At 62.9% G+C, this 229,806-nt stretch carries 206 protein-coding genes and 4 pseudogenes (1 of these 210 cut by a window edge); 95 read left to right on the top strand and 115 right to left on the bottom strand.

Going from position 1 to position 229,806, the window contains the following annotated elements:
* Together PQR42_RS02920 and PQR42_RS02915 are read left to right on the top strand one after the other, a co-directional pair.
* Positions 1-1,123 carry the 3' portion of an EAL domain-containing protein gene (locus tag PQR42_RS02920; RefSeq protein WP_494478180.1) on the top strand. 965 nt of this gene lie to the left of the window's left edge, so only the last 1,123 of its 2,088 coding nucleotides appear in the window; its start codon lies off the left edge, out of view; its stop codon occupies positions 1,121-1,123.
* 25 nt (positions 1,124-1,148) lie between these two features.
* Positions 1,149-1,370, top strand: coding sequence for a hypothetical protein (locus PQR42_RS02915; RefSeq protein ID WP_408493555.1), 222 nt, complete (start codon positions 1,149-1,151; stop codon positions 1,368-1,370).
* 24 nt (positions 1,371-1,394) lie between these two features.
* Here PQR42_RS02915 and PQR42_RS02910 read toward each other — a convergent pair whose 3' ends face one another.
* The 4 genes from PQR42_RS02910 to dapA form a co-directional block, all read right to left on the bottom strand.
* A complete protein-coding gene (locus PQR42_RS02910) occupies positions 1,395-1,829 on the bottom strand; it encodes a bactofilin family protein (RefSeq protein WP_408387583.1) in 435 nt (144 codons plus the stop codon).
* Positions 1,830-1,982: 153 nt separating this feature from the next.
* Positions 1,983-2,381 (bottom strand): hypothetical protein, encoded by a 399-nt coding sequence (locus PQR42_RS02905; RefSeq protein WP_408387582.1) that lies wholly within the window; start codon positions 2,379-2,381, stop codon positions 1,983-1,985.
* Positions 2,374-3,342 carry a M23 family metallopeptidase gene (locus tag PQR42_RS02900; RefSeq protein WP_408387581.1) on the bottom strand — a complete coding sequence of 323 codons (969 nt, stop codon included), beginning with the start codon at positions 3,340-3,342 and terminating at the stop codon, positions 2,374-2,376. The genes PQR42_RS02905 and PQR42_RS02900 overlap by 8 nt, the downstream gene beginning before the upstream one ends.
* A gap of 321 nt (positions 3,343-3,663) precedes the next feature.
* Entirely contained in the window at positions 3,664-4,587 is a 924-nt protein-coding gene (gene dapA / locus PQR42_RS02895) for a 4-hydroxy-tetrahydrodipicolinate synthase (RefSeq protein WP_408493554.1), read from the bottom strand.
* A gap of 385 nt (positions 4,588-4,972) precedes the next feature.
* Between dapA and PQR42_RS02890 the strand changes: the two genes are divergently transcribed.
* Entirely contained in the window at positions 4,973-6,265 is a 1,293-nt protein-coding gene (locus tag PQR42_RS02890) for an aspartate carbamoyltransferase (RefSeq protein ID WP_408210939.1), read from the top strand.
* A gap of 48 nt (positions 6,266-6,313) precedes the next feature.
* Here PQR42_RS02890 and PQR42_RS02885 read toward each other — a convergent pair whose 3' ends face one another.
* Positions 6,314-7,165: an alpha/beta hydrolase gene (locus PQR42_RS02885; protein ID WP_408387579.1), complete on the bottom strand. Its 852-nt coding sequence runs from the start codon at positions 7,163-7,165 to the stop codon at positions 6,314-6,316.
* A 157-nt stretch (positions 7,166-7,322) separates the two neighbouring features.
* Entirely contained in the window at positions 7,323-8,099 is a 777-nt protein-coding gene (locus tag PQR42_RS02880; RefSeq protein WP_408387578.1) for an NAD(P)H-dependent oxidoreductase, read from the bottom strand.
* 71 nt (positions 8,100-8,170) lie between these two features.
* Between PQR42_RS02880 and PQR42_RS02875 the strand changes: the two genes are divergently transcribed.
* Positions 8,171-9,079, top strand: coding sequence for a LysR family transcriptional regulator (locus PQR42_RS02875; RefSeq protein WP_408387577.1), 909 nt, complete (start codon positions 8,171-8,173; stop codon positions 9,077-9,079).
* A gap of 18 nt (positions 9,080-9,097) precedes the next feature.
* Here PQR42_RS02875 and PQR42_RS02870 read toward each other — a convergent pair whose 3' ends face one another.
* Positions 9,098-9,979 (bottom strand): aldo/keto reductase family oxidoreductase, encoded by an 882-nt coding sequence (locus tag PQR42_RS02870; RefSeq protein ID WP_408387576.1) that lies wholly within the window; start codon positions 9,977-9,979, stop codon positions 9,098-9,100.
* A gap of 103 nt (positions 9,980-10,082) precedes the next feature.
* On the opposite strand from PQR42_RS02870, the gene PQR42_RS02865 reads away from it, so the two are divergent.
* Positions 10,083-10,982 carry a LysR family transcriptional regulator gene (locus PQR42_RS02865; protein ID WP_408387575.1) on the top strand — a complete coding sequence of 300 codons (900 nt, stop codon included), beginning with the start codon at positions 10,083-10,085 and terminating at the stop codon, positions 10,980-10,982.
* A gap of 102 nt (positions 10,983-11,084) precedes the next feature.
* Here the strand turns inward: PQR42_RS02865 and PQR42_RS02860 are convergent, their stop codons facing one another.
* Positions 11,085-11,444 carry a response regulator gene (locus tag PQR42_RS02860; protein ID WP_408210955.1) on the bottom strand — a complete coding sequence of 120 codons (360 nt, stop codon included), beginning with the start codon at positions 11,442-11,444 and terminating at the stop codon, positions 11,085-11,087.
* A gap of 281 nt (positions 11,445-11,725) precedes the next feature.
* Between PQR42_RS02860 and PQR42_RS02855 the strand changes: the two genes are divergently transcribed.
* From PQR42_RS02855 to PQR42_RS02840, 4 genes are all read left to right on the top strand, one after another.
* The gene (locus PQR42_RS02855; RefSeq protein ID WP_408493553.1) at positions 11,726-12,943 is read left to right on the top strand and encodes a sensor histidine kinase; all 1,218 of its coding nucleotides are present in this window, start codon (positions 11,726-11,728) and stop codon (positions 12,941-12,943) included.
* 23 nt (positions 12,944-12,966) lie between these two features.
* A complete protein-coding gene (locus PQR42_RS02850) occupies positions 12,967-13,455 on the top strand; it encodes a GNAT family N-acetyltransferase (RefSeq protein WP_408387573.1) in 489 nt (162 codons plus the stop codon).
* 445 nt (positions 13,456-13,900) lie between these two features.
* The gene (locus tag PQR42_RS02845) at positions 13,901-15,748 is read left to right on the top strand and encodes a S10 family serine carboxypeptidase-like protein (RefSeq protein ID WP_408387572.1); all 1,848 of its coding nucleotides are present in this window, start codon (positions 13,901-13,903) and stop codon (positions 15,746-15,748) included.
* 59 nt (positions 15,749-15,807) lie between these two features.
* A complete protein-coding gene (locus PQR42_RS02840) occupies positions 15,808-16,200 on the top strand; it encodes a 2-oxoglutarate dehydrogenase (RefSeq protein WP_408210965.1) in 393 nt (130 codons plus the stop codon).
* A gap of 101 nt (positions 16,201-16,301) precedes the next feature.
* Here the strand turns inward: PQR42_RS02840 and PQR42_RS02835 are convergent, their stop codons facing one another.
* The 7 genes from PQR42_RS02835 to PQR42_RS02805 all read right to left on the bottom strand — a co-directional run bounded on the left by PQR42_RS02835 (position 16,302) and on the right by PQR42_RS02805 (position 23,236).
* Positions 16,302-16,508 carry a hypothetical protein gene (locus PQR42_RS02835; RefSeq protein WP_408210968.1) on the bottom strand — a complete coding sequence of 69 codons (207 nt, stop codon included), beginning with the start codon at positions 16,506-16,508 and terminating at the stop codon, positions 16,302-16,304.
* 152 nt (positions 16,509-16,660) lie between these two features.
* A complete protein-coding gene (locus PQR42_RS02830) occupies positions 16,661-17,716 on the bottom strand; it encodes a hypothetical protein (protein ID WP_408387571.1) in 1,056 nt (351 codons plus the stop codon).
* Between the two features lie 286 nt (positions 17,717-18,002).
* A complete protein-coding gene (lipA, locus tag PQR42_RS02825) occupies positions 18,003-18,989 on the bottom strand; it encodes a lipoyl synthase (protein WP_408387570.1) in 987 nt (328 codons plus the stop codon).
* Between the two features lies 1 nt (position 18,990).
* A complete protein-coding gene (locus tag PQR42_RS02820) occupies positions 18,991-20,103 on the bottom strand; it encodes an acetoin dehydrogenase dihydrolipoyllysine-residue acetyltransferase subunit (RefSeq protein ID WP_408387569.1) in 1,113 nt (370 codons plus the stop codon).
* Positions 20,104-20,106: 3 nt separating this feature from the next.
* Positions 20,107-21,111, bottom strand: a complete 1,005-nt coding sequence (locus PQR42_RS02815) for an alpha-ketoacid dehydrogenase subunit beta (protein ID WP_408387568.1) — start codon at positions 21,109-21,111, stop codon at positions 20,107-20,109.
* Positions 21,112-21,147: 36 nt separating this feature from the next.
* Positions 21,148-22,131, bottom strand: coding sequence for a thiamine pyrophosphate-dependent dehydrogenase E1 component subunit alpha (locus PQR42_RS02810; RefSeq protein WP_408210980.1), 984 nt, complete (start codon positions 22,129-22,131; stop codon positions 21,148-21,150).
* Positions 22,132-22,171: 40 nt separating this feature from the next.
* Complete coding sequence (locus PQR42_RS02805) at positions 22,172-23,236, bottom strand: ATP-NAD kinase family protein (RefSeq protein WP_408387567.1); 1,065 nt, start codon at positions 23,234-23,236, stop codon at positions 22,172-22,174.
* A 439-nt stretch (positions 23,237-23,675) separates the two neighbouring features.
* Between PQR42_RS02805 and PQR42_RS02800 the strand changes: the two genes are divergently transcribed.
* Entirely contained in the window at positions 23,676-25,664 is a 1,989-nt protein-coding gene (locus tag PQR42_RS02800; RefSeq protein WP_408387566.1) for a sigma-54-dependent Fis family transcriptional regulator, read from the top strand.
* Positions 25,665-26,008: 344 nt separating this feature from the next.
* Positions 26,009-26,389 (top strand): DUF2917 domain-containing protein, encoded by a 381-nt coding sequence (locus tag PQR42_RS02795; RefSeq protein WP_408387565.1) that lies wholly within the window; start codon positions 26,009-26,011, stop codon positions 26,387-26,389.
* A 131-nt stretch (positions 26,390-26,520) separates the two neighbouring features.
* Here the strand turns inward: PQR42_RS02795 and PQR42_RS02790 are convergent, their stop codons facing one another.
* The 9 genes from PQR42_RS02790 to PQR42_RS02750 form a co-directional block, all read right to left on the bottom strand.
* Positions 26,521-27,093 carry a hypothetical protein gene (locus PQR42_RS02790; protein ID WP_408387564.1) on the bottom strand — a complete coding sequence of 191 codons (573 nt, stop codon included), beginning with the start codon at positions 27,091-27,093 and terminating at the stop codon, positions 26,521-26,523.
* A gap of 508 nt (positions 27,094-27,601) precedes the next feature.
* Positions 27,602-28,804 (bottom strand): 3-oxoadipyl-CoA thiolase, encoded by a 1,203-nt coding sequence (gene pcaF / locus PQR42_RS02785; protein WP_408211205.1) that lies wholly within the window; start codon positions 28,802-28,804, stop codon positions 27,602-27,604.
* Between the two features lie 376 nt (positions 28,805-29,180).
* On the bottom strand, positions 29,181-30,161 hold the full coding sequence (gene denD, locus PQR42_RS02780) for a D-erythronate dehydrogenase (protein WP_408211006.1): 981 nt from the start codon (positions 30,159-30,161) through the stop codon (positions 29,181-29,183).
* A gap of 17 nt (positions 30,162-30,178) precedes the next feature.
* Positions 30,179-30,967 carry a 2-oxo-tetronate isomerase gene (gene otnI, locus PQR42_RS02775; RefSeq protein WP_408387563.1) on the bottom strand — a complete coding sequence of 263 codons (789 nt, stop codon included), beginning with the start codon at positions 30,965-30,967 and terminating at the stop codon, positions 30,179-30,181.
* Between the two features lie 69 nt (positions 30,968-31,036).
* Positions 31,037-32,374 (bottom strand): MFS transporter, encoded by a 1,338-nt coding sequence (locus tag PQR42_RS02770; protein ID WP_408211012.1) that lies wholly within the window; start codon positions 32,372-32,374, stop codon positions 31,037-31,039.
* 77 nt (positions 32,375-32,451) lie between these two features.
* Positions 32,452-33,114, bottom strand: a complete 663-nt coding sequence (gene otnC / locus PQR42_RS02765; protein ID WP_408387562.1) for a 3-oxo-tetronate 4-phosphate decarboxylase — start codon at positions 33,112-33,114, stop codon at positions 32,452-32,454.
* Entirely contained in the window at positions 33,111-34,421 is a 1,311-nt protein-coding gene (otnK, locus tag PQR42_RS02760) for a 3-oxo-tetronate kinase (RefSeq protein WP_408211018.1), read from the bottom strand. The genes otnC and otnK overlap by 4 nt, the downstream gene beginning before the upstream one ends.
* A gap of 13 nt (positions 34,422-34,434) precedes the next feature.
* Entirely contained in the window at positions 34,435-35,325 is an 891-nt protein-coding gene (ltnD, locus tag PQR42_RS02755) for an L-threonate dehydrogenase (RefSeq protein WP_408211021.1), read from the bottom strand.
* Positions 35,326-35,392: 67 nt separating this feature from the next.
* Positions 35,393-36,097: a FadR/GntR family transcriptional regulator gene (locus PQR42_RS02750; RefSeq protein ID WP_408211024.1), complete on the bottom strand. Its 705-nt coding sequence runs from the start codon at positions 36,095-36,097 to the stop codon at positions 35,393-35,395.
* Positions 36,098-36,302: 205 nt separating this feature from the next.
* Here PQR42_RS02750 and PQR42_RS02745 point away from each other — a divergent pair, with 205 nt between their 5' ends.
* Positions 36,303-37,127, top strand: coding sequence for an IclR family transcriptional regulator (locus PQR42_RS02745; protein WP_408211026.1), 825 nt, complete (start codon positions 36,303-36,305; stop codon positions 37,125-37,127).
* 45 nt (positions 37,128-37,172) lie between these two features.
* On the opposite strand, the gene PQR42_RS02740 is transcribed toward PQR42_RS02745, so the two are convergent.
* Both PQR42_RS02740 and PQR42_RS02735 read right to left on the bottom strand, forming a co-directional pair.
* Positions 37,173-38,474, bottom strand: coding sequence for an MFS transporter (locus PQR42_RS02740; protein ID WP_408211029.1), 1,302 nt, complete (start codon positions 38,472-38,474; stop codon positions 37,173-37,175).
* Between the two features lie 66 nt (positions 38,475-38,540).
* Complete coding sequence (locus tag PQR42_RS02735) at positions 38,541-39,731, bottom strand: M20 aminoacylase family protein (RefSeq protein ID WP_408211032.1); 1,191 nt, start codon at positions 39,729-39,731, stop codon at positions 38,541-38,543.
* Between the two features lie 133 nt (positions 39,732-39,864).
* Between PQR42_RS02735 and PQR42_RS02730 the strand changes: the two genes are divergently transcribed.
* Positions 39,865-40,773, top strand: coding sequence for a LysR family transcriptional regulator (locus tag PQR42_RS02730; protein ID WP_408211034.1), 909 nt, complete (start codon positions 39,865-39,867; stop codon positions 40,771-40,773).
* 6 nt (positions 40,774-40,779) lie between these two features.
* Here the strand turns inward: PQR42_RS02730 and phnN are convergent, their stop codons facing one another.
* Genes phnN through phnF form a run of 3 tightly spaced genes read right to left on the bottom strand, consistent with a single transcriptional unit; the run spans position 40,780 to position 42,814 of the window.
* Entirely contained in the window at positions 40,780-41,334 is a 555-nt protein-coding gene (gene phnN, locus PQR42_RS02725) for a phosphonate metabolism protein/1,5-bisphosphokinase (PRPP-forming) PhnN (RefSeq protein ID WP_408211037.1), read from the bottom strand.
* Positions 41,335-41,336: 2 nt separating this feature from the next.
* Complete coding sequence (locus PQR42_RS02720) at positions 41,337-42,059, bottom strand: DUF1045 domain-containing protein (RefSeq protein WP_408211039.1); 723 nt, start codon at positions 42,057-42,059, stop codon at positions 41,337-41,339.
* A complete protein-coding gene (gene phnF, locus PQR42_RS02715) occupies positions 42,056-42,814 on the bottom strand; it encodes a phosphonate metabolism transcriptional regulator PhnF (RefSeq protein WP_106304879.1) in 759 nt (252 codons plus the stop codon). The genes PQR42_RS02720 and phnF overlap by 4 nt, the downstream gene beginning before the upstream one ends.
* Positions 42,815-42,994: 180 nt before the next feature.
* Here phnF and phnG point away from each other — a divergent pair, with 180 nt between their 5' ends.
* From phnG to PQR42_RS02680, 7 genes are all read left to right on the top strand, one after another.
* Entirely contained in the window at positions 42,995-43,492 is a 498-nt protein-coding gene (gene phnG, locus PQR42_RS02710; RefSeq protein ID WP_408387561.1) for a phosphonate C-P lyase system protein PhnG, read from the top strand.
* A complete protein-coding gene (phnH, locus tag PQR42_RS02705) occupies positions 43,492-44,103 on the top strand; it encodes a phosphonate C-P lyase system protein PhnH (protein ID WP_408387560.1) in 612 nt (203 codons plus the stop codon). The genes phnG and phnH overlap by 1 nt, the downstream gene beginning before the upstream one ends.
* A complete protein-coding gene (locus PQR42_RS02700; RefSeq protein ID WP_408387559.1) occupies positions 44,103-45,233 on the top strand; it encodes a carbon-phosphorus lyase complex subunit in 1,131 nt (376 codons plus the stop codon). Before phnH ends, PQR42_RS02700 begins: the two co-directional genes overlap by 1 nt.
* Positions 45,230-46,162: an alpha-D-ribose 1-methylphosphonate 5-phosphate C-P-lyase PhnJ gene (locus PQR42_RS02695; RefSeq protein ID WP_408387558.1), complete on the top strand. Its 933-nt coding sequence runs from the start codon at positions 45,230-45,232 to the stop codon at positions 46,160-46,162. Before PQR42_RS02700 ends, PQR42_RS02695 begins: the two co-directional genes overlap by 4 nt.
* Positions 46,159-46,929, top strand: coding sequence for a phosphonate C-P lyase system protein PhnK (phnK, locus tag PQR42_RS02690; protein WP_408387557.1), 771 nt, complete (start codon positions 46,159-46,161; stop codon positions 46,927-46,929). Before PQR42_RS02695 ends, phnK begins: the two co-directional genes overlap by 4 nt.
* A gap of 8 nt (positions 46,930-46,937) precedes the next feature.
* Positions 46,938-47,702: a phosphonate C-P lyase system protein PhnL gene (gene phnL / locus PQR42_RS02685; RefSeq protein WP_408387556.1), complete on the top strand. Its 765-nt coding sequence runs from the start codon at positions 46,938-46,940 to the stop codon at positions 47,700-47,702.
* A gap of 94 nt (positions 47,703-47,796) precedes the next feature.
* Positions 47,797-48,930, top strand: a complete 1,134-nt coding sequence (locus PQR42_RS02680) for an alpha-D-ribose 1-methylphosphonate 5-triphosphate diphosphatase (protein ID WP_408387555.1) — start codon at positions 47,797-47,799, stop codon at positions 48,928-48,930.
* Positions 48,931-48,991: 61 nt separating this feature from the next.
* On the opposite strand, the gene PQR42_RS02675 is transcribed toward PQR42_RS02680, so the two are convergent.
* The 5 genes from PQR42_RS02675 to PQR42_RS02655 all read right to left on the bottom strand — a co-directional run bounded on the left by PQR42_RS02675 (position 48,992) and on the right by PQR42_RS02655 (position 53,471).
* Positions 48,992-49,438, bottom strand: coding sequence for a lytic transglycosylase domain-containing protein (locus PQR42_RS02675; RefSeq protein WP_408211060.1), 447 nt, complete (start codon positions 49,436-49,438; stop codon positions 48,992-48,994).
* 46 nt (positions 49,439-49,484) lie between these two features.
* On the bottom strand, positions 49,485-49,838 hold the full coding sequence (locus tag PQR42_RS02670; RefSeq protein ID WP_408211062.1) for a hypothetical protein: 354 nt from the start codon (positions 49,836-49,838) through the stop codon (positions 49,485-49,487).
* A gap of 11 nt (positions 49,839-49,849) precedes the next feature.
* On the bottom strand, positions 49,850-50,158 hold the full coding sequence (locus PQR42_RS02665) for a hypothetical protein (RefSeq protein ID WP_408211064.1): 309 nt from the start codon (positions 50,156-50,158) through the stop codon (positions 49,850-49,852).
* 350 nt (positions 50,159-50,508) lie between these two features.
* The gene (locus PQR42_RS02660; RefSeq protein ID WP_408211067.1) at positions 50,509-52,323 is read right to left on the bottom strand and encodes a diguanylate cyclase domain-containing protein; all 1,815 of its coding nucleotides are present in this window, start codon (positions 52,321-52,323) and stop codon (positions 50,509-50,511) included.
* Positions 52,323-53,471, bottom strand: a complete 1,149-nt coding sequence (locus PQR42_RS02655) for an extracellular solute-binding protein (RefSeq protein ID WP_408387554.1) — start codon at positions 53,469-53,471, stop codon at positions 52,323-52,325. The genes PQR42_RS02660 and PQR42_RS02655 overlap by 1 nt, the downstream gene beginning before the upstream one ends.
* A gap of 480 nt (positions 53,472-53,951) precedes the next feature.
* Here PQR42_RS02655 and PQR42_RS02650 point away from each other — a divergent pair, with 480 nt between their 5' ends.
* The 3 genes from PQR42_RS02650 (at position 53,952) to PQR42_RS02640 (ending at position 56,711) form a co-directional block, all read left to right on the top strand.
* Positions 53,952-54,194 (top strand): hypothetical protein, encoded by a 243-nt coding sequence (locus PQR42_RS02650; RefSeq protein WP_408387553.1) that lies wholly within the window; start codon positions 53,952-53,954, stop codon positions 54,192-54,194.
* Positions 54,195-54,565: 371 nt separating this feature from the next.
* Positions 54,566-55,348 (top strand): ABC transporter substrate-binding protein, encoded by a 783-nt coding sequence (locus PQR42_RS02645; RefSeq protein WP_408211073.1) that lies wholly within the window; start codon positions 54,566-54,568, stop codon positions 55,346-55,348.
* Between the two features lie 247 nt (positions 55,349-55,595).
* A complete protein-coding gene (locus PQR42_RS02640) occupies positions 55,596-56,711 on the top strand; it encodes a succinylglutamate desuccinylase/aspartoacylase family protein (RefSeq protein ID WP_408211076.1) in 1,116 nt (371 codons plus the stop codon).
* A 126-nt stretch (positions 56,712-56,837) separates the two neighbouring features.
* Here the strand turns inward: PQR42_RS02640 and PQR42_RS02635 are convergent, their stop codons facing one another.
* Positions 56,838-57,644 (bottom strand): MetQ/NlpA family ABC transporter substrate-binding protein, encoded by an 807-nt coding sequence (locus PQR42_RS02635; protein ID WP_408211079.1) that lies wholly within the window; start codon positions 57,642-57,644, stop codon positions 56,838-56,840.
* A gap of 295 nt (positions 57,645-57,939) precedes the next feature.
* Between PQR42_RS02635 and PQR42_RS02630 the strand changes: the two genes are divergently transcribed.
* From PQR42_RS02630 to PQR42_RS02610, 5 genes are all read left to right on the top strand, one after another.
* Complete coding sequence (locus tag PQR42_RS02630) at positions 57,940-59,094, top strand: porin (RefSeq protein ID WP_408211082.1); 1,155 nt, start codon at positions 57,940-57,942, stop codon at positions 59,092-59,094.
* 239 nt (positions 59,095-59,333) lie between these two features.
* On the top strand, positions 59,334-60,686 hold the full coding sequence (locus tag PQR42_RS02625; RefSeq protein WP_408211085.1) for an MFS transporter: 1,353 nt from the start codon (positions 59,334-59,336) through the stop codon (positions 60,684-60,686).
* A 25-nt stretch (positions 60,687-60,711) separates the two neighbouring features.
* Complete coding sequence (locus PQR42_RS02620) at positions 60,712-61,371, top strand: RraA family protein (RefSeq protein ID WP_408387552.1); 660 nt, start codon at positions 60,712-60,714, stop codon at positions 61,369-61,371.
* 80 nt (positions 61,372-61,451) lie between these two features.
* Positions 61,452-62,267 carry a class II aldolase/adducin family protein gene (locus PQR42_RS02615; RefSeq protein WP_408387551.1) on the top strand — a complete coding sequence of 272 codons (816 nt, stop codon included), beginning with the start codon at positions 61,452-61,454 and terminating at the stop codon, positions 62,265-62,267.
* A gap of 66 nt (positions 62,268-62,333) precedes the next feature.
* Positions 62,334-63,260, top strand: coding sequence for a 2-hydroxyacid dehydrogenase (locus PQR42_RS02610; RefSeq protein ID WP_408211093.1), 927 nt, complete (start codon positions 62,334-62,336; stop codon positions 63,258-63,260).
* Here PQR42_RS02610 and PQR42_RS02605 read toward each other — a convergent pair.
* Positions 63,254-64,219, bottom strand: a complete 966-nt coding sequence (locus tag PQR42_RS02605; RefSeq protein ID WP_408211096.1) for a LysR family transcriptional regulator — start codon at positions 64,217-64,219, stop codon at positions 63,254-63,256. The two genes, PQR42_RS02610 and PQR42_RS02605, sit on opposite strands and share 7 nt — an antisense overlap.
* 140 nt (positions 64,220-64,359) lie before the next feature.
* Here PQR42_RS02605 and PQR42_RS02600 point away from each other — a divergent pair, with 140 nt between their 5' ends.
* Together PQR42_RS02600 and PQR42_RS02595 are read left to right on the top strand one after the other, a co-directional pair.
* Positions 64,360-65,592, top strand: coding sequence for a Zn-dependent hydrolase (locus PQR42_RS02600; RefSeq protein WP_408387550.1), 1,233 nt, complete (start codon positions 64,360-64,362; stop codon positions 65,590-65,592).
* The gene (locus tag PQR42_RS02595; RefSeq protein WP_408211102.1) at positions 65,589-66,482 is read left to right on the top strand and encodes an HpcH/HpaI aldolase/citrate lyase family protein; all 894 of its coding nucleotides are present in this window, start codon (positions 65,589-65,591) and stop codon (positions 66,480-66,482) included. Before PQR42_RS02600 ends, PQR42_RS02595 begins: the two co-directional genes overlap by 4 nt.
* A 43-nt stretch (positions 66,483-66,525) precedes the next feature.
* Here PQR42_RS02595 and PQR42_RS02590 read toward each other — a convergent pair whose 3' ends face one another.
* Entirely contained in the window at positions 66,526-67,467 is a 942-nt protein-coding gene (locus PQR42_RS02590) for an AraC family transcriptional regulator (protein WP_408281843.1), read from the bottom strand.
* A gap of 267 nt (positions 67,468-67,734) precedes the next feature.
* Between PQR42_RS02590 and PQR42_RS02585 the strand changes: the two genes are divergently transcribed.
* Positions 67,735-68,475, top strand: coding sequence for an SDR family oxidoreductase (locus tag PQR42_RS02585; RefSeq protein WP_408387549.1), 741 nt, complete (start codon positions 67,735-67,737; stop codon positions 68,473-68,475).
* Between the two features lie 29 nt (positions 68,476-68,504).
* A complete protein-coding gene (locus PQR42_RS02580; RefSeq protein WP_408387548.1) occupies positions 68,505-69,266 on the top strand; it encodes an SDR family NAD(P)-dependent oxidoreductase in 762 nt (253 codons plus the stop codon).
* A gap of 288 nt (positions 69,267-69,554) precedes the next feature.
* Here the strand turns inward: PQR42_RS02580 and PQR42_RS02575 are convergent, their stop codons facing one another.
* Positions 69,555-70,127 (bottom strand): OsmC family protein, encoded by a 573-nt coding sequence (locus PQR42_RS02575; protein ID WP_408211113.1) that lies wholly within the window; start codon positions 70,125-70,127, stop codon positions 69,555-69,557.
* Between the two features lie 475 nt (positions 70,128-70,602).
* Here PQR42_RS02575 and PQR42_RS02570 point away from each other — a divergent pair, with 475 nt between their 5' ends.
* The 4 genes from PQR42_RS02570 (at position 70,603) to PQR42_RS02555 (ending at position 77,648) form a co-directional block, all read left to right on the top strand.
* The gene (locus PQR42_RS02570) at positions 70,603-72,102 is read left to right on the top strand and encodes an efflux transporter outer membrane subunit (RefSeq protein ID WP_408387547.1); all 1,500 of its coding nucleotides are present in this window, start codon (positions 70,603-70,605) and stop codon (positions 72,100-72,102) included.
* Between the two features lie 165 nt (positions 72,103-72,267).
* Positions 72,268-73,419: an efflux RND transporter periplasmic adaptor subunit gene (locus PQR42_RS02565; protein WP_408221651.1), complete on the top strand. Its 1,152-nt coding sequence runs from the start codon at positions 72,268-72,270 to the stop codon at positions 73,417-73,419.
* Between the two features lie 12 nt (positions 73,420-73,431).
* Complete coding sequence (locus PQR42_RS02560) at positions 73,432-76,485, top strand: efflux RND transporter permease subunit (protein ID WP_408387546.1); 3,054 nt, start codon at positions 73,432-73,434, stop codon at positions 76,483-76,485.
* A 287-nt stretch (positions 76,486-76,772) separates the two neighbouring features.
* Positions 76,773-77,648, top strand: a complete 876-nt coding sequence (locus PQR42_RS02555; protein ID WP_408387642.1) for a glutamate/aspartate ABC transporter substrate-binding protein — start codon at positions 76,773-76,775, stop codon at positions 77,646-77,648.
* 94 nt (positions 77,649-77,742) lie between these two features.
* On the opposite strand, the pseudogene PQR42_RS02550 reads toward PQR42_RS02555, so the two are convergent.
* Positions 77,743-78,081 (bottom strand): annotated as a pseudogene (locus PQR42_RS02550) (aminotransferase class V-fold PLP-dependent enzyme); the annotation flags it as partial.
* Between the two features lie 501 nt (positions 78,082-78,582).
* Between PQR42_RS02550 and PQR42_RS02545 the strand changes: the two are divergent.
* The 4 genes from PQR42_RS02545 to PQR42_RS02530 all read left to right on the top strand — a co-directional run bounded on the left by PQR42_RS02545 (position 78,583) and on the right by PQR42_RS02530 (position 82,802).
* Positions 78,583-79,992: a hypothetical protein gene (locus PQR42_RS02545; protein ID WP_408387545.1), complete on the top strand. Its 1,410-nt coding sequence runs from the start codon at positions 78,583-78,585 to the stop codon at positions 79,990-79,992.
* A 545-nt stretch (positions 79,993-80,537) separates the two neighbouring features.
* Positions 80,538-80,927, top strand: coding sequence for a DUF6232 family protein (locus tag PQR42_RS02540; protein ID WP_408211132.1), 390 nt, complete (start codon positions 80,538-80,540; stop codon positions 80,925-80,927).
* A 166-nt stretch (positions 80,928-81,093) separates the two neighbouring features.
* Complete coding sequence (locus PQR42_RS02535; protein ID WP_408211135.1) at positions 81,094-81,456, top strand: hypothetical protein; 363 nt, start codon at positions 81,094-81,096, stop codon at positions 81,454-81,456.
* A gap of 254 nt (positions 81,457-81,710) precedes the next feature.
* Complete coding sequence (locus PQR42_RS02530) at positions 81,711-82,802, top strand: hypothetical protein (protein ID WP_408387544.1); 1,092 nt, start codon at positions 81,711-81,713, stop codon at positions 82,800-82,802.
* Positions 82,803-82,893: 91 nt separating this feature from the next.
* Here PQR42_RS02530 and PQR42_RS02525 read toward each other — a convergent pair whose 3' ends face one another.
* Entirely contained in the window at positions 82,894-85,347 is a 2,454-nt protein-coding gene (locus PQR42_RS02525) for a glycogen/starch/alpha-glucan phosphorylase (RefSeq protein WP_408211139.1), read from the bottom strand.
* 727 nt (positions 85,348-86,074) lie between these two features.
* Here PQR42_RS02525 and PQR42_RS02520 point away from each other — a divergent pair.
* Positions 86,075-87,442 carry an MFS transporter gene (locus tag PQR42_RS02520; RefSeq protein WP_408387640.1) on the top strand — a complete coding sequence of 456 codons (1,368 nt, stop codon included), beginning with the start codon at positions 86,075-86,077 and terminating at the stop codon, positions 87,440-87,442.
* Positions 87,443-87,529: 87 nt separating this feature from the next.
* Here PQR42_RS02520 and ltaE read toward each other — a convergent pair whose 3' ends face one another.
* From ltaE to PQR42_RS02505, 3 genes are all read right to left on the bottom strand, one after another.
* Positions 87,530-88,537 carry a low-specificity L-threonine aldolase gene (gene ltaE, locus PQR42_RS02515; RefSeq protein WP_408211145.1) on the bottom strand — a complete coding sequence of 336 codons (1,008 nt, stop codon included), beginning with the start codon at positions 88,535-88,537 and terminating at the stop codon, positions 87,530-87,532.
* Positions 88,538-88,683: 146 nt separating this feature from the next.
* Positions 88,684-89,451: a peptidoglycan DD-metalloendopeptidase family protein gene (locus PQR42_RS02510; protein WP_408211148.1), complete on the bottom strand. Its 768-nt coding sequence runs from the start codon at positions 89,449-89,451 to the stop codon at positions 88,684-88,686.
* Positions 89,452-89,606: 155 nt separating this feature from the next.
* Positions 89,607-89,918, bottom strand: coding sequence for a cupin domain-containing protein (locus PQR42_RS02505; RefSeq protein ID WP_012427812.1), 312 nt, complete (start codon positions 89,916-89,918; stop codon positions 89,607-89,609).
* Between the two features lie 252 nt (positions 89,919-90,170).
* On the opposite strand from PQR42_RS02505, the gene PQR42_RS02500 reads away from it, so the two are divergent.
* Both PQR42_RS02500 and PQR42_RS02495 read left to right on the top strand, forming a co-directional pair.
* Entirely contained in the window at positions 90,171-90,491 is a 321-nt protein-coding gene (locus PQR42_RS02500; protein ID WP_054041885.1) for a hypothetical protein, read from the top strand.
* A 176-nt stretch (positions 90,492-90,667) separates the two neighbouring features.
* Positions 90,668-91,399 (top strand): DUF2968 domain-containing protein, encoded by a 732-nt coding sequence (locus tag PQR42_RS02495; RefSeq protein WP_408387543.1) that lies wholly within the window; start codon positions 90,668-90,670, stop codon positions 91,397-91,399.
* Between the two features lie 152 nt (positions 91,400-91,551).
* On the opposite strand, the gene PQR42_RS02490 is transcribed toward PQR42_RS02495, so the two are convergent.
* The 10 genes from PQR42_RS02490 to PQR42_RS02445 form a co-directional block, all read right to left on the bottom strand.
* Entirely contained in the window at positions 91,552-91,869 is a 318-nt protein-coding gene (locus PQR42_RS02490; protein ID WP_408387542.1) for a DUF4148 domain-containing protein, read from the bottom strand.
* 266 nt (positions 91,870-92,135) lie between these two features.
* Positions 92,136-93,545: an NADP-dependent phosphogluconate dehydrogenase gene (gnd, locus tag PQR42_RS02485; RefSeq protein ID WP_408387541.1), complete on the bottom strand. Its 1,410-nt coding sequence runs from the start codon at positions 93,543-93,545 to the stop codon at positions 92,136-92,138.
* A 168-nt stretch (positions 93,546-93,713) separates the two neighbouring features.
* Positions 93,714-94,346, bottom strand: coding sequence for a DUF938 domain-containing protein (locus PQR42_RS02480; RefSeq protein WP_408387540.1), 633 nt, complete (start codon positions 94,344-94,346; stop codon positions 93,714-93,716).
* A gap of 25 nt (positions 94,347-94,371) precedes the next feature.
* Positions 94,372-94,977 carry a pyridoxamine 5'-phosphate oxidase family protein gene (locus PQR42_RS02475; protein WP_408211160.1) on the bottom strand — a complete coding sequence of 202 codons (606 nt, stop codon included), beginning with the start codon at positions 94,975-94,977 and terminating at the stop codon, positions 94,372-94,374.
* Positions 94,978-95,006: 29 nt separating this feature from the next.
* The gene (locus PQR42_RS02470; RefSeq protein WP_408211163.1) at positions 95,007-95,876 is read right to left on the bottom strand and encodes an NAD-dependent protein deacetylase; all 870 of its coding nucleotides are present in this window, start codon (positions 95,874-95,876) and stop codon (positions 95,007-95,009) included.
* Between the two features lie 54 nt (positions 95,877-95,930).
* Positions 95,931-96,143 carry an oxidoreductase-like domain-containing protein gene (locus PQR42_RS02465; protein ID WP_408211165.1) on the bottom strand — a complete coding sequence of 71 codons (213 nt, stop codon included), beginning with the start codon at positions 96,141-96,143 and terminating at the stop codon, positions 95,931-95,933.
* Between the two features lie 89 nt (positions 96,144-96,232).
* Positions 96,233-96,997: an SDR family oxidoreductase gene (locus PQR42_RS02460; RefSeq protein WP_408387539.1), complete on the bottom strand. Its 765-nt coding sequence runs from the start codon at positions 96,995-96,997 to the stop codon at positions 96,233-96,235.
* Between the two features lie 106 nt (positions 96,998-97,103).
* A complete protein-coding gene (locus PQR42_RS02455; RefSeq protein ID WP_408493552.1) occupies positions 97,104-98,000 on the bottom strand; it encodes a glutamate/aspartate ABC transporter substrate-binding protein in 897 nt (298 codons plus the stop codon).
* A gap of 55 nt (positions 98,001-98,055) precedes the next feature.
* Entirely contained in the window at positions 98,056-99,303 is a 1,248-nt protein-coding gene (locus tag PQR42_RS02450) for a D-amino acid dehydrogenase (protein ID WP_408387538.1), read from the bottom strand.
* 118 nt (positions 99,304-99,421) lie between these two features.
* Positions 99,422-100,297 (bottom strand): LysR family transcriptional regulator, encoded by an 876-nt coding sequence (locus tag PQR42_RS02445; RefSeq protein ID WP_408387537.1) that lies wholly within the window; start codon positions 100,295-100,297, stop codon positions 99,422-99,424.
* Positions 100,298-100,529: 232 nt separating this feature from the next.
* On the opposite strand from PQR42_RS02445, the gene PQR42_RS02440 reads away from it, so the two are divergent.
* On the top strand, positions 100,530-101,387 hold the full coding sequence (locus PQR42_RS02440) for a polysaccharide deacetylase family protein (protein WP_408211180.1): 858 nt from the start codon (positions 100,530-100,532) through the stop codon (positions 101,385-101,387).
* Positions 101,388-101,481: 94 nt separating this feature from the next.
* Here PQR42_RS02440 and PQR42_RS02435 read toward each other — a convergent pair whose 3' ends face one another.
* Positions 101,482-102,894 carry a DUF2252 domain-containing protein gene (locus tag PQR42_RS02435; RefSeq protein ID WP_408211183.1) on the bottom strand — a complete coding sequence of 471 codons (1,413 nt, stop codon included), beginning with the start codon at positions 102,892-102,894 and terminating at the stop codon, positions 101,482-101,484.
* 89 nt (positions 102,895-102,983) lie between these two features.
* Entirely contained in the window at positions 102,984-103,940 is a 957-nt protein-coding gene (locus tag PQR42_RS02430) for a hypothetical protein (protein WP_408211211.1), read from the bottom strand.
* Between the two features lie 485 nt (positions 103,941-104,425).
* Between PQR42_RS02430 and motA the strand changes: the two genes are divergently transcribed.
* The 4 genes from motA (at position 104,426) to PQR42_RS02410 (ending at position 107,529) form a co-directional block, all read left to right on the top strand.
* Entirely contained in the window at positions 104,426-105,295 is an 870-nt protein-coding gene (gene motA, locus PQR42_RS02425) for a flagellar motor stator protein MotA (protein WP_408176969.1), read from the top strand.
* 14 nt (positions 105,296-105,309) lie between these two features.
* Positions 105,310-106,299, top strand: coding sequence for a flagellar motor protein MotB (motB, locus tag PQR42_RS02420; protein ID WP_408387536.1), 990 nt, complete (start codon positions 105,310-105,312; stop codon positions 106,297-106,299).
* 89 nt (positions 106,300-106,388) lie between these two features.
* Positions 106,389-107,072 carry a Pr6Pr family membrane protein gene (locus tag PQR42_RS02415; protein ID WP_408387535.1) on the top strand — a complete coding sequence of 228 codons (684 nt, stop codon included), beginning with the start codon at positions 106,389-106,391 and terminating at the stop codon, positions 107,070-107,072.
* 169 nt (positions 107,073-107,241) lie between these two features.
* Positions 107,242-107,529, top strand: coding sequence for a CsbD family protein (locus tag PQR42_RS02410; protein WP_408211190.1), 288 nt, complete (start codon positions 107,242-107,244; stop codon positions 107,527-107,529).
* Positions 107,530-107,598: 69 nt separating this feature from the next.
* On the opposite strand, the gene PQR42_RS02405 is transcribed toward PQR42_RS02410, so the two are convergent.
* Positions 107,599-108,411, bottom strand: coding sequence for an exodeoxyribonuclease III (locus tag PQR42_RS02405; RefSeq protein ID WP_408493551.1), 813 nt, complete (start codon positions 108,409-108,411; stop codon positions 107,599-107,601).
* A 644-nt stretch (positions 108,412-109,055) separates the two neighbouring features.
* On the opposite strand from PQR42_RS02405, the gene PQR42_RS02400 reads away from it, so the two are divergent.
* Positions 109,056-111,341: a PAS domain-containing sensor histidine kinase gene (locus tag PQR42_RS02400; protein ID WP_408387533.1), complete on the top strand. Its 2,286-nt coding sequence runs from the start codon at positions 109,056-109,058 to the stop codon at positions 111,339-111,341.
* Between the two features lie 187 nt (positions 111,342-111,528).
* On the opposite strand, the pseudogene PQR42_RS02395 reads toward PQR42_RS02400, so the two are convergent.
* Positions 111,529-111,906: pseudogene (locus PQR42_RS02395) on the bottom strand (NAD(P)(+) transhydrogenase (Re/Si-specific) subunit beta); the annotation flags it as partial.
* Positions 111,900-112,178 carry a DUF1488 family protein gene (locus PQR42_RS02390; protein WP_408387532.1) on the bottom strand — a complete coding sequence of 93 codons (279 nt, stop codon included), beginning with the start codon at positions 112,176-112,178 and terminating at the stop codon, positions 111,900-111,902. The gene PQR42_RS02390 and the pseudogene PQR42_RS02395, both read right to left, overlap by 7 nt.
* A gap of 594 nt (positions 112,179-112,772) precedes the next feature.
* On the opposite strand from PQR42_RS02390, the gene PQR42_RS02385 reads away from it, so the two are divergent.
* The 5 genes from PQR42_RS02385 to PQR42_RS02365 all read left to right on the top strand — a co-directional run bounded on the left by PQR42_RS02385 (position 112,773) and on the right by PQR42_RS02365 (position 116,896).
* Positions 112,773-113,051 carry a hypothetical protein gene (locus PQR42_RS02385; RefSeq protein ID WP_408493550.1) on the top strand — a complete coding sequence of 93 codons (279 nt, stop codon included), beginning with the start codon at positions 112,773-112,775 and terminating at the stop codon, positions 113,049-113,051.
* 797 nt (positions 113,052-113,848) lie between these two features.
* A complete protein-coding gene (locus PQR42_RS02380) occupies positions 113,849-114,103 on the top strand; it encodes a hypothetical protein (RefSeq protein ID WP_408387531.1) in 255 nt (84 codons plus the stop codon).
* Between the two features lie 640 nt (positions 114,104-114,743).
* A complete protein-coding gene (locus PQR42_RS02375) occupies positions 114,744-115,739 on the top strand; it encodes a GlxA family transcriptional regulator (protein WP_408387530.1) in 996 nt (331 codons plus the stop codon).
* A 448-nt stretch (positions 115,740-116,187) separates the two neighbouring features.
* Positions 116,188-116,505 (top strand): hypothetical protein, encoded by a 318-nt coding sequence (locus PQR42_RS02370; protein ID WP_408387529.1) that lies wholly within the window; start codon positions 116,188-116,190, stop codon positions 116,503-116,505.
* A 55-nt stretch (positions 116,506-116,560) separates the two neighbouring features.
* Positions 116,561-116,896 carry a hypothetical protein gene (locus tag PQR42_RS02365; RefSeq protein WP_408211849.1) on the top strand — a complete coding sequence of 112 codons (336 nt, stop codon included), beginning with the start codon at positions 116,561-116,563 and terminating at the stop codon, positions 116,894-116,896.
* Between the two features lie 457 nt (positions 116,897-117,353).
* Here the strand turns inward: PQR42_RS02365 and PQR42_RS02360 are convergent, their stop codons facing one another.
* Positions 117,354-118,166 (bottom strand): IS5 family transposase, encoded by an 813-nt coding sequence (locus PQR42_RS02360; protein WP_408393993.1) that lies wholly within the window; start codon positions 118,164-118,166, stop codon positions 117,354-117,356.
* Positions 118,167-118,598: 432 nt separating this feature from the next.
* On the opposite strand from PQR42_RS02360, the gene PQR42_RS02355 reads away from it, so the two are divergent.
* The 3 genes from PQR42_RS02355 to PQR42_RS02345 all read left to right on the top strand — a co-directional run bounded on the left by PQR42_RS02355 (position 118,599) and on the right by PQR42_RS02345 (position 122,271).
* Entirely contained in the window at positions 118,599-119,339 is a 741-nt protein-coding gene (locus PQR42_RS02355) for a 3-ketoacyl-ACP reductase (RefSeq protein WP_408211847.1), read from the top strand.
* A 1,003-nt stretch (positions 119,340-120,342) separates the two neighbouring features.
* Positions 120,343-120,900 (top strand): cytochrome b, encoded by a 558-nt coding sequence (locus PQR42_RS02350; RefSeq protein WP_408391152.1) that lies wholly within the window; start codon positions 120,343-120,345, stop codon positions 120,898-120,900.
* A gap of 273 nt (positions 120,901-121,173) precedes the next feature.
* Positions 121,174-122,271: a sialidase family protein gene (locus tag PQR42_RS02345; RefSeq protein ID WP_408211844.1), complete on the top strand. Its 1,098-nt coding sequence runs from the start codon at positions 121,174-121,176 to the stop codon at positions 122,269-122,271.
* A gap of 91 nt (positions 122,272-122,362) precedes the next feature.
* Here the strand turns inward: PQR42_RS02345 and PQR42_RS02340 are convergent.
* Positions 122,363-122,631: pseudogene (locus PQR42_RS02340) on the bottom strand (DDE-type integrase/transposase/recombinase); the annotation flags it as partial.
* A gap of 103 nt (positions 122,632-122,734) precedes the next feature.
* Positions 122,735-124,399 carry an alpha-amylase family protein gene (locus PQR42_RS02335; protein WP_408391147.1) on the bottom strand — a complete coding sequence of 555 codons (1,665 nt, stop codon included), beginning with the start codon at positions 124,397-124,399 and terminating at the stop codon, positions 122,735-122,737.
* Between the two features lie 557 nt (positions 124,400-124,956).
* On the opposite strand from PQR42_RS02335, the gene fusA reads away from it, so the two are divergent.
* Positions 124,957-127,008 carry an elongation factor G gene (fusA, locus tag PQR42_RS02330; RefSeq protein WP_408391145.1) on the top strand — a complete coding sequence of 684 codons (2,052 nt, stop codon included), beginning with the start codon at positions 124,957-124,959 and terminating at the stop codon, positions 127,006-127,008.
* A gap of 766 nt (positions 127,009-127,774) precedes the next feature.
* Positions 127,775-129,145, top strand: a complete 1,371-nt coding sequence (locus PQR42_RS02325) for an FAD-binding oxidoreductase (protein WP_408391143.1) — start codon at positions 127,775-127,777, stop codon at positions 129,143-129,145.
* Between the two features lie 323 nt (positions 129,146-129,468).
* Here PQR42_RS02325 and PQR42_RS02320 read toward each other — a convergent pair whose 3' ends face one another.
* Both PQR42_RS02320 and PQR42_RS02315 read right to left on the bottom strand, forming a co-directional pair.
* Entirely contained in the window at positions 129,469-129,744 is a 276-nt protein-coding gene (locus PQR42_RS02320; RefSeq protein ID WP_408211830.1) for a GlsB/YeaQ/YmgE family stress response membrane protein, read from the bottom strand.
* Between the two features lie 29 nt (positions 129,745-129,773).
* Positions 129,774-130,088, bottom strand: coding sequence for an ElaB/YgaM/YqjD family protein (locus tag PQR42_RS02315; RefSeq protein WP_408391141.1), 315 nt, complete (start codon positions 130,086-130,088; stop codon positions 129,774-129,776).
* 1,388 nt (positions 130,089-131,476) lie between these two features.
* Between PQR42_RS02315 and PQR42_RS02310 the strand changes: the two genes are divergently transcribed.
* A complete protein-coding gene (locus PQR42_RS02310; protein WP_408391139.1) occupies positions 131,477-131,782 on the top strand; it encodes a hypothetical protein in 306 nt (101 codons plus the stop codon).
* A 629-nt stretch (positions 131,783-132,411) separates the two neighbouring features.
* Here the strand turns inward: PQR42_RS02310 and PQR42_RS02305 are convergent.
* Both PQR42_RS02305 and PQR42_RS02300 read right to left on the bottom strand, forming a co-directional pair.
* Positions 132,412-132,648 carry a hypothetical protein gene (locus PQR42_RS02305; RefSeq protein ID WP_408391137.1) on the bottom strand — a complete coding sequence of 79 codons (237 nt, stop codon included), beginning with the start codon at positions 132,646-132,648 and terminating at the stop codon, positions 132,412-132,414.
* Between the two features lie 268 nt (positions 132,649-132,916).
* Positions 132,917-134,977, bottom strand: coding sequence for a D-(-)-3-hydroxybutyrate oligomer hydrolase (locus PQR42_RS02300; RefSeq protein ID WP_408493564.1), 2,061 nt, complete (start codon positions 134,975-134,977; stop codon positions 132,917-132,919).
* Positions 134,978-135,186: 209 nt separating this feature from the next.
* Here PQR42_RS02300 and PQR42_RS02295 point away from each other — a divergent pair, with 209 nt between their 5' ends.
* The 3 genes from PQR42_RS02295 to PQR42_RS02285 are packed head-to-tail and all read left to right on the top strand — an operon-like array spanning position 135,187 to position 139,145.
* Entirely contained in the window at positions 135,187-135,912 is a 726-nt protein-coding gene (locus tag PQR42_RS02295) for a 2Fe-2S iron-sulfur cluster-binding protein (protein ID WP_408211822.1), read from the top strand.
* A 12-nt stretch (positions 135,913-135,924) separates the two neighbouring features.
* Positions 135,925-136,926: an FAD binding domain-containing protein gene (locus PQR42_RS02290; RefSeq protein WP_408211819.1), complete on the top strand. Its 1,002-nt coding sequence runs from the start codon at positions 135,925-135,927 to the stop codon at positions 136,924-136,926.
* Entirely contained in the window at positions 136,923-139,145 is a 2,223-nt protein-coding gene (locus PQR42_RS02285) for a xanthine dehydrogenase family protein molybdopterin-binding subunit (protein ID WP_408391135.1), read from the top strand. The genes PQR42_RS02290 and PQR42_RS02285 overlap by 4 nt, the downstream gene beginning before the upstream one ends.
* On the opposite strand, the gene PQR42_RS02280 is transcribed toward PQR42_RS02285, so the two are convergent.
* Positions 139,108-139,404: a hypothetical protein gene (locus PQR42_RS02280; protein ID WP_408493549.1), complete on the bottom strand. Its 297-nt coding sequence runs from the start codon at positions 139,402-139,404 to the stop codon at positions 139,108-139,110. The two genes, PQR42_RS02285 and PQR42_RS02280, sit on opposite strands and share 38 nt — an antisense overlap.
* Before the next feature lie 149 nt (positions 139,405-139,553).
* Here PQR42_RS02280 and PQR42_RS02275 point away from each other — a divergent pair, with 149 nt between their 5' ends.
* On the top strand, positions 139,554-140,141 hold the full coding sequence (locus PQR42_RS02275; protein ID WP_408391131.1) for a nucleotidyltransferase family protein: 588 nt from the start codon (positions 139,554-139,556) through the stop codon (positions 140,139-140,141).
* Between the two features lie 138 nt (positions 140,142-140,279).
* Positions 140,280-141,794, top strand: a complete 1,515-nt coding sequence (locus PQR42_RS02270; RefSeq protein ID WP_408211807.1) for a UdgX family uracil-DNA binding protein — start codon at positions 140,280-140,282, stop codon at positions 141,792-141,794.
* An 81-nt stretch (positions 141,795-141,875) separates the two neighbouring features.
* Here the strand turns inward: PQR42_RS02270 and PQR42_RS02265 are convergent, their stop codons facing one another.
* Positions 141,876-143,162, bottom strand: coding sequence for a type II toxin-antitoxin system HipA family toxin (locus PQR42_RS02265; RefSeq protein ID WP_408211805.1), 1,287 nt, complete (start codon positions 143,160-143,162; stop codon positions 141,876-141,878).
* 8 nt (positions 143,163-143,170) lie between these two features.
* A complete protein-coding gene (locus tag PQR42_RS02260) occupies positions 143,171-143,548 on the bottom strand; it encodes a helix-turn-helix domain-containing protein (RefSeq protein ID WP_408211802.1) in 378 nt (125 codons plus the stop codon).
* A gap of 493 nt (positions 143,549-144,041) precedes the next feature.
* Here PQR42_RS02260 and PQR42_RS02255 point away from each other — a divergent pair, with 493 nt between their 5' ends.
* Together PQR42_RS02255 and PQR42_RS02250 are read left to right on the top strand one after the other, a co-directional pair.
* The gene (locus PQR42_RS02255; protein WP_408391129.1) at positions 144,042-144,746 is read left to right on the top strand and encodes a PIG-L deacetylase family protein; all 705 of its coding nucleotides are present in this window, start codon (positions 144,042-144,044) and stop codon (positions 144,744-144,746) included.
* Positions 144,747-144,775: 29 nt separating this feature from the next.
* Positions 144,776-145,000 carry a hypothetical protein gene (locus PQR42_RS02250; RefSeq protein ID WP_408212104.1) on the top strand — a complete coding sequence of 75 codons (225 nt, stop codon included), beginning with the start codon at positions 144,776-144,778 and terminating at the stop codon, positions 144,998-145,000.
* A 33-nt stretch (positions 145,001-145,033) separates the two neighbouring features.
* Here the strand turns inward: PQR42_RS02250 and PQR42_RS02245 are convergent, their stop codons facing one another.
* The 3 genes from PQR42_RS02245 to aepX are packed head-to-tail and all read right to left on the bottom strand — an operon-like array spanning position 145,034 to position 149,016.
* A complete protein-coding gene (locus PQR42_RS02245) occupies positions 145,034-146,101 on the bottom strand; it encodes a 2-aminoethylphosphonate aminotransferase (protein ID WP_408391126.1) in 1,068 nt (355 codons plus the stop codon).
* Between the two features lie 21 nt (positions 146,102-146,122).
* Positions 146,123-147,286 carry a phosphonopyruvate decarboxylase gene (gene aepY / locus PQR42_RS02240; RefSeq protein ID WP_408391123.1) on the bottom strand — a complete coding sequence of 388 codons (1,164 nt, stop codon included), beginning with the start codon at positions 147,284-147,286 and terminating at the stop codon, positions 146,123-146,125.
* On the bottom strand, positions 147,283-149,016 hold the full coding sequence (gene aepX / locus PQR42_RS02235; RefSeq protein WP_408391120.1) for a phosphoenolpyruvate mutase: 1,734 nt from the start codon (positions 149,014-149,016) through the stop codon (positions 147,283-147,285). Before aepX ends, aepY begins: the two co-directional genes overlap by 4 nt.
* 603 nt (positions 149,017-149,619) lie before the next feature.
* Here aepX and PQR42_RS02230 point away from each other — a divergent pair.
* From PQR42_RS02230 to PQR42_RS02220, 3 genes are all read left to right on the top strand, one after another.
* Positions 149,620-151,161 carry a methyl-accepting chemotaxis protein gene (locus PQR42_RS02230; protein WP_408391117.1) on the top strand — a complete coding sequence of 514 codons (1,542 nt, stop codon included), beginning with the start codon at positions 149,620-149,622 and terminating at the stop codon, positions 151,159-151,161.
* A 399-nt stretch (positions 151,162-151,560) separates the two neighbouring features.
* Positions 151,561-152,184 carry a trimeric intracellular cation channel family protein gene (locus tag PQR42_RS02225; RefSeq protein ID WP_408391114.1) on the top strand — a complete coding sequence of 208 codons (624 nt, stop codon included), beginning with the start codon at positions 151,561-151,563 and terminating at the stop codon, positions 152,182-152,184.
* A 25-nt stretch (positions 152,185-152,209) separates the two neighbouring features.
* Positions 152,210-153,943, top strand: a complete 1,734-nt coding sequence (locus PQR42_RS02220; protein ID WP_408493548.1) for a peptidoglycan D,D-transpeptidase FtsI family protein — start codon at positions 152,210-152,212, stop codon at positions 153,941-153,943.
* A gap of 68 nt (positions 153,944-154,011) precedes the next feature.
* Here the strand turns inward: PQR42_RS02220 and PQR42_RS02215 are convergent, their stop codons facing one another.
* Positions 154,012-155,127: a GGDEF domain-containing protein gene (locus tag PQR42_RS02215; protein WP_408391108.1), complete on the bottom strand. Its 1,116-nt coding sequence runs from the start codon at positions 155,125-155,127 to the stop codon at positions 154,012-154,014.
* Between the two features lie 275 nt (positions 155,128-155,402).
* Here PQR42_RS02215 and PQR42_RS02210 point away from each other — a divergent pair, with 275 nt between their 5' ends.
* Entirely contained in the window at positions 155,403-155,660 is a 258-nt protein-coding gene (locus PQR42_RS02210; protein ID WP_132382110.1) for a DUF2866 domain-containing protein, read from the top strand.
* Positions 155,661-155,688: 28 nt separating this feature from the next.
* Here PQR42_RS02210 and PQR42_RS02205 read toward each other — a convergent pair whose 3' ends face one another.
* A complete protein-coding gene (locus PQR42_RS02205; protein WP_408391105.1) occupies positions 155,689-156,327 on the bottom strand; it encodes a 2-hydroxychromene-2-carboxylate isomerase in 639 nt (212 codons plus the stop codon).
* Between the two features lie 316 nt (positions 156,328-156,643).
* Here PQR42_RS02205 and PQR42_RS02200 point away from each other — a divergent pair, with 316 nt between their 5' ends.
* Positions 156,644-157,012 (top strand): hypothetical protein, encoded by a 369-nt coding sequence (locus PQR42_RS02200; protein ID WP_408391102.1) that lies wholly within the window; start codon positions 156,644-156,646, stop codon positions 157,010-157,012.
* A gap of 51 nt (positions 157,013-157,063) precedes the next feature.
* Here the strand turns inward: PQR42_RS02200 and PQR42_RS02195 are convergent, their stop codons facing one another.
* A complete protein-coding gene (locus tag PQR42_RS02195; protein WP_408391099.1) occupies positions 157,064-157,690 on the bottom strand; it encodes a LysE family translocator in 627 nt (208 codons plus the stop codon).
* A gap of 295 nt (positions 157,691-157,985) precedes the next feature.
* Here PQR42_RS02195 and PQR42_RS02190 point away from each other — a divergent pair, with 295 nt between their 5' ends.
* The 3 genes from PQR42_RS02190 to PQR42_RS02180 all read left to right on the top strand — a co-directional run bounded on the left by PQR42_RS02190 (position 157,986) and on the right by PQR42_RS02180 (position 160,073).
* Entirely contained in the window at positions 157,986-158,570 is a 585-nt protein-coding gene (locus PQR42_RS02190) for an IMPACT family protein (protein ID WP_408211765.1), read from the top strand.
* 229 nt (positions 158,571-158,799) lie between these two features.
* A complete protein-coding gene (locus PQR42_RS02185; RefSeq protein ID WP_408211762.1) occupies positions 158,800-159,339 on the top strand; it encodes a hypothetical protein in 540 nt (179 codons plus the stop codon).
* A 113-nt stretch (positions 159,340-159,452) separates the two neighbouring features.
* Positions 159,453-160,073, top strand: a complete 621-nt coding sequence (locus PQR42_RS02180) for a LysE family translocator (RefSeq protein WP_408250784.1) — start codon at positions 159,453-159,455, stop codon at positions 160,071-160,073.
* Positions 160,074-160,278: 205 nt separating this feature from the next.
* On the opposite strand, the gene PQR42_RS02175 is transcribed toward PQR42_RS02180, so the two are convergent.
* The 10 genes from PQR42_RS02175 to PQR42_RS02130 all read right to left on the bottom strand — a co-directional run bounded on the left by PQR42_RS02175 (position 160,279) and on the right by PQR42_RS02130 (position 172,076).
* The gene (locus PQR42_RS02175; RefSeq protein ID WP_408391096.1) at positions 160,279-161,142 is read right to left on the bottom strand and encodes a cellulase family glycosylhydrolase; all 864 of its coding nucleotides are present in this window, start codon (positions 161,140-161,142) and stop codon (positions 160,279-160,281) included.
* A 119-nt stretch (positions 161,143-161,261) separates the two neighbouring features.
* Entirely contained in the window at positions 161,262-161,699 is a 438-nt protein-coding gene (locus PQR42_RS02170; protein WP_408391093.1) for an acyltransferase family protein, read from the bottom strand.
* Positions 161,687-162,811 carry a hypothetical protein gene (locus PQR42_RS02165; RefSeq protein ID WP_408391090.1) on the bottom strand — a complete coding sequence of 375 codons (1,125 nt, stop codon included), beginning with the start codon at positions 162,809-162,811 and terminating at the stop codon, positions 161,687-161,689. Before PQR42_RS02165 ends, PQR42_RS02170 begins: the two co-directional genes overlap by 13 nt.
* Complete coding sequence (locus tag PQR42_RS02160) at positions 162,801-164,084, bottom strand: lipopolysaccharide biosynthesis protein (protein WP_408391087.1); 1,284 nt, start codon at positions 164,082-164,084, stop codon at positions 162,801-162,803. Before PQR42_RS02160 ends, PQR42_RS02165 begins: the two co-directional genes overlap by 11 nt.
* A 12-nt stretch (positions 164,085-164,096) precedes the next feature.
* Positions 164,097-165,251: a polysaccharide pyruvyl transferase family protein gene (locus tag PQR42_RS02155; RefSeq protein ID WP_408391084.1), complete on the bottom strand. Its 1,155-nt coding sequence runs from the start codon at positions 165,249-165,251 to the stop codon at positions 164,097-164,099.
* Entirely contained in the window at positions 165,251-166,486 is a 1,236-nt protein-coding gene (locus PQR42_RS02150) for a glycosyltransferase (RefSeq protein ID WP_408391081.1), read from the bottom strand. The genes PQR42_RS02155 and PQR42_RS02150 overlap by 1 nt, the downstream gene beginning before the upstream one ends.
* Positions 166,486-168,774, bottom strand: a complete 2,289-nt coding sequence (locus PQR42_RS02145) for a polysaccharide biosynthesis tyrosine autokinase (RefSeq protein WP_408391078.1) — start codon at positions 168,772-168,774, stop codon at positions 166,486-166,488. Before PQR42_RS02145 ends, PQR42_RS02150 begins: the two co-directional genes overlap by 1 nt.
* Positions 168,775-168,804: 30 nt before the next feature.
* Positions 168,805-169,308, bottom strand: coding sequence for a low molecular weight protein-tyrosine-phosphatase (locus tag PQR42_RS02140; protein ID WP_408391075.1), 504 nt, complete (start codon positions 169,306-169,308; stop codon positions 168,805-168,807).
* Complete coding sequence (locus PQR42_RS02135) at positions 169,305-170,507, bottom strand: polysaccharide biosynthesis/export family protein (protein ID WP_459252312.1); 1,203 nt, start codon at positions 170,505-170,507, stop codon at positions 169,305-169,307. The genes PQR42_RS02140 and PQR42_RS02135 overlap by 4 nt, the downstream gene beginning before the upstream one ends.
* 153 nt (positions 170,508-170,660) lie before the next feature.
* Positions 170,661-172,076 (bottom strand): undecaprenyl-phosphate glucose phosphotransferase, encoded by a 1,416-nt coding sequence (locus tag PQR42_RS02130; protein ID WP_408391070.1) that lies wholly within the window; start codon positions 172,074-172,076, stop codon positions 170,661-170,663.
* A 442-nt stretch (positions 172,077-172,518) separates the two neighbouring features.
* Here PQR42_RS02130 and PQR42_RS02125 point away from each other — a divergent pair, with 442 nt between their 5' ends.
* Complete coding sequence (locus tag PQR42_RS02125; protein ID WP_408211728.1) at positions 172,519-173,496, top strand: 2-dehydropantoate 2-reductase; 978 nt, start codon at positions 172,519-172,521, stop codon at positions 173,494-173,496.
* Positions 173,497-173,600: 104 nt separating this feature from the next.
* Here the strand turns inward: PQR42_RS02125 and PQR42_RS02120 are convergent, their stop codons facing one another.
* From PQR42_RS02120 to oxlT, 3 genes are all read right to left on the bottom strand, one after another.
* The gene (locus PQR42_RS02120; protein ID WP_408212092.1) at positions 173,601-175,052 is read right to left on the bottom strand and encodes an aldehyde dehydrogenase family protein; all 1,452 of its coding nucleotides are present in this window, start codon (positions 175,050-175,052) and stop codon (positions 173,601-173,603) included.
* Positions 175,053-175,117: 65 nt separating this feature from the next.
* Positions 175,118-176,089, bottom strand: coding sequence for a LysR family transcriptional regulator (locus PQR42_RS02115; RefSeq protein ID WP_408493547.1), 972 nt, complete (start codon positions 176,087-176,089; stop codon positions 175,118-175,120).
* Between the two features lie 30 nt (positions 176,090-176,119).
* Positions 176,120-177,463, bottom strand: coding sequence for an oxalate/formate MFS antiporter (gene oxlT, locus PQR42_RS02110; RefSeq protein ID WP_408211722.1), 1,344 nt, complete (start codon positions 177,461-177,463; stop codon positions 176,120-176,122).
* 410 nt (positions 177,464-177,873) lie between these two features.
* Here oxlT and PQR42_RS02105 point away from each other — a divergent pair, with 410 nt between their 5' ends.
* Both PQR42_RS02105 and PQR42_RS02100 read left to right on the top strand, forming a co-directional pair.
* Positions 177,874-178,821: a LysR family transcriptional regulator gene (locus PQR42_RS02105; RefSeq protein WP_012427868.1), complete on the top strand. Its 948-nt coding sequence runs from the start codon at positions 177,874-177,876 to the stop codon at positions 178,819-178,821.
* A 96-nt stretch (positions 178,822-178,917) separates the two neighbouring features.
* On the top strand, positions 178,918-179,223 hold the full coding sequence (locus PQR42_RS02100) for a hypothetical protein (RefSeq protein ID WP_408211718.1): 306 nt from the start codon (positions 178,918-178,920) through the stop codon (positions 179,221-179,223).
* A 65-nt stretch (positions 179,224-179,288) separates the two neighbouring features.
* Here the strand turns inward: PQR42_RS02100 and PQR42_RS02095 are convergent, their stop codons facing one another.
* From PQR42_RS02095 to PQR42_RS02075, 5 genes are all read right to left on the bottom strand, one after another.
* Entirely contained in the window at positions 179,289-180,200 is a 912-nt protein-coding gene (locus tag PQR42_RS02095; RefSeq protein WP_408391064.1) for an NAD(P)(+) transhydrogenase (Re/Si-specific) subunit beta, read from the bottom strand.
* A gap of 64 nt (positions 180,201-180,264) precedes the next feature.
* Positions 180,265-181,083, bottom strand: coding sequence for a fumarylacetoacetate hydrolase family protein (locus PQR42_RS02090; RefSeq protein WP_408391062.1), 819 nt, complete (start codon positions 181,081-181,083; stop codon positions 180,265-180,267).
* A 29-nt stretch (positions 181,084-181,112) separates the two neighbouring features.
* Positions 181,113-182,360: a formyl-CoA transferase gene (gene frc, locus PQR42_RS02085; protein WP_106282483.1), complete on the bottom strand. Its 1,248-nt coding sequence runs from the start codon at positions 182,358-182,360 to the stop codon at positions 181,113-181,115.
* A gap of 414 nt (positions 182,361-182,774) precedes the next feature.
* Positions 182,775-183,494, bottom strand: coding sequence for a GntR family transcriptional regulator (locus PQR42_RS02080; RefSeq protein ID WP_408391059.1), 720 nt, complete (start codon positions 183,492-183,494; stop codon positions 182,775-182,777).
* The gene (locus PQR42_RS02075; RefSeq protein ID WP_408211706.1) at positions 183,472-183,690 is read right to left on the bottom strand and encodes a hypothetical protein; all 219 of its coding nucleotides are present in this window, start codon (positions 183,688-183,690) and stop codon (positions 183,472-183,474) included. The genes PQR42_RS02080 and PQR42_RS02075 overlap by 23 nt, the downstream gene beginning before the upstream one ends.
* Before the next feature lie 363 nt (positions 183,691-184,053).
* Between PQR42_RS02075 and shiA the strand changes: the two genes are divergently transcribed.
* The 3 genes from shiA (at position 184,054) to PQR42_RS02060 (ending at position 187,272) form a co-directional block, all read left to right on the top strand.
* Positions 184,054-185,373, top strand: a complete 1,320-nt coding sequence (gene shiA / locus PQR42_RS02070) for a shikimate transporter (protein WP_408391056.1) — start codon at positions 184,054-184,056, stop codon at positions 185,371-185,373.
* A 356-nt stretch (positions 185,374-185,729) separates the two neighbouring features.
* Complete coding sequence (locus PQR42_RS02065) at positions 185,730-187,133, top strand: L-lactate MFS transporter (RefSeq protein WP_408391054.1); 1,404 nt, start codon at positions 185,730-185,732, stop codon at positions 187,131-187,133.
* A 10-nt stretch (positions 187,134-187,143) separates the two neighbouring features.
* Positions 187,144-187,272, top strand: coding sequence for an MFS transporter small subunit (locus PQR42_RS02060; protein WP_106282486.1), 129 nt, complete (start codon positions 187,144-187,146; stop codon positions 187,270-187,272).
* Between the two features lie 107 nt (positions 187,273-187,379).
* Here the strand turns inward: PQR42_RS02060 and PQR42_RS02055 are convergent, their stop codons facing one another.
* The 4 genes from PQR42_RS02055 to PQR42_RS02040 form a co-directional block, all read right to left on the bottom strand.
* Complete coding sequence (locus PQR42_RS02055) at positions 187,380-191,096, bottom strand: YadA-like family protein (protein ID WP_408391051.1); 3,717 nt, start codon at positions 191,094-191,096, stop codon at positions 187,380-187,382.
* Between the two features lie 429 nt (positions 191,097-191,525).
* Positions 191,526-192,746 (bottom strand): sensor histidine kinase, encoded by a 1,221-nt coding sequence (locus tag PQR42_RS02050; RefSeq protein WP_408391049.1) that lies wholly within the window; start codon positions 192,744-192,746, stop codon positions 191,526-191,528.
* Between the two features lie 303 nt (positions 192,747-193,049).
* A complete protein-coding gene (locus PQR42_RS02045) occupies positions 193,050-193,475 on the bottom strand; it encodes a DUF3830 family protein (RefSeq protein WP_132382068.1) in 426 nt (141 codons plus the stop codon).
* A 483-nt stretch (positions 193,476-193,958) separates the two neighbouring features.
* Positions 193,959-194,870 carry a helix-turn-helix domain-containing protein gene (locus PQR42_RS02040; RefSeq protein WP_408211687.1) on the bottom strand — a complete coding sequence of 304 codons (912 nt, stop codon included), beginning with the start codon at positions 194,868-194,870 and terminating at the stop codon, positions 193,959-193,961.
* A gap of 182 nt (positions 194,871-195,052) precedes the next feature.
* Between PQR42_RS02040 and PQR42_RS02035 the strand changes: the two genes are divergently transcribed.
* Positions 195,053-196,054, top strand: coding sequence for a helix-turn-helix transcriptional regulator (locus PQR42_RS02035; protein ID WP_408211685.1), 1,002 nt, complete (start codon positions 195,053-195,055; stop codon positions 196,052-196,054).
* Positions 196,055-196,308: 254 nt separating this feature from the next.
* Here PQR42_RS02035 and katE read toward each other — a convergent pair whose 3' ends face one another.
* The 5 genes from katE to PQR42_RS02010 all read right to left on the bottom strand — a co-directional run bounded on the left by katE (position 196,309) and on the right by PQR42_RS02010 (position 201,897).
* The gene (gene katE / locus PQR42_RS02030; protein ID WP_408384648.1) at positions 196,309-198,606 is read right to left on the bottom strand and encodes a catalase HPII; all 2,298 of its coding nucleotides are present in this window, start codon (positions 198,604-198,606) and stop codon (positions 196,309-196,311) included.
* A gap of 29 nt (positions 198,607-198,635) precedes the next feature.
* Complete coding sequence (locus PQR42_RS02025) at positions 198,636-199,532, bottom strand: MipA/OmpV family protein (RefSeq protein WP_408217924.1); 897 nt, start codon at positions 199,530-199,532, stop codon at positions 198,636-198,638.
* Between the two features lie 394 nt (positions 199,533-199,926).
* Complete coding sequence (gene msrA, locus PQR42_RS02020; protein WP_408384650.1) at positions 199,927-200,670, bottom strand: peptide-methionine (S)-S-oxide reductase MsrA; 744 nt, start codon at positions 200,668-200,670, stop codon at positions 199,927-199,929.
* Between the two features lie 24 nt (positions 200,671-200,694).
* Positions 200,695-201,219 (bottom strand): peptide-methionine (R)-S-oxide reductase MsrB, encoded by a 525-nt coding sequence (gene msrB, locus PQR42_RS02015; protein ID WP_408217918.1) that lies wholly within the window; start codon positions 201,217-201,219, stop codon positions 200,695-200,697.
* A gap of 147 nt (positions 201,220-201,366) precedes the next feature.
* Positions 201,367-201,897, bottom strand: a complete 531-nt coding sequence (locus tag PQR42_RS02010) for an Lrp/AsnC family transcriptional regulator (RefSeq protein ID WP_408384652.1) — start codon at positions 201,895-201,897, stop codon at positions 201,367-201,369.
* A 161-nt stretch (positions 201,898-202,058) separates the two neighbouring features.
* Here PQR42_RS02010 and PQR42_RS02005 point away from each other — a divergent pair, with 161 nt between their 5' ends.
* A complete protein-coding gene (locus PQR42_RS02005; protein WP_408217912.1) occupies positions 202,059-203,075 on the top strand; it encodes a 1-aminocyclopropane-1-carboxylate deaminase in 1,017 nt (338 codons plus the stop codon).
* On the opposite strand, the gene PQR42_RS02000 is transcribed toward PQR42_RS02005, so the two are convergent.
* Complete coding sequence (locus tag PQR42_RS02000) at positions 203,072-203,959, bottom strand: LysR family transcriptional regulator (RefSeq protein WP_408384654.1); 888 nt, start codon at positions 203,957-203,959, stop codon at positions 203,072-203,074. The genes PQR42_RS02005 and PQR42_RS02000 overlap by 4 nt on opposite strands.
* A 131-nt stretch (positions 203,960-204,090) precedes the next feature.
* Between PQR42_RS02000 and PQR42_RS01995 the strand changes: the two genes are divergently transcribed.
* Entirely contained in the window at positions 204,091-204,816 is a 726-nt protein-coding gene (locus PQR42_RS01995; RefSeq protein WP_408217906.1) for a pirin family protein, read from the top strand.
* A gap of 79 nt (positions 204,817-204,895) precedes the next feature.
* Positions 204,896-205,309 (top strand): DoxX family protein, encoded by a 414-nt coding sequence (locus tag PQR42_RS01990; protein ID WP_408217903.1) that lies wholly within the window; start codon positions 204,896-204,898, stop codon positions 205,307-205,309.
* 206 nt (positions 205,310-205,515) lie between these two features.
* On the opposite strand, the gene ahpF is transcribed toward PQR42_RS01990, so the two are convergent.
* The 3 genes from ahpF to prpR all read right to left on the bottom strand — a co-directional run bounded on the left by ahpF (position 205,516) and on the right by prpR (position 209,948).
* Positions 205,516-207,108, bottom strand: a complete 1,593-nt coding sequence (gene ahpF / locus PQR42_RS01985) for an alkyl hydroperoxide reductase subunit F (protein WP_408217900.1) — start codon at positions 207,106-207,108, stop codon at positions 205,516-205,518.
* 152 nt (positions 207,109-207,260) lie between these two features.
* On the bottom strand, positions 207,261-207,824 hold the full coding sequence (ahpC, locus tag PQR42_RS01980; RefSeq protein WP_054035375.1) for an alkyl hydroperoxide reductase subunit C: 564 nt from the start codon (positions 207,822-207,824) through the stop codon (positions 207,261-207,263).
* Positions 207,825-207,962: 138 nt separating this feature from the next.
* Positions 207,963-209,948, bottom strand: coding sequence for a propionate catabolism operon regulatory protein PrpR (gene prpR, locus PQR42_RS01975; RefSeq protein ID WP_408384656.1), 1,986 nt, complete (start codon positions 209,946-209,948; stop codon positions 207,963-207,965).
* A gap of 203 nt (positions 209,949-210,151) precedes the next feature.
* Here prpR and PQR42_RS01970 point away from each other — a divergent pair, with 203 nt between their 5' ends.
* From PQR42_RS01970 to PQR42_RS01955, 4 genes are all read left to right on the top strand, one after another.
* Entirely contained in the window at positions 210,152-211,033 is an 882-nt protein-coding gene (locus PQR42_RS01970) for an isocitrate lyase/PEP mutase family protein (RefSeq protein WP_408217894.1), read from the top strand.
* A gap of 486 nt (positions 211,034-211,519) precedes the next feature.
* Positions 211,520-212,959 carry an MFS transporter gene (locus tag PQR42_RS01965; protein WP_408384658.1) on the top strand — a complete coding sequence of 480 codons (1,440 nt, stop codon included), beginning with the start codon at positions 211,520-211,522 and terminating at the stop codon, positions 212,957-212,959.
* A 37-nt stretch (positions 212,960-212,996) separates the two neighbouring features.
* Complete coding sequence (locus PQR42_RS01960) at positions 212,997-213,431, top strand: GNAT family N-acetyltransferase (RefSeq protein ID WP_408384660.1); 435 nt, start codon at positions 212,997-212,999, stop codon at positions 213,429-213,431.
* A gap of 165 nt (positions 213,432-213,596) precedes the next feature.
* Positions 213,597-214,259 (top strand): cation diffusion facilitator family transporter, encoded by a 663-nt coding sequence (locus PQR42_RS01955; RefSeq protein ID WP_408384662.1) that lies wholly within the window; start codon positions 213,597-213,599, stop codon positions 214,257-214,259.
* 19 nt (positions 214,260-214,278) lie between these two features.
* On the opposite strand, the gene PQR42_RS01950 is transcribed toward PQR42_RS01955, so the two are convergent.
* The 3 genes from PQR42_RS01950 to PQR42_RS01940 all read right to left on the bottom strand — a co-directional run bounded on the left by PQR42_RS01950 (position 214,279) and on the right by PQR42_RS01940 (position 217,431).
* A complete protein-coding gene (locus PQR42_RS01950; RefSeq protein ID WP_408384663.1) occupies positions 214,279-215,166 on the bottom strand; it encodes a 2OG-Fe(II) oxygenase in 888 nt (295 codons plus the stop codon).
* 92 nt (positions 215,167-215,258) lie between these two features.
* The gene (locus PQR42_RS01945; RefSeq protein WP_408384665.1) at positions 215,259-215,744 is read right to left on the bottom strand and encodes a nuclear transport factor 2 family protein; all 486 of its coding nucleotides are present in this window, start codon (positions 215,742-215,744) and stop codon (positions 215,259-215,261) included.
* Between the two features lie 124 nt (positions 215,745-215,868).
* Positions 215,869-217,431, bottom strand: coding sequence for an MFS transporter (locus tag PQR42_RS01940; protein WP_408384667.1), 1,563 nt, complete (start codon positions 217,429-217,431; stop codon positions 215,869-215,871).
* Between the two features lie 113 nt (positions 217,432-217,544).
* On the opposite strand from PQR42_RS01940, the gene PQR42_RS01935 reads away from it, so the two are divergent.
* The 3 genes from PQR42_RS01935 to PQR42_RS01925 all read left to right on the top strand — a co-directional run bounded on the left by PQR42_RS01935 (position 217,545) and on the right by PQR42_RS01925 (position 220,711).
* Positions 217,545-218,420, top strand: a complete 876-nt coding sequence (locus PQR42_RS01935) for a LysR family transcriptional regulator (protein WP_408241179.1) — start codon at positions 217,545-217,547, stop codon at positions 218,418-218,420.
* A 190-nt stretch (positions 218,421-218,610) separates the two neighbouring features.
* The gene (locus PQR42_RS01930) at positions 218,611-219,210 is read left to right on the top strand and encodes a hypothetical protein (protein WP_408384670.1); all 600 of its coding nucleotides are present in this window, start codon (positions 218,611-218,613) and stop codon (positions 219,208-219,210) included.
* Positions 219,211-219,358: 148 nt separating this feature from the next.
* On the top strand, positions 219,359-220,711 hold the full coding sequence (locus PQR42_RS01925) for a DUF2325 domain-containing protein (RefSeq protein ID WP_408384672.1): 1,353 nt from the start codon (positions 219,359-219,361) through the stop codon (positions 220,709-220,711).
* 24 nt (positions 220,712-220,735) lie between these two features.
* On the opposite strand, the gene PQR42_RS01920 is transcribed toward PQR42_RS01925, so the two are convergent.
* The 3 genes from PQR42_RS01920 to PQR42_RS01910 all read right to left on the bottom strand — a co-directional run bounded on the left by PQR42_RS01920 (position 220,736) and on the right by PQR42_RS01910 (position 222,403).
* Complete coding sequence (locus PQR42_RS01920; protein WP_408217865.1) at positions 220,736-221,137, bottom strand: winged helix-turn-helix domain-containing protein; 402 nt, start codon at positions 221,135-221,137, stop codon at positions 220,736-220,738.
* A gap of 52 nt (positions 221,138-221,189) precedes the next feature.
* On the bottom strand, positions 221,190-221,735 hold the full coding sequence (locus tag PQR42_RS01915) for a nitrogen fixation protein NifQ (protein ID WP_408385155.1): 546 nt from the start codon (positions 221,733-221,735) through the stop codon (positions 221,190-221,192).
* Positions 221,736-221,914: 179 nt separating this feature from the next.
* The gene (locus PQR42_RS01910; RefSeq protein ID WP_408384674.1) at positions 221,915-222,403 is read right to left on the bottom strand and encodes a molybdopterin-dependent oxidoreductase; all 489 of its coding nucleotides are present in this window, start codon (positions 222,401-222,403) and stop codon (positions 221,915-221,917) included.
* A gap of 215 nt (positions 222,404-222,618) precedes the next feature.
* On the opposite strand from PQR42_RS01910, the gene PQR42_RS01905 reads away from it, so the two are divergent.
* From PQR42_RS01905 to PQR42_RS01895, 3 genes are all read left to right on the top strand, one after another.
* A complete protein-coding gene (locus tag PQR42_RS01905) occupies positions 222,619-223,545 on the top strand; it encodes a hypothetical protein (RefSeq protein ID WP_408384676.1) in 927 nt (308 codons plus the stop codon).
* Between the two features lie 81 nt (positions 223,546-223,626).
* The gene (locus PQR42_RS01900; protein WP_408217857.1) at positions 223,627-224,517 is read left to right on the top strand and encodes an extracellular solute-binding protein; all 891 of its coding nucleotides are present in this window, start codon (positions 223,627-223,629) and stop codon (positions 224,515-224,517) included.
* Positions 224,518-224,522: 5 nt separating this feature from the next.
* Entirely contained in the window at positions 224,523-226,370 is a 1,848-nt protein-coding gene (locus PQR42_RS01895) for an ABC transporter ATP-binding protein/permease (protein ID WP_408384678.1), read from the top strand.
* Here PQR42_RS01895 and PQR42_RS01890 read toward each other — a convergent pair.
* The 4 genes and pseudogenes from PQR42_RS01890 to PQR42_RS01875 all read right to left on the bottom strand — a co-directional run bounded on the left by PQR42_RS01890 (position 226,367) and on the right by PQR42_RS01875 (position 229,716).
* A complete protein-coding gene (locus PQR42_RS01890; protein ID WP_408384680.1) occupies positions 226,367-227,794 on the bottom strand; it encodes a nicotinate phosphoribosyltransferase in 1,428 nt (475 codons plus the stop codon). The two genes, PQR42_RS01895 and PQR42_RS01890, sit on opposite strands and share 4 nt — an antisense overlap.
* 82 nt (positions 227,795-227,876) lie before the next feature.
* Positions 227,877-227,981: pseudogene (locus PQR42_RS01885) on the bottom strand (isoprenylcysteine carboxyl methyltransferase); the annotation flags it as partial.
* A 177-nt stretch (positions 227,982-228,158) separates the two neighbouring features.
* A complete protein-coding gene (locus tag PQR42_RS01880; RefSeq protein ID WP_408384682.1) occupies positions 228,159-229,361 on the bottom strand; it encodes a CpaE/TadZ family protein in 1,203 nt (400 codons plus the stop codon).
* A 67-nt stretch (positions 229,362-229,428) separates the two neighbouring features.
* Positions 229,429-229,716, bottom strand: coding sequence for a hypothetical protein (locus PQR42_RS01875; protein ID WP_408217845.1), 288 nt, complete (start codon positions 229,714-229,716; stop codon positions 229,429-229,431).
* Between the last annotated feature and the right edge of the window lie 90 nt (positions 229,717-229,806).

Raw genomic sequence — 229,806 nt, 5'->3', positions numbered from 1 at the left:
CCTGACCGCGTTCGCGCAGCGCCTGCTGCTGTGCGTGCGCTCGGGCGACACCGTGGCGCGGCTAGGCGGCGACGAATTCGTGGTGTTGTCCGAAAACCTCGGCTCGCGCGAAGACGCCGGCGCGCTCGCTGAAGGCGTGCTCGAGCGCATGCGCCTCGGCGTGTGGACCGACTCGCAACCGCTGCAGGTGATGCCGAGCATCGGCATTGCCCTCTATCCGCACGACGGCGACACCGTCGAAACGCTGTTGAAGCACGCCGACGCGGCCATGTACGAAGCCAAACGCGCGGGCCGCAGCACCTATCGCTTCTTCGAACGCAGCATGAACGAGGCCGCCACGCGCACGCTGCAGATTCAGAACGCGTTGCACGAAGCGCTCGCCGCCGGTCATCTCTCGCTGCACTTCCAGCCGAAGTTTCATGGCACCGGCAACTCGCTGGCGGGCGCCGAAGCGCTGATCCGTCTGCATCATCCGCAACTCGGCACGTTGACGCCGCTCGAGTTCATTCCGATCGCCGAGCGCTCGGGGCAGATCGTTCAGATCGGCTATTGGGTCGTGCGCGAAACGTGCCGGCAGATTCGCCAATGGGTCTCGCAAGGCCTGCCGTCGATGAAAGTGGCGATCAACCTGTCGCCGCGCCAGTTGCTGCAGCCGAACCTGGTAGCGAGCATGCTCGAGATCGTCAAGTCAGAAGGCGTGGCCTGCGAGCAGATCATGTTCGAAATCACCGAAACGGTGGCCATGCACGACGCGCCCAAAACCATCGAAATGATCCGCGAATTCCAGGCGAGCGGCTTCGAGATCGCGATCGACGACTTCGGCACCGGCTATTCGAGCCTCGCCTATCTGCAGCGTTTTCGCGTCAAGCAACTGAAGATCGACCGCTTCTTCACCAACGGCCTCGACGCGCACGGCCCGGAAGGCAGCGCGATCGTGTCGGCGATCATCGCGCTCGCGCACTCGCTGGAAATGGATGTGGTGGCCGAGGGCGTCGAAACCGAATCGCAACTCGACATGCTCAAGTCGATGATGTGCGATGAGATGCAGGGGTTCCTGCTCGGCAAGCCGCTCAGCGCCGACGACTTCGGCAACCTGCTGCGGGAAAGAATGGTGGCCGCGTGAGCCTGACGATCGTCTGAAGCGCGTGGTGTTCGCGAGCGACCTGCTGCTGGCGAGCGGGCTGATCGTGCTGGCTTTCAAACTGCAGATCGTCGAGCGGGACATGCTCGCCACGCTCGATCGCGGCGCCATGGAACGTCTCGCCACGAGCCGCGAAATGCGCGCGGAACGCAACGTGCGTGGCGGGCTCGGCGACACGCTCGGCCACGACGCGCCGGCACAGCGCCAGCCGCTGCCGCGAACGGTCTGATTCACCAGGCAGGCGCCGCGCCGCCTAGCCGGCCTTGCGCTCGTCGAAGGCGCTGTCGGCCACCGATACCAGATGCGGCGTCGCCAGCTGCGCCGCGTCCCGCTTGGTGAGCTTGCCGTCCACCGAGGCGCCGCAATCCATCCGCAACTGCTGGTAGTAGATGTTGCCGGTCACATGGGCATTGCTCTGCAACTCGACGAAGTGATCGGCAATCACATCGCCGACGATCCTGCCGTTGACCACCACGTCGTAGCCGTGCACGTTGCCTTCGATCGAGCCGCGGTCGCTCAGGACCAGCAGCGTCTGGCCGCCCGGCTCGCCGCTGATGTTGCCCGTCACGTGGCCGTCCATGCGCAGGCCGTCGCTGAACTGCAGGTCGCCGGTGATGCGCACGTCGTGAGCGACCAGGGTGGCGAGCTTGGTCTGCTGGATGCCCGCGGTTTTTTTCTTCTTGAACATAACGATTCCTGGAAATGAAAAAGGTCGTCGCGTGATGCTGGGCGTGGCGACGAGCCGGGAGTGGCGGGTGCGGTTGCTGGTTTGTGGTTGGTCGCTTGCCCTTGCTAGTTCGTGCTGCTGGGCTTGCGTTGCCGGTCTGCGCGCTGCGCACGCTCAACGGCGCGGCGCTCCGGCGGGTGCCGGCGTCCGGCCCTTGCTCTGGCCGCGCAGAAATTGCAATTCCGCGTTGAGCCGCGCGACCTCGGCCGCAGCACCGTCCGCCGCCTTCTGCACCGCGGCGCGCGCCGCCGACTCTTGCGCCAGGGCGAGCCGCGCGCGGGTCAGCTCGGTCTGCTTCGCCGTTTCGTCGACGGGCGCCGGGATGCACTGCTCCCGCGGCATGCCGGCGCGCCTTACCTGCCATGCCGTGAGCGCCGCCGCGCCCGCGCAGGCGCAAAGCACGCTCACCACGGCCCACACCGTCACCCGAAAAGCCAGCGAGCGCGCGGGCCGAAGCGTGTAGGCGCGGTGGGTCAGACTGCCCGCGTCGCGCGGAAAGCGTCGGTCAACCATGAGGCGTGGGCGAGAAAAGCGCGAGGTAGGCGGCCGGGTTGACCGGCGCACCGTCGACGAGGACTTCGAAATGCAGATGCGGACCGGTGGAGCGGCCGGTCGAGCCGACATCGGCGATGTATTGACGCGGCAGCACCAGGTCGCCGACATGCACGACAATGCGCGACGCATGGCCGTAGCGAGTCATGAGCCCGTTGCCGTGATCGACTTCGACTGCGTTGCCATAGCCCGATTTCTCACCGGCGAAGACCACGCGGCCGCCCGCTGCCGCCAGAATCGGCGTGCCGGTTTTGGCGACCAGATCGAGGCCCGGATGAAAGCTCAGCCGATGCGTGAACGGATCGGTGCGATTGCCGAATGGCGAGCCGAAGCGCGCGCTGTCGGCGGGCATGCGGCCCGGAAAGGCGGCGTACGCGATAGCGTGATCGGCGGTCTGCTGTTCGAGCGCGGACAGGGTCGCGGCAATGCAATCCAGTTGCTGGCCGGTGTGCTCGGCATCGGCATGCCGGCCCGATGAAGACGTGAGGTCGCTACAGGGGCGCGGCGGCAACGAAGGGCCGCCCTCGCCTTCGCTGTCGGCGGCGGAGGTGTCGGGTTCGGACGCCGCGCCCGGCGTCGCTGGCGCGCGCGGCGCGAGCCGCGGCGTGTTCAGGCGTGCCTCGAAATCCCGCAAGTCGCCGACCTGCGCCGTGAGCCGGGCGATGCGCGGTTCGATCTGCGCCACCGAGGCGTTCAACTTGCCGAGTTGATCGATCGCGTAGTCGTGCTCGACGCGGACCGCCGCCTGATCGCCTGACCCGTTGCGCGCGGACCAGTGCGTCCCGATCGCGAAGCCCGCGGCGAGCGCCAGCACGGCCGTGCCGCCGGCCGCGCTCAAGGCGAGCGTCAGCGCGGTGCGGCGCGTGACGAAGCCGACCGAGCCGCTGGCAAGCTGACTGCCGGCGCGAAACACGGAAGCCATCAGCGGCTCCCCGCGCGCGATGGGCTCGCGACGCGCGCACGTACGCGTGCGGCACAACGCATGGTCGAAACCGGCAACGCGTTCAGCGCGCCGGCCGCGCGACGGATGCCGGGCGATTGCAAACGGGACAGAAGATCAGCGAACGAGGCTAACTGCATGCGGCATCGACCGGATACGCACCGGTCGCGATAAGGAACAGAGGCGCCGATTATCCCCTGGCAGCACGAAGCATCATCTCAAATACAGGACGATGGGACGATGTGTCACGCGCGGCGCGTACGCCGTGCCGCGCATGCCCTCTGTTTCGCCATGAGCGCCCGCTCAAACCGATACTTCGGTCTCCTGCGACTCGCTACGCTCCCGTTCAGCCAGCGCTTCGAGCCGCTCGATCAGCGCACCGCTGGCGCGCGTCATCGGCATGCGCAGTTCGTCGCGTATCAGGCCTTGCGCGGCCAGCAAGGCCTTGACCGGGGCGGGATTCGGTTCGGCGAACAGCGCCTGGATCAGCGGCGCGAGCGAATGGAAAATGCGCCGGCCATCGGCGAGCCGCCCCGCCGCGAGCGCGCGATACATCTCGACGAAACGCTCGGGCCGCACATGCGCGGACGCCGCGATCGCCCCGCTGCCGCCCAGACACAAGGTATTGAAAATATTGATGTCCTCGCCGGTGAGCACCTGCAGGCGGCCGTCGCGAATCAGCGCGAGCGTGGTGTCGAGCGAACCGGCGCAATCCTTCACCGCCTGAATCCGCGGATGCGCCGCGAGCGTGAGCAGCGTGTCGAGTTCGAACCGCACGCCGGTTCGATACGGAATGTCGTACAGCACGACCGGCTTCTCGCTGGCATCGGCAAGCGCCATGAAATGCCCGACGATCCCCGCCTGCGAAGGCCGGATGTAATACGGCGCGGCCATCAGTACGCCGGCAACCGGTAGTGCGTTCAATTGCTCGATGCGCTCGCGCATGCTCGCCGTGTGATTGCCCGATACGCCGGCCAGCACCGGCAGCGCTCGCCCGTCCTGCGCCAGATGGGCGGCGGCCTGCGCTTCGTCGAGAATCGTCGCCAGCACGGCGTCCTGTTCGGCGGCGTCGAGCGCGGCGGGTTCGCCGGTCGTGCCGAGCGCGACCAGCCCGGCGATGCCCGCGCCGGTATAGCGGCGCACCAGCGCGCGCAAGGCGGCGTGATCGACGGCGCCGTCGGCGAACGGCGTGATGAGCGGAACCCAGATACCCGAAAAAATAGACATGTCTTTACCTCGATGACGACCGTATCGATTCCGTCAGGCAGTGCGAGGGAGGAAAGACAGGAAAGTGCCCAGGCGGGCGTTGACCGGCTGTTCCGTCGCACATCTGACGGAACAGCGAGCTCCGGTCAGATGAGCGGCTGTTTTTTGGCTTTGGCGCCGACGTTCGAACCCCACGCGCGTGCGGCAACGACGCTCGCGTGAGCGAGACGTGCGGAGGTCGACGGGCGGAGTCTGAGCGTGGGGCCGGAATGCATGAGACGCAGTGTAACCGCGACCGGCGCGGCTTGGCAAAGTCCATCGCGAAATTGCTTGACTTCTGCCGCAGGAAAACTAATATACGCACCGCGTACATCAGCCCGCCATCCCCTCTTCCGACAGGTGCCTCATGAGCGTCCCGCAACAAGCCTTCCTACGCGATGCGATGCGTCGCCTGAACATGACGCGCGACACGTTCGCGAGCCGCATCGGCGTATCGCGCCGGGCGCTCGACACGTGGCTCCTGCCGGACGACTCGCAGGAATCGCGGGCTATGCCGGAAATCGTCGAGCGCTTCGTGTCGGAAATCGTCGTGCATGGCGAGCCCGGCGAAAAGTATACGCAAAGCGTAGACTCACAGTCGCTCGCCAGCCAGATGCTGTTCGAAGGCAAGCCGCAGCTGCTCTCGGTGGATCAGTTCTCGCGCGACTCGGTGGAAGCGCTGTTTCGCGTGGCCGACATCATGCAGCCGATCGCCCGGCGCCGCAAAATCTCCCGCGTGCTGGAAGGCGCGGTGCTCGGCAATCTGTTCTTCGAGGCTAGCACGCGCACCCGCGTGAGCTTCGGCGCGGCGTTCTGCCGGCTGGGCGGCTCGGTCTGCGACACCACCGGCTTCACGTTTTCGTCGATGGCCAAGGGCGAGTCGATCTACGACACCAGCCGCGTGATGAGCGGCTATGTGGACGCGCTGGTGATCCGCCATCCGGAGCAAGGCTCGGTGGCCGAATTCGCGCGCGCCACCAACGTGCCGGTGATCAACGGCGGCGACGGGCCGGGAGAACACCCGAGCCAGGCGCTGCTTGATCTGTACACGATTCAGCGCGAGTTCTCGCGCCTTGGCAAGATCGTCGACGGCGCGCATATCGCGCTGGTCGGCGACCTCAAATACGGGCGCACCGTGCACTCGCTGGTCAAGCTGCTGGCGCTGTACCGCGGCATCAAATTCACGCTGATCTCGCCGCCCATGCTCGAAATGCCGAGCTACATCCTCGAGCAGATTTCACGCAACGACCACGTGATCGAGCAGACTCACGATCTGACCGCCGGGTTGCGCGGCGCCGATGTGGTGTACGCCACGCGCATCCAGAAGGAGCGCTTCACCGACGAATCGTTCGAAGGCTACACGCCGGATTTCCAGATCAATCAGGCGCTGGTGGATAGCGTGTGCGGCGCCGATACGCTGATCATGCACCCGCTGCCGCGCGACAGCCGGCCGGGCGCGAACGATCTGAGCGTGGACCTGAATCACGATTCACGGCTGGCGATCTTCCGGCAAACCGACAACGGCATTCCGGTGCGGATGGCGATTTTCGCGGTGCTGCTGGGCGTCGAGAAACTGGTCCAGCATTCCATGCGCGATGCGGCATGGCGCCCGCCCGCCTATCTCGGCCCGGACGATGCGGTGTTTCACGGTATCGATTGATGGATCCGTGGGCGGCTCGACGCCGTCCCACAGCGCGCGGGCACAGCCTCAAGCCGCGGCGCTGGCCGCAATGGCCCCGTTGCGCTTGAACGCCCCGGCGAAAAACAGCACCTGATACTGCACCGCGTTGGCCCAGTACTTCCAGGTGTGGCCGCCGGGCCGCTCCGCGTAGTCGTGCGGCACGCCGAGTTCGACCAGGCGCTCATGCAGCGTCCGGTTCGATTGCACCAGCGAGTCGTTCACCCCGCAGTCGATCGTCAGCGCGATATGCGCATTGCCGAAACTGCGCGCATTCTCGACGATCGCCTCGTTGTTCCAGAAATCGGCATGCCGCATCGGATCGCCGAATACCTGGTCGATGCCGGGCTCGTCCTCGCAGCCACGCGGATCCACCGCGCCGCTGATACTGCCCGCGGCGCCGAATTCGTCCGGCCGGTCCAGCGCGATACGCAAGGCGCCGAAACCGCCCATGCTCAAGCCGGTAATGGCGCGCGCCTGACGCGTCGCAATCGTGCGGAAATGCGCATCGACGTAGCTCACCACCTCCGTGCCCACATAGGTTTCGTACCGGCTGTGCGGATCGACCGGACTGTCGATGTACCAGCTTTCGTGGCCGCCATCGGGCATCACGAGGATCACGTGATAGCGGTCCGCCAGCTTGCCGATCTGCGAATTCGAGGTCCAGTCGGTGTAATTGCCGCCCGAGCCGTGCAGCAGATAGACGACCGGAAAGCGATCAGCCGCTTTGCCGCGCGCGTATTGATCCGGCAGCACGACCGTCGCTTCGAGCGACTTATGCATGGCCGCGCTCGGAATGGTGACGACCCGCGCCTGAAACGCCCAGCCAGGCGTCGTAAAAAGCAGCGTCAGAATGAGCCAGAACGCACGAGCTTTATTCATGGTTTGTCGCTCTTCCCTTTCCAGGAGTCCGAAGAACACTGTCCGGCACACGGCGGCACAATTCTGTCGACGACTCTAGCAATGGCGACTTACAACCAAATTTCAGCGAAACCTACGATCCCGTCAGCTTGGGGTTGCGGTAATAGTCCCGCGAATCCTATTCGACGTGCGCGCCGAAGCCGACTTTTTCGGGCTCGATATCGGCCCGCAACGTCAGTTCCGGAATCGTGTATGCGCCGCTGTTCTGAGGCCGGAACGGAATCGGCGCGGTGTTCCAGAGATCGTCGAGACGCTGCCCGAGTGCATCACGCACTTCTGGATAGTTCGTTTCATCGATGCGGCTCGTGCGGTAGATCACAAACGGCGGCAACACGTCGAAGCCAGGGTAATACAGAATGCCGTGCTGAATCGGGAACAGCACGTCGTCCATCGGACCATTGATGCCGCGCGGACTATAGTGCGATTCCCAGCCGCCCGTCGTGACCACCAGCATCGCGCGCTTGCCGGCGAGTGTGCCTTCGCCGTAACGCTCGCCCCAGCGCGCGTCGGAATGCTCGCCGACGCCGTACGCAAAACCGTACGCATACACGCGCTCCACCCAGCCTTTGAGGATGGCCGGCATGGTGAACCACCAGAGCGGAAACTGCAGAATCACGGCATCCGCCCACACGAGCTTCTCCTGTTCGAGCTCGATGTCTTTGCTCTGCAGCCCATTCTCGAACGCATGCTTCGAGTCGAGCGCAGGATCAAAGCGCTCACCGGGTTGTTTCGCGAGGCTGTCGTTTGCATCGAGCGATGCTTTCCACTGCATTGCGTACAGATCGGATACCTGAACGGTGTGTCCGGCATCTTCAAGACGTTTGACCGCAAAGTCCCTGAGCGACCCATTCAACGACTTGGGTTCCGGGTGCGCATAAACAAGAAGAACGTTCATCACATGGCCTTCATGGCTAAAAGAAACCAAAGATAGCCCTCGCTCCAGTATATTGGAAATGAATTGCCAATATGTCAGGTATAGCCATGAATAATCTCAGGAGGCTCGACCTCAACCTGCTCGTCACGCTCGACGTGCTGCTGTCGGAACACAACGTCACGCGCGCGGCGCAGCGGCTGAACTTCTCGCAACCGTCGGTCAGCGTGCATCTGGCCAAACTGCGCGAGGTCCTCGGCGACCCGCTGTTGCTGCCCGGACCGCGAGGCATGCGGCCCACCGCGCGCGCCGAGGCGTTGCGCGAACCCTTGCGCGAAGCGCTCGAGGCACTCGAGCGCGCGGTGGCGCCGGCACGCCCTTTCGATCCCGCCGAAGCGACGCAAAGCTGGCACATTGCCGCGACCGACTACGTCGAATCGACGATCATCCTGCCCGCACTGGCCGGCCTGCGCGCGGCGGCGCCGGGCACGCGCCTCGCCGTCGTCGAATTGGTGCCACCGCGTATCGCGCGGCAAGCAGAACAGGGGGAGATCGATCTGGGATTTCATACCAGCGAAGGCGCGCCCGAAGGATTGCGCCATCGGGTGCTATTCGCCGAGCAGTATGTTCTGGTGGGCCGCGCCGGCCATCCGCGTCTGAAGCGCCGGCCGACGCTCGCGCAGTTCTGCAAACTGGAGCACGTAATCGTGTCGCCGGACGGCGGTGGATTTGCCGGCGTGACGGACGAAGTGCTCGCGAAGGCCGGCATGACACGCCGGGTCGTGCTGTCCGTGCCGCACTTTTTGTTCATGTTGTCGGCGCTCGCGAGTACCGACCTGGTGGGCATGCTGCCCGCGCGACTGGTACGCGGCAACAGTGCGCTGCGGGTGGTCGAGCCGCCACTGGAAGTGCCGGGCTACGAGATCGCGATGCTCTGGCACGAGCGCTCGCACCGCGATCCGGCGCATCAGTGGCTGCGGGAGTACATCGCGAATTCGGCGTGAAATCGCCGTGGCTTGCGATCACGCTTCGCTGTTAGCGCGGCCGATCGCATCCAGTTCCGCGCACACCTCGGCGGACAATTTCAATTGCGACGCCTGCAGATTTTCACGCAGGTGCCCGACGCTCGACGTGCCGGGAATCAGCAGGATGTTCGGTGCCCGCTGCAGCAGCCACGCGAGCGCCACTTGCATCGGCGTCATGCCGAGTGTTTGAGCAATATCCGACAGCGCTGACGACTGAATCGGCGTGAACCCGCCAAGCGGGAAGAACGGCACATACGCGATCCCCTTCCCCGCGAGTTCGTCGATCAACGCGTCGTCTTCCCGGTGCACCACGTTGTAGTGATTCTGCACGCAGACGATTTCGGCAATGCGCTGCGCTTCGGCTATCTGCGTCGCCGTCACGTTGCTCAAACCGATATGGCGCACGAGCCCGCGCCGTTGGAGTTCGGCAAGCGCCGTCACCTGCTTCTCGATCGAGCCTTCAGAGGGCGCGTGCACGTCGCCCATGATCCGCATGTTCACGACCTCGAGCACATCGAGGCCGAGATTGCGCAGATTGTCGTGCACGCCGCGCTCGATATCGTCCGGTTCGAGCGCCGGCAGCCACGCGCCGTCGCTGCCGCGCACCGCGCCCACCTTGGTGACGATCACGAGGTCGCCGGGATAAGGATGCAGCGCTTCGCGGATCAACTGGTTGGTGATGTGCGGCCCGTAAAAATCGCTCGTATCGATGTGATTGACGCCCGACGCCACCGCTTCGCGCAACACGGCGAGCGCTGCATCGCGATCCTTCGGCGGCCCGAACACGCCGGGTCCGGCGAGTTGCATGGCGCCGTAGCCCATGCGGCGCACCAGGCGGCCGGCCAGCGGGAAGGTGTCCGTGGTATTGAGATTCGACATGACGCGCTCCTTGGTGAGTGTTGAATGGAAGTATGGACGCGGTTGCGTTGTTTAATAAAGCCGTCTAACGTGTACGGGTTGTTTAAAATTCTGCACAATCGTTATGGAATTGAATGATCTGGCCGCCTTCGCCTCGGTCGCCCGCGCAGGCGGCTTTCGCGACGCGGCGCGCGTCAGCGGCGTGTCGGCGTCGAGTCTGAGCATCGCCGTGCGCCGCCTCGAGGCCAAGCTCGGCCTGCGCCTGCTCAACCGCACCACGCGCAGTGTGGCGCCGACCGAGGCCGGCTTGCGTCTCATCGAGAAGCTGGCGCCGCTCTTCAGCGAGATGGAAGCGGCGCTAGACGTGCTGAACGTGCTCAGGGACAAGCCGGCCGGCACGCTCAAACTGAACGTGCCGTCGAGCGCCGCCCGAATCGTCTTGCCGGGCATCATCGCCGCGTTCCTGAAGACGTATCCCGACATCCGCGTCGAGGTCGTGGTCGAGGATGGTTTCGTCGACGTGCTGTCGATCGGCTGCGACGCCGGCATTCGCTATGACGATCGGCTCGAACAGGACATGATCGCGATTCCGATCGGACCACGCGTGCAACGCTTCGCCACGGCGGCGGCGCCGAGCTATCTCGACGCGCACGGCCGTCCCGATCATCCCAGTGAGTTGCTTTCGCATGCGTGCCTGCGCGGCCAGTTCGCCGGCGGCGCCATGCCGATCTGGTATTTCGAGCGCGACGGCGAAGTGTTGCAGTTGAATCCCTCGGGACCGCTGCTGGTGCGGCCGGGCGCGGCGATCGATCTCGCGGTCAGCGCGGCCGTCGCGGGCGTGGGTGTCATTCACCTGTTCGAAGACATGCTGCGCCCGCATCTCGACAGCGGCGCATTGGAGCCGATTCTGGAGCCGTGGTGGCAGCGTTTTTCAGGCCCGTTTCTTTATTATCCGGGGCATCGTCATTTGCCCGCGCCGTTGCGCGCGTTCGTCGATTTTTTGAAGGTGCTGAATCCGGCCTGATGCGAGGCGGAGAGAAATTCGCAGAGGGCAATATTGCCGGTCACCGAAGAGGCGACACGCGCGATTCGGAAGAAACTGCCCGTTGCGGTGATCCATCAATAGCTAATGCCGTTGCTTGCACAGTTGCGCGACCGTCGTCAAAAAAAGCTCCGCGCCCACCGGCTTTCTCAAGCAGACATCCCAGTTCTTGACCGCGCCGTCGGGCGGCGAAACAGCGGTATGCATGAGAATCGGCACGTTGGCGAGCTCCGGTATCGCCTTCAGCCGACGGCACAACTCAGCGCCATCCATCAGCGGCATCATCCAGTCGGTGATGATCAGGGCGGGAACACGGATTGCGGCACGCGCAACCGCCTCCGCGCCGTTGCTCGCGCAACCAACTTCGTAACCTTCGTTCTCGAGTATCAGGCGCCACGCTGCCAGGATTTCCGGCTCGTCGTCCACCAGCAAGATTGAGTGCATCAGGGGCCGCCGGGTTAAACGTTCGAGTTAGCGTTATTGTCATCTGCCGACAGCGCCGCAAGAGGTGTTCCACAATTGCCAATTGCGGTGATAATGGTGCGAATGATCGGCTGCAGCGACGCTTTCGGAACACGCGAGGGCGCAGAGCTTGCCAGCCAGGCCTTCAATTGACTCCAGCCGAAAGTACCTGTCCTGTGAGGCACGCCATGCGCCTCCAGTCCGACGCGCTTGGGTGGTTCAAGCCTCTGTATGTTGTAGAAACTTCACCCCAATGCGCCATCATGACCGACACACGCGTTAGCCCGCTGCGCAATTTTGCTGACTTCGTTCGCGCGGAACGGACCCGGCTCACCGAGCAATGGATGAATGCCGTATTCGGCGACTCCGATCTCGTCGAAGCGGACAAACTCACTTATCAGCAACTCGCGGATCATCTGCCGGAACTTCTCGAAGGACTGTGCGCGGCGCTCGATGTCGAGGATCTCGAACGGGTCGAGACGGCCCTCGAGCGCGATGCGAGAAAACATGGCAAGGTGCGCTGGCGCCAGTGCTATCGTATCGAGGAGCTGGTGCGCGAACTCGATCTCTTCGATCAGGTTCTGGCCGAAGCGCTCGAGGAGTTCGCCAGTCTCGACAGCACGTTCACGCGCCGCCATGAGAGCCGCGCGCGGCGCCTGATCGCCGAAACCTTCAGCATGGTCACGCTCGCGTCAATCAAGGAAGTGGTCAGCGAACGGGACCGCAAGATCGACGAGTACACCGGCCGGCTAGAGCGCGCCAATCACGAGCTGATGCTGAAGCAGCGGCTGGTAAGCGACCTGTATGAGTCGCGCATGCAGATTACACGCAGCGTGGTCCACGATCTGCGCAACTTTCTGAACACGTTTTCCATCGCGCTGCAATTGATCTCGCGCGCGCCTGCAAAAGCCGAAACGGCGTTGACGCTGGCGAACCGCCAGGCCGCCGACATGAAACAGCTCGTCGAGCAGATGGTCGAATATTCCGTGGTGCTCGGCGACGGCGCCCCGTTCGCATTCGAACAGGTTGAACTGCGCGAGCTGTACGATGAACTCGTCACCTCGTCGCGCCCGTCGATCGAGGCAAAACGACTCACGTTGCGCGCGGCGTTCGACCCTGCGTTGACGGCCGTCACATCCAATCGTCTCAAGCTCAAACAGATTGCCGTCAATCTGCTCTCCAACGCGACCAAGTACACCAAGTCGGGGGAAATCGAATTGAACTTCGCGATGGCCGACGCGGAACACTGGTCGATTCGCGTCGCGGATACCGGCGTGGGCATCGCGCCCTCGGATGCGGACCGCGTGTTCGACGAATTCGAGCGCGCCGCGGGCGAAGATATTCCCGGCACGGGCCTCGGTCTCGCCATTGTCAAGGAACTGTGCCGCGTGTTGAACGGACACATCCATTTCGTCTCGCGCGAAGGTGTGGGGACTACGTTCGAGATCCGCTTCCCGCTGGTGCTAGTGGAACCGCAATAGGACCGCACGACTGACGAAAACCCATGATCCAGATCACGACCGCCCAATTCCCAGAGCAACTGGAAGCGGTCCGGGCCATCTTCCGCGAATACGCCGAGAGCCTGGGCATCGATCTCGGCTTCCAGAACTTCGAGTCCGAGCTCGCCGACTTGCCCGGCAAATTCGCGACACCGCGAGGCCAGGTGCTTCTCGCGCACAACGAAGAAGAACTCGTTGGCTGCGTCGCCATGCGGCCTCTCGACGATACGACGTGCGAAATGAAACGGCTCTATGTCCGTCCAGCGGGACGCAGCCTGCAGGCCGGCAGGCAATTGGCGACGCGCATTTGCGATATCGCGAGAGACGCGGGATATCACCGCATTCGTCTCGACTCGCTGCCGACCATGCAGGCCGCGCTCGAGCTTTATGCGTCGCTGGGTTTCGAACGGATTCCGGCTTATGTCTTCAATCCGATTGCCGGCGCGGTATTTCTGGAACGCAATCTGATTCGCCCGGAAAATCAACCGGCATAGTCCGGCAATGCGACACCAATTAATCATTACGTTTAGCAAACAACAATTTTAATTTTGTAATAAATAATCAGCGAATTAATAGCGGCGTAAAGTCCGTACGCATTCACTTCCGCACGAATCCACGCGCAGCTTTCCGAAGCCGTCATTACGGAAATTCGTCGCGTCCTTGACAAAGGACTACGGCGTCACCTATTTTTTATCTGCCGCCAATATACGAATATTCGATTGCGGATAAACATGCCGGAGACAACCGGAATATTCAATCACACTATTTAGTTATTCTACTCATCCTGCATAGCGGGAAAATGGCTATGCATTTTTAAGCAAATTGGTCTCCACCGCTGTATTGCGGCGATGCATCCAGAATATTTCGAACTCCGATGCATCTTCATCCGCTATGGCGGCCTTTGTGAAAAGGTATCTGAATCCACCACCGAGGATAGAGATGAAACGAGACGAGCGTCTTCGAGGCAATAGCCCTTTTCGTCAGCGCAAGCTGCCGGCTCCAGGGATTCTGGCAATGACAATGGCAGCGGCAGTCATGCTGCTCGGCGGATGCGGCGGCGGGGACGGCGGTTCGTCGTCCGGCACGGCCGTGAGCATGCAGCAGAGCGCCGCGAATCAGCAACTCAGCGCTCAGGCCGCCTCGCAGCCGCAGGCGCCGACCGCCAATCAAACCTATATCGACCCGGTCGCCTATTCGGCCAAGGCCAACGACGGCCTCGCGCCCGCCCAGGCCTCGGAGAAGGCGGCGGTGATGCACTACCAGTGGACGCTCGGCAGGACGCCGATCAACTACACCACCACCACCGGCCATCTGACGGCGGCCGATGCGAACGGCAACCCCGAAGCCACCATGTCGTATGTGGCGTACACCGCGCCCGGCACGAACGGTGCGGCGCGCCCTGTCACGTTCGTCTACAACGGCGGCCCGGGCTCCTCCTCGATCTGGCTGCGGCTCGGCTCATTCGCGCCGACGCGCGTGGCCACGCCCGACCCGGTGTTCGGCAACTGGCCGAACTACCCACTCGTGGATAACAAGGAAAGCCTGATCGACACCACGGACATGGTCTTCATCGACCCGCCGGGAACCGGGCTTTCCGAAGCGATTCTGCCGAACACGAACAAGAAGTACTGGACCACCGACGCCGACGTCAACATCATGCGCGACTTCATCCAGCGCTATCTGGCGGTCAACAATCGCAGCAGCTCGCCGATCTATCTGTATGGCGAGTCGTACGGCACGCCGCGTACCGACATGCTGGCGCTGGCGCTCGAATCCGCCGGCGTGCATCTGACCGGCATCGTGCTGCAATCGGCAATCCTGAACTATTTCGCCGATGCGATCGAAGCGGTCGCCATCACGGAGTCGTCGGAAGAGCTGGCGCTCGATACGGATACGCTGGCGGGCTATTTCCCCGGCTATGCGGAGGTCGCGGCGTACTACAACCAGGCGTCGCCGGCGCCGCTCAATCAGGATCTCTACGCGTTGCAGACCACGCTGTTCGTGACGGCGGAATATAAGAAGTTCAGGCGTTACTCGCAGTCATGGGTGCTCAGCCAACTCGGCATACCCGGCGCGTTGGGCAAGCCCGTGTTCCCCAATGCGAAAACGATCGAGTCGTGGACCTTGCCATCGGGTTTGACGGTGCAGGCGTTGCAAGGCTATTTCAACCGCGATCCGTTCTCGACGAGCCTGCTGCCCGGCACGACGATCGGCCGCTATGACGGGCGCGTGTCGTTGCCGAATTCGGATCCGCGTCTGCAAAGCGATTCCGATCCGTCCGACATCCTGATCTCGCAGCCGTTCACCACGGCGCTCGCCACCCAGATGCCGGACTATCTCGGCTACACGGCGCCGAATGCGACCTATATGCCGCTGAACGACGACATCATCGAGGTGTGGGATTTCTCGCACGACGGGCAGGCCTTGCCCGACACGATCCCCGACCTGCTCGGTGCGCTGACGCTCAATCCGCAACTCAGGGTGCTCTCGGAAAACGGCTTCCACGATCTGGCCACGCCGTTCCTCAATACCGAGAAGCAGTTGGCGCGGTTGCAGACCGTGCCAGGCCTGAATCCTGACTTGCAGGTCAATTTCTTCCAGGGTGGCCACATGATCTATCTTGACGACGTCGCCCGTCCGCTGATGAAGCGCGACCTCGTGCGCTTCTACCGCGGCACGCCGCTTCCCGATGCGCTCGCGCTCTGGACGCTGCCGGCGCCGTGGCGCGACGAAAGTCCCGCCAGCGAGCCGACCGCCACCGCCACGGCGCAAGTGACGGCGCCTTGACGGAGCCTTCACGGAACCTGGTTCGCGATACCCTAATCACTCAATCCATGCGAGTCATCATGTCTCTTATCGATAAGTTACGGCGTGTCTCCCCGTTGATTGCTCTCGGCTGCGTGGTCGGCAGTGCGTACGCGTTGCCGCCGCAAGCGGTAGCGCCCGCGACGCCGCCCAACGGCGCACGCGGCGTCGACGGTCCGTTCTTCCCGCAAAACCGGGCGGCGCCGATCGCGCCGTCGACCGGCACGGCATTGCAGCAGCAAGCGCAACAACGGCTCGAGGCGCGTCTTGGGGCGAACTCGGCGCTCAGCAATGGCGCGTCCGTCACGAAAGCGCAGGCGCAAACCCAGGGTCTCGGCTTTGTGGCGAAGCACTTCGATCAGATCGACACGAGCCATAAAGGCAGTGTGACGCTGAGCGACGTCAGGCAGTATTTGCAGCAGCAAGGGCGGTAGCGCGGAAGGCCACTACACCGCGCATGGCAAAAAGCGCTCCCGGTTCTGGAACCGGGAGCGCTTTTTTTGTGGCGCAAGTGGCGCGAGTGACAACCACAACGCTAATCCGCATCAGCGCTGCCGCCCATCGACAAACATCCGCTCATCGCGCCGCCTCTGTCGCTCAGCCCGCGCACGACCACCTCGGATGATTTGCCGTCGCGTCTCGCCAATTCCGCAAGATCGAGCAACGCGGCGTAGCGGGCGGAGCATTCTTGCGACGATCCACTCGCCCCACGCGTATCGACTGGTGCCACGGAGCGGCTCATTGCAATCGCCACTCCCACAGCCACCACCATCGCTGCCAACGCGCCTGCTTTATAAAACCTCCGTGTCGAAGAACCATCGAATGACGATCGGCACACCATGTCGCCACTTTGCTCAGCTGTCACGCGGGATTTGACTCGCATAGCCGCGCCCATCACGCCCAGTGCGCCGGCACCCAGACACGCCCGACCCAGTGGCCCGGCACCCACACGATCGGACGCGGCGCCGGCGCGACATACACGACCCGCGGAGCGACATACACGGCAGGCGGCGGGGGCGGCGGTGCGTAGACAACCGGCGGCGCGACCACGACAGGCTTCGGTGCAACCACCACCGGTGCAGGCGTCACGACAACCGGCGGCGGCACATAGGCAACCGGCGGCGTCACCACGACCGGAGGCGGCGGCACATACACAACCGGCGGCGCGACCACGACCGGCTTCGGCGCCACCACCACCGTCGTGCCGCCCGTCGTGACGACACCGGTGGTCGCCACGACCGTCCCGCTCGACGTCACCGTATTGCCGTGCGTGACGGTCACACTCGTCGAGGTCGTCACGACGCCCGGTGCCACACGCGTGGCCGAACCGGAGTGGTTGACGGTTCCGCCATCCGAACCGGTGACGGTGCCCGAACGCGAGCACGTCGAGCCGGCGCAATTCGTCGACGCCGAATGGTTGACCGTGTTGCCGTTCGATCCCGTCACCGATCCCGACGACGAATACTGCCCCGTGCCGGTCTTCGTGACATCGCCCGACGTGGTGGCCGTCTTGCCGTCCGGTCCCGTGAGCGTGCCGGTGTGCGAGCACGTGCCGCCGGCACAGTTGGTGTCGCCTGCATGCTGGACGGAGTTGCCATAGCGCCCCGTCGCGGTGCCCGAATTCGAGAACTGGCCCGGCGCATTGCGCGTCACCGTGCCGGTGTTGGTCGCGAGGCCGCCGTAAGGGCCGGCGACGCCACCCGCATGCGAGCAACTACTGCCGCCGCACGAGCCGTAACGCGCGCCGTTATAGGTGCCGCGCGAGGTGTACGCCGTGCCGTGTTGCGACCAGGCGAACGCCGATGCGCTGCCGAGCGCGAGCACGGCGACCGTGGCGGAGAGGACGAGTTTGCGCAGCGCGCCGCGGGCGGATGAAGCGGTCGTCACTGAGTCGGTTGCAGAGGCAAAGACAGAGGCGGCGGCCGGGGCGACGAACGAACGATTTTTCACGGTATGTCCTTCTTGGATTCGGGCCACTTCTGTCACTGCTGCGTGGCGACGAAACGGACTATAGGAGGACGCGCCGACATAATCGACAAGGAAGATATGTCACCCTGTTTCACCACGACGAAGGCCCGTGCGACAAGGGTTTGCGGGCGTTTTTCGCGCTGCGTGACATATTCCGACATAGATTGTTGCAAGCGAAATGGCGGCCCGCGCCTGCTTTTAAACGGCGGCGGTGCCGCTCCTCGCTGCGGTCTACAACAACAAGCGAGGGCGGCAACCGTTCTTCATATCATTGCGTTGCACGCGCCATGGCGACATCGGCAATTTGGTCCGCCTGATACGACGAGCGCACCAGCGGCCCCGCCACCACCTCGCGAAAGCCCATCTCCAAGCCCGCCTCGCGCCAGGCGTCGAACTGTTGCGGCGACACATACCGCCGCACCGGCATATGAAAACGCGACGGCGCGAGATACTGCCCGATCGTCAAGATGTCCACGCGATGCGCGCGCAGATCGCGCATTGCGTCGAGCAGTTCTGCGTCGGATTCCCCCAATCCGGCCATCAACCCTGATTTGGTCAGCATCGCCTCGTTCGCCTCTTTGACACGCGCGAGCAGTTGCAGCGAACCCTGATAGTCCGAGCCCGCGCGCGCGGCACGATAGAGAGCGGGCACCGTTTCGAGGTTGTGATTGAAGACATCCGGCCACGCGCCGGAAAGCGCCTGCAAAGCCCGCTCGACGCGTCCGCGAAAATCCGGCGTCAGCACTTCGACCCGAATGCCCGGCACTCGCTCGCGCAGCAACGCGACACAGCTTGCAAAATGCGCCGCGCCGCCGTCGCGCAGATCATCGCGATCCACCGACGTCACCACGACATAGCGCAAGCCGAGCGCCGCCACGGCATCGGCAAGCCGCGCGGGCTCGGCTTCGTCCAATGGCGCCGGGCGGCCGTGCGCGACGTCGCAGAACGCACAGCGCCGCGTGCAGATGCCGCCCATGATCATGAACGTCGCGGTGCGCCGCGCAAAACACTCGCCGATGTTCGGGCACATCGCCTCCTCGCAGACCGAATGCAAACGGTGCTCGCGCAGGATCGCCGCAATGCCGGCGACCGTCTCGCTCATCATCGGCTTCGCGCGCAGCCACGGCGGCTTCGGCAAGACCTCGCCGTCCGTGGCCGGCACGATCTTCACCGGAATCCGCGCGAGCTTGTCAGCGCTGCGCTTGCCGTGCTGACCGAGCGCGGTGACGCTGTCGCCATGCAATGCGGCGTCCATCTCAGCCCCCCAGAAAATCGTTGAGCAGACGATTCACTTCGGAGGCCGCCTCCATCTGCACCATATGCCCGTTGCCATCGAGCACATGAACGCGGATGTCGCCTGGCAGGCCCTGCGCATGCGCGGCCGGGATGATCTGATCGCCGGCGCCCCAGATCAGCAGACTGCGCGGCGCGAGTTCCGCCAGCCGGTCCCGATAACTCGCGCGTTGCACGTTGCCGTCGAAGGCCGACGCCGCGATCTTGCGCAGCGCCTCGGGCACGCCTTCGAGCCGCTTGTACTTGACGATGTCCTCCACCAGTTGACGCGTCACGAGACTCGGGTCGGCGAAGAGCTTCGCTAGCTGCGGCTTGAGCGCGTTGCGATTGCTGCCTTCAGTGAAGCCGTGGATATAGTCGCCATTGATCTCCTTGCCCAGACCCGCACCCGAGATCAACGCCAGCGACGCCACACGCCCGGGCGCTTTCGCCGCCACGGTCATCGCGATCAGTGCGCCCATCGAGTGTCCGATCAGATGCACTTTGTCGATGTTGCGATCGTCCATGAACGCGATGACGCTGTCCGCGAGCTCGTCGGCACTGCCGGTGTCGAGCGTCTTGCCCGATTCGCCGTGACCCGGCAGATCCAGCGCCCACACGGCACGATGCGCGGCAAGATCGGCGTGATTGAACAACCAGTTGTTCAGATCGCCGCCGAAGCCGTGAATCAGCAGTGCGGGCGTGCCGCCTTCGCCGAGTTTCAGATAGCGCACGGTGCGCCCGCCGATCTGCGTTTTCTCCGGTTGCGGGCCACTGTCGCCATCCGCCGACGTGGCCGGCACGAAGTCGCGCTGAAACGCTTCGACCTCGGCGTCGATCTGCGCGTCCGGCGTCTCCGCGTCCGCCACCACTGCCAGCAATGCACCGATCGGCAGCGTGTCGCCTTCCTGGGCGATCTGCCGGCGCAGGATGCCCTCGAACGCACACTCGACGCCCGACGAGATCTTGTCCGTTTCCACGTCGAGAATCTCGTCGCCTTTCACCACTTTGTCGCCGATGGCCTTGAGCCACCCGTTGACCTGTCCCTGTTCCATCGACAAGCCCCATTTGGGCATCGTGATCATATGGATCGGCATCGCTCAAGCCCTCACTTTCAGTACGGCCTCGGCGATCTGCGCGGCCGACGGGATATACATGTCCTCGAGCACGCCGGCAAACGGCGTGGGCGTATGCGGCGCGGTCACCATTTCGATCGGCGCCTTCAGCGAGTGGAACGCGCGCTGCGCAATCAGCGCGGAAATGTCGGTGGCGATCGAGCAGCGCGGATTCGCTTCGTCGACCACGACCACGCGTCCGGTGCGGTTCGCGCTCTCCAGGATCGTTTCCTCGTCGAGCGGCGAGGTCGTCCGCAAGTCGATCACCTCGACCTGGATGCCGTCCTTGGCGAGTTTTTCAGCGGCTTCGGTGGCGTAGTGCACCATGCGTCCGTAGGTGATGATCGTGGCGTCGTCGCCGTCGCGCACGACGTTCGCTTCGCCGAACGGAATCGCATACGACTCTTCGGGCACGTCGCCCTCGCGGCTGTATAGCAACTTGTGCTCGCAGAAAATCACCGGATCGTTGTCGCGGATCGCCTGGATCAGCAGACCCTTGGCGTCATACGGCGTCGACGGGCAGACCACTTTCAGTCCGGGGATGTGCGTGAACAACGAGGTCAGCATCTGCGAATGCTGGGCCGCCGCGCGCAGGCCCGCGCCCTGCATCGCGCGAATCACGACCGGCGTGACCGCCTTGCCGCCGAACATGTAGCGAAACTTGGCAGCCTGATTGAAGATCTGGTCGAAACACACGCCCATGAAGTCGATGAACATCAGCTCCGCGACCGGCCGCATGCCGCAGGCCGCCGCGCCGACTGCCGCGCCGATATAGCCGCCTTCGGAGAGCGGCGTGTCGAGCACACGGCCCGGATACTTGTGAAACAGTCCCTTCGTAACACCGAGAACGCCGCCCCACGCGTCCTGTTCACCGGGCGATCCGGCGCCGCCCGCGTTGTCCTCGCCCATCACGATGACGGTTTCGTCCCGGGCCATTTCCTGACTCAGGGCTTCGTTGATTGCCTGAGAGAATGTGATCTTGCGTGCCATGTCTGTCTCCAATCGTTTAGGTATGCAACGCGCGCGTTACGGATAGGACACGTAGACGTCGCTCAGCAGGTCTTCAGCAGTCGGCAGCGGCGCAGCCTTGGCTTCCGCCACCGCACTGTCGATCAGACTCTTCACCTCGGCATCCACACCACGCAACTGATCCGCGCTTAGCATTTCGGCGCGCACCACGCGCTCTTCGAAACGCTTCAGGCAATCCTTCTCGTCGCGCAGTTTCTGCACTTCACCGGGCGCGCGATAGGTTTGCGCGTCGCCTTCGAAATGGCCGAAATAGCGCGAGAACTTCACTTCGACGAGGGTCGGGCCGCCGCCTTTGCGCGCCCGTTCGATCGCTTCACCGAGCGCTTCATGCACCGCGAAGAAATCGAAGCCGTCCACGATCACGCCCGGCATGCCGAAGCCGCTCGCGCGGTCCGCGATGTTGTCGGTCGCCACCGACCACGTCGACGACGTCGCTTCCGCGTAGCCGTTGTTCTCCGCCACGAAAATCGCCGGCAGCCGCCACACCGAGGCCAGGTTCAACGATTCGAAAATCACGCCCTGATTCGACGCGCCATCGCCGAAAAAGCACACGCCCACGCCGCCCGACTTCTTGTACTTCGCCGCCAGCGCCGCGCCGCAAATCAACGGCCCGCCCGCGCCGACGATACCGTTCGCACCTAACATCCCTTTCGACAGATCCGCGATATGCATCGAGCCGCCCTTGCCGTGGCACACGCCGGTCTTGCGTCCGTAGATCTCGGCCATCATGCCGCGCACGTCCACGCCCTTGGCGATGCAATGGCCGTGACCGCGGTGCGTGGTCGCCACATAGTCGGCGTCGTTCAGATGCAGCATCGTGCCGACCGCCGACGCCTCCTCGCCCGCGTACAGATGCACGAAGCCGGGAATCTCGCCGGTCGCGAATTCCACGTGCAGACGCTCCTCGAACTCGCGGATCGTACGCATCATGCGATACGCCTTCAGTAGCTCTTCCTTGCTCAACTCAGTTGAAACCGACATGGTGTGTCTCCTTGGAATGAATGCACTGCCTGCCCACAACCTACGTTTGATGCGCAACCACGTTTGCCACTTCCCGCACCAGTTGACGCGACGCCGCGAAACGCAGCGTGCGTTCGACGTCGACGGTCAGCGGCCCTTCCCAATCCAGCGCGATCTCATAGCGGTCGCCGCGCTCCAGTTCGATTTCGCGCTCGCCGTCGAAGGCGAGCGTGCCGTGTTCGGTTTCCAGCGGCCGCCACACGCCGACTTCGAAGCGTTCGCATGTGCGCATCAGCACGCGCTCGACGCGGCCCGGCGCAATCGGCGCCACCAGCGGCACGCCGGATTCACCGGGTGCGGCGAAGCGCAGATGCAAACCGTGCGACGCGGTGCGCTCCACGGGCGCCCAGGCTCCGCCGATCGACGAGAGTCCGATGCCGTCGGGCGCGGCGAACGTGAGAAAGAGTTCTTCGATATCGGCCGGATCGGAGACGGCCCGCGCGCCGACAAAGCGCTGGCGGCTCACGCAGACATCGACCAGCGCGATCTCCTCGCGGCCGCGATTCGGGCCGGCCGTGCAGCGCACCACGAGCCGCTTGTTGCGCATCAGCGCCACATCCGGCGGCACCGCGCCCGACGCGACGAGCGCGCCGGCAAGGCCGGCCACGGTGGCTTCGCGCAAATCCGGAAAGGCGTTGTTGGTGCCGGTGGACAAGGTGAGTAGCGGCACTCTCCCGCAATGCGCGGCGACGGCGCGGTGCGTGCCGTCGCCGCCCAGCACGGCGATCAGCTCGACGCCCGCCTGCAGCATCGCGGCGACCCCCGCGTGGGTATCGGCGACGCTGTCGGTGATCGGCTGTTCGATGAACTCGACTTCCGGCCAGCGTTGTTGCGCGGCGATGGCGTCGTGCGTGTCGAGCGCGCGCAGCAGCAGCGCCGCGACGCCGGTCCGGTCGCGCAGACACAGCACGCGTGTTACTCCGAGCATGCCGAGCCCGGCCAGCAAGCGCACCACCATGTTGGCTTTCTCGGAGGTCGGAAACACCGACGCATAGGAAGTGAGGCGACGAATGTCGCGACCCGACGCAGGGTTCGCGATCACGCCGACGGTGATGGGCGATGGCACTGTGCTTGTCTCCTGCCCGCGTTTAGCGCGGACTTATATAGGGAGCGCCGTAATCGAACGGTGGCGCTTTGTCATGCGCAGGACACTGCAAAGGGTGTGCCAATTCGCTGAAAAATCGCACCAGCGCGCGAAAGTGCCCTGTTTAAAGGGCTTTTCGCATCGAGATGCAGGGTGGGATGGTGAACCATCGCCACGCGACGCAGCGTTCCAGGCGTCTCACGCCTGGCGCGTGCGACGTTCGCAGCGTGGCCGAACAGTTCGAAGACGCGTCGCAAACCCTTTACCCGCCTCGATCTGCGCCACAGGTCAAGCCGTCTCACCTGAGACTGAGACAAACGTCTCACGCGTCTCGCGTGCTGCATTGCAGTGTGATTCATCAACCCGGATGTGATACAAGAACACCCTGATCTCACTGTGTGTCGCTCGCCGGGAGCCGACCATGCCTTACGTCTCGCAGACCCAGCACATCGACCGCGTGCGTGGCGCCATTGAAGGACGCCTGCCCGCGCCTGCCGATTCTCCGCGGCTCGTCTCGTCGTGGCAGCGCTCGTTCGAACAGTACCGGCTCGACCCGGGCGCCGTGATCGGACCGCGCGTGCTGACGTCGGCGGAATTGCGCGAAGTGCAAGGCAAGGAAGAAGCCTTTCTGCGTGCGTCGGGCCAATGCCTGACACGTCTGCACGACATGATTCGTGTCGCCGACTATTGCGTGATGCTCACCGACGCGCACGGCGTCACCATCGACTACCGGATCGACCGCGAACGCCGCAGCGATTTCAAGCATGCGGGCCTGTATATCGGTTCGTGCTGGTCCGAACGCGAGGAAGGCACGTGCGGCGTGGCGAATGTGTTGACCGATCTCGCGCCGATCATCGTGCACAAGACCGATCATTTCCGCGCGGCGTTCACCACGCTCACCTGCAGCGCGGCGCCGATTTTCGCGCCGACCGGCGAGATGATCGGCGTGCTCGATGCGTCCGCCGTGCAGTCGCCGGATAACCGCGACAGTCAGCGGCTCGTATTTCAACTCGTGCGGCAAAGCGCCGGTCTGATCGAAGACGGTTACTTCCTCAATCAAACCACCCAGCACTGGATTCTGTTCGGCCATTCGAGCCGCAACTTTGTCGAGGCGCAGCCCGAAGTGCTGATCGCCTTCGACGAATGCGGCAATCTCGTCGCCGCCAATCGCAAGGCGCGCGAGTGCATCCCGGCGCTGAACGGTCCGCGCCATATCGACGATGTATTCGACACATCGGGCTCGCACCTGCACGACGTCGCGCGCACGGATGCGATTGTCGGCTTGCGCCTGCGCGCGACCGGGACGACGCTGTATGCGCGCATTCGCGCGCCGCTCAGGCGCGTCTCGCGCTCGGCGTCCACGATGCACGACGGCGCCGCAAGATCGTCGCAAACCGCGTCGCAAGACGATCTGCAACTCGGTGCGCTCGGACGCTTCCTGCACAGCGCGGATCCGCAGATCGCGCACAACGCCGCCGTCGCGTTGCGCGTGATGGGCAAACGTCTGCCGATTCTGATTCTCGGCGAAACCGGTGTCGGCAAGGAAGTGTTCGCGCGCGCGGTGCATGATTCGGGTGCGCGGCGCGCGAGACCGTTTATCGCGGTGAATTGCGGCGCGATTCCCGAATCGCTGATCGAAAGCGAGTTGTTCGGCTACGCGCCCGGCGCCTTCACCGGCGCACGCAGCCGCGGTGCACGCGGCAAGATTGCGCAGGCGCATACAGGTACGCTGTTTCTCGATGAGATCGGCGACATGCCGCTCGATCTGCAAACGCGGCTGCTGCGCGTGCTGGCCGAAGGCGAAGTCACACCACTCGGCGGCGATGCACCCGTGCGCGTGGATATCGACGTCATTTGCGCCACGCACCGTGATCTCGCGCAGATGGTCGCGGCCGGCACGTTCCGCGAAGACCTCTATTACCGGCTGAGCGGTGCGTCCCTGCCGATGCCGCCGCTGCGCGAGCGTGCTGATATCCGCGACGTGATCGACGCGGTCTTCGACGAAGAAGCACAAATGGCCGGCCACGTGCTCACGCTGGACCCACAACTTGCCGAGCGTCTGGTGGGCTTCGCATGGCCGGGCAACATTCGCCAGTTGCGCAATGTGCTGCGCTACGCCTGCGCGATCTGCGACGGCGCACGCGTGGAATTGCGACATGTCGCGCCGGATATAGCGGCATTGCTCACGCCTGAGACCGCGCACAAACCGACGTTGTTGCGGATCGCTCCGCATGACGGCCGGCAGCGGGACGCACGGCAGGACCCGCGCGAGGAACGCGCACGCATCATCGACGCGCTTACACGCCATCAATGGCGGCCGAACGCAGCGGCGCAAGCGCTCGGCATATCACGCGCCACTTTGTATCGACGCATCGCGTCGCTGGGCATCGTCGCGCCGCATCGACGTTGAAGCACCAACTGTCAGCGTGACGCGCGACCACGCGCAAAACGCGACGGTCGTCATCAGCACTACGCGTTTTCGTATTCCATCTGGCGTCCCCGTTCGAACGGATTGCGATCTTTTCGATTGACAAGACCTGCGGCAAAACGGCACACTCAATCTCATGTTGACGCACATCTCCATCGCGAATGCGATTACACACCCGAAGCGAGCCATCATCGGCTGGCCATTGGGAGTGCGTGCGCGTTAGCAGTCTGAATCTGCGTAACACATCCCCAAGGCCCCGCCGGTAACGGAAGGGGCCTTTTGTTTTGTGGGCGCCTCCGTCAGCCGGCTTGATGACGGAGAACGAGATGGATCAGGCAAGCCCGCAGTGCATGGATGACGAATCGAGTCTGGTGGCGTATCGGCAAGACGACCGTCTGCCGAAGCTGGTGCTGCATTTTTCAATCATGCCAGGCGCGACGGTGACCTGGCGTGTCGAAGCCGATAGTACGCTCGCCGTGCAAGGCGCGCGCCTCTGGCTCACACGCGTCAGTTCACCTTACGATCATTGGCTCGATCCGGGCCACACCTTCCAGCTGCAACGCGGCGAGCGTGTGTGGCTCAGCACGGATGGCGAATGCGCCGCGCGCGTGTCGTTGAGCTACGCGCTACCGGCGCGAGGCGGCCTGTTCAGACGCTGGCTGGGACGGCTCACGTGGTTGAGTCTGGGGCCACCTGCGCCGCGTTAGCCGCGCACGTGACGGCGAGGCTTTTGCGCGCGGCAGGAAAAAACAAACACCCCTGCAATGAGGGGTGTTTGGCTGGCATGCCGTCTTGCATGAACACGCAATCATGCAAGACGGCCCGACCGCTTGCGACGTTACTTCGGTGTCACCTGCACGGCCGCCGCCGACACGAATACCGCGTGGATCGTATCGCCGACCTTGACGTCCTTCAGATCGACGTCGGGACCGGCTTCGAGCGTTTGCGTCTGATACGCGCCGCGCAGCGTGACCAGACGCTTCTTGCGATCGATCTTCTGCACGGTGGCGAGCACTTCGATCTGGCGCGCCGATTCGAAGCCGCCCGAGGCCTGGGCATACACCTGCGTGTCGACACGCGCGCGAATGCCCTTGTCCTTGCCGGTGACCTTTTCGGCCTTCACGAGGAGCGCATTCTTGTAGAGCACGTCCACCTGATCACCCACTTTGAGGTTGTCGAATCCCGACACCTGCTGGCTCACGAGCACGACCACCGCGTTGCCGTCCGGCCCGTTGAGCGTGAGCGTGCGGCTGCCCGGATCGATACCGACGATCTGCGCCTTCACATGCACCGGCTCCACCGCGCTGACGACGCCTTGCGCGGCACTGGCCATGGCATCTTGCGCCCATGCCGGCTGCGCTGCGGCAAACGCCGCGACCATCAACGCTGCTCCAATCGTCGTTGCCTTCACTTGCATGCTCCTTGAAAAAATTGTTTGATCCGGCGTGACGGCGATCTGAAACGGCGGAATGCCGGCTCTTAACGCCATGAGCGCCCGCGTATCTTCAGGATGATAGTTATCAAAAGGTACGACTCAAACGATTTTACATGCCTTACAACAACCTGCAATTGATTGAATTGTGATTTTCAAATGAATACGTGGCGTCACGAAAAGAGCCGCGGCGCAGCGTCACAGCGCCTTCCTGTCAGTTGACACACCGCGCTATTTCGTCGGCCATTCATAATGGGCGACCTGTTTTAAATGCAGACAGCATTAAACGCATACTGCACGGCAGTCGAATGGACCATGAATGCTCCGCTTTATTCGAACATAATCAAAGTCGTTTTTTAACCGAGATTAGACATGCATTCGATACCCACACCTTCCTCGCGCGGCACAAAAAAAACAGCCTCGTCGCGTGAGCGACGAGGCTGTTTCATCTCGCTTCAACCGAAGCGCGGTCCAGGCAGCTAAACCATCACACCCGCTCGATCGCGATCGCAATGCCCTGGCCGACGCCGATACACATCGTGCACAACGCAAAACGGCCTTGCGTGCGATGCAGTTGATACATCGCCGTGGTCACCAGACGCGCGCCGCTCATGCCGAGCGGGTGGCCGAGTGCAATCGCGCCGCCGTTCGGATTGACGCGGGCGTCGTCGTCGGCCACGCCGAGTGCGCGCAGCACCGCGATGCCTTGCGAAGCGAACGCTTCGTTCAGTTCGATCACGTCGAATTGATCAATGGTCATGTTCAGACGCGCCAGCAGTTTTTGCGTGGCGGGCGCCGGGCCGATGCCCATCACGCGCGGCGCGACGCCGGCCGTGGCGATACCCAGCACGCGAGCGCGCGGCGTGAGGCCGAAGCGCTTCGCTGTCTCTTCATTCGCGAGCAGCAGTGCCGCCGCGCCGTCGTTCACGCCCGACGCGTTGCCAGCCGTAACGGTGCCGTCCGGACGCACCACCCCCTTGAGCTTGGCGAGCGTTTCGAGGCTCGTCTCACGCGGATGCTCGTCTTGCAGCACCGTAATCGGATCGCCCTTCTTTTGCGCGATCGTCACGCCGACGATCTCCTGCGCGAGCGTGCCGTCGCGTTGCGCGCGCGCCGCTTTCTGCTGGCTGCGCACGGCGAAAGCGTCCTGATCGGCGCGGCTGATGTTGTAGTCGGTGGCGACGTTCTCGCCCGTTTCCGGCATCGAATCGACGCCGTACATTTTCTTCATCAGCGGGTTGACGAAACGCCAGCCGATGGTCGTGTCGTAGATCTCGGCCTGGCGCGAAAACGCGGTGGGCGCCTTGCCCATCACGAACGGCGCGCGGCTCATGCTTTCCACGCCGCCCGCCACCATCAACGCGGCCTCGCCCGATTTGATGGCGCGCGCCGCGATGCCGACCGCGTCCATGCCCGAACCGCACAGCCGGTTCACCGTCGTGCCGGGCACGCCTTGCGGCAAGCCGGCCAGCAACAGCGACATGCGCGCGACGTTGCGGTTGTCGTCACCGGCCTGGTTCGCGCAGCCGTAGATCACGTCGTCGATCGCGTTCCAGTCGACGTCCTTATTTCGCTCCATCAGCGCCTTGAGCGGCACGGCGCCCAGATCGTCGGCGCGCACCGACGACAGCGAACCCGCATAGCGGCCGATGGGGGTGCGAATCGCGTCGCACAGGAATGCTTCGGTCATGTGATGTCTCCAGTTGATGTACTGCATGCGCTGCGCCGCGGCCGGATTGCCGGCGTGGCGCGGACCGGACGCACCGGCAAGCGCGACGGGAAGCGGCTGCAAGGCGGCTGTCGCGTCAGTTCAGCTTAGCGCAGGATGATGAACGATGGGCTCGAGATTGCGACCATTTGTTCTTTCTACGAACAGACGGTCATATATCGAACAACTAGACACGATAATAGGCGCGTGGCCGAAACCATGTCAAGCGCGGCCAGGCCTGCACCAGGGAATACGTGCAGGCCGCGGCCGTTCTTGCAATGGGTCTGACGAATGACGCGCCCGTACCGGCGGCCCTGTTTTCAAGGCGCCGGCACGGGGCTGAAGACTGCGTGGGGTTCTACCGGGTCTGGATATGCTCGTCCTCGATATAGCTGCGGATGACGTCGGCAAAACTGCGCTCGCCGCTCAACCCCAACCCTTCGGCGCGGGACGTATCCCACCGTCCCGGCCAGCTACCCACGATTTTTTCGACGCGCGCATCCGGCTCGAACACGATCCGCCCGGCGACCGCCTCGCCCGCGACCTCGCGCAGCGCGGCGACCATTTCGTCGACGCTCACTGAAATGCCCGGCAAATTCAGCACGCGCTGGTTACCGAGCGCGGCCGAATCGAGTTCGAGTCCGGCGATCAGGCTCTCGATCGCCTTGCGTGGCGACAGCAGCCACAGGCGCGTCGAGCCCGCGACCGGGCACACCGCCGCTTCGCCATTCAACGGCTCGCGAATGATGCCGCTCGCGAACGACGACGCCGCCGCATTCGGCTTGCCCGGCCGCACGCTGATGGTGGGCAGGCGCACCACGCGGCCGTCGACGAAACCGCGCCGCGCGTAATCGTTGAGCAGCAACTCCGCGATCGCCTTCTGCGCGCCATACGACGACTGCGGATTCAGCGCAGTGTCGTTCTGCACGACCGCGGGCAGTTCGCCGCCATAGACCGCCACGGAACTCGTGAACAGGACGCGCGGCCGGTGGCCACGCTGCCGGCAAGTTTCCAGCAGCAATCGCGACGCATCCAGGTTGATGCGCATGCCGAGATCGAAATCCGCTTCAGCCTGGCCGCTCACGATCGCGGCCAGATGGAAGATCGCCGAGGTCTTGTCGTCGATCACGCGCTCGAGCACGCTGCGCTCGGCGATGTCGCCCACTTCCGTGCGCACGCGGCTGTCGCCGAAATCGTTGGCTTGCACCACGTCGAGCAGCACCAGTTCGGTGATCGCTTGCGGCGTGCCTTGCGTGTCTTTCAGGGAACCCCGCGCGAGCAGTTCACGCGCGAGACGCTGGCCGAGAAAACCCGCGCCGCCGGTAATCAGTACTTTCATGATGGGTTTCGTCCTTGTTAGCGGGTCGCGTTCAGATACGGTTTGAACCAGCCGAGACCGGCCGAGGTGCCCGCACGCGGCCGGTATTCGCAGCCGATGTAGCCGTCGTAGCCGAGCGAGTCGATCAGTTCGAGCAGATACGGATAGTTCAGTTCGCCCGTGTCGGGTTCATGCCGTTCCGGCACGCCCGCGATCTGGATGTGGCCGATGCCGGCCATATCGCGTTTGAGTTTGACTGCGAGGTCGCCTTCGACGATCTGGCAGTGGTAGCAATCGAATTGCACCTTGAGATTCGGCGCGCCGACTTCCGCGCAGATCGCTTGCGCCTCGTCCTGACGGGTCAGAAAAAAGCCCGGCATGTCGCGCGTATTGATCGGCTCGATCACGACAGTGATGCCTTCGGCTTGCGCGGCCTTGGCGGCATGCGCGAGATTGTTCAGGTACACCTCGCGATGTTTGGCGCGCGGCTGATCCGCGCCGATCAGGCCGGCCATCACATGCAGCTTGCGATTGCCGATCACGCGCGTGTAGTCGAGCGCGGTGTCGATGCCGCGACGGAATTCGTCTTCGCGGCCGGGCAGCGAGGCAATGCCGCGCTCGCCGCCGGCCCAGTCGCCGGGCGGCGCATTGAAGAGCGCTTGCGTCAGACCGCTCGCGTCGAGCCGCGCCTTGATCTCGTCGGCGCGGAAATCGTAGGGGAACAGAAACTCGACCGCCTCGAAGCCGTCTTGCGCCGCGGCGGCGAAACGGTCGAGGAAAGCGTGCTCGTTGTACATCATCGTGAGGTTGGCGGCGAAGCGAGGCATGGCAGCAACTCCTTGAAAACGGTTTGATGCGGCGCGCGGCAGCGACCCATGCCGCGCGTGAGTGTCGATTTATCGGTTGACCAGTTTGGCCGGCGTGAGCCACGTGGCGATCGCACCGATCACCAGCATGCCGGCCAGCACGTACATGCCGGTCTGCGTGCTATGCGTGAGGTCCTTCAGATAGCCGATCATATAAGGGCTCGCGAAACCCGCGAGATTGCCGATCGAATTGATGATCGCGATGCCGGCCGCCGCCGTCGCGCCCGACATGAACGCGGTGGGCAGCGACCAGAACAGCGGCGCGCAGGTCAGCACACCAGCGGCGGCGAGCGAGAGAAACGCGATCGACACCACCGTGTTATCCGCGAACGAAGCCGCCACCGTGAAGCCGACCGCGCCGAACAGCGCCGGCACGATCAGATGCCAGCGGCGCTCGCGGCGCTTGTCGGCGCTGTGTCCCATCAGATTCATCACGACGATCGCGCACAGAAACGGAATCGCGCTCAGCAGGCCGATATTGAATGCGCCCGTCACCCCCGTCGATTTAACGAGCGTCGGCATCCAGAACGTCAGGCCGTATTGCCCGGTGACGAACGCGAAATAAATCAGCGACATCCACCACGTGCGCGGATCGCGGAACACCGCGCCGAGCGAATGCTTCTGGGTTTTCTCCTGCGGCTGCGCGGCGGCGATTTCATCGGTGAGCAAGCGCTTTTCGCGTTCGTTCAACCACTTCGCGGCGGCGATACCGTTGTCGAGATACAGGATCGTGGCGATGCCGATCGCGATGGCGGGAATCGCTTCGATCAGGAACATCCACTGCCAGCCCGCGAAACCCGAGCTGTTGTGGAACGTCTGCATGATCCAGCCGGACAGCGGATTGCCGAAGATGCCCGACACCGGAATCGCCGACATGAACACCGCGATGATCTTCGCGCGCCGATGCGACGGGAACCAGTAAGTCAGGTACAGGATCACGCCGGGATAGAAACCGGCTTCGGCGAGGCCGAGCAGGAAGCGCAAGATGTAGAACTGCATCGGCGTCTTCACGAACACGAACACGGCCGACAGCAAGCCCCACGTGATCATGATCCGCGCGATCCAGATACGCGCGCCGAGCTTGTGCATCAGAATGTTGCTCGGCAACTCGAACAGGAAATAGCCGATGAAGAACACGCCGGCGCCGAGGCCGAACACCGTTTCGCTGAACGCCAGGTCCTGCGACATCTGCAGTTTCGCGAAGCCGACATTCACACGGTCCAGATAAGCGACCACATAGCACAGCATCAGAAACGGCACGATGCGCCAGAATACTTTCTTATACGTACGCTCGACTTCGGCGGCGCCGGGTTGTCCGGCGGCGTCGACTGCAATCGGCTGGCTCGATGTGGCTTGATACGAAGTCATGCATTGTCTCCTTCAGTGGATGGCCTGACGCGGCGTGTTGAGCGCAACGTGGCCTAACTTTGTTTTGTCGGCTACGACTACCAGCGCGCGCCGAACACGGTGCGCAGTTCTTCGAGTGCGGCTTCGTCGAGCGGCGCGGGCCGCGGGTTCGTCAGCAACCATAAACGCGCGGTCTCTTCGAGTTCTTCGAGCGCATACGCGGCTTGCGCCACTGAACGCTCCCACACCACCGGACCGAGACGTTCGAGCAGCACGGCGCGAACGCTGTCGGCGAGCGCGGCGATCTGTTCGGCGACTTGGGGGTCGCCTGGCCGCTTGTAAGGGATCAGGGGGACGTGGCCCACTTTCATCACGTAGTACGGCGTGATGGGCGGCAGCACGTCGGCTTCGCGCCAGACGCCCGCGAGCGTCAGCGCGACCAGATGCGTCGAATGGGTGTGGACGATGCCGCGTGCTTCGCCGTTGCGCGCATAGATGCCACGATGCAGCGCCAGCGTTTTCGACGGCCGGCCGCCGGACACCGCGTTGCCGTCGAGATCGACCTTGGCGATACCGGCGGGATCGAGGCGGCCGAGACAGGCATCGGTCGGCGTGATCAGCCAGCCGTCGTCGAGCCGCGCACTGATGTTGCCGGCGGTGCCAACCGTGTAGCCGCGTTGATAGAGACTCGCGCCGGTCACGCAGATTTCCTCGCGGGTGCGCGCTTCGTTCGTCGTATGGAGTGCGGGCGCGCCGGTCATTGCGCGGCTCCGTTCAGGTGACGCAGCGCTTTTTCGAAGAAGTCGGTCGTGCCGAAGTTGCCGGATTTCAGGGCGAGCGCGAGCGGTTCCGCGCCGGTCGTCGCGGTGGCCGGCACGCCGGGATCGATCTGTGCGCCGATCCGCAGCGTGTGCACGTCGAGCGCCTGCACGACGGCGCCTGAGGTCTCGCCGCCCGCTACCACGAACTTGCGCACGCCGCGCTCGCGCAGACCGCGCGCAATCGCAGCCAACGTGTTTTCAACCAGATGCCCTGCTTCGTTCACACCGAGTTCGCGTTGGACGGCCTTGACTTCGTCGGGCGTGGCGGTGGCATAGATCAGCATTGGCTCGGCTTTGTCCAGGTACGGTTGCGCAAAAGCCAGCGCCTGTTCGACGACGTTCTCACCACGTGCCGCCGCGAGTGGATCGATGCGAAACGCGGGCCGTGTGGCGCGCCACTCCGCCACCTGGGCGTTGGTCGCTTTCGATGCGCTGCCGGCCAGCACCGCCGACAATCCGTCGACTCGCGGCAACTGCGCGGCGTCGGCCTGTTCTTCCAGCAAACCCGCACGGCGAAAGTTGGCCGGCAAACCCAACGCGACGCCGGAACCACCGGTGATCAGAGCGAGGTCGGCGCAGGCTTCGCCGAGTACGTAGAGGTCGGCGTCGGATACGGCATCGGCAATCGCCATGCGCACGCCTTCATGGCGCAACGTATCGAACGATTCGCGCACGGCCGACACGCCTCGCGCCACGGCGTCATAACGCACGAGACCAACTTTCGATTGGGTCTGACGTTGCAGCACGCTCACGAGGTTCGCATCGCGCATTGGCGTGAGCGGATGGTTTTCCATGCCCGACGCATTGAGCAACGTGTCGCCGACGAACAGATGGCCGCGAAAGATCGTGCGGCCGTTCTCGGGGAATGCCGGACAGGCGATCGTGAACGCGCTGGCGTTGCCGTCCGCGGACAACGCGTCGAGCAGCGCATCCGTGACTGGACCGATATTGCCCGCGTCGGTCGAATCGAACGTCGAGCAGTATTTGAAAAAGAACTGCCGGCAACCTTGCGCGCGCAACCAGTCGAGCGCGGCGAGCGATTGCGCGACCGCGTCGTCAGCGGGAATGGTGCGCGATTTCAGCGCGACTACCAGCGCGTCGGCCTCCACCGTTTCATTCGACGCGGGCACGCCGATGGTCTGCACGGTGCGCATGCCGCCGCGCACCAGCATGTTGGCGAGGTCCGTGGCGCCGGTGAAGTCGTCGGCGATGCAGCCGAGTAGCGCGCGTTTCGTAGTAGCCGTCATGACGCTCCCCAGTTCACTTCGCCGCCGGCACTTCGATGCCGGGGAAAATCTTGATCACCGCGGAATCGTCTTCACCACCGTGACCGGCCGTGGACGCCATCATGAACATCTGATGCGCCGCCGCCGACAGCGGCAGCGGGAATTTCGAGCGCCGCGCGGTGTCGAGCACGAGGCCGAGATCCTTGACGAAAATATCGACGGCCGACAGCGGCGTGTAGTCGCCGTTGAGAATGTGCGGCACGCGGTTCTCGAACATCCACGAATTGCCCGCGCTATGCGTGATGACCTCGTACAGCGCATCCGGATCGACGCCTTCGCGCAAGCCGAGCGCCATCGCCTCGGCGGCCACCGCGATATGCACGCCGGCCAGCAACTGATTGATGATCTTCACCTTCGACCCGGCACCATGCTCGGAGCCGAGGCGATACACCTTGCCGGCCATCGCGGCCAGCACGTCCTCGCACGCGGCGTAGGCCGCCGCCGGACCGGACGTCATCATCGTCATCTCGCCGGACGCGGCGCGCGCCGCGCCGCCTGAGACCGGCGCATCGAGCATCTGCAAACCGGCCGCCTCGATCCGCTTGCCGAGTTCGATCGCGAAGTCCGGCGCCACGGTCGCGCTGGCGATCACCACGCCGCCCTTTTTCATCGCGGCGACCGCGCCCTGCTCGCCGAACAGCACGGCCTCCGTTTGCGCGGCATTCACGACCAGCGTGACGACCACCTCGCACTGCGCGCCGAGTTCGGCTGGCGTCGCGCAACCCACGCCGCCTTCCGCGACGAACGCATTCAGGACCTCACTGCGCAGATCGCACGCATGGACCCGCAGACCCGCGCGCAGCAGCGAGCGCGCGACACCCAGGCCCATTGCACCAAGACCGATGACACCGACATTTCTGGACATGCTTGACCTCTATGAATTCGTTGGGCGCTCGCGCCTGAAACTGAGCACCGACGCTCAGCGGTACAGCTCAGCAAATCCCCGCTTCCGCGAGACGCCGTGCCGCGTTGTACATATGCGTTCGCGCCGCATTGCGCGCCGCCATCGGATCGCCCGCACGAATCGCGGCGGCGATTGCCGCATGCTCTTCGCGCACCTGGCGCGAGAAGTCCTCGCGCAACGCTTCGTTGCGGCGCGTGACGACCGTGCCGGCTTCGAGGTACTGATTCAGGAACGTGAGGGTTTTGAGGAAATACGGATTGCCGGTGGCCGCCGCGATCGCGCGATGAAACGCGACGTCTTCAGCCACGCCGTCCTCGCCTTCGGCCACGGCCTCGTCGATCTTCGCGAGCGCCGCGTCGATCGACATCATGTCGGCGTCGCTGCGGCGCATGGCGGCTTCCGACGCGACTTCCGCTTCGATCGCCCGGCGCAACGCGAGAATCTGCACTACCGAACCGGGCTCGACCGCTTCCGCGTAGTCGATACGCAGCGGCCGGACCGTGCCGTGCGCGGCGACGAACACGCCACTGCCCTGACGCGGCTCGACCACGCCCTCGTTCTTCAGCCGCGAGATCGCCTCGCGGATCACCGTGCGGCTCACGCCGAACTGCTGCGCCAGCACGGCCTCGGTCGGCAGCTTGCCGCCGCGCTCGAAGGTGCCTTTGTCGATCTGCTTGAGAAGCTGCTGCGCGACGGTGTCGCTCAACGCTCTCGCAGGAATCTTGTCGAACATCGATGCCTCGATTGATCATGTTATCGGGTCATCATACAAATTTTAGATGCCGCCTGCATCCATGCAAACCCTGGGATTTTTGTGCATCGGGCGGCAAAGTTGGCGAAACAGAAGGCTTAAGCTATCGTCACGCCTTTAGCGCGCCGCGCGGGGGATTCAAGCGCGGCGCGGGTCCGCACTTCCTCGAACGCATCTTTCAAGGCCCATGAGCAAAGCCCTGCCGCCGTCTTCCGCCGTTCCCGTCAGCGTCGAACCGGCCCCGGACAAACCGGGCGACTCTTATGTGCAGTCGTTCGCGCGCGGCCTCGCCGTGATCCGCGCGTTCGACGCCACGCGCCCCGAGCAGACGCTCACCGACGTCGCCGCCGCCACCGGCCTCACGCGCGCCGGCGCACGCCGCATTTTGCTGACGCTGCAGACGCTCGGCTATGTGGAAGCCGAAGGGCGCCTGTTCCGCCTCACGCCGAAGATTCTCGACCTCGGCTTCGCGTATCTGACCTCGATGCCGTTCTGGAACCTCGCCGAGCCGGTGATGGAACAACTGTCAGCGCAGGTTCACGAGAGCGTCTCGGCAGCCGTGCTCGATCGCACCGAGATCGTCTACGTGCTGCGCGTGCCGACGCACAAGATCATGACGATCAACCTGTCGATCGGCAGCCGCTTGCCGGCGTATTGCACGTCGATGGGCCGCGTGCTGCTCGCCGCGCTCGACGACGAAACGCTCGAGGCGACCCTGAGTTCGGCGCCGCTCTACGCGCACACGCCGCGCACGGTCACCGACAAGGAAGAGTTGAAGAAGCTGATCGCGCAGGTGCGCCGCCAGGGCTGGGCGATCGTCGATCAGGAGTTGGAAGGCGGGTTGATTTCGCTGTCCGCGCCGATTCGCAATCGCCAGGGACGCGTGATCGCCGCGATGAATATCAGCGGCAACGCGCAGCGCAATTCGTCCAGGCAGATGGTGAAGGCGTTTCTGGAACCACTGCAGCACGCCGCGCAAACCGTCTCGGAGATGGTGGCACGGCGCGGGTAATCCCGACGACGGGCGCCGCGCAATGACGGCGCCCTGTTCGAGCAATCAATCGATCGGCTTGTCCGCCGTTTCCTTCAGCATCGAGACCGCGATCAACGACACCACGACGCACGCCGCCACATAACCGGCCGGCGCCAGCTTGCTGCCGGTCAGCTTGATCAGCCACGTCGCGACGAGCTGCGCGGTGCCGCCGAACACGCACACGCTCAAGGCATACGCGATCGAAATGCCGGTGGCACGCACGCGCCGCGGAAACGATTCGCACATCAAGGCGAATTCCGACGCCGAACCCATCGAGTAGAACAGCAGCATCAGCGCGGTCAGCGACATGATGACGGGCAACTGCGGAAAGCGGTTGATCAGCATGAAGGCCGGAAACAGCAGCAGCACCAGCACGCCGCGTCCGAACAGGATCGGCCGCTTGCGGCTGCCGATACGATCCGACAGCATGCCGAACAGCGGGCACGTGACCAGCATCACGAAGCCCGAGGCGACGCCCACCAGCATCGATAGCGACATCGGCAGGCCGAGCGTGTGGATCGCGTAGGTCGGCATGTAGAAGGTCAGGATGTAGGTCGAGACCGTGCCGCCCATCACCGTCAGCGTGATCAATATGAGCGGGCGCAAATGGCTAGTGAAGAGTTCGTGCAGCACGCCGCGTTCGATCGCGTGGCTGTGGGCGCTGGCCGCGTCGTCGGCCAAACGGCGGCGCAGGTACATGCCGACCGGTGCAATCAACACGCCGAGCAGGAACGGAATGCGCCAGCCCCAGCTTTCCAGCGACTCTTTCGGCAACGCGCCGGACAGCGCCGCCGCGATACCCGAGCCCATCAGCGCCGCGCCGCCTTGCGTGGCCAGTTGCCAGCTCGCGCGAAAGCCACGCCGCGTGCCGCCGCCCTGTTCGAGCAGCGTGGACGTGGCCGCACCGAACTCACCGCCTTGCGAGAAGCCTTGCACGAGACGCGCCAGCACGATCAGCAAAGGCGCCGCGAGACCGATTTGCGCATAGGTCGGCGCGATCGCGATCAGGCCGGTGCTCACCGCCATCAGCATGATGGTCAGATTGAGCGCGGCTTTGCGGCCCTTGCGGTCCGCGTACACGCCGAGCATGACGCTGCCGAGCGGCCGCGTGATGAAGCCCGCCGCGAACGTCGCCACCGACAACAGCAACGAGGTGGTCGGATCCGCCGACGGGAAATACAGCTTGCCGATAATCACGGCAAAAAAACCGTACACGGTAAAGTCGAAGAACTCGAGCCAGTTGCCGATCACCGCGGCGGCGATCGCGCCGCGGCTGGCGGGCCGGCTCGCCTGAACGGCGTGGCTCGCATTGGTCGTGGTATTCATCGCGTGGTCTTCCTCGTTGTTATGGTTGTGGGGGCTGGCTGACTGCGGCGTGGCTTGCAGGCTCGATCACTGGCCCAGATAGCGTTCCACCAGCCGCGTCCAGAACGCCGCGCCGACCGGCAGATTGCGGTCGTTGAAGTCGTAGTGCGGGTTGTGCACCATGCAGCCGTCTTCGCCCGCGCCGTTGCCGATGCGCAGGAACGTGCCCGGCCGCTTCTGCAGCATGAAGGCGAAGTCTTCGCTGCCCATCAGGATGTCGGTCTGCGCCACCACCTTGTCGTCGCCGACCAGTTCGCGCGCCACCTCCACCGCGAAGTCCGTTTCGGCATCCGAATTGACCACCACCGGATAGCCTTCGATGTACTCCACGACCGCCTTGCCGCCATAGCTCGCGGCCTGCGATTCGGCGAGTTCGGTAATGCGTTTCTTGAGCAACGCGCGCACCTCCGGGCTGAACGAACGCACGCTCAACTCCAGCTTCGCGCTGCTCGAAATCACGTTGTTCGCGGTGCCCGCGTGCATCGAGCCGACCGTCACCACGGCCGGTTGCGACGGATCCACGTTGCGCGCGACGATCGTCTGCAACGCCATCACGATGCTCGCCGCCACCACGACCGGATCGACCGTGAGATGCGGACGCGCCGCGTGGCCGCCGACGCCTTCGATCGTGATGATCGCCTTGTCGCCCGCCGACATGAACGGCCCTTTGCGGAACAGCAGCACGCCCGGCTCTTCGCCCGGATGGTTGTGCACGCCGAATACGGCGTCGCAGGGGAAGCGCTCGAACAGTCCGTCGTTGATCATCTTCAGCGCGCCGCTGTCGATGCCGCTCTCCTCGGCCGGCTGAAAATACAGATGCACCGTGCCCGAAAAGTTGCGCGTCGCCGCAAGACGTTGCGCGGCGCCGAGCAGCATCGTGGTGTGACCGTCGTGGCCGCATGCGTGCATCTTGCCGTGCGTGCCGCTCGCATACGGCAGACCGGTTTGCTCGATGATCGGCAGCGCGTCCATATCGGCGCGAATGCCGATGCTGCGCTTGCCGTCGCCTACTGTCAGCGTGCCCACCACGCCCGTCTGGCCGACGCCGCGCGTGACCTGCCAGCCCCATTGCTCGAGCTTCTCGGCGACCAGCGCGCTCGTCTGGTGTTCCTCGTAAGCCAGTTCCGGATGGTGGTGAATGTGATGGCGAATCTCGCGCAGGCTTTCGGCGGCGGGCGCCAGGTCGGACACTTCGGTAAAACGCGCGGCTTCGCTCATCTCTATGGCTCCATGGATTCAGGCCGCATCAAAACGCGGCAAACAGGCGAGCACTATAGCCACGCCGTTTTGTTCGAATAAGATGCTGTTTTTTTCACCCCGATTAACAACCGTTATATACGGGATTACCCCAATGAAACCGCAGCAGTTGCAGGCGTTCGTCGCCGCCGCCCATCACCGCAGTCTGCGCGCCGCCGCGCGCGAACTCGGCGTGACGCAACCGGCCGTCACGCATACGATCCGCGAGTTGGAAAGCGCGCTGAATGCCGAGTTGATGGTGCGCAGCGTGCGCGGCATCGAATTGACGGCATGCGGGCTTGCGTTGCTGCCGCGCGCCGAGCAGTTGCTTGGCGATATGCGGCGCACGGTCGAAGCCGTCGAACAGGTGAAGGGAGAGCTGGCCGGCAAGGTCAGCGTGGGCACCATGCCGTCGATCGCGCTCACGGCGCTGCCGCATGCGGTCTCGAAGTTTCGCCGCGCGATGCCGCTGGTCAATCTGCATCTGGAAGAAGTGACAATCCCGGACGCCGTCGCGCGTTTGCGCAACGGCGCGCTGGATATCGCGGCGATCCATCACGTGCAGGCGCTCGACAGCGATCTGGTGCAAGCGCCGCTCTACTCGACGCAGTTCGTCGTTGCCATGCGTGCCGGGCATCCGCTTGCCAACGTGACGCGCCTGCATGAGTTGCTCGACGCTGAGTGGATCGTGACCGTGGGCGCCGATCACTTCCCGCACAGCGTGATGATGGCGATGTTCGCCGCGCACGGCTTGCCGGTGCCGAAGCGTCTGCTGAGCGCGCCGTCGTCGTTCGCGGTCACGCTCGGACTGGTGTCGCAAACCGATGTGATCGGCTGCTTCACGCGGCCGCTCGCGCAGATGGTCGCGCCGCTCGGCATCCGCGTCGCACAGATCGAAGAGGCGCTGCCGAACTACGATCTCAGCATCATTTCGCGGCGCGGCCTGCTGCCGACGCCGGCCGTGCTGCAGTTCGTGTCCTGCTTGCAGGACGCCACGCGGGAACGCATGGCGGCAGCCGGATAGTACGGCTTACTGAACGTCGGCTTCCGCCTTCAGGAACGCAATCAACGCATACCCGGCTTCGTCCAGCTCGCCTGAATTGTCGATCGTGGTGCAGCGCACGCCATCCGGCAACGAGAATGGCGCGCGGCGCGCGAGCCGTGCCGCCACCTGTTCCGCCGACTCGCGCGCCCGCGCGCCGAGCCGGGCTTCGAGAATATGCGGCGCGGCGTCCACGTGCACCACTTCCGTGTTCGGATAACGCGCCAGCACGTGCTGCAAATGCTGACGCGAGCCGTTCACGACCACCGTGCAGCCGCGTGCAAGCCACGCGTCGATTTCGATACCGATCCCGTAGCGCAACGAGTGGCTCGACCATTCGAGCGCGAACAGGCCGAGCACGGAACGCGCCGCGAACTCTTCGACGCTCAACGCCACATGTGCCTCGCCATTGCCGCTCGGCCGCGTGATGTAGCGATGCGCGAACAGAATCGGCTCGCCCATCAAGTGCTTGCGCGCGAACTCCAGCAACGAATCCTTGCCCGCGCCGGACGGCCCCATTACATAGATCAAACGACCTGTCATTGTTATTTCACCTCGTCGGTCCGGAACGGCACACGCTGCCACAACACGAACGGCTCGCCGGGCGCCGGTTCGACGAAGAGCGCGGCGTGATCGACAAGCAGCGGCCCGAGCGCGGGCGTTCGCGCTAGCCACCATGCGACCAGCGTGGCGCGCTCCTGCGCGTCGGCGAGCGAACTGGAAAGCGTCATGTGAAAACGGAATTCGTCGAACACGTACGGATAACCCCATTCGATCAGCAACGCGCGTTGCCGTTCGCTGAGCGGGGCCGCCAAACGGCGCGCCAGATCGGCGGCGGACTGCCGCGCGCGCAAGGCGTCGAGCGTTTGCAACGCGCTCGTGGCCAAGTCGCGGATGCTGGCTTCGCCTTGCGCATCGGCAGGCCGCAATGCAACGAAATCGCCGAGCGTCGCGGCTTCCACCTGCAACGCGAATGCGCTTTGCGTCCGCGCCCATTCACGCGTGGCTTGCAATACATGTGCCTGCGTCACGCCGTCGGCGAGTCGAAACGGCGCGACCAGTGTGCCGTGCCAACCGTAGCGGCGCGGTGCTTCGGTGAGTTCTGCAAGTGGACGCGTCAACTCGGGAGGTTGCGGAGATTCGCAGCGCTCGCCGCTTTCCGCGTCGCGCGCGAGCCACGCCGACCCGGCCCGCCACCACGCCGATTCAGGCGACGGCGCGTAATACACAGCGAAACGAGCTTCGGCACCCCATATGGCGCCGCTCATAGGTCGTGCTCCACCAGCAGTTGCACACGGTCCGCGGCAAAGTGCGTGAAGCCGTATTTGACCGGCGTACCTTGCAGATCCACATCGACGTTTTCGACCCACAGCACCGGCTGCTGACGGTTGATATTCAAACGCCGCGCCACTTCCGGCTCGGGCAGCACGCTGCCAATCCGGCTCCACTTGCGCAGATAGTCGTTCACACCGAATTCCGCCATGGCCTTGGTGATGCCGCCGGTGCGCTCCAGTACTTCCGGCAGGTCCGCGAAACGCGCCGCGGGATACCAGTTGCGCGCGAACGTGAGCGGCACGCCGTCGGACTCATGCAGCGACTCGATCCGATAGACCGACGCCCCGGCCCGCAGGCTCAACGCCTTCGCGACGCTCGGCTCGGCCTTCACGCGCGCGGCCGACAACATCGTGCCCGCCGCCGCGTGATGCTGCTGGCGCAAGTTTTCTGTAAACCGCGTGCGGCGGCCAATCGTATAGTCGATGGCGCCGGGCTGCACGAAGGTGCCACGCCCCTGCTCGACGCTGACGAGGCCCAGCGCCGCAAGACCCAGCATGGCCCGGCGCACGGTATGGCGGTTCACGTCGAAGCGTTTGGCCAGTTCGCCCTCGCTCGGCAGGCGCCCTTCTTCGCCGAAACCGCTGGCGGCGATTTCCGCCGCCAGGATCTGCTCGATCTGCCGCCACACGGCAACGCCCGCGCCGCGTTCGAGCATCGTGCCCGGCGTCGCGTTGTCGTTCGATGTCATGGTGCTGTCATTCCCTTGGGTTCAAATATTCGCTATGACGTGCATTGTAGTGCGCAAGCCGTGATGGAAATGTGAAATGGTTGCATGCGCTACACGGCTCGACAAGCATACGCCTAAACGTCTAGACGTTTAGATGAATAGATGGTCAAATGTCTACTCGCTGGATCAACAGGAAATTCGATGAGTGCCACTTCCACCTCGCCTTCCTCCGCTCCGCCATCGGCTGTCCGGCGCGCATGGATGGCCGTCCTCGCCCGCACGCCGCGCGCCGATCTCGAAGCCGCGTTGGCGCGCGCGCTGCATGACATCCCCACGCCGACGTATGACTGGCTGCGGCCGCCCGAGATCGGCCTCGCGATGGTGCGCGGGCGCGTCGGCGGCAGCGGCGATCCGTTCAATCTCGGCGAAGCCACGGTAACGCGCGCCACCTTGCGTCTGCGTGCATCGAGCGACGCTTCCGCGGCCGTCGGCGTGGCATGTCATCTGGGCCGCGACCGCCGCCGCGCCGAATTGGCTGCGCTCGCAGACGCGCTCCTGCAAATGCCGGAGCATCACGCCGTCTTGCATAAGCAACTGATCGAGCCGTTTGCCGCGCAGCAAGCCGCGAAACGCGCCGGGCGGCAACAGGACGCCGCGGCCACGCGCGTCGAATTCTTCACGATGGTCCGGGGCGACTGATGGAAAACTCACAGATTGCATTGTCTACTTTGACACCGGGTTTCGCCGACCCGGTGCACGACACCCAAGCGGTGTTCCGCACCTTGCTCGACGCGCTGTCGCGGCCAGGCACGGTCGGCGTGGTCGAGAACGTGCTGCCCGAAGTGCGGGCCACGCGCGCCGAGCTCGCCGCCTTCGCCGCGCTGCTCGCGCTCTGCGACTACGCGACGCCCGTGTGGCTTGCGCAGCCCGACACGGCGTTGGGCTCGGCGTTGCGCTTTCATACCGGCGCGCCGCTCGTCGACGAACCAGGACAAGCCGCGTTCGCCTATATCCACGACGCCGGCGCGTTGCCGCCGCTGGAAAGCTTCGCGCTTGGCGCGGCGGAATCGCCCGAGCAATCGGTCACGCTGCTGATTCGCGTCGAAGCACTGACGGGTGGCGCGCCGGTCGTCCTGAGCGGCCCGGGCATCCAGCACACCGCGACGATTGCGCCCGTCGGCCTTCCCGGGCATTTCTGGCGCGAACGTGCCGCGCTCGCGCCGCTCTTTCCTTGCGGTGTCGATTGTTATCTCGTCTGCGGCGCGCGCCTGATCGGCCTGCCGCGCACAACTCAAGCGAAGGTGAACTGATGTACGTTGCCGTCAAGGGTGGAGAACGCGCGATCGAAGCGTCGTGGCGTCTGCTCGACAAGGCACGCCGCGGCGACACGCGGCTGGCCGAACTCAGCGTCGCGCAGATTCGCGAACAATTGCGCCTCGCGGTGGCGCGCGTGATGACCGAAGGCTCGGTCTACGATGAAGAACTCGCCGCGCTCGCCATCAAACAGGCCGCCGGCGATCTGGTCGAGGCGATCTTCCTGCTGCGTGCGTATCGCACCACGCTGCCGCGCTTCGGCTACACGCAGCCGATCGATACCGAAGCGATGCAGGTGGAGCGCCGCATTTCGGCGACCTTCAAGGACGTGCCCGGCGGGCAGTTGCTGGGCGCGACTTACGATTACACGCAACGTCTGCTGGATTTCGCGTTGCTCGCCGAGGGCGATGCGGCGGCTAGCGTAACTTCGTCGTCTTCGAGTCAAACCACCGCGCCTGAATCAGAAGCGATGCCGCGCGTCGTCAGCCTGCTCGACAAAGAAGGGCTGATCGAACAGGAACGTCCCACGCCGAATGCGCCGGAACCCGGCGACTTGTCGCGTGAGCCGCTCGCCTTTCCCGCGAGCCGCGCCACGCGCCTGCAAAATCTCGCGCGCGGCGACGAAGGCTTTCTGCTTGCGATGGGTTACGCGACGCAGCGTGGCTACGCGCACTCGCATCCGTTCGCGGGCGAGATCCGCTTCGGCACCATCGCCGTGGAAATGGAACTCGACGAGCTGGGCGAAACGGTGGAAATCGGCGACATCGACATTACCGAATGCCAGATGATCAACCAGTTCGCCGGCAGCGGCGATGTCCCGCCGACGTTCACACAAGGCTACGGCCTCGCGTTCGGCCACTCGGAACGCAAGGCAATGGCGATGGCGCTCGTCGACCGCGCGCTGCGCGCCGAAGAACTCGGCGAAACGCTTGCCTCGCCGACGCAGGATATCGAATTCATGCTCTCGCATAGCGACAACGTCGAAGCGTCCGGTTTCGTGCAGCATCTGAAGCTGCCGCACTACGTCGACTTCCAATCGGAACTGGAACTCGTGCGCCGTTTGCGCGCGCAGCACGCCTTGCAGGGTGAGGATCAACCCAACGCTCAGCAGGAGCAGGCAGCATGAACGCGCCCGACACATCACTCGCCACCGCGCCCATCGCGTCATACGACAGCGCCGCCGACGGCTACAACTTCGCGTACCTCGACGAACAGACCAAACGCATGCTGCGCCGCGCCTTGCTCAAGGCCGTTGCGGTGCCCGGTTATCAAGTGCCGTTCGCCTCGCGTGAAATGCCGCTGCCGTTCGGCTGGGGCACCGGCGGCATTCAGGTCACCGCGGCGATCATCGGCAGGCAGGACACACTGAAGGTGATCGATCAGGGCTCCGACGAAACCACCAACGCGGTCAACATCCGCCGCTTCTTCGCGCGCACCACCGGCGTGGCGACCACGCGCCGCACGGTCGACGCGACGATCATTCAGACCCGTCACCGCATTCCCGAAGCGCCGCTCACCGACAAGCAGATTCTGGTCTATCAGGTGCCGATGCCCGAGCCGCTCTTTCGACTCGAACCACGTGTCGCCGAATGCAAGAAGCTGCATGCGCTCGCCGATTACGGCCTGATCAGCGTGAAGCTCTACGAAGATATCGTGCATCACGGCAGCATCGCGACGACGTATGACTACCCGGTGATCGTCAACCACCGCTACCTGGCTTCGCCCTCGCCGATTCCGAAGTTCGACAACCCGAAGATGCATATGAACCCCGCGCTGCAATTGTTCGGTGCCGGCCGCGAACGGCGCATTCACGCGATTCCACCGTACACGCCGGTGCGCAGCCTCGACTTCGACGATCATCCGTTCGAAGTGCAGAAGTGGCAGCACGCGTGCGCGCTGTGCGGATCGACGGAGAGCTTTCTCGACGAAATGATCGTGGACGACGCCGGCAAACGCATGTTCGTCTGCTCCGATAGCGACTACTGCCACGAACGCCGCGGCGACGCGGATCTCGATCTGCCGGCGCGCGAAGCACGCAAAGGAGAGCCCGCATGACGCCGCTTCTGAGCGCACGTTCGCTCACCAAACAATACGGCGGCCGCAACGGCTGCAGGAACGTCAGCTTCGATCTGTATCCGGGCGAGGTGTTGTGCATCGTCGGTGAATCCGGTTCGGGCAAGACCACGCTTCTCAACACGCTCGCGCTGAAAAACGCGGCCGACAGCGGCTCGCTTCGCTACACGGCGACGCACGGCGACCAGCTCGATCTGCTCGCGTTGTCCGAACCGCGCCGCCGTTTGTTGATGCGCACCGAGTGGGGCTTCGTCCAGCAGAATCCGCGCGACGGACTGCGCAGCGGCGTCTCGGCCGGCGCGAATATCGGCGAGCCGTTGATGGCCGTCGGCGCGCGTCACTATGGCGATATCCGTTACGCGGCCACGCAGTGGATGGAGCGCGTGGAACTCGACGCCTCGCGCATCGACGAATTCCCGGCGGCGTTTTCAGGCGGCATGCAGCAGCGCTTGCAGATCGCACGCAATCTCGTCACCAGTCCGCGGCTCGTCTTCATGGACGAACCCACCGCCGGTCTCGACGTGTCGGTGCAGGCGCGTCTGCTCGATCTGCTGCGCACGCTGACGTCCACGCTGCATCTGTCGGTGCTGATCGTCACGCACGATATCGGCGTCGCGCGTTTGCTCGCGCATCGCTTGATGGTCATGCAGGGCGGCGAAGTCGTCGAGGCGGGTTTGACCGATCAGGTGCTCGACGATCCGCAGCACCCGTACACGCAAACGCTGGTTTCCTCGGTTCTGCCGGTTTGAGGCTCACAATGCGATCCATTGAAACAAGCAGTGAAGCGCGCGCCGGCGAGCGCGCGTTCGTCGACAACGCGGCGCTGATGTTGCGCGCGGTCGGCATCGGCAAGACGTTTACGTTGCATGGCCAAGGTGGCGTGCAGATCGAAGCGCTGGCAGGCGTCTCGCTCGATGTGGAGCGCGGCGAGTGCGTGGTGCTGATCGGGCCGTCGGGCGCGGGCAAGAGCACGCTGCTGCGCTGCCTGTACGGCAATTACCTGGCGAGCAGCGGCTCGATTGCGATTCGCGATGCGGCGAATGACGGCCAGCCCGTGTCGATTACCGGCGCCGAACCGCACGACGTGTTGCGCCTGCGCCGTGGCGTGGTCGGTTATGTGAGCCAGTTCTTGCGCGTGATTCCGCGCGTGCCGACGCTCACGCTCGTCGCCGAACCGCTGCTCTCGCGCGGCGTCCCTGAAGACGAAGCGCGCTCGCGCGCCGCCGCACTGCTGGCCAGATTGAATGTGCCGGAACGGCTGTGGTCGCTCGCGCCCGCCACGTTCTCCGGCGGCGAACAGCAGCGCGTGAATATCGCGCGCGGTTTGATCGCGGAGCACCCGCTGCTGCTGCTCGATGAACCGACGGCCTCGCTCGACGCGGAAAACCGCGACGTGGTCGCCGATCTGATCGTCGAGGCGCGTGAGCGCGGTGCGGCGATCGTCGGCATCTTTCACGACGAAGATACGCGCAACAAGGTGGCCACGCGCCGCCTGGAACTGCAGCCGCCGCTGCGTCACTAACCAATACGAAACAGCACTACACTGACGCATGCGGCGTCAATGCGGAAACACCCACACAGCCACACTCAAGTCTGACTGACTACGGAGCAAGTCGATGTTGATCAGGAACGCTCGCATCGTGACGCGAGACGAAGTATTCACCGGCGTGCTACGCGTCGAAGACGGCGTGATTCGCGACGTCGAGCGCGGCACGACCTCGGCGCGTGAAGCCGAAGATTGGGAGGGCGACTATCTGTTGCCCGGCCTGATCGAACTGCACACGGACAATCTCGAGAAGCATCTCGCGCCGCGTCCGGGCGTGCAATGGAATACCGACGCCGCCTTCGTGATCCACGACGCGCAAGTGGCCGCGGCCGGCATCACCACCGTGTTCGATGCGCTCGCTATCGGCTCGCGCACGAACGTGGGCCTGCGGGGCCGCGATCTGCAGACGCAATGCGCCGCATCGCTCACACGGTTTTCCGAGCGCAAGCTGCTGCGCGCCGAACACTTCCTGCATCTGCGCTGCGAAATCGCCACCGCAGACGTCGTGGAAGTGTTCGACTCGCTGTGCGCGCATCCGTTGCTGCGGCTCGCCTCGGTGATGGATCACACGCCGGGTCAGCGTCAGTGGCACGACCGTGAGCAATGGCGCCGCTTCCAGGAGCGCAACGGCAAGCTGAGCGACGAACATGTCGCGACCGCGCTGGCCGAACTGTCGGTCGAACAGGCGCGTTACGCCGATGCGCACCGCCGCGAGATCGTCGCGCGCTGCAACCGGCTCGGCATTCCGGTGGCGAGCCACGACGACACGCTGATCGAACACGTCGAGCAGGCCAAGCAGGAAGGCATCGTGCTCGCCGAATTCCCGACCACCCGCATCGCCGCCGAGGCCGCGCGCGAGCATGGCATTTCGACCATCATGGGCGCGCCGAACATCGTGCGCGGCGGCTCGCATTCGGGCAACGTGTCGGCGCTCGAACTGGCGCGAGCCGGCTTGCTCGATATCCTGTCGTCGGATTACGTGCCTTCGAGCCTGATGACCGCCGTGTTCGAACTGGTCGACAAAGCCGGCTGGACCTTGCCGCGCGCGATGGCGACGGTCTCCGCCGAACCGGCTCGCACCGCCGGTTTGCACGACCGCGGTTCGATCGAAGCGGGTTTGCGCGCGGACTTCGTGCGCGTGACGATGCTCGATAAGTTGCCGGTGCCGCGCGCGACGTATCGCGGCGGGGCACGGATCGTTTGAAGGCTTTTTTATAGGGCTTTTATTGCTCGCCGGGCGCACGTTGCGCGCACGGCGAGCAGGTTCAACGCGTGGTCGGCAACTGCCCCCACGCCACCAGCACTTTCTGAATCCCACGCGCATAGGCATCGCGCTGCTTTGGCGTTTCCGAGTGGTACGCGCCGATCGCGCGCCACGTATTGCCGTGCTTGACCATCTTCTGTTTCAGCAGCCAGGCGGCCACGTACACGTTCACGCACGGATCGATCAGCGCGCGATGCGGCACGCCTTCGCGCGCGAGGTCGTCGAAGTGAATCGAGTTGATCTGCAACTGACCCACGTCGACCGAGCCATTTGCGTTCTGGCGTATCGCGCTCGCGTCACCCTTCGATTCGTACCACGCAAGCGCTCGCAGCACCCACGGGTTGACGCCCTGATACGCCGCGGCTTCGTTGAAGCAGTCGTCGGCTGCTTGCGCGACGCCGCACACCGACAGGCAGGCGAGCGCAATAAGGAAGATCTTCAAGGACATGACGCATCCTTCCGCTAGTTAGTGATAAAGAGTGGCGAGCGTCGGTTTATTTGGCCAACGCCTGATCGATCTGTCGTTGCACGGAGTCGAGATAGGCATGCGAGGCGTCGGACACGACGATGCGCACGACCGGGCCCGGCGGACTTCTGCGCTCCTGCGCCTGCACCGCCACATGCGGCTTCTTTCTATGCGTAGCGGGCTTGAGCGGCAAGTCGTCGTCGCCCGCGGCTGGCGGCGGGAGCATCGCGAGCGATGGCAACGGCGGATAGACCTTGTCCGCCGCGGCAGGAAATGTGGCGGGAAACGCGCCGGCGGATTGCAGGTCCGCGCCCGGCTGACCGGCGAAGGCCGGGGCGCTCAGGAGCCCGGCCAACGCCAGCAGAATGATACGAACCGTCACGGTGCCCTCCTTCATTGAACCGTCCTGATGGACACGCTATACGGCTGCCCCACTCCGGCGGTGCGGTTCTCGAAGTTCACGCGCGCCGTGCGCTGCGCGGGCACGCCCTTCCACACCGCCTGATTCAGGTAAGCAAAGTCCTGTCCCAGCGCGGTCACGAGCACGACCGTGGACTGCGGCTGCGCGGCGGCCAGCGCGCCCGCCTTGGCGAGCACGGCGGTGAGTTGCGGATCGCGCGCGCCGAGTGCATCGGGCGGAATGTCGAAACTGATCACCTCGTTCGGCGCCTTGTCCGTATGGGCCGCAGTCGGCGGAGGCATCTGGGCGCACCCGGCGAACGCGAAAACGGCAGCCAATAACCCTATCTGTCGCTTCACGGAAGTCTCCCGTCAAATCCGTTGCTATATCGGAGTTTTCGGCAGGCTCGAGGCAAAGTTGATACGGCGGAAACGCTTCGCCGAAAATCAAAAAGACTTGCCTCAAGATCGGCGCAAACGATTGCTTCGACGCTCGGCGAAGCGGGGATCGAGGCAAAGTTGCCTCGCGGTTTTGAGGCGAAGAGAGAAGCAGGCGGCGCAATCAGAAAGCGATTCGCAAGCATCCAGAAAGCCACCGGCAAAGCCGGACATGCAGCAACAAGCGATCAGGCGCATCCGGTGCATCCAGCGCCTCAAGCCAGCGGCTCGGCCTCGCGCCCTTCCGTTGCGCCAACGCCCGCCTGCGCGTGCACCTGCTCGAATTGTTCGCGGCGGCGCATTTCGAGCACATCGTGATAGCTCATATAGGCGCAGCGTCCGCCGGATTTGGCCGCGTACATCGCGGCGTCTGCGTTGAGCAGCAGCTCCTCGGCCGTGCCGCTGTCGTCGGGAAACTGGCTGATGCCGATGCTCGCGCCTACCGTCATGCCCTGCCCGTCCACCCGCAGTTCTTCGTTCAACGTCGCCATGATCCGCGAGGCAATCGCGGGCGCCGCCTCCGCCGAGCGCGGTCCCTCGATCAACACGATGAACTCGTCGCCGCCCAGACGCGCCACCACATCCGCGGAACAGAGCACCTGCTTCAAGCGGCGCGCTACCGCCACGAGCACCTTGTCGCCGACGGCATGGCCGAACTGATCGTTGATCTGCTTGAAGCGGTCCAGGTCGACGAACAGCACGGCCAGCCCTTCCTCGCGGCGCGTCGCTTCGTCGATTGCGCTTTCGAGTTTCTCCATGAACAGCACGCGGTTCGGCAGTCCGGTCAACACGTCGTGCGTGGCGAGATGCACGAGCTCGCGCTGCTTGGTGTGCAGCACATCCATCTGCGATTTGATTTCGCGGCGCAGCCGGTCGAAGCAGCGCGCCAGCACGCCGATCTCGTCGGTCCGTTTGAGCGGCAGCGTTTCCATGGCGTGCTCGGCGAACAGATGCGTCGCCGCGTACGCGAGAATATGCAGCGGCTTGGTCAGCGCGCGCGCAAACAGAACGGCGAGAAACAGCGCCAACACGCTGAAAATCAGCACCATGCGCACGATTCGGTTGCCGAGCAGATTCGCGCCGGACAAGACGTCTTCGAGCGGCTTGGCGAGACCGAGCACGATGAAGCGGTTGCCCTCCAGATCGCCGAACGGCCTGCGCACGAAAGCGAGCACCTGGCCGGCGGCCTGCCGTGGCCGCCCAAGGCCGTTGACCAGCACCTCGCTTTGCGTCTGTTCGAAAAGCGGCTTGGTGACGGAGAAACTGTCCTGCATCAGCACGCGCCGGCCGCGATCGAAGCCGAAGGTTTTCGACGCATCTGGATTGACGAGGAAATCGCCCCACTCGTTAGCCAGATAGACCTGATAGTCGCTCGGCAAATCGCTTTGCAGGCGCTTGAACAAACCCGCCAGATCGATGTCGATCACGATCACACCCACCACCGCGCCATTGGCGTTCGACACCGGCGTGCCAAGCCGCAAGGTCGGCTTGCCTTGCGCGGCATGCGTGCCGTACTCGTGGTTGACGGAGATCGGCGAGGTATAGATGCGGCCCGGCGAAAACGCCAGCGTGTCGAACACGTACGCGAACTGGCCTTTCTCCTGCAACTTGTTCCCTTCGACGCGCACGAGGCCGTCCGCGTCGCGGTCGAAGCGAACCAGTTCGAGTCCATAGTGCTGACGCGTGATCAGACGGACTTGCAGGTACTCGGGGTGATGCACCATGAAACTGGAATAAACCTGCGCCAGCCGTTCGCGCGCCACGTTCGGGCCGACACCGTCGTCGGTCTGCGCGACCTCCGCCGTGGACGGCATGCTCGCGAGCACGAGCGCGTCGGCGGCGACATCGTCGATCGAGGTGGAAAAGCGCTGGCCGAGCAATTCCGTCGACATGAGCAGGCTGCGCTCGGCTTCGTTCACGAGCATCGTGCGGTTGGCGCGATACGCGTAATAGCCGGTCGCGCCGGACGCGAGCACGCCGATGCACGCAAGCAGCACGGATAGTTTGAAGGTCAGCCCCGGGCGTATCATCAAAAACGCTCCGACCGGTCCCCGGACACGATTCGGGCCCACAGGTCCTCGCGCCGCTGAATATCCTCGACCGGGCCGATCCACACGATGCGCGCGTTATCGCTGTTTTCCGCAGGCGCCGTCAATGTGTTGGCGAGTCCCTGGCGTTGCGTCAGCAACGCGCTGACGCCCGGTTCGAGCATGTAGTTGATCCACGCGAGCGCCAGCGGCTGATCGGCCGCCGCGCGCGTCATCGACCAGCAATCCAGCCACGCGAGCGCACCTTCGTCGGGAATCACGTAGCCGACGTCGGCGCCCGCGCGGCGCAGCAATTCGACCTGCTGGGTGCCGTAGTTGCCGAACATCAGCGCGACCTTATGCTGAATGAAAAACGCGGTCGCCTCCTCGGGCAAGGTGTAATAGGTCAACAGATTGCGGCGCAGATCGACGAGCTTGTGCGCAATCGCGCGCATCTCCCCGGCATCGAGTTGAAAAGGATGGGGGTAGCCCAGCGCCAGCGCCGTGAACGAGAAATTGTGCTGCGCGCTGTTGAAGTCGAGCACCTTGCCGCGGTAGCGCGGATTCCACAATTCGCGCATGGAGCGCGGCGCCACCGCGACCTGCTTGCGGTCGTAGATCAGCCCCATTGACGAATACGTGAACGGAATGGCGTATGCCTTGCCGCCCGACGTGAGGCCGCCGATCGATGCGAGCGCCTGAAAGCGCGGCAACTGTTTTTTGGTGTTCGGCAAGCTGGCAAGATCGAGCGGCGCCAGCAGATTCGCCTGCGTGTAGCGCTGGATTTCCGCGGTATTGGCGGCGAGCACGTCGAAAGGCGGCGCGTTTTTGGCGTGCATCTGGGCCCACAGCGCCTCGTCGGAATCGACCAGCGTCACTTCCACTTTGGCTTTATAGCGCGCCTCGAAATTCTTGACGACGTCGGCGTCCGCGTAACCGGGCCATGCCAGCACGCGCAGAATCTTTTCATCGGCTTTAACCGGCGACGCCGAAAAAACGCCCAGGCAGATAACCGCACCGATCAGGAATGTTAAAAATCCCGGACAAACGCCGCGACACGACAAACGTGCGCGCGCCAGGGCGGCAGCGATTCGTGAATGGAAGAATCGTTTACAAAAGCGCTTTTCATCTGCCGTCAACATCATGTGCATAACCAACACCGTTTAGCAGAAGGCCTTTCCGACGAGCGCAAACACGCGGACTCGATCCGCGGACGGGGTGCTCGGTGACTTTCTTCAGACAGATACGCTCGATGCTGCACGTAGCGGAGCGCGAGGAGCATCGATGATAGCGCTAAGGAAACCATTTTTGGTTTTTGGCTTAGCCAGAGTCGAAAAAATATCCGGTCGGACGTGATGCAGCAAACCCGCTCATCTGCATTTAACGGCACCTTATGCGGAAACTTTAACTCGCCGCTGGTCGATTGAAACGCGCGCAAGCACTGTAATAGCGCGCGACAGTCCGCGCTTAATATCGCCATTCGGAAGTCGCGAGCGCCGCTTCTAAAGAACCCCCACGCCGATGCCGATAAACTCTCTTGCCCAGTCCGCCGCCGGCGGTCGACGGCAGCGTCGCCGGATGCCGCGCGGCCTGTCTTCCGGGCAGTCGAAGAGTCGGACAAGAAACAGACAATGCGCTTGAGCAAAACAGAGTGGATGTGGGTGGCCGTCGCGGCCGGATCGATTGCGTGCTTCGGCGGTTGGCTTCAGGGCGAAATGAACCGGGCCGCGCTCGCGCGCACTGAGCGCGAGACGCAGGACATGCGCGGCACCTGCGCGGGCATGTCCGCGCAAGACGCGCAGATGATGGACAAAGGCGAACTGTGGTGCGGCGAGGTCGGCGCCGGGCGCGCGGATTCGCTGGGTAAGGAGTAGATGGCCGGTTTTTAGTCCGCTCGCGCCAGGGCGGCTTGAATCGCGCGTCATTCGGCCGACCACCGCAATACGGACGCAATTAGCCAACTTCATTACTACGCGATTACATGCGTGAGGCGAGCGGGCATTCCATCCAATACGCATCACGGCCACTTTTGAATCTCCACCACATTCGGGCTTTAAAAGCTATCCTCATGCGCCATCCGGTGTTTCACTAGCTACCCAATCTTTTTGAACTGATAAGCTTGGCGCGCGCTGCTGGCCGCCCCGGCCGGCAGCTTCAACCCAAGCCCGGTCGTGAGTCGCGCCGGGTGCCCCGCAGCGGCACAATCGCATGCGGGCGAATTTGAACTACACCGAGGAGTAAAACAGTGAAAAAACTGCTAGCGGCTTTGACGGTTGCTCTGCTTGCTACCGTCTCGATTGGCGCACACGCTAAAGATTGGTCGACCATCCGTTTCGGCGTTGACGCCAGCTATCCTCCGTTTGAGTCGAAGGGCTCGGACGGCAAGCTCGTTGGCTTCGACATCGACCTCGGCAATGAAATCTGCGCGCGCCTGAAGGCCAAGTGCGTGTGGGTCGAAAACGACTTCGACGGCATGATCCCGGCCCTGAAGGCGAAGAAGTTCGACGGCGTGCTGTCGTCGATGTCCATGACGCCGCAACGCGCCGAGCAGATCGCCTTCTCGAACAAGCTGTTCAACACGCCGACGCGCCTCGTGGCGAAGAAGGGTTCGGGCATCCTGCCGACGGCCGACTCGCTCAAGGGCAAGACGGTTGGCGTGGAACAAGGCACGATCCAGGAAACCTACGCGAAGACGTACTGGGAAGCGAAGGGCGCGAAGGTCGTGCCGTATCAGAACCAGGACCAGGTCTATGCCGACTTGCTGTCGGGCCGTCTGGACGCAGCGCTGCAAGACGCGGTGCAAGCTGAAATCGGCTTCCTGAAGACGCCGCGCGGCGCCGGCTTCGACTTCGTCGGCAAGGACCTCGACGATCCGAAGATCCTCGGCAACGGCGCAGGCATCGGCATGCGCAAGGAAGACACCGATCTGAAGGCGAAGGTCGACAAGGCAATCGCCGACATCATCAAGGACGGTACGTACAAGAAGCTCGAGAAGAAGTACTTCGACTTCGACGTGTACGGCAGCTAAGTTGGCCATGCGCGTCTGACGACGCGCTTGCCGGTTGGCAGAAACGGGCTCCGCCACATGCGGAGCCCGTTTCATTTGCGGCGCCGCATAAAACCACACACTGCGTCATATCGGCTAAGATCGTGCGATCGAGGCGCCCAGAAGGCGCCGCCCGCCGGCCCGAGACTGACCGGCCGTCAAGCAAGTTTCCCCACTGTTATCAACGAGATAGCGCGGCACGCCCCACCTGGCCGCGGATTTGAAAACTATGCAAACCCAAACCCATCCGCTGATTGCCCCGACGCTCGGCACCGCCCGTAACCTCACGAGTTTCCACTATGGTCCCGGCGGCGGACAGAAGATCTACATCCAGTCGTCGCTGCATGCCGACGAGTTGCCGGGCATGCTGGTGTCGTGGGCGCTGCGCCGCAAGCTGGCCGCGCTGGAAGCGGCCGGCAAGATGCGCGGCGAAGTCGTGATCGTGCCGGTGGCCAATCCGATCGGGCTGAATCAGCACTTTCTCGGCCATCTGACGGGGCGCTTCGAAACCAACACCGCGCAGAACTTCAACCGCAATTTCCACGATCTGTCGGCGCTGGTGCAGCCGGTGATCGAGTCGCGCCTGACCGACAACGTCGACGCCAACCGCACCGCCATCCGTACGGCCATGCGCGAGGCGCTCGACGCACAGAAGCCGGCGACCGAACTCGAATCGCAGCGCCTCGCGCTGCAAAAGCTCTCGTACGACGCCGACGTCGTGCTCGATCTGCACTGCGACTGGGAAGCCGCGATGCACCTCTACACGAACCCGGATCTGTGGCCGGAAGTCGAGCCGCTCGCCTGCTACCTGGACGCCAAGGCCTCGCTGCTCGCGCTCAATTCGGTGGGCAATCCGTTCGACGAAATCCACAGCTTCTGCTGGTCGGATCTGCGTGGCCGCTACGGCGACCGCTTCCCGATTCCGAACGGCTCGATCTCGGTGACGATCGAACTGCGCGGCCAGCGCGAAGTGTCGTACGAGTACGCCGAGCATGATGCCCAGGCGATCATCGAATATCTGACCTCGCGTGGCGTGATCGACGGCACGGCCGCCCCGCTGCCGCCGCTTGAATTCGCCGCCACGCCGCTGGCCGGCGCCGAGCCGATCGTCGCGCCGATGAGCGGCGTGCTGGTGTATCGCTGCGAAGTGGGCACCTGGGTCGACGTCGGTCATGAGATCGCCGATATCGTCGATCCGCTCACGGAGCAAGTCGTCACGCTGAAGAGCAGCGTGGCCGGCGTGCTGTACGCACGGCATCTGACGCGCTTTGCGACGGCCGGCCTGGAGTTCGCGCGTATCGCCGGCGCGAAGGCGTTTCGCAGTGGCTCGTTGTTGAGCAATTAAGGCTTGTGAACCGCGAGTTGCGCCGCGCAATCGCGCAGCGCCACCGTAAAGGCTTGAACCGAAAGGCAAATCGCCCGCTATTTCAGCGGGCGATTTGCGTTAACGCGTCGTGTGTTGAAACGCTGATCAGAAGGCCGGAATGATCGCGCCTTTGAATTGCGTATCGATGTACTTGCGCACTTCGTCCGACTCGTACGCCGCCACCAGCTTCTTCACCCACGGCTGATTGCGGTCCTGCTCGCGCACCGCGATCAGATTCGCGTACGGGCCCTTGAGGTCCTCGATCGCGATTGCGTCCTTGGTTGGCTGCAGGCCGGCCTTGACCGCGTAGTCGGTATTGATCGACGCCGCGTCGAGATCGCCGAGCGCGCGCGGCAACTGCGCGGCGTCGAGTTCGACCAGCTTGATCTTCTTCGGATTCTCCGCGACGTCGAGCGGCGTCGCGTTCACCCCGTTCGTGCCGACGCCCGGCTTCAACTTGATCACGCCGTACTTCTGCAGAAGCAGCAGCGCGCGATTGCCGTTCGACGGATCGTTCTGGATGCCGACCTTCGCGCCTTCCGGCAAGTCCTTGAGCGACTTGAGTTTCTTCGAATAGAAGCCCATGGGCGACACGTAGGTCAGGCCGACGTTGACGATCTTGTAGCCGCGCTGCTTGATCTGGCTGTCGAGAAACGGCTGGTGCTGAAAACCGTTGGCGTCGAGGTCGCCCGCATCGAGCGCCGCGTTCGGCTGAATGTAATCGTTGAATTCGATGACCTTGACATTCAGACCTTCCTTCGCCGCCACTTTCGTCACGACCGTCCAGATTTGCGCGTCCGGGCCGCTCATCGTGCCGATCTTGAGTTGTTTGTCGTCCGCGTGCGCGAACGTGGCCGTCAGCGAGACGGCGGCGATAGCGAGCAGATTCTGGATGATTGTCCGGCGTTGCATGCGTTTCCCCACGGGCGATTTGTTGATAGGCGCGCATCGTCGCATGCGGCCGCGGCGCCCGAAACCAATCGTTTTTCACACGCTTATATGCACGATCCGGAAAAAGCTTATATGCGCGCGCCCTGCGCGATTTGCGCTGGCGGCGCTATGTGAGTGTCGCGTAGGCGCGACAGATTTCAAAAATAACCCATGCTGTCACATACCTTACTCTGCGTTCCCTTAAATTGCGGGCCATCGCACGACCTTACCGAAGAGTTCGGCGTGGCGATCGCTTAATTTTTAATCGGAGAAAGTCTTGAACAAGAAAGTATTGACCGCCGCTACTCTCGCCGTCTTCGCCACCGCCGCCCACGCGCAAAGCAGCGTCACGCTGTATGGCTTGATCGATGCCGGTATCAGCTACGTGAACAACTCGAAAACCGCAACGGGTCACGACAACCTCTTCAAGTACGACGACGGCGTTGCCCAAGGCAGCCGTTGGGGCCTGCGCGGCACGGAAGATCTGGGTGGCGGCCTGAAGGCGCTGTTCGTGCTGGAAAGCGGCTTTAACAGCGGCAACGGCACGCTCGGCCAGGGCGGCGCACTGTTCGGCCGTCAAGCTTATGTCGGTCTGTCGAAGGACGGTATCGGCTCCCTGACGTTCGGTCGCCAGTACTCGTTTTCGACGGACTATCTGGGCGGCAACTACTCGACCGGCGGCCAGACCGTCGCGGGTAACTACGCTTACCACATCAACGACGTCGACCAGTTGACGTCGAGCCGTATCAACAACGCAGTCAAGTTCAGCAGCGCGAATTTCGCGGGCCTGACCTTCGGCGCGATGTACGGCTTCTCGAACCAGGCTGGCGCATTTGCAGGCTCGCCGACGGTCGGCACGACCGCCGGTTCGTCGCGTGCTTATAGCTTCGGCGTGAACTACGCAAACGGCCCGTTCGGCGTCGGCGCGGCTTACACGGACATCCGCTTCCCGGGTCAGGCAACGCCGGCCTTCTCGACGGCGATGGCCAACGTGACGACCGGCACGGTGCGCGATCTGCGCACGTTCGGCGTCGGCGGCCGTTACTCGATCGGCGCAGCAACGCTGTGGGCGTTGTACACGAACACGCGCTTCGAGCCGCTCACGGGTGGTTCGACGACGTTCGCCGCCTATGAAGCAGGCGCGAAGTACGCGTTCACGCCGGCTCTCACGGCAGGCGCGGGCTACACGTACATGCACCTGAGCAACGCGAACACGGGCCACTGGAACCAGGCGGACCTGAGCGTCGACTATGCGCTGAGCAAGCGTACGGACGTGTATGCACTGGGTATCTACCAGATCGCTTCGGGCCACAACGCGGCAACGGGCGATGTGCAGGCGCAGATCGGTTCGAGCACGAGCTACTTCAACACGTCGGGCACGGGTTCGGACAACCAGTTGGCATTCCGCGTCGGTATCCGTCACAAGTTCTAAGCGAGTCTCTGTTAGGGGGGAACGCGAGTTTCCTGCTGGACCGAGGTTCTTGAAAAACGCCCTGCGGGGCGTTTTTCTTTTTGCGCGAGCTCTTTTTCATCTGGGATCATTCGCCCCGCTAATACTCAGGATTAGAAAACAGACTTTTACTTATTGTTTTTGGCTTCCGATAAAGGCACCAGGCCATGCGCGCAATGGCTGCGTTCAACACCGACCCCGCCATGCCCCAGGAGAAGCCCATGAGTTCCTACCGCCCCGCGAACACGCCACCCGCGCCGGACGACTCGCCCAGCGACATGAAGAAAATCGCCGTCGCGAGCGTGATCGGCACGACCGTCGAGTGGTACGACCTGTTTGTCTTTGCAACGGCCTCCGCGCTTGTCTTCAACAAAGTATTTTTCCCCGGTTTCGTGCCGCTGATCGGCACGCTGCTCGCCTTCGGCACCTTCGCCTCGGCCTATCTGGCGCGTATTGTCGGCGCCGCGCTTTTCGGCCATTTTGGCGACCGGCTCGGGCGCAAGGCCATGCTGCTGGTTTCCCTCGTCATCATGGGTATTGCCACGTTCGCCATCGGACTGCTACCGAACTACGCGTCGATCGGCATCTGGGCGCCTATTCTGCTGCTCACGCTGCGCATCGTTCAGGGTCTCGCGCTCGGCGGCGAGTGGGGCGGCGCCGTGCTGATGGCCGTGGAGCACGCGCCTGAAAACAAACGCGGGCTGTATGGCTCGTGGGTGCAGGTCGGCGTTCCCGCAGGCACTCTCATCGCGAATCTGGCGTTTCTGCTCAGCAACGCCGTCATGACGAACGAGGCCCTGCTTTCGTGGGGCTGGCGTATTCCGTTCCTCGCCAGCGCGTTGCTCGTCGGCGTCGGGCTTTATATCCGCCTGAATACGTCCGAGACGCCGTCGTTCCGCAAGGTCAAGGAAGCGTCCGCGCAGGTCAAGCTGCCGATCGCCGACGTCCTCACGCGCTACTGGAAGCAGGTGCTGCTCGGCGGCATCGCCACCATGTCGACCGGCACGTCGTTCAATCTGATTGTCGCGTTCGGCCTCACATACGGCACGCAGACGCTAGGCTTTTCGCGCAACGTCATGCTCTCCATCGCCCTGATCGCCTGCGCGCTGTGCATCGTGCTGCTGCCCGCTTTCGGCAGGCTGTCCGATGTGGTGGGACGCAAGCCGGTGATCATCGGCGGCATCGTGGCTGAGGCGCTGCTTGCGTTTCCGCTCTTCTGGCTGCTCGACACCCGCGACTTTTCCTTCGCGCTCCTCGGCTATCTGCTGATGATGACCGCCTTCGCCGCCAACTATGGCCCGATCGCCACCTTCCTCGCCGAACTCTTCGGCACCGAGGTGCGTTATTCCGGGCTGTCCGTCAGCTACATGCTGTCCGGACTGCTCGGCAGCGCCGCCACGCCCATTGTGACGACGGCGCTGCTGTCCGCCACGGGGCGCGGTTCGTCGGTTGCCTGGTACATGATCGGCTCGGCGGCGGTGTCCGCGATCGCGCTCGTGCTGCTGGCCGAAACACTGCGCAGGGATATCTCGTCCGGCGCGCGCGCCCGTGCCACCACGGCCAGCCTGTCATAAACGTTCGATACCGGATCTCGACACCATGCACGCTCCAATCGACAGCACCTTGCTGCGCAAGCTTCAAACCGTCAGCTTTCCGACGCTCGGCCACTTTCTGGAACAGGGCTTTGCGGACCACCACATCCGCGCGCTCGTGCCCAACGTGAAAGTGATCGGGCGAGCGGCAACGCTCAAACTCGGTTCGCCCGATGCGGTCGCGGTGAACCGTGCGCTCTCGCATCTCAATCCCGGTGACGTCCTCGTAATCGACATGAGCGGCGACCACGCGCATGCCCCGGTCGGCGCGGTCACCGCATGCGCCGCGCTAAACGCCGGTGCGAACGGGATCGTTGTCGACGGCGTGGTGACGGATCTGCCCGAGCTGCAACGCACACGCCTGCCCGTCTTCGCGCGCGGCACGACCTTGCTCACGACCAAAAAGCTCGATGCCGGCACCAGCGTCTTCATGGAGCCCGTCATGTGCGCGGGCGTGCTGGTGCGGCCCGGCGACATCGTCCTCGCCGACGATAATGGCGTATTGTTTACCAACGCCGCGACGCTCGCGGACGTGATCGCCATGGCGCTCGCATCGGATCTCGCGGAACCCGCGACGCTTGCCCGCCTCGACGCCGGCGAGCCCATTCGCGACGTCCTTCAGTGCGCAGGGCACGCCAGTATTCACGATGCTAATGGTCAGCATTAGAACAATGAAATTGACGTGTCCTCTCACGTCGGCGAACACTACGCACTCGACAGCAAGTGCGAACCTCGGAGTCTTTTCAAATGCAAACGACGCAATTATCCGATCCTGCGCTGGAATCGCGCGCTGCACGCGGCGCGCAGTCCGATCAAGAGCAGCATGTGCGGGAAGAACTGGCCGCGCTTTACCGGCTCGTCGCGCATTTCCGCATGACGGACATGATCGACACGCACATTACCGCGCGTCTGCCGAGCGCGCCGGGTGAGCCAGCCGCCTTCCTGATCAATCGCTATGGCGTCCTGTTCCACGAGATGCGCGCTTCGGATCTGGTGAAGATCGATCATCAGGGCAAGGTCATCGACGAGCGCGCGCAAACCGAGCCCGCGTTGTTCCGCGTGAACGCCGCGGGCTTCACGATCCACTCGGCGATTCACGCCGCGCGGGACGACCTGCATTTCGTGATCCACACGCACACGGCCGCCGGAACCGCCGTATCCGCCCAGGAACAAGGCCTGCTGCCGATCAGCCAGCATGCGTTGAAGTTCTACGGCAAGCTCGGCTACCACGATTACGAAGGCATCGCACTGGAACTCGGCGAACGCGAACGTCTGGTTCGCGATCTCGGCACCTGCAAGGCGATGATCCTGCGCAATCACGGATTGCTGGCCGCGGGCACCACGGCCGCCGAAGCATTCCACGAGATCTACTTCCTCGAGCGTGCCTGCCAGGCGCAGATTCAGGCGCTGGCCGGCGGCAGCGCATTGCGCATCCCGCCGCGCGAAGTCTGTGAACTGACCGCGAGCCAGTTCGATCGCGAGGATTCGGCGGAAATCGCGGAGCTGGCGTGGCAAGCCGCGCTCCGTCTGATCGACGACCCGCAATCCGATTACCGCAGCTAGCCTCATTCCCCATTCTCATTGCCTTTGCGCTCAGCGCCGATGCCCGGCCTGAGCGCCGCCGACCCCATGACCAAACTTGTCCTGATGAGCCGCGACTACGACATGTCGCATCTGGTGCCGCCGATTCTTCGCGCAGCCCCGGAACTCGATGTCGTCCTGCACGATGCCCGATCTCCTTGCGACGCGGAAGTCGCGGTCTGCTGGAACCCGCCTGCCGGCGCCCTGGCATCGCTGCCGAAACTGCGGCTCGTGCATAGCATCGCGGCGGGCGTGGACAACATCCTGTCGGACCCGGCCCTTCCCGCCGTCCCGCTGTGCCGGGTCGTCGATCCACAACACGCGCGCGGCATGAGCGAATTCGTCACCTGGGGCGTATTGCACTACCATCGCCAGCTCGACCGTGTGATGGCGAATCAACGTCTCGAACGCTGGTTCCGTCACGATCAGCGCGATCCGTCCGCCTGCTCGGTGGGCATCATGGGACTCGGTGAAATCGGCAGCCGCGTCGCCACCGACCTGCAGCGGCTTGGCTTCACCGTGCGCGGCTGGGCGCGCAACACGCGCGAGCTGCCCGGTGTCGCCACCTACGCCGGCCCGCAAGGTTTCAGGCCTTTCCTGCAGGGCACGGACATCCTCGTCTGCCTGCTGCCGCTGACGGACGAAACACGCTGGATTCTCAACGCCGCCACGTTCGAGCACTTGCCGCCTGGCGCGAAACTGATTCACGTCGGGCGCGGGGAGCATCTCGTGCCCGCCGACCTGATCACGGCGCTGACCCGCGGACAGATCGGCGGCGCCATCGTCGACGTATTTCCCACTGAGCCTTTGCCCGCCGGCGACGCCTTGTGGCGCGCGCCGAATCTGATCGTCACGCCGCACATGGCGTCGGTGGCCAGTTCGGAGACGATCGGCATGCAGGTCGCGCACAACGCTCGCCTGCTGACGCGCGGCGAGCCGTTGCAAAACGTGGTCGACGTATCGCGCGGCTACTGAGCTTCCAGAGGCATGCTCTCGCTTTCGCGTGCGTCGAGAAATGCGTTGAGCGAATCGAGGAACGCCGACTCCGCCGCACTCATCTTCCGGTCGACCGACCACAGCATGTAGATGTCGAGGTCGGCCACGCCCTCATCCGGCGGCAACCGCTGAAGGCGTCCCTGGGCGACATCGTCGCGCACAATGTGTTCCGGCAGGCAGCCGATGCCAAAGCCCGCGAAGATGAAACGCCTGACCTCGGTCATGCTCGACGACGAACCGACCACGCGCCCGGTGAAACCCATCTCGTCGCGAAAGAACGTGAGCGGCGACAGATGATCGCCCACCTTGTCGCCCGTGAAGGACACGAACTTTTCGCCGGCCAGATCGGCGATGCGCAGATCGCTGCGCCCGAAGAGCGGGTGATGACGTCCGCAGAAAAGGGCGTAGCGCTGCCGCAGAAACACGCGGCTATCCACCCGCCTGGGCAGCGCGCGCCGCGGCGTCAGCCCAAGCGTCGCGGACTTCTGCTGCAGGCTGTTCACCACGTCCGCGCTGCGCATTTCCTGGCTTTCGAGTTCGATGCGCGGGTAGGTGCGATGGAATTCGGCGAGAAAGGTATCGTAGGCCGGAAAGTCGATTCCGCTGACCGTGCTCACGCGCACCATGCCGGAAATGTCGTGATCGCGGTCCACATTCGCGAGCGAAAGACGCGAGATCGTGCCGTAGACATCCTCGGCAATCTGCTTCACTTCAATCCCGGCCTGGGTGACCTCGATGCGTGGACCGTGCCGGTCCACGAGCCGCAGGCCGAGCTGCTCTTCCAGCCGGCGCAACGCCTGGCTGACAGCGGGCTGCGTCAGATGCAGCCTGGTTGCGGCACGACTCACACTGCCTTCCTTGGCAATCGCGAGAAACGTGCGCAGCAGATTCCAGTCGAGACGGTCGTTCAGGTAAGTATCCGGGCGATCTTTGCTCACGCTGAGCCTCACAGGTTTCATCATCCATCAAAATTATACTTAGGATTAGAATTAAAAATTTTACTAATCATTTTTGATTCCCGATAAAGGCATCACGACGAACCCGACGCGGCGCTCACGCCGCGGCTTCAGGAGTAGTGATGCTGAAAATCAACGGAGAACGGCTCTGGAAGAGCCTGATGGACATGGCGGCGATCGGCGCCACGGCAGGCGGCGGATGCCGGCGTCTTGCGCTGAGCGAGGAAGATGCGGCCGGTCGCGCGCTCTTCTCGCGATGGTGTACGGAGGCGGGCCTTACATTGTCCGTCGACCAGGTGGGCAATCTCTTTGCACGGCGCGTCGGCAGACAGCAGGAGACGGCACCGGTCGCGAGTGGCAGCCATCTCGACACCCAGCCGGAAGGCGGCCGCTTCGACGGCGTCTATGGTGTGCTGGCCGCGCTCGAAGTCGTACGCACGCTCAACGACTCGGATATTCAAACCGACAAGCCCATCGAGATCGTGGTGTGGACCAACGAGGAAGGCGCGCGCTTCACGCCGGCCATGCTCGGCTCGGCGGCATTCACCGGCGTCATGCCGCTCGCGCAGACATTGAACACGCGTGACGCGGCAGGCACGACGGTTGAGGAGGCCTTGCAGGCGACGGGTTACGCCGGCGCGCGCAGTGTGCCCGGTGTCGTGTTCGATGCTTACTTCGAGGCCCATATCGAACAGGGTCCCGTGCTCGAAGAAAGCGGCGTGCCGATCGGCGTCGTGACGGGCGGCCAGGCGATCCGCTGGCTCGACGTCCGCGTGCGAGGCCAGGCCGCGCACGCCGGCACGACCCCGATGCAGTACCGTCGCGATGCGCTGTTCGCCAGCGCGGAAATGGCCGCTGAACTGGAAAACATCGCCGCGGATTTCTTCCCGCAGGGCCTCGCGACCATCGGCGAATGGCAGGTGCGCAACGCTTCGCGCAACACGATTGCGGCAGACCTGAGCTTCACCGTGGACTTGCGCCATCCCGACGACGCTCTGATTGACAAAATGGAAGTCCAGTTGCGCGAGCGTTTCGATGCCGTCGCGAAACGCAGACGGCTTTCGGTGGACATTGGCCAGCACTGGGTCAGCCCCGCCACGCCGTTCGATCCGCAGTGCATTGCTGCCGTGAGCCATGCAGTCGAGACGCTGGACTATCCGCATCGGCGCATCGTGAGCGGCGCCGGCCATGACGCCATTCATCTCGCGAAGCACTGTCCGACCGCGATGATCTTTATCCCCTGCGTCGACGGTCTCAGTCATAACGAGGCCGAAGACGCGCTGCCCGAGGACGTCAGGCGTGGCGCGGATGTACTGCTGCACGCCATGCTCGCACGCGCGGGGCACGCCGCATGAATGCCCATCGCCCTCCCCGGCCGCCCCATCAGCGGCGCACATGGCTCTTTGTCCCGGGCAACGACGACACGGCGCATGCCGCCGCCCTTCGGAGTGGCGCGGACGCCGTCGTGGTGGACCTCGAGGAGATGACGTCGCCACCCGAGCGTCCGGATGCGCGCCGACGCACTGTGGCCTTTCTGCCTCGCGCCGACGCAGCCGGCACGATCGCCTCGGTAAGAATCAATAAACTGGAGCACGACGGCCATGCCGATCTCGAAGGCGTCATGCCCGGCCGGCCCCGGGCGATCTTTCTGCCGCATGCAGAGAGCGCGGCGCAACTCGCGGCGCTCGACAGCGCGCTGGCCGACATCGAGCGCAGGCTGGACATTGCGCCGGGCTCGACGGAGATGGTTCCAGTTATCGAATCCGCAAAGGGTCTGGTCAATCTGGGAGCACTGCTTCAGATCAGTCCGCGCATAACCTGCTGCATGCTGGCCGTCGAGGACCTCGCCGCGAATCTCGGCGCGCGGCGCACGCCGGCCGGCGAGGAGTTGCTGTACGCGCGCAGCCGCTTTCTGATCGAATGCGTGGCCGCCGGTTGCGTCCCCGTGGACTTGCCTTGCACGTGGCGATCGGCGGCGGTTCTCGAGCGCGACATGGAACGATCGACGCAGCTCGGATTCGCCTCGAAGAGCGTCGTCTATCCGGAGCACGTGCCGGCGATACATCGCGCGCTCACGCCTTCTGAAGCCGACATGCGCGCCGCGCGCGCGCTGGTCGAAGCGCATCGCGCGCAGCAGGTCAACGCCAGCGCCGGGCCATCAGGCTCCGCATGGATCGACTACCCGGAGCTGAATAACGCAAAACGGCTGATTTCGCGCTACGAGCTGTTCAATCCAACCGAATGACGCATTGCGCCTGGTTAACAGGCGTTTCACGCGTTGCCGACTATCAGTGAGACGCAACAAAATCGTCGATCTTCGCTGCGGGCGAGAGCGCGAAAGACGCTCGCATGTCCCGAGCCTCATCCACCGGCGAGCGTCCAAAAAACCGCTTGAATTCGCGGCTGAACTGCGACGGGCTCTCATAGCCAACTCGCGCGGATGCCGAGGCGGCCGTCAAGCCGTCGCGGATCATCATCAGGCGCGCCTGATGAAGCCGCGTCGACTTGATGTACTGGATCGGAGAAGTCTGCGTGACGGCTCGAAAATTGGCGTGAAATGCCGGCACGCTCATGCCGGCCTCGTCGGCGAGACGGCTGACATCGAGTGGCTCGGCAAAGTCCGTGTGGATCCGCCGCAGCGCCTTGGCCACCCTGCCGAAGCGGCCTTGATGGGCGAGCGCCGCTCGCATCGCCGCACCACGCTCCCCGACCAATACCCGATAGCAGATTTCACGCACGATTGCCGGCCCGAGCACCTGCGCATCGAGCGGCGAGCTCAGCGCCCGTAGCAGGCGCAACGTGGCGTCGGCAAGATCGCCCTCCAGCGGCGTGGAGACGATCCCAAGCGGCGTGCCTTGCTGTTGGCAGGCCGATTGATCGATCGCCAGAATCAGGTCGGTCAGATCGGTGAGATCGAGCCGCAGCGACACGGCCAGCATCGGCTCGGACTCGCTCGCCTCGGTTTCCGTGGAAAACGGCAACGGTACCGACAGAATCAGGTAGTGCTGCGCATCGTAGACGTACACCTCTTCGCCCAGAAAGCCCAGCTTGCGCCCCTGGCACACGATCACGATGCTGGGTTCGTACAGCACGGGCGTGCGCCCCAGCGGCCGGTTCGAGCGCATGAACCGCACCGATTCCAAGGCGGACTGGGTGTACCCCTCATTCGGCGCCAGACGCCCAAGCAGGCTCACCATTCTTGTGGAAACCGGGTTGTCGGCAACGGTCACGAGAACTCCTTTTTTCGCCAGGTCAGGTTAAGCGATTCCGCCGGACTCGATCAACGGGCAACCACCCACGTCGATAGGAATAGGCAATACCGCCATTGTCACGTGTATTCGCATGCAGGTGGCCCGCTCATAAGATGGGTCATCGGTTGCGCAGTGCAGCCGAAACGCTCGAGAGACGCCGCCGCGATTGCCCTGCTCCCTCATGTGCAGGCTCCGTAGCGTCCCCTCAGACGAACCTGCACGGACTATCGGAACGGAGAACGCACCATGACAACGCAAACCAACCACCCCAAGGTCATCCTCATCACCGGGGCAAGCAGCGGTATCGGCGCAGCAACGGTTCGGCTGCTCGCCGCCCAGGGGCATCAGCTCGTGATCGGCGCACGGCGCACCGAACGACTCGCGGCGCTGGCCGAAGAACTCCAGACAAGCGGCGGCTCGGTTCGTTATCGGGCACTCGACGTCACGTCGGCTGCCGATGTGAACGCTTTTGCGCAGTTTGCGCTGGACACCTTCGGCCGTATCGACGTGATCGTCAACAACGCCGGCGTGATGCCTTTGTCGCCCTTGAGTTCGCTCAAAGTGGCCGAGTGGAATCGCATGATCGACGTGAACGTGCGCGGCGTGTTGCACGGCATCGCCGCGGTACTGCCGACCATGGAGCGCCAAGGGTTCGGCCAGATCATCAATATGTCCTCGATCGGCGGGCTGTCCGTCACGCCGACGGCGGCCGTGTACTGCGCCACCAAATTCGCCGTGCGCGCCATCTCGGATGGTCTGCGGCAGGAAACCGACAAGATTCGCGTGACCGTGATCTGCCCAGGCGTCGTGGAGTCGGAATTGGCCGATTCGATCTCCGACGAAACGGCGCGCGCCGCCATGCGTGACTTCCGCCGGATCGCGTTGACGTCCGACGCCATTGCGCGCGCAGTCGCCTATGCGATCGAGCAGCCGGCGGATGTCGACGTGAGCGAACTCGTCGTGCGTCCGACGGCAAGTCCCTTCTAACAATCCCCTTCCCCAAGGAGAATTTCATCATGACCTCACCCGTATCCATAGACCAGCCGTTCGCCGGCAAAGTCGCCATCGTCACCGGTGCGGCTAGCGGCATCGGACTCGCCACCACCGAGCTGCTGCACGCCCAAGGCGCCACCGTGATCGCCGTCGATCGCGGCGCCAACGTCGAAGCGTTGGCGCGGCCGGGGATCGTACCGCTCATCGCCGACGTCGCGCACGAAGAAAGCGCGGTGCGTGCCGTATCGACAGCGACGGAACGCTTTGGCAGGCTGGACATTCTGGTCAATAACGCGGCCATCATCATCAACAAGCCGGTGGTTGAAATGACGCTCGACGACTGGAACGGCATTCAGGCAGTCAATTCCACCGGCGCGTTCCTTTTCTCGCGCGAGGCAATGCGCGCGATGATGCCGGGGAAGACGGGCGCTATCGTCAACGTGGGCTCATACGCGTGCTACCAGGCGTTTCCGCTGATCGCCGCTTACGCGGCATCGAAAGGTGCGCTCGCCCAGTTGACGCGCGCCATGTCGCTCGAGGCGATCGATCACGGCATTCGCGTCAATGCGGTCGGATCGGGCGACGCGGTGACGAACATCACGAACCACACGCACGAAGACGGACCGGCTTTTCTCGCCGCGCACGGCAAGAGCGCGCCGATCAAACGGGCAGCCGATCCGCGGGAAATCGCCGAAGTGATCGCCTTTCTGGCGTCCGATAAAGCTAGCTATATCGTCGGCGCAGTGGTGATGGCCGATGGTGGAATGAGCGTGGCGCTCAAGTAATCCACGGCCACCTTCCTTCAAACAATCGCCCCGAATTACGTTCGTATTACTGATCTATCAAAGGACATCATCATGATCAAGTCTGCAAAAATCTGGCTTGTCGCCGGCGCGGCGCAAAAGACCGCAGCGGTTCAACACGGCGTCGACGCCTGGAAAGGCTCTCCCGAAGCGACGGATTTCGTCGAGTAACGTCAACACCGGACATCTGGCGAAAACCTGGATTCGATCCGCCACTGGAAGGCGGCGCGACGGAAAAGATTCCAGTCGCGCCGCCCTGCATCGCGAAGTTCACCCGACCAGAAGCGTGGACTTCAAGGGGACGGCATTCGCCAGATTGTAGAAGTTGGGAGATGTGGCCATGACTGCGTCGTGGATTTCAGCGAACTGTTCCTTGGTGCCGCTGCCCTTGATACGAACGGTGTAACGCAGGCTCTCGTAGCCGTTTGCCACATTCGGGTCGATCCCGAGAAATCCTCTCAGGTCGATGTCGCCCTCCGTTTCAATCTCGAGCGATTGAAGCGTGATTCCGCGAACAGCGCACTGAGCCACGTAACCCACCGTCATGCAAGCGTTCAGCGCCGCGATCAGATGCTCCTGAGGATTGGCGAACTGGTTCGAGCCGCCGAGTTCGAGAGGCTCATCGATATCGATCGTGAATCGACGCGACACGTCCTGCCCTCCGATCGCGAACCCCTTTACCTCGGAGTGACTCCGGGCCTGGCCCTGCCAGGTCGTAGCAACGCGCCAACTGGTGGTGGCTTTCGATGCATCGCCCTTGACGCCCTCGATCAGGGAGAACAGGTCGTCGACGTTGAGGCCGTTGACGACATTGGCTTCATGGGTCTGTGCATTGGCATTCATGTTCCATCTCCTGTACAAAACGTGGATTGTTGAGCTTCGGCAAATCTCATTGCGCAGTGGCGAGCGCGGTCTGCATGCGCATGCCCTGGTCTGCGTGATGTCACGGTCGCTACCGGCCCAGAACCAGGCGGCTGACCTGGCATTCCGGTGGCTCAAATGTACGTTTGGGAGAAGCGGCGTTCTATGATCAGGTCGCCGTAAGATATGACCGAAACGCCTGATCAGATTGGATGCGTGTGGATGAACGTTGCGCCGGGCATGGCAACGGTGGCGGTCTGCAAGACTCTCTAGCGCACTGCCTACGTGATCTCGTGTGCGAGCGCAGCAATCGACCGTGCTAGGCTACGCGTAGCTATCGTCCCGCATGGTAGATTGCGGCGTCAGGCGGGAAGAGAAACACCGAAAGTTCACGTTGCCCGAATATCCGCATCCGCTCGCTCGTTTAATCAAAACGCAGGCGATATAAGGTGGATCGATGATCGACGTTAAGCGTATTGTCCGGCAGCGGCGCCTGTGCGTCGCGCTATGCGGCTGCGCCGCAGTGGCCGGCTGCATGGTCGGTCCTGACTACCGCTCTGCCCCCGCGCCGGCTACCGACACCTACACCGCCTCGCCACTGCCCGAACAGACGGCCTCTTCGCCGGGTGCCGCCGGCTTGCCGCAACGCTTCATGCCGGGACAGGACATTCCCGCCGCCTGGTGGGCCCTCTTTCATTGCGAGCCGCTCGATACGCTGATCCGTCAGGCCCTCGCCAATAGTCCGAACATCGCGGCGGCGCAAGCGGCCCTTCGGCAGGCGCGCGAAAACTTTTCCGCGCAAGCCGGCGGCACCCTTCTGCCCAGCGTCGACGCGCAACTGGGCGCCACGCGCGAAAAGTTCAACGGCGTCACGTTCGGCGAGCCCGGACTCGTCGACGAGTTCAACCTCTACAACGCATCGGTGAACGTCTCGTACAAACTCGACGTGTTCGGCGGCGCACGGCGCGAACTCGAAGCGTTGCACGCGCAAGTCGATTACCAGCGCTTTCAGTTGCAGGCCGCCTATCTCGCGATGTCGGCGAACATCGTGACCGCGGCCGTCAAGGAAGCGTCACTGCGTGCCCAGATCGACGCAACCGAGCGGATCGCCGCGGAAGAAGACGAGCAACTCGGCGTACTCGGCAAGCAGTTCGAACTGGGAGGCGTGGGCCGTACGGCGGTGCTCGCGCAGCAGACCCTGTTGGCGCAGACCCGCGCAACGCTGCCACCGCTGCAGCAACAACTCGACCAGGTGCGCCACCAGCTCGCCGTGCTGGCCGGCAAACTGCCTAGCGATACCGCGTTGCCCGAATTCAGGCTCGAGATGTTTTCGTTGCCCGAGACGCTGCCTGTCAGCCTGCCGTCGGCGCTGGTGCAGCAGCGGCCTGACATTCTCGCCGCCGACGCCGTGCTGCATCAGGCCAGCGCGCAAATCGGCGTGGCCACCGCGGCGATGTATCCGCAGATCACGCTGTCCGCCAGCTACGGCGCCGAGGCCCTGACGCCGGCCCAGGTATTCAAGGCGGGCAGCACGATCTGGAGCCTCGGCGCCGGCCTGCTGCAACCGGTCTTCCACGGCGGCCAACTGAGCGCGCAGAAGCGCGCGGCGGAGGCGGCGTACGAGCAGGCCGACGCGCAATACCGCGAAACGGTGCTGCTGGCGTTTCAGAACGTCGCGGACTCGCTGCGCGCGCTCGATCACGACGCGACCGGCCTGAAAGCGCAGACGGATGCCTGGCGTGCCGCCAACGACTCGCTGGAACTGACGCGTGGGCAGTATCGCGTCGGCGGGGTGAGCTACCTGTCGCTTCTCGATGCCCAACGCCAGTACCAGCAAACGGTGGTGAGCCTCGCGCAGGCCCAGGCAGCCCGCTACGCCGACACCGCGGCCCTCTTCCAGGCGCTCGGTGGCGGCTGGTGGAACGCCGCGCCGGCCACCGCCGCAACGACGCATTGACGCATTGACGCATTGACGCATTGACGCATTGACGCATTGACGCATTGACGTACCTTCGACCGGACACTCGCTTCACCGCTCTTTGCAACACGCGCCGTCAGAAACGAAGGAACGAAGGGACGAACCGTCCGGCGCTTTCGCCCAATGCCGTGCAAGGACATCACGATGACCGAAAGAAAACCGATGACAAAACGGATGGTGATCATGCTGATCTGTGTCGGCCTGCTGCTGGCCGCGCTCGTCGGCTTCAACGTGTTCCGCACGCATATGTTCGCGAAGTTCATGGCGGGCAACTCGGCACCGCCCGCTACCGTCTCGGCAGTCGTCGCCGGTTATCAGCAGTGGCAACCGCAGCTTGCGGCGGTCGGCAGCCTGCGCGCCGTGCGCGGTGTCGATGTCACCACTGAAGTCGCAGGCCTCGTGCGCGAGGTGGCATTCAACTCGGGGCAGGAAGCGAAAGCCGGGCAAGTGCTCGTCAGACTCAACGCCGACAGCGACGTGGCGCTGCTCCAGTCGCTGCAGGCAGCCGCAGAACTCGCGCAGACGGTCTACACGCGCGACAAGGCGCAATACGACATCAGGGCGATCGCCAAGGCGCAGCTCGACGCGGACGCCGCCGACCTGAAGGGCAAGAAGGCGCAGGTCGCGCAACAGGCGGCGCTCGTCGACAAGAAGACCATTCGCGCGCCGTTTGCGGGGCGCCTGGGCATCACCACGATCAATCCGGGGCAGTACCTCAATCCGGGCGATGCGATCGTCACGCTGCAGGCAATCGATCCGATTTACGCGGATTTCTACCTGCCGCAGCAGCAGCTCGGCCAGCTCGCGATCGGCCAGACCATCGTGGTCGATACCAATGCGTACAGCGGGCAAACGTTCGTGGGCAAGATCCAGTCGGTCAGCCCGAAAGTCGACAGCACCACGCGCAACGTGCAGATCGAAGCCAGCGTGGACAACCACGAGCGCAAGCTGCTGCCGGGCATGTACGCGAACGTGAAGATCGACGCGGGCGCCGGACAGCGCTACCTGACGCTGCCGCAAACCGCCATCACCTACAACCCCTATGGCGCGACCGTGTTCGTCGTCAAGCCGGGCACGCAACCCAACGCGCAGGGCAAGGCGCTGCCCGTCGCGCAGCAGGTGTTCGTCACGCCTGGCCCGACGCGCGGCGATCAGGTCGCGATCCTCAAAGGGGTCGACGCCGGCACGCAGGTCGTGACGAGCGGGCAACTCAAGCTCAAGAACGGCACGCCGCTCGTCATCAATAACAGCGTGCAGCCGACGGACAATCCGAACCCGACGCCTCAGGAACAATAGAGAGGCCGCGCGATGACCTTCACCGATCTCTTTATCCGGCGCCCCGTGCTTGCTTCGGTCGTCAGCCTGCTGATCCTCGTGCTCGGGCTGCGCTCGCTCGCCGCTCTGAAAGTCAGCCAGTATCCGCAGACCGAAAACGCCGTCGTGACGATCAGCACGGCCTACTACGGAGCGAATGCCGACACCATCGCGGGCTTCATCACGCAGCCGCTCGAGTCGGCGATCGCTCAGGCGCAAGGCATCGACTACATGTCGTCGACGAGCAGCACCGGCGTCTCGACCATTACCGCAACGCTGCGCCTGAACTACGACGCGAACCGCGCGCTGACCGAGATCAATACGCAGATCGGCTCGGTGCGCAACCAGTTGCCGCCGCAGGCGCAGCAGCCGGTGCTGACGGTACAGACCGGGCAGACCACCGACGCGATGTACATGGGCTTTTACAGCGACGTGCTGCCGAGCAACAACGTCACGGATTATCTGTTGCGTGTCATCAAGCCCAAGCTCGATTCGATCGAAGGCGTGCAGACCGCCGAAATCCTCGGCGGGCGGCAGTTCGCGCTGCGCGCGTGGCTCGATGCGACGCGGCTCGCCGCGCACGGCGTGACGGCCGCCGACGTCTTCACGGCGCTCGGCAACAACAACTATCTCGCGACGCTCGGCACGACGAAGGGGCAAATGGTCAGCGTCGACCTGAACGCGGGCACGGACCTCCATACCGTCGACGACTTCAAGCAACTTGTCGTCAAGCAGAAGAACGGCGCGATCGTGCGCCTCGAAGATGTCGCGAACGTCGTGCTCGGTGCCGACAGCTACGACTTCAACGTGGCGTTCAGCGGCAAGCGTTCGGTGTTCATCGGCATCAAGGTCGCGCCGGACGCCAACATTCTCGATGTCGCCAAGCGCGTGAAGGCCATCTTTCCCGGGCTGCAGAAGCAGTTTCCGACCGGCATGACGGGGGAGATCGTTTATGACGCAACCGATTTCGTCAACACGGCGATCGTCGAAGTCATCAAGACGCTGGTCGAAGCGCTGCTGATCGTCACTGCGGTGATTTTCCTGTTCCTCGGCAGCTTGCGCGCGGTCGTCGTGCCGCTGATCGCGATGCCGTTGTCGCTCATCGGCACGTTCTTCGTGATGCAGTTGCTCGGCTATTCGATCAATCTGCTGACACTGCTCGCGTTGGTGCTCGCGATCGGGCTCGTGGTGGACGACGCGATCATCGTCGTCGAGAACGTCGATCGCCACATGAAGGAGGAAGGCAAGGCGCCTTTCGATGCCGCGCTGATCGCCGCGCGCGAACTCGGCGGACCGATCCTCGCGATGACCGTCGTGCTGATCGCCGTGTATGCGCCGATCGGTTTTCAGGGCGGCCTGACGGGCGCCCTCTTCACCGAGTTCGCCTTCTCGCTGGCCGGCGCGGTGACGGTGTCCGGTGTGATCGCGCTCACGTTGTCGCCGATGATGTGCTCGCGCTTCTTTCGCGCGGAGCAGGAATCGGGGCGTTTCGCGCGCTTCGTCGACCGCCAGTTCGAGCGCGTTCATCGTGGTTACGGCCGGCTTTTGCACGCGACGCTCGACACGTGGCCCGTATTCACCGTGATGGGCGCGCTGCTGCTCGGCGGCACGGTCTACCTGTTCATGACGTCGAAATCGGAACTCGCACCGCAGGAAGATCAGGGGATCGTACTGTCGCAGATCCAGGGGCCGCCGAACGCGACCATCCAGCAGATGCAGACGTACGCGGACCAGGTATTCGACATATCCAAGGCCTTCCCTGAATACTCGCAGATGTTCCAGCTCACCGGCGCACCGACACTCAACCAGGGGATCGGCGGCGTGCTGTTCAAGACGTGGGATCAGCGCAGCAAGGGCGCGACCGCGTTGCAGCAGGAATTGCAGCAAAAATGGAATCAGATTGCCGGCGCGCGCGTCGCGGCGTTCCAGTTTCCGCCGCTGCCGGGCTCGCAGGGCTTGCCGGTGCAGTTCGTCATCAGCACGACCGAGCCTTTCGAGAACCTCAACGAGGTCTCACAGGCAGTTCTGCAACAGGCCCGCGCGAGCGGGATGTTTTTCTTCGTCGACAGCGATCTCAAGCTCGATAAGCCGGAAGCCACGCTCGTCGTCGACCGCGACAAGGTCGCCTCGCTCGGGCTCTCGCAGAGCGACGTCGGACAAGCGCTCGGTTCAGCGCTCGGGGGCGGCTATGTCAACTACTTCTCGATTGCCGGGCGCTCGTACAAGGTGATTCCGCAGGTATTGCAAACCGACCGCCTGAATCCTTCGCAGGTGCTCGATTACTACCTGCGCACGCCGGACGGCAGTGTCATACCGGCTTCGACGATTGCGCATCTCGAACACAACGTCGTGCCGGAATCGATCAACCACTTCCAGCAACTCAACTCGGCGACGATCTCCGGCGTGATCGTGCCGGGCGTGTCACAAGGCGAGGTGCTCGACTTTCTGCGCAAGGCGACCGCGCAGGCCGCGCCAGCAGGCTATTCGGCGGATTACTCGGGGCAATCGCGGCAGTTCGTGCAGGAGTCCGGCGGTTTCGTGATCACGCTGATGTTCGCGACGATCATCGTGTTCCTTGCGCTCGCGGCGCAGTTCGAAAGTTTCCGTGACCCGATCGTGATTCTGATTTCGGTACCGATGGCGCTGTTCGGTGCGCTGATCTTCATCAATATCGGCTTGACGACGCTGAACATCTACACGCAGGTCGGGCTCGTCACGCTGATGGGGCTCGTCAGCAAGCACGGCATTCTGATCGTCCAGTTCGCCAACGAACTGCAACACGCCGGCAGATCGAAGCGCGAAGCCCTGGAAGAAGCAGCCGGCGTGCGGCTGCGCCCGATTCTGATGACGACGGCGGCGATGGTGCTCGGCGTCCTGCCGCTCGTGGTCGCCTCGGGAGCAGGCGCCGCGGGCCGCAATGCGATGGGGCTCGTGATCTTCACGGGGCTGTCGATCGGCACGCTCTTCACGTTGTTCGTGGTGCCCGCGATGTATATGTTTCTCGCCGCCGATCATCGTCAGGACGCTGGAGCGCCGAAGGCGGGTTAAGGCAATGAGCGTCTCACGCACGATGCCTGCTTACCGCGGACTCGGGAAGCCAAGAGCGTCCGCCTTCGTTCTCAGCTCCGCGAAACGGCCGCCCACCGGGCTCACTGCCGTATTGGCGACGATGCTGCCCGGCGTGGCCTGACTCCTGCCGAATGTTTGCACATCAGTGGTTAACATATGTTGCGTTAAATATTTTTCTGGCAACATATGTATCAGACCCGCCGCGCACACGCACAGAGACGGGTTCTCACCACGATGGGGAAATTGCTATGAAACACAGGCTGCTGATGGCCCTCGCGACTTTTGCCGTTGTTTCGACCACCGCCTCGGCGCAGGAGATGCAGTCGACCCTGGCAAAAATCCAGAACGGGAATTCGATTTCGATCGGACACCGCGAAACATCCGTGCCGTTTTCGTACGTTGATACGAATAATCAGGTGATCGGATTTTCCCAGGATATGTGCAACAGGATCATCGACGCGGTGAAGGCCAAAACCGGCCACGCCGATCTGCACGTCCGCTTCATACCGGTTACTTCACAGAACCGCATTCCACTCGTGCAGAATGGCACCGTCGACCTCGAATGCGGCGTGACGACGAACCTGACGTCCCGGCAAAACCAGGTCGCGTTTTCCGACACGTTCTTCGTTGCCACGACGCGTCTTCTGACGCGCAAGGACTCCGGCATCAAGGATTTCGCGGACCTTGCCGGCAAGACCGTGGTGACCAACCAGGGAACCACGTCTGAGCGCCTCCTCAGGAAAATGAACGAGGAGAAAAAGATGAACATGCAGATCATCAGCGCAAAGGATTACGGTGAAGGCCGTGTCACGCTCGAAACCGGCCGGGCCGTGGCCTACATGATGGACGACGTCCTGCTTGCCGGCGCGCGCTCGCTGACGGCCAAGCCTGCGGACTGGGTCATTGTGGGAACGCCTCAGTCGTCCGAAGCATATGGCTTCATGCTTCGCAAGGATGACCCGGAGTTCAGGAAGCTGGTTGACGACGTCATGATTCACGTGATGAAAAGCGGCGATATCAAAACCATGTACGACAAGTGGTTCATGAAGCCGGTACCGCCGAAGGGCATCAATTTCGACTTTCCCATGAGCGAGGCGCTGGAAAAGTTGTACGCAGCGCCAAACGACAAGGCCTTTGACTGAGATTGGGCGATGCTGCGGCGCGCGGTCGAAACGGTGATCTGCGCATGGCTGCAGACGCGTCACGCAACACGGCCCGGACATCCCGGGCCGAATTTCAGATCGCCGCCAGTTCCTCGGTAATCGCCAGAAAACGCTCGACATCGCGCGGCGAATGACAATGCAGCGGCGATATCCGCACCGCACCATCAAGATTGAACGACTTGAGCATACGGCCCGAGTAGAGACTCGATGCCACGCGCTCATACACGATGACGCCGCGCTTTTCGTATTCGCGCACGGCGTCGGTCGGCTTCAGATTCGCGAAAGCGATGCCGACGATCAGGTCGCGCTTCCTCAGGTCGTGATAGTCCCACAATACGTCGACGCCATCGATCCGCCTGAGACCGCGTCGCGCACCGTGACCGTCCAGCAAGGCGGTGAGCAGCGCACGCTCCACACCCGCTTCCTGCTGGACGGACACATTCAGCGCTCGGCGCGTCTGGGCGGCGCCGGCCACTATCCGGCCATCGACGTGTTGCGCAGCATGGGTGTGCGGCCCCGTCCGCTCAGACATGAGTGCACTGGCGAAGACAGCGCGGCAGTGGACCTTGATTTCCCGCATACGCGGATTGCGCGTCCTGCGCCGCAGAACGGCGCTCGCGCTCGCACAAAGGAACGCGAACGCGGCACGTGCCGCTCTTGACTCGCTCGAACTCCTTCGAATGAAACACGCCGGACAATGGGCGCCGCTGCTCGAACGCTGTCACTACGCTGCGCCCAACGCCGCGCTTTGGCGCGAAGCGCTCGCTCAGCGTTGAGTGAGCTATCACCACCTGCTCGCAATGCGGACCGACACACTCTCTCTTGCCGCATCTACCACGCGGCACTCCCGCGTGTCGCGCATGCAGATCAGCAGAACGCGACGCGCATCTCAATCATCCAAGAGTGAGTGAATATGGCATTGAACACGAGTGTTGGAACGCGGCCGATTACCGGACAGGAATCGTATTGGGGCGACGTACAACCCACGCCCGAAGCAATCGGGCTCGTCAACGCAAGTCCGACACTGCAGTCCCAATTACAGCACTATGGCGCCGACGTGAGTTCGGACAAGTTGAAGCCGATGGCGTTGGGCAAGGGCAACGGCACCTATTTCGAGGGGCAAGCCGAGAAACGTATTGTGGTCGGCCAGGATATTCATTCGTCGGGGAGCGCTGGTGTACTCGTGGGCTCCCTGTCGCACGAATTCGGTCATTACGACAATCAGGCGAACGATAAAACGTTCAGGTCCCGGTACGAGGTCAATCCGCGTGACCCCAACGCCTATAACGTAGCGGCGCTAACCGGGGCGCATGCGGAAGGAGAAGCAGTCGCCAACAACTGGCAGGTGCAACAAGAGGTCGAAAAGAACACCGCCACGCCCAACGCGCCCGGAACCCGAATCTTCCTGGGCGGAGATAATCTCCAACAGAAGCTCGATGATCAGCATACTGCCGATCTCATCGGCGGAAAATCAGACGCAGTGGATCGCAACCATCTTATCGTTACCGGAATGAACGACTACGTCAATGAAGTTCCCAGCAACGCACCTGAGAAAAGTTACTATCAGTATTACGGCGATTCCAGCGGCGTGCCGGCGCCTGTACCCGGACGTCCGAAAGAGGTCACATTTGAGGGCGACGACAAGGGTGACATCAATCAGATGACGGAAAACTGGCAGTCCGGCAACCTGGCCAGGCAGACCTTCTCTGAAGGAAAGATCCAGTCTTCGGAGGTACTGGACGACAAGGGCAAGGTAACTTCCGCGGCGGTTTATAAGCACAATCAGGATGGCGGCTATTCGGTCGACGTCAAGAACCAGGACGGACATAAAACCGAACATGCCGATTTCCAGGCAGACAGGTCCGGCACGGTGCGCAATTACGCGAGCGACGGCTCGGCGCAAGCCACGTCGTTCAACGCCGACAACCACAACACGCAGATTGTGGATTACGACGCAAAGGACCGAAAGACCCACGCGAATTATCTGGACCCGGACACGGGCTACTCCACAGTTCAGGACGCCAGGACGCCGGACGGCGGTCACACGGTGTTCAACTTCGACACACAGGGCCGCGTCCGTGCGGAGTTCCAGTACGATCGCGATGGAAACCCCAAGTTGTCGGCTGACTTCAACGCGGCAGGCAAGAATACGTTGGCGGTTCAGTACAACAAAGACGGCAGCCGGCTGGTGACGGCGTTCAATGCCGATGGTTCGCGAGTCGGCCATGTTGTCGACAGAAACGGCAACGCGGGGCCGAATTACACCGCTCCACCGACGGGTGCGGCAACGCCTAAAGGCGCAGCGGCTCCAGTACAGAGTTAGCTGGGTAAAGGCATCGAGGCATCCAGTCCGCAGGAGCAGCCAGCCGGTCCGGCGCCCGCCGTTGCCGGGAGGCAGCCGGCGAGCGGTGGTGGCTCGCAACAGGATACGGCCGTTGCATCCGGAAGTACCTCAACGCAAACGGACGACACGGATTCCGGCGCCGACAGTCAGACGACCCTGAACGCAACCCAGTACGTCGACGACCAGCAGGATGCTTCCGGAGCTGACGCCGCGGAAGGCTGATCGAGCGAATGAACCGGACGCGATAGCCACAACGGCGCCGCCTCCAGAATCAAAGCGCACGTTAGTTCAGCACCGCGTGAGCGACGCGCGGCTTCGGGTAACGCTCGAGGCCGCGCGAATCCGCAGAACCACACACTATCCTTACCGCGCGCTGCAAAAGTGAACAAGTCAGAAGCGGCGCGTATCGGCCCATCGCAGTAATCGACGGAATCGGTGGACAGTCTGGCTACGATTCGAAAGGTTGGTCCGCTCACGCCACATCTGTTACCCTGCGCCCTTCGCCACCGCTTGCATTCGACTCGATGGAAACCCCTTTCAATGATCGTGGCGTGTCGGTCACGCGCAACGCACTCTCGTCCGCCGGCCAGGTCTTTCCGCTGCGCGATATCGTGGACGTGCGGGTCGTCACCGTGCCGAAGAACAAGGTCTTGCCGCTCACGATTTCACTGCTCGGCATCGCCGGCGTTATTGTCGGCGCGATATGGCGCTCGCCGGTCGGCATGGTGTGCGGCACGATGCTGGCCGTGGTCGGCTGGCTCACCTGGCTAACCCAGGACATCACGCACCGTCTGATGGTGCAGACGGCGAACGGCGATCGCGAAGCGCTGATGAGCGTCGATCGCGAGTTCGTCGAACGCGTCGCCGTCGCCGTGAACGAGGCGAAAGCCGCAGCCGCGGCGCCGAAGGTTTGATGCCGCGGTTCGCCGCTGTTTGCCACAGTACCACTGCCACACACAGTCCGCGCGTTAACACAATTTTGATTCGCCGCGCGGCAGCTTTTGCGCCTCCTTGAGACGCGCGTCGCTAGAGTGGACGGGTATCAACAACGCGCGCCGCCCGCCGGGTCGGCGCAACCTTATGCTCCCGTCCGCCGCTACGTCCGATCTTCCCATCACGCGCACCTCCTCGCGCACCCAGCGCACGCCGCAAGCGCCACGCATGGCTCGCCGCACGCATATCGTCGTGCCACTCATCATTATCGACGTCACCGTGCCCGGCACGTCGTCGGCAAACGGGCGGCGCGCGTTGCACGCCGCGCTCGGCGACGACCTGCGTCTCTATGTCGTCACCATCGACCAGCAACGCGAGCGCGTCACCTTCCGCGTCGAAGTCACCTCGCGCACTCTCGAAGACGTGATCGGCCTGCTGACCGTCAAACTCGATCGCGCCACGCTCGGCCGCGCGCAATCAACCGTGATCCGGCGTCCGCGCGACTATTGATCCAGATCGACACTTGCACGGGCCGGTTGCCCGCCGCGCCCGCGCCTTCACACATCTTTGCAATTGCACTCGAGCGGCCATGTAGAGTCGCCGCTCCTGTTATCGCGTGTTCCCTCCCGCAGGTTCGCAAGCGTCCCGGTTTCACTGCTCACGCCGCGGCCAATCCAGCGAGATTGCCGCTCGTGCTGTCCGCCTCGCAGCGTGCGATGCCTCGCCTTCGTCAGGGACCCGCCTTTTTGCAAAGCGTGTGATCTATGTTCCTGTCGTCTCTCGATGCCGCGCGCCGGCATTTACGCCCCAACCGGCGTCGTTTCGGCGCGGCCGCGCTCGTCCTGACTGGGGCGCTCGCCGCACTCAGCGGCTGCGCCGTGACCTTCCCGACGCCCACGCCGCCCGCGCCGACCGCCTCCCTGATCACCGGCGGCCAGGACGGCCTGCTGATTCCGCTACAAGTGGAGCGCGTCGACGCGGGTCACGCGCGCCTCGGCCTGCCGGTCCAACTCGATGGCAAGCCTGTGTATGTCGCACTGGACACGGGCACGCAAGGCGTGCGCGTGCTGAAGTCGGTCCTGCCGGCCACCAGCTATCCGAACGCCGGTCCGGTGAGTTCGCTGCCGTTGGCGAACGGCGCGCAAGTCTCCGGCGCGGCCGTGAAACTGCCGATGAGCCTCGCGGGCACGAAGCCGGCGCAGATCGACGCGCAAGCCGTCGAGTTGGTGAACTGCCAGCCCAACGCCCGGCGCTGCGTGGGCATGGACGGCTACACCGGTGAATTCGGCTGGGCGTTCTCGGGTCTGTTCGGCATCGGCGCGGCGCAACCGGACGACACGTGCTGCACGCAACCGCTGCGCGCGTTGCCCGGCAATATCGGCCAGCGCTATCTGGTGCACTCGAACTTTGCGAAACCTTACCTGGTGCTGAGCCCGTCGAGCGCGATCACGAAGGACTACACGATGGTGCCGATGACCGTCCTGCAAGACGGCACGGCGCAATGGCCGAGAGGCTGCGTCAACGTCGGCGACAAGATGACCTTTTGCGCGCCGCTGGTGTTCGCCACGGCCAGCACCGACATGATCCGCGTCGAAATGGACAAGGCGCCGAACTGGACCGGCGACGACGACGTAGGCAAGGTGCTCAACCAGGGCAACTACAACGCGGCGGTCGGCTCAGGCAAATGGGTGCATCGCTATGAAGGCGCGCAAGTGACGATCGTCAAGACGAAACCGGGCGCCGACCGCATCGTGATCGGCCTGATGGGCATGCAGAATATCGACGTGCTGTTCGACTTCCCGCATGGCCAGATTGGCCTGCGTGCCGCGAACGAGGTCGAGAAGTTCGCGCAGTAAGCGTTGCGGCGGCAGTCATTGAAAAGGCCGTGCGATTCACCCGCAATCGCACGGCCTTTCCACGTCGAGACTGAAACGAAGCAGTCGTCCGCTATTCGATATTCAGCGGATTCACATGCCAGATGTTGCGAGCATATTCGCCGATCGTACGATCCGACGAAAACTGTCCCATGCCCGCCACATTCTCGATCGCGCTTTCGGCCCACGCGCGTTTGTCGACGAAGCGCGCGTCCACTTCGTCCTGTGCCTTGGCGAACGCCGCGAAATCGGCGAGCACCATGTAGTGATCGCCCCAATCAACCAGCGTGTGGAAGATATCCGAGAAGCGCAGCGGATCGTCCGGCGAGAAGAAGCCCGTGCGGATCTGGTCGAGCGCCATGCGCAGCTCCGCATTCTCTTCGTAGATTTGCCGCGGCCGGTAGCCGCTGGCGCGCAAGCTGTCCACTTCGTCGGCGGTGTGGCCGAAGATGAAGATGTTCTCGCGGCCCACCGCGTCGCAGATTTCGATATTCGCGCCGTCCATCGTGCCGATCGTCAACGCGCCGTTGAGCGCGAGCTTCATGTTGCCGGTGCCCGACGCTTCCGTGCCGGCCATCGAAATCTGCTCCGACAGATCGGCGGCCGGAATGATCAGTTCCGCCACACTCACGCCGTAGTTCGGGACGAACACCACCTTCAGGCGATCGCCGACCAGCGGATCGTGATTGACCTTCTCGCTGACGTCACCGATCAGCTTGATGATCGTCTTCGCCATCCGGTACGCGGACGCGGCCTTGCCGGCGAACAGCACCACGCGCGGCACCCAGTCGAGTTCGGGATTCGCGCGAATCTGGTTGTAGCGCACGATCACGTGCAACACGTTGAGCAGCTGCCGCTTGTATTCGTGAATGCGCTTGACCTGCAGATCGAACAGCGCATCCGGATCGAAATGCAGTTTCGTGTGATGCGCGAGACGGTGCACGAGCCGCAGTTTGTTCTGCCGCTTCGCTTCGCGGAAGGCCTCGATAAAGCCGCTGTCGGTGCGCAGGTTGCGCAGTTGCTCCAGTTCGAACAGATTGCTGCGCCAGTGTTTGCCGATCTGCTGATCGATCAGCGACGACAGCGACGGACTCGCCTGCGCGAGCCAGCGGCGCGGCGTGATGCCGTTGGTGACATTGGTGAAGCGGTCCGGATAGATGCGCGCGAAGTCGGCGAAGATATCGCGCGTCATCAGTTGCGAATGCAGCTTCGACACGCCGTTCACCTTGTGGCTCGCGACGATCGCCAGATACGCCATGCGCACGCGCCGCTGCCCATATTCGTCGACGAGCGAAATGCGGCGGATCATCTCGGCGTCATGACCCGATTGCTCGCTGACATGCTTGAGAAACTGCGCATTGATCTCGAAGATGATCTCGAGGTGCCGCGGCAACAGCCGCGCGAGCATCTCCACGTCCCACGTTTCGAGCGCTTCGGGCATCAACGTGTGATTCGTGTACGAGAAGATTTGCGTGACATGCTTCCATGCCTTGTCCCACTGCAGATGGTGGACGTCCACCAGCAAACGCATCAGCTCGGGAATCGCCAGCACGGGGTGCGTATCGTTCAGATGCACCGCCACTTTTTCGGAGAAGCGCCCGAAGGTGCTGTGCGTGCGCTGATAGCGGCGAATCAGATCCTGCATGGTCGCCGAAACGAAAAAGTATTCCTGCCGCAGACGCAGCTCGCGGCCGGCCTGGGTCGAGTCGTCCGGATATAGCAGACGCGAGACGTTCTCCGACATGTTCTTCGTGTCGACCGCGTTGCGGTAGTCGCCACGATTGAACGCGCCGAGATCGAGTTCCTCGGTCGCGCGCGCGGACCACAGGCGCAGCGTGTTGGTCGCGTCCGTTGCGTAACCCGGAATGACGGTGTCGTACGCAGTGGCGTTCACGTGCTCCGTGTCGATCCACTCGACATGTTCGCCACGCTGCACCGTGCGGCCGCCGAAGTGCACCATGTACTTGATCTCGGGACGCGGAAACTCCCACGGATTACCCGCGCGCAGCCAGTAGTCCGGCGCCTCGACCTGCTCGCCGTTGACAATCTGCTGACGGAACATGCCGTATTCGTAGCGGATGCCGTAGCCGAAGCCCGGAATGCCGAGCGTCGCCATCGAATCGAGAAAGCAGGCCGCGAGCCGGCCGAGGCCGCCGTTGCCGAGCGCGGCGTCCGGCTCGATATCGGTGAGCGCGTCCATATCCACGCCGAGACTCGCCAGCGCTTCCTTCATCTGGTCATGAATGCCGAGAGCGAGCAAGGCGTTCGTAAACGTCCGGCCGATCAGGAACTCCATCGACAGGTAATAGACGCGTTTCACGTCCTGTTCGTATTGCAGGCGCGTGGTCTTCATCCAGCGCGCGACCAGCCGGTCGCGCACGGCGAGCGCCGCGGCGTGCAGCCAGTCATGTGGATGCGCGGTGACGGCGTCCTTGCCGACGCCGTACATCATGCGATTGGAAATTGAGCGCCGTAGCGCGTCGACGGTACTGTTGAGCTGGTCGAATTCCAGATCGACGGCTGTCATCGAAGCCTCCGGGGAAAAAAGACGCGACATACGCGAACCGCACAGATGACGGGCGGGAGGCGCGTGCCGGTCAGGCGGGTTAAGAAACAGAGTACGACATTTTACGGCCACCGGACACTGGCGGGCGCGAGCGCTTGGTTACGCACATGCCATGCCCGCTGACATCAGCCGGTGCGCCACTTTTTCGCACGCGCGAGGTGCAAGCCACGTGTGCGCGGCACTGTGCGCGTGCATCGGTTCCGCAAAACAGGCAAACGATTGCGAAGCGCCCGATGCGCACTGAATAGAAGGCAACGCCATTATTTTTTCGCCGCGTGACGCGCGGATGAAAGAGCCGATGGGCCCGGTGCGTGGTCAAATCGAAGCGCCTCGTCTGCTAAGCGGTTGTGCCGGAGTGGCGTGTGACAACACGAGCGCGCGCCAGTTCGCGGCCGGCGCGCGGGCTTGACCGTTAGTTGCATTCATAACGGCATGATCAGCGCCCTCTCCGCCCGCGTCCCAGCACGATTTCCGCGTCTCTGTAACAATCACTACATTCGTCGCGCGCCCCGCCTGAAACGCGTCAAACGCTGGATTCAGGCCACACGCGCCACACGCCACGCAACTCCTGCCACTCGCGCGCCTCGACTCGTCCGGCTGCACGCGGGCATGCTCAACCCGACGAGCCACCGCCTTGTCCGACAAACCCAGCGCCACCGCCGCCCACCCCTTCCCCGCGGACGTCCCGATGTCCGCCGCCAACCGCCGCGCGATGGCCGCGATCATGCTCGCCGTCGCGCTCGCCACGCTCGATACCGCCATCGCCAACACCGCACTGCCCGCCATCGCCGCGGACCTGCATGCGGCGCCGGCGGCGTCGGTGTGGATCATCAATGCGTATCAGCTCGCGATGGTCGCGACGCTCCTGCCGCTCGCCGCGCTCGGCGATATCGTCGGGCATCGGCGAATCTATATCGGCGGCATTGCGCTGTTCACGCTGGCGTCGCTGGCGTGCTCACTGGCTTCGACGCTGCCGCTGCTGGCCGCCGCGCGCGTCCTGCAAGGCCTCGGCGCGAGCGCGATCATGAGCGTGAATACCGCGCTGATCCGTTATCTGTATCCGCCGCACCGGCTCGGACGCGGTCTCGGCACCAACGCGCTGATCGTCGGCGTGTCGTTCGCGGTCGGGCCGACGGTGGCGTCGCTGATTCTCTCCGTGGCCGCGTGGCCTTGGCTGTTCGCGGTCAACGTGCCGCTCGGGCTGCTGGCGTTGGGCTTCGCCTGGCCGGCGTTGCCGCACACCGAGCGCGGCAAGCACAACTTCGATCCGGGCGCGGCGCTCCTGAACGTCATCACCTTCGCCGCGTTGATCTTCGCGCTCGGCGAGGCGGCCCAGCGCGCCTCGACACAACTGGTGCTGAGCGCGGCGGCGATCGCGCTGGTGTTCGGGCTGCTGCTGATTCGCCGCGAAGCGGGCCACCCCGCGCCGATGCTGCCCGTCGATCTGTTCAAGCGGCCGGTATTCGCGTTGTCGGCGGTGACGGCCGTGTGCTCGTTCGCCGCGCAGGGGCTGGCGTTCGTCTCGCTGCCGTTCTACTTCGAGGACGTGCTGCATCGCAGCCAGGTCGAAACCGGCTTTCTGATGACGCCGTGGCCCGTGGTGGTCGCGCTGGCCGCGCCGCTGGCGGGCAGTCTGTCCGACCGCTATCCGCCGGGACTGCTCGGCGCGATCGGTCTCGCGGTGATGTCGGCGGGAATGGCGTCGCTGGCGCTTCTGCCGGTGCATCCGCATGTTCTCGACATCGGCATTCGCATGGCGATTTGCGGCGCGGGCTTCGGCTTCTTCCAGTCGCCGAATCTGAAAGCGCTGATGGCGAGCGCGCCGCCCGAGCGCAGCGGCGGCGCAAGCGGCATCGTCGCGACCGCGCGGCTGCTTGGGCAGACCACCGGCGCGGCGCTGGTCGCGTTGAGCTTCGGGATTGCCGGCCGGCATGGGCCGACGCTCGCGCTGAGCACCGGCGCGTTCTTCGCGGGCGCGGCGAGCCTGGCGAGCGGCCTGCGGTTGTTCGCGCCGTCGCATCGGTCGGGCGTGCATGCGAAAGCGTCGATGAAATGAAAAAAGCGGGCGCGCCGGGGTGACAGTGCGTCCGCTTTGTTTTTGCTGATTTTCGTTGCTGCTTTTGTTCGGTAATCGACCCAAACCTCACCGCGCCGCGAAATACCCCTTCACCGCGGCGATAAACGTATCGATATCCCCACGCGACACGTCCTTATGCGTCACGAATCGCGATGCGTACAGCATCTGCGTGAGAATGCCGCGCTCCTTGAGCCACGCTTCGAGCGGCGCGCAGTGCTGCTGCGGAAACTGCGCGAACACCATGTTGGTGGCAACCGACTGCACCTTGACCTGATCGATGGCTTCCAGACCCGCTGCCAGATGCGCGGCGTGCGCGTGGTCGTCGGCGAGGCGCTCGACGTTGTGATCCAGCGCGTAGAGACAAGCCGCCGCCAATACGCCGGCCTGACGCATGCCGCCGCCCAGCACCTTGCGCCAGCGGTGCGCCACGTCGATCAGCGCGTGGCTGCCGACCAGCACCGAGCCGACCGGCGCGCCCAATCCCTTCGAAAAACAGACCGAGACCGAATCGAACGGCTCGCACAACGCCGCAACCGGCTTGCCCGACGCGACTGCCGCGTTGTAGACCCGCGCGCCGTCGAGGTGAGCGGACAGGCCGTGCTGACGCGCGAGTTGCACCGCCTCGGCGACATACCCCGCCGGCAGCACCTTGCCGCCGATGGTGTTTTCCAGCGCCAGCAGCCGCGTGCGCGCGAAATGGTTGTCGATGGGCTTGATCGCCGCGGCGATCTTCTCCAGCGGGATCGAGCCGTCGGCGGCATTTTCGAGCGGCTGCGGCTGGATGCTGCCGAGGACCGCCGCGCCGCCGCCTTCATACTTATAGGTATGCGCCAACTGGCCGACGATGTATTCGTCGCCACGCGCGCAGTGGGCCATCAAGGCCGCCAGGTTGCTCTGCGTGCCGCTCGGGAAGAACAGGCCCGCCTCCTTGCCGGTGCGTTCGGCGAGCGTGGCCTGCAAACGCAACACGGTGGGGTCGTCGCCCCAGACGTCGTCGCCTACTTCGGCGGCCGACATGGCCGCGAGCATCGCCGGGGTTGGACGGGTTACGGTATCGCTGCGCAAATCGATCATTGTGTGTCCCTGTGCGTCTGTGAATGACAGCCTACGACAGCCGGTCGCACCGCGCCGTCGGCATCGACGGGCGGACACGGCGCCGGCAGTTTAGCCACACAGTATATTCAATTAACGCGGCGCTGAAATCGCGCTAAAAAGAAGCCTCAGCCGCCCGACCTGGGCAGCCACGCGAGCGGATCGACCGGCTGGCCGTTCTGGCGGACCTCGAACTGGATCGACGCCACACCTCGGCTATCCACCCCGACTTCACCGATGGTTTGCCCCTGCGCGACCGCGTCGCCCTCCTTGACGAGCAGCGTGCTGTTCTGCCCGTAGGCGGTGATCAACGAGTCGTCGTGCTTGATGATGATGAGCGGGCCGTACGCCTCGATACCCGTGCCGGCGTAGACCACCCGGCCGGTGGCGGCCGCCTTGACCGGATCGCCCGGCCGGCCGCCAATCACAATGCCGTTCGATTTACCCGGCGCGAAGGCTTTCAGGATCGGACCGCGCACCGGCCATTGCAACACGCCTTGCTGCGGCCCGGCGGATGCCGTGGGCGCGCCGGGCGTAGCGGGACCGTTCGGCCCGACTGCGACCGGCGGCGTCACGACGCTGCCCGAGGCCATCGGCGGAGACACTCGCAGCACTTGCCCCGGCGTCACGGCGGCGTTGACCGCAAGGCCGTTCCACGCCGCGATCTCCTGCGGTTTGCGGCCGTATGCCGACGCAATCCCGCCGATCGTATCGCCCGGATTGACGCGGTAGAAACCGGCGGGAACAGGCACCGTGCTGAGCGTGGTCGGGCCGGAAGGCGTGTTGCTGTAAAACGGCGTGCTCTCCCACGGCATCGTCGTGCAGCCGCTGACCATCACGCCGAGCGCGGCCGCTGCCAGCAACCGGGTCCCCGTCAATTGCCATGGTCTTGTCATGTGATTTTCCTCGACACTTTGTTCAGTCAATCGGATTCAATCGATGCCCAAGCATTTGCCGTGCCGCTCGTCTCGAGGGCGCGGCGACGGTTATCCATTATGCCGCCGCGCGCGTCGACAACCGCGCCGGCATGGCATCGGCCGTCCGCCAACATTCAGACGCTGCCTTCCGCCTCGACCACCAGAATGCGCGCCGCCCCGATCGGATGTGCCACGTGTTCGGTGCCGACCGAAGCGTAGAACACGTCGCCGGTCTCCAGAATGGCCGATTGTTCGACGCCGCCTTCGCGATACCGCATCTCGACGCGGCCATCGAGCACGGCGAACACTTCCTCGCCGTCGTTGACGTGCCATTTATAAGGCTGATCGGTCCAATGCAGACGCGTCGTAATGCCGCCCATGTTGGCGATATCGAGCGCGCCCCAGGCGCGCGTGGCGGTGAAATTCTTGCTGCGAATGATCTTCATGGTCACGAGGCAGTTGAGAAAGAAACGACGCCGGCCAGTCATACGCTCCATCAGGCATGACGAGCCGCCAAGGCTTGGCCGAATCGCATCCCGGCTGGCCCCATTATAGGTGCGCTGGTCCGCTCGCCCGTCGCCAGCAGGCCGCGCGGCCGATTTGTGTGAGCATTGAATCCTTGGAGCCCTCGCCTATACTCAGTCATGCTGCCCTGACGCGCCGTAAGCAAAACGACTGATTCTGCAAGGGAGTTGAGAATGAACAAAGCCACGTTCCTGGCCGTACAGCTCAACGTCGACGATGTCGCGGCGTCGCCCGGTTTGGTCGAGTTGCTGAACACGCATCTCGTTTTCGCCGCCGACGTGGCCGAAGCCGCCGACGCCCTCGTCCAACTGGCCAGCATTGCGGGATTGTCGAGCGGCGTGGAGGCAAGCGTCGAGATTCCCGCGTTGGCGATCGAGCGGCTGCGCGAGGCGCTCGACAATCTGAGCGGCTACGACGAATCCTGGCTGCTTGCCCTCGAACCCAGCCGCGCATTATTCGATGAAATCGGCCGCCGGCATCGCACGCTGCATTAGAGCCACGCACGCGGATTGCATCCGGATTGCATCCGTATTGCCGCGCACCCCCGGCGCCCGTTCACCGACGCCGCCGGTCCGCCAAGTTTCGCTCACCGCTCGCCTGCCAGACTAACCGGCACGCTTCAGTGTCGCCGCCGTCTGCAGATTTCGGGCGACTCAACCGGAGGACCGCCGTGAAAAGTCTCCTGAACCGCCACAATGTGCTGGCAGGCCCGTCGCATCTCGTGCAGGACGTGCGCGAGAGCGCTTCCGATCCCTTATCGCCCGACGACAACGAACCGGCGCCGCTGGCCGGCGCGGCCGATGCCGCATCGCCAAGGCCGGTTCGTCCGGTGAGCACCTTGCGGCCGGTGCCGGTGGTGCCGGCACAGGTCGGCGTGCGCGGCGTGCAGATCGCCGACATCGCCGAAGTCGAATGGCTCGCCGAAGAGGAAGCGTTGACACCGTTTCGCGTGTTCCGCAGCTTCGACTATTCGGTCAGCCTGCTCTTCCATGCGAAGGAACTGACTTACTACGTCGCCCTGTATGAGGACGGCTCGCTGTGGCGCGCGCTGAAGGCCACCGATCTCGAAGCCGCCCAAACCGCCTTCCATCATTTCGAGGAGCAGGCGACGCGGCTCGCGGACGGCGAAACCCGCCGCGCCCAACTCGAGGCGCAGAACGAACAGCTCGCGCGCATGATCGCGCGCTCCGAGGCCCAGGCCGAACGGCTGCGCAGCGATCTGCAACGGCGCGGCACGCACGAGCAGACGGTGTCGAACCGGCAGCATCAGGTGCGCAAGGAAGTGTCGCAACTGGAAGCGCAGCGCGTGGCCGCGCAGGCGCATCTGAACAAGGCGCATCGGCAGATTCATCAGCTCAATCTGACGAGCAACGAAGCGATTCCGCATTTGCCGAATCGTTGAAGAGCGCGTCGACGAGTGCGCACCGACCTCGTGTCAGATGCCGGCGCCCGAACCACGCCGTAAACGACAAACGCCGCCCGGCAATCCGGACGGCGTTTTTATTTGCTTGCCGCCTGTGAGTCAGGCGGCGTTTCCATCAGCTTCGGCGCAAATTAGTTGCCGAAGTAGACCGAGTTACGGTCGTTGCCGCTCACCGGACGGCCAGCTTGCGAGCTGCCGGCGATCGGTGCGCCGTAGCCGCTGCTGACAGCCTGGGCGGTGCCGTTTTGAGCATCGACGCGCGCTTGGGCGGCCTGGATGTTAGCCGGGTAATCGACGTGATCGCCCACCGGGTTGTAGCCGGCCTTTTCCAGTTGAACCAGTTCAGCGCGGACTTGAGCGCGCGTAACCGGCTGATTCGATTGAGCAAACGAAGCGACAGGAGCGGCCAGAGCGGCGGCGACGACAACTGCAGAGATAAGAGCCTTCATGATGTAAACCTCCAGAACTTGTTTTTTAATTCGCTGTGGGCTTGTTGTGCCGTAGCGCTTAAATAGAAGTTTAGGAGTGTCGACACCTAGGGGAAACCCCTAAAACAACGAAACTCTATTTCGAATTTCGCAACAGTAGGCGGAGTGTCGCACCGCCCTGTTATCTGCACGACAGCTTTCGGCAATAATTCACTGTCTTGATTTGAAGCGTTTTCACAGCCCGGCGCGCCTTACTGCAAGGGTGCGCCGGGCCGCGATTCAAACGCTCAGCTCCAGTTCGCGTGAAAGCTGCCCGGCTTGTCGATGCGTTCGAACGTATGCGCGCCGAAGAAATCGCGCTGCGCCTGCACGAGATTTGCCGGCAGGCGTTCCGAGCGATACGCGTCGAAATACGCGATGGCCGACGCGAAAGCCGGCACCGGCACGCCCGCGTTGATCGCCGCAATCACCACTTCGCGCAAAGCCGACTGGTAGTTCTTCGCGATGTCGCGGAAATACGGATCGAGCAGCAGATTGGCGATCGCTTTGTCCTTCGTATAAGCGTCCGTGATCTTTTGCAGGAAGCGGGCGCGGATGATACAGCCGGCGCGGAAAATCTTCGCGATCGTGCCGTAGTCCAGATCCCACTTGTATTCTTCCGACGCCGCGCGCAGTTGCGCGAAGCCTTGCGCGTACGAAATCACCTTGCTGAAGTAGAGCGCGCGGCGTACCGATTCGATGAAGGCGTCGCGCTCGGCCCCGAGCGGCTTGGCCGCCGGGCCCTCCAGCACCTTGCTCGCGGCCACGCGCTGCGTCTTCAGCGACGACAGCACGCGCGCGAACACGGCTTCCGTGATCAGCGGCAGCGGCGCGCCGAGGTCGAGCGCATTCTGGCTGGTCCATTTGCCGGTGCCCTTCTGCGCTGCGCGATCGAGGATCACGTCGACCAGATCCTTGCCGGTCTCGTCATCTTTCTTGCTGAAAATCTTCGAGGTGATTTCGATCAGATAGCTGTCGAGCTCGCCCTGATTCCACTCGGTATAGACCTTGCCGAGTTCTTCGTTCGACAACCCGACTACCTGCTTGAGCACCGCGTAGCTTTCCGCGATCAGTTGCATGTCGCCGTACTCGATGCCGTTGTGCACCATCTTCACGAAGTGGCCCGCGCCGTCCGGTCCCATGTAGGCGACGCAAGGCTCGCCGTCCGGCGCCTTCGCGGCGATTTCCGTGAGGATCGGGGCCACGAGGTCGTACGCGTCGCGCTGGCCGCCCGGCATGATCGACGGACCTTTCAGCGCGCCTTCCTCGCCGCCCGACACGCCCGTGCCGATGAAGTGCAGTCCCGACTTCGCGAGATCCTGATTGCGGCGGATGGTGTCGGTGAAATGCGTGTTGCCGCCGTCGATCAGAATGTCGCCCTTGTCCAGCAGCGGTTTCAACTGGTTGATCGTGGCGTCGGTGCCCTCACCTGCCTTGACCATCAGCAGAATGCGGCGTGGCTTTTCCAGCGACTCCACCAATTCTTCCAGCGTGAAGGCCGGCACCAACTTCTTGTCCGGATATTCGGCGATGAGTTCGTCGGTTTTCTCGCGGCTACGGTTGTACACCGACACCGCGTGGCCGCGGCTCTCGATGTTGAGCGCCAGATTACGGCCCATGACCGCCAGCCCCACCACGCCGATTGCCTGTTTGCCCATGTGAATTCTCCAGAGTCCAAAAAATGTCGTAGCGCCGCGCCGGAAAGAACGTCGGCGCGACGTCGAGGGTGAAAGAATAAAAGAAATGCCAGCTTGCCGCTCGTTGGCGGACAACGGGCGGCGCTTTTCGCTGTGTTGAATCTGCGCTGAACCCGCGTTTAACCTTCGTCAGACCCGCGCCGCGGCCGCGCGTTTCCTGAACACCAGACTGAAATTGTTGGCCGGCATCGCGATCGGCTCGTCGCACACGAGTCCGACTGAATCGCCCAACGCCACCACGACTTCCATGTCGCGTACGCCCCATTCCGGATCGCGACCGCGCAACTGCTGATCGAATGCGTCGTTGCTCGGAGAAGTATGCGCTCCGCCGCGTTTGTACGGACCGTAGAGATACAGTACACCGCCATCGACGAGACGGCGGCTCGCGCCTGCGAACAGCGCCTGCGCCGCGCTCCACGGCGAGATGTGAATCATGTTGATGCAGACTACGGCGTCGAGCGTGTCCACGCCCCAGTCCGGCTGATGCACGTCGAGCGCGAGCGGCGCGCGCACGTTCGCGAGCCCCTCGTGCGCGGTCCACGCGGCAATCGAATCACGCGCGCCGGCATCGGCGTCGCTCGGTTGCCAGTCGAGTCCGGGCATGGCGCGGGCAAAGCAGATCGCGTGCTGGCCGGTGCCGCTGGCGATTTCGAGCACACGGCCGGTCGTCGGCAGCGCCGTGCGCAGCACCGCGAGGATCGGTTCGCGGTTGCGTTCAGCGGATGGCGAATGTTGCCGCAACGCCGGTTGGGAATCTGTCATGTTCAGCTTCGGTTCAGCTTCGGTTTCAGTACAGGGTCGTGCGCACGCGTTCGGCGAGTTCGCGATCGTAGGTGGCCGCGTCGAACTGCGCGCCGTTGATGCGCCGATGAATCTCGCCCGCGCTCGGCAGCCGCGAACGTTGGACGTGATGCGCCGGGTCCCACAGTTTCGAGCGCACCAATGCTTTCGAGCAGTGAAAGTAGACGCTGTCCACGTCGATCAGCAGCACGGTGCGCGGCAGTTTACCTTCGACGGCGAAACTGTCCAGCCATTGCGGATCGTTGGTAATACGGCCGCGGCCGTTCACGCGCAAACTTTCGCCGACGCCAGGAATGATGAAGAGCAGCGCTAGACGCGGCTCGACGATGATATTGCGCAGACTGTCGAGGCGATTGTTGCCGATCCGATCCGGCAGCGCGAGCGTGCGTTCGTCGACGATGCGCACGAAACCCGGCGCGTCGCCGCGCGGCGAACAATCGAGCCCTTCCGGGCCGGCGGTGGCGAGCACGACGAACGGCGCGACTTCTATGAACGCGCGATAGTCTTCGTTGATGTAGGGAATCTCTTTGCGCACGGCGCGCTCATGCGGCTGGCCGTAGAGGGCTTCGAGCTGTGCGATCGTCGTCAACATCGGCATTCCTTTTTTGTTGGTGTGGCCGTTCAATCCAGCGCCAGCCGGCCGGCCAGCGCGGTCAGCGTCTCGGCGCACGGGGCGGCGATTTTCAGCGATAGCAGCGGATCGGCGCGCGTGCGCCCCAGATTGATCGCGACCACCGGCTTGCCCAGCTTCTGCGCCCACACGCAAAAGCGATAGCCGGAGTAGACCATCAGCGACGAGCCGACCACCAGCACGGCGTCCGCCGCGTCGAGCGCGTGCGAGGCCGCCTCCACGCGCTCCTTCGGCACGCTTTCGCCGAAAAACACCACCGCGGGCTTCAGCAAACCGCCGCAGTTCGAGCATGCCGGAATGCGGAAGCCGCCAAGATCGTGCCACTCGAGATGCGCGTCGCCATCGGCGGCGGTTTCGGCGGTCACGTCGACGAGCGCCGGATTCTCTGCTTCAAGCGTCTGCTGGATCGACGCGCGCGAGTGGTGCATGCCGCAATCAAGACACGTCACGCCGTCGATGCCGCCATGCAACTCGATCACCTCGCGGCTGCCCGCCCGCTGATGCAGGCCGTCGACGTTCTGCGTCACCAGCGTCGGCACGTGGCCGGCCGCTTCGAGCCGGGCCAGCGCCGTATGCGCGGCGTTGGGCTGCGCGTGCGCGACCACCGGCCAGCCGACCATGCTGCGCGCCCAGTAGCGCTGGCGCATGGCGAGCGTGCCGAGAAACTCCTGCACCGTGATGGGCGGCGAGCGTTTCCATTCGCCGTTGTCGTCGCGGTAGCCGGGAATGCCGGAGTCGGTGCTGATGCCCGCGCCGGTCAGCACGAACAGCCGCGGATAACGCTGCACGAAGCGATGCAGGTCGTCCAGCGTATGCGATTCATTCAGGGGTTCGAGAGGCGCGGACTGAAGGTCGGTCATGACGGGGCATGGTGAAGGGCTGCGGCGGTCTCAAGGCGAAATCTCGAGCGCCGTTCAACGGTGCGAACGCGGCTTGCTCTGCCGCGTTGCCGTCTTGTGCTGCGCCTGCCGCGCTTGCCACTCGGCCAGCGCGGTTCGATAACGGTCGAGCGCGTCGTCGTAGAGATCGAACACACACGGATTGCAGCCGCTATGACAACAGTCGTCGAGATCGGGCTGCACGGGCGGCACCGGCTGCGGGTCGTCCTTCGGTGTGGCTCGGGGCACGGCGAATCGCGTTCCATCAAGGCGGGGAAGCGACCAGTATAAGTTGATCTCGTGCGGCCTGCTCTTTGCGTCCGACGCGCGTGAGTTCGTCAACCCCGGCCGACGAACGGCATCTTGCTCGCCATGATCGTCATGAATTGCACGTTCGCCGAGAGCGGCAGTTCCGCCATGTGCAGCACGGCGTCCGCCACATGCTGAACGTCCATCAGCGGCTCGACCGCGATCTCGCCGTTCGCCTGCGGCACGCCGCGCGCCATGCGTTCGGCCATTTCCGTCGAGGCATTGCCGATGTCGATCTGACCGCACACGATGTCGTATTTGCGGCCGTCGAGCGACACGGCTTTCGTGAGCCCGGTGATGGCGTGCTTGGTCGCGGTATAGGCAACGCTGTTCGGCCGCGGCGCATGCGCCGAGATGGAACCGTTGTTGATGATGCGCCCGCCGCGCGGGCTCTGCGTTTTCATCAGACCGAAGGCCGCGCGCGTGCACAGGAACACGCCGGTGAGATTGGTGTCGACCACCGAGCGCCATTCGTCGATATCGAGTTCGTCGATATCGACCGGCGAACCGTTGCGGCCCGCGTTGTTGAACAGCACGTCGAGCCGGCCGCGGCGCGCGCGGATCGTCTCGAACAACGCGGCGACGCTGTCGGCGTTCGTGACGTCGCACGCCACGGCGAGCGCGTCGCCGCCGAGTTGCTGCGCTTCCTGAACGACGGCGTCGAGCGGCGCCTGACGACGGCCGGCCAGCACGACGCTATAGCCGTGTTCCAGCAGCTTGAGCGCGCACGCGCGACCGATCCCGCTGCCCGCGCCCGTCACCAGCGCGACCTTCTTGATTCCCGTTTCCGTCACGGCACGTCTCCTCGTTTGTGCAGTCGATGCATGGTGCAGACCGCTGCGCGCGAACTTCCAGGACCGGACGGCGTGGAAAGCGCCACGGGAAACGCTCAGTGAGCGCTCAATCCAGCGCGCGGTCGTTCGGGTTCGCGAACAGCGACTTCATATCCGCCGACAGCGGATAGTTCAGGTTGATGCCCTTCGGCGGAATGGGCTGCGTGAACCACTTCCGGTACATGGTTGCGGCCTCGCTCGAAGTTTGCAGCCGGGCGATCACGCCGTCGGCGAGTTTCTTGAAGCCCGGGTCCTCCTTGCGGAACATGCAACCATACACTTCGGACATCGGCGAGGTGCCGGTGATCAGGTAGTCGTCCGCGTCCGCCTCTTTGGCTTTAGCACCATACAACAGCGGATCGTCCATCACAAATGCCACGGCGCGGCCGGTCTTCACATTGAGGAACGATTCCGCGTGGTCTTTCGCGCTGATCAGGCGCATGTTCATGCCCTTCTCGTTGTTCATCTGCCGCAAGAGCCGTTCCTCGGACGTGCCCGCCGTGGTCACCACGGTCTTGCCGGCGAGATCGGGAAAGTCCTTCACGCCCGAGCTTTTCTTCACGATCATGCGCACGCCGTACTGGAAGAAGCTGTTCGAGAACGCGACCTGGTTGTCGCGGTCTTTGGTGTGCGTGGTCGAGCCGCATTCCATATCGATGGTGCCGTTCTGCACCAGCGGAATGCGGTTTTGCGACGTGATCGGCACTTCCTTCACTTTCAGATTCGGCAGGTTCAGTTCCTTCTTCACCTCGTCGACGATCTTCAGCGCGATGGCTTGCGAGTAGCCGATCACCTGCTGCTGTTCATCGTAGTAAGAGAACGGCACCGACGATTCGCGCACGCCGAGCGAAATCACGCCGGTATCGCGGATCTTTTTCAGCGTGGCGCTTGACTCCTCGGCTCGCGCGGTGCCGGCAAGCGTCGTGGCGATGGCGATCGTGGTGAGGGCTACAGCGAGTTTCATGACGTCTCCTTTCGTGTAACGGGGGTTGTAGTGACGAAGTGATTCATGCGGCGCGCTAGCGCTGCCATGCATAGGCGCCGAGGTCGAGCGGCGGCGCGCGGCGCGCGATCGCATCCGCGATCACACGCGCGCTGCCGCAAGCCAGCGTGAAGCCGAGCGCGCCGTGTCCCGTGTTGAGCCACAGGTTGCGATAAGGCGTGGCGCCGATGAGCGGCTTGCTGTCCGGCGTGGCCGGCCGATGGCCGCACCAGGTCTGCGCCTTCGCGTAGTCGCCGGCCTCCGGGAAAATCTCCTGCGCCTGGCGTTTGAGCAAGGCCAGGCGCCGCTCGCGTTGCGCGACATGCATGCCGGCGATTTCGACCATGCCGGCAATCCGCAAACGCTCGCCGAGCGGCGCGTATACCACCTTGCGATGCAGATCGGTCACGCTCACGCGCGGCGCCTGGCCGGGCGCACCGGGAATGGTGAGGCTGTAGCCGGTGAGCGGATACATCGGCAGTCGCACGCCGAGCGTGCGCAACAACGGCGCGCTGCCGTTGCCCAACGCGACCACGAAGGCGTCCGCGCTGACATCGCCGTGCGGCGTGCGCACAGCGACCGCCGCCCCGCGCTCGGTGACAACGGAGTGCACCGGCATGTCGTAGCGAATCGTCACGCCGTAGCGCGTTTTCAGCACGTTGGCGAGCGCGACACTGAAGCGGTGGCAATCTCCCGCTTCTTCCGACGGCGTGTGAATTCCGCCCGCCAGCAACGGCTGTGCGCGTTCGAGAGCCGGCTCCAGCGCCACGCAGGCGGCGGCGTCCAGCGCACGCTGATCGGAGCCGGCCGTTTGCAGATAGGCCATCTTGCGACGTGCCGCATCAAACGCATTTGCGTCGCGGTACACGACGAGTTTGCCGTTGCGCACGTAGTTGAAGTCGATCGCTTCGCGTTGCACGAGATCGTGCAGCGTAGCGCGGCTCAACGCGCCCAGTTGCAGCATTTCGATGGCCGTTTGCCTCGCGCGTTCGCCGCGGCAGGCAAGCAGAAAGGACAGGCACCAGCGCCACTGCCGCGGATCGAGACGCGGCACGAAACGCAACGCGGAATCGCTTTGCAGCAGCCATGCGGGCAGATGCGGCAGGACCGACGGATCGGCCAGCGGCGCGACATAGCTATAGCTCAACTGGCCGCCGTTCGCGAAGCTAGCTTCGAGCGCGGCGCCGTCGCGGCCTTCGAGAATGGTCACCTCGTGGCCGTCGCGCGCCAGTTGATAGGCGCTCGTCAAACCCACCACGCCCGCACCGAGTACACATACCCGCATAAACATCACGCCTTCGAAGATTCATCCACGTGAGTGTGGCGCGACGAAATGTCCGCAGCAAATGAGCAGATGCACGGCTCCATAACCCAGGGTTAAGAGCTCCAACGCGAGGGACGGCTCAGGCGAAGGGCCCGCGCAACACGTCGAGGAACGCGTTGCCGGCCTGCGAGTCCATGCCGCCGTCGCGCCACAGCGCGAACACGCCCGCCGACAGCGCGGGCGTCACCGGCCGGATCGCGACCGGCTCCGCGCCGCTGTGCGCCGTTAGTTCGTCGAGCAGCGCATAGCCGATGCCGCGCGCGGCGAGAGCGCGCGCCACGTACCAGGTCTGCGCTTCGACGGTGGCGACGCTTTCATCGAGACCCTGCGCTTCGAGCGCATTGCCGATCAGCTCGCCAAGCGGATCGGTATTGCCGATGCTGATCCAGTCGCGCGCCAGGAAGGTCGCAAGATCGATCGGCCGCCGCGCGTCGGGATCGTCGGGCGGACAGACGCAGACAATCGCCGTGCGGCCCAGCTCGACCGCGGTAACGCCGGGCCGTGCCGGTGGATTCAGCGCGATCGCTAGATCGAGATCGCGCGTGAGCAGCGCGCCCAGCAACTCCTCCGTATGCCGCGTCTGAATCTTCAGCGATACGCACGGATAGGCGCGGCGAAACGCCTGCACTGCCGGAGGAATCAGACTCAGCCCGAGACTCGGCAGACAGCCGATGCGCAAATGCCCCTCCGGCTGCAACGCGAGATTGCGCGCCAGATGGCGAATGCCGTCGAGATTCGCCTGCAGCTTCTGCGATTCGGAGAACAGCAACTCCGCTTCACGCGTCGGCTGCAAGCGGCCATGCACACGATTGAACAAACCGAAGCCGAGGCTGCGCTCGGCGTGCGCGAGCGCCTTGCTCACGGCGGGCTGCGACACGCACAGCAGTTCCGCCGCTTTCGACAGCGACCCCGTGCGCATGATGGCGTGAAAGATTTCGATGTGACGCAAACGCATGGACGCATGACCGGCACGAACCGGCGAATTGAGCACGGTGAGTTGAACGAGCGGCCGTCCCGAAGGCCCGGCCGTCGCGAAGCATAACGTCTTTCAGCGCGCTTTCATTATTTGCCGTTCCTGTCGGCGGGCGCGTCGCGGCGCGCATCAATGGTATCGTTTGCTGTTGCGCGCCACGCGCGCGATTCAAGGCCTTCCCAGGAAGGAGGAAGGAAGACAGGAAGCACGCTTGATGAAAGAACTCTCCACGCCGCCACATGGCGTCCACGACGCGCCGCCACGGCGCTGGCCGCAAACCGGCTATCCCGCGATGCTCACCGCCACCGCCGCATGGCATGCATTCGTGCTGGCCGGATGGCTGTTCGCGCCCGCCGCGTGGCCCTGGTGGCTCGCCGCGATCTTTGCGAATCACGCCATTTTCACCGTGGCCGGCCTGTTGCCGCGCACCTCGCTGCTCGGCCCGAACTGGACGCGCCTGCCCGCCGACGCACGCAACGCCGACGCAGTCGCGCTGACCATCGACGACGGTCCCGATCCGCTCGTCACGCCGCAAGTGCTCGATCTGCTCGATGCCTTCGGCGTGCGCGCGACGTTCTTCTGCATCGGCGCGAAGGCGCAGCAGTATCCGGAACTCGCCCGCGAGATCGTCGCGCGCGGCCATGCGCTCGAAAACCATTCGCAGGTTCACGTCCACACGTTTTCCGTGACGTTGCCGGGCGCTCTCACGCGCGAGATCGACGCCGCGCAACGCACGCTCGAATCCCTGGGCGGCGAACGGCCGATGTTCTTCCGCGCGCCGGCCGGGCTGCGCAACATCTTTCTCGAACCGGTCTTACGCAAGCTCGATCTGCGGCTCGCGGCGTGGACGCGGCGCGGCTACGACACGCGCGAGCGCGATCCAGGGGTGGTCACGCGGCGGCTGCTCGACGGCCTCGCGCCGCGTGACATTCTGCTGCTACACGACGGCAACGCCGCCCTCACGATCGAGGGCACGCCGTTGATCCTCGCAGTGCTGCCGCGTGTGATCGACGCGGCACGGCAGCGGCACCTGCGTTTCGTGACGCTACGCGAAGCGCGCGTGGACAGCTAAGGCATGGACTCCGCGCGTGCGTGCTTAGGCACCCAGCCCATGCGCGTTACGCGGCTCACACGCACCCAAGCGCAGCGCTGCACAAACACCGCCGCTACACGCGGAAATCCGCCGCCATGTCCTCGTCCGAGCGCGCTTCGAGTTCGCCGCTGCGGCACGCCTTCAGGAACACGTCGTAATCGCGTTCCACCTGATCCGCGTACGTCGCTGCGTAGCCGGTGAGCGCTTCCGCGAACTGGTCGCCACGTCCGATATACGCGCTGACTTCGATCGCCTGCCCGCTCGCCTTGGCGTGCGCGCGCGCCATGATCCAGCCACATAGCCGCGCATAGCCTTCCAGCAGGTCGATGTCGAACAACTCGATGTTCGCCGAGAGCTTCATGTCACGCAGCTGGCGGAAATAGAAGTGCCGGCCGAGCGGCCCGGTCGCCCAGCCGAGAAAGATATCGCTCGCGGCCTGCAGCATGCGCTGTCCTTGCACGACGCGTTCGCCTTCGTGCTTGATGACCGGCGACTTGTAGAACTGCGCGATCACCGAAGGCCGCGCCTCCTTGATCTGCAGGAACAGCGGCTTGCCCATATGATCCACCAGCAGCAGCACCATGCAGCGCGTGCCGACGCTGCCTACGCCCACGACCTTGAACACAATATCCTGCACGGTGAAATGACTGAGCAGTTCGCGCCGGTCGTGCGACATCGTCTTCAGGTACTCGCCCCACATGCGGTCGAGCATCTTGCGCCAGTTGCCGTTTCTGAGCGCTTCGGTCTCTTCCGCGGTGAACAGCGTGTTGGCGCCCAGCACGTGAAACAGCGCCGGTGGCGCGTCGCGGATCGTCCAGTGGTCGCCGTCGTGTTCCGCCATTTTTTCGAGCAGGTTTTCCTGCGTGCGGCTCGCGGCCTTTTCCATGCCGCGCCGCACAGTGCGGCGGCGTTCCGGCGTCAACGCGGTTTCCGCCATGCGGTCGAAGGTGATACGGTCGTACCAGAGTTCGAGCGCGCCGCATTGCGCGTACTGCGCCATGCGGTCGCGGTATTCGGTGACCGCCGTCATCACCAGACTCTCAGCCGCGCCTCGGCTCAAACGCATGTGACGCGCGGCGACGACGAGGCTCGCGGTCAGACGTTTCAGGTCCCACTCGAACGGCCCGATCGACACCTCGTCGAAGTCGTTCACATCGAACACAAGTTGCCGCTCGGGCGTGGCGAAGCCGCCGAAATTCATCAGATGGCCGTCGCCGCAGATCGGCATGGTCAGGCCGGAGTCGCGTACCTGGCTGAGATCGTGCGCCTGCAGGATCGCGGTGCCGCGAAAAAACGTGAAAGGCGAGACGGCCATGCGCCCATAGCGCAGCGGCACGAGGTTGTGCACGCGGCCCTCGCTGCTTTGCTTGAGCAACTCGACCGGGTTGCGATGCAGTTCGCCTACCGCCTTATGGCTCGAACGTTTCGAATGCTCGCGGGCGGCGCGGCCCCGAGCCTCCCGTTCGGCGATGGTGCTGGCTTTCATGCTCTTCTCCGTTTTTCCGAGTCTTGACTAGCGGTTCGAGAGACTGCTTCTGCTGGCACGACAACATCCGGCATCTGGCGCATGCGCCCTCACCAACGATAGCCCACGCCGCCGAAAATCACATCCGAATCGCGATCATAACGGGTCACGACGCGGTTCCATTCGAGCCGCGCGTTCCAGTGGTCGGTCAGGCGATAGGAGCCCGCAATCGTGACGAGGCCGGAGAACTTGCCGGCGCCCGGCCCGGGCGTCGCGCTGTTTTCGTTCTCGTTGATCGCATAGTAGGCACCGACGCCGAGCGCCAGCGCCACCTTGTCGTTAAGGAACGCGCGGGTGGCCCACAACTGGCTCGTCAAACCGTCGCGGCGCGCCACCTTGCTGCTGCCTTCGTGAAGATAGCCGACCGTCACGTCGAGGTATTTCGCGAGGCCACGACGGTATTCGATCGCGCCGCCCAGGGCGCTCGGCGAACTGGTCGAATTGACGATGGTTTTGCCGAGATACACCGCCACTTCGTTGTCGGTGACCTTGTGCGTACTGCCGCTCGCCCAGTCGCGCGGACCGGGCGAACCGGGCGCGTCGAGCTGATAGCCGACGCCGAACATCACGCCTGCCGAATCCGGTCCACGCTGAACGTGCACGCGATTCAACTGGAGTTGCGTGATCCACCGGTTCGACGCGTAGTACGCGGCGCGCACGCTGTACACCACGCCCCAGCCGTGAGTGTTGGAATAACTGCCGCCCTGCTCTGAGGTCGTCGTATCGAAGTAGCGGTACGGGCCGACGCCCGCTTGCAGAACGAACTGCGGGCTGCCCACAGGAATGCGCGCCCAAAACTGGATCATCTGGCCGTCGCGATGATGATCGGGAATGTGCCCTTCGTTGAGCCACGTGAAGCTCGCGGCGAAATATCGCCCGAGGCCTTCCTGATAGTTGAAGGCCCACGTATAGGTGTTAATACTGCTTGCGCGCGAGCCGCCGCCGAAAAGCGAAAACTCCTGAGCGTGACTGAGGGTGGGAATGAAGAGCAGGCCGAGACCCGTCATGCAGGCGGCCGCCTTGCGACCCAGCCAATTTCGAGTAGCAGATGTCAGATTCCGCATGCGGCATTCTTCTCCGGTTGAGTCGCTAGCGCTGCCGGTGTTCGTGGTTCGACCGGGACACTGTGATGCGGCGAGGCGTCGCATGGAATGGCCGTCGATACAAACTGTTCGTCATGCTAGCAGACCGATCGGTAAAAAGGTTACGTATCCGTTTTGCATCAGCGGCAGATTAACTCGGGGGTTTTACCGGGCTCAGCAAATACAAGTTGCAATTGCAACGATCACAATGAGCGGACAAATTTACCGGCACCCATTCAGAAACTAACCGATTGGTGAATTTTTTCGTGTTTCACCCGGGTGAGCACTTCAGCAACAACGAATCCAGCCGTTTACCCATACATGCAAAAATTTTGTGACGCACAAGAAAAGGCCTTGAAATAGGGCCTGCGCTGATCGACCGTGCGTCGCGCAAGATAATCGGAGAGAGTATGTTTGTTGCAATCGGCTGGGTTGTAGTGATCGGTTCGGTGATCGGGAGTTTTGTCGGAGTGGGTGGGCACCTGCCGGCGCTCGTTCAGCCATTCGAATTACTCTGTATTTTCGGTGCGGCAATCGGCGCATTTGTCGTGAGCAATCCGACTTCCACGCTGAAAAAAACCATCAAGGCGATTCCGTCATGTTTCAAAGGCGGCGGCTACACCAAGGAAAAATATCTGGAGCTGATTGCGCTGCTTTATGAACTGCTTCAGAAGGCGCGCAAGGAAGGCATGATGTCGCTGGAAACGGACGTCACCGCGCCGGAAGAAAGCGTGATTTTCCAGAAGTATTCACACGTGCTGGAGGACCATCATCTGCTCGACTTCATCGTCGACTATTTGCGCATGATGTCCGGCGGCAATGTGAACGTGCTTGAAGTGCAGGACCTGATGGATGAGGAACTGGCCACGCATCACGCGGAAGCGTCGGTCGCGGCCAACGCCATTCAGAAAATGGCCGATGGCTTGCCGGCCTTTGGTATCGTCGCCGCGGTCATGGGTGTCGTTCACACGATGGGTTCCGTCGGCGCGCCACCCGCCGTGCTCGGCGAAATGATTGCCGGCGCACTGGTCGGCACATTCCTCGGCATTCTGCTCGCGTATGGCTTTATCGGCCCCGTGGCCGATCTGCTCAACGCCAAGGGCCGCGCTGAGGCCAAGCCGTACCAGTGCGTGAAGGCCGTGCTGCTCGCCTCGCTGTCCGGCTACGCGCCGCCGATTGCTGTCGAGTTCGGCCGCAAGGTGCTGTTCACCGCCGACCGTCCGAGCTTCCAGGAACTCGACGACGCCGTGCGCGCCACCAAGATGCCGAAGTCGGCCTGACGCGGAGCGCCATGATGAGCGAAAGAAGATCGCGCGCCTCGCAGGAGGAACCGGCGCCGGCGCCGGTGATCGTGCGCCGTTCGAGAAAAGGCGATGACCACGGCGGGCATCACGGCGGCGCATGGAAGATCGCCTACGCCGATTTCGTCACCGCGATGATGGCGTTCTTCCTGCTGATGTGGCTGCTCGGCTCCACGTCGAAGTACGACAAGCAGGGCATCGAGGATTATTTCAACACGCCCCTGTCGAGCCTGCTCGGCGGCAACGAAGGCACGGCCGCCACGCGTCCGAGCGTGGTGCAGGGCGGCGGACGCGACATCGCCGATACACGGCCTGGCGACGGCAAGAAGAGCCAGACCCAGCCCACGCCGCCCGCCACCGTCGCGCCGACCGTGGCGCCGTCCGATGCGGCGCGTCTCGAACAACTGAAGGCGAAGCTCACTACGTTGATCGAGCAAAGCCCCGCATTGAAAGCGTTCAAGGATCAGATCCGCGTTTCGATCACGAACGAAGGGCTGCGTATCGAGATCGTCGATTCGCAAAACCGGCCGATGTTCCCTTCCGGCAGTTCGAAGCTGCAGCCCTACGCGGTGACGATCCTCACGCAGATCGGCGCCGCGCTCAATGACGTCGACAACCGCATTTCGATTGCCGGCCATACGGATGCCGTGCCGTACACCGCGGGCCCGGAAGGCTATTCGAACTGGGAGCTGTCGTCCGAACGCGCGAACGCCGCGCGCCGCTCGCTGGTCGCCGGCGGCATGCATGGCGAAAAGCTGTTGCAGGTGCGCGGACTGGCGGACGTCTTGCCGCTGAACAGCCATGTCGCCGACGAGCCGACCAATCGGCGCATCAGCATCCTCGTCTTGAACAAGGCCGCGGAACTGGCGTTTTTCCACGATGGCGGACGCACCGCGATCGACGAAGCCACGCCGGCGAGTTCAGCCATTCCCGCCGTGGTCGGGCGCTTGCAGCCGGTGACCGGTTCGCGTAGCACGCCGTAGTATTTTTCGGCCTCGCGCCTGATCGATTCGGCGCGTGCGCTCGATAGCGCACACTGCAAAGCCCATGCTGCGTGTATAGAATCGAACCCATGCGCCCTGCCCTTTCCGAGCAACGGGAGACCGAGCTTCCGCTGCATACGCCTAGTGTTTCGTCGGTCACGCTGGCGGCGATCATCGCCGTCATTGCGTGGATCTCCATCGTCGCGCAAGCCGACGTCACGATCGACCGCACGCTCGCCCGCGGGCTGACCGTGCTCGACGGTTTCGCCCGCATGAGCAGTTACCTCACCAATCTGACGGTGCTCGCCTGCGCGATCTGTTTTACCTTTGTAGCGTTACGCAGCCACCGGTCGGCGCCCGCGCGGTTTTTCCGGCAACCCACCGTCGTCACTGCCGTGGTGGTGTATATGGCGTTTGTCGGGATCGCCTACAACCTGCTGTTGCGAGGTTACTGGACGCCCACGGCATTCCGGCTGCTGCTCAACGAATCGCTCCACAGTGTCTTGCCCATGCTCGCCGCGCTCTACTGGGTGCTGTTCGTACCACGCTTTCATCTGAAACCGCGGCATTGTCTGTTGTGGCTGGTGTATCCGCTGGCCTATCTCGGCGTAACCTTCTGGCGCGGGAGTTTGTCGGATTTCTACCCCTATCCGTTCATCAATGTCGAGAGGCTCGGGTTCAGGCACGCCGTGGCGAATTCGGCGCTGCTGTTCGGCGGCTTCCTTATGCTGATGGCCGTATTCGTGGGGATCAATTCCCGGCGGCGGCACTGACGCGCCAGTCTGGCGCCGCCTGTTTTGCTTTGTCCATCGGGCGCGCTTCTTGCGCCCTGTCTGGTGGACGTGAGCCGCGCTTTTCGGCGCGGCCTGCGCGAAACCCTGGTGTGGCAGCGTTGCGATCGCAATGGCTCACACGTAAATATGACAATGGGAGCAAAAACGTATGGACACCAATTCGGCAGCTAACTCAGCGGAAGGCGCAGTCAAGGAAGTCGCGGGCAAGGTTCAGGGCGCCGTCGGCGACGTGCTGGGCGACACTGGCACGCAACTGGCAGGCAAGGCGAAAGAGCTTAGCGGCAAAGCCCAGCAACTGTGCGCGAGCACCACGAGCCTCGTGCGTGAGACCACGGCGGAAAGCCCCTTCACCGCGATCGCGGTGGTCGCGCTTGCCGGTTTCGTGGCCGGCGCGCTGTGGGCACACGGCGCGTCTGGGCGCGACGATCGCCGTTGATTCTCGACGCGGTTGATCGCCGGGCGATCCGCGATGAGCGATCGCCCGTTTCGCGCTGATAGACCACTTTTATGCGCCGCTTTTCTTGCGGCGCCCCGCGCTCATCTCCAGTTCGACCCACGTCGGCGCATGATCACTCGCGTGCGGCTCGCCACGCACCCAGCGGTCGACCCCCGCATCGCGCAAGCGCGGCGCGAGGTCGGCGCTCAGCAGCAGATGGTCGATACGCAAGCCCGAGTTCGTGTCCCAATGCCGGCGGAAATAGTCCCAGAAGGTGTAGACCCGTTCGTCACCGAAATGCGTTCGCAGCGCGTCGGTCCAGCCTTGCGCGAGCAGCCGCTGGTAACGCTCGCGGCTCTCGGGTTGCAGCAGCGCGTCCTTCAGCCAGGAGCGCGGGTTATAGATGTCTTCGTCGGTGGGCACCACGTTGAAGTCGCCGGCCAGCACCACCGGATGTGCGCTCTTGTATAGCTTCGCCGCGTGCTTGATGAAATGGTCGAACCACGCCAGCTTGTAGTCGAACTTGGGGCCCGGTTGCGGATTGCCGTTCGGCAGATAGAGGCACGCCACCAGCACGCCGCCGACAGCCGCTTCGAGGTAGCGGCTGTGCGTGTCGTCCTCGAAACCGGGCAGGCCGCGGCGGCTTTCCAGCGGCGCTTCGCCTTTCGACAGGATCGCCACGCCGTTCCATGCGCTCTGCCCTTGCCAGATCGCGCCATAGCCGGCGTCGCGTAGTTGCTCGACGGGAAACGCGCTGTCCACCGCCTTGAGTTCCTGCAAACAGACGATGTCGGGCGCCTCGCGTTCGAGCCATTGCAGCAGCGCCGGCAGGCGTGAGCGGATACCGTTGATGTTGAAAGTCGCGATTCGAAGCTTGGCCACGGCATGTCCTCCCTGCAATGCACCCTATTGCGCCGCCGCGTCGCACCACTCCATCGCCCAGGACCTGGCGCATGAAATGGCATCGGCCTGGTCGGAAAAGGCGTCGATGTCGCCGGAATCGTGCGACTGGACGTGCTCTTTTTCTGCGGCACGCGAGTGATCTTCGCTCTCGCATAGTAGAGGCAAGAGCTAATGAGTTGCCAAACTGGTGGTCAGCGACGTGCGGCTATCCGTGCTACACCCACCAACCTGCGTCCGGTAGTGAGCAATTCCCCTGCGGAGCGCACGCCCCGGGTTGTCGGCGTCACGCGTGAGGAGACTCACCGGTCTGACCCTGTGAGAAGATCGTTTGTCCCGAAGGCCAATGGCAAGCTGAGGCCACTGGGCACACCAATAAGCCACTGGTGCCCAAAGACGATTCAACTGGCTTGTCGATATACCGCAGCGTATTGTAATAGTCAGTATTGCCGAAGTCATTTTCTTAGGGATGCGAGTGCAAACATAACTTAGGGATGCGAGTGCAAACATAAACTTGTGCCTCGTCAACGGCCAGACATTCGCAAAATAACGGCTTGGCGCGCGCAAGTTGACGTTCCGGCTGAAGGCGCGATTCCGCGTCTTGTAGAAATATTGGTAGGCAACGTATGAACAAATCCGCACGCGACGCAGCGACAGGGGCAATTCTCAAGAAACTAGAACGGGAAAATGCTGCCCTGCGCAAGGACCGCGAGAATCTGGAGCGCTTGCTGGCCGAACGTGATGAACTCCTGAACCTGAAGAGCTTTGCGCTCAATCGCGTGCGTGAAGCCGCCTATCTGATCGATGAAAACGGTCGTTTCGTCTATGTCAACGAGGAAGCCTGCCGGACGCTCCGCTACAGCGACACAGAACTGTTGCAGATGACGGTGCCGGATATCGACCCCGACTGGAGCGCCGAGAGGTGGGCCGAGGCATGGCGGGCGCTGAGCGAGAGCGGTGGCTCGCTTTTCATCGAAACCGTGCACCGCCGCAAGGACGGTGGCCTGCTTCTTGTCCAGGTCAACGCCAGCCATTTCGAATACGGTGGCAAGGAATACAACTTGGCACTCGCACGTGATATCACCGAGCGCAAGGAGGCGGAGCGACGGCTCTACGCGAGCGAACAGGCCTTTCGCGCCGTCGTGGAGCATTCTCCTGACTACATTGCCCGCTACGATCTCGACTATCGCCGCATATACGCTAACCCGGCCCTTCTCGAGTTAATGCGCCTGCCAGCCGCCGACGTGCTCGGCACGACACCGGCTGAACGGTCGTCGTTTCTCGACGCGGAGCAGTATATGGAGCAGTTGCAGCAAGTCGCGCAAACAGGTACTGAAGTGACGGGGGAGGTGCGGTTGCGCGACTTCGATGGACGGATTCGCTGGGGCCATCTGCGGATCCTTCCAGAATTTGCGCCCGATGGTAAGGTTGCCAGCGTGCTCGCCATCAGTCGCGACGTCGACGAATTGAAGCAAAGCGAGCAACTCTTTCGCACGATGACCGAGAATTTCCCAGACTTCATTGCCAGATTCGACAGCGAATGCCGGTATCTCTACGCCAATCCCGCCGTCACCCAGGCGTACGGCCTGCCGCAAGAGGCCCTGGTCGGCAAGCGGGCGAGCGAGCTTCCCACCAGCGACGCGGAGCAAACCGAGCGTATCGAGCGGGATATCCAACGTGCGTTTCTGGAGGGGCAGCCGAACGAAGATGAAACGCGATGGCAAACCGTCCATGACGTCCGCATACTCGAGGCGCGGCATTTTCCGGAGAAGGACGCCGAAGGCAAGGTCGTCAGCGTACTGGGCATTGGGCGCGACATCACGAAACTGAGAACGACCGAACTGGCATTGCGCGACAGCGAACGGGCGTTTCGCACGCTTGCGGAGAATGCGCCGGATGCTATTGTCCGCTACGACCGGAACTGCCGCCGCACGTATGTCAATCCGGAGTTCGCGCGCGTGAGCGGCGTCGAGGCCGAGAGGCTACTAGGCGAGCCTAAGGATGTCATGGGTGCGACGAACGAAGCAACACGTCTGGTTCACGAAAAACTCACGCAGATCATGGAAAGCGGCGTGGCGGCCAAATTCGAAGTGAACTGGAACCGGCACGGCGAGCCTCAGTGCTGGTATGCCCATGCCGTACCCGAGTACAACGCGGATGGGGCGATCCAGAGCGTATTGACTATCTGGCGCGATATTACCGAGCGCAAGGAAGCCGAGCAGCGCTTGCATGAGTCTTACGAGTTGCTGCGCGAACTCACCTCACAGCGCGAAACGGCACGCGAAGAGGAGCGCAAGCGCATTGCCCGCGAGATGCACGACGAACTAGGCCAGCACCTGACCGCGCTTCGCATGGGTGTCTCCACCCTGCGTGTGCGATTCGGCCACGACAATCCGGACTTCGGCGAGCAAGTCCAGAAAATACTGCTCCTGTCCGACAAGACAATGCAGGTGCTACGCAACGTCGTGACCGCGCTCCGTCCAGCAGTGCTCGACGCGGGTATCGCCGCCGCGCTCGAGTGGCTGGCTGCCGAATTTTCGCAGCAGGGCCAGACGACCTGCCGCCTGAGCGTGCCGAAAGAAATTCCGGAGCTTGCCGAGGAGCGGGCCGTTGCGATGTTCCGGATTGTCCAGGAGGCGCTGACCAATGTTACGCGACATGCCGATGCGAAACAGGTGTTCATTACGCTGGAGCAGAGCGGGGACGATTGTCTGCTGGAAGTTCGCGACGACGGCCGCGGATTTGATCCAGTGGCGATCCGCAAGAAATCCTTTGGATTAGCGGGCATGAAGGAGCGTGTGTTGATGCTGAGTGGTGAGCTCGACGTCACCAGCTCGCCGGGCAACGGCACCTTGATCAAGGTACGCGCACCAATTCGATCAGGGATGCTAAGTTGCCTTAATCCGTGTTAGGTCCGGGCCTTGGTCATGGCAAGCGTGTCGTCAGGGTTTGGCGTTTAAACCCTGACTAACGGGCGCCATGCCGCAACGCCCCCTCTTTGTCGTGGCGGCCACGCCCTTCTATCCCGCGAAGACGTAGCTGAACCGATCAATTCAGCTCTACGCACGCTTGCCCGTTTGCATCGCATGCGGGGTCGAGTTAGCTGGCCGCCTTCACCATGTCTTCGATCACCTTCTTCGCGTCGCCGAACACCATCATCGTCTTGTCCATGTAGAACAGGTCGTTGTCGAGACCGGCGTAGCCTGCGGCCATCGAACGCTTGTTCACGATCACCGTGCGCGCCTTGTACGCCTCGATGATCGGCATGCCCGCGATCGGCGACTTCGGATCGTTCTTCGCCGCCGGATTCACCACGTCGTTCGCGCCGAGCACCAGCACCACGTCGACCTGACCGAATTCGCCGTTGATGTCATCCATTTCGTAGACCATGTCGTACGGCACTTCGGCTTCGGCGAGCAGCACGTTCATATGCCCCGGCATCCGTCCGGCCACCGGGTGAATCGCGTATTTCACCTCGAACGCTTGATCATGAAATCGTCGACACCAAGCCTGACGGGTTCGCTCGGGCGCAACCGAATCTTTCTTTCGGCAGCTGCGATGATGCGGCGCCTTCCATCAGCAAACGCTTTGAGCATGCGGACCTGGTCAGCGCCTGCTGGTAGCCAGAAATGCTCTTCGAGCGCCTCTCGCGTGATCGCACAAGCGACATCAACCCGCTGGCCAGACAAGCGGAACACGATCTCGCGCCTGTCCGGCGCTACGTCTGGCGTCAGTTCACTAACGTCCATGACTCACCTCGCGAATTTGTCTGCGAACTTTCAACCATTTGTGGCTCACCTCCAAATTTAACAGAACTTATCGCGCCGGAATTCGGTGCCGGCATAGCCCGCGTGCACCAAGTGCGAGTATCGCCGCCGGCAAACGGCGCTCCATCAAATCGAGGCGGTTCCAGCGATGCTCACCGCCTTTGGAATTACCTTCGTCGGCACTCCGCAAAGTCGCGAAACCGATTTGCCTAGCTTGCGGTGGTCGCGCAATGTGCAGTTTATTTGCGGACACGCCACGCCGTCGCAGACGAAGCGACTCCGTTCCAATGTTTTTATGGCGCCTAACCGTCAAAAACGTGTCGGCATCCGCCATGCCATGCGATATATCTGGTATTGGAGTGTCCTCCAATAAACTCATCTATTCCACTATATCGACAGGTCCTGCCGCCCCTGGCGTTGCAGATAAGGCTTCCATTCTGTTAGAGGCCGCTTGAGATGCCAAGTCGCGACCATCGAGCGCCCGTCAAGAACCCGAACGAGGCAAAAAGAACGCGCCTGCAGTCGTGCGAAACTACAACGGAATCACGCTTATACTCCACACAAAGAGGCACAGCAATGAAACTGCAAGACCTTCAGATTCAAGCTCGCATGTCGGCTATCGAGAACGCGCTCGCGCTTGCTTTTGCCGTGATAGCGCAGGATGGCGAGAACGCCCCGGCTACACTGCAAACGTTCCGCGAAGTACTTACGCATGCCGGTCAAACAAAATTGGCGCGCTTCGCAACAATGGTCGGCGCAACGATCGACGAACAAATTGCTCTCGAACTGGCCCACGAACAGACTCTCGAACGTATCTTTGACGGCGGTGAACAATTCATACCCACCAACGACTGAAAACCCTGCACCGCAACGTAGGTCCCGAGCCTATTGCTCGCGTGTCCAGCTTTCCACCGACAACGCGTCCGTCAACTCAGTGGAGTACCCCTATTGCGCTGCAGTCTCAGCTCCATCGCCGGTCGAATTGACCATAAGCCATTCAACCACACAAAAGGCGGACTCATGGCAGGCATTGACCAACTCCTGATACAACCTTTTATTCAATGTCGTCTGATCGTATATTCTCCTGCGCTTACGAGTCGAACGGCTCACGCCCAAAACTGTACCTAACTTGAGTTTCCTGGCATGCTGCCTGACGGGCACTGCGTAGCAGTGAAAGCCATATACTTATCGACACTCCCTGAGAGCACACGGTTCGCATTTGTCCAACTGGCGCCGATCGAAAATGTGACAGTTCGAACGCATCCCGGAAGTGTTTCCCGACGTGGCCTCTGTGCAAAACAGATGCACACGTAGTTCTGCAAGACTTTCGTGGAACAAGACCTTCAATGGTGCACATATTGACGAAGAACTAATCGTTGTCTACGAGTACACAGGTGGTCTTGGCACAAACCGCACGGTTCAGACTCGTGCGTCAAGTCGGCGTTCTCTTGTCGGCGACAACGTAACAAGGGTGGTGAACGACATGGGATTCGATGACATTCTGAAAGTGCAGCCACGCCTCTTTGACTACAACGGGACGGGCTCATGACAGTCACGTTGAAGCTGTCCCACACGGTCGATTGAGGACACGCTGGCATGCCAAACAGTGGGCTCGTCAGCGCGTGGCCCGCGCCTCTACGAATGAGATACTCATGGAAGATATTCTTCAAATGCGGATGCAACTCCTTGCATACCAAACGCTAATCGCGGCGCTGCTCGCCAGGACCGCTCCAACAATCAACGAACTGGAGCGCATGCGACGGGCTATCCAACGTAGCGCAACCGTCCGATCTTCAGGCGAACCAGACCGCGACTCAATGAGCGAATACGCCGCGGCAATCGAAGACGTATTTCTGTGCGCGTCGCTCGCCATTACGGATCTCAAAGGGGCGCAGAGCGGATGTTAGCGAGACTCATTCGAAAGTGCGAACGCCACCGAATAGCGCCGGTGTGGTTCACCCAAAACGCCTGGCCAACCTCTGGTCTTATGCGCTGGATCTCAGGATCGACAATGCGTCGACGGCGCCGATGCCGTGCAATCGTTTTCAAAAAACATGACAACCATCGGTGTACTCAGTCTAAGGCATCCCTGTCACCCGCCAGGTACGTCGATCGAGCCGACGTTGTACCTCACAATAAGGCAGACACCGGTCAAAACGAACTCAGGAAAGCCCTACTTCGGAAACCCCAAAATCCTGCAGTGGAAAACACCGGCAACGTACCGGCATCAATGTCTCAATCAATTTCTTTTATATCATTCAGCATATAAACCAGCTCAAATGACGCTCTATACACTCCGTCTCATTTGCCAAAAAACAATGCCTCGCTAATCTTTTCCATCTTTTTGCACCACGCCGAGACTCACCCGACATAAATGTGCACCGCGATCGTGCGCCTCCTAATTGCCCAATGTCTTAAACTGCCAATGTTTTAGCTAGATCAGCCATGTAATAATGATGTCGGAATCATTTGTATAACATGCGTTAACAAAAAATAAAGACAGAGTCGAGAGAAAGGCCTTTGCAGGCCAAACATTCCGAGGGAAAAATGGAACTAGTGCATACTCTGCCCCGCTGCTCGCGGCAAAGTGCGGTGGTGACGCAAGCGAACGACATCACTCGCGTTGACATAGCGTTGTTCAATGGTTTTGCGCTGCCCAAGGTCGCAGCGATTATCGAGATCTTCCAGAAGGCAAACGCACTCGTCGCATCGCAACGATCGGCCCGCACACGCTACGACGTTTCGTTGCTTTCGGCTTCCGGTGGTCGCATTGCGAGCTCGTCGTCGGTGTTCGTCTGGACGGACAGCGTCGACTCGCACCGCGGCACGAATGACACGCACCTGCTCTTCATCGCAGGCGGTGCGGGCGCGCAGCACGCGTGCCGCGACGAACGCCTTGGCAACTGGCTACGCCGCAGGCATCCGTTCAGCGAGATCATTCATCCGATCGCGGAAGGACGGCTGCTTCTGGAAGCGGCCGGACTTCCCAGCCGCTATTGCCCGCTGCTGTATGGCGGCAATGAAGCATACGGTCTTTACGAGGCAAGCCCGCTGACTGAAGCGCCGGCCGCCGTGCACACAGCACTGCGCATCATCGAAGAGGATTTAGGACCGGAACTGGCGCGGCTGTTTGCCGAATCCGTCGCGCCGGAGCACAGGATGTCCTTCAACTCGTCAATGACCTACAGCGCGACGTCCCAAGTCAGCGAAAAGATCATGGCCTCGGCGCGTTGGCTGGAGGCCAATGTTGAACGCCCCATCTCTATTGACGACGCGGCCCAGATCGCAGCAATGAGTGAGCGCAATTTCCTGCGGCGCTTCAAGAGCGAGATCGGCATGACGCCTTCTGACTATCTGCTTCGGGCGCGCTTGAACATGTGTTGCCGGATGCTCCTCGAATCGCGTTTGCCTGTCGACAAGATCGCCCGGCGCTGCGGTATCGGCAGCGGCGGCCAATTGGCCAAGCTGTTCAGAAAGTATCTGGCGACGACACCGACCGACTACCGGATGCGCAAAATGGCACCTCAGGGTGGTTCGTCCTGAGCGTCTGCAGTGAGCCCAACTTGGCTCGGTACGCGTTGTCGGCAATTGGCCTGTCGGTAACGACATCAAACAGTCGGTGCGACCGCCCGCTTTGGATTTGCCTAGGCCCGGGTGTCGCGATAACTTGGAGATGCGTTGATGCCAGTAAGCGCCCGGAAACACCAACGCCGCATCGCTTGAATCAAGAATACGCTGGAGATGTGCGATTGCAATGTCGATGTTTTGTAGCGTGTAAGGGCTATTGTCTACGCTGCTTACGATACGGGATTTAATTGCCGCCTCCCGGTTCGCCCGCGCTATGCGTTGATGAACGCGTTTGCGCATGATGCGGGCACGAAGCATTGCCGTTCGCGCCGACGTCGTGGACTATATGGGGAAGCTAGGGACTCATTTATCCGGATATAGCATTTGTCCGCCCACTGGTGCCGGGAGTGTCACGGGGACGCAAGTGGACTATGGCAGCCTGGAGTTAACACCGGTTCTGGCGCTCGTTGCTTTCCCGCAGAATGCCTGTGACCTTGAAGCCCCAATTGGTGCAATGGAGACAAAGTTCATGAAGGCAGCCGTTTCGACGTTGCATCGGGGCTATCAACTCACGGCTAGCGCATGTCCTGCACACGGTGGTCTGCATGCCGCAGATCTTCTCATCGAGAAGCCGGGTCGCGCACCGGAATCTTTCGCCGCATTGGATTACTTCTTCGATGACCAGCAGGCGTTGAAATATGCGACCAGTTGGGGACGCATCTGGGTTGACATGAAGAGCTGAGACCTGCGTCGCGTCCAGGCGCGGCAATATGCCCGGACAACTAACGGAGACTTATATGCACGATGTCCCAAGCACCGAATCGTCGTCTTACCTCCTTACCCGGCAGACTCTGCGCTTCCTCGCGCGCGACTCCCAAATTCCCAGCATGGCCCTCGCCTATTGGCTTGGCGATCCAGAACCATCACGTGAACCGAGATTCTTCGACGCCATGCAAAAATTCGGCCCGCTGATGCAACTGGTTCTGCCCGACGAACGACCGGGTGTCTTCGTGCAGCGGGCGACCATTCAGCTGGTTCAGGATTGTGGGATTGTGAAACGGCTCATCTTTAAGGACGGCTCTTCGCTCGATGTTCGATATGCTGGGCCCTGCAGCGACCTTTGCGACGAGTGAACGAACGTCGCATGCCCGCGGAGCGCCTGGAGATGGAGGTGGCCCACTAACGTGTTGCTTCCGGCTCACAAGGGTACGCCAGCGCCGGGCTGACGAAGACTACTTGCGCAGTCTCTCATCGGCGACGATGCTGATGGGGTGTCCCATCAGTATTTGGTTGCCTGCCCAGGTAACTGCTTCCGGCGGCAAGTACGTCTAAAGCATTCACCCGGCGTTCATGAATCGTTCCCTTATTCGACGCTCGGTACGGATAGGACGAGATGAATACGGTGCCTGTGCATATTCATTAAAAAGTTGGCCAACTAGGGACACCGGAGGCCAGCAAACTGATTCACGACTTTATAAAGCGAGGTCGGCCACCTGAGACGGCTTCCCGTGCACTGCCTCAACCTATATCTGCGCGCCATCGCATTAGCCCAAAGCCGCGAGGTACTCACTTACTCAAGGCTAGAGCGTGTTAGGAACTTTGAAGGACTGGCACCGCGTGAACGAGCATAAGCATCGCGAAGACCACAAAATGAAGCCCGGCGAGAGTTTCGGGTAGCCGTTCATAATCACGTGCGAGACGGCGGAAACGGTTGAGCCAGCCAAAGCTGCGCTCGACCACCCACCGCCGGGGCAGCAGCACAAATCCCTTTTTCGCTTCCTGCAGTTTGATCACTTGCAGTTCAATGCCTTCGTCGCGTGCGGCCTGCACTGGCTCTTTGCCCGTGTATCCCTGATCCGCAAATGCCACCTTGACGGTATGTCCCGTTACTTGCTGAACCTGACGCGCAAGCTCTGCCACCTGTGCGCGCTCCTGTTCATTGGCTGGTGTCACGTGCACCGCCAGCAACTGTCCCAAGGTGTCCACAGCAATGTGCACCTTACTGCCGCGTTTGCGCTTATAACCGTCATAGCCCGCACGTGGACCACTCTCGCAGGTCGACTGTATCGTGCGACCGTCCAGAATCACGGCGCTGGGCTGCCCCTGCCGTCCCTGTGCCACGCGTATCACTGAGCGTAGGTCGCAGACCATGTGCTCAAAGCAGCCTGCCTGTAACCAGCGTTGAGTCTGCTGATACACCAGTTCCCAAGGTGGGAAATCATTGGGCAGCATCCTCCAGGGCGCGCCGGCCCGAGCCATCCAGCGTAACGCGTCAAACATGTCGCGCAGTTCGTATTTGCGCTGCGGCGCCGTGACGTCCATCAGCGTCAGATAGGCGGCCGCGAAGCCCCATTCTTCGTCGGACACGTCGGTCGGGTACCCTTTGCGGTCTGCTTTTTTCATCCCGCCAGGATACCAGGTCTCGCACCAAGTACCTAACACGCTCTAGGCACACATAACGTCGCGCGTTGCGTAAATAAATGGCTACCGGTGCAACTGAAAAAACTTGGCTTTGGGCAACCAGGTCATCAGACGAATGGGCCCCGCCGTCTCCGTATTGAGGCTCAATCGGAGACACATAAGACTGCATATGAAAAGCTATGTGTCTGCGCCCAGACGCTGCAGTCTGACTCGATGGAGTATGCAGGGCGTATGGATGCTTTTTTTTGCGAGACGAATTGTTCTCGGTGTGAAAGAATGGCGCAATAAGAGGCCTGGAAGAGTCGGTCCGATGGTCTGACCTGCGATTCATGAAGGGGACTGCCACGTCAATCGTGGTCGTTTCACTTTAAGTCATTTTGTTGCATGAACGTAGCATAAAAGAGAGAGGGCAGTATGACAAAGAGAATCGCGTATGTGACCGGTGGCATGGGTGGAATTGGAACAGCTATTTGTCAGCGTCTGCATAAGGATGGGCTAACCGTCGTGGCCGGCTGCGGACCCAACTCACCGCGACGGGAGCGGTGGTTAGCCGAACAGGCCGCGCTTGGGTTCTCCTTCACCGCCTCTGAGGGCAATGTTGGCGACTGGGAGTCAACGGAGGCCGCTTTCGCGAAAGTGAAGAAGGAAGTTGGTGACGTCGACGTACTGGTGAATAACGCCGGCATCACGCGGGACGGTGTGTTTCGCAAAATGTCGCGGGAGAACTGGAACGATGTCATTGATACAAACCTGACGAGTCTTTTCAACGTGACCAAACAGGTCATCGAGGGGATGGTCGGTAGAGAGTGGGGCCGGATAATCAATATCTCTTCCGTGAACGGCCAGAAAGGGCAGTTCGGTCAAACCAACTACTCAACTGCCAAAGCGGGCATTCACGGATTCACGATGTCGCTTGCTCAGGAAGTAGCCACAAAGGGCATCACGGTGAATACGGTTTCGCCGGGGTACATCGGGACGGATATGGTTCGCGCCGTACGTCCCGAAGTATTGGCCGCCATCGTCCAGAGCATTCCGGTGCGCCGTCTCGGAGAGGCGTCGGAAATTGCATCAATTGTTTCGTGGCTTGCGAGTAACGAATCGGCTTTCGCAACAGGGGCGGATTTCTCGCTCAACGGTGGCTTGCACATGGGTTAAGGAGGTGAACTGCGCCCCTTCGTCAGTCCAGCGTATCTGTCGCTTCTTGGCCATACGGTGGCTGACGACCTGGTTCACTGCTGACTCGGCTATGCTGCTGCTGATCGGGAGGCCCTTGCGATGCCGGGGGCCGTAGTTGACCAACGTGTGCGCGTTGTTCCTCAGGTAACTGGAGACGGTGTTCAGATTCCACCACAGCGTTTTGAATTCGTATACCTCTCTCGCCAGCAGCCGACTGTCCAGTGCCTTGATCCGCTCCATTGCCTTGCTGCCATTGCCTTGCTGCCCTTGCCATGCCACACCAACCACTTCGCGTGGGTGATTTCGGCCTCCAACCGCATGGCTTGCTCCCACCGTTGCGAGACCGATCAGCCTGCTCCAGACGAAACCGATGCCGCTACCGGAAGCACAAGCGGCCTCCTTGGGAGAGCCGCCTCAACTTTTGCACGCTCTCTCGCTGATTCGTCGACCAGCTCGCAATGCACCATATGGCCTGCGCCCGGCGCGATAACCAGGGCGATGTGAGGCAGATCCCGGGTGCAGTGGAGCGGAATGCAATTTGGGGGCAACAGTCCTGCCACCCTCGCCCACTAAAATGCTTATCGCCATCTCAAGCCTGGAAAGTGGGCGCGAAAAAGCGCCACGGCATGTTGGGTGAATGTCTCAGCCGGTCCGCGCACGGCCGGTCGCGTCCGGCAGCAATCGGCCCGACAACGGTCATTGAACGCCGCCTCGGAAATCACAGAAAATCGCCACATAAAGGCGCGTTCAAACGCACCAATTGATCTTTATCAAAAGAGTGTGACGATTAAGGGCAAGCGGCTTTGAACGGATTCGCACATGCTCCGTGACATCAGGTTTCCTTAAGGTAACGCCATTAGCATTACGGATGCATGCACGGTGCCCATCCCACGTGTCGATTTAAAGAGTCGCGGGCCCATGTGCTTCGTCGATCTTGTGGCGCTGGGCAAAGCGGGGAGCGGGAGTGATTAAGCAATACGAAATGAGGGCGCCAGCCTATGGCGTCGTGGCGCGTGCCCTTCACTGGTTGACGGCCCTGTTGATCGCGCTGCAGTTTGTGATCGGCTGGACGATGCCCGATGTCCACAAGGACACCCAGCCCGTTGGGCTGATTGCCTGGCATCTCGGCGTTGGCGCGACGCTGATCGCCGTGATGGTGCTCAGGGTAGTCTGGCGGCTGACTCATCGGCCCACGCCAGATGAGTCACGCCCGCTGCTCGACGTCCTCTCGAGCATCACTCACCTGCTTCTCTATGTCGCCTTGTTGCTCGTCCCGCTCGTCGGCTGGATCAACGCATCCTCCCGTGGCTGGACGGTTCGCCTGGCAGGGATGGTGCCGTTTCCGTCATTGAGCAAACCGGAATCGTCTTTCGGCCACGAGATGGGTGATGTGCACGGCATCCTGGCATGGGTGCTGTTCGCACTTATCGTCTTGCACATTGTCGCCGCGTTGTTTCATCGTTTGGTCTTAAAAGATCACGTATTGCAGCGGATGCTGCCCAGCGCCGGGCCATCGCGAGACTCGGTGCGCAATAGCTGAGTGGGGTGCTGCTATGGACAGGGGACATCGCCGAAAATTAGCGGGGAGACCGGCGCCCCTGTCTGAGGAAAGCGGCAGCAAGACCGCCAAGCCGCACCACGTTTTCCTGCACGTGGCGGCAGAGTCGCTCGGTGCATCCGTGGCGACGGCACTGCTTCCGGCGAGGATCCCCGAAGCGTGCGCGGCTTCAACAACAGCACGGCAACAGGTTGCCCAACGAACTTCGGTCGTCCCGGAAACTAGTCCATAACGAATGCCATCGGCTCAACGTGTATGACGCGGCGAATCTTATTTTTTCGATATTTTTCTTTCGCTATCCTTTGTTTTTGTTCAGTGCAAGTACATGCGGAAATCCGACATAATTTCGGCGCGATTCTGTCAACGGAATTCGTCAATCCAGAGCAAAACGTATCGTTTTGCCATGCTTCGACGATCGCCTACAAAGACGGCACTCTGGTAGCAGCATGGTTGGCGGGCAATAAAGAAGCAGGGAATGACGTTGGCGTGTGGGTAACGCGCTTTTCCGGCAATCACTGGGCAGAGCCTGTGCGCGTCGCCGATGGCCATTCGCCTGACGGCGGAGCGCTGACGACAATTAATCCGGTGCTCTTTGCTCCCCACAACGGCCCCTTGATGTTGTTTTTCAGGAGGGGGAAGCTGCCTGCCGATTGGCATCCTCTGCGCATGACCTCGCTTGACGGTGGCAGGACATGGTCAAAACCGATTGCCTTGGGCCGAGGCGTCTCAGGTCCGGCGAAAAACAAGCCCGTCCAACTGTCGAATGGAGTCGTGATAGCCGGAAGCAGCACCGAGGATGGTGGATGGAAAGTTCACTTCGAGCGTTCACTGGATGGCGGCAACACGTGGGACGTTGTGTACCCGCCGGTCGGCTCGCGTCCGGTCCAGGCGATCCAGCCCGCCATCCTCGATCACGGTCATGGACACTTGCAGGCATTGGTTCGGACGAAAAGCGGCTTCGTATTCAGCACCAGGTCGAGAGATTGGGGAAAGACATGGAGCGATCTCTCGCCGTTGAATATTCCGAATCCGAACTCGGGTCTGGACGGCGTGACCTTGGCTGATGGGCGCGACCTGATTGTCACGAACCCCCTGCCTTACGTCGAAGGTGGTTGGGACCGACATAGGCTGTCTGTCTTCATTTCGGCCGATCATCAGACTTATAGCAACGTGCTGGACATTGAGAATGAAGCAAATCAGGAGTTTTCTTACCCCGCGGTTATTCAGACCCCGGACGGCAAGGTTCACATCACGTATACATGGAAAAAAACTCACATAAAGCATGTCGTGCTAGATCCCCAAAGGATTCGTACCTCCCGTCAAACGTTACTGCTCGAGACTGAGCGTCAATAAGATTCTCAGCACCACCCATTGACGAAGCGTCAAACCGGCCGAGCGCCCAGAAGGGCCGGTTGGTCGCCAAATCCCATTCCGGGCTTGCCTCCCGCAACAGAAAATCGATGGTGTTGCCCTCCTCGTCCACCGTCCGATACAGATATCTCCACCGGCCGTTGATCCTGATGTAGATCTCGTCCATGCGCCAGCTTCCGTCGACCGGGCGTTTGCGCGTCGAAAGAGCTTCCCCAGTATGGGCAACAGTTTCAGCGCCCACCGCTGAACCGTCGAATGATCAACCTGCTGGCCCCGCTCAGACATCATCTCTTCGAAATTGCGCAGGCTCAGCGGATCCGCGACGTACCAGCGAACGCACAGCGCGCGGCACGTCGGGCGACGTGGTCGATGGAGACTTCCCGCTTCGCGATGGCGAGGCAATCGACTTGGTACGCGCTGCTTGTGTGCCTCATCCGACGGCCTGCTAGACCTCGCTGCGTTTGAGCAGATAGTCGAGACCTCCCACGCGATACCAGCGATAGCCATAGGGCTCGAGCACCACCGTATGCCGTCCGGTTGCATCGGCCTGACTGTGTTCATCGGAGAGCACGTTGACGAGCCGCGCGTCTCCTGCTTCGCCTGTCCCGGTTTTGAAACTGACCGTGCACGCGGCCGCGCTGAAGTTATGCAGACACACCACCGAGTTGTTGCGCCAGTCGTAGCGCAAGCCGAGCACGTCCTTGCGCGATATCCGCAGGATCGAGAAATCGCCCCAACTGATCTCCGGCACTTCGCGGCGCATGCGGATCAGGCGTTCCATCCAGTTCAGCAGCGAATCTGGATCGCGGCGCTGGCTCGCGACGTTCACGCGTTCAAAGCCGTATGGCCCACCTGAAATGACCCGTGCGACCGGCTTTGGATGCTTCGTGAAACCGCCGTGCGGCTCGGTCGACCACTGCATCGGCGTGCGCGCGCATTCGCGCTCCGGCAAGCGTAGATCGTCACCCATGCCGATCTCGTCGCCGTAGCAAAAGACCGGCGTTCCCGGCGACGTGAGCATCACGCTATACGCGAGTTCGAGGCGACGCCGGTCGCCGTCGAGCATCGGCGCGAGCCTTCGGCGAATGCCACGCTCGTAGAGTTGCATGTCAGGCGTCGGGCCGAATGCGGCGAATACGGTCTCGCGCTGCTCCGGCGTGAGACGTCCCAGGTCGAGTTCGTCGTGATTGCGCAGGAACACGCCCCATTGCGCTGTCGCCGGGCGCGGCTTTGTCACGCGAAGCGCCTTCCTGAGCGGTGCAGTGTCGGCGCTCGCCATCGTGTAGAACGTGGCCTGATTGACCTCGAAGTTGAACATCATCTGCAGTCGCTCGCCCTCGTCGCCGAAATACTGCATGTCAGTGTCGGGCAGAACGTTTGCTTCGGCGAGGATGATCGCGTCGCCCTTACGCCATTGCAGGAACTCGCGGAACGTCCGCAACATGTCGTACTGCTCGACGGGCTGCCGCACCTGTGGGCCCTTTGTCGCGATCACGAAGGGCACGGCGTCCATACGAAAACCTGATACCCCGAGCTGGATCCAGAAGCCCATGATCTTCAGCAGTTCCGCCTGAACGTGCGGGTTCGCCGTGTTCAGGTCGGGCTGGAAGTCGTAGAAGCGGTGGAAATACCAAAGGCCTGCTTCCTTGTCGTAACTCCAGGTGGATTTCTGCACGCCGGGGAACACAATGCCGTCAGTCGCGTTCGCGGGCTTCTTCTTCGACCACACGTACCAGTCGCGGTACTTCGACTCCGGGTCGCGGCGCGCGCTCTGAAACCACGCGTGCTGATCGGACGTGTGGTTCACCACCAGATCGATCATCACCCGCAGGCCGCGTTGCCGGCACGCGTGCGCGAACTCGGCAAAGTCGCCGAGAGTGCCATGGCGGGGATCGACGTTGTAGTAGTCGGAAATGTCGTAGCCGTTGTCGCGGCACGGCGAAGGCTGAAATGGCATCAGCCAGAGCGTCGTGATGCCGAGGCCCTGCAGGTAATCGAGCCGGCGCATCAAGCCCTGAAAATCGCCGATGCCGTCGCCATTCGCATCCATGTAGGTGCCCACCGACAGGCAGTAGACGATCGCGTTTTTGTACCAGAGGTCGTTTAACATGCGCAATGACTGTCGTGGTCTTGTTCGATGCTACGCTTGGGGAGACGATGACAGCACTCACCTGGTGGCAGCATGGCGTCATCCATCCAGTGTACCCGCGCTCCGCTTCGGGACGCGGCGTTTCAGGTCGCAAAGGGTCTGTTCAGCGACTAATAAAGGCCTATCCTTTCTGGAAGGCCCAGGTGTTAATACCTTCCTCCGGCTCGCATTAGGGTGCGCTTGTCGGCGCGTCGTGTGTGGTCTCCGCCCTCGCGGAAGAGCCCATGCATTTGTACGATCCATCGGCGCCCAGGACACGTGCCCAGGTGGTCGCCAGAACTTAGCGACTGGTTCGCCGCCGGTTTCAATCCGTCAGAGTGGATCTGCTACCCGGAAAATGCGCAAGCCGCGGGGCGCCGCCGGCTGTGGCTGCCTTCAAGGGGCGGCACGGAATGGTGTTGAATCAGCCGCATTGGAAGTGAGACCGCTGCGGCCCGAATCCTACGACTACCCCGTGTGGCGGACAGGCTCATTTTCACCAATAATGGCCCCATCTCCCTTACTGCGCGAGGGCGAACATGCGTTATAGCCCCGATGCCATCCGTACCATCGCCCTCGTCGGGCATGCCGGCAGCGGCAAGACCTCGCTCGTCGAAGCGCTGCTGTACCACGGCGGCGTGCTCCATGCGCCCGGCAGCGTCGAGCGCGGGACTACCGTCTGCGATTTCGACCCGCTCGAACGGAAGTATCACCACTCGCTCAACTCCGCCGTCACTCACCTGCATTACCGCGACACACGCATCTATCTGCTCGATACGCCCGGTTATCCGGACTTTTCCGGGCCGTCGATCAGCGCGCTGCCCGCGGTCGAGACGGTTGCCGTCGTCATCAATGCGCAGACCGGCATTGAAATGACCACCCGGCGCATGATGACCTGGGCGGGCGAACGCAAGCTCTGCAGAATGCTCATCGTGAATGGAATCGATGGAGAAAAGGTCGACCTTCCAGGGCTACTCACGCAAATCCAGCAAACGTTCGGCACGGAATGCCTGCCCATCAACCTGCCGGCGCAGCGCGGCCGCAAGGTGGTGGACTGCTTTTTCAACCCTGCCGGAGACGCCGATTTCCTGTCCGTGGAGGCAGCGCACAATGCGCTCGTCGATCAGGTGGTCGAGATCGACCCCGCCCTGATGGAGCTCTACCTGGAGCAAGGCGAGGCCATCCGTCCGGAACAGTTGCACGAGCCTTTCGAGCGTGCGCTGCGCGAAGGCCATCTGGTGCCGGTGTGCTTCACGTCGGCGGTCAATGGCGCCGGCATTGCGGAACTGCTCGATGTGTTTGTCCGGCTTCTGCCCAATCCGATGGAAGGCAACCCGCCGCTCTTCTATCGCGATTCCGGCGGCCGCAAGGAAGTCGTGCGTGCCGAACCGGTCGCCGACAAGCACGTGCTGGCCCACGCCTTCAAGATCGTGATCGACCCTTACATCGGCAAGATGGCCGTGTTTCGCATCTATCAGGGCACGATCGAGCGCGATAGCCAGCTTTATATCGGCGACAGGCGGCAGCCGTTTCGGGTAGCCCATCTGCTGATGTTGCAGGGCAAGGAACATGTGGATGTCCTGCGTGCGGGTCCCGGCGATATCTGCGCGGTGGCCAAGGCCGACGACATTGGCCTCGATGCCGTGCTGCACGACGCGCCCGAGGACGGCAACATTCACCTCGTCCCGCCAGACTTCCCGATGCCCATTTACGGCCTCGCGATCGAACCGGCGCGCCGCGGCCACGAGCAGCGGCTGTGGGAAGCGCTGCAGAAGCTGACCGCGGAAGACCCGTGTCTGCGTATCGAACGCGAGGCCAGCACCAACGAGACTGTCGTGCGAGGCCTCGGCGAACTGCATCTGCGCTACATGCTGGAGCGGCTATCAGACCAGTACAAGCTCGAAGTCGTGACGCGGCCGCCGAAAATTGCCTATCGCGAGACCATCGGCGGCAGCGCCGAGGGGCACTGCCGCCACAAGAAGCAAACCGGTGGCGCCGGACAGTTCGGTGAAGTGATGCTCCGCGTGGAGCCGCTGCCGCGAGGCGCAGGGTTCGAATTCGTCGACGCCGTCAAGGGCGGTGCCATCCCCGGCCAGTTCATTCCCGCCGTGGAAAAGGGCATTCTCCAGGTAATCGAGAGCGGGCCGCTTGCCGGCGTCCCGATGCAGGACGTGCGAGTCACGGTCCTCGACGGCAAGAGCCATTCGGTCGACTCCAAGGAGGTGGCGTTCGTCACCGCCGGGCGCAAAGCCTTCATCGATGCGGTCCTCAAAGCCCAGCCCATTGTGCTCGAACCTATCGTGGACATCGAGGTGACGATGCCAGAGCCCGCGATGGGTGACATCATCGGCGATCTGTCGTCGAGGCGCGGCCAGGTTCACGGCTCCCGCCCCATCGCCGGGGATGCCGTGGTCGTCGCGGGACAGGTGCCGCTTGCCGAACTCAACGACTATCAGTCGCGTCTGAACGCGATCGCCGGCGGACACGGCAACTACAGTATTCAACTCAGCCATTACGCGCCGGTGCCCGCCGCGATGCAGGAATCGTTGGTGGCGCAGCACAAAAGCCGGAGCGACGCCGCGCTGCCGTGAATGGCCGCCGATCGTGATCGTCGAGCGGTAACCCTTGGTCGCAGCGGAAACCAGTTAGGGTAACGCGAGGATGATCGCGCCCGGGCATTCCTTTGTCTGGTCCTCGCCCAAAGCGCCAATGATTCTGCTCGAATCGCTGGTGCTAAGCGCTGGAGCGCGGAGTCGAACACATGAAGCTGCCGGAATCCGATGGGCAAGTCATCAGGGTTCTCAGCCGCGATCAGGTCGTCGCGTTCGACTCGTCGCTGGTTTCGACAAAAGACAGGATAGCGGGCGAATTCACTGCCCGACCGATGAGACCGGAAACTCTGCCAAGTTCACCCGCGCCCTTGCGGAAAACACCACCATCGACCCGGCCCGGAAGGGACTTTCGGAATGTCCGGCAGCGGCCACACTTGGTGCTGCGTCGGACGCTTCCAAGCCGTCTGGCCGATCAACTCTCCGATTGGACGCGCCCTTTTTTTTCTCCTGGGCCAAGGAGCGGCCGACGAATGGGTCGGGTTTCATTCGACTGGTTGCTCGCTCGTCTTGCTGTCAGTGTCGTCAATCGAAAGTTCCTTCCTGCAATTGCGTCGGAGCACTATGCTTTTCACTAAGTGAGGCACGAGGCTGAGGCTTGCGAAGGGCTACCAGATAGGTGCGTAAATGCCGATTGATCCCCACGCGCCCGATGTCGTTCTTGTCGACTGTTCGACGCGAGGCTTCTGGGTACGGCATCGTCGTCGCGCGTGCGCGCGTTGGATTTACTCTTCGAGGAGGCAGCATCATGGGCGAGTTTGCGATTCAGGAATTTCGCGGGAGGCTGATCGATCCGTCAGACAAGGACTACGACGAGGCGCGAGCGCTGTACAACGGCATGATCGATAAACGGCCCACGGTGATCGCTCGCTGCACCGACGCCGCCGATGTCATCGCGGCGGTCAACTACGCGCGCGATAACAAGCTGCTTCTCGCAATCCGCGGAGGCGGACACAACGGCCCCGGTTTGGGCAGTTGCGACGGCGGGCTGGTCGTCGACCTGTCGCAGATGCGCAGCGTGCGCGTCGACCCGGCGAGCCGCACCGTGCGTGTCGATCCAGGCTGCACTGCAGCGGATCTCGATCACGCGACCCACGCCTTTGGCCTCGCCGTACCGCTCGGCATCGTCGGCAGCACGGGCGTCGCAGGTCTGACCTTGGGCGGAGGAACCGGCTATCTGACGCGCCAACACGGCCTCACGATCGACAATTTGCTCGAGGTGGATGTAGTGCTGGCCGACGGCTCTTTCGTCACCGCTAGCAAGGACGAGCACGCTGACCTCTTCTGGGCGGTGCGTGGTGGCGGCGGTAACTTCGGCGTGGTCACGAGCTTTCTGTTTCAGGCCCATCAAGCCAAAATGGTGTTCGCTGGTCCAATCTTCTGGGACGCCAAGGACGCCAGGCAAGTTATGACGATGTACCGCGACTTCATCCCAAACGCCCCCGAGGAGCTTGGCCTGTTTGTCGGCCTCAAAACCGTGCCTCCAGTCGATCCCTTCCCTAAGGAGCACTGGAACAAACGCGCCTGCGCTCTGATCGGCGCTTTCAACGGGCCGATCGCAGAGGGTCAGAAGCTCATGGCCTCGCTGCTCGAGAAACTGCCCGCCCCGCTGTTCAACTGGATGGGCGAGATGCCGTGGACTGCCATCAACAGTCTGTTCGACCCGTTCTTCCCTAAGGGCTTGCAGTGGTACTGGAAGGGCGACTTCGTCAAGGCGCTGCCTGACGAGGCGATCGACGTGCACATCGCCAACGCGCTGAAGGCACCGACCCCCTTCTGCCTGATGCACCTTTACCCCATAGACGGCGCCGTTCGGCGGGTCCCCAAGGATGCGACGCCGTGGAGCGCGCGGGACGCGTCTTTTTCAATGGTAATCGCGGCGATCAGCCCCGATCCCAAGGACGCCGAAGCGCTCAAGGCCTGGGGCCGTGCCTACTGGGAGGCCATCCACCCGTTCAATCTGGAAGGTGTCTACGTCAACTTCATGGACGCCGACGAGGCCGAGAACCGCGTCGAACTAAGCTACGGCGACAACTACAAGCGCCTTGCCTCGATCAAGGCAAAGTACGATCCGAACAACCTTTTGCGAGTCAACCAGAACATTAAACCGGAAGCGTGAATTTACGCGCGGACGACCGATGACTCTCCGGCGACGGGTGGAACACCGCGGTTTGATTCGGAGGATCGCGGAGACGTTGAAGAGGACGAGGCGGAGCAGATAGCAACCGCAAACAAGGCGGCAAGAACGCTTCTGTCCGCCCGGCAAAGGGGCGAAGTGTGCTGCCAGGAGCCGGCAGACAGCTTCACACTCTTCATTGACGGTACGGGCACGCCTCTGTAAATGCAAATGACGTGCCCCGCTCTGCTTACCCCGGACTCGGCTCGCGTCGTCGTGCTTGCTCTATGCAGCGCCGACGCTCAGCAGCGCAAATAAAGAACGTCTTAAAGTGGACGCGCGCGACCCCGACTGAAAAGTCGCAAGAGGGCAAGCAGAATAACCGCGCCAATCAGCGCCGTAATAAGTGAGCCGATTATGCCGCTTCCAAGGTGCAGGCCGAGCGCTCCGCCGAGCCAACCTCCTATGAAGGCGCCAACAATTCCGACAATGATGTCTACGACAATGCCGAAGCCGCCGCCATCGACGATACGACCGGCCAGGGCGCCAGCGATACCACCGATAATCAGCCAGAAAATAATTCCATGCGAGACGGGATCCATGTTTCTTCTCCTATAGCACTAAGACCACATTAGCGGCGAGCAAGCATTCCAATGATCAGTCCGCCGATGAGCGCCATCGCAACCGCTTTCCACGGAGCCTCATGAACGTAATCGTCGGTCGATTCAGAGACGGCACGGTACCGGGTCTTGACCGCCTCCTGCGCACCAGCAATCTTGTCCTTCAGGTCGGACAGCGTCTGGGACCCGCTTGCTCGGTCTCCGTCGCTGCTGTTGGTCGTCCCCGCGGGGCCCTTTTCATGTTGAGCTGAAGAGGCCGAATGGGCTGGGTCAGAAACCGGCGAGGACCCGGGCCCTGCGGTAGTGGGTTGGTGTGACTCGGACATTTCAACCTCCATCTTTCGTTTGAATATGGTCCAAGGTTCAGCAAGTGGCGTGCCTCACAAACACATTCGACGTGGGGTAGACGTCGCTATTAGCAACCCTCGGTTCCAAGGGATTGTGTTCACCGACGCTCAAGGTCCAGCACAGGCTAGGCCTCTCGTCTGTTTCTGTTCGCCAGGTCATGGCTCCGCCACGCGCTAAACGTCAGCCCGCTGCTTCGGACCAGTCACGAACCGGAATACTCCGCGCGCCTGTTATGGAAACCCTAAGACCGTCCCGGTACGCTCTGTCGGGCTCGCGCAGCGTTTGTGGTTCTTCCATCCGTAACTGTTCGATACAACTTCTTACGGTCTTCCGCGCAGATATCGAACAAACACCTTTCTTCGTATCTCTAACTCATAACAGGAGGAGAAAGCCATGATCAGACTATTTACTATATTGGCTCTGGGGGCGGCCTCGCCGGCTGTATCGTCGCTCCGCCGTATGGCTACGGTTACGAGCCGGCGCCCGCATATGAATCTGCGCCGGGCTACTGCGGATATGCGCCCGGCTATTACGCGGCGCCAGCCTTGGACGTTGGTATAGGCTTTGGCTTCGGTGGCCACGGTGGACATGGCGGCCCTGGCAGATAATGTTAGGCATCCCCATGATCGGCAATTGGGCTACTTACTCAAACACCCGCTCTCGCTGCCAGCGCAACTCGCCTATCCCTACAGCGCCACCCACTTGGCTTCTTGATCCTTGCCGGCCCTGGGTCTTCGCGCGGATCACAGTCGAAAAAGGCATCAAGCGGCACGTATAGATAGCCTGCCGTGGGCCGTCTGGAGACGATAGTGACTATGATGACAAGATGGACGCTGACGGTTGGCGTGATATGCGCATGTTGCCTGGCCGGTGTGGGCAATGCGGAATCAAACGACCGCCTTTTAAAGCTGCTGCAATTGCAAACCTTGAATCGCATGGCATCCGATTCCGCGCCCACGAAGAAAAACGCTTCGAACGACAACAGTGCGCGTCAGGATCGTGGCGCAGACCGTCGAGGGTCCCAGCCACACCCAGACAATAGTGGCGGCATTAACAATGTGCCGGCGCAAAAGCGATAGCAATCGATGGCGGGGGCATCTTATGGCGGAATCGGTCTACATCCCCCCATCGACGGGGGTACAACGACAGACTTGCAAAAAGTTGTCCTCGGCACACAGTAAGACCTAGGCGAGACGGCATACGGAAGCGGGACCGTGCACGGCAATCATTATGGCAACCTTAAGGCCGCGCATCGTTACGCCGTGTTACCGAAATCGCAACCTTCTTGCACCTGCATCCCGCACTCCTCCCTACACTGCGTTCCATCTCCACTGGCATCAATTCTCATACGAGCGACAAGAAAGTCATGCGCAAGAATTTAATATCAGCGATTGTGGGCGGTGCGATATTGGTGGCTTCCTCAATGGCATCCGCTCACGTAGATGTGGGCATCGGCATCGGCATCCCGGGACCGGTGTTCGTACCGGCGCAGCCAGTCTATGAGGCACCGCCACCCATCGTCTATGCGCCTGCGCCGGTAGCCGCCTATGGCTACGCCGATGACTGGCGCGAGCGCGACTGGCATGAGCGGCAGGAGTGGCGCGAACGGCAATGGCGCCGTCATGAGCACGAACGCGAGCGGCGTGAGCGTCGTGAATGGGACGAGGACTGACCGACGCGCGTGTGCTGCACGCGGCATCCGGTAAGCGATGCCGGTGGCGTCACGCTCGCGGTCACGAAATCGACACGCCTGGTAGCCACCCCACCCAAAACGTACAAGCTGCGGCGGCTTTCGGGCCAGGTCGACAGAGGAAGGCTGTTCACCGGCGAGGTGATCACCATATCGAGTTAGCCCTCAGCGTGAACGTGTATACGCGACGGGATCCGAAATCCTCACGACCAGGCATTCACGGCCACCATTCAAGTAGGCGGCCTTCCAGCTCCGCGGGCACGTGACGACCTTGTGAGAACCAGTGCCGCCCCTCGGCCCCGGGTCCACGAACGTGAAGCCGCGGCGGCCGGACCGATGCCGCAAACACTCACGACAACCGGCGCCAGGTATCACGCCAGCAAACGCGCAAGCAAACGCGCAAGCAAAAATTTAATGCGCGGACAAGTGCCATCGAGCCAGCCCTGCGCTTCAACAGCCGTACGTGTCATTGCCATGTTCTCCTGAGCGGCGAGTCCGTGCGACGAAAAAATCGGTTGCAGCCTGAAACGGTATTCGGTGGGCAACCTGGCGCGTTTTGCATAGCACAGGGCACATGCAGCGGATCCTCGACGATAGGAACTCCATGCAGGCTACAGATCTTCCCGGGATGTCCAGATAATGTCATCGAGACACCTAAGCGCAATCAACTCTGTAGGACAGAGCTGGTCGGCACCGATGGTGCCTAAGCGCTGCGCGAGCATCCGACGATAAAGTGCCGTCAGCAACTGCTCCTCAAGCGCGTCAGCACGATTGAACCGCGCCTGCGCATAGTGCTTACGCCAGTAACCGATCGCCCGTTCGGCCTGCGTCACCGAAAAAATCTGCATCGATCTATCCGTTGCAAAAAATGGCTGACGCTCGGCACGATATCCCGGGATGGCCCCATTGATGAAACCGGGGCACGCTTCAGCCGTTCCAGAGTCGGAACCGGCTCCTCCGCTGACTCGACGCGTCGTCCTTTTGCGCCGTAAACCGGAGGAGCCCGACTGGCTGTTAAACGAGTTGGAGAATGACAAGAAGGCCCGGCCGAACGTCAAACATATCGGCTCCCTCAAGGCGATCACGAATCCCAAGGTGCTGTACGGTCCGCGCGACTCAGTTTGGCACGTTCACGGCCCCGTTGGTCACAGTGATCGCATTGATGCCCGGACTCGCCGCGATCGCAGGCAGATTAGCCGTGGTCAGCGCGGGCGCGGCGCCGGCCGCGCCGCCACGCGGTATCGTGTGAATCACCTGTGACGGCGGCAGCGGCGTGCCGCTCTTCAGATGACTCCACATCAGATTGAGCGCCTGCAGGTTGTAGTAATGCAGCGGTATGAAGCGCGAATCGAAGCCCGCCACGCCGAGGAACGCATCGAAATGCTGGGCGTTCGTCACTTCGTAGAACGACAGCTTGCTCGCGCCGCCTTCGCTCACTTGATTCAGGCCGAGGTACGGCCGCGACGCGTGGTTGATCGGCACCAGCGCATCCGCGCGACCCTGCACGATGATGGCGGGTTTGCCATGCAGATTCGCATTCACGCGAATGGCCTCGACGCTGTTGGTCAGCGTGCCGTTCGTCCACAGCGTACGCAGGCAGGAGGCACCCGAGTAACTGCCGGCGGCGGTCGCCAGCCGGTGGTCCGCCGCGCCCCCACCCGAGTTGAAGACGAGGTTGATGCCGTTGGTCGGCGGCACCCCGTTGCCATTGCCGAACACCGTGGGCATCGGCGACACGGCCGGCGTCACGCCGGCGACTCCCGTCGAGCTCGTCGTGCCGAAGCTGAAGTCGCAGAGGTTGGCGGTGACACTCGCTTTTGCGTACGCATCCGCATAGGTCACGGCGACGGCCGGCACGGCTTGCGAGTCCCACATCGGCGCTTGCAGCAGATCGGAGTCGGTCTGATAGCCGTTCTGATGCAGTAGCGCGAGTGCGTTGGTCGCCTGGGTCGTCACGTTCCCACCCGCGATCACGCCAGTGGTTGCCAGCGACGCGCATCGCGCGGTGCGAATCGCCGTGGTCGTGGCGAGCGGCAATGTCGACAGATACGGCGCGCCGGCCGCGGCAGGCGCGAGCGCCGCGCACGGTTGCAGCATGTTGGCGAGCGTCATGTAGTCGGCGAGCGGCTTGCCGAATGCACCGACGGGCACGCCGCCCTGAGCCACCGACACCTGCGCGGGCAAACGCAAATTGATCTGCGGTTCGCCCACGACGACCGCGGTGATCCAACCGGACGTGTCCTGTTCCGCCGCCGCGAGCGACGCGCCGCCGCCATTGCTCACCGAGGCCGCGATAGTCGTGATGCTGCCGCTCGCGTAACGCACGGTGCGGGTCGAACCGTTGAGCGCGCCGTAAGAATCGTTGAGCGCCCAGTACGCGAACTGAATCGCCTCCAACGTATCCTTGCCCCAATCCTGCTCCGGATTCTGCTGCGAGTGCGCATGCTTGAACGCGTAGCGATTCGGAAACTGGCTGTTGTAAGACGCGAGATCGGTGTTGCCGAGGTTGGCCGTGAAGAAACTGTTCTTGCCTGCTGCGGTGGCATCCTGCAACGTGCCGTCGATCAGCGTGACCAGATTGGAAGACAGTTCATGCGCGCCGTTGCCGCTGCCTTTATCGGTGTACGCCACTGCGCAACCGCGCTTGAGTCCCCACTCGCCGGCCGCGGAAATCGCACCGTACACGCCACGCGAACCGGATGACGTCGCCGTGACAATGCACGGCTGATCGGCATTGAAGCTCGCCGGTATCTGCACCAGCATGGTGACGTTCTGCGTGCCGCTGCCGTCGTCGGCGTAGGCGAGGTATTCCTTGCCGGCGATCTTGCCTTCGCCGAGCGTGTCGTTGCCGTTCAGGTCGACGTTTGGCCCCCAGAAGCGCCCATAGCCGCCGTTCGCCGTCATGTCGACGAGCGCGCGATAGTTCGACCAGATGGCGAGGCGTCGTAGTTCGACGGCGGTAGGTTGCGTGGCGTTGGCAATGGCCGGCGCCGTGGCCGACCCGAGGCCGGTTTTGCCGAGGCCCGCGGTGAGCAGGTCGTCGGTATTGCCGTCATAGGACTGGCTCTTTACCGATGCGGTGGTGATAAAGCTCGGCAGCGTATTGGCTTGCGGTGGTGGATTATTTTCACTGCCGCCGCTGTGGCACGCAGTCAGCACGACTGTCACGGCCAACATGATCGCCAGGGTTCGCACCACCGGCACCGGTCGTTGCGCAGGCTCGACTCTGAAAGTGGACTTCACGTTTTTCGTCTCCGATATTTGCTAATACCGTTGTGAATGCAACGGCACCGAAATTGCTGCGTGCTGTCCAATGGATCGCGACGCTTCGGATACCGACGCTTCGCTAGCCTGCATTGACCTTTCAATGGAGTCAATAGAACGTCATGTCCTCGCATAACGAAAGTCAGGATCTGGGCGACGTCCCAGCCGCCATCCCAACACAACCTTCACGCCGCCGCTTTCTTCAATCCGCCGCCGCTGCCGCCACCGTCGGCGCGGCGCCGCATCTGCGCGCGCAAACTCAAACCCCAACCGCGCCACCGGCTCAGGTTCAGCAAGCCGTGCCGCCGCGCCCGGTCACGCTCACTGTGAACGGCCGCGCGTACACACTGCAGCTCGAGCCGCGCGTGACCTTGCTCGATGCGTTGCGGGAATACGCGGGCCTGATGGGCACGAAGAAGGGCTGCGATCGCGGACAGTGCGGCGCATGCACGGTGCTCGCCGACGGCCGCCGCATCAACTCATGCCTAACACTCGCCGTGATGCATGAAGGCGAGAACATCACGACCGTTGAAGGGCTTGCCGCCAATGGCGCGTTGAGTCCGATGCAGCGCGCATTCATCGAACACGATGCCTTTCAGTGCGGTTACTGTACGCCCGGGCAGTTGTGCTCCGCGACCGCCCTTCTGAATGAATTCCGCAACGGCACCGCCAGCACCGTCACGGCCGATGTGCGCAGCCGCCCCGCCCAACTCTCCGACGATGAAATCCGCGAACGCATGAGCGGCAATATTTGCCGCTGCGGCGCCTACGCGAATATCGTGGCCGCCGTACGCGCGGTGCATGAAGGCGGCGGCCAGAACAGCGGCGGCAACAACCCCAACGCCTGACGGAGCGACAGCATGGATGCGATCTCTTATGAACGCGCCGGCGATGTCGCCGGCGCGGTGCGGGCGGCGCAGCAGCCGGGTGCGGTGTTCATCGGCGGCGGCACTAACCTGCTCGATCTGATGAAAGGCGGCGTGGCGCGGCCGATGCGGCTGATCGATATCACGCACATCCGCGGACTCGATATGGTCACGACGCTGCCTGACGGCGGCATCCGGCTCGGCGCGCTGGTGCGCAATAGCGATGCGGCCAACCATGCGCTGGTGCGCGAGCAATACCCGTTGCTCTCGCAAGCATTCCTGGCGGGCGCGTCGTCGCAATTGCGCAATATGGCGACGGTCGGCGGCAATCTGCTGCAACGCACGCGTTGCGGCTACTTCTACGACACCGCCTTCACGCAGTGCAACAAGCGCATGCCGGGCAGCGGCTGCGCGGCGCTCGACGGCCACAATCGCACGCACGCGATTCTCGGCGCGAGTCCGCAATGCATCGCCGTGAATCCGTCGGATATGAGCGTGGCGCTTGCCGCGCTCGACGCCGTGGTGCGCGTGAGCGGCCCTGCAGGCGAGCGGACCATTGCGTTCGCGGACTTTCACCGGCTTCCCGGTGACCGGCCCGATGTCGATACCACCTTGCAGCCCGGCGAACTGATCACCGCCGTCGATCTTCCGCCACCGCTCTTCAGCGCGAACTCCCACTATCTGAAAGTGCGTGACCGCGCCAGTTACGCATTCGCGCTGGTCTCGGTCGCGGCCGCCTTGCAGATGGATGGCGATCGCGTGAAGACCGCGCGCATCGCTTTGGGCGGCGTCGCACACAAACCGTGGCGCGCGAGCGCCGCGGAACAGATGCTCACCGGCCAGCCGCTCACGCAAGCGACGCTGACCCACGCCGCCGCGGCCGCATTACGAGAAGCGCGGCCGCAACACGACAATCGTTTCAAGGTGCAGCTCGCGCAACGCGCGATCGTGCGCGCAGTGAACCAGGCCGCCGGCCGCGCGGGAGGTGTCGCATGAATCTGATCGGTCAACCGCTCGACCGTACCGACGGTCTGCTCAAAGTCACCGGCGAAGCGCGCTATGCCGCCGAATTTCCCGAAGCGCGTCTCGCGCATGCGGTGCTCGTCACCAGCACGATCGCGCGCGGCACCATCGCATCGATCGACGCGAGCCGCGCGCAGGCGCTGCCTGGCGTGCTGCTCGTGATGACGTATCAGAACGCGCCGCGTCTGCCGAACGGCGGCAAGCCCGCGTTGGCGCCGCCGGCCGGACGCCACCTGTCGCTGCTGCAGGACAACGAGGTTCACTACAGCAACGAACCGGTCGCCGTAGTGGTGGCGGATACGCTCGAACGCGCCACCGACGCCGCGCGCCAGTTGCGCATCGCGTATCAAAGCAGCGCCGCAACCGTGGACTTCGAGCAGGCCAAGCCGAACGCGCATGCGCCGGACAAACCGCAAGGCCGGCAGACCGACACGCAACGCGGCAGCTTCGACGACGGCCTGCAAAGCGGCGCGGTGCGCGTGGACGCGACCTACACCACGCCGATCGAACATCACAACCCGATGGAGCCGCACGCCACGATGGCGCACTGGGACGGTCCGCAACTCACGCTCTACGATTCGACGCAAGGCGTCAGCGGCGCGGCGCAGGCGATCGCGAAGACGTTCGGCATGCCGCCCGGGGACGTGCGCGTGATTTCGCCGTTCGTGGGCGGCGGCTTCGGCTGCAAGGGCTCGTCGTGGTCGCATGTGTCGTTGTGCGCGATGGCGGCGAAACAGACCGGGCGGCCTGTTCGGCTCGTGCTCGAACGGCCGCAGATGTTCGGGCCGGTCGGCGCGCGACCGCGCACCGAACAGCACTTCGTGCTCGCCGCGCGGCGCGACGGCACGCTGACCGCGATGCGCCACGACAGCATCTCGAACACCTCGGTGATCGAAGACTGGACCGAGACCTGCTGCATGGTCACGCGTATGCTGTACGCGGTGCCGAATCAGGTGACCACACACCGCATCGTGCCGCTCAATCTCGGCACGCCGACCTTCATGCGCGCGCCGGGCGAAACGACCGGTTCGTTCGCGCTCGAATCGGCCATGGACGAACTCGCGGCAGCCTTGAAGATGGACCCGCTCGCGCTGCGCATCAAGAATTACGCCGAGGCCGACCCACAGGAAAACAAGCCGTGGTCGGGCAAGTCCTTGCGCGAGTGTTATCAGATCGGCGCCGAGAAATTCGGCTGGTCGCGGCGCACGCCCGCGCCTCGCTCGATGCGCAATGGCAGCACGCTGATCGGCATGGGCATGGCGACCGCGACCTATCCGGCCAATCGCAGCGAGGCCAGCGCCATCGCGCGAATTTTGCCGGATGGCACCGCGATGGTCGCCTCCGGCACCCAGGATCTCGGCACCGGCACCTACACCGTCATGACTCAGGTCGCCGCCGACGCGCTCGGCTTCGCGCCGGAAAACATTCACTTCGCGCTTGGCGATTCGTCGCTGCCCAGAGCGCCGGGGTCGGGCGGCTCGCAATCGGCCGCGAGCGTGTCACCGGCCGTGCGCGACGCGGCGAGCCAGGCGCGCAGCCAGTTGATCGCGCTGGCGCTCGCCGATCAGGCCTCGCCCGTGCACGGCATCGCGCTCGACGACATCACCGTGGAAAACGGCTGGGTGATGAGCCGCTCGCAACCGGGCAAGCGCGATCCGGCGGCGGCGATCATCGCGCGCTCGGGCGGCAAGCCGATCGAGGCGAGCGCGACCGTCAAGCCCGGCGACGAAAAGCAGAAATACTCGCTTCACTCGTTCGGCGCGGTGTTCGCGGAAGTGCACGTCGATGCCGATCTCGGCACGATCCGCGTGGCGCGCGTGGTCGGCGTGTACGACGTGGGGCGCGTGCTCAACCAGAAGACGGCGCGCAGCCAGTTGATGGGCGGCATCGTGTGGGGCGTCGGGGCGGCGCTGCAGGAAGAGACCTCGCTCGATACGCGCTATGGCCGCTTCACCAATGCGAATCTCGCGGAGTATCACGTGCCGGTGAATGCCGACATCGGGTCGCTCGACATTACCTTTATCGACCGGCCGGATCCGTATATCAACTCGCTCGGGGTGCGCGGCATCGGCGAGATCGGCATTACGGGCGTGCCGGCGGCGATTGCGAACGCGGTGTATCACGCCACCGGCGTGCGCGTGCGCGATCTGCCCATCACGCTCGACAAGGTGATGCAGACGATGCAGGTTTGATGCGGTCGCCGTTGCGGTCGCCGTCGCGGTCGCGGTCGCGGTCGCCGTCGCCGTCGCCGTCGCGGTCGCGGTCGCGGTCGCGGTCGCCGTCGCCGTCGCCGTCGCCGTCGCCGTCGCCGTCGCGGTCGCGGTCGCGGTCGCGGTCGCCAATGCGGTTCATGGCGACGCGGTCGCGTTCAGATTTGTGTTCGCTTGCGCTTTCACCCGGCGCGGATGCAGTGGCAGTCGCGTTCACGTCTACGTTCGCCGGTACTTCCAAAGCGGAACGAACTCGTCCGCGCGTGGCGTTACGCATCGAAGAGCGCGCGGTGAGTTCGGCAGTCAAGCGCTATGCATCCGCATTGGCGCTTGCCTGTGGCTGCGTTGCATCGCACAATCGATCTCATCCCCTTCTACCGGTGCCCGCCCATGGCCTACGCCTCGCTCGCCACTGGCGTGTTGCTCGCCGCCGGCTTCGGTTCGCGCTTCGACCCGGACGGCCTGCACAATAAACTGCTCGCGCGCATGCCGGATGGCACGCCGGTCGCGCATGAGTCCGCGCATCAGTTGTTGCGGGTCGTGACGCGGGTGCTGGCCGTGGTGCGGCCGGGTTCGGACACGCTCGCGCGGCTCCTCAACGATGCCGGTTGCGACGTGGTGTTCGCGCTGGACGCCGAACGCGGCATGGGCGCGAGCCTCGCCGCCGGCGTCGAGGCCAGCGAGGGCGCCGAGGGCTGGATCGTCGCGCTCGCGGACATGCCGCGCATCGCCATCAGCACGATCGAAGACGTGGCGCGCGCGCTGGACGGCGGCGCATCGCTGGTCGCGCCGTTTTTCCAGGGGCAGCGTGGACATCCGGTCGGCTTCGGCGTCGAGCATCGCGACGCGCTGCTGGCACTCGACGGCGATACCGGCGCCAGATCCTTGCTCATGTCGCAGCACGTGACGCGGCTGGACGTCGACGATGCGGGCATTTTGCGCGATGTGGACACGCCGGAGGATTTGCGCAACGTGTAGTTGCGAGACCCTGGCCTGGCAGTTGTGACGTGACACGCTTGATCCGGACTGGCGTTCAGGCGCATACTGTATATCCATACAGTATTTTTGTCCGCATGGGTTGGCGCGTTACGTCGCGCATGGCCGCGGCGCGTCCGCATGAAACGCATTTCAATCGAACCGTCCTTTGCCGCCTGGCGCCGCGCGGCGCGGGAACTGCTGCGGCAAGGGGTCGAGCCGGAGCGAATCGAGTGGCTTGAGTTCGATTCGGTCGATTCGGGTACCGGCAGCGTCGCCGCTCCCGACAGCTCCGCCGCTACCCCGGTCGTCGCCACGCCCGCCATTCCTCGTGAGCTGCTCGCCTGGCTGAAGACGGCGGCCTGCTTTTGCGCGCCGGACCGCTGGTCCCTGCTCTACCGCATCCTGTGGCGCTGGACGCACGGCGAGCGCCACGTCCTCGATCCGCAAGACGTCGACGGCGCGCTGCTCGATCAGCGCATCCAGTCGGTCGAGCACGAAACCAGTGATCTGGTGACACTCACCCTGTTCAGGCGGCGCGATCCGTCCATGGGAGCGCCGGAATTCGTCGGCTGGTACGAGCCACATCATGATCTGCTGGCGCAGGCCGCCGAGCGCTTTACCGAGCGCATGGGCGATTCCACGTGGATGCTGGCGACGCCGCAGGGCGCGGCGTTCTGGAATGGCATGTTGCTGCGAATCAGCCGGCCGGCAACGGAAGAAAACGGGCACGTCACGCACGCTTTGCCGGCCGGCCAGCAGAACGAGCCAGCCACGCCGACATTGCCGCCGAGCCAGCGGAACAGGCCGACCACGCCGACATTACCACCCGCCGCCATGGCCGGCGAAGCCACGACCAGCGAACCCACCGAGGCGCTCTGGCTCGCGTATTACGCCAGCGTCTTCAATGCGGCGCCGGCGCCCGTGCCGCTGCGTTACTGGAGAACGCCGCCCGCGGGTCCGCCGCTGCCCGCGCAGCTCGCGCGCGAGCGCAGCCGTCTCGGCGCGCAGAGTGGCACCGTCACCGTTCCGGAGATGCCGCCGCTCGAATATTCGGCGGTGACGCCACCCTTGCGCGAGCCCACCGGCCCGCTGGCCACCTGCCGGCGCTGCGCGTTGTGGCGCAACGCGAAGCAGGCCGTCGCGGGCGCCGGTCCGGCTCAGGCGACGCTCATGGTGGTCGGCGAACAACCCGGCGAGCACGAGAATCAGCACGGCGCGCCCTTCACCGGGCCAGCCGGTCAACTGCTCGACACGGTGCTCGCGCGCGCCGGCCTCGAACGCGCTGCGCTGTATCTGACTTATGCCGTCAAGCATTACAAATGGGAAACGCTGGAACAGCAGCGCGTCCACCGCACGCCCGCGCGGCGCGAGGTCGAGGCTTGCCAGTACTGGCTGGAAGCCGAGCTCACGCAGGTCGCGCCGCGCGTGGTCGTCACGCTCGGCGCGACGGCGCTGAAGGCGCTGACGGGCGCGCACGTCAATCTGTCGGAATATCTGGGGCTGACCATCGACCACGGCGGGCGGCTGATCGTGCCGACGTGGCATCCGTCATATGCGCTGAAAATGGCCGACGGCCGGCTGCGCGAGGATATTGTCGCGGGCATGGTGGCGGCGTTCAGTCGCGCGGCGGGGTTGGTGGCGGAAGAGGCGTAGCTTTTTTTACCCTTGGATTTGTGCTGCTCGAACACGCGTCGGCTTCATTGATTGACTATCGTATGGCCAGCGCACCCAAATTCATAGCAGGGCCGCCGCCTTGATCTGCTCGTTTTCGAACGCGGGCTGGAAGGCGTCGAGGTCGTCGTCAGTCATGCCGACCGGCGCCGACTTCGCGACGCGTTTCCAGTCGCTGACCGCGTTGCGAACTTCATCGAGGATGCGTTTCGCCTCATCGGCGGAGAGCCTGAAGTAGCGGGCTTCATTCATCACGGCCTCGATCGAGTCGACCGGCCCGTAGTCTTCATTGAGCCATAACTTCAACTCGGGGTCCTTATCCGGGAAAGGGTTGATGTCGAACGCCGGCGCGAGCCGCCACTGCCCATGCTCGACGTGCAGGAAACCGTGGTTCTGCACATGGTCGTCGACATTGGTAATCAGCAGATTGAACACGAGTCGCCGCCACAACTCCTCGAGGTCGCGCTTCGGGTCCGCGCAACGCGCAATGATGCAATCAGCTATCTGGGTATAGGCGTGCTCTTCCTGCCGTGACGCTTGCAGCATGGAACCAGCCGAGAGGTACGGAATCCGGCCGCCGTTCGCAACACGATCAAAGCGGCGCACGAGCGCAACCGGGATGTTTTCCGACATGACGATGCGCGATCGCGCCACCGTAATGCCGGCGGCTGCGGCCAGATGAAGAGCGAGCACTTCCCCACGCGTGACACTGCGGTCGTCGTTGACGCTCGGAAACTTGCCGATGGCCAGTTGCCCATCTTCATCGAGAATCGTGCATTTGGGTCGCATACCGCCAAGCGATGTCCCGCGCCCGCGCAAATACTTCAGGTCGGCTGCGGTTTCCTTGTTCATCTCGACCGCGCGAGTGGCGCCGATCAAATGACCCAATTCGAGCAAGGGCGGCGTGCCACGCCCTCCGTCTTCAATGCTGCGCAAATAGTTGCCCGCCTCGTCCACGAGTCGCAACGCGCCGATCCGGCTCATATCGTCGACACCCAGCAGGTAGTCCATCTCCGTGAGCCCGGCGCGCGGCACATCCTGCCCCTTCTCCTGCGCCGACTTGCGACGCCTTGCGTGGTCACGCGCGATAACCCGGCATCCCCATCCGTCAGGCTCGGTATCCGCAAATGCGAAGTGGAAAATCGAATCGTCGCTGGTGGGCGCCTTACGGAACTGCTGACCGTAAACCAGTTGCAGATCGGGTGAAATCTCGAACCGGTCGGTCGCTTGCAGCCACGCTTCGTGATAAGCAAAGGTTGAGCTTTCGCGTGCGCCGTCCTTGTTGAAAGTCAGGGCGCCGACGGGAAGCGCGGCTTGGCCAAGCGCCACCTGGACGATCTGCTGCGACATAGGCCGCTTCATAGTGCCCCCGATTCGGGCGTGACACGTTTATTGCGAACCCGCTGCGGCAGTTGCTGGTTCATTAAGGTCAGCCCGATGGTATCGGCAGCGGAGTCGATTAGTCCGTTGATTTTGTCCAGTTCACCCAAGACGAGAAACGCCTGCGCGATCGTGCCGATAGAAATACGTTCGTCGCCGTGTTCCATGCGACGCAGCGTAGCTACGGACGTCTGAATGCGCTCGGCCATTGACGCCTGAGTCAACCGGCGACGACGGCGCGCCAGCGCAAGGTCGGCTCCGAGTTTCTTCAAGGCACGCACGACAGGCAGGGGAAGCGGATCTCTCTTCCTCTTAACGCTCACAGGTGAGCGCTTATTCAGCTTTGCGGTTTCCATGTGAGCGGTAAACCTCGTGATATGGGTTTCCTATTGTCCGCGCGCATCGCTTCCCGGTCAAGAAAATCGACTTAAACGCTCATATATGATCGCTTAATTGATTTTAGAGATCATACGTGAGCGGTTAACATGAAGGGTAGAGTTGTGCGGATGGCAGCACTTGTGCAGCCAAAAGCGGCGTTCCGGGAATTGAGATTCGCTGGCGTTCAGCGCGCACGAAACGTCACGTCCTGCCCATCGCAACGACGCCTTCTCGCTGCGCAAAGGTGAGCCGATCCGGGAAACCTTCCACCCACCACGGTGAGCCTCTACAGGACCCATTACCCGCCGAGCCCCTCAGGCACGCCGCTTGCGCACCACAAACCCGCCGCGCAAGCCGCGACGATTCCGCCTAAGCTGATGTGACGCCGCAATTTCCCAAGCACCGGCGCGACGCTCGAGCCTCGAACGGCCTCGCCAACGGCTCGCGCGTTGCGAACTCATCACACGTCCCATGAGCGAAACCAGCCCACGCCTTTTCATTGTCTCGCCCCATTTCGACGACGCCGTCTTCAGTTGCGGAGCATTGCTCGCCGCCCATCCCGACGCCGCGGTCTGCACGGTATTCGCCGCCCCGCCCGAGCAGCCGATGCATACCGAGTGGGATGAAAAGTCGGGCTTCACGGACGCCCATCAGGCCATCCACGAACGCACGCTGGAAGACAACCGCGCACTCGAAGTACTCGACGCGATTCCGCTGCGCATGCCGTTTCGCGACAGCCAGTATTCGGACTCGCCCTCGATCAGCAAAATGGCGGCGGCGCTCGAGGAAACCATCTACCGCACCACCGCCAATACGTTGCTGATGCCGCTCGGCCTGTATCACGACGATCACGTGCGCGTCTTCGAAGCCTGCTGTGAAATCCTGCCGCGCCTGTCGCATCTGACCTGGTTCGGCTACGAGGAAGCGATTCACCGGCGCACGCCCGGCGTGGTGCAGGCGCGGCTCGCCGATCTCGCGCAGCGCGGCATCGTCGCGACGCCGGCCAGTCCGAGCGCCAGCCACACGATCGATGCACAGCGCCGCGCGCAACTTAAACGCGAGGCGGTCAACGCTTACCAAAGCCAGTTGCGCGCGTTCGGCGCGGGCAATTACGACGACATCTTCGCGACCGAGCGTTACTGGCAGCTCAGCGTGGGTCGTCGCGTGAAAAAGTAGGAGACGCGGCGCGCCGGAAAGGCCTACGCTTGAAGAGAACGGCCGGCGTGAGTTCGACCGCCGTCGCCGAACTGGCCTCTTCTCCACCCAAAGGTGCTGCCATGAGCTACGACATGCATACCAGTCCGATTCCCGACCCCAACGCCGATCCGAACCGCGACCCGGAAGCCGATCCGCTAGTACCGCCGTCGCCCGGCCATCACACCGAGGAACCGCAGCGGCCCGATGGGCCGCCGGACAAAGACCCGGTGTGACCGCATTGCGCGGCCAGCATCCGGAAGCGCGAATCAGCGCATCAGTTCGGTAAAGCCCTGCAGCAGACGGTCGATGTCGGCGGCGTGAATGTTGCCCATCGTCGAGATGCGGAACAGTTCGGCTGACAAACCGCCTTGCCCTGCGTAGATGACGAAGCCGCGCGCCTTCAGCGCGTCGTGCAGTTGCGGATACGCGACGCCTTGCGGCAAACGGTACGCGCGCAGCACCACCGACGACTCTTCCGGCGGCAACACGCTGCCGATGCCGCGCTCGGCCAGCCCCGCCCGCGCCTGTTCGGCGAGCACCGCGTAGCGCGCGTGACGCGCGCGCCAGCCGCCTTCGTCGGCGAGTTCGCGCAACGCTTCGACCAGTGCGTAGTACGCATGCACCGACGGCGTGAACGGCGTGTTGCGCTGATCCTGCAAACGCGCGAGACGGCCGAGGTCGAGGTAGTACGTGCGGCTCGCCGCCTGCGCGAGCGCCGCGCGGCGCACCAGCACGAACGACGCGCCCGGCACGCCATGCAGGCATTTGTTCGCCGTGGCAGCCACCGCGTCGAGACTGGTGTCGGCGAAATCGATCGTTTCCGCACCGAAACTGCTCACGCCGTCCACCAGCAGACGCAGCCCGCGTTCGCGGCACAGCGCGCCGAGCGCCGCCAGATCGTTCAGGCGGCCCGTGGTGGTTTCGTGATGAATCACGGCGACGTGCGTGAACGCCTTGTCCGCGTCGAGGCGTTCGGCGATCTTCGCGAGATCGGGCGCCTGCATCCAGTCGTGCTTCAGCGATTCATGCGCGATGCCGTACTGCGTGGCGATCTGCGAAATACGCTCGCCGTACACGCCGTTTTCCACCACGAGTAGTTTGCCGTTCTGCGGCACCAGCGCGGCGGTCATGCTTTCGACGGCCGCCGTGCCGGAACCGGTCATCAGCACAGCCTGCCATTCGCTTGCGTCGAGACCGTACAGATCGACGAGACGCGTGCGGGCCTCTTCCTGCAAATCGAAAAACTCGCTTTCGCGGTGGCACAGATCCGTCTGCAACAGGCTGTTGCGAACGCGTTCGGTGAGCGTCACCGGGCCGGGATTGAGCAGCAGCATGAGCGCTCCTTGACTTTGACTTTAAGCGGCGCCGATGTGGCGCATCAAACGCGTCTTCACATCGGGCGGCGTGATCGTGGGACGCGGCAGCCCGTCGGGCGTGCCGCGGCGAATGGCCAGACGCGCGAAGCGCGGGCCGTCGAGCGGCGCCGCTTCGAACAACGCGTCGATCACGTTCGCGTCGTCGCTTTCGACCGCCGACGCATAACCGCACGCCGCGGCGACGCCCGCAAACGAAACCTGCGACGACACCGTCGCCTGACCGCCGGTCGAATCGTGCGCGCCGTTGTCGAGCAGCACGTGCGTGAGATTCGCCGGACCGTACGCGCCGATGGTGGCAAACGCGCCCATGCGCATCAGCGCGGCGCCGTCGCCGTCGAGCGCGACGACGTGCAGGTCGGGACGCGCGAGCGCCAGACCCAGCGCGAACGGCGTCACGCAACCCATCGAGCCGACCATGTACAACTGGTTCGGACGGTCGTCGATCGCGTAGAGTTCGCGCCCGCAAAAGCCGGTCGACGCGAGCACCACCGTCGATTCGAGCGGCGTGTGCGCGATCACCTTGTTCAGCGCGTCATGACGCGAAGCCAGTTCGCTCGCCGCCACATTCGTGAACTGCGATTGCGGCGTGACGGGCGCGCGGCGCTCGTTCGCGCCGCTGTCCTTCAACTCATACGGCGCCACGCTGCCCTTCTGCATGACGAGCGCGTACGGGCGGCCGGTTTCATCCATATGCGCGATGGCCCGATCGAGAGCCGGGCCGATCGCGTCGGCTTCGGTCGGGAACGTCTCCCAGGGAATCTCCATCGTCTCCAGCATCGCGGGCGTGACCGGACCCATCAGCGCGTGCTGCGGTTCGTCGGCGACACCGGGCTGGCCGCGCCACGTGACGATCAGCAATTGCGGCAGACGGAAGGTCCACGTGAGCGAGGTCAACGGGCTCACGGCGTTGCCGAGTCCGGAGTTCTGCATCATGGTGATGCCGCGCCGGCCGTTGCGCGCGCCCAGTGTGACGCCCGCGATCAACGCGACGGCGTCGCCTTCATTGGCCGCCGACACGTAATGCAGCGACTCGTCCTGCAACACATAGTTGATAAACGGCGTCAGATACGAGCACGGCACGCCCGCGTACCAGTCGAAGCCGCGCTCGCGCGCCGCCTCGACGAACTGTGCTGCCTCGATCATTGCGCGGCTCCGCTCGCTGCGCCGGCCGCGCCTTTGCCCGAACCGCCGACCGTGGCCGCGAACGGCGCTTGTGCATGCGCGAAGTCGCCCGCACGGCGGAAGTCCTCGAGGTCGTTCACGCCGCGCCAGTGGCCGTGCACGTATTGCACTTCAATCGACTCGCCTGCTTCGATCAGCGCATTCAGCAGCGCGGGCATGTCGAGCGATGCGAAATCCGTGCGCGCCTGCAACTGGCTCATGACCGCCTGCAAACGCTCACGGCCTTCACCGCGCACGTTCAGCAGACCGACCCAACGGCCATGCGGCGTTTGCGACGCGATGGCCGACGTGGCGTCCTGCCCGCTCGACACGTGACGCAGCACGACCTTGTTGCCAAACAAACCGCGGTCATCGGCCGCCGAGCACCACGCGAAATCGCGCACGCTGGCGTTTTCCGCGTCGGTCAGCGACGAATCGACCACCACGCTGAACACCGCCTCGCTCTCCACGAGATCGCGCAGGATATAGCTGCGGAACAGCAGATCGCCGTACGAGACCACCGTGTCGCCCGCGAGTTTGTCGATCGCGCAGGCGAGCGACGCGAGTTCGCCGGTTTGCGCGTGCTGTTCGTTGACGACGAGCTTGATGCCGGCCGTGTCGATCGCATCGGCGCGGTAACCGCCGACCACGGTGATATCGTTCACACCCTGCTTCTTGAACGCATCGACGAGCCAGCGCAACAGCGGCTTGCCGGCGATCGGCAGCATCACTTTCGGACGATCTTCGGTGACGGCTTCGAGGCCCTTGCCGCGGCTCGCCGCGAGCACGACCGCGGAACCGGCCGCACGGCCGCTCGACAGATAACGGTCTTCCGCTTCCGAGTATTCGTCGGCATCTTGCAGACGGAAGATTTCGTTGACGGCGGCAATGCTGTCTTCCACGTTGACGAGCGTTTCGCTCGCGTGGATTTCCTTGGCGACGGCCTGCATCGCCGAGGTCGCCGCGCGGATCAGATGGTTCGCCCAGATCACCGTGCTGATGCCGGCTTCGCGGAAGACTTCGGTCGGTGTGCTGTAGTACTTGGTCGGCACGATCACGAGCGGGCCGCGGCCGGCCCATTCGCGCGCGAATTCGAGAATTTCGTCGGGACGCGAGAGCTTGCTGTGAATCAGGATCGCATCCGCGCCGGCCTGGCGATAGGCTTCCGCGCGACGCAGCGCCTCGTCCATACCCCAGCCGGCAATCAGCGCTTCCACACGCGCCACAATCGAGAAGTTCTCATCGGACTGCGAGTCTTTACCGGCTTTGATCTTGCCGCAGAACTCGTCCATATCGGCGAGCGGTTGCGCTTCGCCGTTGATGAAACTGTTGGTCTTGGGGAATTGCTTGTCTTCAATACACACGCCGGCAATGCCGCGCTGTTCGAGTTTGCGTACAAGGCGGCGCACGTTGTTGAAGTTGCCGTAGCCGGTATCGCCGTCGAGCAGGATCGGCAGATCGCTGGCGTCGGCCATGAATTCGAGCGTATCGACGACTTGTGTCCAGCTTGCTTCGTTGTTGTCGCGCACGCCGTATTGCGCGGAGATCGCGAGGCCCGAGCCCCAGATCGCCTTGAAGCCGGCTTCGCGGACGATCCGGGCGGACAGGCCGTTATGGGCCTCCATCATGAATTCGAGTTCGTTGCTGACGAGCATCTGGCGCAGGCGCGCGCTGCGGGAAGCGGAGACGAAAGCGGGTTCGCGGGCGTTCATTTTATGTACTCCTGGTGGCGGGCTTATTGGTGCTCTTCTTTTGCCCGACTGACGACTGGAAAATGGCGACTATAGCGGAATTTTTATTTATTCGTCTTTTTCGTGACAGCGGTTTTCTCCATTTGCGGATAAGTGGAAAAATGTGTCGTTTTTTGCAATCCGCTAATGCGAACCGCGGCTTGGATTTTATTGGCGTTTTGTGGAATCCTGACGCAATCGCAGGGCAGCGCGTTGATGGGCGGTGCGTCAGTTCGTTTTGACCGTCGACAGTTGTGGCGATGTTGAGGTTTTAATATCCGGTTTTCATTTACGGAAAACCTTAATTATTAATATCGATTCACCAGCACTGGCATTTTGCATTGGCAATAGAGGGAAAGCCCGATTGAATCAGCAGAAAATGAATAAGCGCACTTAATGACACATAAAAAATGCCGTCCCGACGGTAAAAAGTCTTTATAGTCAGACGAATAGAAATGCTTAACAGCGGGTTTCCCCTGCCCTGCGGACCCCATGCCGCCGCGCCGTAAACACAGTCAGCGACAAGCCACTCGCCACAAGCGAATCCAATCCCTGACCGACCACTGTGCGAAAGCAAAAACCGCTATGACTTTGAACAGAAAACTGGCCTCGATGATCGCCGTCCTCTGGATCGGCCTGATCCTGATCGGCGGCTTCGGCGCATGGCAAAACCGTGCCTCGATGATCTCGGACCGCCGCGATCAGCTGAAATCGCTGATCGACCAGGCCAACCACATCGTCGGCCGTTACTACACGCTCGCGCAGCAGCACACCATTGCCGAAGACGAAGCGAAGAAGCAGGCGCTCGCGAGCCTCGCGGCCATGCGCTATGGCAAGGACGGCTACATCTCCGTCAACGATTCGCAGCCCGCCATGCTGATGCATCCGATCAAACCGGAAATGGTCGGCAAGAATCTCGCGCAGTTCACCGATCCGGCGGGCAACCATCTGTTCGTCGATATCGTCAACGCGGGCAATCGCGAGGGCGGCGGCTTCGTCGATTACCTGTGGTCCAAGCCGGGTAGCGACAAACCGGTCGCCAAAACCAGCTACTCGATTCACTTCGCGCCGTGGGACTGGTATCTCGTCACCGGCATGTATATGGACGACGTGCAAAGCGCGTTCTACGCCAATCTGCTGCGCTGGCTCGTCATTACCGTCACGCTCGGCGCGATCGCCACCGCCGTCATGCTGCTGGTGCTGCGCAGCATTCGCCGTACGCTCGGCGGCGATCTCGAAGTGGCCGTGGAACACGCGCAGTTGATGGCGCGCGGCAATCTCGCCACGCGCGTGCCGGTTCAGTCGGATTACACCGGCAGCCTGCTGCATGCGCTTCAGACGATGCAGGCCGGTCTCGTCGAGACGGTATCGCGCGTGCGGCTCGGCACGGAGAACATCAATATCGGCGCGACCGAAATCGCCGCCGGCAACACGGATCTGTCGCAACGCACGGAAGAACAGGCCGCCGCGCTCGTCGAAACGGCGTCGAGCATGGACCAGATGACGGTCAACGTGAAGCAGAACGCGGACAGCGCGCTGCAGGCCGCGCACCTCGCCGGCCAGGCCGCGGATGTCGCCACGCGCGGCAGCCGCGTGGTCGACGACGTGGTCCGCACGATGGGCGAGATCACCACCAGCTCGCGGCAGATCGGCGACATCATCGGCGTGATCGACGGCATCGCCTTCCAGACCAACATTCTCGCGCTCAACGCGGCCGTCGAAGCGGCCCGCGCGGGCGAACAGGGACGCGGCTTCGCGGTGGTCGCGGCCGAAGTGCGCAGCCTCGCACAGCGCTCGGCCACGGCGGCGAAGGAAATCAAGGCTTTGATCGAAACGTCGACGAACACGGTGGAAGCCGGCGCGTCGCTGGTCGCCAACGCCGGTTCGACGATGGGCGAGATCGTGCAGTCGGTGCGTCGCGTGAACGAGATTCTCGAGGAGATCAGCAACGCCTCGCGTGAACAGAGCGCAGGCATCGAGCAGGTCAATCGCGCGGTCGGCGAAATGGATCAGGTCACGCAGCAGAACGCGGCGCTGGTCGAAGAGGCCGCGGCCGCGGCGCATTCGCTGAAGGATCAGGTGGGTGTGTTGCGCGAAGCAATCTCGAGCTTCGCGCTGCCGGCCTGAGATTTTTAGACCGGCCGAAACCGGCACAAGCAGCACACAAAAAAAGAAGGCGCTCAACAGGCAGGGAGCGCCTCTTTAACACGCCGCGTCGGAGTCGACGCATTAATCGAACGAAAGAGCCGCGCAGATTTTTCAAGTCCGCGCGGTTTTTTTACGCCCGCGCACGCCTTGATCCACCTTGAGCCCTCTCCGGTTCACGTGGCGCCGCATTGTTCAGCAAACGCTTACCAGGCTCGAAACCGCAACCAGCTTAAGCCGAATTTGGCATCACCGAATTTTGCTTAATCCGTTTTCATGCTAACGGCACGCTTACGATAATGGCCGCTTTTTAACGCACGCCGCGTGGGTGCGCTCCACGCCGGAGCCGTCTACGAGCGCCGTTCATAGAGGCTCGCCGTCATGCTGCTCCATCTCCTCTACCTCCTCGCGATCGTCGCGGAAGCCATGTCCGGCGCGCTCATGGGCATGCGCCGCGGCATGGATCGCTTCGGTCTGTGCCTCGTAGGCACCGTCACCGCGCTCGGCGGCGGCACGGTGCGCGACGTCCTGCTCGGTCACTATCCCCTTGCGTGGATCTCGCATCAAGATTACGTTCTCATTACAATCGGAGCGGCGTCGGTTGCCGCGGCGTGCGCGAAGTGGCTGCGCAACTGCCAGGGGCTGTTCGTCACGGTCGACGCGATCGGCCTGATCGCCTTCACGGTGATCGGCTGCGACGTGGCCGCGACGCTGGACGTGAGCCCCGCCATTGTCGTGCTGGCCGGCGCGATCACCGGCGTGTGTGGCGGCATGTTGCGCGACGTGCTTTGCAATCAGATGCCGCTGGTGTTGCGTCAGGAGTTGTACGCCAGCATCGCGCTCGGCGCCGGCGCCGTGTATGTGGCCTTGCAAGCCTGCGGCGTGGCGCCGGGACCGGCGTCGGTGGTCGTGCTCGCAAGCGGCTTCGCGGTGCGCATGCTGGCCGTGCGATTCCGCTGGCAACTCAAGGTGTTCACCGCCGCCGATTCGGGCGGCGCAAGTTAATCGAGCTGTTCGTTATCCGCATCCAATGATCCAGAAGAAGAAATCGCAGTCGCACGATCCCTACGCGCCCGTCGCGAAGAACCCGTTGCTGGCCGCGCGCCTGCCGATGTGGCGTTCGAAATTCATCGTCCTGCTGGTGTTCGGCGCGTTCGCCTCGCTCGCGGGGCGCGCGTTCTGGGTGCAGGTGGTGAACCAGGACTTCTACGTCGATCAAGGGCAAAAGCGCTATCAGCGCACCATCGAACTGGATGCGACGCGCGGGCGGATCGTCGATCGCAATGGCTCGATGCTCGCCGTCAGCCTCGCGACCTACGAGATCTGGGCCTCGCCCAAACTGATCGACGAAGCCGCGTTCGCGCCGCTCTCCAAGCTGCTCGATCTGCCGCTGGCGGAACTGCGCCGGCGTCTGAACGGCGACAAGACCTTCGTCCTGCTCAAGCGCCAGGTGGACGCCGAGACCGCCGGGCATCTGTCGAAATTGGGCCTCGCGGGCATCACGCAGATCGCGGATTCGAAGCGCTTTTATCCTGAAGGCGAATCGGCGGCGCACGTGGTCGGCTTCACGGATATCGAGGACAACGGCCAGGAAGGCGTCGAACTCGCCGCCAACGAGCAACTACTCGGCGTGCCTGGCCAGCGTGAAGTGATCCGCGACCGCCTGGGCCGCGTGGTCTCCGAGACCCGGCCGCTCGTGCCCGCGCAGAACGGCGAAACCATCCACCTGACGATCGACCGGCGGATTCAGCAGCTCGCCTATGCGCAGCTGAAGGACGCGATTGCCAAACATCACGCCGAAGCCGGCAGCGTGGTGGTGCTCGACGCGCGCAACGGCGAGATTCTGGCGCTCGCCAATTACCCGGGCTTCGATCCGAACGATCGCGCCCGCCTGACCGGCCGTCAACTGCGCAATCGCGCGGTGGTTGACACCTTCGAGCCAGGCTCGACGATCAAGCCGGTGGTCGTCGCGCTCTCGATCGACGAGGGCAAGGTGCGGCCGCAGAGTGTTATCGATACTGCGCCCGGTTGGTACAAGATCGGGCCGGCTGTGATCCACGACACCTCGAATCATGGCGTCATGACCGTCGCCGAAGCCGTGCAGAAGTCAAGCAACATCGCGCTCGCCAAGCTCGCGCTGAATCTGCCGGCCGAAAAAATCTGGACCAAGTATCAGGAATACGGGCTCGGCCTGCGCCCCGAGCTGACCTTTCCGGGCGTGGCATCCGGCAAGGTGCGTCCGTATAAACGCTGGCGCCCGATCGAACAGGCGACCATGGCGTATGGCTACGGGCTGTCCACGTCGCTACTACAAATGGCGCAGGTCTACACGGCCTATGCCGGCGACGGCACGATGCATCGCGTGAGTCTGTTGCGCAATGGAGCGGGCGCGGCCGCGCAATCCGACGACACGGGCCAAGCGGTCACGACGCCGGCCACCGCGCGCGCCATCCGCTCGATGCTGGAAATGGCGACCGGCGTGGGCGGCACGGGACGCGCGGCGACGGTGGAAGGCTACCGGATCGGCGGCAAGACCGGCACGGCGCGCAAACAGGTCGGCGCCACTTACGCGAAAAACCGCTACCGCGCGCTGTTCGTCGGCATGGCGCCGATGAGCGATCCACGCTTGATCGTCGCCGTGATGATCGACGACCCGGCGGGCAAGGCGTTTTATGGCGGGACGGTGGCCGGTCCGGTGTTCAGCGGTGTGACCGGCGGAGCGCTGCAGTTGCTGGGTGTGCCGCCGGATGCGCCGGGCACTTGAGAGCTTTGAGCGGCAAGCGCGCCGAGCAGCCGGTCACGCAAGTTCGATGCGCGCTTCAGCGGCTCAGATCAACGCGCCATCTGCTCGCCGCCCGCATTCACCAGCGCCTCGATGCGATTGCGGCCGTTGCGTTTGGCCTGATACATCGCACGATCGGCTTCTTCCATCATCGCGCCGCCTAGTTTGGCCGCCTCGGTCGGCGTGCCGCTGATCGTGCGCGCCGCCACGCCGATCGACACCGTCAAGGCAATGCGCTCGCCGTGATCGTCCTGCAAAGCGAGTCGTTCGACCGCCAGCCGCACACGCTCGGCGACAGTGAGCGCATCGGCGCGGTCGCCTTGCAGCAGCGCGGCGAATTCTTCACCGCCATAACGCGCCACGGTATCGCCCAGGCGCACCTGTTGCCGCACGCAAGCCGCCACCGCCGCGAGCGCGCGGTCGCCGGTCTGATGGCCGTAGGTGTCGTTGATCCGCTTGAAGCTGTCGATATCGATGAACAGACACGCGACCGGCACGCCGTAGCGGACGGCGCGCATGATTTCCTCGCGCAGCCGCTCGTCGAAATAGCGGCGATTGGCGAGGCCCGTCAACGAATCGGTCATGCCCAGTTGCTTGAGCCGCTCGCGATGCGCGACATTGTCGAGACTCGCGGTCACGATGCTCGCGAAGCGCTCCAGAATGTCGGTGGCCATGCCCTCGGCGAAACGCGTGGAGTCGTCGCTGCCGAGACAGAGATAGCCGCTGACGGTGTCGCCCGCAGCGAGTGGCAGCAAGATCGCGCTTGCCGGCGCGTCGGCGTCGCCGAAGAAAGCGCGCCGCGCCGAATCATCCATGTCGTGCGGCTTGCCGAGCCACGGCCGGCCCTCCTCGCACAGACCTTGTGCGGCAAGACCCCCTTCGCGCGAGGTGCGCAGTTTCGACTGATCGAGTGCGCGCAAGGCGACGGGCTCGAGCAGTTCGCGCAGCATCGGCGCGCGGTCGTCGAGCCAGAGCGTCACGCCCGTCAGCGAAAACTCCCGCGGCAACTGAGTGAACAGCGTGTCGAGAAACGATGCGAAGTCCTGAGCGCCGATCAAACGCAACTCGACGTTCTGGAAGCGCCGCAGCGTGCGCTCGTTGTGCTGCACGGTATCGACGAGCGAACGAAGGCGCTCGGAAAGCGGCGTTTGGGCGAGGTTCGTCACGTTATCAGGTGCGGGCCCGAAGGCGAAGCGGGGTTGGCGACCCCCAATCGCTGTAATAACGGCGGATTTCGCGAGGTCTTGAGGGCCCGATCGCGGCGACTACGCTTTTACGCGATCCGCTTTTACGCGTTCTTAAGTCTGGCTTAATTCTTTGCTGTAACCATGAGGCACAACATCCCCTGTTGAAGCCGCCAGAACATCGGCGGCGCTTTTTCCCGGGGTGTCGACGTCGCGCCAGAAGATGGGCTGCAGGCCCGCGAAGAAGGAGTCAAACCATGGTTGAAGACACGGTATTCGAGCATCTGCGCACCATGCCGGGCAACGAATGGGTCAGCCAGATTCACTCATGCAAGGTCTCGGACCCGCTGCAGCATCCTTGGGGTCGCTCATACCGGCTCGTCGAATGGACCATGAAGCACACGCCCGAATCGAGCCGCCGGGTGGTGCCCGCCGAGAGCACGCCGCTTGAAATCGCTCAGGCTGTCGTTTCGCACGTGCCGGGCCGCCGCTTCTGCCAGGACGGCAACGAATAACACGCTAGCGGGCTGAGCATTCGCCGCGCTAGCCGCGCGTGGCGATCGATGCGCAGTAGTCCAACGCATCGTCCAGCCGGTCATTGCCCCAGAACATTTCATCGCCGACAAAAAACATCGGCGCGCCGAAAATCCCTCGGGCCGCTGCCGCCGCGGTCTGTTCACGCAAGCGCAGTTTGTTCGCGTCGCTTTGCGCTTCGCCGATGATCTCCCGCGCCGGCAAACCCAGTTCATCGAGCGCTTCGCTCACCACCTCCATCGAACCGATATCGCGGTCATGCGCGAAGTTCAGTTGCATGATCGTGCGGCAGTAGGCGGCGATCCACTCGCGATCCGCGCCGAGCAGCGCCACACGCATCGCAAGAAGCGCGGCGCGCGGGAACGTGGTGGGACGCGTCAGGGCGATGCCGTATTTGCGGCATTGCCGTTCCATGTCCTTCCACACATACGCGCCCTTCTCCTTCTGCAGCACGAACGGCGAATTGTCGAAACCGAGGTCGCGAAAGACAGGCCCCAGCAAGAAGGGACGCCAGCAGATCCGCACGCCTCGCGCCGCGGCTTCAGCTTCGATGCGCATGACGCTGAGGTAGCTGTAGTTGCTGCCGAAGTCGAACCAGAACTCGATTTCCGGTGCATGCGTGGGCACGCGCGTTGCTGCCTCGTTCATCTTTCCCCCTCCAGTCATACGTAGCCGGACAGCGCCTATGTCTTGCAAAGCTTAACAGTCGTGCGGCGCGCTTATCCCTATGATGGCCCCTTCACACCGCTACGTCAGATGCTCACAACATGAACTATCCCTACGACATTCTCACCGCCGCGTGTCTTTTCATCATCGTCGTTTCCACCTCCATCATGCTCGCGCTGTCCTGATGAGCTATTCACACCCTCTCCCACGGAGTGGGTGAACCCGCGAACGCGCTCTACGCGTTTCCGTAAAAAGACGGGATATACTGTACATATATACAGTACTTTTCGTCTGAGCAATGCGCCTCCCACCCTTCGAACCTCCCACGCTCGCCGAGCTGCGCGCCTGGTGGCGCACGCGCGACGAGCAGGCCGTCCAGCGGCTCATCCTCGAAATCCAGCGGCAGCGGCTCACGCTGCTGGAACTGCGCACTCTGATCGACTGCGGCGTCCAGCAGGCGCGCGCCGCGGACCGCACGCTCGTCGAGCGCGGCGAACCGTTGATGACGCTGCGCATCAGGATCGCGCAGGAAGTGCTGCGTGTCGGCGACATCGACGATACGCGGCAGCTAAGCCGCGCCGAACAGGAAAGGCTCGCGGTTCGCACCGAAGGTCAGATGGAATACGCGCGCGAAGGCCGTCTCAGGCGACAGCGCCGCAATATCTAGCGGAAACGAGGGCTCGCTGACGCTGTGACGAAGCGAGGCCGCGCGGATCGATCAACGCGTTTGCGTGGCCACGCGCAGGCCGAGCGAAATGAACAGCACGCCGATGATCTTGTTCTGCCAGCGCGTCAACCACGTCAGACGCTTGACGAATTTGCCCAGCGGACGAATCGTCAACACGATCAGCGTCGTATAGAGCGCGCTCATGCCGACAAAGATGAGGCCAAGCGTGGTGAACTGCAGAAACGTGGAACCGTGTTCGGGACGAACGAACTGCGGCAAAAATGCGAGAAAAAACAGCGCGGTCTTGGGATTCAGCACTTCGGCGGGAATGGCCTGAAAGAAGGCCTTCGAGGCCGACACCGGCGCGACGGCCGGCATATGCGCACTCGCCTGTTTCTCGCGCAACGCGCGAATGCCCAGATAAACGAGGTAGGCGGCGCCGACGAACTTCACTGCGTTGAAGGCCAGCGCCGAGGTCATCAGCAGCGCCGAGAGGCCGACCGAAGCGCCCAGCGTATGAATGAAATCGCCAACCGCGATGCCGAGTCCCGTGAGAATGCCGGCCTTGCGGCCGCCATGCACGGTGCGCGTCAACACCAGCAGCACGGCCGGACCCGGAATCAGAAAGAGCCCGAGTACAACGGCTACGAAAGTCCCTAACGTGGAAAGGTCAAGCATGTCGTCTCCTTGGTGACGCGCTGGTTTCAGCGGATGGGCGCGCGAGTTCAGCGGAAGATTGTAGACGAACGCGAGATTTCTGATGGGAGCGCGCCATGCGTGCCGTCCGGCGCATTGCCATGACTGACACGATAAACGCGCAGCGGGTGGGCCGGTACAGTGCACGCCGGAAACAGGCCGCGCCAGCCCTGGATGATCATCTCGGAGATAGTCCGTCAGCGAGTCGTCGATCCGTTACCATGGCGGGCGTAAGACCGCGCGCGGTCAGCGTTCTCCATTCACCGAAGTCTTTGCCTTGCCTACTTACACCCTGCCCGCGGCGTTGAGCGCGGAACTCGAGATTCGCAAGAGCCGATTCATTGCGTACGCGCTACCGGTCGCCGACCGCGACGCCGCGATGGCCGAATTGCGGCGCCTGCGCGACGAGCATCCTGCCGCGACGCATGTCTGCTGGGCGCTGCTGGCCGGCGGCCAGTCCGGCATGTCCGACGACGGCGAGCCCTCCGGCACCGCCGGCCGGCCGATTCTCGAAGTGTTGCGGCATCACGATCTGGACGGCGTGCTGGCCGCCGTCGTGCGCTACTACGGCGGCGTGAAACTCGGCGCCGGCGGCCTCGTGCGCGCGTACACGGATGCGATCGCTTCGGCGCTGCTGGATGCGCCACGCGTCGAGCGGATTGCACAGGTTTCGCTGATCGTCGAGGTGAGCTACGCCGACGAGGCGAAAGTGCGCCGATGGATCGATGCCGAAGGCTACGCGCTCGTGGACAGCGCCTACGCGATGCTGGTGAAAATGACGATCCGTTTGCCCATCAACGCGCTCGATGACGCCCAGCGAGCGTTGGTGGATATGACCCAAGGGAAAGCCGGGTTCTTCTGACGGCTTGGCGTGTTTCCTCCTTGCGAGAGGCGGAGCGCTCCCTCAATAAGAGATGCGCGGGTCCGGGCCGCTGTTACCATGTCGTTTATTCTCCGGAATGACTCAATTTAAAAGGGTAACTCCTCTGACCTCGACCGCCGCTTTTTCCAGCACAGCGCCTGAGTCGCCGCATCGGAGCGCATCTCTGCCGCGGTCGCTCAACTCCACGCGCGCACCCCTGACATCGACCGTGCTGAAGGGATGCGGCACAATCGCGCTGCCATTGATGCTCTCCGCCTGCTCGTGGTCGTGGTTCGGCCTGAATAGCTCGCCGCGCGCGGTGGCGCATCCGACCGGCTGGCTCAGCGTTGCCCCTGCCCGTGACTTCGCCTATATGCCCGCTCGCAGCGGACAAGTGTCGCCGAACCGCATCGAAAACACGGCGATGACGGGCATCGTGCTCAAGAACGATATCAACGAAACCGTGCGCAACGGCATTGTGAACAGTCTACGGATCGCCGGCTTTCATCTCGACGCAGGCGAGCGGGTTCTCAGCGGCAGCATCGAGAAATTCACTGTGGACGACACGCGCTCGCCAGCGTCGTGGACGCTGAAAATGCGTTATGTGGTGACCGACTCCGCGACCCAGAAGGTCGTGTTTTCGACCACCAAGACGGTCAAGCAAAAATCGCCCAAGTTCACCAGTAGCACCATCGCTATTGAAGACACGGTCAAGCTGAGCGTCGACGCGTTGATCGGCGATCCGGGATTTGTCAAAGCGGTGAATTAAGCGCACCGTCGACATCGGGCCTGCCGGGGTCGTTACAATCCACGTTGAAGATGTCGCGCCCGCCGTCTTGCTGCGCGACCCGTCGCAACTGCGTTTTCTTCGTGCGAGCCGTCATGTCCATCACCGCCTGGCTGTTCTTCCTGCCCGCCTGCTTCGCGATCAATCTCGCGCCCGGGCCCAATAATCTGCTGTCGATCAATGTAGCGGCGCGCCATGGCTTCATGACCGCGTTCGTCGGCGGCATGGGGCGCCTGGTCGCTTTCGCCGTGATGCTCGTGCTCGCCGCAACCGGTCTTGCGGTTGTGTTGCACGCGTCGGAGTGGTTCTTTCTCGCGATCAAACTGGCCGGCGCGGCTTATTTGATCTGGTTGGCCATTCAGTTGTGGCGCAGCGATGCACCCACGATCGACACGACGCAGCAGGAAGAAGCGTCGCTTGCGCGGGTCGCGCGAAGGGAGTTTCTTGTGGCTGCCGGCAATCCGAAGGCCATTCTGGTTTTCACCGCGTTCTTGCCGCAGTTTGTCGATATTGCGAAGCCGATGCTGCCGCAGTTCGCGGTGCTCGGGGCGAGTTTTCTGGTGCTGGAGTGGTTCGCTATCGCGTTGTATTCGTGGGCGGGGATGTATCTTGGGAAATGGTTGGTGCGTGCCAAGGTAAGGCGGTGGTTTAATCGGTGCTGCGGGGGTTTTCTGGCGGCGATTGGAGTGGGGTTTTTGATGGTGAGGCGGGGGTGACGAAGAAGGGAAGCAGTCAACTCTGCGTGTAGAATCACGCCATATCACGCCCCCCACCAAGAATGAGCGAAATCAAACGTCAAGTGACCACTGCGCTCGCCTTCGTAGTCGGCGAGACGCTCGTTTGTCTCATGCTGCTGACGGCGCTCGCCTGCAAGTTGACGGAACACGTTGGCAAATCGGAGAAACCACGCTAAACCAGCGGTCATTGGCTGTGCAATGCGGTCAATGCAGCGCCGAACGCCGGCTTGCGCGTACCCAAGGCATCGAGTAAGCCAAAATTTCGTTCACGGGCATTCTTGCCGTTCACTGAATCTTGCCATTCGTAGATCGAAATCAGCGGTGTATTTAACGACTCGCGGCCCATAAGAAACGAATTGATGTGCGCTGCCTGACCGGTAAGTCCCTCCTTGCCTCGCGACGAAATACCCCATTCCGTGATCAGCGCCGGCAGGCAGTATCGCGAGCGAATGTACTTGGACGCGTGTTGAATTTGCAATTCGCTCATTCCGTAAGCGTGGTATGAAACTGCGTCGATGCAGTGTGCCGACGACGCTCGAATACTCTCCAATAGCTTGTCCGACTGTGAACCGCGTGCCGGGGCCCTCGCGAAGCCGAACCCGACGACAGGAACCGACCTGTGAATTGGTTTCAGCCCAGCACAGACGGCCTGCATATATATCGGAAATGTCGTATCGCTGTTACCGGTCGGCCAATATGTTGCCAAATCCGGCTCATTCCAGAGTTCGATAGCAAGCACGTTATTCCCGTAAGCGCTGACGAGGCTCCTCACGACCGAGGTCAACTGCTTTGCGACGTCGCGCAGTTGTGCGTTGCGATCTGATTCGTTCGACGAAGGAGGCACAAGCGCGATCGTAGAGCGCACAGTGACAAGAACGGGTAAGTCTGCCTCCTGAGCCGCAGCAAACGCAGCGCCTATGCGCTTTTGATACGCAGCGGTTTGCATCGCGTTCACCCATACACCAAAACGAACAAAGTCAAATCCAGCGGATTTGACCTGCGCCGCCGTTGCCGACGTAAAGCGTTCGACCTTGACTTGAGTACCCACCCTCGTGCGCCCTCTGCTATCCGAATTCCATTGTCCGAACGGCTGTGCGTGCCCCGGCGCCGCCGCGCTGCACATACAAAACGCGACCACCCCTACTTTCACGAGTTCCCTAAATCCGATCATGCGGGACCTACCAACGGGGTCCGGAGTCGCCCGAACTGGCGGTTCAGGCGCGCAAGCATTGGTCTCTCGACCAGAACATGACACACGATCCCGACCACGCATACGACAGCAATCACGATGAGAGTCGCCGCCGCGCCTCGCCATGAATTGAGATCGGGTTGTATCTTGAACAGAAGCGACTTCAAAAGATAAACCGCGCCAGTTGTCGTTGTGTTCAACCAGTGCGGCCTAGATGTTGCGATCAGGTACACACCAAGGGTCGACATCCAATAGAGCGGCAAGATCCGAACAAGATGCTTCGGTAGAAATCCCCTCCCCTCGCCCAGCGCAACGTATGACATGATAAATCCGCTGATCACAAAAAATATATCGACCCCGCATTGCCCAAACGGCAACACGTCAACGTGATACGCGACGACGGTCAATGCAGCCATGGCGCACGCGGCCTGCATGTTTTCAAAGACTCTCGGTCTACTGCTCCGCGAGCGATCAGCCGAACCGGCCCGTTTGCGCAAACTCGTTGCGGCCCGAGGTAGTTGAGCCGCCATGCGCAAAAAAGCGCAACGCTCGACAGATGCCGGATGTAACTGCCAAGATCAGGCTCGAACAGCATTGAAACTGCCATATGCCCTATTACGAGGCTTGCAAGCAAATCCACAGCTTCCGTGCGGCTAGCCTCATGAAAGGATTTCCGGCCGAACACCGACGCGGCGACGATCCATACGAATACCAGCATCGCAAACTCTTTTGGACCTGGATAAAACAGAACCGGAACGGTCAACTTTAGAATCGCGTAGGCGTAGTCTGCACAGAAAGCAGCAAACGATTGTGGTTCGACAAGGTTATAGAAGCCGGTGCGCGCGCCATAGGGTGAGCCGGCAACGAGATAGTCCATTGCCATATCACGCGGATGAAGCAACACGAAGTACGCGGTGTCCGGCAGTAGATATAGCCCGAGCACTCCCGCGAAAATCAAAACCGTTTTTATCCGCAACGATGCCCGCCGAAATATCCAGGCCACAATGGCGATGGCAAGGATTAGTGCAAAGTAGATGCGCACGATCAAGGCGTACGCCGAGTAGAGAGCAATCATGGCAACCATTACGTGCCATACACGCCATCTCTGCCCTATCAGAACGAGCACGATCGACATCAGAACGACGAGCGTGTCTTTGCTGGCCACGAACAGATTGAAGAATACACACGGTGCAATCAGCACGACATTCACCAGCAAACCACCGACGCGCTTCGAATAGCCGACCATCAGCCAAATGAACAAGCCGCCGATGGCCAGCACGAACAGGTTGCTTCCGGCATTTCCGAGTGACGAATAGAATTTCGCGACCGCGTCGAAAGATGTGTCCTGATACGTGCTTGATCCACCAATTTGCGACTGAATCTTTTCCGCATCCCGGAACACGAACTCAGGCAGAAATGCACTGGCTTTCCAATACATCGCGAAATACATCCCGACTGCAAAGCCGGCGAACAATCGGACTACGCCTGCGCTGAGTCGCGGGCCGGCTGTGAGTATTTTACGAAACATGCGCCGCCTCCCTCTCTCGCACAGCGGCGACATTCGCTACACGGGTGCGCTTGGTGATGAATACCAAAACCGCCACAATTGCCACACTTGCTGTCAAATGCGAAAGTGCCGCACCCATTGCCTCAAGTCGCGTGATCAACATCCATTCAACAGGTATGACCAGGGCCGCCACGCAGGCAATCGCAGTGGCAACCTGCTTACCCAGACGCAGCGCAACCGCGCCGACCCAGTAGACATCCGCAATTGAGCGGAGAACGAACGAGACAAGCAGTATGACCAGCATCGTGAGCTCACGGCTGCCGCCCGGTTCGTGGGCCATGCGGAAGATGAGCTTGTGCGTGATCAGAATAGAGACGGCAGCAAGAGACGTGATGGCAACGCCAGATCGGACTGCACGTCGCAGAGTTGCCCAGAAATCGCCTCCGGCCACGCTCAGCGAGCGGACGAGCCGTGGCGCAGCGGTAACAACGATCGTGGCATAGGCAATCGTCTGAATGGAGTTAGAGACAGACCATACGAATACATAGCGACCCAGCGAATCGGTTGAGATCACACCGCTTGCGAGAAATCGCTCGCCATATTGCAACCCGGCTAGTACGTTGGTCGCTATAAAGAAGGGCAGGCCATCCATCCACACCGAACGTGTGCTGCCCGGTGTGCGCACCGTCTGAGTTCGCTGCTCCGACACGATCTCACGCCCCCGACACTGAATGCACCGGTACGCCGCGACCGCGGCAATGATATTTGCCCCCCACCAAAAGGCTAAGATCGTCTCAATGGAGTGGACCAAGCCGGCAAGCAAACTGACAATCGCGACGCCTGCCCACGCGCCGGTACGGACGAAAAGAAGCACCGCTCCCGCGCGCGGTTGATGGAGCGAAAAAACATAGGAAGTCGTCTCAAGCCCGGCGTGCTCGGAGAAGGCCACAAGCATCACGCCGCAAAGAACGCTCCGCGTGATTCGAGGGAACGCGTCGAAACCGCCGGTAACATACACGACTATAAGGACGATGGCTATCGCTGCGTAGACAACGCAATAAAGCACGAGTAGCCGACGCGCGTCGTGGATCGCTCGGGACGGGTTCTCGGCGCTCAATCGCCGGCTGATTTCAGTGCTAAAACCCAGCCCAAGCAATTTCGACGACACGACCGAGACAGCGACTGCCAAACCATAGTCGGCCACCGCTGCGAAGCCGAGCGTGCGCGCAATGATGATCGTCAGTGCGAACTTCAGCGCCAGGGACGCGACACGAAAAGTGAAACGAGCAAGCAAATGTTTCCCCTGCTATGTGCTTCGCGCCGCTTGAAGAGCGGCGATTACCCGCTGCCGTCCCAACCGTATACGCTCAAAGCCAGACGACGCGTTCGTCCAGAAATCATGAATCGCACCGGAGGCGAGAATCGTCGCTACAACTTTGTCGGGGTCGAAATCAGCCGCATTCGCCACCCACTCTTCTACCCCGAGATCGGCGTACGCACCAAATCCCTTGCGCTCATAGCTAAGGTGGTAAGAAGGCACCCCGTTCAACACTGACTCAAGTGCGCCGTGCAAGCGAACTGACACCACGACGTCGGGTCTATCCACGGCCAGCAATTCCTTCAGCGGCATCAGATCGCCCTCGATGCCGATACTCCGGTAGTAAGCGACGTCGTCATTGCCGCGGCCTGTACTTTGGACGGCAAAGCTGATCCGGCATGTCTCGCGCAGCAACTGAATCAGTCGCCGTGTTGCCGTCTCATATCGCTCTCGCTGCTGTCTCGTCCAACTCGGCGCCCGCCGCAGCACGAAGGCGACATGCCCCACTCCAGGACGCGCCTTTACCGTCCGCGTCATAATCTGTGCATTGCGCCGTTCGAAGTCCAGCACAGCCATGTCGGGGGCCCGATGAATGTTAGCGTTGTGTGCAAGGAAAGCGGCCGAGCGGTCATCGCGAACGAACACAGCATGAAACTTTCCGAGCATTCCTGAGAGATGCGAGCGCAACGGTTCAGCTGGCATCGAAGGTCCGATGCTCTGCGGCAGATAGACAACTGGCTTGCCCGACTGACACGCTGCTCGCATCTGCAGCAGGTGACCCGCTTCAAGCTTGAGTATCTCCATGCAATTGCGTGCACGCAGGTAGCCCCCGCCTACTCCAACGACAACGTCAGCCGTCTCCAGAAGTTTGAGCAACTCGCGTGTCCGCCCGTTCTTCCCAATGGGAAGAACGACGCTGGCCACACCGCCGATTCGCGCCACGCCATATTCAGCAAGAACCGGCGCACGATAAACGTCACGGTATTGGGGAAATGAGCCTGGATCCGCTGCGATGATCGACACGCGGGTCGTTTCTCCAAAGGCCTGCTTAAGAAGCTCGACTGAGAGGTCGACTAGCAAGCCGTCGCCAGAGTTATTGGAGCTGTACGCGTGGAGAAGGACAACATGCGTCCGCTGCTGCATCAGTGGATTTCCTTAAGCAAACGCTTGTAAAGATCTACGGTCCGCTCGATCATTGCGTTAGTGGAGAAGCGTTCGGCAGCGCGCTCGCAATTGAGGCTCATGCGTTCGCGCATCATCGGGTCTTGTGCGAGTGCAACTATCGCGTCAGCGAAAAGAGTTGTGTCATCGTCGTTTTGCACCACGAAGCCTATTTGTTCCGCGTCGATCAATTCGGCCGCGCCGGAGACTCGCGTCGACACCATCGGGACACCGGCGGCCATTGTTTCAAGGACGACGTAGGGAAAGCCTTCATAGCGGCTAGGAAGCGCGAAGATGTCGAAGGCGGAAAAGTAACGTCGTGCCTCTGCAATCGGTCCGAGCACGCGCACATTCGCAGGAATGCTTCCTTTGCCAAGCCCGGAGGATGCCGAAAAGTCACCAGGACCTATAACCGCAAAAACAACCTTATCTACGCCGCGTTCCAGCAGGTCCTGTGCGACTCGAACGATACGGTCAACGCCCTTCTGGTAGTCCAGACGCCCCACAAAGCCGACGATGATCGAGTCGAACGGCAACCCCAGCGTAGCTCGCGCCACACCTGAAGGGAGCAGCGTCGGCGCGGGCACGCCGTTGAAAATCGTCTCGATGCGATCTGCCGGAATGCGCAGCACTTGCTGCAAATGGTCCGCTTCGTCGAGCGACACCGCAATGATGCGGTCGGTCCGGAAGCGGCCGAGTAAACTTTCGATCAACCCATAAAAACGACGCTGTGCACTCGGCAGATACGGATTGAGCGTGTAGACGGCGTGCGGCGTGTAAACCTGCTTCCACGGCCCGATGCACAGTCGTGCGAGTGCTCCAGCCTTCGAACTGTGGCTGTGAACGATGTCTGGCTTAATCCCGTTCAGGCATTTGAACAGTTGGGCAAAAGCGACCGTGTCGGCGCTGCCGACAGAGCGACGCATCGGCAAGCGATGAATCGTGTCGCACCGCGCGAGCACATCCTCGTCGATGACTACTCCGTCGAAACGGGCTCCAGTCGGGACGATAAGGTGGATGTCTACATCGCCTTGAGCGTTCAAACCGCGCACCATGTCCGCAATATGAACGGCTACGCCGCCACCCGCTGCTTCGACAACGAGTGCCACCCGCAACCTCGGTGCCTGCCGGTTTGGACGTGCCCGTACGATCGGAGGGGAGTTTCGGACACCGGCCAGTTCCTGTTGTTCGGTGATATCTAACCTGTCGGTTTGCATTACCGCCCCCGTCCAAGGCGGGCAATCAGCCGACGCCAGCGGGATGCGTGTACGGGTCGCGGCTCCTCATAGCTGTACTGCACGTATCGATAGCCGCCATTCTTTCGGCCATATCCACGCCGTCCTGATTTCGGGTCGATGCCGTTCAGAAGTGCGCCGGTGACAGCAATCCCTGCATGCGCAAACAACTTCACGGCTTCTGCCAATTCAGCGACGCGCGTACGCCCGGCCCGCGCCATGATCATCACCGTCGCGCAATGTTCCGCTAACAGGACCGCGTCGGTCACAACCAGAACCGGTGGCGAGTCAACGAGCACGACGTCATATTTATGCGCGCTGTCCGCAAGAAGTTGTCCGACGCGCTCATGCATGAGAACTTCCGCAGCATTGGGCGGCAGCGAACCGGTGGCGATAAAGTCCAGATTTGCAACGACGCTCCGATGCACAACCTCGTCGAGCGAAGCCTTTCCCGTAATGACGTCCGTCAGACCGCGCTCGCGTTGCCGGCCAAAGTACTGGTGGAGATGACCTCTACGAAGATCCCCGTCGATAACCAGCACTCGCTTTCCGCCTGTAGCGAGGAGTGCGGCGAAATTTGCCGACACGAAAGACTTTCCGACGCCGGGTGTGGGACCCGAGATCAGGACCACATTATTTGTCGCGTTCAACATCGCAAACTGGAGAGCCGTGCGCAAACTTCGTAGACTTTCTACGGCTGGTTCGCGAGGCTCATTTTCCGTAAGCAGTCGAACACCTGCTGCATTGCCGGCGGTCTTCAGATCAATCTGTTGTTGGACGCGCGACTCCGGAATCGTTGCATAGACGTGCAATCCGACATGGCGTTCAATTTCGGCCGCCTCCGCAACGCCGGCAAACAGGAAGTTGTGAATGAACGCGAAGATCACGCCCAACACCAACCCGACTAATGCGCCCGCGGCGATCGTCACAGGCCGGTTCGGAAACGAGACGCTTTCTGGGACGACGGGCGTGTCGACAACGCGCACGCTGCCGGTCTTGCCTGCCTTGATCAGGTTGAGCTGTTGGACATTATTCAATAGCGCCGTGTAGAGATCGGTATCGACCTTGACCTCCAGCATCAGACGTACCTCGTCCTGTTGCGCGTTCGGCAAGCGCTTGATTTGCTGATCGAATGCACCTTGCTGAGCACGGAGCGTAGCAATTTGCGCGTTGAGCGCAATCACATCAGGATGCGAACTGGTGAAGTGAGACGCAAGTTCATCACGCTTCTGCTGCAGTTCGAGCATCCGTGTTTTGGCATCCGCCGTCTGCTGAAGAGCGATCTTGGCTTCTTCCGACAAATCGACAGAACCCTGTTTGTTACGCAACCCGGTGTAGCGTGCTTCAGCATTCTCGAGTTGCTTCTTGAGAATCGGCACCTGAGTATTCAGGAACGCCAGAGATTGCGCGGCTTCAGCGGCTTTCCGTTCGACATTCTGCTTGACGTAATAGCGTCCGACGGCCTGCATCTGATCCCGGACCGTCACTGGATCAGTTCCTTTGAGGCTTGCGATGAGTACGCCCGACGATTTGATTTTTTCCTGGATATCCAGACCGTTCTGCATGTCCGTGATCGTGTCAAACCGGGACTTCCGGTTGAGCTTGAACTTCGTACCGGGTTCTGCATTGAACGACTTCACGAACAGCGTTATCGCCCCATAACTCGTCTGAAATATCTCTGTTTCGCCGACCCGGCCGAAAACGGGCTCATCAATATCCCAACCGGAAAATCGATAACGCCCCCCCGGAAGCACTGTCAGCGTGAATTGATCTCCTTCTACACGCTTTGGAACATCGAACCTAACAATGTTGGCGCTTTCTTTGCCCCATGCCCAACCTCCAATACCGTAGATCCCCGGACGCACGGTTGAATCGTTGAAACGGGATATGAAATCTCCAATAAGCGGAAAACGGTGTGGGCGCACGACGATATAAGTATGTAGCTCGTCAACGACGCTGGTCACGACGAGACGCGAAGCCATGATCTGCTGTTCGGCGGAAGTCGGAGAGTTGAAGTTGAAGAGTGACGATACGTCACCCAGTAGACTCTGCCCTGCCGCCGCCCCGCTGCCGTCCTCTACCTGGACTGAAATGTCCGCCTGGTAGCGTGGTGGCAACAGAAAAGCGAAAGCGGCCGCCAGCAGGAGGCAGGTAAGGCAACTCTTGAGGATGGTCCAACGGTATTCGACGAATACATCCAGCAACCCGATCAGGTCGATTTCATCGATATGATTTGACGCCTCATTCTCAGGCAATTGCAACGGTTTCATTGTGCGGCGAATTAGATTTTATTGAAGCTGTCAGGATGACGAAGTGCCAACAGTCAGGTTGGGTCCTGCGGCCGTTCCGCATATGTCATTGATACGTTTAGACCATCCTTCGACACTTGCTTCAATGAGCCTCAGGCTTTCTTTGAATGACTCGCGATCTTTCAGATAAGGGTCTGGTATATCGAATCCCGTACCTGAATGAGACGTAGTGGGCAAATCGCCGAGTCGATAGATGCGACCGTGCAATGTTGCAAAGCGCTGTTCAAGGTGTCGCCGCTGGAGACCGTCCATGACAAACACGAGATCGGAAGTCGCGGGCATCCATGACAACAGTTGTCTTGCACGGTGAGACTGAATGTCCAGGCCGCGCTCGCGCATCAGGTCCACAGCGATGGGATCGGCGGCATGACCGACAAGCGCCGTGATACCGGCCGACTCCACGGCCACGGACTGGAGACTCCGGGTCAGGAGAGCCGCCACCATCGGGCTTCGGCAAACGTTACCGGCACAGACAACCAGCACACGGCTGATCATTTCGCAATCACCCCCGCAGTCAACCCCGTGCTGATCAACGGCATCAGCAGACTCAGCACACGATTGAAGCGAACGAGGCCGCTGCCGTCGACATACACCACGTCCTTCGGTTGCAATTCGAAATCCTTGGCAAGCAGCATCGCGACCGGCGAATGGCCGTCGAGGTGGAACACCTGCGGCGTGCCCGTCAGGGAGCCGCGGATCACGAACATCTGAGCGGCGTCAGCCGTCGAGGCATTCACACTGCCGGCCTGCGCAAGCGCATCCGCCAGCGTCATGCGCCCCGTTCGGCGCGGAATCGCCGAGACCGGTTTGTTCACTTCGCCCATCACATACGCGTCGTTTTCATCGCGCGACACGACGCGCAGCAGATCGCCCGGCTTCAGATAGAAGCGCGACGGGCTCAATCCCTGGGCAAGCATTTGTGTCAGATTGATGCGATAAGAGTGATCGCCACGCACGAGGACGAGGTCACTCTGATCGGCCGTTTCACTGAATCCGCCAGCGCGGCTCACTGCTTCATAAAGGGTCATGGGCACGTCGTTGACGGCCAATGCGCCGGGGCTATGCACTTCCCCGTCGACGTAGACCTGGTGCGCGCGGTAAGACGCCATCCGTACGGTGACTTGTGGCTTGACGAAGTACTTTGCGAGCGCGCCGCTCAGGCGTTGTTGTATCTCTTCGGTGCGCAGGCCAGCCACATGCAGCGCACCCGCATACGGAAACGTCAGACTACCGTTCTGATCGACGACGAATCCAGCAAGCGGATCTCCCGGCCGCGGCGATGATTGTGTTTGCGATGAACCAAGTGCGGCCGCGAATTCCGGATGATCCCAGACGACAATTTGCAGCACGTCGCCGGGCCCGACCGTGTAAGCCCGCGGCGCTTCAGAGAGCAATTGCGACAGTTCGAGCTGGTGCTGTTTCCGGCTTTGTGCCAGCCGCGAAATCAATGCCGCGTCGACCTCCGTTATCGCGATGTCCCTCGTGCCAGTCGTTGCATTGACCTTTTCGCGGGCCGCACCTTCGCCGGCTTCTCCAATAAAACTCGAAGTATTGGGCCCGTCCGCCATGTCCTGCACACGAGACGTCTCCATCCGCATGCCCGGCGCCACCGCACATGCGCTGGTCAACAGAGTGACCGCCGCCATCAAAACCCCAAGCCTAAAGGCCGGCCTGGTCAGAAATACCGCTAACATCGTGTTCAACCTATTCAAGCAAACGTGCCGAAGCGACGCTCTCGCTGCCCGATATTGGGCAGATGTGATTCATGTTCCATGGGAAATGCGCTTTTCCACGCTGAGAAGTGCTTCACAAATAATTTGCAAGAAGCTAGTCATAGAACGCGTATTTCAATACGCGTTCCGATGCCGCAACCCCCTCACCACCGTCGCAAACACAATCCGCATATCCAACCCAAACGACCAGTTCCTCAAGTAGTACAAGTCATGCTCCACCCGCGCCTGCATCTTCTCGATCCGATCCGTCTCCCCGCGAAAACCATTCACCTGGGCCCAGCCGGTAATACCCGGTTTAATCCGGTATCGATGGATATACCCATCAACAACGCCTCGATACTCGTCATCGTGTTCGATCGCATGCGGCCGCGGCCCAACCACCGACATCTCCCCGCGCAACACATTCAAAAACTGCGGCAACTCATCAAGACTAGTGCGACGTAAAAACGCGCCGACACGAGTCACGCGCGGATCCCCACGCGTAGCCTGCCGAACCACACCGGGCCGCGCCACGTGCTCACGCATGGAACGAAACTTGTAAATGCGGAAGACGCGCCCATCCGCGCCCTTGCGCCGCTGGGTAAACAACACCGGCCCCTTCGAAGTCACCTTGACGGCAACCGCGATCGACAACATCACCGGCAACAACGCCAGCAGCGCCACACTTGCAAACAGCCGGTCGAAAACCGCTTTCTGAACCAACGCATACGGTGTCATCGGCGAGGCCATCAAATTGATGGCCGGCGCGCCAATCAAATCGACCACGTTCCGATCGAACATCACAAGACTGCGCACATCAGGGATGAAGCGCAAATTGACGAGGTCACCGCTAAATTCTTCAAGGATCCGCAACACGGTGTCCTCTTCAGACATCGGCAGCGCGAGCCACACTTCTTCAATCTGTTCACGGCGCACCCAGTCCGCGAATTCGCGCAACCGCCTGAACGACGGCAAGCAGGTAAGCGCGGACCCGCTATCCTGCCGCGTGTCAAAAGTGGCAACCGCCCGAAAGCCCGCATCTGGTGAACCCATGATGTTGGCGATCACACCGTCGCGATGGGCGCCGGCGCCGGCCACAGCGACCATTCGCAAGTTTCGGCCGCCGCGTCTCATTCGACCGAGTACCTCATGCACCACCAACCGCGAACCGACGAGCGTCGCAGCAGCAATCACGGTCCAACTCACGCACCAGAGCCGGGACACCGACGCAGCGCGATGAAGCAGAAACAACATCACGAGACCACAGACCTGCACGGCGATCCAACCCAACACCAGGTTGACGCACAGACGCCATTTCGAGCGGCCACGCCATGAGTCATACACGCCAAAGCACGGCAGCAGCAAAACCGCGAACGCTATATCGAGCGCGACGAAAGCGCCTTCGACAATCGAGTGACCGACGGCGGGCTTGAACACGAGCGATGCCAGAGCCGCCGACAGCGCGATCAACATCACGTCGAGCAGGCGCGCCAGCACGCTTTCCATCTCCGCCAAATCCCGGCCAGCGGTTTTACGAATCATCGTGTGCATATTTTTTGACCTGGCACGCGGCCATCAATCCGAAGCCGTGCAATTCACACACGGGGTCGCACGCAATAACACGATGAGAGAGCTCACATCAACCTTTGACTTCATGGCGCCACTCTCAACATTCCGTCTGCGGTGTCGCCTGCATGCGCAACTTCTCAAAGAGGTCGCATTCTGCCCCCAGCAAGATTGGGCAGGCTTGAGAGATTTCCCAATCGTTTGCGGCATTCGTCCGGCTTCCCGCCTTGCTTTGCGCTTCAGTACAGTCTCATTCCCCCTTTCTCAGGTGCTCCGCCGTCCATAACCAATCCCTAATGCATCCGTCGACAAACTTTAACTATCTGCAATCGTCCCGCCCCCGTATGCTCGAACAATGACCCGCAAACCGTGCACGGCGAGATACGGCATCGGGCAAGCGACTATTCATCGTCAGAGGAGCGGCATCATGAAGATCTGTGTCTTCGGAGCGGGAGCGATCGGCGGCTTGATGGGTGTGCAACTCGCACGCGCCGGTGCGGATGTGAGTTTCGTCGCGCGCGGTGCGCATCTCGCGGCCATGCGCGAGCACGGCGCGCGTTTGATCATGGACGGCGAGACGTTCAGCGCGCCTGTCCGCTGCACGTCCGATCCGCGCGAGCTCGGCGTGCAGGACTTCGTGATCATTACGCTAAAGGCGCATTCGCTGCCCGGCGTAGTCGATGCAATGCAGCCGCTGCTCGGCAAGCACACGGCTATCGTCACGGGCGTCAACGGCATTCCGTATTGGTACTTCTATCAGCACGGCGGCCGATTCGCCGGCACGCGTCTCGCCAGCGTCGACCCGGACGGCAGCCAATGGACGAAGCTCGGCCCCGAACGGGCGATCGGCTGCGTGCTGTACCCCGCTGCCGAAATCGTCGAACCGGGTGTTATCAAGCATGTGTATGGCAAGAAATTCCCGATCGGCGAGCCGAGCGGAGAACGCACGCCGCGCATTCAGCAATTGCACGAGATCATGCAGGCGGCAGGTTTCGAGGCGCCGATTCGCGACAATATCCGCGACGAAATCTGGCTGAAACTATGGGGCAACCTGTGCTTCAACCCGATCAGCGCATTGACGCATGCCACGCTCGACGTGCTCACTAGCGACCCCGGCACGCGCGCGGTATCGCGCACGATGATGCTCGAGGCCAAGCGCATTGCGGATCAATTCGGCGTGCACTTTCGCGTCGATGTGGAAAAGCGTATCGATGGCGCGGGCGCGGTCGGCGCGCATAAAACCTCGACTCTGGTGGATCTGGAGAATCGTCGGCCGATGGAGATCGATCCGCTGTTGACGGTGGTTCAGGAAATGGGACGCCTCGTCGCCGAGCCCACGCCGACTATCGATGTCGTGCTGGCGCTCATCAAACTGCGTGAGCGGATGGCGTTGCAAGGAGATTGAGTCTCAAGAGAGAGCGCACGATCGGAAACTCGCTCTCTCCCGCATATCGGCAAACGCAAACAAGAAAGGATCGAACGCCAAATGCGTTCGATCCTTTTTTAACGCTACTGATCGATAGCGAGCCACACCGCCTTGGGTTCGGTGAAGTTTTCAATCGCGACGTCGCCATGTTCGCGGCCGAATCCCGAGTCGCCTGATCCTCCCCACGGCAGGCGCACATCGGTGTAGCCGTAGGTGTTGATCCACACGGTCCCCGCCTTCAGATCCCGCGCAACCCGGTGTACCCGGCCGATGTCCGCGCTCCACACACCCGCCGCGAGGCTATACAACGTGCCGTTGGCAATCCTTATCGCGTCTGCCTCGTCGTTGAAGCGAATCACGCTCGCCACCGGCCCGAAGATCTCCTCCTGCGAAATGCGCATTTCATGCTCGACGTTGGCAAACACAGTCGGCTCGACAAAGAAGCCGCGCTCGCCCACCCGCGCGCCGCCGGTTACGAGCGACGCGCCTTCTGAACGACCCGTTTCGACATAACCCAGCACCGTCTTCATCTGCGCAGCGGAAATGAGCGGCCCCATCGACGTCTCGCGCGACGACGGGTCGCCGACCTTGATCGATTTCGCGCGCGCGGCGAGGCGCTCGACCACTTCGTCGTACACATCGCGATGGGCGAGAATCCGCGAGCCCGCCGAACACACCTGGCCGGTATTGAAGAAGATCCCCGACGCCGCGGCGCGCACCGCGTTGTCGAGATTGGCATCCGGGAAAATCAGGTTGGCCGACTTGCCGCCGAGCTCCAGCGTGACGCGCTTGAAATTGCCGGCCGCGCCTTGCAGAATGCCGCGCCCCACGGAGGGCGAACCGGTAAACGTCACCTTGTCGATGCCGGGATGCGCGACCAGCGCATCGCCGACCACACGTCCCTTGCCGGTGACGATATTCAGCACGCCCGGCGGCACGCCCGCCTCGAGTGCGAGTTCGCCGATGCGCAGCGCGGTCAGCGGCGTGATCTCCGCGGGCTTGACGATCAGCGTGCAGCCGCACGCGAGCGCCGGCGCGATCTTCCACATGCCGATCATCAGCGGGAAATTCCACGGCACGATCGCGGCGACCACGCCGACCGGTTCACGCAACGTGTACGTCAACGCATCGGGGCGTACCGGCACGACCTGGCCGTTGATCTTGTCGCACCAGCCTGCGTAATATTCGAGCGTATCGATCGCGGCCGGGATGTCCTGGCGCATTACCGCCGCGATCGGCTTGCCGGCGTCGAGGCTTTCGAGCGCGGCGAGTTCCTCGAGATTCGCGCGCATCAGGCCGGCGAGACGCATCAGAATGCGTGCCCGCTCAGCCGTCCGTATGCCGTTCCATACCTTCAATGCGGCGCGCGCCGCGCGCACGGCGGCATCCACATCGGCGGCGCTGCCTTGTGCAACCAGTGCGATCGGCTCTTCGGTGGCGGGGTTGATATCGACGGAATACTCGCCGGTGCCGGGCGGCAAACGCTTGCCGTCGATCAGCAAATCATGGCGCCTGAGGTCGGTTTCAGTTTCCATCATGAAGCTCCTTGCTTGGATGTTGCGTGGGCTGAGTGCTTGCGAGCCGGTTCGGGTAAAAGACGCTAGGGCTCGTGGAGGACGGCGCCGTCGCGCGCAACGGTCGGCTTCGTGTGTATCTGCGAAGCGGGCGGCGACATGTCGGTGGCATGTGAAGTCGCGGAGAACTGTGCCCAGGCCGCCGCGGCGTTGGGTCGAAGGGAACGGTTGCGGCGATGCACGAGCAGTGTCGCCAGATTCATCGCGGGTGCGAGCGGCCGGCTGACCAATGATGCGCCTATTGCGGGCCAATGCATGTCGATGGGTAATATGCCGACGCCGAGCCCGAGTTCGACCATGCGCAGCACCGCCGCGACATGTCCGAGCTCCTGTACCGGCCGTCGTTTCACGCCGTTCGTGTTGAAGGCGAGTTCGAGCGCCGCGCGCACACCCGTGTCGGCGTTCAGCGTGACGAGCGCCCATTCGTGCAACGCGCTCCATGCAACACTCGCGTGGCGGGCAAGCGGATGCGCAGGAGGCATCACCGCATGGAGCGGCGTCGTGAAAACCAGTTGCGCATGCAACTGGTCGCCAGCAAGCGGCTCGGCCATCGAGACCACGCCGAAGTCCACCTCGCCTTGTTCGACGCTCGTTAGCACGCCGCTTTGCGGCTGATCCCTGACGGAGACGGCGAGCTCGGGAAAAGCCGCCGCGCATCGCGCGAGTCCCTGCGCCACCCAACTCGACGACAACACCGGATTGCTTGCCAGCACCACCACGCCAGTGTGTCCGTCGTAAGCGGCCCGCTCTTCACGCAGCGTCAGTTCGATTTCGTCGAGCAGCCGGCCGATTCTTCGCTCGAGGCTCGCGCCCGCATGAGTCAGTTCGACCTGGCGCGTGGTGCGGTCGAACAGCTTCAGTTCGACGGCTTCTTCGAGTTCGCGCACGCAACGGCTGACCGCCGATTGCGTCAGATCGAACTCACGCGCCGCGCGCGTAAAACTCCGCTCACGCGCAACGGCGACAAACACCTTGAGTTGCTGCAACGAAACATTCATGACGTCACTGCCGGGTGTGGGCCATTTACGCTATTCCCCTGTCTGCTCGGGCCAGTGGCTCAACCGCGAGGCCTTGCCGTTGCCGGCAACGGCCAGCACACCCTGCGGCTCGTTGTGCGATTCGATCCAGCGCGAGCGCATCGGCGCGAGTATGAATTTCGCCGAGATGCCCGCGGCGATCGTCACGACGGCGGAGACGATGAAGACGAGATTCCAGCCGCCCGTCGCCGACAGTACCGAGGCAATCGGCACCAGCAGCGAAGCCGTGCCCTTGGCGGTGTACAACGTGCCTGCGTTGGCCGCGGCGTATTTGCTGCCGAACGTATCGGCGCAGATCGCCGGGAAGATCGAGAAGATTTCGCCCCAGAACAGGAAGATCAACGCAGCGAACGTCATGAACGCATAGGGGTTGGTGCCGTATTGCATCAGGCCGAGCAACGCGAGGCCCTCGCCGATAAAGATCACGAACATCGTGTTTTCACGGCCAAGCTTGTCGGAGATAAAGCCGCACAGCGGACGCGTAAAGCCGTTGCACACGTTGTCGATGGACAGCGTCGCGGTCAGGAGCGGCAAGGTCATGCCGAAGATCGTCATCGGGATGCGTGCGAGGCCCCAGTCTTTCGCGATCGGACCGATCTGCGCGGTCGCCATCAAACCGCCCGCGGCCACCGCGACGAACGACACGTAGATCACCCAGAACACCGGCGTCTTGATCATCTGACCCGGCGTGAAGTCGACCTTCGAAACGGCGAATTTCCTCTTCGGTGCGGCTTGCGGGCGCAGGTTCGGCTTCTTCAACAGCAGCGCGAGCGCCAGAATGCAGCCGCCTTGCAGAATGCCGAAGAAGAAGAACGTGTGCTCATAGCCCGAACGCGTAATCATGTTGGCGATCGGAATCACCGTCACCGCGGCACCCGCGCCGAAGCCCGCAGCCGTGAGACCCGCGGCAAGTCCGCGACGGTCAGGAAACCATTTCAACGCATTGCCCACGCACGTGCCGTACACGCCACCCGCCCCGATCCCGGCGATGACCGCGGAGACGTACAGCATCGGCAAGGTCGTGATATACGAATTCATCACCCATGCAATGCCCGCGCAAATGGCGCCGCCCGCGACCACGGGCCGGGGTCCGAACCTGTCGACGAGCCAGCCTTCGAGCGGCACGAGCCACGTTTCAGTGAGAATGAAAATGGCGAACGCAAGTTGAATGGACGCTTCGCCCCAGTGATGCCGCGCGTTCATCGGCGTGACGAATAACGTCCAGGCGTATTGAAGATTGGCCACCAGTGCCATGCACACCATGCCAATGACGAGTTGCCACCAACGGTTCCCCCAAAACGCGCGGGTCGTAGTCTGCTGACTGATATCGTCCATGAGCCTTGTCTCCACTATTTATTTGGTGCAACCGGCCAACGTCCCGAAGGAGATCCCCTCGGCGACACGCCGCGCTGTATGCGTCCCACCTTTTGGTTTTGACCCGAAAAGCCGTGCTCTTCGGGAATATTTGATATTTGCGTCTTTAATTCGCTGCTTTAAAAATAGACCGGCTTAAATCATCGCTTTCTGGGAAGTGCTTTATTCCGATCAATTAATGCTTTTTACACCGCGAGGCGCCGGCTGATTCGTCCGCCAAGCCTCAAATCCAAGCGTTAACCCCGAGTTTTTCGCCGACTCCGCTGGCGGCAATTCCGCTTTCTTATACAGAGCCATGCTAGGGTCATTGCTGAATTACTAATAATTAAAGTTTGTTATTATGTTGATTCACATTTGCTTATACATCGGTCATGACGATGCGGAATGCGACTCTGCGGCAACTGAAGGTTTTCGAAACGGTGGCGCGCCACCTGAGCTTCTCGCGCGCCGCCGAGGAATTGCACCTCACACAGCCGGCCGTCTCCACCCAGGTCCGTCAACTCGAAGAACACGCCGGGCTGCCGCTGTTCGAACAACTCGGTAAAAAAATCTATCTGACGCCGGCCGGCACCGAAATGCTTCACTACAGCCGCGCGATCATCCAGCAGTTCCACGAAGTCGACGAAGCGATGAGTCAGCTCAAAGGCGTCTCCGGCGGCAAGCTGAATGTCGCGGTGATCAGCGCCGGCGATTACTTCTTTCCGCGCCTGCTCGCTGAATTCACGCGCCGCTACTCGGGCGTCGTGCTCAATCTCGCCGTGCACAATCGCGAGGAACTGCTGCATCAGCTCGCCACTAACCAGACCGATCTCGCGGTGATGGTGCGCCCGCCGCACGAGACCGACGCGACGAACGAGCCGTTCGCGCCGCACCCGTATGTGATCGTGGCGGCGCCCACGCATCCGCTCGCAAACAAGCGCAACATCAAGTTTAGCCAGTTGGCGAACGAAGCGTTTATCGTGCGGGAGCGCGGTTCGGACACGTGGAATTCGATGGAAGAAGGCTTCGCCGGGCGTCTTGCCAACCTCAAGATCGCCATGGAGATCAAGAGCACCGAGACGATCAAGCAGGCCGTGATCGCGGGCATGGGCATCGCTTTCCTGTCCGCGCATACCATCAGCCTCGAATTGCAGCTCGGCCACTTGGTCGTGCTCGATGTCGAGAGCTTTCCGGTCATGCTCAACTGGTACGTGGTGCATCGCAAGAACAAGCGCCTGCCGCCGGTGGCGGTCGCCTTCAAACGCTTCCTGATGGAGGAAGGCGCGAATCTGATCGAGAAGATCACGCGCGTCAAGGAATTGAGCGTGTATAAGCAGTAGGCTATGGAGAACCAATAAAACTTTAACTATTGCGGATTCGTCAGGACTTCTATGCTGCAAGCGAGTTCCATCACTCGTCAGCCCAGGAGGCCGGTCATGAATTACGCTTCGGTTGAGTCTCAGCCCAGCGCGCACACTGCCCGTGTTGCCGCGATCCATCCCGACGACGCCCACCTGAGCGCGTACAACGCCGCCTTCAGCGACCTCGGCCTGCGCTTCCGCTGGGATCGCGCCACGCTCGACGTGCTCAAGGAATTCAATAGCGAGGCGGCTCGAATTACTGCCTATATCGAGCGGTTTCATGCCCATCTGCATCGTGCGTACGACGCCGACTTTCTCGCTCAAATGATTCTGCACAAGAAGGCCCAGTACTTCAGCGAGTTCGCGACGGCAGGCGACTGAGCGCGTCGGCGGGATCACGATCCCGCGACGCGCCACCGTGCGTGCCGTTCGACGCATGTGTGCATTCATGGCGTGCGCCGTGTTGTAGCGCGAGTCGGCCGGTGGCCGGCGCACGCACGTTGCCGCCGTTCCGCATGCACGCCATGGCTCCCATTTCGGGCATGCGGGTAAGCTGCCGTGCGCACATTACCTTGCGCCACGTCGCGCAGTGCCCAGGCCTGCTCCTCCCCACCGCGCCATTCGACTCGTGCCAACAGCCCGTGCTTGCCCATCGTCGAGCTATGGCAACGCGCGGCAAAGGCGAGCCCGCTTGAATCGTGACCATACTCGTCGCGGCTCGAATATTCGCGGCTGAGCATCAGATGCACGCCCATTGCACAAGCGAGCGCGCTCATCGCGAGTAGCGCGGCGAGTCCGAACGGCTGCGCCTGTTCCGTCACGAAGCCATAGCCGAGCCAACCACACAGCAGCAGCGCAGACAGGTTGACGACGCCGTGCCCCGGACGCGCAACTGCGCCGAGCTGCAGCGCACCGCGCAGTTTGCAGAACGCAATGGCCGACGTGGCAAAGATCAACGCGCCGATGAACACGGCGGCATAAAGTTCGACGCGCTCGACATTCGCCTGCGCCGCCGACGACAGATAACGCGCGAAGCCGCCCGACATGACAGCGAGCCCCATGCTGCTGCCCAACAGCGCAACGAGGCGCGGGCGCCGCGTCAGGTTGCGCCGACGCACCAGCCACGCGCCGAGTACCGCGCCCGACACCGCCGCTCCGACCACGCCGTTGCTCGCGCCCATGCCGGCCGCGAAAAGCCCCGCGAGCGCGGCGGCCAATGCGCCGGCGTGCCAGTCAGGACGGCGCTTCAGTCGCCGTTCGAGCGGCAATTGCCCGACTGCGGCAAGCGCAACGGCCAACACGGAAGCCAACACCACAGCCAGCGGACACCACACGGTACTGTCAAACGCTAGCGGCATGCGTGCTTCTCCGTGTCGGAATGCGTGGGCGCGATGCCAACGCATCGCGCAACCGGTCAACCGTTCAGACAGCGCCTGCCACGACCGGCTCCTCGCCCGCCGCGGCGCCCGCGCGCGCGGCGCCTAAGGTATTGCTCAGCGTGCCGATCCCGTCGACCGTGATCGACACCGTCGCGCCATCCTTGATCGAACCGACGCCCACCGACGTGCCGCACGCGATCACGTCGCCCGGTTCGAGCGTGAGATCCTGCGAGATGAGGCTCACCTGCTCGGCGGGCGAGAAAACCATGTCGGCGAGCGGATAGTTCTGCCGCTCCACGCCATCGAGCATCGTGACAAGACGCGCTTGCTGCCAGTCGAAACCGGAGACGATCGCCGGTCCAATACAGCAGAACGTATCGAAGCCTTTCGCCCGGCACCATTGCGGAAAGTGCGGATTTTCGTTCAGCAGATCGGCAGCGGTCACATCGTTGACGAGTGTGTAGCCGAAAATCGCTTCGGCCGCCTCCTCGACACTTGCATCGCGGCAGCGCCGCCCAATCACAATGCCGAGTTCGCCTTCATAGACGATCTTGCCCGCATAGCTCAGCGGCCTCCGGATCGGCTCACCCGAGCCGATCACGGAACCCGCGGGCTTCAACAGGAAAAGCGGGTGAGCCGGCACGGGTTTATCGAGCTTCGCCGCCAGCGCGTGATAGTTGTTCCACAAGGCGACGATCTTGCCGGGTGCGCACGGCGCGAGCGGCGTCAGCGCGCGCGTCGACAGCACGGCGCCGGTCGGCACCGGGTGCTCCAGACCTTCATACTCGTGCAGATAGCCACCTTCCACACGGCCGAACACGACGCCGCCGTCGCTCGACATGAACCGCATCCATGTATCCATACGTCGCTCCGTATTTGCCTGGGTCAGGCCTAGATCGCACCGGCAGTGCGCAATGCACTGACCTGCTCAGGCGAATAGCCGAGTTCGGCCATGACTTCATCGGTATGTTCACCGAGCAACGGTGAGCGCGTGACCTCGGTCGGACTGTCGGACAGTTTGATAGGATTGCCAACCGTCAGATACTTGCCGCGCGTCGGGTGATCCACTTCGACGATCGTGCCGGTTTTGCGCAGCGACGGTTCCTCCGCGATTTCCTTCATCGACAGAATCGGTCCGCACGGAATGTCGTACTTGTTGAGAATCTGCATGGCCTCGAACTTGGTCTTCGTCATGGTCCAGCGCTCGATCTCGGCGAAGATATCCTTCAGATGCGGCAGACGCGCGGCGGGCGTCGCGTAGTTGGGATCCGTGGCCCACTCCTCCTTGCCGATCACGTTGCAGATCTTCGCCCACACCGGCGCCTGCGTGATGAAGTAGATGTACGCGTTGGGATCCGTCTCCCAGCCCTTGCATTTCAGGATCCAGCCCGGCTGACCGCCGCCCGACGCATTGCCCGCGCGCGGCACCGCTTCACCGAACTCTCCGTTCGGATATTGCGGATACTCTTTCATCACGCCGGTGCGCTCGAGCCGCTGCTGGTCGCGCAGCTTCACGCGGCACAGGTTGAGCACGCCGTCCTGCATCGCGGCGAGTACGCGCTGGCCGCGTCCGCTGTGCGTGCGCTGATAAAGCGCCGTGACGATGCCGAGCGCCAGATGCAAGCCAGTGCCGCTGTCGCCGATCTGCGCGCCCGTCACGACCGGCGGGCCGTCGTCGAAGCCGGTGGTCGAGGCCGCGCCGCCCGCGCATTGCGCGACGTTCTCGTAGACCTTGCAGTCCTCGTACGGCCCAGGGCCGAAGCCCTTCACCGACGCGACGATCATGCGCGGATTCAACTCCTGAATCCGCTCCCACGTGAAGCCCATCCGGTCCAGCGCGCCCGGCGCGAAGTTTTCCACCAGCACGTCGCACTTCTGGATCAGCGCTTCGAGCACCTGCTTGCCTTCAGGGTTCTTCGTATCGATCGTGACGGAACGCTTGTTGTGGTTGAGCATCGTGAAGTACAGGCTGTCCACATCGGGAATATCGCGCAACTGCTCACGCGTGATGTCGCCCGCGCCCGCCCGCTCCACCTTGATCACATCCGCGCCGAACCATGCAAGCAGTTGCGTGCAGGTGGGCCCGGATTGCACATGCGTAAAGTCGAGAATGCGCACACCGTCGAGTGCTTTGCTCATGTCCTGTCTCCTGTGTCGATTGGAGTTAGCGCTTCAGCGCTTACTGCGGTCCGTGCAAGGTGGTTGGTCGACCTTGTTCAATACCGTATGTGATATATCACATTCAAGCAAGCTAGAACTTTCACGTGTCAGCAGACAGCGCTCCCCTTCTTTCGCTTCCTGCCGCGGCTTGACGCGGAAAAGTATCGGCGGCGCGGTGTAGTTCGAAGAAAAGCATCATGCCGTTCTTCTAACCGCGTCGTTTGATATATCACATACCATATTTTTAACACCGTCAAGCGAGGTTAATCCCGCATCGCTCGCTCAGGCAGACGCCACGGTGTTTTCGCGGCAAACAAAAAAGGCCCGCGGCGTTTCCACCGCGGGCCCTTCTTGTCCAACTCGCCAATCAGACGCCGCCTGGGCAGGCAGCCGTCAGTCCAGAAAATCGCAATTTGCCTGGACGAACGCGGCGAGATCAAGCGAATGCTGACGCGTGAGACGCTCGGCCAGTTCGGTATCCCGCTGCTCCAGCGCCTCGATAATGCGCAGATGATCGACGATCGAGCGCGACGCGCGATCGCTCTGCGAAATGGTCATGCGGCGAATCGCGCGCACGTGGATGAAGATGTTCTTGATCGTGTCGAGAATAATCTGCGACTTGGACAACTCGACGATCGCCTGGTGAAACGCGATGTTGGCGTCCGAATACTCGGCGATGTGCTCAGCCGGCGTGGCGTCGCGGAAGTTGTCGAACATGTGGCGCAGACGGGCGATTTCCTCGTCCGTGGCGTGCAGCGTGGCAAGACGCGCCGCCATGCTTTCGAGCGCGGCCCACATCTGGATCATCTCGACGATTTCACGCTTGCTCTTGCGCACGATATAGATGCCGCGCCGCGGCACCATGCGCAAAAAACCTTCCTGTTCGAGCAGCGTCATGGCCTCGCGCACCGGCGTGCGGCTGACGCCGAGCGACTCGCTCAGCACCCGCTCGTCGAGACGGATTTCCTCGCGGTTCTGGTAGATGTCCGCGTCGGCAATGGCCTGGCGGAGCATCGCATACGCCTGGTCGCGCAAGCTCGCGCTCGCGCCGATCGGCTGCAATGACAACGTCAACGGTGTGGCCACTGCTTCAGTTTGAAGTTCTGACGACATTCATCGCCTCTTGTTGAACATGCGCACGATACGGCGTTGCCACTGCCGCGCGTTGCTCGCCCAGACCGACAAAGCGGCCATGTTGCGCTGCAAGCTGGGCGACCGGCCGCGGAATCCAGCGGGTCAACAACACCGTGGCGGCAGAGCCTAAACCAACAACAGCAACGGCGAACAGCGAGAGAGGAACAAATTCCATTTGTAACTCCGAATGATTGAGTGAAGGAATGACTCAATCATATGCTGCAATGCCGCAAAAATCAATATTCCGTATGTAGTATATCAGTAGCTGTTGTTTTTAGGATTACATCCTCACGGTAGCACGGGCCGCTCCGCAGTAGTTCATCGCAACGCATGAACGCGTGACGCTCGGTGTAAACGCGCAAAACGCGCGCTATGCGCGCAGTCGCGTTCGATGATCGCGCAATTTCAAGCGCATGCGGATTGTGGGATCGGCTCCGCATCATTAACCTTCGCACATCCTGCAATTGAGCGCGAGCAGCCACAGCCCTGTGACCGCCGCGCGCTCCCAGCAGCCCGAGAGTTTCAAGGAGACTTTGTCATGAGCACCACCATCCCGACGGCCGCCACGGTCGACAACCGCAAGGCGCGCAGCCAGGCCCGCCAGGCGGCGCTCGGCAGCTTCGTCGGCGCCGTGGTCGACTGGTACGACTTCCTGCTGTACGGCATTGTCGCCGCGCTCGTTTTCAATTCCGAGTTTTTCCCCAAGGTCAGCCCGGCGATGGGGACGCTCGCCGCGTTCGCCACCTTCGGCGTCGGCTTTCTGTTCCGCCCGCTCGGCGGCTTCGTGTTCGGACACTACGGCGACCGGCTCGGACGCAAGCGCATGTTGGTGCTCACGGTGATGATGATGGGCCTGTCGACCGCCGCGATCGGCCTGCTGCCGTCGTTTGTCACCATCGGCTGGTGGGCGCCGGTGCTGCTCGTGACCCTGCGCGCGATCCAGGGCTTCGCGGTCGGCGGCGAATGGGGCGGCGCGGCGTTGATGGCGGTCGAAAGTGCGCCGGAGAAGAAGAAAGCGTTCTATAGCAGCGGCGTGCAAGTCGGCTACGGCGTGGGCCTCGTGCTCTCGACCGGACTGGTCGCGCTGATCAGCCGTTCGATGGACAACGCCTCGTTCCTGAGCTGGGGCTGGCGCCTGCCCTTCCTGTTCAGCGTGGTGCTGGTGCTGATCGCGCTGTGGATCCGCTCGAGCATGGAAGAGTCGAAGGAGTTCGTCGAGAAAGTCGGCCAGCACGGTGAGCGCAGCGTGCGCCTGCCGATCGTCGAAGCCCTGCTGCGGCATCCGAAGGCGTTCCTGCTGATCATCGCGCTGCGTCTTGCCGAGTTGTTCACCATGTATATCGTGACCGCCTTCGCACTGAACTACTCGACGGCGAATCTGCACATGCCGCGCGAGTTCTTCCTCACCATCGGTCTGTTGGTGGGCGCGCTGAGCTGCGTGACGATTCCGTGCTTCGCCCTGCTGGCGGACCGTTTCGGCCGCCGCCGCGTGTATATCGTCGGCGCGCTGGTCGGCATGCTGAGCGCGGTGCCGTTCTTCCTCGCGCTCGAAGCACGCTCGACAGTCTGGATCGTGGTGTTCGCCGTCATGCTCGCGAACATCGCACACGACATGGTGGTGAGCGTCCAGCAGCCCATGTTCACCGAACTGTTCGGCACCGAGTATCGCTACAGCGGCGCGGGTGTGGGTTATCAGGTGGCGAGTGTGGTCGGCGGTGGCTTCACGCCGTTCATCGCGGTCGCGCTGGTCAGCTTTGCGGGCGGCTCGTGGCATCCGGTGGCCGCTTACCTGGCCGTCGGCTGCCTGATCTCGGTGCTCGTGGCGGCCAAGATGAAGACCGGGCGCACCGTCGCCTGAGTTTCCCTCGATCACTGTTAAGCGGGCCGGCGTGGCGAAAAATGCCACTGCCGGCCCGCTTTGCTTTGAGCGCTCGGTAGTTTATTCCGGACAGCCGCCCTGCCATGCCGCGATTCGGCAGATTGCGGTCGTGTTTCACCAGGCAAACACCTTATGTATTTGTATTTCATATTGCCAACGCCTCCATCGCGCCCTATCGTTCGGCCAAGCTGATTTCGTCGCAATTTTCAGCACACCATATGCAATCAAAACACATATATTGACGGCATCAAAAGCCACAATTTTTACGCCGCGAGACCTAAAGCATTGGGTGTGAAGCGCCGATAACAACTAATTCGTCACCCCGGAGACCGACCATGAGCAGTATCACTGAGCCGAGCGGGAATTCAGGCTCTGCCCCCTTCTTTTCCAAACAGGCCACTGTTGCGAAGCCAGGCTTTTCGCGCTGGATGGTTCCGCCCGCGGCCCTTGCCGTCCACCTCTGTATCGGCCAGGCATACGCCTTTTCCGTGTTCAACGGCCCGCTGACCAAGGTCATCGGCATCACGCAATCCACTGCGGATGACTGGTCGCTGACGTCGCTCGGCTGGATCTTTTCGCTGGCGATCGTGTTCCTCGGTTTGTCGGCGGCCTTCGCCGGCAAGTGGCTCGAACGCGTCGGCCCGCGCCGCACGATGTTTACCGCCGCATGCTGCTTCGGCGGCGGCTTCCTGGTTTCCGCGCTCGGCGTGTATCTGCATCAGATCGTGCTGCTCTATCTCGGCTACGGTGTGATCGGCGGAATCGGGCTGGGCCTCGGTTATGTGTCGCCGGTATCCACGCTGATCCGCTGGTTCCCGGACCGCCGCGGCATGGCGACGGGCATGGCGATCATGGGCTTCGGCGGCGGCGCGATGATCGCCGCGCCGTTGTCGGTGGCGTTGATGAACCACTTCCGCAGCGCGACCAGCATCGGCGTGGCCGAGACGTTCGTCGTGCTCGGCATCGCTTACTTCATCTCGATGACGATCGGCGCACTCGCGATCCGCGTGCCGCCGGCGGACTGGAAGCCGGCCGGCTGGACGCCGAGCGTGACCGGTCAGAGCAAGATGATCTCGCGCAACCATGTGCATATCGATCAGGCGTTGAAGACGCCGCAGTTCTATCTGATCTGGCTCGTACTGTTCCTGAACGTGACGGCCGGCATCGGCATTCTCGGCCAGGCCTCGGTGATGATTCAGGAGAGCTTCAAGGACACGGTGACGGCAGCCGCGGCGGCCGGTTTCGTCGGCCTCCTGTCGCTCTTCAACATGGGCGGCCGTTTCGTGTGGGCGTCTGCGTCGGACTGGATCGGCCGCAAGAACACCTACTTCATCTTCTTCGCGCTCGGCGCGGTGCTGTACTACCTCGTGCCGGGTTTCGCGGCGTCCGGTCACATCGCCCTCTTCGTGCTCGCCTACTGCGTGATCCTCACGATGTACGGCGGCGGTTTTTCCACCGTGCCAGCATATCTCGCCGACATGTTCGGCACGGCGTTCGTCGGCGGCATTCACGGACGTCTGCTGACGGCGTGGGCCGCGGCGGGCGTCGCCGGTCCGGTGCTGGTGAACTACATTCGCGCCTATGAAGTCGCGCAAGGCGTCGCCAAGGCGGACGCCTACACGATGACCGTTCACATCATGGCCGTGCTGCTCGTCATCGGCTTCGTCTGCAACCTGCTGATCAAGCGTGTGGATGACAAGCACCACATGACCGACGCACAACTCGCCAAAGGCGCTTAAGGAGACTCGCATGTCGACCATTCAAGCCGTGAATCAGACCAGCAAGGTCAAACTCGCCGTCTTCTGGCTGTATGTGACGCTGCCGCTGGCATGGGGGGTGGTCAATACGCTCTCGCAGGCGATGAAGCTCTTCAAGTAAATGTCGCCCGGCACCCCGCGCGTTCAGACGGCGGGGTGCCCGCAGCGAATATGACTCGCTGACTGTCTACCGGCGCATGTCAACCGCGCCGATTTCCCGCCTCCCCGCTACCACTGATACGCCGCGCCTGCCGTGACCGCGGTCGTGGCGGAACTGATGCCCGCGCCGAGTTTCACCTTCAAACTCTGCGTGACGCGCGCCGACAGCCCCACCGCCACCGCCTGATAGCCCTTGTAACCGGCCGTTCCGACGCCGATTGCGAGGTTCTTGGTGGCATCGACTTCGGGGATCGAGGTCAGCGCCAGCGCCGATGCCGTTCCGGAGTATGCGTTGCGCGCCATGTCGCTCAAGCCGCCCTGGAACTGCTGCATGTTCACCGCATCGGTGGGCCCTTGGCCTGCTGCGACATTGGTAATGCGGCGCTCGCTACCGGACGATCCGACAGAAACGGTGTTCGTCACATCGGCCACCGAGCCCTCGCCGATCGCGACCGAGTTCGGCGCCGATGCTTTGGCCCCGCCGCCGATCGCCACGGAACCGTTGCTGATCGCCTGCGCCGCGTTGCCGGAACTGTTGACGGAGACATAGGGATTGCCGGTGCTCTGAGTATTCCGCACCACGTTGATCTGCTGGCTAAGACTGCTGACAGTCTGGTTGGTGTTCCAGAGTTGAGCGCCGGTCACTGCGTCGGTGCTGGTGGCCGATAGCCTGCCGTCCTGCAGATTGGTCAGCTGTACTTTCGGCGCATTGGCCGTCGTGCCGCCGAGCGTGATCCTGTCGTGTGCCGAGCTGTCGTACTGCACCGCATTCGCGACCGCGCCGCCCAGGTTGCCAACGGTGGTCTGCAGACCGGCAATATCGCTGCTGTTCTGCGTGACCCGGCCATCCAGGTTGGTGATCGCGCTGCCGACGTTGTTCACGACCGTGCCGCCCACGCGATACGACGGCGCCGTCACCGAACCGTCCGCGTTGACGGTCGCCCCACCGCCGAGCGCCACCGCCGTGCTCGCCGACTGCGCATACAGTTGCGCCCCATTGACCGCGTCGCTGCTGGCCGGATTGACCGCGCCGGCCGCCACGCCTGTGACGACGCGGTTGCCCGCTACGCCGGCCATGTTGATCAGATTGCCGTCCGTGATTGCACCGACATTGATGACACGCGATACCGGATCCTGCGTGACCATCCCGATACCGCCGGTCGCCATGTTCTGCTGCAAGGTGCTGAGACCGCTGTCGAGCGAGCCGAGCGCGTCGCCGACCGTGGTTTGCGTGCCGCCCTGCATGTGATAGCTGGGGCCGGTCAGCGAACCATCGGCGTTGATCTGGGCACCGCCGCCCAACGCGGCCACCATTGGTTTGAACTGGCCGAGATTGACTGCGGATGCGTCGGTGGTGCCCGCCGCAATCCCGGTCAGCTCACGTACGCCGCCGGTGCCGCTGAAATCGACGCGGGCGCCGTCCGTGTCCTTCGCGACGGTGAAATTACGCGACGTCTGATCCTGCTGAACGAGCCCGATCTCGCCATTGCTGATCCGGTTCGTGATGTTGCTCACGTCGCCTTCGATCGTCGTGGTGCGCTGGTCGAGGTTACTGATGTTCGTCGTGTTGTCGGTGACGCGCTGGTCGAGATTGCTGATGTTCGTCGTGTTGTCCGTCACGCGCTGATCGAGATTCGTGATGCTGCCGGTGTTCTGCGCGACGGCCTGATTCGTGGTGAACAACTGTGCGCCGTTGACGGCGTCCGAACTGCCGGCAGCGAGATTCGCGGCGCGCACGTTGGTGAGCCGAACCGGCGCGGCGCTGCCGCCCAACGTGACGGTGTCGTGTGAGGTTGAATCGTATTGAACCGCATCGGCGCCAGCCTGGGTGCTGGTCGTGATGGCGGCCGCGAGCGCGGAACCCACGTCGTTGTAGGTCCGTCCGCCGATGCTATACACGGGCTTTTTGAGCGACCCGTCCAGGCCGACCACCGAGCCGCCGCCGAGTGCCGCCGCCGCGTCGGCAGTACTCGCATAGAGTTGCGCGCCGTTGACTGCTTCGCTGCTGATGGTGCTGATCGCACCGGGCGCCACGCCGGAAATCACGCGCTTCCCGTCCGTTCCCGCCACGTTGACGCGAGTCCCGCCCGTGGCCGCGCCGACAAGAATGTCGCGGGAAGCGGGATTCTGCGTGACGAGGCCGACGGTGCCAATGTTGATCTGCGTCTGCAACGACGACAGGCCTGTATCGAGCGAACTGAGCGCGCTGCCGACGGTGGTCTGCGTGCCCGCTTGCACATGGTACGTGGGGCCGGCTACCGAGCCGTTGGCCGTGACCGTTGCGCCGCCGCCGAGCGACGCCAGCGCCTGACTGAGCTGCCCCACGTTCGCCGCCGAACTCGCGGCCGTGCCCGCCGCCACGCCGAGCAGTTCACGCGAGCCCGCGGTCCCGGTGAAGTCGACACGCTTGCCGTCCGTGTCTTTCGCCACGGTCAGATCGCGCGAAATCGAGTCTTGCCGCAGCAGGCCCGTCGTACCGTTGTTGATCTTGTTCGTGATGTTGGTGATGTCCGTCGTATTTTGCGCGACCGCCTGATTGGTGCCGTAGAGTTGCGCGCCGGTCACGGCATCCTTGCTGGCACCGCTCAACGTGGCGTCCGCGACATTGGTGAGCTTGACAGGCGTAACCGTGTCGCCAAGCGTTGCCACATCATGCCGCGGGGTGTCGTAACGCAGCGAGTCGGCACTGGCGGCGACGCTGCCTGAAGCAACCGCGCTGAGTGCCGCGCCGACATCGTGGTACGTTGTCCCGCCAACGGCATAAGCCGGTGCGACTATCGCGCCGACGCTCGGGTCGACGAACGCGCCGCCACCAAGCGCCGCGGTCACGCCGGCAAGCTGGCCGACGTTGACCGCGTCGGTAGGCTGCATGCCGGCTGCGACATAGGCGATCTGGCGGCCGTGCGCCAGGCTGCCCACCGACACGGTGTTGATGCGGTCGGCGACCGAGCCGGAACCCAGCGCAACCGAGCCCGTGGCGCTAGCTGATGAATTCGAGCCGATGGCCATCGAATCTTTTGCCATCGCGTTGACGTAGGTGTTATAGCCAATCGCGACGGACCCAATCGCCGAGGCGCTCGCGGACGAACCCACCGATATCGTATTGATCGCAGCCGACCGGGAGTTGTAGCCGATCGCCACCGAGTTGTCCGAATAGACTGCAACCGTCGAAAGCGCGCCGATGGCGGTCGAATTCACCGATGCCGCCGCAGCCGCCGAACCGACTGCGGTCGAATAGTCGGAACCGGCAATCGAGGCCGCGCCGACCGTCAACGCGTTGTAGCCGGTTGCGGCGGCCGTCGGCCCAATGGCCATCGCGTTCATATCGGTTGACGCACTGGTGGTGGTTCCTCGAACGACATTTGGACTGACGGCGATATAGTCGGTTACGGACGGAGGCGTGCTCGCGCCCAGCAAACCCATTTGACTCGATCTGACGGTGGCCGGCTGCGCCGCCGCGACGACCGCCGGGTTGCCTGTGAACACGCTTGCATTGTTGATCGCGGTGGCCGGGTCCGCGGGTTGGCCCGTTTCACCCACAGCCGGCACAGCGAGGCCGGCCGCCAGCGCCTGGGCAACGCTGACACAGTCCTGCTCCGACGACGCGCACTCCCCGGCCGCTGCCGGTTGCGAAAACGCCAACGCACTCAGCAGCCCCGCACTCGCGGCCACCAGCGACCCACATACCGAGGTTCCTTTCGCACCACGGCTTTTCGCCACCTCTGACGCGGCTGCGTAGGTGCGGGTCGTCTTGTTCCACACGGTTTTATAAGACTTGTTCAACATTCCTCCCAATCTTTTTATAGAAGATCCATGCACTAGGATTTTTACTATGTCATCCTAATTATTTAACTCGATCCAATAGAAACTTAAGATGACATTGCGACTTCGCCACGCCACAAAGTCGCCGAGCACAAATATACCTTGTAAAGCTATTTTTTAGCTTATATTGGAAAAACGGCATAACCCGCTTAAGACTTAAAACGCCAAACGTCTTAAATCGTGCTCAGTGTGTTTAGGCATTTCTAAGCAGTAGTTTCGACTTTTCCGAATTTGCGTATGCGCCAGTGCTAATTCAGGTCGAAGTTCTCAAGCGGGACGAACACCGACCGCAATGAGTCTACCCTCGACAGCCAAACGGAAGTCATACAGGAGAACTACACGTGAAGAACCAAGAACTGATACAGCGGCCCGCGCCGCATTCAAATCGCCCTATCAACCACCCGAGGGCTGCAAGCGCATCGGAAAACTGATCTCGAAGATCGTCCCCTCGCCCTCCCGCGAGTCGAAACGAATTTCGCCCTCCAGCACCCGGCACAGTTCCTTGACGATCGCGAGGCCCAGACCCGCGCCCGGAATGTCGTCATCGGCGGCGCGCTCGAATTCCTTGAACACGCGTTCCCGGTCCGACGCGCCGATGCCCACGCCCGTATCCGACACGCGCAGGCGCCAGCGATCGTCCTCCGCAGCCGTCATGCTCAATTCGACCTGGCCGGCCTTCGTGTATTTGGCCGCGTTGGTCAGCAGGTTGAGGGCGACCTGCTTGAGTTTGAGACGGTTGGAGACGACCACATCCAACGCGCCGTCGAAGGCTGTCAGAAGGCGCAGTCCCTTCGCTTCGATCGCGCTTTCGCACGAGATCACCAGTTCGTCGAACAACTCGCGCAGCGCGAAGCTTTCCAGCACGAGCGGACTGTTGTCGCCGAGCACGACCGAGTATTCGACCAGTTCGTCGACCAGCGTTTTCATATCGGCTGCCTGACGGTTCGCGAGCGCGAGCGCGGTGTCGACCTTGGCCGGCGCGCGGCTGATCAGTTGCAGCGCCATCGAGAACACGTTGAGAAAGTTGCGCAGATCATGTACGACGCTGCGCGTGATCTGCATGCGCGACTCGTACAGCTCGCCGACCAGCCGTTGCTTGAGCGTCAGTTCGTGATTGGCGCGCTCGAGGCGCCCGGTGTAGTCGTCGATCTTCCGGTCGCGCTCGGTGACGACCTCGCGGATCGAGGTCAGCGTGACAAAGCTGACGGCTTCGTCGATGAAATGCCGCGCCCGCTCCTCATGACGCCGCGTGAAATACGGCTGGGTTTCGCTGAATTCGACGATCGCGCCGGTCAGCATCTGCCGGAACAGATCGAGCTCGCGCACCAGTTCGTCGATCCGGTAGCCTTGCTTCCAGCGCAATTTACCGTGCAGGCGCGCGTCGCGCTCGATCGCGCTCTCGACGTGGTCGAGATCCTGGTTCTCCAGCACGCTGCAGATTTCGTCGAGGATGTTCGGAATATGATCGGCCAGTTGCTCGTAGGTCAGCCGGTCGGATTCGGTCAATTCGGCGTCGTGAAAGACCGCCTTCATCCAGCGTTCGGTCAGATCGACCTGTTGCGCGCGCAACTGTGCGGCGAAAGCGGTAAGCGGCAGTACGTGCGAGTCCGTCATGTGCGAGACCTGGTGCCGCATCGCGGCGAAAATAGGTGTTCCGCGCCGGCCCCAAAGACTTCTTTCGGAGCGGACCTAACGCGACCGCATGGACTGCAAACCGCGCTCAGGAGGCAAAGGGTGAGCGCTTCACAAGCCGCCCGGGCGCCTCCAGTATGCGCGATTTACGGAACAAAAATTAACCAGGGTTAGGACGTGTCCGCACTGGTGCGGCCCGAAGGAAGCCCCCGCGGGGGTCGCACAAAGGAAGTCCCCTCGAGGGGTGCCCGACCGCACTCCCCTTGCGGATACCGCGCCACCGCTTCAGATCTTTTCGAACAACACGTCCTGCGCGCCTTCCCACAACACCTTGGTGCCGAGTTCGCGCAGCTTCTCCTTGCCTTCGACAATGGTCAGGAAGTGATTGCCCGCGAGTTGTCCCAGCTTGCTCGCGAAGCAGCACGAACCGTACGCGAGAATGATCTCGGTCTCGCTGTAGCCGCCGGGGTAGAACAGAATGTCGCCGACCGACGGGTGGCTCGTGTGGTTCTCGAAGCCGACCGCCGCGCCGTCGTTCTCGAGCTTGAAGTCGCCGAGCGGCACCCAGCAGCCTTCGCCGCTCCAGCGCACGTGAATGATCTTCTGCCGGTACGGCAGGAGCTTCAGGAAGGCGGCCACGGTTTGCGGCGCGTCCGGATGGGTTTCGGCGGTAAAGACGTGGCCGCAGGAGGTGATTCGGAGTCGGGTCATCGCCAGGTTTCCAGTGTGAGGGTGAATGGAATGGTCGGTCGGAGGTTTGACGCGAGGCGGAAGCCAGGCCACAGGCGCATCATTCTGTCGTCCGATGCAAGGCTTCGACAGATACAGTTGCCGCTCGACTGTTCAGGCCAGTTGGACCGGTGCCGATCTATTGTGCGGATAGCGCCCGGCAAGCCACGACGGCATGCCCATGCCAGGTCCAACCACCCGAGCGCCACGAAAGTTCGTAGTTTGCAAGCCGCGCAATGCGCAGCACACTGCGCAAAGTGCGTGATTCCCCCAGGGCGGCTCATCGGACTGTACCTTCCGGCGACCCGACCCGGGTCTGCCGTCAGAGACAGGGCGGCAGCACTGCCCGGCGGCGAAAGCGGCGCGGCTCCCGGGTGCACTCATCCGGCCGGCTCGAACCGCCCACCGCCGTCCCGCCATTGCCAGGCTGACCAGCCGGCCACTTCCAGCCGCGCAATCCGTACTTCAGCCGCGCAGCCGGTATGCGAGCGGCGTCACGCCGTAGTCACGCTTGAACTGCACGGAGAAATGACTGGCATTCTCGAAACCAACCGCGATCGCAATCTGCAGCACGGTCTGATCGGTGGCACGCAACAGCCGCGCCGCTTCCTCGAGCCGCAAACGCGATACGAACTGATGCGGCGTCTCGCCGGTTTCGCGGCGAAACACCCGCGCAAAATGAAAGCTGCTTAACCCCGCCTGTGCGGCCAGTTCGCTGATCGCCAGATCCCCGGCGAGATTGGCGCGGATGTAGTCGGTCACACGGCGGATCCGGCGCGGCACGAGGCGTTCGGGGCGTGCCGGCAATCCGGCCAGCGCGGGGCGGCCGCGCGAATAATGCTGCAACAGATGCGCGGCGAGCGCGTGAACCAGCGCATCGACATACAGACGCGAGTCGGCCGGATCGGCGGCGGCGCGATGCAATGCAGCAAGCATCGCGGCGACCAGCGGATCACGAAACTGCATCGCGTCGCCGAGCGACAGTTCGCGGGAGCCGCCAAGCTCCAACTGATCGGCGACGCTGTCGATCAGGCTGCGCTCGATGTGCAAATGGACGGTCGACAGCGGCTCATCGCTGATCGAACGCCAGCGCCACGAGATCGGCGCGGGCGGCACGAACCAGACGTCGCCCTGCCGCAGATCGGCGCTCTCCCAGCGCCCGTTCAGGTTGCGCTCGAGGTGCTCGGCGCCGCTCGCGAGGGTCATCAGCGTGAGGTCCTGCAAGCCGGGCGCTTCCAGCAGTTCCTGCTCGGCCGGTTCGAGATAGGAGCGCAGCACCAGGTGCCGCCACGGGCGATCCACGCTCGACACCAGTTTCTGGCCCGCCATGTAGCGGTCGTAGGCGAGCGTCGTTGTGAGTTTTGGAATTCGTGCCATCACGTCCATTCCCAGGGAGGTGCCATATGAAGAGTGAACCCTGCCATACCCGCGTTGCCGATCCGCTGTCGGAGCAAGAACTCGAAAATGATAGCAAGGAACCGGCTACCGCAATTTTTGGAAATAGCTAATCATTCAGGTTGTCGTCTTTCACGCGTTTCGAACGCCGGAGCTACCGTTTCATGGAACACGAATGCGATACGCTGCCGCATTGGCTGACCGGCTCGCCGCAAGGCGAAGCCGGGCACGCGTCGGCAGCATACAACTCGGCGGTTACCGCCCAACCGGCTTACCCGGCCGGCACGCGGCAACTCGAGAAATCAGCCCACGCGGCTGAAGCATCCAGGGCACCCAACCGCAGTGCAACAGGCGTGGCGCCCACAGGCTTTCTCACGCTCTTCACCGAGGAGGAGATCGGCACGCCCTCGCCCGCCGCGCGGCGCGCCGCGCCGGTCATCAGTCCGCTGGTGCGCTTTGGCAGCGCGCAGGACCGCATCGAATTCGTGCGGCAGCGCATCAAGCAACTGGGCTTCGACTCATTCAGCTATTCGGCCACGCGCACGTCGGCGCATCACAAGACGATGTTCGTGCTGACCAGCTACGAGTCGCAAAGCTGGCTCACGCGTTATTTCCGCGAGCGTTATTTCGAGCTCGACCCGCGCGTGGCGCTCGCCTCGCCGACCGGCATGCCGTTTCTCTGGAATACGGCCGACATGCGCGCCGACCTGCCGCGTGCGCAAATGCGCAGCGAACGGCTCGGCGGGTTGATCGACATGCTGGAGGCGACCGGGCGCAAAAGCGGGATTCTCACGCAGATGCCGCTGCCCGAGCCGGAACTGAGCGCGAGCCTGTGCTTCAACTCGGAGATCGGCAATCCGCGCTGGATGACCGAATCGATCGTGGCCGAGACGCTGATGTTCGCGCACACGATCCACGAATTCATCTGGACGCACGCGAAGAGCGTGATCGGGATCGCGCCCGCGCAGCAGCAGCGCGTCACGCTGAGCGAATTGCAGCATGCGGTGTTGAAGGCGGTCGTGCAGGGTCAGCGGGACAAGGAGATCGCCTACTTCCTCGGGCTGTCGCCGCATAACGTCGACTATCACCTGCGCCGACTGCGGCAGTTGTTCAACGTGCGCAACCGCGTGCAGTTGATCAATGTCGCGCAGGCGTATGTGACGTAGAGGTTAGAGAGGGTCGGGGGGGGGGGGGGGGGGGGGGGGGGGGGGGGGGGGGGGGGGGGCGCGCCCCCGGCCCGCGGGGGGGGCGGGGGGGGGGCGCGGGGGGTTTTTGCGGGGGGGGGGGGGGCGCCGGGGCCCCCCGCGCCGAAGAATACGCATCGGCTGCATGGCACGCGGGTGAATCCTTGACGCTGAAACATGAAAAAGACCTGGCCGGAGCGCACCGGCCAGGTCTTTTCTATCCACTCTTGTGACGCCTACGCCGGCACTGTCTCAGCCTGCTTCGCACGCGACCACACGCGATGCTGCTCCGCCGCCTTGATGAAGGCCTTCAGCACATCTGAGGCCTGCTTGTCGTCGCCGGTTACGACGCCGTCGGCATGGTCGGGCAAGTGCGCGGCAGTCAGCACCTCGCGTCCCGCGCCGATAGCCGCAATCGCCTTCAGATGCTTGAACGCTTCCAGCACGAAATGCCGCGCATCGCCCGATTGCGCCAGCGTCTTCGCGCCCTTGTCGCCGCCCACCACGATCACCGCGTCGAACATGATCGACGGCAAGCCGGCAATGGTGGCGTCCGGCGCCATGCCGTCGATCGCGGCAAGCGTCGGGGCGATCAGCATGGGCGCCGCGCCTTCGCCTTGCAGGGCCTGCTGCAGCTTCTTGATGGCGGCGCCATCGGAACCCGGCGCGGCCAGCAACGCGATCTTGCGGGTCTTGATGCCCGGCCGCACCCGGTTGAGCAAGCTCAGCGCCGGGGATTCCTTCGGACCGGTCAGCTTCGCCGTGCCCTTCTTCGGCGCCGGCAAGCCCAGCCCTTCGGCCACTTGCGCCGCAAGTCCCGCGTCGAAGTTGGCGAGAATCTCGTTCACCACGCGCGCGCGAATCTCCGGCTTCGTCACCTTGCCGAGTTCGAACTGATACGCCGCGGCGATATGGTCTTTCTCCGGCTGGGACATGCTGTTGTAGAACAGCGCGGCCTGCGAGAAATGATCGGCGAACGATTCGCTGCGCACGCGGATCTTGGTGCCTTCCACGCGCTCCTGATAGCTTTCGAAGCCACCGTCGGACGGCGCTGGATCGGTTTCCTTCGGCCAGCCGCCACTCACCGAATTCGGCTCGTACGAGGCCTGGCCGACATTGATCGCCTGACGGTGCATCGCGTCACGCTGGTTGTTATTGAACGGGCAGACCGGCCGGTTGATCGGAATCTCGTGGAAATTCGGGCCGCCCAACCGGCTGATCTGCGTATCCGTGTACGAGAACAATCGGCCCTGCAACAGCGGATCGTTCGAAAAATCGATACCCGGCACGATATGGCCCGGATGGAACGCCACCTGTTCGGTCTCGGCGAAGAAGTTGTCCGGATTGCGATTAAGCGTCATCTTGCCGATGATCTTGACCGGCACGAGTTCTTCCGGAATCAGCTTGGTCGGATCGAGCAGGTCGAAATCGAATTTGTGCTCGTCGGCTTCTTCTATGATCTGCACGCCGAGTTCGAACTCGGGGAAATCGCCGCGTTCGATCGACTCCCACAGATCGCGCCGGTGGAAATCCGGATCCTTGCCGGCCAGTTTCTGCGCTTCGTCCCACAGCAGCGAATACGAGCCCAGCACCGGGCGCCAGTGGAATTTGACGAACCGTCCCTTGCCTTGCGCGTTGACGAAACGGAACGTGTGAATGCCGAAGCCTTCCATGGTGCGCAGACTGCGCGGAATCGCGCGGTCCGACATGGTCCACAGCACCATATGCGCGGACTCAGGCACCAGCGACACGAAGTCCCAGAAGGTGTCGTGCGCGGAGCCGCCGGTCGGCATTTCGTTCGGCGCTTCCGGTTTGACCGCGTGCACGAAGTCGGGAAACTTGATGGCGTCCTGAATGAAGAACACCGGCATGTTGTTGCCGACCAGATCGTAATTACCTTCCTGCGTATAGAACTTCACGGCAAAGCCGCGTACGTCACGTACCGTATCGGCGGATCCGCGTGGACCCTGCACCGTGGAAAAGCGCACATAGACCGGCGTCTGCACGGCGGGGTCCTGCAGGAACGCGGCCTTGGTGTACTCCTTCATCGACTCGTACACCTGAAACACGCCGTGCGCCGCCGAGCCGCGCGCATGCACGATGCGCTCGGGAATGCGTTCGTGGTCGAAGTGCGTGATCTTTTCACGCATGATGAAGTCTTCGAGCAACGAAGGCCCGCGCGGACCCGCGCGCAGCGTGTTCTGATTGTCGGAGATCTTGACGCCCTGATTGGTTCTCAGGGCCTGGCCTTCCGGATTGACTCGAAACTGTTCGAGATCCTTCGATTTCGGATCCGCTTGCGGACTATTCGCCTGCGCGTTCTTCGCTGCGGGCTTCTGCGTATTCGTTTTACCTGCCATGAGAATCTGCTCCTTGCGTTCGGGGGCGTGCCGGTGGGGAAATCCGGTCTGACGCACCGAAACAAGGGAGCAAGCGATGTACCCGCGCGAGCGCCATCGCTCAGCATGATTGCCGATGTGCGCGCCATGCGTGACGAACGAAGCGACGCGCTGCGAATGCGCGCCGCTGTCCATGCTGTGGAAGCGCCAACAAAAGCGCGCTGTCAGAAGCGGTAGTTGATCGAAATATCGGCTACGCCATTGGCTTTGCGGTGCGTGACCGGACTATTGCCCGCACTGCCCACCAGTTGCTCGAAGGCGCCGTCCGCGGTGGCGAACCAGTGCTTGTCGAACAGCCACACTGCGCTAATGCCGAATCCCACCGACTTGAAGCCCGCGCTCGCGTGATACTGCGAGTACTTCGAATTCGCCGCCTGAGTCTGATTCACGCCGAACCAGCTATTCATGTAAGTGGAGTCCGCGAGCGTTACATTCGGCCCGGCGAACCAGAAGAATTTCTTGGTGCTGCCCGGCATCGGCAAATACGCGCCTAAATCGCCGGTCCAGCCATTCGAGCCGCCGAAATAGCGCCTGACGTCGGCACGCAGCACAAGTGGGAAATCCTTCGAGACCACGTACTCACCAGACAGTTTGACGCCCGGCGCCGGATTGATGTTGCCGAGACCATTCAACTCTTGCGGGTCGTCATGGCCGCGGCGTCCGAGATCGTAGACGGCGGCGAGACTCGCGCGCCAGTTCTGCCCTTGCGCGAAGTTAACCCCAAGCCCCTCGCCACTCGAAAAGAAGAACAGATCCTTGTAGCGGACGTCGATGCTCGGTCCAGCCATCAGGTGGTACCGGTTGGAGCCTTCATAGCGCGGCTGGAACGACGTCGCCGCGCCAACGCGCAACTGCCAGTCCGGAATATTCGGCTGCCACATCTTCTGCAGCGGAATGCCGACCGAGTACTGCCATTCGCCCAGCGGCGAAGGCGTTTGGGCCGAGGCCGAGCCCGGTAGGACGGCGACGCCGCCGATGGTCACGGCGACCAGGGAAGTTGCCGCGATGCTTGTTTGTTTATTGCGGAGCTTGCCGCCCCGCTTTCTACGGCTGTTAAACACCAGAAGCCTCCGATCTCGCATATCGCGAAGAGGGTTTACGTTCTCGCGCCGGGTCCGCAAGGGATAAAAAGCACCGGGGCGACCGTAGCGTTGCTACTTACGGCATGTAATATTTTCAGCGAACGGCACGGACTGCTCGGCAAAACACGCGACTCGTCCCGATCGGCAGCCCGTAAATCGGGACATTTGTCTGACAGACCGGTATGAAAGATTTGCCGATGGACGCACTGGTGCAAAATGCGGGCCTAGTCGCTGGAGAACTGGCTTCAATTGGCTGAAGACAAGAGACGCGAATGCGCCGCGCGACCACAACGACGACGAAACGCAGGTATGCGAATGCGATGAAAAAGGCACGGCCGGCGCCGCGCTACGCGACGCCGGTCACGCTTACGGCCTACTGCGATGCTTCGACCAGCACCGGCTTGTCGCGATACAGATTCGGGAACAGGCGCTTCAGGTTGGCGACCTTCGGCATGTCATTGATCGCGATATACGCGGAGTTGGGATGCAGCGTCAGGTAGTTCTGGTGATACGACTCGGCCGGATAAAAACCCTTGAACGGCTCCGCCTTCGTGACGATCGGCGCCGGGAAGGCGCGCGCCTTGTCGAGTTGCGCGATATAGCTTTGCGCGACGCGCCGCTGCGTATCGTTCAGCGGAAACACCGCCGAGCGGTATTGCGTACCGCTGTCCGGTCCCTGGCGGTTCAACTGGGTCGGGTCCTGAATCACGGAGAAGAACACCTGCAGCAACTGGCCGTAAGTGACCTTGGTCGGGTCGAACGTGACCTGCACCGATTCCGCGTGCCCCGTCTCGCCGCCGCTGACGGTTTCGTACTGCGCGGTGTCGCGTTGGCCGCCCGAGTATCCCGAGACTGCCTTCGTGACGCCGCGCACATGCTGGAACACGCCCTGCACACCCCAGAAGCAGCCGCCCGCGAACACCGCCGTTTCTTCGTGCGCGGTCGTGGCCGACACCGGTTCGTCGAGCGCCGGTGGCGCGATCACGACAGCGGCCTCCGATGAGAACGCCATGCGCTGCGCCAACAGCAGCGCGAGCGCGCCGAATCCGATCGACAGTGAAATCGCCACCCTGCGCGAGCGGGCCGGCCTGCCGTCAATGCGTTTGTCGAAGTTCATGAGGTCCATCCTGATTCGTTCCGATCACGCGCCCGATGCGGGCGTAAATGTCATCGCCAGACCGTTCATGCAATAGCGCAAGCCGGTCGGCTTGGGGCCGTCGTCGAACACGTGGCCGAGATGGCCGCCGCAGCGCCGGCATAGCACTTCGTCGCGCGTCATGCCGAACGACTTGTCGGTATGCGTGATGACCGCATGGTCGAGAGGCTGCCAGAAACTCGGCCAGCCGGTGCCGCTGTCGAACTTGGTCTTCGACGAGAAAAGCGGCAGTTTGCAACCGGCGCATGCAAACGTGCCCGCGCGGTGTTCGTCGTTCAACGCGCTGCTGAAGGGGCGCTCCGTGCCCGCCTCGCGCAACACGCGGTATTGCGCGTCGGTCAGTAGTTTGCGCCATTCGGCGTCGCTGTGCGTGACCTCGTAGGCGACTGCCGCGCTGCCGTTTGCCCCTTGTGCCGGCTGCGCCGCGCGCGCCGTGCGCCACATCGAGGCGCCGCCGGCCAGCGACATCGCGCCGATTAACCTGAAAAATATCCGTCTGCTGCAAGCCATGATGATCGCTCCGGAAAGTCCGTACCGCTCACCCGTTCCGGCGCTGATCGCGCCGCCCGCGAGTGGTCCCGATGCTTGGTCGCACGAGAGCGGGATAAATGACAGCATGCGCGTCTTTTTGCATGACGGTGGCAGCCGCAACGGCGATTACAGCGGAAATCGGGTGGTCGAGAGGATTTCCTTGAGCACCATGAAAGAGCGGATTTGCCGGACGCCCGGCAGATAGAGCAACTGCTCCGCATGCAGGCGATTGAAGCTGTCGCTGTCACGCGTGCGGATCGTCATGAAATAGTCGAATTCGCCGGTCACCACGTGGCACTCCATGCAGCCGGCCACCTTCTGCGCCGCTTTCTCGAACTCGGCGAACGACTCCGGCGTGGACCGATCCAGCACCACGCCGATGATCACCAGCATCCCGGCCCCCGCCGCCTTCGGGTCGATCAGCGCGACGACCCCGCGGATCAGCCCGGACTCCTTGAGCCGCTCCACGCGCCGCAAACACGCCGGGGCACTCAGCCTGACCTTCGCCGCGAGCGCGACGTTCGAAATCGACGCATCGGTTTGCAACTGCCGCAGGATCGCGCGATCGATACGGTCGAGCGCCTGCAGCGGATCGGCCGGGACGGCGGCGGCGGCTGCCACCGCTGTCGACGTTCTACGAATTTTTGTTGCGTTCATGAGTGTTAGTACGTTCCTTTCTTAATCTAATCACGGATTTCTCATTCCAAAAGTATGCCGAAGCCAATTTTTTCGCAAGCTCATTTCCAGCGGATTTCCCTACCATCTGCTTAACGCGACCGGATGCCGTTCGCGCCCCACCTACCGACCACGGAGCTGCCATGAACCTGCAACGATTCCCTCGTTACCCGCTGACCTTTGGGCCGACGCCGATCCAGCCGCTCAAGCGCCTGAGCGACCACCTCGGCGGCAAGGTGCATCTGTATGCGAAGCGCGAAGACTGCAACAGCGGCTTTGCCTTCGGCGGCAACAAGACGCGCAAGCTCGAATATCTGATCCCCGAAGCGCTCGCGCAGGGCTGCGACACGCTGGTGTCGATCGGTGGAATCCAGTCGAACCAGACGCGCCAGGTGGCGGCCGTGGCGGCGCATCTGGGCATGAAGTGCGTGCTGGTGCAGGAGAACTGGGTGAACTACTCTGACGCCGTCTACGACCGGGTCGGCAACATCCAGATGTCGCGCATTCTCGGCGCCGACGTGCGTCTCGTCGCCGACGGCTTCGACATCGGCTTTCGCAAGAGCTGGGAAGATGCGCTGGAAAGCGTCCGCGCCGCTGGCGGCAAGCCGTATGCGATTCCGGCCGGTTGCTCCGACCATCCGCTCGGCGGGCTCGGTTTCGTCGGTTTCGCGGAGGAGGTTCGCCAGCAGGAAGCGGAATTGGGCTTCAAGTTCGACTACATCGTGGTGTGTTCCGTGACCGGCAGCACGCAGGCCGGCATGGTGGTGGGTTTCGCCGATGACGGCCGCGCTGAGCGTGTGATCGGTATCGACGCTTCGGCGAAGCCCGCGCAGACGCGCGAGCAGATCATCCGCATCGCGAAGCAAACCGCGGAACAAGTCGGGCTGGGGCGTGATATTACGAGTAAGGACGTGGTGCTCGACGAGCGCTTCGGCGGCCCGGAGTACGGCTTGCCGAATGACGGCACGCTGGAAGCGATCCGCCTGTGTGCGCGCCTCGAGGGCGTACTGACCGACCCCGTCTACGAAGGCAAATCCATGCACGGCATGATCGAGATGGTGCGCAACGGCGAATTCCCCGAAGGTTCCCGCGTGCTGTACGCGCACCTCGGCGGCGTGCCGGCGCTGAACGGCTACAGCTTCATTTTCCGCAACGGCTAAACCAGGCGTTTCCTCAGATGCTCCCTCAGGAATTCCGCGAACGCCCGGATCGTGAGGGAGCTTTGCCTGTGCTGCGGATAAACTGCGTAGACGCTCGTGGCGGTCGGCAGAAATGCTTCGAGCACCGGCACGAGTGCACCGCTTTTCAGCGCGTCGGCGACAATAAAATCAGGAAGCCGAACGATCCCCAGCCCCGCGACGGCCGCATCGCGCACCAGTTCACCATTGTTGGCGCGCAACGGACCGTGGACCTCGACACCCTTCGTCACGCCATCGACGACAAACTCCCAGCTCACGGCGCCGCCGTGGCCATATAACAGACACGAATGGCGTTCCAGATCCGCAGGCACCTTAGGCGCGCCACGACGCCGCAAATAACCGGGACTGCAGCAGGCCACCATCCGGATATCCACGAGCTTCTGCCCGATCAGCGTGGAATCCGGCAAGGTGCCGATCCGGATCGCCATATCGAAGCCCTCGCCGACCACGTCCACAGTGCGGTCGCTCAATTCCATCTCGAAGCGCACGTCACCGTGCTCGCGCAGGAACATCGCCACGAGCGGCGACAGATGCGCCATGCCGAACGACATCGGCGCGCTCACGCGTAACAGCCCGCGCGGCCCGGCGCGGCGCAGCGACATGGCCTGCTCGGCATCCTCGACCTCGCCGAGGATGCGTTTGGCGCGCTCGTAAAACTCCTGCCCGAGGTCGGTCACCGCCAGCTTGCGCGTGTTGCGGATCAGCAATTGCACGCCGAGCGTTTCTTCCAGCGCCATCACCCGGCGGCTGACGAACTGCTTCGACAGCGAGAGCCGGTTGGCGGCCGCCGTGAAGTTATGCGCGTCGACCGTGGCCACGAAGATCCGCATGTCATCGAGCTGCATCGTATTGTCCACCTCACAGTGACAGTGTTTCCGGTTTAGTGGCGATTATACCCATCCGGATTGACCTACACTCTCATTCATGGATCGCGGACAAACATCTGGCCGGATCGCACAACCCAAGGAGAAAAAAGATGCTTGAAATCAGACACGCCAATCAACGCGGCCGCGCGGAGCACGGCTGGCTCAGCTCGCGTCATACGTTTTCCTTCGCCAGCTATCACGATCCGAAGCAGAACGGCTTCTCCGACCTGCTCGTGATCAACGACGACCGTGTCGCGCCGGCGCAAGGTTTCGGCAAGCACCCGCACCGCGACATGGAAATCTTTTCGTACGTGCTGGAAGGCGCGTTGGAGCACAAGGACACGATGGGCACTGGGTCGGTGATCGTGCCTGGCGACATCCAGTTGATGAGCGCGGGAACCGGCGTCGCGCACAGCGAGTACAACCATTCGAAGAGCGACCCGGTGCACTTCCTGCAAATCTGGATCGCGCCGGGGCAAAAGGGTACGACGCCGCGTTATCAGCAGCGTCACTTCGGCGCGGACCAGAAGCGCGGTGTGTTGCGCCTCGTGCTCTCGCCGGACGGCGCGGACGATTCGCTGGTGGTGCAACAGGACGCGCGGGTCTATGCCGGTCTCTTCGACGGCGATGAAACGGCGCGACTCGAACTGGCCAGCAATCGGTATGCGTATGTGCACGTGGCGCGCGGCAGCGTGAGCGTGAACGGCGTCGAGTTCAAGGAAGGCGACGGTGCGCGTGTACGCGGCGAAGAAGCGCTGACCTTCACGCAAGGCCACGACGCGGAAGTCCTGGTGTTCGACTTGCGCGACATCGAAATGTCGGAGCTGTGGGCTTAAGCGGCTGAATGAACCAAGTGCGGGCTCGCCGGAGACATTTCGGCGAACCGCCCTCTTCCTACCCTGTTGAGAAAAAATCATGCGCTATTCGTTGTTTGAAAATCAGAAAGACGCGGTCATTCTCGTCGCCCGCATCCTGTTGATGGTGCTGTTCGTCATGTTCGGCTGGTCGAAGCTCACCGGTTTTTCCGGCACCGTGGCTTATATGACGTCGAGCGGCGCGCCGGTGCCCGAGTTGTCGGCAGTGATCGCCGTGGTGATGGAGTTTGTCGTGGGTATCGCGCTGCTGGTCGGTTTCTTTACGCGACCGCTTGCCTTGCTGCTCGCGGTTTATACGCTCGGCGCCGCGTTCATCGGCCATCACTACTGGAACATGACCGGCGCAGTGCAGTACGACAATATGATTCACTTCTACAAGAACATCAGCATCATCGGCGGATTATTGCTGTTGTGTGTGACGGGCGCCGGGAAGTATTCGATCGACCGGCGTTGAATCTGCTGTCTTGCACGGCACGCCAAAAGAGAGCCGCCCGGTTGACGCCGGGCGGCTTTTTCTTGCGCTGAATCGTTTGCCGCTAACCGGCGAACTGCGCGAGAACGCGCTCGCGAATGGCCGGGCGGATAGTCGGCCAGACCGTATTGCAACCGCAAACAAAAACGGCGGCCCAAAGGCCGCCGTCCACTACTCACACAACCGCATCAGGCCACTACTTCAGCCTCTGCTTCTCCAACCACTTCCACTTCTTCACTATTGCGGATCAGATGATCGAACGCGGAGAGCGATGCCTTCGCGCCTTCGCCCACGGCAATCACGATCTGCTTGAACGGCACCGTGGTCACGTCGCCGGCGGCGAATACGCCCGGCACCGACGTCGCGCCGCGTGCATCGACGACGATCTCGCCGTGCTTCGACAACTCGACCGTGCCCTTGAGCCATTCGGTGTTCGGAACAAGACCGATCTGCACGAACACGCCTTCCAGTTCGATCTGCTTCACTTCGCCCGAACGCAGATCCTTGTAGACCAGACCGTTGACCTTCTTGCCGTCGCCGGTAATTTCCGTGGTCTGGGCCTGCGTGACAATGGTCACGTTCGCGAGGCTGCGCAGCTTGCGTTGCAGCACCTCGTCGGCACGCAGCGTGGCGCCGAACTCGAACAGCGTGACTTCACGCACGATACCCGCCAGGTCGATCGCTGCTTCGACGCCGGAATTGCCGCCGCCGATCACCGCGACGCGCTTGCCCTTGAACAACGGACCGTCGCAGTGCGGGCAGTACGCCACACCATGATTGCGGTATTCGCGCTCGCCCGGCACGTTGATTTCGCGCCAGCGCGCGCCCGTCGCCAGAATGATCGTTTTGGCCTTGAGCACCGCGCCGTTCGCCAGACGTACTTCATTGATGCGGCCCGGAATCAGCGCTTCAGCACGCTGCACGTCCATGATGTCGACTTCGTAGCTCTTCACGTGCTGTTCCAGCGCCGTGGCGAACTTCGGTCCTTCGGTTTCCGTTACGGAGACGAAATTCTCGATAGCCAGCGTGTCCAACACCTGGCCGCCGAAGCGCTCCGCCACGACACCCGTCGCAATACCCTTACGCGCCGAATAAATCGCCGCAGCCGCGCCAGCGGGGCCGCCGCCGACGATCAGCGTATCGAACACCGGCTTCTTTTCCAGTTCCTTCGCGGCACGCGCACCGGCGTTGGTGTCGAGCTTCGCGAGGATTTCCTTCACGCCGCTGCGGCCCTGGCCGAACACTTCGCCGTTCATGAACATGGTCGGTACCGCCATGATCTGGCGCGCTTCGACTTCGTTCTGGAACAGCGCGCCGTCGATCGCGACGTGGCGGATGCGCGGGTTGATCAGCGCCATCACGTTCAGTGCCTGGACGACTTCCGGGCAGTTCTGGCATGACAGCGAAAAATACGTTTCGAATTGATAGTCGCCGTCGAGATTGCGGATCTGTTCGATCACGGCGTCTTCGAGCTTGACCGGATGGCCGCCGACCTGCAACAGCGCAAGCACGAGCGACGTGAATTCATGACCCATCGGAATGCCGGCGAAACGGATGCCCGTATCCTTGCCCGGCTCGCCGATCGAAAACGACGGCTTGCGCTCGGCGTCGCCACGACGCTCGATCACGTTGACGCGTTCCGACAACGTCGCGATATCGTTCAGCAATGCCAGCAGCTCTTGCGATTTCGCGCTGTCGTCGAGCGACGCGACGATCTCGATAGGCCTGCTAACCTTTTCGAGGTACGTTTTCAACTGAGTCTTGAGATTGGCATCAAGCATGGCTATTCGATTCCGTGACGATGGGTGTTGGGTTCCCGGCGCCGCACGCATCCGGATAGGACAGGTGCGGCCCGGGGACGCGCGAACCACTGTAAGAAGCGGTCCGCACGGTGATACGCCGCGAGGCGCTGACTGCGAGAGGACGAGAGACCTTAGATCTTGCCGATCAGATCGAGCGACGGGGTCAGCGTTTCTGCGCCCGGCGTCCACTTGGCGGGGCACACTTCACCCGGGTGAGCCGCGATGTATTGCGCAGCTTGCACCTTGCGCAGCAGCTCGCCGGCGTCACGGCCGATGCCGTTGTCGTGAATTTCGGCCAGCTTGATTTCGCCTTCCGGGTTGATCACGAACGTGCCACGCAGTGCCAGACCTTCTTCTTCGATCAGCACGTCGAAGTTGCGCGAGATTGCCAGCGTCGGGTCAGCGATCATCGGGTACTTGATCTTCTGGATCGTGTCCGACGTGTCGTGCCATGCCTTGTGCGTGAAGTGCGTATCGGTCGAGACGCTGTAGATTTCGACGCCGAGCTTCTTGAATTCGGCGTAACGATCGGCCAGGTCGCCCAGTTCGGTCGGGCACACGAAGGTGAAGTCAGCCGGGTAGAAAACGAAAACCGACCACTTGCCCTTCAGGCTTTCTTCAGTGACGGTCTGGAAATCGCCATTGTGATACGCCTGTGCCTTAAACGGTTTGACTTGACTGTTGATGATCGGCATTTACTGAGTCCTCTTTCGAAGTGGTTGGAAAGTGGAGTCAGTATGTCAGACGACGCTTAATAGGTAAAGCGGAGTGTTTTAATGATGGCGATAGTCTGACGCTATTTACCGCGCTACTCCTGCCTATCACGCCTTGGATCAGTGTTTCAGAAGCCGCCAGAGTGTTGTGCGGCCGATTCCCAGCGCGCGGCTTGCCGCAGCGCGGTTGCCGCCGGCCTGTTCGAGGGCGCGCAGAACGTCCTCGCGGGTCGGACTGAGGCGGCTTGGGGCGGTTTCTGCGGCGGCATTCGCGCCGTTTGTGCCGTTTTTTGTGCCGCTTGCACTCGCCTTGACGGCCGCCGCGTGTTTCATGCGCCCGAATTCCGGAAACACCGCCTGCCAATCCTGGCCGGCTTCACCTGCTGCATCGCCGAGATAGATTGCGGCGCGCGTCAGCAGATTTTCCAGCTCCCGCACATTGCCGGGCCACGCGTACTGCTCGAACAGGGGCGCGAGAAACGCCAGCACTCGCTCGAGCGCGGCCTCCGACAGCCCATATTGGAGCACACTGCGGCTCAACAAGTGCCGCGCCAGTTGCGGAACATCGTCGCGCCGTTCACGCAGCGGCGGCAATTCTATCTGAAGCAGGTTCAGACGAAAATACAAATCCGCGCGAAACGCGCCCTGCTCGACGAGCGCGTGAAGATCTCGGTGAGTGGCGGCGATCACCCGCACGTCGACTGGCGTGGCGCGTCCCGAGCCGAGCTTCATCACCTCGCGCTCCTGCAGGACCCGCAGCAGACGGCTTTGCAGCGCGGCCGGCATCTCGCCGATTTCGTCGAGGAAAATCGTCCCCGTGTGGGCGATTTCGAACAGCCCCGGCTTGCCGCCACGCCGCGCGCCCGTGAATGCGCCTTCCTCGTGACCGAACAGTTCGCTTTCGATCAGCCCTTCGGGCAGCGCCGCGCAGTTGAACGCGACGAACGGATTGCCGCGCCGCCGGCTCGCATTGTGGATGCCTTGCGCGACCAACTCCTTGCCGGTTCCGCTTTCGCCGCTCAGGAGCACGGTGGCATCGTGCGCCGCGCCCGCGCGCGCCAGCCGCCGCACGCGCGCGAGCGCCGCCGAGTTGCCGATCAGATCGTCCAGTTGATGCCGCGCGACCAGATGCTTCGGCCGCTGGCTAGTGCGCAGCGAGCGGTCGATCCGCTGCGCGACCAGCGCGTCCTGCAAGGTCACCACGGAGCCGGAGCGCACGCCCTGCTCCACGATCGGCACGCAATTGACGATCAGCGCGCGTCCGCCGATCTGTTCGATACGTTCCTCGATCGGCAGGTCGTGCTCGAGCGTCTCACGCAGCAACGGCCCGACGGCGCGCTCGACTTGCGCGGGCACGTCCTGGTCGCGATCGAGACCCAGCAGATCGAGCATGGCCGGATTGACGGCTTCGACCTGGCCGGCGTCGTCGAAGGCCGCGACGCCGTCGCGCAGATGCGCCACGATCGTGTTCAGGCGTACGCGCTTCGATTCCTTCTGGCGGCTCACGCGCGCCAGCTCGACCGAGCGCTCGAACGCTTCTTCGACCGCGCCGAGCGAGTACAGGAAAACGCTCGCGAGCCCCGCCTGCTGGGCGAAATCGCAAGCCATGCCGGGCCCGATGATGACGCTGCAGCCTTCGGCGGCGAGGCTGTCGACCGCGAGCCGCACTTCGTCGATCGACCGGTAGGCGCGCTGTTTCAGGCTGACTTTCAGCCACGCGCTCAGGTCGGCCAGTTCGTGCGAGATCGTTTCATGCAGCACGAGGCCGATCTGCGCATTCGGCCACGTGGTCGTGGCGCGGGTGATCGCGCTCAGCACGTCGAAGCCATTCACCTTGACCATCACCACCGGCACGTTCAGGTTGTCGCGTAGGTAAGCGCCGTTCGAGCCGGCGGCCAGCACGACGTCGACGGAGCCTGCGTCCACGTAGGCCTGCAAGGCGGTGACGGCCGCGCCGTAGCCTTCCCGGACCGAGAAGATTTTCGCGCGGCCGGCATAGCGCGGTGCGACGGTCTCGCAAAGCGACTGCAACCGGCTGATACTCACCAATGCAATGCCTGGGCGGCCCGGATCGGGATTCGCAAGGGACGACGTGAAAGTGGACACTGCGGCACTCCGGTTTACGTTGAAACGTTCCATGGAACGTTTCATGGAACGGAAGGCCCATTGTGCCACGAACGCCCGCCCCGCCGCTTTTTTGCTAACTCGCTGATTGTTTGGGACAAACCGCCAACGCCGAGAAATGGCACGCTTCCTGCGAAAAGACACCCGGCTCGATATCCGACTTTCCTGAAAGGAGACACACCGTCATGACTACATCCGTCACCCGCCGCGCGGCCTTCCGCGCCAAAGTCAACGAACGCCAGGGCCTGCTCGTGCCCGGCGCCTTCAATGCGATGAGCGCCCGCGTAATCGAGGACGCTGGCTTCGAGGCGATCTACATCACGGGTGCAGGCGTCACCAATATGTCGCTCGGCCTGCCCGACCTCGGCTTTATCGGTCTTGCCGAAGTCGCCGAACATACCGCGCGGATTCGCGACGCGGTCGCGCTGCCGCTGATCGTCGATGCCGACACCGGCTTCGGCAACGCGCTGAACGTGCGTCAGACGGTGCGCGTGCTCGAGCGCAGCGGCGCCGACGTGATCCAGTTCGAAGACCAGATCATGCCGAAGAAATGCGGCCACTTCTCCGGCAAGGAAGTGGTCAGCGCGAGCGAGATGGTCGGCAAGATCCGCGCGGCCGTGGATGCCCGCGAAGACGGCAATCTGCAGATCATGGCGCGCACCGACGCGGCCGCGGTGCACGGCATCGAGGACGCGATCGAGCGCGGCCATCGCTTCATCGAAGCCGGCGCCGACATCCTGTTCATCGAAGCAACCGAATCGCTCGCCGACATCGAACGTCTGCCCGCGCTGTTCGACAAGCCGCAACTGATCAACATCGTGATCGGCGGCAAGACGCCCGTGCAATCGCGCGAGGCGCTCGCCAAACTGGGCTACGGCATCGTGCTGTACGCGAACGCGGCGTTGCAAGGCGCGGTGCTCGGCATGCAGCGCGCGCTCGGCACGCTGAAGAGCAATGGCCGCCTCGACGAGGACGCCACGCTGGTCGCGCCGTTCAGCGAACGCCAGCGGCTCGTCAACAAGCCGCTGTACGACAAGCTCGACCGCGAGTACGCCGCGAAAGATTGAGCGGCGTTTAGAGGACCGTGCTTTCGCTGCATGGGCAAACGGGCTTGCCCGCTTCCGGGTGTCCGGGTGTCCGGGTGTCCGGGTGTCCGGGTGTCCGGGGATGCGGGTCTTCGGGTCTGCCGGCATGCCGGTCGGCGGGTCTGGGGCTTGCAGGCTGCGGGCTTTCCGCCTGCGGACGGGCGTGCAGGCGTGCCGACCCGCAGGCACGCCGCGCGCGGCGCTTGCCGTGATCGACGGTATGGCGCCATTTATTGCGTTAGGATTCAGGGCTGGCGCTCGCTTGCCGTCCTCGATGGCCTGGCCGACGCGCCACAGCCGCGGCCGCGATCCCGTCGCTCGTCCGCCTCGTCCGGATGCCGGAAACACGTTCTCAAAAGGTAGTCGCAAGAACATGAAGGCCAAACCATCGCGCGCAATGCGCCGGCACTGCATCGGCGCTGACACGCGCTCGCACGACACTTCAAGCAGCGCGGCGGGAGCAGCGCAATGAGCGGCGGCGACACCCGCAACGCGCACATCGGCTGGCTGCCGTATATCGTCGCGGCCACCTTCTTCATGGAGTACCTCGACACCACGGTGATCGCCACCGCGCTGCCGCAGATGGCGCAATCGTTCGGTGTCGGGCCCAACAGCCTCAGTCTAGGCATGACGGCCTACATGCTGGCGCTGGCGATCTTCATCCCCGCAAGCGGCTGGGTCGCCGACCGCTGCGGCTCGCGCACGGTATTTTTCAGCGCGATCGGCGTGTTCACCGTGGCTTCCGTGCTGTGCGGCCTGTCGCAGAACGTCGCCGAGTTCACCGCCGCCCGCCTCCTGCAAGGCATGGGCGGCGCGATGATGGTGCCGGTCGGACGCCTGATCGTGGTCCGCAGCACCGAAAAGAGCCGCATGATGCAGGCGATCTCGACCATCACGTGGCCGGCGATTGCCGCGCCCGTGGTCGGACCGCCGATCGGCGGCTTCATCACGACCTACGCGTCGTGGCGCTGGATCTTCCTGCTCAACGTGCCGTTCGGCCTCGCGGCAATGGCCGTTGCGCTCGCACTTGTGCCGAACCTGCGTGGCACCGAACGCAAGCCGCTCGACGTGGTCGGCCTGCTGCTCAGCGGCGCGACGTTGACGGCGATTCTCTACGGCGCGGAACTGGCGAGCCAGCCCGGCGAGAATCCGTGGATCGCCGGTGCGATCATCGTCGGCGGTTTGCTGATGGGCGTGGTGGCATTCCAGCATGCGAAGCATCATCCGCATCCGCTCGTCGACGTCTCGACGCTGAAGATTCCGACCTTCTCCGTGACGGTGGTGACGGGCTCGTTCACGCGCATCGGCATCGGCGCAGTGCCTTATCTGATGCCGCTGCTGTTCCAGGTGGGCTTCGGTTTGTCGGCGTTCAAGTCGGGGCTGCTGCTGCTCGCGAGCGCGCTCGGCAACCTCGGCATGAAGGCGCTGACCACGCGCATCCTGCAGCGTTACGGTTTCCGCATGGTGTCGATCGTCGACGTGACGGTGGCCGGCGTGTTCATCATCGCGTGCGGATTGCTGAGCCCGAACGTGCCGCTCGCGCTGGTGCTGTTCGTCGTGTTCATCTACGGCGTGGCGCGTTCGATGCAATTCTCGACGCTCGCCACGCTCGCCTATGCCGACGTCGCGCAACCGCAGATGAGCGCGGCGAGCACGCTGTGGAGCGCGGCCGCGCAGATGACGATTGGTCTCGGTATCGCCTTCGGCGCGGTGTCGCTGCGCGCGGCGGCCTTCTTCAACGGCGAGACCACGGGTCGCGTTTTCACGCTCGACGATTTCCGCCTCGCGTTTCTGTTCGCGGGCGTGGTGACGCTGGCATCCGTGATCGGCTACATGGGTCTTGCACGCGATGCCGGCCAGAGCATCGGCGGCGGTTCGCGCGGCAGCGAAGACCCGGCGAAGGGTTGATGAAGAAGCGCTTTGATCAATTGAGCGGAGACACGCGTTGCAAGCACCCGAACTGACGTTTTCGAATGACCAGGCCGATCTCGACATCGAGATGGTCTACACGTTCCTGTCGCAAGAAACCCCGTGGGCCAAGGGCATGCCGCGCGAGACGTTCGAGCGGGCCGTCGCGGGCTCGCTGTGTTTCGGCGGCTATATCGAGGGCAGGCAGATCGCGTTCGCGCGCCTGATCACGGACGAGGCGACCTTCGCATACCTGTGCGACGTGTTCGTGCTGCCGGCGTATCGCGGCAAGGGATACGCGTCCGCGTTGATGAAGCACGTTTTCGCCAGCCCCTCGCTGCAAGGCTTGCGAAGAATCGTGCTGGTGACGACGGACGCCCATCGCGTGTACGAGCCGCACGGCTTCACCGGACTCGCGACGCCGGAGCGTTATATGGAGCTGCATAACCCGGACGTCTACAAGACGGCCTGAGCCTGGCGCGCGCCGCGAACCTCGCGGCGCTGTCATCGGCGTGCCACGTTGGACGGTTAATTTGCTGCGGGAACAGAAACCGCAGAAACAGCAAAAACCGTCCCCCGCCCATGCCACAGCATTTCGCGCGCGAGCCCCGCAGCGATTCCGTCAACGGCGGCTGCCTTGTTTAAGGCCGCTTCCGCCAGCGCGCTGCTCAATGCTTTCCTTTCGGCGATGCAGATCGCCATCGGCCTCACGGCGCATTCGGACGGGCTCTTTGCCGATGGCGTGCACACCTTGAGCGACCTCGCCGCCGACGGCGTCGTGCTGATCGTGCTGTACCTCACCACAAGACACCAGCATGCGAAACCGCGCGATGTCGACCACGGCGCCGACACCGGCATCGAGCAGGCGTTGGCCGCGCTGTTCATCGCCGCCGTATTGATGGTCACCGCCGCCGAGATGCTCTGGACCAGCATCGCGCAGACCTCGACGCTGAGCGGCGGTACCGCGATGCATATCGGCGCGCTGGCGGTGAGCAGTTTCGTGATGGTCGCCAAGGAAGTGCTGTTTCGCTATATGCGCGCCGAAGGTACCCGCACGGGTTCAGCGATTCTGCTGGCCAGCGCATGGCATGCGCGCGTCGACGCGGTGTCGGCGCTGGTGGCGACGTTGGGACTCGCCGGCAGCCTGGCCGGCATGCCGATGCTCGATCACATCGCCGGCGCGGCGATCGGCCTGATGATCATGCGCATGGGCTACGTGAGCGGCCGCGCGGCGTTGAAGCAACTGTTCGCCGGCGCGCCGGGCAATGCGACTGCCACCGCCGGCCAGCCGGCTGAATAGAATCTGGAATCGGTTTGCGTCAACCGTAAGCGCGTTCGCGCATCCACTTCGTCATGATCCATTTGTCGCCGCCGAGCACCGGTGCGCCGCCATGCAAGGTCAGTGGATCGAGTTGGCGCTGGCCGTTCATATAGCGGAAATACACCGCGCCGCCCTGCCTTGCCGCGACCGACATGCCCGCTTCGGGGAAGATGGTTTCGCCGCCGTCGGGCACGTCGTTCAGATAGATCACCAGCGTGGCGACGCGCTGGCCGCCCTGCGCGGTATGCACCGCGCTGCCGGGTTGATCGGGCGGGAAATAGTCGAAATGCGGACGGTATTCGCCGGTCGTGCCGTAGTGCAGAATCTGCAACCCTTCGCCGTTTTCGACCGGCCAGTTCATCAGACGCGAAATGCGCCGGTCCATCCGCTCGATAAACGCGTCTTCGCCGCGCTGATACCAGATGCCTTCGCTGGTGCGGTTGCGGATCACGTCTTCCTTGCCGGTATCGGGATTGACCGTGGTGGAGCGCTTTAACCGATGACGCGAGCGCTCGATCATCTCGGCGCATTCGTCCGGCGACAACACGTCGCCGAACACGATCACTTGCGGCCGCTCGCAGCGCATCAGCACCCGTACGTCACGATCGTGCGCCCGGATCACATTGCCACGCGCGACGGGCGGATCGTCGTATTGGTAGGTTTGGGGCGCGGCTCTGGCGAGCGCCGCCTCCGTCGCGGCCGCCGCGGCAAAGGCCGGATTCGCCGGTTTAGCTGGGTCCTGGCCGAAGGTTCTGTGCACGGCCGCGCGCGCGGCGTCGGTGGCGAAACCGGCCTGCACCATGGCGTCGACCATCGAATCGGGACTGCAGCCGCGCGCCACGTTGCTGCTCAGCCACTCTTCCCATGCGGCATCCACTACTGGCATAGCATTCCTCGTTCGTCCGCTTGAAGAAATTCAGCATCACGTGGCTGAATGATAGCAAGCGGGCGGTCTTAGGCCTGACTGCGGCGCGCTGCTCAAGTGCGCTGCTGACGACGCCGGTAGAGGTCGAGGCCCTTTCTCGCCTGCGCCCGGATGGCGCGCTGCACGAGCGGCGACCAGCCGAGCAGCGTCCCTTTGAGGCCCAGCGCCTGACGCGTCCAGTTCCACAAGTCGAAGCTGTCGCGATGCTCGACGATACGGCCATCGCGGAACACGAAACGGGCGTCGATGCGGTTGACCACCGCGCGCCCCGTCTGGCTGAAGAGATAACTGGCCACCCAGTGGGCACGGCCGCTACGGTCGTCCGCTTCGACGCCTTCGAACGTCAGCGAGAAGTCCTGCGCGCGGGCCACCAGCATGCGCCACATATCGCGTGCTTCCTCGCCGCGCAGCTCGCCGAACGCGGGGTCGCTGAAGACGACGTCGTCGGCGTAACAGGCCACCATGGTTTCGGCGTCGCGTTGCTGGAACGCCGTGTAGAAACGCTGGATCAGTTCGGTGTTGGTGTTGGGATGGCTCATTGTTTTGATATCGTGCGTTGCCCGTTTTTGAAGTCGATCCGGAATAGGCGCCCGGCGACCATTCGACGGCGGGCACGCCGCACACGATATCGGAAAACACCGCTCACGGGGCGAAGCAGCGTGCCTACCCGTTCGACGCCGCGCCACGCACCCGCGGGGCCTCGCTTCTGCCGGCCAGCAGCCAGACGCCGGCAGCAATCGACACGGCAATGACCGCCGCCAGACCCAGCGCGGCGGCAAAGCCGCTCGCAAAGCTCGCGTGCGCGGCCGACATCAGCGTGGCCCGTATCGCGGGCGGCAAAGTCGCCGTGGCCTGCGCCGTATCGCCGGCCAGCACGCGCGACATGAAGCCGGCATCGAGCGCGGTTTTCACGTCGGGCGTCAACGGCGTCGCCGCGAGGAACGCCGTGTGCGTGCGCGCCGCGAGCACCGCGCCGAGCACCCCGACCGCAGTCACGATGGCAGTGAAGCGCGTCGTCGTGCTGATGCCGGAGGCCATGCCGGTCCGATCCGGCGGCACACAGGCCATGATCGCCTTCTGCGTGTCGCCGTTCAGAATCCCGGCGCCAAGCCCCGTCACGATCATGCCGAGCGCGACCAGCGCATAGCGCTCGTCGCCCGCAACCGCGGCCGTCAACAGGTTGCCGAGGCCAATCAGCAGCAAGCCGGTCGACAGCAAGGCCATGCTCGACATACGCCTGCCGAGCGCGGCGCCGATATACGGCCCGATCACCATCGACAGCGCGAACGGCAGCATGCCGACGCCCGCGGCCACCGCCGACAGACCGAACGCGTTCTGCAAATACAACGGCAGGAACGTCATCATCACCTGCGCGCAGGCGGCGTAACCGAACATGGCGAGCACGGCGGCGACGAAGCGCGGTTGCCGGAACAGCGCGAGATCGACCATCGCATGCGCTCGCACCCGCTGGACCTGAACGAATGCGCCGAACAACAGCGCGCAGGCCGCGAGCCGCATGGCCGTCGGCCAGCTCGCGAGGCCGTCGGCCGGCACTTCGATCAGCGCCCAGATGCCGAGCGCGAGCGCGCTACCGAACAACACGCTGCCGGCGATATCGAGCGGACCGGGTTTCGGATTGCGCGACTCGACGATCGCGCGCGACGCGCACCACGCGAGCACCGCGCACACCGGCAGATTCAGCAGAAAGATCCAGCGCCAGCCGAACCATTGCGTGATGACGCCGCCGACCAGCGGCGCCACGGTGGTCGCGAGGCCCATGCAGGTACCCCACACGGCCCACGCGCGCACGCGGGCGGGGCCTTCGTGAAACGTGTTCGCGATCACGGCGAGCGCGGCGGTGAGCAGCATCGCCGCGCCGACGCCCTTGACCGCCCGCGCGATGTTCAGCACCGCAGCCGTTGGCGCCGCGCCGCATCCAAGCGACGCCAGAAAGAACACCGCAAGCCCGAGCAGCAGCATTTTCTTGCGGCCGACGCGGTCAGCGAGACCGCCCGCGGGCAGCAGGCACGACGCGAACGCGACCATGTATGCGCTGACGACCCATTCGACGTCGGCGAAACTTGCGTGGAACGAGCGCGCGATCGACGGCAGCGAGACCGCCACGACATTGGTGTCCAGCACGATCAGCGCGCAGGTGGCCGAGGCGGTGGCCAGCACGAACGCGGGGTTGGCCGGCGTTGGTCGGTGTGAGGAAGGAGACGGCATACGGGGGCAAATGGGCGGCGAGTTCAGGTCGACTCAATGGTAGCGACGCCTCTATTGCCTGTCATTGGCATAAAATCACAAAATAATTAGCTCCAGCGGAAATACAAAAGACCATGCGGCAACTCGAACTCCGTCATATCCATGCCTTCGTTTGCGTCGCGAAACAGCTTCATTTCTCGCGCGCCGCCGACGAATTGGGGATCGCCGCGCCGTCGCTGACCAAGCTGATTCAGGAGGCTGAACGGCTGCTCGGCGTGCGGCTCTTTCATCGCACCAAGCGCTCGGTTGCGTTGAGCGCGGCGGGCAGCGCCTATCTCGCCGAGGCGCTCGTCGCGCTCGATCACCTCGCGCGCGGCGAGGAGCGCGCGGTGCTGGCCGAGCGTGGCGAACTTGGGCGCGTCGAAGTCGGCTATGTGGCGTCGGCGGCGTATGCGGGCGTGTTGCAGCGCGACGTCGGCGGATTTCGCGGCGCGCATCCGGGCGTCGACATTTCGATTCGCGAGGTGCCGATGGACAACGTCGCCGCCATGCTGCGCGACGGCCTGCTCGACGCCGCCTACGTGCGCCCGCCGATGCTGCTGGCCGACGGCATTCAGGCCACGACCGTGCATCGCGACCAGTTCGTCCTCGCATTGCCGGCCGATTCAGCGCTGGCGGCCTCGGCGAGCGTCAAGCCGGCGCAACTGCGCGACCAGTGCTTCGTGCTGCCGGAACAGGAAGCCGGCACCTTCGAAGTGGCGCGGCGCGGACGCTTCTCCGCGCGGCTCGGGCCGCGCCCCGGCACGCTCGCCTCGGTGCTGGCCTGCGTGTCGCTGGGCGGCTACGTCGCCGTCGTGCCGCATACGCTGGCGGACTGCATCGCGTTGCCGGGTGTGGTGTACCGCGACATCGCCGGGCAACCCATCGCTTCGGAGATCGCGATTGCCTTCCGGAAGTACGAGCGGGCCCCGGCTGTGAAGGCGTTTCTCGACTTCGCACGGCACAAGTGACGCGGGTCTGAAGGCGACGCAACGCGCCCGGAAACGGCTTCTGTTCAACACGCGGGCCGCTTTTCGTTATATCCTGCCGAATATCACGTTAGGCTTCGTGGTGCGTGGCGGCGCGTCTTTCAGCGCGTCTTTCAGCGCGTCTGGCAGCCACGCGCGACGAGGCCAAACGAGCCAGCAGGAGCCAGTAGCGGTGCGCAGTCGATCCATTTCATCCGCCCCGGCTGAACGCCTCGGGCGCTTGCCGAACGAACTGTCGTCGACCATCGTCGCGGTGAAGTCGGCGTCCGAGCGCGGTCGCGCCGAATCGATCCGCGATGTCGTCGACGCCTACCGGCGCCTCTACGGCAGCGTGCAGCGTTTCGTGCTGATGCTCACCGACGACCAGTTGAATTTCGCCTCGGTCGGCACGTCCGGCTCGCATTCGCTGAACCAGTTGCTATCGATTCTCGCCGAGCGGGCGAGAGCCGCGGCGTTCGCGCGTCTGCGCGACCTGAAAGCGGCGATCGAGGAAGCGCGCTCCGCCGAACAACTGCGCGACGCGATCTTTTCCGACACGTTCAGCAACGACCTGGCTGCACTGCGCAAGGTGGTCGCGGAACTCGAACGGCTCGACGCGGCCTTCGTGGGCCTGTGCGTCGGGCATGTGCTCGAACAGCATGCACGGGCGGCGAGTGACACGAGCCCGATTGCCGGCAAGCGCGCCTCCACTGTTCGAAGCCCGGCGGGCGGCACGGCGGCCCGACGCAAAGCACGCGTCGCCGAGCCCGCCCTCACCCCTTCCAACGACTGACTCGCGACAGACGTAGATGAACGCTCTCTCCCGCCCATCGTTATATCTTTCCGAATATACCGCCGGCCGCGCTCGCGCGGCGAAAGTGCGCCATGAGCTTCATCTGCACTTTCAACCCGCCTGACACCGAACCGGATTCGAGATTCCCATGCACACGCCCCCGTTCCGTCTCGCCCAGCCCACGCGTCTGAAACTGTCCGGCGACGAACTTGCCGGCACCGGCATGGGCGCCGCCGACACGTGCTGCGCGCCTGCCAAAGTGTCGTTCTCGAACACAAAACGGCGCGCGCGCCTCGCCGAACTCGACAGCCATCTGCATTGTTCGATCATCGGCACGTGTCTGAGCACGCATGAGTTGCGCAAGCTGGTGCCCAAATTCACGGGACTCGACCGCCGCGACGCGAGCGATCTCGAGATCCATCACTCGGCGGTCGAACTCGCGATCGAAGGCGGCGCGGCCGCCAAGGCGCTGCACAAACTGCTCGACGAACACTATGCAGGCGCGATCCGCCGCTTCGACAAAGCCACCGACGACGTCGACCTGCTCAAGCTCTGGGACGAAGCGCTGAAGAGCGGTGACATCCCGCCCGCCTACTGGGCGTTGATGACGCATCCATTTGCGACCATGCCCGTGCGCCAGAAAGCATTCGGCGAATTGCACATGCTGTCGCACCTGGTGGGCGCGGCCAATCGCGCGGACATTCGCCGGCTGGTCGCGCTGGAAGAGGAAAACGCCGAACTGAAAGAGAAAATCGAGCGTCAGCAGAGCCGTTTGCAGGAACTCAGCCTGCAACGCGACGCGTCGATTACGGCGCTCAACGAGCAGATCGCGCAGCTCACGGCGCAGTCAACCCGCCAGATACCAGCCGACGCCGCCGGTCTCGAAGTCGAAGCGCAACGGCTGCGCGACAAACTGGCCGACGCCGATCAGCGCGTCGCCCTGCATACGAGCCGTCGCGAGGCCGCGGAACAGCGCGCGCTCCAGGAACAGGAGGCGGCGCTCGTGCTGCGCCGGAGCCACGATCAGACGCTCACGCTGCTCAAGCTGGTGCAAAGCGAATGCGACGCCCTCGAACGCGCGACGGTGGACGCAGCGGACGCGGCGAACGGAGCAGGCACGCGCCGGGCGAGTCTCGACAGCGTGCAAGGCAAACGGATCGTGTATGTGGGCGGCAGGCCCGGCTCCAACGCGGCGCTCAAGCGGCTGGTGGAAGTGGCGGGCGGCGAACTGGTCGTGCACGACGGCGGCGTGGAAGATCGCAAGGGTCTGCTTGCCGCGGCGTTGCCGGGTGCGGATCTCGTCGTGTTTCCGGTCGACTGCATCGACCACGATTCGATGAATACGCTCAAGCGCGTCTGTGAACGCCATCAGATCGACTATCACCCGCTGCGCACGGCGAGCGTGGCGAGCTTCGTCGAATTGATGGCGCGCCTGCATCCCGAGCATCTCGCGCAACTGGGCAATCCGCCGCCTTCGGCGTTCTGCCTGCGGCACGGCTGACAGCGCTCGAACGAAGCCGGCCGCTCAGGAGCGGATCAGCCTGGTCAACTCGGCGATCTGCTTCGCGCAACTGCGCTGCGCCTCGACTTCGACGTCGCGATACAGCCGAATGATGGTTTCGCCCACGGGCGTGAGCGTGCAGCCGCCGCCGCTCTGGCCGCCCTGCTCCGAATGCGTGGCAGGCGACTTGAGCGAACGGTTCAGTTCGTCGATCAAGAGCCAGGCGCGCCGGTACGACATATCGAGGCTGCGCGCCGCCGCCGAGATCGAGCCGAATTCGCGCACGGCTTCGAGCAATTCGACTTTGCCCGGCCCGAGCGCGACCGCGTCGCCGCTACGGATGCGCATTCTGAAGCGCACTTCGGGGCGCGACTTCGCGGTTTTTTTTGCCGCGGGTGCGGGTTGTTTTTTTGAGATGTCAGCCATGCGCGAAAGCATACACGAACCGTCTCGTGCCGCCACCCTGGCCGAACGGCCATCACAGTCCTCCATGAAGCTCCGGGAAGCAATGCCCGTAGTCTTCGCAGCCCGGACAACCTGGTGCCGGGCCAGGCTGCAAACCCAATGACAGCGCGCGTTGTTGAGCGAGGAATTTCTTCCACCGCAAGTTGGCGGTATTGAGCGCCACGAGCGTGGGGAAATAGCGCGTCAGCATCCACGTGACTTCGTCGCGGCCGGCGAGGCCGAGGTCGCGCCATAGGTGATCCGGGCGCAAACAGGCATGGGCGATGATCGAGGCGAGACAGTGCGCGTCGTCGGCATGGATCGCGGCGCTGGTGTGCGTGAGCAAGAGCGCGTGGAGCGTGCGGACGAATTCCGCGTGCTCGCTCGAAGTGACCACCAACGGCAGCGCGGCCGGGACGGCGGCACGCGCAAAGTGCCGCGCCAGCAGCGCGCGCCACTTTGGCTGCTCGAGCCCGAGCAGCGCGAGTTCGTTGCGCGCGTCGCGCTCGGCGATCAGTTTGGCGAAGAGTTGTGTATCGGGCGACGCAGCGTCCGTGGCCGCGTCCAGCCAGTGGGTCATGCGCGCGGCGGCCTGCGTGTCCTGCGGCAGCGACAAGGACAACGACAGCGCCCACAACGGCGCTTCCATGCCGGATGCGGCAACACCAATAGCGCGTGCAAGCGGATCGTCAGACATGGCGGCAATGCGGCGTGGACCAGCGGACCATGTTACGCCTGCCAGCCACGCTTCACGTCCACTTACGCCAACGGTCCCAACACATGCGCCTCGATCCGCGCGAGCCGTTTGACATGGCGCGGCGCAGGCAGGATGTCCGATCCGGAAAACAGAATCGGCGCGCCGTCTTCAGCGTCGAGCGCTCGGCCGCCGCATTCATACGCGACCATCACGTTCTCGCCGACCGGCGTGTTGAAGAGTTCGTGCCACGAAAACGTCACGACATAGCCGTCGTGCCCCACCGCGACGAACACCGTGCGCTTGAATTCGCCCGGCACGCTGTTCGGCAAACCCGCTTCCGTGATCAGCGTCGTCAGGCGCACGCCGCGATACGGCTCGACGCTGCGAATAAAGCGGTTGGTCGTATAGCAACGCAGATCGAACGGCGTGGCCACCACGCTTTCGTAGCGTTTGAGTTCATCGAGGCCGAATGAAAGCGGCCGCTGGAATCGTCCGCTCAGAACGAGCGCGCTGTCGACAGCGGGCGCGGCAATCACATTCACACTATCCATATCCGTTTATCTCCAGCATGTGCGCCCGAGCGGCTTGTTCACACGTTATGTCCGTGTGTATATTACGCTGCGATGGCGGCTTGCGCGCAAAACTGCGTCGATACGCGCCATATCGCCGGGAATATGACCCGGCCGATTGTCATTCATAACAATCACGGCACGCGTGGGCGCCCTGGCATACAGCCAGTGCGCAGGCGGGTCACTCAGGAGATCACATGCGCTTCTCACCCGCCTGGCGACGCACCACGCGTCACGCTTTCGTCTCCCTCGGACTGATCGCGGCGCTCGCCAGTTGTGGCGGCGACGAGATCACCGTCACGCCGCAAAAGAACGCGGTGAGCGCGTCGCCGAACGGCATCGCGGTGCGTGCGGCGGACGGTGCCGTCTTCATCACCGACGACCAGACCAGTAGCGTGCTCTCCTCGCCCGACGGCCGCACGTTCGCGCATTACGCGAGCGTGCCGGCGGTGGCCGGCCAGTCGAACAGCCTGAGTCAATTGAGCTTCGCCGACGCGTCCACGCTGATGATCGAACGCTTCGGCTTCGGCACGGCAAGCGCGGTGTTCAGCATCACGGGCGTCGATGCGATCGCGGCGCTGAGCGGCCCCGATCCGGCGCGCCGCCGCCTTGGCCTGATCTCGATCGGCTCCAACCGTTTGCTCTCGACGTGGTTCGTCAAAATCGGCAGCAATCCGCTGCAAGGCGGGCTGAGCCTCATCACGTACGATCCGGCCGCTCACACGGCGATCGAGCGCGATCTGCTGAGCGGCCTTGGCAAGCCGGTCGGGGTCGCCGTGTCGGGCGACGCCGTCTACGTCTCGGACCAGGCCAACAACGACATCGTCAAAGCGAGTCTGAGCGCGCTGCTTGGCGGATCGCAGGCCGTGGCGCCGACCGGCACGTTCGTGCAGATCAACAGCCCGGACCTGATGGCCGTCGACGCGGGCGGCAAGCTGTACACCAAATGCAATGCCACGGGCCTGTGCCGGATCGCGCCGGACGGCACGATCAGCGTGCTTGCAAACGACTTTCAGGACGCCCGCGGCGTGGCCGTCGATGCGCCGCGCGGCAAGCTCTACGCGATCGACCGCGCCGCCAGCGCGAGCGGCACCAGCTACGTGCGCAGCTTTCCACTCAACTGAAGCGCAGCGGCGTTGTCGTCACACAAGACTATGCGATGACGTCGTAATATAGCGCTCTTAATAACGTATCGGGGTTATCGCATGATTCGCAAGCTGCTCGCTTCTCTCGTCGCTCCTGTCGTGGTCGTTACCGGCATCGTGACGGCCGCGCCCGCCTTCGCGCAGGACAACACGGTCAACGTGCTGTACGCCGGCTCGCTCGTCAATCTGATGGAGCGCAGCATCGGCCCGGCATTCGAGAAAGCCACCGGCCAGCATTTCCGCGGCTACGCGGCGGGTTCGAACAAGATCGCCAACGAGATCAAGGGCAAGCTGCGCCGCGGCGACGTGTTCATCAGCGCGAGCCCCAAGGTGAATGACAGTTTGACGGGCGCAGCCAACGGCGACCACGTCACGTGGTATGTGAACTTCGCCGAATCGCCGTTGATGATCGGCTACAACCCGCAGAGCAAGTTCGCGCCGCAGTTCAAGAACAAGCGCTGGGACCAGGTGCTGCAGGAGCCGGGCATCCGCATCGGCCGGACCGATCCGAAGCTCGACCCGAAGGGCGCGTTCACCGTCGAGATGGTGACCAAGGCGGCTGAGCTCTACCATCAGCCGGACCTCGTCGAGAAAACGCTCGGTGCCGCGGAAAACCCCGAGCAGGTGTTGCCTGAGGAAACGCTGGTTGGCCGCCTGCAATCCGGCCAGCTCGACGCCGGCTTTTTCTATTCCACCGAAACGTCCGACCTGAAGATTCCGGCGATCCGCCCCGCGCCCGAATTGCAGGCCAAGGCCAGCTACACGCTGACGATTCTCGGCGACGCGCCGAACCGTGAAGGCGCGAGCAGTTTCGTCGACTTCCTGTTGAGCGCGAAAGGCCGCGCGCTGCTCAAGCAACATGGAGTGGACGTCATCAAACCGACCGTGAGCGGCAACGTGCAAGCCATGCCGCCTTCGGTGCAAGCCGTGATCGACGCCGCCGCGCAGTAAGCGCGGTGAAACGTACCGCTGCGCGTCCGCTGCTGTGGCTGGCGGCGCTGCTGGCCGTCTATCTGTGCGCTCCGTTTGTCGCGAGCGTGCCGCAGCTCGGCGCGGCGGACTGGGCGAATGTCGATTGGCGCGCGACGTGGTCGGCCGTCGGTGTATCGGCGGCAAGCGCGAGCGTCGCCTCGCTCGCGATTCTGCTGGGCGGCGTGCCGCTCGGCTATTTCCTGGCGCGCTCGAACTCGCGCAAGGTGGCGCTGCTTGGCTTTGTCGTGCAGTTGCCGCTGGCGCTGCCGCCGCTCACCAGCGGCGTACTGCTGTTGTTTCTCCTCGGCCCGTATAGCTGGGTCGGCCAACTCACCAATGGCATGCTCACGGATTCGTTCGCCGGCATCGTACTCGCGGAAGTCTTCGTCGCCGCGCCCTTCCTCATCATTGCCGCCAAGTCCGCGTTCACCGCCGTCGACCCGGTGCTCGACGACGTGGCCGCGACGCTCGGCCATCACACCGGCAGCCGCTTCTTCCGGGTCATGCTGCCGGTTGCATGGCCGGCGATTCGCGCGGGACTCGCGCTCGCGTGGCTGCGCGCATTCGGCGAATTCGGCGCGACCGTGATGGTGGCCTATCACCCGTATTCGTTGCCGGTCTATACATACGTCGTATTCGGCGGCCAGGGGCTGCCGGCGATGATGCCCTTGCTGCTGCCGACGCTCGCCATCGCGATCGTCTGCGCGGCGTTGTCGATTTATAGCCTTCGGCAAAAGACCACGCTCGAGCAAACCGAAAACGGCGACGACGCGCTCGAACCCGGCGCGGACTTGACGGCGAGCCGCGGCGAAACCACGGACCTGAGCCTCGCCTTCCATTTGCAACGGCGGCTGGGCGCGTTCGATCTCGACATCGCATGGACGCCCGTCACGCGGCGCCTCGCGATCATCGGGCCGTCGGGCTCGGGCAAGTCGTTGGCGCTGCGTCTGATTGCGGGGCTCGAATCCAACGCGTCGAGCAGCGTGACGCTCGGCGCGACGCCATTGAACACACTGCCGCCGGAGCGTCGGCAGATCGGTTATATGCCGCAGGACTACGGCCTGTTTCCGCATATGACGGTAGCGCAGCAACTAGCCTTTCCCGTCGATGCCGATCGCGCCAGCGCGCGCTACTGGCTCGATCATCTGGGTCTCGCGCAACTGGTCGCGCGCCTGCCGCATCAATTGTCGTTTGGCCAGCGGCAGCGCGTCGCGCTTGCGCGCGCGCTGACACGGCATAGCGAACTGTTGCTGTTCGATGAGCCGTTCGCCGCGCTGGATACGCCGCGGCGGCGCCGCTTGCAGCAATCGTTGCGCGCCTTGCAGCGCGAGATCGCGGCGGTGACGATCATCGTCACGCACGATCCGGATGAAGCCGCATTGCTGGCCGATGAAGTCCTGGTCGTCGAACAGGGCCGTGTGTTGCAAGCAGGTTTTATCGACGCCGTGTTCGAGCGGCCGGCTTCGATGCGGGTGGCCGGCCTGCTCGGCTTGCACAACGTCGGCGAAGGCGTGATGAGCGCTTCAGGACAAGTTGAGATCGCACCGGGCTTCGTGATCGGAACAGGCGACAGTGGGCTCGATATGAGCACCGGCCAGCGCGTCATGTGGCGCGTGTCGTCGCATGCCATCGTCGTTGAACAAGACGGCATGCATGCCGGTGTGGTCGACGCGGTCGAATTGCGGCGCGGCGAGCGCTATGTCCGCGTGAATATTGCCGGAGTGCGATTCGACATCGCCAATGAAGATGCCCGCCTGCGTGAAGGCACGCCGTGCCGGATCGATATCCGCGCGTCAGGCGTCGCGGTCTGGCAAGCGAGCAGCCCGCATTAACTTTCGTGCGCGTGAGCGCGGCCTCTGATTTCGGCAAGCGACATATCGACCAGCAGCTTGCCGGAATCGAACACCGTCATCAGCGCTTCTTCCCAATCGCCTTCGATGGCAACGGGCAGCGTCGCCGTTCGATATTCGCCCGTGTGGCGATTCACCAGCAGCGTCAGCCGCCCTTTCATCGAGCGCTTCGCTGCATCCGTGACGGGGTCCTTGAGCACGTCATGCCACTCATCGCCCAAACGGATCGCGGAACACTTCATCGCGAAGCGCTGCGTGTCGCGGTTGATCTGCTGCAACAGCGCGCCGCCCATGCCGAACACGATGTTGTCCGCCGCGAAACCGGCTTCGTCCATGGCGGCAAGAATCGCTTCGATCGAATCGGGATTCACGCCGTCGCCCTGAATCACCCTCACGTTGTTGAGCACGCGCCGCCCTTTGCCATTCACCACGGATCCGAACGATGCCTCGAGTGCCCGCAGGGTTTGCAGCACGATCGTCTGCGGGTCGCCTGAGTCGGGCCGGATCACCAGTGTGCCGCCGGAGTCGAGCACCGCCTGCTTCAACTTCGTGCCCCAGGCGTCGAGCGCGGCGAACAGATCGTAGGAGTCGGACACCACCGACACGATCGACCCCGGCTTACCGAACTGCGCAATCATGTTGCGGAACGCGTCGGTCTCGCGCTCGCGGCCCCACGAGGTGATCGTGCTGTGCTCCGCCGCCGGCACGGAGAACGCCGCCATCGTCTCGTTGTAGTAGTGATTCGCCGCGACCACGCCGAGCACGGTATCCGAGCCCATGAAGCTGACGAGGTGCGCCGCGCCGCCGATCGCCGCCGACTCCGCGCTCGACACGCCACGCGCGCCGAAGTCGTGCAGCTTGAACGGCAATTGCGTGAGATCGTCGCTGCTCTTGAGCAGATAGCCACGGATCGTCTTGCGCAAATGCCAGCTTTGCGTCGCGACTGTAATCGGATACCACACGCGCAGCAGCATGGTCTCCAGATACGACGCCAGCCAGAACACCTGCGGGTCGTCGCATTCCACCGTGACGAGCACGTTGTGCGTCGGTACGACCGAGCCTTCCCGCACCGCGCGAATGCGCACCGGCAGATAACCGCCGTGGTGTTCGACGATGTAGCGCCAGCCCGCTTCGTTGAACGGCTCGCCGTGTGCCGTGAAAAACGCCTTGGCCTGCTCGATCATGGCCGTTGTGACCGGGCGGCACAGATATTCCTTGATCAGCATCTGCAGGCCGAAGAACAGCGTGCGGTCGTAGCGCCCGCCGCGCGATTCGATGTACGAGAACATCGCCGACGCTTCGGGCGGATATTGCAGGTAGTGCGACGCCTTGTACGAATCCGTGTTGAGAATCGGATTGGACAGGATCGACGCGATATCGTTGAGACCGTTGGACTCGTTTTGCATGGACGATGCTGCGCTCACGGGCGCTCTAGAAAGTAATCAGACAGGCCGCGAATGTAGCCGGCCACAACGACACGATACACCGTCAAAACACGCCGGGAATCACGCGAAACCGCACCTTGCATCGATAAGCGCGATAGCTTTCGTCATCGGACTGCAGTTTCTCCTCGCGCAGAATGCGGCCGACCTGCCGGAGTGGTCCATGTCATTGGCGACTCGTTTCGACATGCGAATTATTATCTGAGCCGGCTACGCCAAGGGCTGCCGTGCTCCCAGTGTCGCGGCGCGGCACGGGTCCACTGTCCAGATCACGCCACGGACGTGCGGATTCGCTTCTGACGAGTCTGTCCCGCTCGACAGGATAGCTTCAATGCCCGGGCTTCAACTGTGGCGGCACGTTCGGCCGCGACGCGAACAGGCGGCCGAGCACGCCTTTGCGGCGCTCGGCGCTGGACGGCCACAGCATGTCCGCCAGCAGGCTGATGCCTTGCGCGAGCGTGCTGTCTCGGGCGGATGTCACCAGCGGCACACCGCGGCAGAGCGCTTCATTGGCCTGCTTTTCGTCGCGTGGGAGCTGATGCGCCACCTTCGCGCCGAGCGTCTGTTCGAGCTTCGACAGGTTGATCTGGGCGTTCTTGTCGTAATGATTCACTACCACCCGCACCTTGCTGGCCGGATAACCCAGTTCCCTGAAAATATCGAGCATGCGGCGCCCGCCGTGCAGGTAAAGCAGGTTCTGACGCACCACCATGCAGATCGCGTCGCTGCGATCGAGTGCATGGATCGTCAACGGATTCAGGCTCTGGCCGATGTCGATCAGCACCGCGTCATAGCGCTCGCGCGCCAGCGCAAGAATGCACTCCATCTGCGCGGGCAGCAATTCCGCGGCTTTGAGCGGATCGCCCGCACCCGCCAGCACATCGAGATTTGCGTGGACATGCATCACGCATGATTCGAGTAGCGCGGCGTCGAGGCGCTCCGCCTGGGAGCAAAGATCGGCAAGCGTGGTGGGCGGCGGTTTGTCGGCCATGAGCAGGCTGGCGTCGCCGAATTGCTGACTGAGGTCGATCAACAGCACACGCCGGTTGCTCAGCGCCGCGAGCGAATACGCGAGATTCACGGCGATCAGCGTGGTGCCGCTGCCGCCCTTGCTCGAGGCGAGCGAGACGACACGGCCGGCGCGGCGGCCGATGGCATTTTTCCGCGCGTCGGCCTGGATCAGAATGGTGGTGATCTCGTCGACGTCGAGCGGCCACGCCAGCGCATGCCGCACGCCCACACGCATCGCCGCGCCCAGCAAGGCGGTGGACGGCGCCGCCGTCATCAGCACGCAATGCAGGGCCGGCGTGCAGGCCAGCGCTTCCTCGACGCCGTCCAGATCGCGCGCGCTCAGATCGGCGTCGTCGACGATCAGCATATCGGCGCTTCGAATCGCACGGTCGTGCGCCCGCACTTGCCGGGCTGTGCCGTGAGCGGTGCGCAGCCGGTAAGCCACGCCGCTTGCCTCGAGGCGAGCGACGATTTCCGGCGCACGCTCCATGCTGGATGAAATCAGGAAGATGTCGATCATGTCGGCTCTCCGCCGGTTTGACGCCGTTCGGTTGGCGACGCCACCTCGATAGCGGTCGATGTTCCGGTTATTCGTCGGAATCGGACGGGTGAATGTCCGCACCGCGCTCGTAGTTTCGTTCCTGCGAGACCGGCATCTCATACACCGAGTCGCGCAACGCCTCGCGCTGGATCTCGGCTTGCGCCCGGCGCTTGATCGCCTCGGCGATCACCAGCGTCGTCAGATCGACCGGTGGCGTGGCGAACAGCGCACGCGGCGCGGCGACATGCCGTTGATAGGCGACCCCCGTTGAGTACACGGTGGTTTGACGAGCCGGCCGTACTGTGCCGGCCGGCTTGGTGAACTGTCTGGTCATGACAACCCCCACAAAGATTTGCTTTTTCTCACTGCCCTGTCCAGGTGAGCCGTGTCCGCAAATTCACGGACACGGCGCCCGGTCCACCTC

The sequence above is a fragment of the Paraburkholderia sediminicola genome, assembly GCF_046027355.1.
GTDB lineage: Bacteria > Pseudomonadota > Gammaproteobacteria > Burkholderiales > Burkholderiaceae > Paraburkholderia > Paraburkholderia sediminicola_B.
Note: the sequence above shows the minus strand (reverse complement) of the source record. Positions and strands in the feature narration are given on the sequence as shown.

What these genes read in the sequence shown, in the direction of transcription:
- PQR42_RS02910 (WP_408387583.1), bottom strand. Translation starts at nt 1,829, where the DNA reads ATGTTCAAGAAGAAAAAAACCGCGGGCATCCAGCAGACCAAGCTCGCC.
- PQR42_RS02905 (WP_408387582.1), bottom strand. Translation starts at nt 2,381, where the DNA reads ATGGTTGACCGACGCTTTCCGCGCGACGCGGGCAGTCTGACCCACCGC.
- PQR42_RS02900 (WP_408387581.1), bottom strand. Translation starts at nt 3,342, where the DNA reads ATGGCTTCCGTGTTTCGCGCCGGCAGTCAGCTTGCCAGCGGCTCGGTC.
- dapA (WP_408493554.1), bottom strand. Translation starts at nt 4,587, where the DNA reads ATGTCTATTTTTTCGGGTATCTGGGTTCCGCTCATCACGCCGTTCGCC.
- PQR42_RS02890 (WP_408210939.1), top strand. Translation starts at nt 4,973, where the DNA reads ATGAGCGTCCCGCAACAAGCCTTCCTACGCGATGCGATGCGTCGCCTG.
- PQR42_RS02885 (WP_408387579.1), bottom strand. Translation starts at nt 7,165, where the DNA reads ATGAATAAAGCTCGTGCGTTCTGGCTCATTCTGACGCTGCTTTTTACG.
- PQR42_RS02880 (WP_408387578.1), bottom strand. Translation starts at nt 8,099, where the DNA reads ATGAACGTTCTTCTTGTTTATGCGCACCCGGAACCCAAGTCGTTGAAT.
- PQR42_RS02875 (WP_408387577.1), top strand. Translation starts at nt 8,171, where the DNA reads ATGTCAGGTATAGCCATGAATAATCTCAGGAGGCTCGACCTCAACCTG.
- PQR42_RS02870 (WP_408387576.1), bottom strand. Translation starts at nt 9,979, where the DNA reads ATGTCGAATCTCAATACCACGGACACCTTCCCGCTGGCCGGCCGCCTG.
- PQR42_RS02865 (WP_408387575.1), top strand. Translation starts at nt 10,083, where the DNA reads ATGGAATTGAATGATCTGGCCGCCTTCGCCTCGGTCGCCCGCGCAGGC.
- PQR42_RS02860 (WP_408210955.1), bottom strand. Translation starts at nt 11,444, where the DNA reads ATGCACTCAATCTTGCTGGTGGACGACGAGCCGGAAATCCTGGCAGCG.
- PQR42_RS02855 (WP_408493553.1), top strand. Translation starts at nt 11,726, where the DNA reads ATGACCGACACACGCGTTAGCCCGCTGCGCAATTTTGCTGACTTCGTT.
- PQR42_RS02850 (WP_408387573.1), top strand. Translation starts at nt 12,967, where the DNA reads ATGATCCAGATCACGACCGCCCAATTCCCAGAGCAACTGGAAGCGGTC.
- PQR42_RS02845 (WP_408387572.1), top strand. Translation starts at nt 13,901, where the DNA reads ATGAAACGAGACGAGCGTCTTCGAGGCAATAGCCCTTTTCGTCAGCGC.
- PQR42_RS02840 (WP_408210965.1), top strand. Translation starts at nt 15,808, where the DNA reads ATGTCTCTTATCGATAAGTTACGGCGTGTCTCCCCGTTGATTGCTCTC.
- PQR42_RS02835 (WP_408210968.1), bottom strand. Translation starts at nt 16,508, where the DNA reads ATGAGCCGCTCCGTGGCACCAGTCGATACGCGTGGGGCGAGTGGATCG.
- lipA (WP_408387570.1), bottom strand. Translation starts at nt 18,989, where the DNA reads ATGGACGCCGCATTGCATGGCGACAGCGTCACCGCGCTCGGTCAGCAC.
- PQR42_RS02820 (WP_408387569.1), bottom strand. Translation starts at nt 20,103, where the DNA reads ATGCCGATCCATATGATCACGATGCCCAAATGGGGCTTGTCGATGGAA.
- PQR42_RS02815 (WP_408387568.1), bottom strand. Translation starts at nt 21,111, where the DNA reads ATGGCACGCAAGATCACATTCTCTCAGGCAATCAACGAAGCCCTGAGT.
- PQR42_RS02810 (WP_408210980.1), bottom strand. Translation starts at nt 22,131, where the DNA reads ATGTCGGTTTCAACTGAGTTGAGCAAGGAAGAGCTACTGAAGGCGTAT.
- PQR42_RS02800 (WP_408387566.1), top strand. Translation starts at nt 23,676, where the DNA reads ATGCCTTACGTCTCGCAGACCCAGCACATCGACCGCGTGCGTGGCGCC.
- PQR42_RS02795 (WP_408387565.1), top strand. Translation starts at nt 26,009, where the DNA reads ATGGATCAGGCAAGCCCGCAGTGCATGGATGACGAATCGAGTCTGGTG.
- pcaF (WP_408211205.1), bottom strand. Translation starts at nt 28,804, where the DNA reads ATGACCGAAGCATTCCTGTGCGACGCGATTCGCACCCCCATCGGCCGC.
- denD (WP_408211006.1), bottom strand. Translation starts at nt 30,161, where the DNA reads ATGAAAGTACTGATTACCGGCGGCGCGGGTTTTCTCGGCCAGCGTCTC.
- otnI (WP_408387563.1), bottom strand. Translation starts at nt 30,967, where the DNA reads ATGCCTCGCTTCGCCGCCAACCTCACGATGATGTACAACGAGCACGCT.
- PQR42_RS02770 (WP_408211012.1), bottom strand. Translation starts at nt 32,374, where the DNA reads ATGACTTCGTATCAAGCCACATCGAGCCAGCCGATTGCAGTCGACGCC.
- otnC (WP_408387562.1), bottom strand. Translation starts at nt 33,114, where the DNA reads ATGACCGGCGCGCCCGCACTCCATACGACGAACGAAGCGCGCACCCGC.
- otnK (WP_408211018.1), bottom strand. Translation starts at nt 34,421, where the DNA reads ATGACGGCTACTACGAAACGCGCGCTACTCGGCTGCATCGCCGACGAC.
- ltnD (WP_408211021.1), bottom strand. Translation starts at nt 35,325, where the DNA reads ATGTCCAGAAATGTCGGTGTCATCGGTCTTGGTGCAATGGGCCTGGGT.
- PQR42_RS02750 (WP_408211024.1), bottom strand. Translation starts at nt 36,097, where the DNA reads ATGTTCGACAAGATTCCTGCGAGAGCGTTGAGCGACACCGTCGCGCAG.
- PQR42_RS02745 (WP_408211026.1), top strand. Translation starts at nt 36,303, where the DNA reads ATGAGCAAAGCCCTGCCGCCGTCTTCCGCCGTTCCCGTCAGCGTCGAA.
- PQR42_RS02740 (WP_408211029.1), bottom strand. Translation starts at nt 38,474, where the DNA reads ATGAATACCACGACCAATGCGAGCCACGCCGTTCAGGCGAGCCGGCCC.
- PQR42_RS02735 (WP_408211032.1), bottom strand. Translation starts at nt 39,731, where the DNA reads ATGAGCGAAGCCGCGCGTTTTACCGAAGTGTCCGACCTGGCGCCCGCC.
- PQR42_RS02730 (WP_408211034.1), top strand. Translation starts at nt 39,865, where the DNA reads ATGAAACCGCAGCAGTTGCAGGCGTTCGTCGCCGCCGCCCATCACCGC.
- phnN (WP_408211037.1), bottom strand. Translation starts at nt 41,334, where the DNA reads ATGACAGGTCGTTTGATCTATGTAATGGGGCCGTCCGGCGCGGGCAAG.
- PQR42_RS02720 (WP_408211039.1), bottom strand. Translation starts at nt 42,059, where the DNA reads ATGAGCGGCGCCATATGGGGTGCCGAAGCTCGTTTCGCTGTGTATTAC.
- phnF (WP_106304879.1), bottom strand. Translation starts at nt 42,814, where the DNA reads ATGACATCGAACGACAACGCGACGCCGGGCACGATGCTCGAACGCGGC.
- phnG (WP_408387561.1), top strand. Translation starts at nt 42,995, where the DNA reads ATGAGTGCCACTTCCACCTCGCCTTCCTCCGCTCCGCCATCGGCTGTC.
- phnH (WP_408387560.1), top strand. Translation starts at nt 43,492, where the DNA reads ATGGAAAACTCACAGATTGCATTGTCTACTTTGACACCGGGTTTCGCC.
- PQR42_RS02700 (WP_408387559.1), top strand. Translation starts at nt 44,103, where the DNA reads ATGTACGTTGCCGTCAAGGGTGGAGAACGCGCGATCGAAGCGTCGTGG.
- PQR42_RS02695 (WP_408387558.1), top strand. Translation starts at nt 45,230, where the DNA reads ATGAACGCGCCCGACACATCACTCGCCACCGCGCCCATCGCGTCATAC.
- phnK (WP_408387557.1), top strand. Translation starts at nt 46,159, where the DNA reads ATGACGCCGCTTCTGAGCGCACGTTCGCTCACCAAACAATACGGCGGC.
- phnL (WP_408387556.1), top strand. Translation starts at nt 46,938, where the DNA reads ATGCGATCCATTGAAACAAGCAGTGAAGCGCGCGCCGGCGAGCGCGCG.
- PQR42_RS02680 (WP_408387555.1), top strand. Translation starts at nt 47,797, where the DNA reads ATGTTGATCAGGAACGCTCGCATCGTGACGCGAGACGAAGTATTCACC.
- PQR42_RS02675 (WP_408211060.1), bottom strand. Translation starts at nt 49,438, where the DNA reads ATGTCCTTGAAGATCTTCCTTATTGCGCTCGCCTGCCTGTCGGTGTGC.
- PQR42_RS02665 (WP_408211064.1), bottom strand. Translation starts at nt 50,158, where the DNA reads ATGCCTCCGCCGACTGCGGCCCATACGGACAAGGCGCCGAACGAGGTG.
- PQR42_RS02660 (WP_408211067.1), bottom strand. Translation starts at nt 52,323, where the DNA reads ATGATACGCCCGGGGCTGACCTTCAAACTATCCGTGCTGCTTGCGTGC.
- PQR42_RS02655 (WP_408387554.1), bottom strand. Translation starts at nt 53,471, where the DNA reads ATGCACATGATGTTGACGGCAGATGAAAAGCGCTTTTGTAAACGATTC.
- PQR42_RS02650 (WP_408387553.1), top strand. Translation starts at nt 53,952, where the DNA reads ATGCGCTTGAGCAAAACAGAGTGGATGTGGGTGGCCGTCGCGGCCGGA.
- PQR42_RS02640 (WP_408211076.1), top strand. Translation starts at nt 55,596, where the DNA reads ATGCAAACCCAAACCCATCCGCTGATTGCCCCGACGCTCGGCACCGCC.
- PQR42_RS02635 (WP_408211079.1), bottom strand. Translation starts at nt 57,644, where the DNA reads ATGCAACGCCGGACAATCATCCAGAATCTGCTCGCTATCGCCGCCGTC.
- PQR42_RS02625 (WP_408211085.1), top strand. Translation starts at nt 59,334, where the DNA reads ATGAGTTCCTACCGCCCCGCGAACACGCCACCCGCGCCGGACGACTCG.
- PQR42_RS02620 (WP_408387552.1), top strand. Translation starts at nt 60,712, where the DNA reads ATGCACGCTCCAATCGACAGCACCTTGCTGCGCAAGCTTCAAACCGTC.
- PQR42_RS02615 (WP_408387551.1), top strand. Translation starts at nt 61,452, where the DNA reads ATGCAAACGACGCAATTATCCGATCCTGCGCTGGAATCGCGCGCTGCA.
- PQR42_RS02610 (WP_408211093.1), top strand. Translation starts at nt 62,334, where the DNA reads ATGACCAAACTTGTCCTGATGAGCCGCGACTACGACATGTCGCATCTG.
- PQR42_RS02600 (WP_408387550.1), top strand. Translation starts at nt 64,360, where the DNA reads ATGCTGAAAATCAACGGAGAACGGCTCTGGAAGAGCCTGATGGACATG.
- PQR42_RS02595 (WP_408211102.1), top strand. Translation starts at nt 65,589, where the DNA reads ATGAATGCCCATCGCCCTCCCCGGCCGCCCCATCAGCGGCGCACATGG.
- PQR42_RS02585 (WP_408387549.1), top strand. Translation starts at nt 67,735, where the DNA reads ATGACAACGCAAACCAACCACCCCAAGGTCATCCTCATCACCGGGGCA.
- PQR42_RS02580 (WP_408387548.1), top strand. Translation starts at nt 68,505, where the DNA reads ATGACCTCACCCGTATCCATAGACCAGCCGTTCGCCGGCAAAGTCGCC.
- PQR42_RS02575 (WP_408211113.1), bottom strand. Translation starts at nt 70,127, where the DNA reads ATGAATGCCAATGCACAGACCCATGAAGCCAATGTCGTCAACGGCCTC.
- PQR42_RS02570 (WP_408387547.1), top strand. Translation starts at nt 70,603, where the DNA reads ATGATCGACGTTAAGCGTATTGTCCGGCAGCGGCGCCTGTGCGTCGCG.
- PQR42_RS02565 (WP_408221651.1), top strand. Translation starts at nt 72,268, where the DNA reads ATGACCGAAAGAAAACCGATGACAAAACGGATGGTGATCATGCTGATC.
- PQR42_RS02560 (WP_408387546.1), top strand. Translation starts at nt 73,432, where the DNA reads ATGACCTTCACCGATCTCTTTATCCGGCGCCCCGTGCTTGCTTCGGTC.
- PQR42_RS02555 (WP_408387642.1), top strand. Translation starts at nt 76,773, where the DNA reads ATGGCCCTCGCGACTTTTGCCGTTGTTTCGACCACCGCCTCGGCGCAG.
- PQR42_RS02545 (WP_408387545.1), top strand. Translation starts at nt 78,583, where the DNA reads ATGGCATTGAACACGAGTGTTGGAACGCGGCCGATTACCGGACAGGAA.
- PQR42_RS02540 (WP_408211132.1), top strand. Translation starts at nt 80,538, where the DNA reads ATGGAAACCCCTTTCAATGATCGTGGCGTGTCGGTCACGCGCAACGCA.
- PQR42_RS02535 (WP_408211135.1), top strand. Translation starts at nt 81,094, where the DNA reads ATGCTCCCGTCCGCCGCTACGTCCGATCTTCCCATCACGCGCACCTCC.
- PQR42_RS02530 (WP_408387544.1), top strand. Translation starts at nt 81,711, where the DNA reads ATGTTCCTGTCGTCTCTCGATGCCGCGCGCCGGCATTTACGCCCCAAC.
- PQR42_RS02525 (WP_408211139.1), bottom strand. Translation starts at nt 85,347, where the DNA reads ATGACAGCCGTCGATCTGGAATTCGACCAGCTCAACAGTACCGTCGAC.
- PQR42_RS02520 (WP_408387640.1), top strand. Translation starts at nt 86,075, where the DNA reads ATGTCCGCCGCCAACCGCCGCGCGATGGCCGCGATCATGCTCGCCGTC.
- ltaE (WP_408211145.1), bottom strand. Translation starts at nt 88,537, where the DNA reads ATGATCGATTTGCGCAGCGATACCGTAACCCGTCCAACCCCGGCGATG.
- PQR42_RS02510 (WP_408211148.1), bottom strand. Translation starts at nt 89,451, where the DNA reads ATGACAAGACCATGGCAATTGACGGGGACCCGGTTGCTGGCAGCGGCC.
- PQR42_RS02505 (WP_012427812.1), bottom strand. Translation starts at nt 89,918, where the DNA reads ATGAAGATCATTCGCAGCAAGAATTTCACCGCCACGCGCGCCTGGGGC.
- PQR42_RS02500 (WP_054041885.1), top strand. Translation starts at nt 90,171, where the DNA reads ATGAACAAAGCCACGTTCCTGGCCGTACAGCTCAACGTCGACGATGTC.
- PQR42_RS02490 (WP_408387542.1), bottom strand. Translation starts at nt 91,869, where the DNA reads ATGAAGGCTCTTATCTCTGCAGTTGTCGTCGCCGCCGCTCTGGCCGCT.
- gnd (WP_408387541.1), bottom strand. Translation starts at nt 93,545, where the DNA reads ATGGGCAAACAGGCAATCGGCGTGGTGGGGCTGGCGGTCATGGGCCGT.
- PQR42_RS02480 (WP_408387540.1), bottom strand. Translation starts at nt 94,346, where the DNA reads ATGACAGATTCCCAACCGGCGTTGCGGCAACATTCGCCATCCGCTGAA.
- PQR42_RS02475 (WP_408211160.1), bottom strand. Translation starts at nt 94,977, where the DNA reads ATGTTGACGACGATCGCACAGCTCGAAGCCCTCTACGGCCAGCCGCAT.
- PQR42_RS02470 (WP_408211163.1), bottom strand. Translation starts at nt 95,876, where the DNA reads ATGACCGACCTTCAGTCCGCGCCTCTCGAACCCCTGAATGAATCGCAT.
- PQR42_RS02455 (WP_408493552.1), bottom strand. Translation starts at nt 98,000, where the DNA reads ATGAAACTCGCTGTAGCCCTCACCACGATCGCCATCGCCACGACGCTT.
- PQR42_RS02450 (WP_408387538.1), bottom strand. Translation starts at nt 99,303, where the DNA reads ATGCGGGTATGTGTACTCGGTGCGGGCGTGGTGGGTTTGACGAGCGCC.
- PQR42_RS02445 (WP_408387537.1), bottom strand. Translation starts at nt 100,297, where the DNA reads ATGCGTTTGCGTCACATCGAAATCTTTCACGCCATCATGCGCACGGGG.
- PQR42_RS02440 (WP_408211180.1), top strand. Translation starts at nt 100,530, where the DNA reads ATGAAAGAACTCTCCACGCCGCCACATGGCGTCCACGACGCGCCGCCA.
- PQR42_RS02435 (WP_408211183.1), bottom strand. Translation starts at nt 102,894, where the DNA reads ATGAAAGCCAGCACCATCGCCGAACGGGAGGCTCGGGGCCGCGCCGCC.
- PQR42_RS02430 (WP_408211211.1), bottom strand. Translation starts at nt 103,940, where the DNA reads ATGACGGGTCTCGGCCTGCTCTTCATTCCCACCCTCAGTCACGCTCAG.
- motA (WP_408176969.1), top strand. Translation starts at nt 104,426, where the DNA reads ATGTTTGTTGCAATCGGCTGGGTTGTAGTGATCGGTTCGGTGATCGGG.
- motB (WP_408387536.1), top strand. Translation starts at nt 105,310, where the DNA reads ATGAGCGAAAGAAGATCGCGCGCCTCGCAGGAGGAACCGGCGCCGGCG.
- PQR42_RS02415 (WP_408387535.1), top strand. Translation starts at nt 106,389, where the DNA reads ATGCGCCCTGCCCTTTCCGAGCAACGGGAGACCGAGCTTCCGCTGCAT.
- PQR42_RS02410 (WP_408211190.1), top strand. Translation starts at nt 107,242, where the DNA reads ATGGACACCAATTCGGCAGCTAACTCAGCGGAAGGCGCAGTCAAGGAA.
- PQR42_RS02400 (WP_408387533.1), top strand. Translation starts at nt 109,056, where the DNA reads ATGAACAAATCCGCACGCGACGCAGCGACAGGGGCAATTCTCAAGAAA.
- PQR42_RS02390 (WP_408387532.1), bottom strand. Translation starts at nt 112,178, where the DNA reads ATGGACGTTAGTGAACTGACGCCAGACGTAGCGCCGGACAGGCGCGAG.
- PQR42_RS02385 (WP_408493550.1), top strand. Translation starts at nt 112,773, where the DNA reads ATGAAACTGCAAGACCTTCAGATTCAAGCTCGCATGTCGGCTATCGAG.
- PQR42_RS02380 (WP_408387531.1), top strand. Translation starts at nt 113,849, where the DNA reads ATGGAAGATATTCTTCAAATGCGGATGCAACTCCTTGCATACCAAACG.
- PQR42_RS02375 (WP_408387530.1), top strand. Translation starts at nt 114,744, where the DNA reads ATGGAACTAGTGCATACTCTGCCCCGCTGCTCGCGGCAAAGTGCGGTG.
- PQR42_RS02365 (WP_408211849.1), top strand. Translation starts at nt 116,561, where the DNA reads ATGCACGATGTCCCAAGCACCGAATCGTCGTCTTACCTCCTTACCCGG.
- PQR42_RS02360 (WP_408393993.1), bottom strand. Translation starts at nt 118,166, where the DNA reads ATGAAAAAAGCAGACCGCAAAGGGTACCCGACCGACGTGTCCGACGAA.
- PQR42_RS02355 (WP_408211847.1), top strand. Translation starts at nt 118,599, where the DNA reads ATGACAAAGAGAATCGCGTATGTGACCGGTGGCATGGGTGGAATTGGA.
- PQR42_RS02350 (WP_408391152.1), top strand. Translation starts at nt 120,343, where the DNA reads ATGAGGGCGCCAGCCTATGGCGTCGTGGCGCGTGCCCTTCACTGGTTG.
- PQR42_RS02345 (WP_408211844.1), top strand. Translation starts at nt 121,174, where the DNA reads ATGACGCGGCGAATCTTATTTTTTCGATATTTTTCTTTCGCTATCCTT.
- PQR42_RS02335 (WP_408391147.1), bottom strand. Translation starts at nt 124,399, where the DNA reads ATGTTAAACGACCTCTGGTACAAAAACGCGATCGTCTACTGCCTGTCG.
- fusA (WP_408391145.1), top strand. Translation starts at nt 124,957, where the DNA reads ATGCGTTATAGCCCCGATGCCATCCGTACCATCGCCCTCGTCGGGCAT.
- PQR42_RS02325 (WP_408391143.1), top strand. Translation starts at nt 127,775, where the DNA reads ATGGGCGAGTTTGCGATTCAGGAATTTCGCGGGAGGCTGATCGATCCG.
- PQR42_RS02320 (WP_408211830.1), bottom strand. Translation starts at nt 129,744, where the DNA reads ATGGATCCCGTCTCGCATGGAATTATTTTCTGGCTGATTATCGGTGGT.
- PQR42_RS02315 (WP_408391141.1), bottom strand. Translation starts at nt 130,088, where the DNA reads ATGTCCGAGTCACACCAACCCACTACCGCAGGGCCCGGGTCCTCGCCG.
- PQR42_RS02310 (WP_408391139.1), top strand. Translation starts at nt 131,477, where the DNA reads ATGCGCAAGAATTTAATATCAGCGATTGTGGGCGGTGCGATATTGGTG.
- PQR42_RS02305 (WP_408391137.1), bottom strand. Translation starts at nt 132,648, where the DNA reads ATGCAGATTTTTTCGGTGACGCAGGCCGAACGGGCGATCGGTTACTGG.
- PQR42_RS02300 (WP_408493564.1), bottom strand. Translation starts at nt 134,977, where the DNA reads ATGTTGGCCGTGACAGTCGTGCTGACTGCGTGCCACAGCGGCGGCAGT.
- PQR42_RS02295 (WP_408211822.1), top strand. Translation starts at nt 135,187, where the DNA reads ATGTCCTCGCATAACGAAAGTCAGGATCTGGGCGACGTCCCAGCCGCC.
- PQR42_RS02290 (WP_408211819.1), top strand. Translation starts at nt 135,925, where the DNA reads ATGGATGCGATCTCTTATGAACGCGCCGGCGATGTCGCCGGCGCGGTG.
- PQR42_RS02285 (WP_408391135.1), top strand. Translation starts at nt 136,923, where the DNA reads ATGAATCTGATCGGTCAACCGCTCGACCGTACCGACGGTCTGCTCAAA.
- PQR42_RS02275 (WP_408391131.1), top strand. Translation starts at nt 139,554, where the DNA reads ATGGCCTACGCCTCGCTCGCCACTGGCGTGTTGCTCGCCGCCGGCTTC.
- PQR42_RS02270 (WP_408211807.1), top strand. Translation starts at nt 140,280, where the DNA reads ATGAAACGCATTTCAATCGAACCGTCCTTTGCCGCCTGGCGCCGCGCG.
- PQR42_RS02265 (WP_408211805.1), bottom strand. Translation starts at nt 143,162, where the DNA reads ATGTCGCAGCAGATCGTCCAGGTGGCGCTTGGCCAAGCCGCGCTTCCC.
- PQR42_RS02260 (WP_408211802.1), bottom strand. Translation starts at nt 143,548, where the DNA reads ATGGAAACCGCAAAGCTGAATAAGCGCTCACCTGTGAGCGTTAAGAGG.
- PQR42_RS02255 (WP_408391129.1), top strand. Translation starts at nt 144,042, where the DNA reads ATGAGCGAAACCAGCCCACGCCTTTTCATTGTCTCGCCCCATTTCGAC.
- PQR42_RS02245 (WP_408391126.1), bottom strand. Translation starts at nt 146,101, where the DNA reads ATGCTGCTGCTCAATCCCGGCCCGGTGACGCTCACCGAACGCGTTCGC.
- aepY (WP_408391123.1), bottom strand. Translation starts at nt 147,286, where the DNA reads ATGATCGAGGCAGCACAGTTCGTCGAGGCGGCGCGCGAGCGCGGCTTC.
- aepX (WP_408391120.1), bottom strand. Translation starts at nt 149,016, where the DNA reads ATGAACGCCCGCGAACCCGCTTTCGTCTCCGCTTCCCGCAGCGCGCGC.
- PQR42_RS02230 (WP_408391117.1), top strand. Translation starts at nt 149,620, where the DNA reads ATGACTTTGAACAGAAAACTGGCCTCGATGATCGCCGTCCTCTGGATC.
- PQR42_RS02225 (WP_408391114.1), top strand. Translation starts at nt 151,561, where the DNA reads ATGCTGCTCCATCTCCTCTACCTCCTCGCGATCGTCGCGGAAGCCATG.
- PQR42_RS02220 (WP_408493548.1), top strand. Translation starts at nt 152,210, where the DNA reads ATGATCCAGAAGAAGAAATCGCAGTCGCACGATCCCTACGCGCCCGTC.
- PQR42_RS02210 (WP_132382110.1), top strand. Translation starts at nt 155,403, where the DNA reads ATGGTTGAAGACACGGTATTCGAGCATCTGCGCACCATGCCGGGCAAC.
- PQR42_RS02205 (WP_408391105.1), bottom strand. Translation starts at nt 156,327, where the DNA reads ATGAACGAGGCAGCAACGCGCGTGCCCACGCATGCACCGGAAATCGAG.
- PQR42_RS02200 (WP_408391102.1), top strand. Translation starts at nt 156,644, where the DNA reads ATGCGCCTCCCACCCTTCGAACCTCCCACGCTCGCCGAGCTGCGCGCC.
- PQR42_RS02195 (WP_408391099.1), bottom strand. Translation starts at nt 157,690, where the DNA reads ATGCTTGACCTTTCCACGTTAGGGACTTTCGTAGCCGTTGTACTCGGG.
- PQR42_RS02180 (WP_408250784.1), top strand. Translation starts at nt 159,453, where the DNA reads ATGTCCATCACCGCCTGGCTGTTCTTCCTGCCCGCCTGCTTCGCGATC.
- PQR42_RS02170 (WP_408391093.1), bottom strand. Translation starts at nt 161,699, where the DNA reads ATGGCTGCATTGACCGTCGTCGCGTATCACGTTGACGTGTTGCCGTTT.
- PQR42_RS02165 (WP_408391090.1), bottom strand. Translation starts at nt 162,811, where the DNA reads ATGTTTCGTAAAATACTCACAGCCGGCCCGCGACTCAGCGCAGGCGTA.
- PQR42_RS02155 (WP_408391084.1), bottom strand. Translation starts at nt 165,251, where the DNA reads ATGCAGCAGCGGACGCATGTTGTCCTTCTCCACGCGTACAGCTCCAAT.
- PQR42_RS02150 (WP_408391081.1), bottom strand. Translation starts at nt 166,486, where the DNA reads ATGCAAACCGACAGGTTAGATATCACCGAACAACAGGAACTGGCCGGT.
- PQR42_RS02145 (WP_408391078.1), bottom strand. Translation starts at nt 168,774, where the DNA reads ATGAAACCGTTGCAATTGCCTGAGAATGAGGCGTCAAATCATATCGAT.
- PQR42_RS02140 (WP_408391075.1), bottom strand. Translation starts at nt 169,308, where the DNA reads ATGATCAGCCGTGTGCTGGTTGTCTGTGCCGGTAACGTTTGCCGAAGC.
- PQR42_RS02135 (WP_459252312.1), bottom strand. Translation starts at nt 170,507, where the DNA reads ATGTTAGCGGTATTTCTGACCAGGCCGGCCTTTAGGCTTGGGGTTTTG.
- PQR42_RS02130 (WP_408391070.1), bottom strand. Translation starts at nt 172,076, where the DNA reads ATGCACACGATGATTCGTAAAACCGCTGGCCGGGATTTGGCGGAGATG.
- PQR42_RS02125 (WP_408211728.1), top strand. Translation starts at nt 172,519, where the DNA reads ATGAAGATCTGTGTCTTCGGAGCGGGAGCGATCGGCGGCTTGATGGGT.
- PQR42_RS02120 (WP_408212092.1), bottom strand. Translation starts at nt 175,052, where the DNA reads ATGGAAACTGAAACCGACCTCAGGCGCCATGATTTGCTGATCGACGGC.
- PQR42_RS02115 (WP_408493547.1), bottom strand. Translation starts at nt 176,089, where the DNA reads ATGAATGTTTCGTTGCAGCAACTCAAGGTGTTTGTCGCCGTTGCGCGT.
- oxlT (WP_408211722.1), bottom strand. Translation starts at nt 177,463, where the DNA reads ATGGACGATATCAGTCAGCAGACTACGACCCGCGCGTTTTGGGGGAAC.
- PQR42_RS02105 (WP_012427868.1), top strand. Translation starts at nt 177,874, where the DNA reads ATGACGATGCGGAATGCGACTCTGCGGCAACTGAAGGTTTTCGAAACG.
- PQR42_RS02100 (WP_408211718.1), top strand. Translation starts at nt 178,918, where the DNA reads ATGAATTACGCTTCGGTTGAGTCTCAGCCCAGCGCGCACACTGCCCGT.
- PQR42_RS02095 (WP_408391064.1), bottom strand. Translation starts at nt 180,200, where the DNA reads ATGCCGCTAGCGTTTGACAGTACCGTGTGGTGTCCGCTGGCTGTGGTG.
- PQR42_RS02090 (WP_408391062.1), bottom strand. Translation starts at nt 181,083, where the DNA reads ATGGATACATGGATGCGGTTCATGTCGAGCGACGGCGGCGTCGTGTTC.
- frc (WP_106282483.1), bottom strand. Translation starts at nt 182,360, where the DNA reads ATGAGCAAAGCACTCGACGGTGTGCGCATTCTCGACTTTACGCATGTG.
- PQR42_RS02080 (WP_408391059.1), bottom strand. Translation starts at nt 183,494, where the DNA reads ATGTCGTCAGAACTTCAAACTGAAGCAGTGGCCACACCGTTGACGTTG.
- PQR42_RS02075 (WP_408211706.1), bottom strand. Translation starts at nt 183,690, where the DNA reads ATGGAATTTGTTCCTCTCTCGCTGTTCGCCGTTGCTGTTGTTGGTTTA.
- shiA (WP_408391056.1), top strand. Translation starts at nt 184,054, where the DNA reads ATGAGCACCACCATCCCGACGGCCGCCACGGTCGACAACCGCAAGGCG.
- PQR42_RS02065 (WP_408391054.1), top strand. Translation starts at nt 185,730, where the DNA reads ATGAGCAGTATCACTGAGCCGAGCGGGAATTCAGGCTCTGCCCCCTTC.
- PQR42_RS02060 (WP_106282486.1), top strand. Translation starts at nt 187,144, where the DNA reads ATGTCGACCATTCAAGCCGTGAATCAGACCAGCAAGGTCAAACTCGCC.
- PQR42_RS02055 (WP_408391051.1), bottom strand. Translation starts at nt 191,096, where the DNA reads ATGTTGAACAAGTCTTATAAAACCGTGTGGAACAAGACGACCCGCACC.
- PQR42_RS02050 (WP_408391049.1), bottom strand. Translation starts at nt 192,746, where the DNA reads ATGACGGACTCGCACGTACTGCCGCTTACCGCTTTCGCCGCACAGTTG.
- PQR42_RS02045 (WP_132382068.1), bottom strand. Translation starts at nt 193,475, where the DNA reads ATGACCCGACTCCGAATCACCTCCTGCGGCCACGTCTTTACCGCCGAA.
- PQR42_RS02040 (WP_408211687.1), bottom strand. Translation starts at nt 194,870, where the DNA reads ATGGCACGAATTCCAAAACTCACAACGACGCTCGCCTACGACCGCTAC.
- PQR42_RS02035 (WP_408211685.1), top strand. Translation starts at nt 195,053, where the DNA reads ATGGAACACGAATGCGATACGCTGCCGCATTGGCTGACCGGCTCGCCG.
- katE (WP_408384648.1), bottom strand. Translation starts at nt 198,606, where the DNA reads ATGGACAGCGGCGCGCATTCGCAGCGCGTCGCTTCGTTCGTCACGCAT.
- msrA (WP_408384650.1), bottom strand. Translation starts at nt 200,670, where the DNA reads ATGAACTTCGACAAACGCATTGACGGCAGGCCGGCCCGCTCGCGCAGG.
- msrB (WP_408217918.1), bottom strand. Translation starts at nt 201,219, where the DNA reads ATGGCTTGCAGCAGACGGATATTTTTCAGGTTAATCGGCGCGATGTCG.
- PQR42_RS02010 (WP_408384652.1), bottom strand. Translation starts at nt 201,897, where the DNA reads ATGAACGCAACAAAAATTCGTAGAACGTCGACAGCGGTGGCAGCCGCC.
- PQR42_RS02005 (WP_408217912.1), top strand. Translation starts at nt 202,059, where the DNA reads ATGAACCTGCAACGATTCCCTCGTTACCCGCTGACCTTTGGGCCGACG.
- PQR42_RS02000 (WP_408384654.1), bottom strand. Translation starts at nt 203,959, where the DNA reads ATGCAGCTCGATGACATGCGGATCTTCGTGGCCACGGTCGACGCGCAT.
- PQR42_RS01995 (WP_408217906.1), top strand. Translation starts at nt 204,091, where the DNA reads ATGCTTGAAATCAGACACGCCAATCAACGCGGCCGCGCGGAGCACGGC.
- PQR42_RS01990 (WP_408217903.1), top strand. Translation starts at nt 204,896, where the DNA reads ATGCGCTATTCGTTGTTTGAAAATCAGAAAGACGCGGTCATTCTCGTC.
- ahpF (WP_408217900.1), bottom strand. Translation starts at nt 207,108, where the DNA reads ATGCTTGATGCCAATCTCAAGACTCAGTTGAAAACGTACCTCGAAAAG.
- ahpC (WP_054035375.1), bottom strand. Translation starts at nt 207,824, where the DNA reads ATGCCGATCATCAACAGTCAAGTCAAACCGTTTAAGGCACAGGCGTAT.
- PQR42_RS01970 (WP_408217894.1), top strand. Translation starts at nt 210,152, where the DNA reads ATGACTACATCCGTCACCCGCCGCGCGGCCTTCCGCGCCAAAGTCAAC.
- PQR42_RS01965 (WP_408384658.1), top strand. Translation starts at nt 211,520, where the DNA reads ATGAGCGGCGGCGACACCCGCAACGCGCACATCGGCTGGCTGCCGTAT.
- PQR42_RS01950 (WP_408384663.1), bottom strand. Translation starts at nt 215,166, where the DNA reads ATGCCAGTAGTGGATGCCGCATGGGAAGAGTGGCTGAGCAGCAACGTG.
- PQR42_RS01945 (WP_408384665.1), bottom strand. Translation starts at nt 215,744, where the DNA reads ATGAGCCATCCCAACACCAACACCGAACTGATCCAGCGTTTCTACACG.
- PQR42_RS01940 (WP_408384667.1), bottom strand. Translation starts at nt 217,431, where the DNA reads ATGCCGTCTCCTTCCTCACACCGACCAACGCCGGCCAACCCCGCGTTC.
- PQR42_RS01935 (WP_408241179.1), top strand. Translation starts at nt 217,545, where the DNA reads ATGCGGCAACTCGAACTCCGTCATATCCATGCCTTCGTTTGCGTCGCG.
- PQR42_RS01925 (WP_408384672.1), top strand. Translation starts at nt 219,359, where the DNA reads ATGCACACGCCCCCGTTCCGTCTCGCCCAGCCCACGCGTCTGAAACTG.
- PQR42_RS01920 (WP_408217865.1), bottom strand. Translation starts at nt 221,137, where the DNA reads ATGGCTGACATCTCAAAAAAACAACCCGCACCCGCGGCAAAAAAAACC.
- PQR42_RS01915 (WP_408385155.1), bottom strand. Translation starts at nt 221,735, where the DNA reads ATGACCCACTGGCTGGACGCGGCCACGGACGCTGCGTCGCCCGATACA.
- PQR42_RS01910 (WP_408384674.1), bottom strand. Translation starts at nt 222,403, where the DNA reads ATGGATAGTGTGAATGTGATTGCCGCGCCCGCTGTCGACAGCGCGCTC.
- PQR42_RS01905 (WP_408384676.1), top strand. Translation starts at nt 222,619, where the DNA reads ATGCGCTTCTCACCCGCCTGGCGACGCACCACGCGTCACGCTTTCGTC.
- PQR42_RS01900 (WP_408217857.1), top strand. Translation starts at nt 223,627, where the DNA reads ATGATTCGCAAGCTGCTCGCTTCTCTCGTCGCTCCTGTCGTGGTCGTT.
- PQR42_RS01890 (WP_408384680.1), bottom strand. Translation starts at nt 227,794, where the DNA reads ATGCAAAACGAGTCCAACGGTCTCAACGATATCGCGTCGATCCTGTCC.
- PQR42_RS01880 (WP_408384682.1), bottom strand. Translation starts at nt 229,361, where the DNA reads ATGATCGACATCTTCCTGATTTCATCCAGCATGGAGCGTGCGCCGGAA.
- PQR42_RS01875 (WP_408217845.1), bottom strand. Translation starts at nt 229,716, where the DNA reads ATGACCAGACAGTTCACCAAGCCGGCCGGCACAGTACGGCCGGCTCGT.